Here is a 223,982-nt window from a genome sequence, read left to right as displayed (position 1 = left end):
CCAGCAGCACGCGGACCTCGCCATGTACCGCGTCAAACGCAGCGGCGGCAACCAGGTCCTGCACTTCGAATCCGCCATGGGCGAACCCGGCGACCGGCAACTGCTGGAACGGGACCTGCGCGGCGCCCTGGACCGCCAGGAACTGCGGCTGCACTACCAGGGCCGCTACGCCGTGCGCGGCGGGACCCTCGCGGGCTTCGAGGCCCTGATCCGCTGGCAGCACCCCGAACGGGGCCTCGTGCCGCCCGGCACGTTCATCCCGGTCGCGGAGGACACCCGCCTGATCCTCCCCATCGGCGAGTGGGTGCTGCGCGAGGCGTGCGCCCAGGCGGTCCGCTGGGCGTTCCCGCAGCGGGGCCTGGGCATGTCCGTGAACGTCTCGCCGCTGCAGTTCGACCTGCCGCACTTCGTGGACACCGTCCGCGCCGCCCTGCACGCCACCGGCCTGCCCGCCCGGCACCTGATCCTGGAGATCACCGAGAGCCTCGTCATGCGGGACCTGGACCGCGCGCAGTCGCACGTCACGGAACTCAAGGCGCTGGGCGTGCAGATCGCCATGGACGACTTCGGCACCGGCTACAGCAGCCTGAGCATGCTCGAATCCCTGCCGTTCGATCAGCTGAAGGTCGACCGGTCCTTCACGCGGCACCTGAACGGCGACCGCGAGCCGCGCGTGACGGCCCTGATGGGCGCCATGATCCAGCTGGCGCAGACCCTGAACATGACCGTCACCGTCGAGGGCGTCGAGGACGACGCGCAACGCGACCGCCTGCGCGACCTGGGCTGCGACCACATCCAGGGGTTCCTGCTCGCCCGGCCCCTCCCGCCCGAGGCGGCCGAGCAGCTCCTGCCCGCCGCAGCGCCCGCCGGAAACCCACCCACGCGCTGACCCGGCAGGTGCAGACGACCCCCGGCAGTGGACCTGGACCGGAGCCCGTATCAGTGGGTGCCCGGCGCCGCCGGACGCCAGCCCAGAGCCCAGCTGACCGCGTCCGCCTCGTCCCGCAGGAGGCGCAGCAGGGTGTCCCCCCGCAGCCGCGCGGTCGGAACGCTGACGCCCAGTGCCGCCAGCACGGTTCCGCCCGGCCCGCGCACCGGAACGGCGAGCCCGGACGTGCCGGTCGCCCACTCGTCCTGCGTCCGGGCGGCGCCCTGCGCGCGGATGCCCGCCGCCTCGGCCTCCCACGCGGCCGCGACGGTCACGGTGTGAGGCGTGAACGCAGCCGCACCCGGCGGGAGCGGGCGACCCGCCAGCGCCAGCAGCAGCTTCCCGCTGGCCGACGCGTGCGCGGGCAGTTCGAAATCCAGTTCCCCAGCCACGGGCGGCCCGCCCCTGCCCTGCACGCTCCGCGCGATGCACAGCACCCGCCCCGATCCCGCGTCCAGCACGCTCAGGAACGCCAGGGCGTGCCCGGCCCGCGCCACCCGCTCCATGGCCGCGTGCGCCGGGCCGTACCAGGGCAGACTGCCGTACAGCGCACTGGAGAGTTTCAGCAAGCGCCACCCCAGCCGGTAGCGGCCCCGCCCCACCCGTGCCAGCAGACCCGTCTCGCACAGAGCCAGCAGTTGCTCGTGCAGGGTGCTCGTCGGCACGCCCAGCTGCCGGGACAGGTCCGACAGGCGCCACTCGGTGTGATCCGCGTCGAAGGCACTCAGCACGTCCACCGCGCCGGACAGCAGGGAAGAGGAAGCCACGCGCGCAGGATGGCACGATTCCGGTCAGGCCGGAAAGTGCGGTTGCGGATGGCAGAGGGCAGATGGAAGATGGCGGCACAGAAACGGGCGGTGAGGGCTGAGTGATGGGCTGTGAGCAGGACAGCTCGCGCCGTGGCCGATGCATTCGCTTGCCTCACCGCTCACGGCCCAGAGCCCACCGCCCCCCGGAGGACTTCCCATGACCCAGCCCACCACCGAACCCGCCCCCGTCATCCGCGCCCCACGCGGCCCCCACAAGACCGCCAGAGGGTGGGTGCAGGAGGCCGCCAAGCGCATGCTGATGAACAACCTCGACCCGGACGTCGCCGAGCACCCCGACACCCTGGTCGTGTACGGCGGGCGCGGCAAGGCCGCCCGCAGCTGGGAGGCCTTCCACCGGATCGTGGAGACCCTGGACCGACTGGAGGACGACGAGACGCTGCTCATCCAGTCCGGCAAGCCCGTCGCCGTGCTGAAAACGCACGAGTGGGCACCGCGCGTGCTGCTCGCCAACAGCAACCTCGTGCCGCACTGGGCGAACTGGGAGACCTTCGACCAACTCGACCAGGCGGGCCTGATGATGTACGGCCAGATGACCGCCGGAAGCTGGATCTACATCGGCACGCAGGGCATCCTCCAGGGGACTTACGAGACCTTCGCCGGGGCGGCCCGCAAGCACTTCGGCGGCAGCCTGAAAGGCACCATCACCGTCACCGCCGGACTGGGCGGCATGGGCGGCGCGCAACCGCTGGCCGTGAAACTCGCCGGGGGCGTCAGCATCACCATCGAGATCGACCCCACCCGCATCCAGAAACGCCTCGACACCCGCTACCTCGACGAGGTCGCCACGAGTCTCGAAGACGCCATCGCCCGCGCTGAGAAGTACAAGGCCGAGGGGGTCGCCCGGTCCATCGGCGTGCAGGGCAATGCCGCCGACCTCGTCCCGCAGCTCGTGACGATGAACTGGACCCCCGATCTGATCACCGACCAGACCAGCGCGCACGACCCCATGTGGGGTTACCTCCCCCCGGTCAGCGCCGACGAGGACGCCAGCCGGCTCCGCACCGACCACCCCGACGAGTACAAGCGCCGCGCCTACGACGCGATGGCCGCGCACGTCCGCGCCATCCTCGAACTCCAGAAACGCGGCGCGGTCGCGTTCGACTACGGCAACAACCTCCGCCACCGGGCGCAGGAAGCCGGCGTGGAGAACGCCTTCGACTACCCCGGGTTCGTGCCCGCGTTCATCCGCGACTCCTTCTGCGAGGGCCGCGGCCCCTTCCGCTGGGTGGCGCTGTCCGGCGACCCCGAGGACATCCGCGCCACCGACCAGGCCCTCCTTGACCTCTTCCCCAACGACGAACGCCTCCAATCATGGCTCACGTACGCCGCCGACCAGATCGCCTTCCAGGGCCTCCCCGCCCGCATCTGCTGGCTCGGGTACAAGGAACGCGACCAGGCCGCGCGACTGTTCAACGAGATGGTCGCCGACGGCCGCCTGAAAGCCCCCATCGTCATCGGCCGCGACCACCTCGACGCCGGCAGCGTCGCCAGCCCCTACCGCGAAACCGAAGCCATGCTCGACGGCAGCGACGCCGTCAGCGACTGGCCCCTCCTGAACTTCGGCGTCGGCATCGCCTCGGGCGCCAGCTGGATGAGCTTCCACCACGGCGGCGGCGTCGGCCTGGGATTCAGCCAGCACAGCGGCCTCGTCATCGTCGCCGACGGCACCGAGCAGGCCGCACAGAAACTGTCCCGCGCCCTGACCAACGACCCCGGCATGGGCGTCATCCGCCACGCCGACGCCGGATACGACCACGCCCTGACCGTCGCCCGCGACCGCGGCCTCGACCTCCCCAGCCTCGGCATCGAAGACCACACCAAGGGCGGGCAGTGACCCAGCCCACCCACCTGCCCTACGGCGGGATTGCCACATTCGCCCGCGCGCCCATCGTGCAGCCTGATGCTGCCTGGACGGCGGACGTGGCGGTGCTCGGCATTCCTTTCGACATTGCCCTTGGCTTCCGCCCTGGCGCGCGGTTCGCCCCGCGTGCACTGCGGGAGGCGAGCCTGCGGAGCGCGCCGCCCTTCACGGGCCTGGACGGCGTGACGAGGCTGGCGGGCGTGACCTTCGCGGATGCGGGGGACGTGGTGCTGCCCAGCCTGGAGCCGGAACTCGCGCGGCAGCGGATCAGCGCGGCGGCGGAACTCGTGCGGGACCGGTGCAGCCTGCCGGTGTTCCTGGGCGGCGACCACAGCGTTAGCTATCCGATCCTGCGGGCCTTCGCGGGCGTGCCGGACCTGCATGTGGTGCAGCTGGACGCGCATCTGGACTTCACGGACAGCCGCAACGATACCCGCTTCAGCAACAGCAGTCCGTTCCGCCGCGCGTGCGAGGACCTGCCGAACCTCGTGCACATCACGACGGTCGGTCTGCGCGGGCTGCGCTTCGACCCGGAAGCGGTCGCGGCGGCCCGCGCCCGTGGGCACGCCCTGATCCCCATGACGGACGTCGCGGGCGACCTGACGCGTGTGCTGGAGCGGCTGCCGCGCGGGAAGAACGTGTACCTCAGCGTGGACGTGGACGGCTTCGACCCCAGCGTCATTCCCGGCACGAGCAGTCCCGAACCGGACGGCCTGACGTACGCCCAGGGCATGACGATCCTGACGGAAACGGCGCGGCACAACACCATCGTCGGACTGGACGTGGTGGAACTCGCCCCGAACCTCGACCCCACCGGGCGCAGCGAACTCCTGACCGCGCGACTGATCATGGAGACACTCTGCGAGGTTGGACTGGAGACGCGCCATGACTGAGACGCTGTTCACGAACATCAGCCAGCTCGTCACGCCGGGCGTGGGCGTGCAGCGCGGCGCGGCCATGCGCGACCTGACCGTCATTCCCGACGCCGCGATGCTCTTGTCGGGCGGCGTGGTCCGCTGGGTCGGCCCACGCGCTGACGCTCCCGGCATGGTGCAGGAGCATGACCTGGGTGGCGTGGCGGTCGTGCCGGGATTGATCGACCCGCACACGCATGCCGTGTGGGCCGGGGATCGCCTCGCGGATTTCGAGGCGCGCGTGCAGGGCGTCCCGTACGAGGAGATCCTGGCGCGGGGCGGCGGCATCCGCAGCTCCATGCGGGCGACCGGGGCGGCGGGCGTGGAGGAACTCGTGACCCTGGCCCGACCACGCCTCGAGGCCCTGCGCGCGTCCGGAGCAACGACCACCGAGGTCAAGAGCGGGTACGGCCTGGACTTCGACGCTGAACGGCGGATGCTCCAGGCAGTCCGTGCCCTCCAGTCTGAATTCGGGCTGGTGCCGACCCTCCTCATTCACGTGCCGCCCACCGGGGGCCGCGCGGAGTACGTGCAGGCCGTCTGCCACGACCTCATCCCCGGCGTGGCGCGCGAGGGGCTGGCGACGGCCGTGGACGTGTTCACCGAGCGCGAGGCGTTCACGGTGGATGAAACGCGCGCCATCCTCCAGGCTGCGAAGGCACATGGCCTTCAGACGAAGCTGCACGCCGATCAGTTCCACGCCATCGGCGGCACGGAACTGGCGTGCGAGCTGGGTGCCCTGAGCGTGGATCACCTGGAAGCCAGCGGCCCGGCGCAGATCGCCGCGCTGGCCGCGTCGAACACCGTGGCGACCATCCTCCCCGGCGTGACCCTGCACCTGGGTCTGCCCGCCGCGCCGGGCCGCGCCCTGATCGACGCGGGCGCGGCGGTCGCCGTGGGCACCGACCTGAACCCCGGCTCGTCGCCCGTGTTCAGCACGCAACTCGCGCTGGCCCTCGCGGTGCGCCTGTGCCGCCTCACGCCCGCCGAGGCGCTGACCGCCTGCACCGTGAACGCCGCCGCCGCCCTGGGCCTGCAAGGGCGGGGTGCCCTTGCGCCCGGCCAGCGGGCCGATTTCCTCGCCCTGCACAGCCCCGACTGGCGCGACCTGCCCTACACCCTCGGCGCAAATCCGGTCCGGAACGTGTTCGTCAGCGGAACTTCTGTCTGAGCCATCTCTATCAACCATCAACCATCATCCATCAACCTTCCGAAGGAGCCCTCTGTGATTCTCGATCAACACCTGTCCCTGTCCGATTTCCTGTCTGTCGTGCGTGGCGGCGAGTCCGTTCAGCTGTCCGAGGCAGCGCGTGGGCGCATCCTGCGGGCGCGGGCGGTGATTGAGCGGATCGTGGACGGTCAGGCGGCGGTGTACGGCGTGAACACGGGCTTCGGGAAGTTCGCGTCGGTTCAGGTGCCGCGCGACGGGCTGGAGGAGTTGCAGCTGAACCTGATCCTGTCGCACGCGATCGGGGTGGGGGAGGCCCTGCCGACCGAGGTGGTGCGCGGCATGCTGCTGCTCCGCGCGCAGTCGCTGGCGTTGGGTCATTCGGGGGTGCGGCCCGAGGTGGTGGAACTGTTGCTCTCGCTGCTGAACGCGGGGGCGCACCCGGTCATTCCGGCGCAGGGGAGCGTGGGCGCGTCGGGGGATCTCGCGCCGCTGGCGCATCTGGCGCTGGCGTTGATCGGGCACGGCGAGATCGAGTACCGGGGCGAGGTGCGCGCCAGTGCGGACGTGCTGGCGGAGCTGGGCCTGACCCCGCTGGTGTTGCAGGCGAAGGAGGGACTGGCGCTCATCAACGGCACGCAGCTCATGGGCAGCCTTCTGGCGCTGGCCGTCGCGGACGCCCGTACCCTGCTGGGCACGGCGAACCTCGCGGCGGCCATGACGGTCGAGGCGATGTACGGCTCGCACCGGCCCTTCCAGCCGGACGTGGTGGGCCTGCGCCCCCACCCCGGCGCAGTTGCGGTGGCGGAGGAACTGCGTACCTTCCTGCGGGACTCGCAGATCGCCCCGTCGCATCTGGTCGGGGACGGGAAGGTGCAGGACGCGTACTCGCTGCGGGCCGCCCCTCAGGTGCATGGCGCGAGCCTGGACGCGCTGGCGCACGCTGAGCGGGTGCTGGCGGTCGAGTTCGCGTCCGTGACGGACAACCCCCTGATCTTCCCGGACACCGGCGATGTGGTGAGCGGCGGGAACTTCCACGGGCAGCCGCTCGCCGTGACCATCGACGCGCTGAAGGTCGCCGTGGCGGAACTCGGGAGCATCAGCGAACGCCGCTGCGAACAGCTCCTGAACCCGTCCCTGTCCGGCCTGCCGGGCTTCCTGACGCCGCAGGGCGGCCTGAACAGCGGCTTCATGATCGCCCAGTACACCGCCGCCGCCCTCGTCAGCGAGAACAAGGTCCTCGCTCACCCCGCCAGCGTGGACACCATCCCCACCAGCGCCAACCAGGAAGACCACGTCAGCATGGGCGCGCACGGCGCCCGGCAGCTGCGGGCCATTCTGGAGAACGTGCAGAACGTCATCGGGATCGAACTGCTGTGCGCCGCGCAGGCCCTCGACTTCCAGAACCTCCACGCCGGACGCGGCGCGCAGGCCGCCTGGGAACACATCCGCGCGCACATCCCCAACATGACCCGCGACCGCTACTACCGCCCCGACCTCCTGAAGATCGTGGAGATGGTCCGGGGCGGTGAACTGCTCCGCGTGGCGCGGGAGGCGTAGGGACTTCTCACCGGTTCAGCCATTCCAGCCCGCCCACACGGCTGTCTGCGGGCAGGTCGAGTTGGGCGGTGCCCAGGTGGGCGAGGTGGAAGGCCGGCTGCGTGTCCGTGACGGGCCAGCCGAGCGCGGCGCGGATGAGCGCCCCGGCGAAGTCGTGGTGCGTGATCAGCGCCACCCTGTCCTGGCCGGGGTGCTGGGTGCGAAGGTCGTTCAGGACGTGCGTGGCGCGGGCGTGGAAGAGGGGTTCCTCCCAGGCTTCCGCGCCGCCGTCCCAGGGGTGCCCGGTCAGGTGCGCGGGCCAGATCAGCGCGGGGCAGTGCGCGCGGAGGCTGGCGTGGTCGCCGCCCGTGACGGGAGTGAAGCCTCCGGCGGGACCGGTGGTCAGGCCGCCGTACTCGTAGGCCCGTTCGATGCCGTGCGCGGGGAGATTCAGGCGGGCGGCGATGGGCGCGGCGGTCTGCACGGCGCGGAGCATCAGGCTGGTGTACAGACGCGTTATGCCGCTCAGGTCGGCGTCCTGAGCGAACTGCCGGGCGCAGGCGTGCCCGTGCGCGGTCAGGGGTGGGTCGGGCTGCCGCACCTGCGCGTAGTCCGGTCGGTCCTCGATCACGTTGTTCTGCGACTGCGCGTGACGGATCAGCAGGAGCTTCACGGTGGCACCGTAGCGTGTCCATGCGCTCCGGACGGCCTCACCGTGCGCTGATTCGGCTAGACAGGCCGGGGCGTACCATGGGAGCCACTTTTCCCGCTGCCGCCTCACCCTTTCACCACCCGTGCGCCGCGCACGCCTCAAGGACGCCATGACCACCCTCGACGACATCCTGAACGCCCCCCACCCCGCCTCCGAATGGATTCTCGCGCAGGACTGCGCCGAGACCGGCCTTCACCCCGACGACATCCGCGCCGAGATGCTGCGCCGCATCCGCGAGATGCGCGCCAGCATCGAACGCGGCCTGAGCAGCGACGCGAAAAGCATCACCGGGATGGTCGGCTGGAACGCCAAGGGCCTCTGGGACGCCCCGGACGTGCTGGGCGCGCCCCTGCTGAGGCGCGTGCAGGCGTACGCGATGGCCGTGAACGAGGAGAACGCCCGCATGGGCCGCATCGTCGCCGCGCCCACCGCGGGCAGCGCGGGCACCATCCCCGGCGCGCTGATCGGCGTGGCCGACCACCTCGGCATTCCCGACGAGCGGCTGGTCAACCCCATGATCCTCGCCGCCGGGATCGGCAAGGCCATCAGCAAGCGTATGTTCATCAGCGGCGCGGCCGGAGGCTGTCAGGCCGAGATCGGCAGCAGCGCCGCCATGGCCGCCGCCGCCATCGTCGAAATGATGGGCGGCACCCCCCGCGCCGCCGTGCACGCCGCCAGCATGGCCCTGATGAACACCATCGGCCTCGTGTGCGACCCGGTCGGCGGGTACGTGGAGGTCCCCTGCGTCAGCCGCAACGCCTTCTACGCGGTGCACGCCGTCAGCGCCGCGCAACTCGCGCTGGCGCAACTGGAATCCTTCATCCCGCCCGACGAGGTGCTGGGCGCGATGGCCAGTGTGGGCCGCATGATGCCCGCCGCGCTGCGCGAAACCGCCGACGGTGGCCTCGCCCAGACGCCCACCGGACTGGCCGTCACCGCCCGCATGGAAGGCAGGAAGGACAGCGAGGGACCGGGCGGCATGATCGAACTGCCACTGGCGTAAACGGACAGAGCGGGCTGGCCTGCATTTCGGGTCGGCCCGCCCTCGTCACGGATTCAGACGGTGCGCGAACGACGCAGCGCAGCCCAGCTCTGCACACTTCCCGCCGCGCACGCCGCAATCACGGCCAGCACCGTCGCCCCCTGATCCGCCACCCCCGGATCACGCGGGGCCGCGTTGCCCAGCGCCCCCTGCGACACGACTACTGCCAGCTGCGCGCCCGGCAGGAACGCCAGTGCGCCTGCCCCAGCCTCCAGCGGTCCCACCCGGCGCAAGCCCAACAGGGCACCGATCATGCCCGAAAGGACCATGACGCCCACCCACAGGGCATCCGGCGCGTCGTGCAGCCAGAGGCACTGGCTCAGCAGCACCACGCCCACGCCCAGATCAGCGAACACCGCCGCAGCCACGCCCGCGCTGCGCCACCCGAATCGTCCCGCCGCCAGTTTCGTTTCCATGGCCCACTCCCTGTCGTTCACGCTGGAGGCTTCGTTCTGCATGGCGCCCCTCCACTCGTCGGGCGTCATGCGGGGTTCCGCAGGCGTGCCCAGCCGCCCTGCACGCGTCGGTACAGGCCCATGCCTCCCAGCGTGAGGCCCGTGATTCCCAGCGTCGCGAGGATCGTTGCGGTGGGGGAGAGCGGCCACGCGGTCCAGCCGGACAGATGGCCCGACACCCCGAGCAGGTGGGTCAGCAGGCCCCACCACAGCGGTGTGGTCAGGAAGGTGGCGGCCACCGCGCCGGGCCGCGCTCGGTCCGCCGCGAGGATCATTCCGGCGATCAGGGGGATCAGTCCGACATTCAGGCCCAGCCACCACCCCTGCGAGGGCCTCGGGACGCGCGTGCCTGCGCCGGTCAGCAGGTGCGCCGCCAGGATCAGTCCCAGCAGGATGACCGCGACGCCCAGCGCGGCCCCGGCTGCCAGCAGCGCGTCGGCAGGCACGGTCCGGCGCGGCAGGGATGCAGCGGCCCGCCGCGTCTGGGCGGCCCAGCGGGCGTCTCTGGTGCTGTCCGCTTCGTTGCGCATGCCGGTGGTCCATTCTTCGTGGGTCATGTCAGGGCTCCCTTGGTGCGGCGGGTGGCGGGGGTGGGTTCGTGGCGTTCGCGGGCCAGCTGGAGGCCGCTCTGCGTCAGGCGGTAGATGTGGCGGGGTGGTTTGCCGGGGTGGGGGGATTGTTCCCACTGGGCGTCCAGGTGGCCCTGTTCGTGCAGGCGCTGGAGGATGGGGTAGAGGGTCCCGCTTTTCAGCCCGGTGCTTTTGGAGAGGTCGTAGCCGTAGGTGTGGGCGGGGTAGGTCTGCTGGAGGGCGTGCAGGACGGCTCTGGTGTGCGGGCTGGAGTTGGGGGATCGCGGCATGCTCTATTACTAACATATGTAGAGTTTAGAGTCAAGCGACATTGTAGGCGAAGGGGGGAGAGGGGCCGCGGCGACCCCCTTCCCCCCGCTTCCCAGCACCGCTCATACGGATTCCGTTTGTTTCGTTGACAGATCGGAACACCACCGATCTGCCAACTCCACGTCCGGAACCCGTTTCTCTCCTACTCGCTCCGCTCGGGTTGAAAGATTTTGCAAACCTTTCAACCGGAGTCCGTATCAGCTGTCCTGCGGGCGGCCCGGCGGCGTGATCAGCACCCGGTCGATGCGCGGCCCGTCCAGGTCCAGCACTTCCAGTTCCCAGCCGTCGTGACTGGCGCGGGCACCCACGGCCGGGAACTCGCCCAGGACTTCCAGCACGTACCCGGCGAGCGTGCTGAACTCCTCGCGGGGCAGCGCGGGGAGGGGCAGGTGGTCGCGCAGGTCGTGCATGGGCATGCCGCCGTCCACCAGGAAGCTCCCGTCGTCGCGCATGACCAGCAGCCCCACGTCGTCCGGGGTATTCACGCCTGCCAGTTCGGTCAGGAGGTCGGTGGTGGTCAGCAGGCCCGTGAACACGCCGTACTCGTCCACGACGATCGCCAGTCGCTGCCCGGCCTCGCCTGCCAGGCGGGTCAGGACGTCCTCGGCCCACGCGGTTTCCGGGACGAACACGACGCTCTGCACGTGGTCGAGGACGCTGCCGCCCTCGGTCACGGCGCGGAGCAGGTCCGCCACGGCCACCTGTCCGGTCACGTCGCCGGTCTCGTCGGTGACGGGGTAGCGGTCGTGCGGCGTGGCCAGCACGCACGCGATCAGGTCGGCCAGCGGCAGGTCGGCGCGCAGCGTCACGGCGTCCGCGCGGGGCGTCATGAGGTCGCGGGCGCGGCGGTCGTTGAAGCGCAGCACGTGATCGATGCGTTCCCGCTCGCCCGCTTCCAGACTGCCGCTCTCCGAGGCCTGCATGACCAGTGCCTTGACGTCCTCCTCGGTGATCTGCTCCTGCGTCTCGCCGCGCATGCCCAGCAGGCGCAGCAGGCCGCGCGTGGTGACCTCCAACAGCCACACGACGGGCCCAGCGACGCGCGCCAGCCCCGCGAAGAACGGCGCGACCCGCATGGCGAGCGCTTCCGGGTTGCGCAGCGCGATGTTCTTCGGGGCCAGTTCACCCAGCACCAGCGACAGGAACGTGACCATCAGGACCACGCCGACCGACGCGGCACTCGGGGCGAGGTCGCCCAGCACGGGCGTCAGCGCCGCCTCCAGGTACCGCGTGAGGCTCCCCCCGGCGAACACGGCACTGACGGTGCCGATCAGGGTGATGCCGATCTGCACGGTCGCCAGGAACGCGCCGGGGTTCTCCGAGAGTTCCACGGCGCGGCGCGCGCCCCGGTTCCCGGCGTTCGCCTGCGCCTGCAGCCGGGACCGCCGGGCCGACACCACGCCCAGTTCCGAACCCGAGAAGAAGCCGTTGATGATCAGCAGTGCGACGAGAATGCCGAATTCCAGGAGCGGTTGACCCACAGCGGACAGTGTACGCGGTGGGCGGGCCGCGTCCGTCCCGGGCGTCCGGGGCGCGCGCTGCCTATACTGAGCCGCGATGAGCGTTCATTCCAGCATTCACGACCTCGCGCAGCACGTGGGGCAGACCGTCACCGTTCACGCCTGGCTGCAGGACAAGAGCGGCAAGGGCAAGATCCAGTTCCTGAAACTCCGCGACGGCAGCGGCTTCGTGCAGGCCACCGTCTTCAAGACCGACGTGCCCGAGGAGGTGTTCGAGCAGGCCAAGCGCCTCACGCAGGAGCAGGCCGTCACCGTGACCGGCGAGGTCCGCGCCGACGAGCGCGCCCCGGGCGGCGTGGAACTCAGCCTGCGGGACCTGACCGTGATCAGCGAGAACCACGGCGAGTACCCCATCACGCCCAAGGAGCACGGCATCGAGTTCCTGATGGACCACCGTCACGTCTGGCTGCGCCACCGCCGCCCCTGGGCGATCATGCGCGTGCGCGACAGCGTCCAGCGCGCCGTCGTGGACTTCTTCCACGGCGAGGGCTTCATCCGCTTCGACGCGCCGTTCTTCACCCCGAACGCCGCCGAGGGCACCACCGAACTGTTCGAGATCGACCTGTTCGGCGAGGACAAGGCGTACCTGTCCCAGACGGGGCAGCTGCACGCGGAGGCGGGCGCGTTCGCGTTCGGCAAGGTGTACACCTTCGGCCCGACCTTCCGCGCCGAGAAGAGCAAGACCCGCCGTCACCTGCTGGAATTCTGGATGATCGAACCCGAGGTGGTGCCCAGCAACCACACCGAGAACATGGCGCTGCAGGAGCGCTTCGTGAGCTTCCTGGTGCGCCGCGTGCTGGACGAATGCCAGGAGGAACTGAAGATCCTCGGGCGCGACCAGAGCAAGCTGGCGGGCGCCGCGGAAGGCAACTACCCGCGCGTGACGTACACCGACGCGCTGGACATCATCCGGAAGCACATCGAGGACCGCGACCTGCCCGCCAACGTGCAGGAGGACGTGCAGCCCGTCGAGTGGGGCGACGACCTGGGCGCCCCGCACGAGACGATCCTCGGCCACCACTTCGACCGTCCCGTGATCATCGAGCGGTATCCGGCGGCCATCAAGGCGTTCTACATGCAGCCCGACCCGCAGGACCCCCGCGTGGCGCTGTGCGACGACATGATCGCGCCCGAAGGCTACGGCGAGATCATCGGCGGCAGCGAACGCATCCACGACTACGACCTGCTCAAATCCCGCATCGAGCACGAGGGTCTGCCGCTGGAGGCCTTCGAGTGGTACCTGGACCTGCGCAAGACCGGCAGCATGCCCCACGCGGGCTTCGGCATGGGCCTGGAACGCGTGATCGCCTGGATCACGGGGATCGACCACATCCGCGAGGCGATTCCCTTCCCGCGTATGCTCACGCGCATGCGCCCCTGAGGAACCGACAGTGAAGCGCGCCCCGGTGATGGGGCGCGCTTCGTTTGAGGGATTTACTTCGCGGCGGCGTAGCGGCGCGCGACCTCGTCCCAGTTCACGACGTTCCAGAACGCCTTCAGGTAGTCAGGGCGCTTGTTCTGGTAGTTCAGGTAGTACGCGTGCTCCCACACGTCCACCCCGAGGACCGGCGTGCCGCTGACGCCCGCGACGGCCTCGCCCATCAGGGGGTTGTCCTGGTTGGCGGTGCTCACGACGGCCAGCGCGCCGTCTTTCACGACCAGCCACGCCCAGCCGCTGCCGAAGCGGGTCTTGGCGGCGTCCTCGAACTTCTCCTTGAACGCGTCGAAGGACCCGAAGGCCGCGGTGATCGCGTCGGCCAGTTCACCGCTGGGCTGACCGCTGCCCTGGGGCCCCATGACCTGCCAGAACAGGCTGTGGTTGGCGTGCCCGCCCGCGTTGTTGCGCAGGGCGGTCTTCTTGTCGGCGGGCACCTGATCGAGTTTCTGGATCAGGTCCTCGACCGGCAGGCTGGCGAACTCGGTGCCTTCGAGCGCCTTGTTCGCGTTGTCCACGTACGTCTGGTGGTGCTTGGTGTGGTGGATCTCCATGGTGCGCGCGTCGATGTGGGGCTCGAGGGCGTCGTAGGCGTAGGGCAGCGTGGGCAGTTCGTAGGCCATGGTGAAGCTCCTTTCAGGCCGGGCGGGACATCGCGGCGCCGCGCCGCGCCCCGTCACCGGAGTACCGGCACGTATCTTACGCGTGGCGCGCGATTTGTGAAGACCCGACCTGACTTTAAGCGGCCTTCATCTGACCCGCCCACGCGGACCGGGCAGGGGCCGCCGCGCGCGGCAGGACGGCAAAAAAACCGTCCGGCAGGCGAGCGCGGCGGTGGCGTTCCGTCCCGAACTGCTCTAGCATGGGCGGCAATGCGTTCCCCGCTCCCCCGCGCCGTCCTGCACCGCCTGGAAACCGGAAGGCTGGTGGTGCTCAGCGTGCTGCTGGGCGCCCTGGTCGGCGGGCTGTGCATCGTGCTGCGCCTGGCGCTGGACGCCCTGATCGCCTTCGCCGTGCGCCTGACCGACTACGCGCCCCCCGGCACGACCGGCGAGGGCGGCCTGATGATGGCCTTCGGTACCGCCGCCCACTGGGGCCTGATCACCCTGCCCCTGGCGGCCGTCGCGTACGCCGCCCTGGTCCGCCCCGGCGAGGGCGACCCCCTGACCCAACTGGTGCGCGGCTACCACCAGCGTGGCCAGTGGGCGCCCGCCCCCACGCAACTGCGCACCCTGGCGGGCAGTCTGGTCGCGCACTCGTCCGGGCTGCTGCTGGGCCGCGACGCTCCGTTCACCATGACCGGCATGCTCGGCGCGCGCCTCATGCAGCGCGTCACGCGGCTCGACAGCGTCGAGTTCCGCACCCTGACCCTCGCGGGCGCCGCCGCCGGACTGGGCGCCGTGCTGCACGCCCCGCTGGCGGCCGCCGTGCTGATCGCCGAGGTCCTGTACCGCCGCTTCGAGTTCGAGTTCGAGGTCGTCATGCCCTGCCTGCTGGCCGCCGTGGCGGGGACCGCCGTGTACGGACTGGCGTTCGGCTTCACGCCCCTGCTGACCTTTCCGGACGTGCAGGTCCCGGCCGCCGCGCAGCTGCCCGCGTTCGCACTCGTGGGGCTCGGCGCGACCCTGCTGGGCTGGCTGGCCCTCCTGAGCTGCTCGGCGCTGCCCGCTGGCGCCCTGCGGGGCTGGCGCCGCCTGGCGTTCGCGGGTGCCGTCGGGCTGCTCACGGCGGTCGTCGCGCAGCGCCTCACGCCCAGCGTCCTCGGGGACGGGCTGGGGTGGCTGCAACTGGGCGCCGGGGGGTTCGTCGCGGACGGCGACCAGCAGGCCGCGTGGCGCTGGGTGCTGCTCGCGCTGGGCCTGCACGTCGCGCTGGGTGGCGGCGTCCTGCCCTCGGTCGGGGTGGGAGGCCTGCTGGGCGTCGGGCTGGCGAACCTGCTCGGCGTGGACCCGGCCGTCGCGGCCATGGTGGGCGCCGCGGCGTTCCTGACCGTCACGCTGAACGTGCCGCTCGCCGCGACCCTGCTCGCCGTCACCTGGGGCGGCGAGGCGCTGCTGCCGGTCACGCTGGCCGCATGCAGCGTCGCGCACCTGCTCAGCGGCACGCGCGGCCTGATCGAAAGTCAGGTGCACGCCCGGCGTGACAGTGGCGTGCACGCCGCCACGCCCGCGTGGCTGCCCGACACCGTGCGCTACATGCCGCGCCGCCCGGTCGACGCGCCCGCCGTGCCCTACGACGCCGCCACACCCGCCGCGCCCCTGGACGCCGACGCCCTGCCGTCCCCCTCCAGCGACCGGGAACTGTACCGCCGCGTGGTGCCCGCCAGCTGGCGCGGCGCGCGCCTGGGCGTCGTAACCCTGCCGCCCGGCGTGGAGGTCGTGGGCGTCGTGCGGGACGGCTCGGTGCGCCTGCCACGCCCGGACCTGCGCCTGACCGCCATGGACGAACTGGTGTTCCTCGCCCGGCCCGATGCGTACACCGCCCTGGAGGGTGTGCTGCGCCTGCCCGGCGCCTGAGCTGGGCGCCGGTCGGTGCTCGGGGGCGGTCCACCCGCGCAGACCCGTCAAGCCGCGCCGGTGGGCTGGCGGGGCAGGCGCGGATGCCGACCTGATGCTGAAACTGCCGGAATCCGCCTGCGGCAGGCGCGGGTCCGCCAGGGTCCGGGAGGTCAGGACACCATGAAAGCGCCGCTGAACGCCCCCATGACCGCCACGCGCCAGAATGCCCGCGTGCCCCTGCCTGCCCCCCTGCGCGCCGCGGCGACCGCCGGACTGGCCGCGCTGCTGAGCGCCTGCCTGCCCGCCCCGGTCGGCCCGGACCTCACGACCCTGACCACCATTCCCGCTGCGCGCTGGACGCCCGACGACCTGCGGCTGCGTTCGCAACTGCCCGCCGGGCAGGTTCTCCCGCTGGCCGAGGCGCTGCGCCGCGCGCCGCTCGGCAGTCTGCTCGTCGCGTGCGAGGACGCCGCGGCCATGTGGGGCCCGTGCCGCCACCTGACCCGCAAGATCAGCGCCGATCAGATGGCCGAGGAACCCGGCCTGTTCGGCAGCGGCGCGGCGCAGCTGCCGCTGGACAGCCTGCTGCGCCGCGACCTCGTACTCGTCGTGGACGTCGGCGTGAGGCCCACACACCTGGAGGCCATCCGGCGCGAGATCAACCGGCTGGGCGCCGCGCCGTACCTGCTGAACGGCCAGCTGGACGCCTTCGACTGCGGCACGTACCAGAACGCCCTGCAGCGCGCCGCCGGACTGCCCGACGCCGTGCCGCTCGACCCGCACTGGACCGCGTACCTGCCGTCCGGGGTGCTGTCGGTCCCGTCGAACGCGTTCCTGTTCGCGGGTGCGTCCGACCGGCTACTGGCCCGGCTCGCGGCGCGGTCGGCTGCCCCGACCCCCTGACCACCCGACTCCGCGTGCTGGAACCGCTGGTGGCGACGGTCAGCGGGGTCTATGGGAACTGTGCCAGGATGGGAACCGTGCCAGGACGGCGCTGCGGAGCGGGCGGTTGTCACAGGATTCTTTCCGCCCAGCGCAGGGTGCATTGAGCTGGCGGGTGTGACCCCGACGAGCCGAGAACCTCACAGACACCTGAACATCAAAGGAATAGATAAGGGGAATGATTGCTGTTCTCACGGATTCCACCTGCGACCTGCACCCCGACAGTGCCGCGCAGCTCGGGATCAACATCATTCCGCTGCAGGTCAGCATGCAGCAGCGCACCTTCTCCGACTGGCAGGACATCGACCCGGACGCCGTGTACGACCACATGCGCGCCGGGGGCAGCGCCAGCACATCCCCCGTGAGCGTCGCCGCTTTTGAACAGCGCTACCGTGAACTGCTGAGCACGCACGACGCCGTGATCAGCCTGCACCTCTCCGGCAAGCTGTCCGATACGGTGCGGCACGCCCAGCAGGCCGCGCAGCAGCTGGGCGAGGCGGGCCGTATCCAGGTGATCGACACCGAGGTCGCCTGCGGTCCGCTGGCCGAACTGGCCCTGGTGGCGCGCGATCAGGTCACCGCCGGGCTGGAGCTGCATCAGGTGGCGCGCGCCGTGCTGGAGGCCCGCAACAGCATGTACGCCGAACTGTCGGTCGCCACGCTGGACTACTTGCGCCGCAGCGGCCGCGTCAGCCGCGCGCAGGCGTTCCTGGGCGGCATGCTGGGCGTCCGTCCGGTCCTCACCTTCGAGCGGGGCGAACTGAAAGCCACCCGCCGCGCCAAGGTGGATCAGGCGGCGGGCGACATGCTCGGCAGCCTCAAGGAGCGCTTCGGGAACACCCCGCTGAGCGTCACGATCATGCACGCCGGGCGGGACACGGGGCGCATCAACGCCCTGCGCACCGCGATGGTGGGCAGCGGCCTGAACGTGCAGCGCGGCCGCGTGCAGCTCATGGGCCCCGTGATCGGCGCGCACGTCGGGCCCGGCACGTACGGCTTCAACGCCATTCCGCTCGGCTGATTCCGTCACACCCGGCGGCCACTCCATGCTCCCGGAGTGGCCGCCGTGCCTGTCTCACCTCCCGGTGGCTGCGGGCGTGGCCGGTCAGGCGGGGTGCAGGCCCGCGAACTCCAGGCCAGTCGTCTCGGGCCAGTCCAGGGCGATGTTCAGGCTCTGAATGGCGTGCCCGGCGGTGCCCTTGACCAGGTTGTCGATGGCGGACATCAGGACCACGCGCCCGGTGTCCTGGTCCATCTCGAAGCCGATGTCGCAGTAGTTCGTCCCGTCGAGCAGCATGGGGTCCGGGTAGCGGTGGATGCCCTTGGCGACCTTCACGATCCGGATGAACGGCTCGGCGCCGTACACCTCGCGGTAGGCGCTCCAGACGTCGCGGTCGCTGTAGCCGTCGGGAATCCAGGCCTGCGCGGTCGTCAGGATGCCACGCACGCGGGGGGTGCTGATCGCGGTCAGGTGCAGCGGGAAGTGCCCCGGGAGTTCCTGCTGGGCCTCGGCGGTGTGGCGGTGCCCGACGGGTTTGTACACCCGCAGGCTCCCGGCGCGCTCGGGGTGGTGAGAGGCGTCGCTGGCGCTCGCTCCGGCGGCGCTGCTGCCGACCAGTCCGGTGGCGATGATGTCCTTGGGCAGCAGCACGCCCAGTTTCAGCAGGGGGTACAGGGCCAGGATGACGCTGGTGGCGAAGCACCCGGCGCAGGCGATGCGGGTCGCGCCGCGCAGGTCCTCGCGGTGCAGCTCCGGGTTGCCGTACACCCACTCGCCCAGTTTCTCGGGGGTGGGGTGGTCCTCGCCGTACGTGGTGCGGTAGACCTCGGGGTCCTTGAGGCGGAAGTCGGCGGACAGGTCCACGATGATCTTGCCCCTGGCCTCGTACTCGGCGATCTTCTTCGCGGCGCTGCCGTGCGGGAGGGCCAGCACGATGATGTCGGCCTCGTCCAGGTCGGCCGCCTTGCGGAATTTCAGGTTGGTGCGGCCGCGCAGGTTGGGGTGGACCATGCTGACGGGGGTGCCGGCGTTGCGTTCGCTGGTGACCTGCGTGACGTTCAGGTGGGGGTGGTTCAGGGCGAGGCGCAGGAATTCCCCGCCGGCGTAGCCGCTGCCGCCGACGATGGCGACGGTCTTCTGGTCGTGCATGCTCATCGCCGGGCAGCATACCCCGCCCTGTCCCTGCCTGTCGAGTGATACGTCTGAACACTTTGGAAGTATCAAATGAAAGGTGGCGGCGGGATCGCTCCACGCCACCACCTCCACAGGACCGGGTTACGCCTTGGCGGCCTGCCCCCCGGCCTTGCGGCGGTCACGCCACTCCTCGAAGTACACCACCAGCGGCGCCACGATGTAGATGCTGGAGTACGTCCCGATCAGGATGCCCACCAGCAGCACCAGGCTGAAGTCCCGCAGCACCGGCCCGCCGAAGATCAGCAGGCTCAGCAGCGGCAGCATCGTGCTGACCGAAGTCATGATCGTGCGCGACAGCGTCTGGTTGATCGCCAGGTTCACGATCTCGCGGTACGACTTGCCGCGCATCTCCTTGATGTTCTCGCGGATGCGGTCCGACACGATGATCGAGTCGTTCAGCGAGTAGCCGATCAGGGTCAGCAGGGCCGCCACGGTCGCCACGGTGAACTCCAGGTTCAGCAGCGCGAACAGCCCCATGGCGATCATCACGTCGTGGATGGCGGCCAGGATCGAGCCGACCCCCATGATGAAGTCGAAGCGGAAGCCCACGTACACCAGGATCAGCCCCAGGCCCAGCAGCACGGCGTAGATGGTCTTCTGCGTGAGTTCCTTCCCGACGGCCGGGCCGACCGTCTCGGTGGCCTGCACGCTGCCCTGCGGCAGCTTCTGCACGGCGGCCTGCACGGCCACCCGCTCCTCGGGCGTCAGTTCCGGCACCTTGATGGTGTAGGACGCGCCCTCCTGCCCGGTCACCACGTTGCGCAGGATCACGGTGCTCTGCCCGTTCGCCTTCTCCACACCCGCGCCCGTCACGGCCGCGCGGACCTGCTCGGTGGTCGTCTCGGCGCTGGTCTTCGCGGTGATGGTCGTCCCCGACGAGAAGTCCACCCCGTAGTTCAGGCCCTTGGTGAGCACCGCCACGCCGCCCGCGATCGCCAGCAGCACGCTGAGGGTCGTGATGATCCGCGCGGGGCGGATGAAGTCGATGTGCGTCTCCTTGATCCACTGCGGCGCACTCATGTTGGGCCTGCGCTGCGCGAGCCACTGGATGAACCACTTCGCGAACACGAGGTTCGAGAAGGTCGAGGCGATCACGCCGATGATCAGCGTCACCGCGAAGCCCTTCACGGCGCCCGTCGAGTACGTGTACAGCGCCAGCGCGGACAGCAGGTGCGAGGCGTTCACGTCCAGCACCGCCGCCGTCGAGTGGTCGTACCCGGCCCGGATGGCGTTCTTGATGCCTTTACCCTTGAACAGTTCTTCCTTGATGCGCTCGAAGGAGATCACGTTGCCGTCCACCGCCGCGCCGATCGTCAGGACCAGCCCCGCGATGCCCGGCAGGGTCAGCGTGGCGCCGAATCCCGCCAGCATCCCCAGGATCACGATGCTGGAGAACAGCAGACCCAGCGCGCCCACCAGACCGAACCAGAAGCCGTAGTACCCGAACAGCATCACGAACACCAGCCCGATCCCGACCAGCGACGCGATCGCGCCGCTGCGGATCGCGTCCGCGCCCAGGCTCGGCCCGATGGCCTGCTCGGCCTCGGTCTTGATCTTGATGGGCAGCGCGCCCGACTTGAGCACCAGCGCCAGCTGGTTCGCTTCCTGCGCGTCGAAGTTCCCGGTGATCTGCACGTCCCGGTTCAGGCGGCTCTGGATGGTCGCCACGCTCTGGATCTGGTCGTCCAGCACCACGGCCATCAGCTTGCCGATGTTCTTGCCCGTGAACTCGCCGAACTTCGCGGAGCCCGCATCGGTGTTCTGGAAGGTCACGACCCAGCGTCCGGACTGCGGGTCGGTCGCCGCCTGCGCGTTCTGGATGACCTCACCGGTCGCCTCGACCGGGCCCAGTTGCGCCAGCGAGTAGCCACCGCTGCGCGGGTTCTTCTGCGCCAGCGTCTGATCGGGCTGGGCGTTCGCCTGCACGATCCGGAACTCCAGGCGCGCCGTCTGCTTGATGATCTCGCGCGCGCGGTCCTGCACGGCGGGTGTCGCGCCCGGGATCTCCACGACCACGCGCTTGCCCCCGGCGACCGTCACGGTCGGTTCGGCCACGCCCAGCGCGTTGATGCGGTTCTCGATGACCGTCTTCACGCGGTCCAGTTCGTCCTTCGTGGCGGTGCCGGTCTCCGGGGCCAGCTCAATGCGCAGACCGCCCTTGAGGTCCAGCCCCAGCGTCATGAATTGGAACTTGTCGTTCCACAGACTCCAGACGTTGTCCTTGTGCTCCCAGGGCCGCCAGATGTACGCCACCGACGCCAGCAGCGTCAGCAGCAGGATCAGCCCGGTCCAGAGGTTCGGTTTACTCGCGGTCGGCGCGCTGCGCGGGGCAGAGCGACCGGATTTCTTGCCTTTGTTTCCGTACGTCATTCACAACTCCAGTTCACTGCAAAGATTCAGGGTGGGCGGTCGGACGCGGACGCTCAGCCCCCGTCGGACTGCCGCCGCCCCAGCACGCTCAGCGCCGGTCTGACGCGCGGCTCGGCCCACACGGGCAGCGCCAGCGTGAACCGGGCCTGCGCGGGCGGCAGGGCCACCGGGCGGGGCGCGTCCCCAGCCAGCAGCGGCACGGGCGAGCCGGGCGGCGGCGCGGGCCGCAACTCCGGCAGGGCCGGGGCGACATTCCCCGCCGCCCAGCGGCCCGGTTCCGGCACGTTCCAGGGCTGACCCAGCGCCACGGCTAGCAGCGGCAGCAGCGGGAAAAGGCCCGGCAGGCTCAGCAGCGCACGCTGCCACGCCAGTCGGAAGGAACGCGGGAATCTCAAGGCGACCCAGCATAGCAGAAGGCCCCACACCAATTAGCCGCCCCTTAACACCTGTTCGGCACACTGCCTGCGTGGCCGATGTCCGGACGTCGCCACCCGAACCCGACGCCCCCCATTCCCAGGCCCTCAGTTCAAGGCCCCCCAGTCAACAGGAGTGTGCCCCCCATGAACAACCGTCTTCCCCTGATCGCCTTCGCCGCGCTGCCCCTGACCGTCGGCGCTGTACTCGCCCAGCAGAGCGGTACAGGCACTGCCAGCACCGGCGCCGCGACCACCGCCCAGGCCCCGCAGCGCGTGCAGCCCGCCCAGCCCGGCCAGCGCACCGGGCAAAATCAGACCCAGCAGAACCAGTCGCAGCAGGGCCAGACCGGGCAGCGTCAGCCCGGCGAGCGCCCCCAGCGCAGCGGCACCAACTACGCCGACACGTTCATCACCAACCTCGCCAAGCAGCTGAACACCACGCCCGAGAAACTCAAGGCCGCCGCCGTCAAGGCCGGAACCGCCACCATCGACGCCGCCGTGAAGGCCGGGGACATCCCCGCCGACCGCGCCGCCGACATGAAACAGCACCTCGCGGAGAACCCCTTCGCCTTCGGCGGTCGCGGCCCCGGCGGCCCCGGACGCGGCGGCCACCACGACGGCCCCATGGGCCCCGGCGGCCCGCGCGGCCAGGACAACCACGGACCGCAGGGCGACAGCACCGACCAGGGCAGCGCCACCGGCACCACCAGCGGCACCTGATCCACACCCGACCCCCAGCCCCCCCGTCCCCGTGGCGGGGGGGCTGGTCGTTGCGTCCTATGCATGAGAAAGCCGGAACCCCACGCGGAGGTTCCGGCTTTCACGGTGAAGCTTAGTTCTGCTCGACTTCGACCATCTCGCTGGCTTCGATGATGTCGCCTTCCATCACGTCGTTCCAGTCCACGTTGATGCCGCACTCGTAGCCGGTCTGCACTTCGCGGACGTCGTCCTTGAAGCGCTTGAGGCCCACGATGGTGCCCTCGTACACGACCTGCTTGCCGCGCGTGACTTTCGCCTTCGCGTTGCGCTTGAGGCTGCCGTCGGTGACGTACGATCCGGCGATGTTGCCGCTCTTGGGGTGGCGGATGACCATGCGGACCTCGGCGCGGCCCAGGTACTTCTCCTCGAACACGGGTTCGAGGTTGCCCTTGATCAGGCGGTCCACCTCGTCGATGAGTTCGTAGATGATCCGGTAGGACTTGATGTCCACGCCCTTGGTGTCCGCGACCTTCTTCACGCCGCCGGACGCGGTGACGCTGAAGCACAGGATGGTCGCCTCGGCCGTGGAGGCCAGCAGCACGTCACCCTCGGTGGGCGCACCGATCCCGGCGAGCATCACGTTGATCTTGACGTCGTCCTTTTCCTTGCGGGCGAGGATGCCCTGGATGGCTTCCACGCTGCCCTGCGTGTCGGCGCGCAGGATCAGGTTCACGGTGCGGATCGTGCCCAGCGGCCCGAGGAGGTCCTCGAGGCTGCGCTGGCCCTTGCGGCGGTCGCGGGCGTCTTCCTCGTCGCGGCGGACGTCGGCGCGACCGGCGACGACTTCACGGGCGGCGTGCTCGTTCTTGGCGCTGATGACCTTCTCGCCGCTGCTGGGGACCTCGCTGAAGCCCAGGATCTGCACGGGGGTGCTCGGGCCCGCTTCCTTGATGCGCGCGCCGCTACTGTCGGTCATCGCCTTGATCTTGCCGTAGTTCTCGCCCACGACCAGGAAGTCGCTGACGTGCAGCGTGCCCTCCTGCACCATGACGGTCGCCAGGACGCCCGCCTGCTTGTCCACCTTGCCCTCGATGACCACGCCGCTGAAGGTGCCTTTCGGGTCGGCGCGCAGGTCCTCGATCTCGGCGGTCAGGCTGATGTACTCCAGCAGGTCCTCGACGCCCTCGCCGGTCTTGGCGGACACGGGCACGACGACCAGGTCACCGCCGTACTCTTCGGGCACGAGGTTCAGCTGGGTCAGGTCGGTCTTGACGCGTTCCGGGTCGGCCTGGGGCAGGTCGACCTTGTTGATCGCGACGATCATGGGGACCTTGGCGGCCTGCGCGTGCGCGATGGCCTCGCGGGTCTGCGGCATGAGGCTGTCGTCGGCGGCGATCACGATGATCGCGATGTCGGCGACGTTCGCGCCGCGCGCGCGGATGGTCGTGAAGGCCTCGTGGCCGGGCGTGTCGATGAACACGATCTTGCCCTTGCTGGTCTTCGCCTCGAACGCGCCGACGTGCTGGGTGATGCCCCCGGCTTCCTTCGCCGCGACCTTGGTCTTGCGGATGTAGTCCAGCAGGCTGGTCTTGCCGTGGTCGACGTGACCCATGATGGTCACGACCGGCGCGCGGTGCGGGATTTCCTTCTCGGTGCTCACGGGTGCCTCGGTCTGGTCGGCCACCGGGGCGGCGCCGGTCTGGGCCGCCGCTTCGGTCGCCTGAGGAGCGGTCTGGGCGGTGGTCTGGGCGGGCGCCCCGGTGGGCGCGGCCGCGGGGGTCGTGTCGGCGTCGGCCTGGGCGGGTGCGCCGCCCTCGGCCTCGGCGGCCAGGATCTCCTTGATCAGTTCGACGGTGTCTTCCTCGATGGTGCTGCTGACGCTCTTGTAGGACACGCCGAGCCCGTCGAGGATGTCCAGCATCTTCGCGTTTTCGACGCCAAGGTCCTTGGCGAGGGTATAAATACGAACTTTCGACATGCTCACCTCCGGTGAGACCCGCGCCTGCTCTTACGCGCGGGGTAAATCAGTGGATCGGTTCAGGAGCGCCTGCGAGACGACCGGAGCCTGCGCTCCGAACGCGCGGCGCAGCCGCTTCTCCGCCCAGCACGCCGGGCTGTCGGCGCACACGTACGCGCCGCGGCCCGTGCGCGGCCCCTCCTGCACCCGCCAGCGGCCGTCCGCGTCCCGGCTCAGGCGAAGGAACTCGCCCTGCGCGCGGCGGCGACGGCAGGCCACGCACGTCCGCTCGGGCACGTGCCCGGTCTTCGGCGTGGGGGTAGGGGAGGGGGCGGCGGTCAAGGGTTACTCCTGCTCGTCGTCCGGGCTGGCGGTCGCGACCGACTTGCTGTCCTTGAACAGCGCGTCGAACGCCGACTGGGCGCTGCCCGAGTCGCGGCCGTCCTGCTCGTCCTGCATGGCCTGCTGCATCGCGGCGTCCAGGTCGCTGATCGCGGCGGTTTCCCGCAGGTCGATCTTGAAGCCGGTCAGCTTGGCGGCCAGGCGGACGTTCTGCCCGCCCTTGCCGATCGCCAGGGACAGCTGGTCGGGGGTGACGGTCACGGTCGCCTCGCGGCGGTCGGCCAGCACCTCGATCAGGCCCACCTTGGCGGGCGACAGGGCGTTGCGGATGAAGTCGCGGGTGTTGCCGTCCCAGAGGATCACGTCCACGCGCTCGCGGCCCAGTTCGCCGGTGACGGCCTGGATGCGATTGCCGCGGTGCCCGATGCACGCGCCGATCGGGTCGACGTTGCTGTTGTGGGAGAACACCGCGACCTTGCTGCGCTGCCCGGCTTCACGGGCGATGGCCTTGACCTCCACGATGCCGTTGGCGACCTCGGGAATCTCCTGCTTCAGGAGGTAGTCGAGCAACCTCTCGTCGGCGCGGCTGGCGAGGATCGTTGGGCCCTTGGGCGTCTTGCGGACTTCCTTCAGGTAGATCTTCACGCGGTTGCCCGGCGTGAGCTTCTCGCCGGGAATCTGCTCGCGGGGCGGCAGGATCGCCTCGCCCGCGCCCAGTTCCACGAACCAGTTGCCCTTGTTGTCGCTGCGCACCACCTGCGCGGTGAGCACCTGGCCCTCACGGTCCTTGTACTCGTTGAAGACCACGTTGCGCTCGGTTTCGCGCATCTTCTGCGTCAGGGTCTGCTTGGCGGCCTGCAGGGCGATGCGGCTGAACTTCTCGCGGTCGACGGGGAACTCCATCTCCATGCCGACTTCCACGCCGGGATCGAGTTCCAGCGCGTCGGCCAGGGAGATCTGCAGGTGCTCGTCCTCGACCTTCTCGACGACCTCGCGCACGATCAGCACTTCCAGCTCGCCGCTCTGCGGGTCGAGGTGCACCTCGATGCGCTTCTCGGGTTCCACGTTGCGGGTGTACGCCTGGGCGAGGGACTGCTCGAACGCCTCGATCAGCTGCATCTCGTTGATGTTGCGGGCCTGCGCCACTTCACGCAGCGCGTCGGCAAAGTTGAATTCCGGCTGGGTCATCTCACGCTTCCTTCTGGGTGCGTCACCGGCACCCACGAATCGATTCTTGGGGGGTTACCGGTGACGGTCGGGGAACTCGGCGAGGTTCGCCTGGAACGTCCCGGCGGTCAGCGTGACGGGCTCACCGCCGACCGTGAAGGTCACGCGGTCGCCGTCCACGGCCGTGATGGGCGCCGTGAACGCGTGGCCGTCGCCCCGCACGCGGGCCTTGAGGCCCAGCATGCGCTCGAAGTGCCGCGCGCGCAGCAGGGGCCGTTTCGCGCCCGGGGATTCGAACTCCAGGCGGTACTCCCCGGCGATCGGGTCGACCCGGTCGAACTCGGCTTCCGCGGTGCGGCTGGCGCGCGCCAGATCGTCCACCGTGACCGGCTGCTCGTCCAGACGGTCGATGCGGACCAGCACGATCGGCTGGCCGCCCATGTTCTGCATCTGCACTTCCAGCACCTCGAAGCCCAGGGGTTCCAGGGCGCCGCTCGCGAGTTGCATTAAGTTGTTGTTGTCGTTGTTATTCATATTGTGTCGGCTGACCAGCAGCCTGAAACCACCCCCTCCACGAAAAAAGGTGAGCGAACCGCCCACCCCCGTTCGAGGAATTACCCCCCCAGTATACCCCACTGGCGCGAAAACGCACGCCAGCCGTCACAAATGCCGCGTGCGGCGGCCTCCGGGGCGGGTCGCCCCCCTTGCGCGGACCGGCCCTGATCGCCTAGCATGTCAGGCCGCGTGGGCGGTTAGCTCAGCGGTAGAGCTCTCGCCTTACAAGCGATAGGTCGGGGGTTCAAATCCCTCACCGCCCACCACGAACGGGACCGATGGCCAGCTGGCGTCGGTCCCGCCTTTCTTGTTGTGTGTCAGCTGGGGCGGTTGTCGCGGTAGGCGAGTGCCTTTCCGGCGACCGCGCCGTCGGTGCTCAGGCGCGTCAGGTGCCCGACCCAGCCGGAGACGGTGCGGGTGACCGCCCCCGGTTCGCGGCCGGATTCGGCGTCCTGCACAGCGCGGCGCATGGCGGGCAGCGGCCCCTGGATGACCAGGCCGTGGCCGGTGGCCAGTGTGCGCAGCGGCACGTCCAGCAGGGCGCGGGCGGCGCGGGTGGTCTGCGCCGGGTCGTGCGTGCCGAAGGTGGGCAGGGGGAAGGCGGCGTGCAGGACGCTGGCGACCCGCAGGCGCGGCACGTTCACGAAGGTGTCGCCGCTGTACAGCGTGCCGTCGCGTTCGTCGAGGTACGCGACGTGACCGGGCGAGTGGCCGGGCGTGTCGATGACCGTCAGGGACCCCACGCGGTCCCCGTCGCGCAGGAGGCGGGTGGGTGCGGTCCTCACGCCCAGTTCGGCGAGGTTGGCGGTGTCGGCCGCGCCGACCAGAAGTTCGGCGTCTGGCCAGTGCTGCATCAGGGTGTCGATCGCGCCGACGTGGTCGCTGTGCGTGTGGGTCAGCGCGACGCGGCGCAGTGGGAGGCCCAGCTGCCGGGCGGCGCGGTTCACGCGGCGGTCCATGCCGCGCACTCCCGCGTCGATGAGGGTCAGGCCGTCGCGTTCGGGCACGAGGTACGCGTTGATCAGGCCGAACTGCGCCAGCCGGATGGGCGGCCGGGTCACCGCGCGCCGCCGTGCACGGTGCTCAGCAGGGCCGCGCCCAGGAAGACGGCGGCCGGGAGGGGGCCCGCGACGGCGGCCAGGGCCAGCGCGGCGAGGCTGAACACCGCGAGTTTCGCCGCGGGCCACGCGGCGCCCCTGACGGGCCGTGGGGCGCGGGGGGAGAGGAAGGTGCCCCACACGGCTGCGAAGGTGGTCACTGTGGCCAGGGCGGCGGGCCAGCCGCCCGTGCGCGCAGCCCAGGTGGTGACGGCGGCCAGGGCGACGAGTTCGGTGGTCAGGGCGAGCAGGTCGGCGGCGCTGACCTGGTACGGCGACCCAAGCTGAACGCTGTTCGCTTTCATGGTGAACACCGTACACCTTCGGCGGACGGGCGTCAAGACGTACACTGTTCACCGTGCCGTACCCCGCCAAACTCACCCCGGACACCATCCTCCGGGAAGCGCAGACCCTCCTCGACCAGGGCGGCCCCGACGCCCTCGCCATGCGGCCCCTCGCCGACGCGCTGGGCGTGCGCCCCGGCAGCCTGTACCGCCACTTCGCCAGCCGCGACGCCCTCCTGAACCAGCTGGCCGAACACGCCGCCGACGCCCTGCGCGACGACGTCACCGCTGCCGCCCACACCCAGGCCCCACGCGCCGCACTCGACGCCATCGCCCGGGCGTACCTGCACTTCGCCCACACCCGCCCGCACACCTACGACCTCCTGATGACCCCACGCCCCGAACAACCCCCCGGCATCAAGACCACCGCCGGAAAGCACCTCTGGAACGCCCTCCTGACCCACGTCGGTGCGCTGAGCGGCCACCCCGACGACACCGGGCACGCCGTCGCCTACTGGACGTTCCTGCACGGCGCGGCCAGCCTCCAGCGCAGCGGCCTCTACGGCGCCAGCGGCCCGCAAGGCGGCCTGGAGATCGGCCTGAGCGCCATTCTGGACCGCATGGAACGCGCCGCGAAGGCGTAACCCCGCTTCCAGCCGCCCACCCGGCCCGCCGCGTACACTGGGCGGCATGAAGCGTCGCCAGACCGTCAGCGTCAACGTCGGGGGGGTCATGGTGGGCAGCGCCCACCCGGTCGTCGTGCAGTCCATGACGAACACCGACACCGCCAACGCCGAAGCCACCGCCATCCAGATCGCGCAGCTCGTCCGGGCAGGCAGCGAGATCGTGCGCGTCACCGTCAACACCCGCGAGGCCGCCGCCGCCATCCCCGACATCATCGCCCGCCTGAACGAGGTCGGGATCGAGGTGCCCATCGTCGGGGACTTCCACTACAACGGCCACATCCTCCTGCGCGAATTCCCCGAAACGGCGCGCCTGCTCGCCAAGTACCGCATCAACCCCGGCAACGTCGGCGCCGGACAGCACCACGACGCGAACTTCGCCACCATGATCGAGGTCGCCAAAGAGTTCGACAAACCCGTCCGCATCGGCGTGAACTGGGGCAGCCTCGACCAGCAGGTCCTCGCCCGCCTGATGGACGAGAACACCGCCGCCGGGTCACCCAAGACCGGCACGGACGTCATGATCGACGCGATGGTCGTCTCCGCGCTGGAGAGCGCCGCGTACGCCGAGGAACTCGGCCTCGCGCACGACAGGATCCTGATCAGCGTGAAGGTCAGCAGCGCCCCGGAACTCTGGCAGGTGTACCGCCAGCTCGCCCCGCTGTGCGACTACCCCCTGCACCTCGGCCTGACCGAGGCGGGCATGGGCATGAAAGGTATCGTCGCCAGCAGCGCCGCCCTCGCGCCCCTGCTGATCGAGGGTATCGGGGACACCATCCGCGTCAGTCTCACCCCGGAACCCGGCGCGAGCCGCAAACTGGAAGTCGAGGTCGCCCAGCAGATCCTCCAGAGCCTCGGCATCCGCCAGTTCCTCCCGCAGGTCACCTCCTGTCCCGGCTGCGGCCGCACCACCAGCACCTTCTTCCAGGAACTCGCCCAGAAAATCCAGGACTACATCCGCGACACCATGCCCGACTGGAAGGCGAAATACCCCGGCGTGGAGGACATGCAGGTCGCCGTCATGGGCTGCATCGTCAACGGCCCCGGCGAGAGCAAACACGCCAACATCGGCATCTCCCTGCCCGGCACCGGCGAGGACCCCCGCGCGCCCGTCTACCAAGACGGCAAACTCCTGACTACCCTGCGCGGCCCCCGCATCGCCGAGGACTTCCAGGAGCTCATGGAGAAATACGTCGAGCAGCGCTACGGCCGCAGCGAGGCCCCCGCATGAGCGCCTGGGGCGTCGGCCCCTTCCAGAACGAGGCGGCCGCCGAGTACGCCGCCGAGATCGTACAGGACGGCGCGTACGCCCTGGCGGAAGCCTTCGACGTGGCGCTGGACCCCGACAACGACTACCTGGAGGCCGAGGAAGGCCACCGCGCCGTCGCCGCCGCCGAGACCCTCGCCGCCGTCCTGACCGGCGACACCAGCGCCCTGACCGACGCCGCCCTGCGAGCCTGGGTGCAGAACGCGGACGCCGCCGAACTGACCCACCTGCGCGGGCACGCCATGGAAGCCCTGGAACGCGTCCTCGGTCCCGGCAGCGAACTCCCGGACCTCTGGGAGGACAGCGAGGACGCCGACGCGTGGCGCGAGGACATCCAGCGTCTCCGCGCGGCGCTGAGCTGAGGACGCAGGGCTGACGATGGAGGGTTGACCGTGGAACCGGGCGTGCTGCCGTGGCTGCGGGATGACCTGACCCGCACGGACGCGCACGCCCCGGCGCGCCTGACCGCCGATCTGCACCGCTGCGCCCGCGAACTCGGGTGGACGCTGATCGGTGGACTCCACATTGACCCGCTAACGGGCGTGCGGGGGCAGAGCCTCCGACCTGCGACTGGTGGGGCAGAGGTGAAGCTGCTCGCGCACACCGACTGGCCGCTGCTGGCCTTCACGGACGCCACGCATCCGGGGCCGACCTTCGCGCCCTACCTCAATCCGCCCGGCCTGACCGCGTGGTGGCTGGTGCGCGGCTGGCTCGTCCCGGACGCCGCGTGGCTGAACGGCACACCCGACCGCGCCGACCTCGACTGCCTGCCACCCGGCACGGCGAAGGGCGCGCGGCACCTGGGGTGGACACGCGGTGACCTGCTGTTCCGGTACTGGTGACGGTCAGGTGTGTGCCCGCCGCGGTCCCCGCCAGTGGTCGAGGAGTTGCCGCCCGTCGCTGGGCATGCCTGCGCCCATACCCATCCAGGCGGGGTAGCGGACGGGCAGAGTGGTCAAGAGGGCCTGAAGTCCGGCGAACACGGCCAGCGCCTGCCCGAACAGACCGGTCAGAGGCTGTCTGGAAAGAGGGTTGAGGGCGTGGTGTCGAAAACAGCGTACTGTTTTTTATGACTCGGCACCGACACTACCCCAGCGATACCAGTGACGCTGAATGGGCCATCCTCTGCCCACTGATTCCCGCGCCTCAACCAGGCGGACGTCCAGCACGCATCCATCGCCGGGATGTCGTTGATGCCATCTTCTACATCACACGTGGCGGCGTGTCCTGGCGCATGTTGCCCGCCGATTTTCCGCACTGGAAGACGGTGTACAGCTACTTCCGGCAGTGGAAGCTCGATGGCGTCTGGCTGCGCGTCAATGACGCGCTGCGCACCCAGACTCGAGCGGCCATGGGCGGCAACGCCCGCCCAACGGCGGGCGTCGTGGATTCCCGGAGTGTGAGGACCTCCCAAAAAGGGGGGTCAGAGGGTACGACGGGGGCAAGAAGATCAACGGACGAAAGCATCACCTGATCGTGGATACGCAGGGGTTGTTGCTGGGTGTCACCGTCACGGCAGCGAACATCAGCGACCGCGAGGGTGGGAAGGTGTTGCTGCGACAGGTGCACCTGTCGCAGCCGCAGTGGTCACTCCATCTGTTCGTGGATGGAGGGTATGCCGGGCCGTGGGAGGCGTGGGTGAAGACCACTCTGGGGTTCAGCGTGGAAGTGGTACGGCGTGCGGATGCCAACACCCGAAGGTATTGGCTGCCTGTGGGACAGGAGTTGACGGAGGAACAGATCAAGACGTTCAGGGGGTATCGGACGTTCAAGGTGCTGCGCAAGCGGTGGGTGGTGGAGCGGAGCTTCGCGTGGTTGTCGTTTGATCGTCGCTTGAACCGGGAGTATGACCTGCTGCCGAGTACAACGGCGGCGTTCATCGGTGTGTCGTTTGTTCGGCTTATGATTCGCAGACTCGCGGCGTTCGCTGGTGAACAGCCGTCACCAGCTCGAAAATGACTTTCCAGACAGCCTCTCACCCGGTGGGCGACCCGTTCTGCCGCTCGTAGTTGCGGGTGCACATCAGGTTGCCCCGCCGCATCCCCAGCCCCTCGTAGTAGCGGACGAGGTGGTCGTCGCAGCAGAGGTCCACGGCGTACAGGTGCCGCAGTTCGTCCCCCATGCGGGTCATGAGGGCGCGGCCCACGCCCCGGCCCTGCCACGCGGGCAGATCTTCCAGCAGTGGAATGTACGCGGTCAGCACGCCGTCGCTGATCGCCTGCACGAAGCCGATGACCTGACCGTCCTGGACGGCGAGCACGACCCGGTACGACCCGCGCAGCAGCCGCAGGAACGTGTCGGGCGTGGGCGGGTTAGGCCAGTCCACGAAGAAGCCACGCAACTGCTCAGGCGTGAGGCCGTCCAGGGACGTGGTGAGGGCGTAGCTGGGTCGAGTCACGAGCGCCAGTGTGCCGTCCGCCCGCGCGTGGGGCACCGGCACACTGGCGTACGGGTCGTTTACGGAACGACCTGGGAGCCCTGCTCGCTGTACTCCGCGAGGACCGCCTGCGCGGCGGCGGTGGCCTGTCCCTGGCGGACGAGGACAACAACGGCGCCGCCGAAGCCCGCGCCGGTCATCCGGGCGCCGTACACGTCCGGGTGCGCCTGGAGCAGCGCGACGAGTTCGTCCACCCGTTCGTGACTGACGGCGTAGTCGCCTTGGAGGCTGGCGTGGCTGGCGTTCATGAGCTGCCCGAAGCGCGTGGCGTCCACGTCGGGTTCCAGTGCGGCCAGGACGCGGGCGTTCTCGGTGACGACGTGCCGGGCGCGTTCGCGCAGGACGGGCGGGAGCCTCTCGACGACCGAAGGGTCGGTCACGTCGCGCAGTTGCGGGACGTCCAGCAGACGGGCGGCTTCCTCGACCTGCGCCCTGCGTTCGTTGTAGCCGCTCTCGGCGAGGCGTCGCGGCACGCCGGAGTCGATGACGAGCACCTCCGCCCCGGCGGGGAACGGCACGGCGCGGCGGTCGAGGCTGCGGGTGTCGATCAGGAGCATGGTGCGGGTGTCGGCCAGGGAGCTGGCCATCTGGTCCATCACGCCGCACTTGACGCCCACGAAGTCGTGTTCGACCTGCACGCCGAGCAGGGCGAGTGCGACGTCGTCGAGGTCGAGGTCCGCGAGGTCCCGCAGGGCGCGGAGCGTGGCGACCTCCAGCGCGGCGCTGCTGCTCAGGCCGCCGCTGGGCACGTCACTGCCGATGAAGGCGTTCAGGCCCTCCTGCACGCCACTCAGGGCGAAGCAGCCGGTCAGGTACGGCGCGAAGCCGCTGCCGACCTCGCCGACCGGCACGCGGATGGTCTGGTCCAGGTTCGCGGAATACAGGACGTGCTCGCCCGTGCCGTTGCGGCCCAGCGCGACGGTCGCCTGCTGCGGGATGGCGGTGGGCAGCACGAAGCCCCCCTGGTAGTCGGTGTGTTCGCCCAGCAGGTTCACGCGGCCCGGGGCCTGCGCGGTGGCCTGCGGCGCACGCCCGAACGCCTGTTCATAACTGGTGTGGGTCACAGTCCGTCTCCTGCGGTGTCCGGCACGGCGCGCAGCTCGGCGGCGGCGACCTCCGGGAACTTGTCGTTCGCGAACTCCCCGGCGCCCTGCTCGGTCCCCGCCAGGAACTTCAGGCGGCCCGGGGCGCGCAGGTACGGGTAGATCTCGATGTGCAGCGGGAACGCCGGGCGGGGCGTGTCCAGCGGCGCCTGATGCACGGTCATCAGGTACGGCATCCGGACGCCGAACAGGCCGTCCAGGCGGCGCAGCGCGTCCCGCAGCACCCGCGCCATGCTGAGCCGCTCGGCGTCGCTCAGGTCACTCAGGAGGCTGACGGGGCGTGTGGGCAGCACCCACGTCTCGAAGGTGTAGCGCGCGAACAGCGGCACGACGCTCAGGGCCGCGCCGTCGTCGCGGATGATGCGGTCCTCGGCGGCGCGTTCCTCCTGGATGAAGTCCTCCAGCCAGGGGCGGCCGTGCTCGGCGACGTACGCGTCCATCTGCGCGGCAGCGCGCGCGGCGACCGGCGGGACGTGATCGTAGGCGTAGATCTGCCCGTGCGGGTGGTGCAGGGTCACCCCGACCTCCACCCCACGGTTCTCGAAGGGCAGCACGGCGTTGATCTGCCCGGTCTCCGCGAGGCGCGTGGTACGGTCCGCCCAGACGGCCAGCAGCAGGCTGATCTGCTCGTCCGTCAGGTCGCACAGGCGGCCCTGGGCACTCTGGCTGAACACCACGACCTCGCACTTCCCGACGCCCGCGCGCGTCCCGGCGGGGCCGGGTTCCGGGTCGGGGGCCGTGAGGGTCAGGCTGGGGAAGCGGTTGTCGAACACCGCGATGTCGTACTCGCCGCGCGGGAGTTCGGTGGGGTGCTCGGGGTCGCGGGTGGGGGCCAGCGGGTTGTACTCGGGCGGCGGGAGGAACGTGCGGCCCATGCGGTGCGCGGCGTACATGACCCACTCGCCGCGCACGGGATGCCAGCGCATGAGGGGCCGGGCGTCCACGGGGTCCGGGCTGGGGCTGGGAATCTCGCTGTCCACGCGGATGGGCGCCAGGCCGTACAGCGTCATGGCGCGCCCGTCGGGTTTCGTGAAGTCGGCGGCGTGGTACCCGCCGGGCAGGGCTGCAGTGGTGGATTCGGTGGTCATGCCTGCTCCTTGCCCTGCGCGGACCGGTACCCGTGCGCGGGAATGCCGTTCATGGCCCGGTCGGTGAGGTTGAACGTGCCGCGCGTGAAGTGCGTCACCGCGTCCCCGTGCGACGCCGCGAGCGTCACCGGGCGGTCCGGGGTGCTGACCGTCAGGCACTGCCGGAGCAGCGCGCGGCCCTCCTCGTCCAGCATGGCGATCGGGTCGCTGCTGGCCCGCAGGCCCCCGATGACGTCCAGCATCCCCGCGATGGCCTCCCGCTCGGTGGCGCTGAGCAGGCTCAGTTCGCGGCGGCAGATCGCCACGTCCGGGTCCGGCTGGTACCACGCGTGCTGATACCAGCGGCTCAGCGCGGTGTGCAGCGCGTTGCGGGCGCTGGGGCCGGTCGCGTCGCCCAGCCACACGCGGCGGGAGTCCTCATCCCACAGCGGGGCCACGTCGGGACCGGTGCGCATGGCGTCCACCAGCCCGATGCTCTGCGCCAGCGGCGCCCCGCACGCGAGGATGAAGGCGTCCTCGCCCGCGCCGTCCCGGAACGCCTGCAGGCCCATGCGGTACGCCTCGGCCCGACCGACCGTCGGGTCATGCCGCACGCCGGGCTGCGTCGCGCCGTACAGGAAGTCGATCTTCAGGTACGTGTACCCCCAGCCGCGCACCGTGCGCCCCAGCTCGCGGATCCAGTCCAGCGCGCCGGGGTGCGTGGTGTCCAGCGCGTGGTACGGGCCGCCCCAGTTGTTCCCGAACGCCAGCGGCTGACCGTCCTCGCCACGCAGCAGCCATTCGGGGTGGTCGCGGAACAGGCGGCTCTGCGGCTGCACCAGGAACGGCGCCAGCCACAGGCCCGCCGTGAAGCCCAGCTCCGCGAGGCGCGCGGGCAGCTCGCGGGCGTGCCCGCCGAAGTGGGCGCTGGGGTCCTCCCAGTCGCCCAGGAACGTCTGGAAGCCGTCGTCCAGCTGGAACACGTCGAAGTCCAGGCCGTGCTCGCGGGCCAGCCGGGCGTTGTCCAGCATGGCGTCCAGCGTCACGTCACGGTAGTACGAGTACCACGAGCACCACACCCGCAGCGGCGCCGGCGTCCGCGCGCCCATCGCCGCGCCCAGTTCGGCCGCGCGGGCCTCCAGCGTGGCGATCACGTCCCCGGTCTCCTCCCAGGTGACGGGAACGTCGGGACCTTCCAGGGTGCAGGTCACGGTCACGTCAGTGGTTCCGGCGCGGGCCTCCCACTGCGCGAAGGTGCGCGTGGCGTCCCCCACACTGCCCACCCAGCCGCTGCCGTCCGCGCGGACCAGCGCCAGCACGGTATGGCTGCACCACACCCCGGCCTCGCCGCTGGGCGGGAAGTCCGGATCGTGCCCCTGCTCCACCCGCCAGCCCTGCCCCGGGCAGGGTTGAACGTCCGTCAGCGGGCGCAGTTCCGCCTCGCTCCACGACTGGAAGCCACTGATCAACACCCGCAGGCCCTGCGGAGCCTCGTCGACAATCCACTTATTCACCCTTCGCTCCTTTCCCGTCCGTGGGCGTCCAGTCGCCGCCCAGCACCACCGAACTCACCGGGCCTAATTCCAGGCCGCCCCACGTCACCGCGTGCGGATGCCAGTTCTGCACCAGCGTCCGGTCCGCGCGGCGCGACACGCGCACCCCCTCCGGCAGGTCCAGCAGCGGCACGCCCGCGCCGCCCAGCACATCGCGCAGCACCGCCCGGATCAGATCGAGGCTGTGCGCGCCGATCACGGTCGCGTTCCCGTGGCGGATCACGGCGCTCTGCCCGTCCAGCGGCCCACCGGCGTACGTGGCGAGCGTCTGCGCGCCGGTCACGCGGTAGCTCTCGGCCCAGAGGCTCGCGTCCACGCTCCCGAACGCGCCGGTCACGCCCTGCGTCACGCCGGGACGCAGGCTGTCGTACTGCAAGAGGCGCGCCCCAGTCATCTCCGACAGCGGGCCGAACTGCCCGTCCGACCACGTCGCGCCGCCCGGCGTGCGGAACGCCGTGCGCGGCCCGAACACGAACGGCACGCCGCCCTGCGCCGCCGCCTCCCAGCGCGCCGCCCGGTCAGCGGGAACCAGCGTGATCGCCGGGGCGACCACCGCCGCGAAGCCGCTCAGGTCCGCGTCCGGGTGGGTGATCTGCACGTCCACGCCCAGCGAGCGCAGCGCCATGTAGTACGTGACCGTCTGCGCCCAGTAGCTCAGGCCCGCCGCGTGCCGCTGCTGGTCATAGATCCAGAGGCTCTCGTAGTCGTGCAGCAGCGCCACGCGCGCCGGAACCGGTCCCACCGGAAACTGCGTGAGGTCCAGGTCCGCGACCTCCGCGAAGCCCCGGTCGGGCGTCTCGTCGTGCCGCAGCAGTCCGGAGTGCATGACCTCCTGCGCCATCGTCGCGGCCCGCCAGCGGAAGTAACTCACGACGTCCGCCCCGTGCGCCCACGCCTGCGCCGTCCACAGCGCCACCGCGCCTTCGGCGGGCAGCGGGTTGTACGGCGCCCAGTTCACCTGACCGCACTGCTGCTCCATGACCCAGAACCCGTTCGGCGTGCCCGCCCCGTCCCGGCCCAGCCCGTCCTTCCCGAGCATCAGGCTGCGGTACACGTCGTGATTGAACGCCACCAGGTCCGGGTGCCCGGTGCGGGCGTAGTGGGTCTTCAGGTCCTCGTCCACGCCGGGAGGCGCGAAGAATTCCAGCATCCCGGTCGGGTAGTTGTCCCACGTCGCGAAGTCCAGGCCGCGCGCCACGTCGTAATGGTCGAAACCCGACTCGAAGATCATGAAGTTGTGCGTCACGAACCGCCCCGGCGACAGCTCCCGCAGGATCTCCACCTGCTCGGCCTGGAACGACGCGATCAGGTCCGACGCGAAACGGTGGTAGTCCAGCACGTGCGACGGGTTCGGTTCCGTCACGGTCAGCGCCGGGGACTTCACCTGCGCCCAGTCGGTGTACTCCATGCTCCAGAACACGTTCCCCCACGCCTCGTTCAGCGCGTCCAGCGTGCCGTAGCGCGCCTGCAGCCACGCGGGGAACACCGCCTCGCTCGCGCCGCCGTAGCTGCGGCTGGTGCCGTGACACCCGAACTCGTTGTCGGTCTGCCAGCCCACCACCGCCGGGTGCTGCCCGTACCGCTCGGCGACCGCGCGGGTGATGCGGCGCGAGTGCTCGCGGAACACCGGGGACGCGAAATCGTAGTGGCGGCGCGACCCGAACTCCCGCACGCGGCCCTGGTCGTCGAACGCCAGGATCTCCGGGTGCGCGCGGATCAGCCACGCGGGCGGCGTGGGCGTCGGCGTGCACATCACCACGCGCAAACCTTCTGCGGCGTAGGCGGCGATCGCGTCGTCCAGCCACGCCCAGTCGAACTCGCCGGGGCGGGGTTCCAGGCGACTCCAGGCGAACTCCGCGACCCGCACGAACCGCAGGCCCAGCTCCGCCTGCATCTGCGCGTAAGGCGCCCAGCGGTCGGAGGGCACATGCTCGGGGTAATCGCAGGTGCCCAGCATCAGGAATTCGGCGGTGGGATCAGGGTTCGTCATGGATCGCCTCACGGAGTGGGGAGTGGGGAGTGGGGAGTGGGGAGTGGGGAGTGGGGAGTGGGGAGTGGGGAGTGGGGAGTGGGGAGTGGGGAGTGGGGAGTGGGGAGTGGGGAGTGGGGAGTGGGGAGTGGGGAGTGGGGAGTGGGGAGTGGGGAGAAACCGGTTTCTGAGTTGGCTGGAGGGGCGCTTCACACCACGCGGACGTCCTGCACGGCCGCCAGCACGTCCGGTGGGGGAGAGGTCGCGGCGCGGTCGGTGATCAGGGTCGACACGCGGTCCAGCGGCGTGATGAACGCCCGGCTGACCACGCCCAGCTTGCGGTGGTCCGCGACGACCACCACCTCGCGCGCCTGCTCGGCCATCAGGCGCTTGACCTCGGCCTCCTCGTGGTTCGCGTTCGTCACGCCCGACGCGGCGTGCACGCCGTTGCAGCCCAGGAACAGCCGGTCGGCGTGAATGTGGCGCAGCACGTCCAGCGCGTACGGGCTGACCAGCGAGTGTTGCAGGGGCCGCAGCGTTCCGCCGGTCACGATGACCCGCACGCCCGGCAGGCGCTCGAGGAGCAGGGCGATGTTCAGGCCGTTCGTCACGACCGTCACGTCCTGCAGGGACGGGGACAGCGCCCGCGCGACCTCGGAGGTGGTGCTGCCCACGTCCAGGAACACGGTGTCGCCACTGCGGACCAGGGCCGCCGCCGCCTGCCCGATGCGCCGCTTGGCCGCTGCGAACTCGCGCATGCTGGTCTCCAGCGGGGCCTCGCGCCGCAGGTCCAGGGGCAGGCTGACCCGCCCGCGCGTGCGCCGCACGTGCCCGGCCTGCGCCAGCGCGCTGAGGTCGCTGCGGACCGTGACCTCCGAGACGCCCAGTAGGCCCGAGAGTTCCGTCACACTCAGTTCGCCGTGCTGGCGGACCAGCGCGATGATCTCGCTGCGTCGGCCCTCGATCATGCGCGCCCCGGAACTTTCATGTCTTTCGAATATTACGGAAGTTATGAAGTGGCGGCAAGAGGGGATCGCTGGACAGGCGCAGGAAACGGCACAAAAAACCCCGACCGCGCAGGTCGGGGCTTCCGGTGGTGGGGTCCGCTCAGCGGACGTCCATCAGTTCCACGTCGAAGATCAGGGTCGCGCCGCCGGGAATCACGCCGGGAACGCCCGCCGCGCCGTAGCCCAGGTGGGCGGGGATGGTCAGCTTGGCCTTGTCGCCCACGCGCAGCTGCGCGATGCCCTGATCCCAGCCCTGGATGACGTAGCCGACGCCCAGCGGGAACTCGATCGGCTCGCCACGGTCACGGCTGCTGTCGAACTTCTGGCCGTTTTCCAGCATGCCGGTGTAGTGCACGCGCACCATCTTCCCGGCCTGCGCCTGCGCGCCGGTGCCCTCGTGGTACTTGTCGATCTTCAGTTCCGTCTTGCCTTCAGCAGTCATGCGCGTCAGGGTACCTGACCTGGACACGTGTCCGCTACCCAAGCTGAAGTGACCATGAAGGCAATTAAGAGTATGCCCCGACTCATGGGGGGACGCTCAAGGAGCGCCAGCCGCAGCCGCTGGGCGTCCTGCACTCAAGCCGCCAGCTCATGCGCCCGCGCCACGCGGCCCGTCCAGTGAGCCTCATGAGGAACACCCGGGCCGACCCGCGCATCCGGCCGCACGCCGCGCGGGACCAGCGGCGCGGGGCCGTGCGCTACCCTGCGGCACCGTGAGTGCGCCCCCCACCACCTCCCGCGACAGCTGGCGCGCCTGGGTTCTCAGTGCCGCCGCCGCGTACCTGCTCACCACCTTCGGATTCACCCTGGCCCGCGTGGACGGCGACTCCATGAACCCCACACTGGACAGCGGCGACATGCTGGTCCTCCTGAAGTACCCCCGCTGGCTGCGCGCCTGGGGCCTGGGAGGGTCCTACCCGCGCCGGGGTGACCTGCTGATCTTCAAAGCACCCGCCGACAGTCCCTACGCCTTTGAGACGCTGTACGGCCTGCGGCACCGCCAGTACAACGTCAAACGCGTGCTGGCCCTGCCGGGCGACACCGTCGCGGTCCGCGACGGGCGGGTGGTGGTCAATGGCCGCGCCCTGGCCGAAAGTTACGCCAGCGAGGGCTTCGTGGACGACCAGCTTGCCCTGCGCGTTCCTGCCGGGAAGGTCTGGGTGATGGGTGACAACCGCCGCATCGGCGAGAGCCTCGACAGCCGCGTGTACGGCCCGGTGGACCTGCGCGACGCCGCCGGGCCCGCCGACCTGCGTCTGTGGCCCCGCCCGGGCCTGATCCAGCGCTGAACTGATCCCGCGCCGACCGGGCCCCAGGGTCCGTTCACGCAGGGCGGGGGGGACGCTCACACTCGGGCGGTACGGTGCCTCTCATGAAGTTTGCCCGTTCCCTGACCTTCCCCGCCGTGGCGCTCGCCGCCACCCTCGGCACCACCCACGCCCAGACGCTCGTGGGCTTCAGCGACCCGAAGCTGCCGTTCACGGTCAGCCTGCCCAAGGGGTGGCTGGGCGTTGATTTCAAGGACGGCACCAGCGGCGTGTCCATCGTGTCCGCCAAGGCCCCGCCCGCCACGCTGATGCGCCTGCTGTTCGTGGACAAGGCGGGCGGCAAGCCCACCCCCGAAGGTGAATTCAAGAAGTTCGAGGCCGGAATCAAGGGCACGGGCGCCGCCGTGAAGCAGACGGCCAGCCGCACCCTGAAGGTCGGTGCCCTGAGCGGCGTGGAGCGCAGCTACACCCTCACGCACCCCAAGGGCCAGCTGAAGATGCGCGTGTGGTACGGCGTCGGCGCGAAGAACCTGTACTCGTTCCAGCTGACCGACACGCCCGCCCGTTTCGCGGCGGCCAGCGGCACGTTCGACAAGGTGCTCGTCAGCGTCAAGTTCAAGTAGGCCCCCACACGCCGAGGCGGCTACCCGGTGAACAGGGAGCCGCCTCGGCGTGTGGACTTCAGTTCGCGTCGGGGTTGGGCATGCTGTTCGTGACGGCGGCGTCCACGCCGTCCTCGAAGCGTTTGAAGTTCTCCCGGAACATGCGGGCCAGTTTGCGGGCGGTCTGGTCGTAGGCGCCTTTGTCCGCCCAGGCGTCGCGGGGGTTCAGCACGCCCTCGGGCACGCCGGGCACCTGGGTGGGGAGCTCCAGGTCGAAGAAGCCTTCCTTCTCGAAGGTCACGTCGTCCAGCGCGCCGGACAGCGCCGCATTGATCATGGCGCGGGTGTGGGCGATGCTCATGCGTTTGCCCTGACCGTACATGCCGCCGCTCCAGCCGGTGTTCACCAGCCACACGCGCGCGCCGCTGTCCTGTACCTTCTGCGCCAGTAGGCGGGCGTACTCGCCGGGGTGGCGGGGCATGAACGGCGCGCCGAAGCAGGTGCTGAAGGTGGGGCTGGGTTCGGTCACGCCGTCCTCCGTGCCGGGGATCTTGGCGGTGAAGCCGCTGATGAACTGGTACATGGTCTGCTCGGCGCTCAGGCGGCTGATGGGCGGCAGCACGCCGTACGCGTCGGCGGTCAGGAACACCACGTTCTTCGGGTGGCCCGCGATGGACCCGGGCTGCACGTTGTCGATCTGGTCGATGGGGTAGGCGCTGCGGGTGTTCTCGGTCAGCGAACCGTCGTTCAGATCGGGTTCACCCTGTGCGTCCAGCACGACGTTCTCCAGCACGGTGCCGTAGGTGCGGGTGGTGCGGTGGATGGCGGGTTCGGCCTCGGCGTTCAGGTTGATGACCTTGGCGTAGCAGCCGCCCTCGAAGTTGAACACGCCGCTGTCCGTCCAGCCGTGCTCGTCGTCGCCGATCAGTTTGCGGCTGGGGTCGGCGCTCAGGGTGGTCTTGCCGGTGCCGCTCAGGCCGAAGAACAGCGCCACGTCGCCGCCTTCGCCGACGTTCGCGGAGCAGTGCATGGGCATGACGCCGGCTTCGGGCAGCAGGAAGTTCAGGACGCCGAAGATGCCCTTCTTGTTCTCACCGGCGTACTGGGTGCCGCCCGCGATGATCATCTTGCGCGTGAAGTTCACGATGATGAACGTGTCGCTGCGCACGCCGTCCACGGCGGGGTCCGCCTTGAAGGACGGGATGTTCAGCACGGTCCAGTCCTCGTGGAAGTCCGCGAGTTCCTCGGGGGTGGGGCGGACGAACATGTTGCGGATGAACAGCGAGTGGTACGCCATCTCGGTGACCATGCGGCAGCCGATGCGGTAGCGGGGGTCGGTCCCGGCGTACACCTGCTGTACGAACAGTTCCTTGCCCTCGGCGTGGCGGGTCATCTTGTCGAGCAGGCGGTCGAACACGACCGGGCTGATCGGGGTGTTGAAGCCGCCCCACCACACGCGGTCGCGGGTCAGGTCGTCCTCGACGATGAAGCGGTCCTTGGGGCTGCGGCCGGTCTTGTTGGTGCGGACGGTGAGGGGGCCGCAGGCGGCCTGTACGCCCTCGCCGAGCCGGATCGCATCGGCGTACAGGGCGTCCACGCCGGGGTTGAGGTGGATGGTGGCGGTCTTGATGCCGAGGTCGGCCAGCGGGTCGGTCGCGGTCAGGCTCATGGGTCCTCCGGGTGCAGCGCCGCCTCGTGGGGCGTGCCGGGGTGAATTGGTGTTCGATGTTACGGAGAAATTGTCGCCTGTGAAGCGGTTCCAGTCCAACCTTTGTGGTGTCACGCTTTCGGGGACAACAGCCGCAGATGTCCCCTTCGGACGGACGACCTTACACGCGGCGGCGCCCACCACGACGCGACATCTCAGTGTCTACGGCGGGCGTACCGATCCATTACCGCGTGCAAGGTCTGCACCCCTGACTTTTGTTCAACAGCCGAACAGAATAGCCGGACACCCCGGCCAACCAGCGCCAGGGGCCACGAAAAAGTGCCCTCCCGCCGTGGGAAGGCACCGATGAGTGGTGGAACTTCAGTTCGTCCGCTTGGCCTGACCGTCGGGCTTCGCCGCGCCGTCCTGCGCCGCCGTCTTGGCCGCTGCCGGAGCGTCCGGCGCCACCGCGCCCGCTGCCGCCGCACCGGTCGTCGCGGCCTGCGTGGCCTTCGCCGCGCCGGGTGCGGGCGTCGCCTGCGGCTCCTCGATGCGCTCCAGCCACATCGTCCCGATCAGGTTGCGGGCGTTGCGCCCCGCCTGATGCAGGCCCTGCGCGGCCTCGGGGCTGACCTTCTCCACCGCCGACAGAATCGCCTGCCGCGCGGCGGGCACGCGGGCCAGCACCACCGCGCCGGTGCCCAGCAGCACCAGCGTCGCGGCGGTCCCGCTGCCACTGCTGCGGTCATCCCTGCGGGCGCGGCGCACCTGCTTCTCGATGACCTTCAGTTCACGGCCCAGCTGTTTTTCCAGCGGTGCCAGCTTGCGGCTCACGGCGCGTTCCAGCTGCCCGCTGCTGAGGGTCTTCTTGCCACGGCGCAGTTCGCGCTCGGCGTCGCGGCGCGCCTGACGCAGGGTTCGTTCCACACGGCGGCGGCGCGCCTCGGCGCCGTCCACGGCCTCGTGCAGGGTGCTGCTGACCTGATCCTGCACGTTCGAGAAGAGTTCCGATGCCGCGCCCTGAGCGTCCGAGAGGGTCAGGGCCGCCACGCGGCGCGCGGGCCGCGTCGCCTTCTCGGCGCGCTTCAGGCCCCGCTGAGCCTGCGTCTGCACCGTCACCCCGGCGTCCGACGCGAGGCGCCCGGCCTCATGACCCAGCGTGCGGGCGCCCTTGCCCCCGGCCGTCGCCGCGCGCGCCGCGACCTCCTGCGCCTGACCGGCCAGTCCGCTCGCGGCGTGCAGCACGCTGTCCAGCAGCGCACTCGCGCGGGGTGCGGCCTCATCCTTGAGGCTGGAGGCCGTGCTGGCGACCGTGTGGGCGCCGCTGCGCGCGGTCTCCTGCGCGATCTGCGCGGCCTGCGCCGCGGCCGAGAGCAACGCGGGTTTCACGCTGTCACTCAGGGTGTGCTGGGTGCCGCTCCAGGCGCTGCGGGTGCCGTCCACCAGGGCGCGGCGCGTGTCACGGTTGGTCATCAGTCCGGCCAGGGCGCCCAGCAGGACGAGGCTGCGCTTGCTCACGCCGCCGGTCGCATCGGTGTTCGTGTTCATGGTGACTCCTTTGGGCCGGTCGCGCCCATGCAGGATGCAGGGCTGCGCGACCGGGTCATGCGGCCCATTCTCAGACCCACCCCCGAGCCCAGTGTGGGCGGAACGTAACGCCGCATTCATGTTCGCGCGCCGCGACGCGAAGGTCGCGCGCAGCACCGTCGCCCCGCGGGCCTTCGCGCTACACTCGGGGGCGTGACCCGCAAGGCCCCGCGTGCTGACGCCCCCCCCGCCCTGCCGCCCCTGCGCACCCTGGAAGTCCGGAACCTGGCGACCATCCGCAGCCTGAACCTGGCGTTCAGTGGCGGCCTGAGCGTCTTCACCGGCGAGACCGGCGCGGGCAAGAGCATCATCGTGGACGCCCTGGGCCTGCTGCTGGGCAGCCGCAGCAACACCGACCTGATCCGCAGCGGCGAGGACGACCTGCTCGTCACCGGCCACTGGGGCGACGAGATCGCCAGCCGCCGCGTGACCGCGCAGGGCCGCAGCACCGCCCGGCTGGACGGCGAGGTCGTCAGCCTGCGCGAATTGCAGGACTGGGCGCAGCGCCGCCTGACCATCCACTGGCAGCACTCGGCCGTCAGCCTGCTCACGCCCGCCAACCAGCGCGCGCTGCTCGACCGGCAGGTGGACGCCCCGCACGCCGCGTACGCCAGCGCCTACCGCGACTGGCAGGACGCCCGCGCCCGCCTGGAGCGCCTGCGCGCCACCGAACGCGAACGCGCCCGGCAGCTCGACCTGCTGCAGTTCCAGGCCCGCGAGATCGCCGAGATCAGCCCGCAGCTGGGCGAGGAGGACCCCCTCCAGGCCGACCTGACGCGGCTGGCGAACCTCGACACCATCGCGCAGAGTGCCGCCGGGGCGCTGCACCTCCTGAGCGACGGGGACGAGAACGCCCTGGGCTTCCTGAACGAGGCCGCCCGCGCCCTGAACGCCGGGGCGCGCTTCGACGACACCACCGCGCAGCTGCAGAGCGAACTGCGCGAGGCGCTCGCCAGCATCCAGGCGGTCGTGGGGGAACTGCGCGGCGTCGCCGAGGATCAGGCGCCCGACCCGGAGGAACTCGCGCGGGTCGAGACCCGCCTGGGCGCCCTGGGGAAACTCCGCGCGAAGTACGGCCCCACCCTGGAGGACGTCCTGAACTTCCACGCGCAGGTCGAGACCGAACTGGCCGGGCTGACCCGCGACGAGCAGGACGCGGGCACCCTGGACGCCGAGGTGGACGCCCTGCGTGCCCACGTGCAGGCGGCAGGGGAGAGGCTGGACGCCGCCCGCCGCGAACGCGCCGCGCCCCTGGCCGCCGACCTGCTGGCCGTCATCCGGCAACTCGGCATGCCGCACGCCCGACTGGAATTCCACCTGGGCACCCTGAACGAACCCGGCCCGCACGGCCTGAGCGACGTGACCCTGCACTTCAACGCCAACCCCGGCGAGGACCTCGCCCCGCTGGCCGACGTGGCCTCGGGCGGGGAACTCAGCCGCGTGATGCTCGCCATCAGCACCGTCCTGGGCGCCGACACGCCCGCCGTGGTGTTCGACGAGGTGGACGCCGGGATCGGCGGGAGCGCCGCGCACGCCGTCGCCGACCAGCTGAGAGCTCTGGCCGCCACCCGGCAGGTCCTCGTCGTGACGCACCTCGCGCAGATCGCCGCGCGTGCAGACCACCACTACAAGGTCGAGAAGAGCGTCGAGGGCGGCCGCACCGTCAGCCGCGTCCGCCTCCTGACGCCCGACGAACGCCTGCAGGAGATCGCCCGGATGCTCAGCGGCAACACCAGCGACGCCGCCCTGACCCACGCGCGCGAACTGCTCGCCGGGACCGCCTGAGCGGCGCCAAGCGTCAGGATTTCTGAAAGGCGGCGTTCAGTCGCCCGTCAGACTGCGCTCATAAGCTGGGACTCATGAAACGAACCCTGCTCGCCGCCGCCCTCCTCGGCGCTGGACTGCTCAGCGCATGCTCCATGACCGGCCCCGGCAACCTGAAAGTCCACGAGGCCGTTCTGTACGGCGGCGCGCAGGAACGCGTCGTGTGGGTGTACGGCACCCTCCAGGGCAGCGCCAGCAGCGTGAAACTCGGCAGTCAGAGCGCCGACCTGCGCGCCCAGGTCAGCGATCCCATCGCCACGCCCGGCAGCCTCAGCGTGAACGGCAAGGCCACCTACCGCGAACCCACCGCCACCCTCCCCGCGCAGGTCACCGTCACCCGCCAGGGCAGCGCCTTCACCGTCACGCCCGCCAGCGGCGCGCAGATCAGCGCCGTGTACTACACCGACGGCCAGAGCTGGACCCGCCTGAACGGCACCATCGGCACGGTCGGCGGCACCCGCGTGGACGGCCTGAAAGGCGCCGGGCAGCTGACCGACGACGAGGCCCGCGTCCTGAGCGACACCCTGCGCCCCCAGGGACCGCTGGCCGTGGCCGTCCTCGCCAACCAGCCCGCCCCGGCACTCGCGGTGGAACCCACGCCCACCGAGCACCTGCGCAGCGACCTGTACATCCTGAGCAGCGTCCCCACCGCCCAGGTCCAGCCCCCCCGCCCCCTGCCTGGCACCCCCACCACCCCGACCCCCACCACGCCGACCCCCGGAGGCAACGTGACCGTCACCCAGATCGCCACCGGCACCAACGCCAACACCAGCGAGGCCGGCGTGCAGGTCGCCGCTACCGCCAGCGCCGCCAGCAGCCTGTACGCCCGCGCGTACGGCCGCCAGAGCAGCGTCCCCACGCCCCCCAGCGTCACGGGCCGCACCCTGATCGGCGTGTTCCTGGGCCAGCGCCCCACCGGCGGGTACGGCGTGCAGGTCGTCAGCGCCAGCAGCAGCGGCACGCAGCTGACCCTGCGCGTCCGCCTGACCGCCCCCGCACCGGGCGCGATCCTCGCGCAGGTCATCACCAGCCCCTGGGCCATCGTGAGTGTCCCCGGCAGCTACTCGGCCGTGACCGTCATCGACGAGAACGGCCAGCCGCTCCCCACCGCCACGGGCGGCGGACAGGTGCGCTGACCCCAGCTTCACGCGGCAGGAGCGGTCATCCCACAGAGGGTGACCGCTCCTGTCTGTCGTGGTCCTAGGACGTCCAGACGTGACCTGATCCGGTGCAGCGCTGAGGCGCCCGGGCGTGGACCCCCCCTGGACCGTCACGTCCGTGGCACCGTCAGGAGGAGTGTGACGGGAGTTCACACCACAGGTACGTGAAAACGGCCCCGCTGGGGGCCGTTTCGGGTCAGGCGTGGGCCTTACTTGGTGGGAACCTTGATGGCGCCGCTGATGATCTTGGCCTTGACGGCCTCGACCTTGGCGACCTGGGCGCTGCTGATCAGGGCCTTGTTGTACTGGTCGACGGCGTAGCCGACGCCCGCGTCCTTCAGGCCGAAGCGACGCTCGCCGCCCTTGAACTTGTTGTTCTTGACGTCCTGGATCAGGGCGTACACGGCGTTGTCCACGCGCTTGAGCATGCTGGTCAGGCCGTGGTTCATGGTGGCGGGGTTCTTGTCGAAGTCGCCCAGGTAGTTCTGGTTGCTGTCCACGCCGATGAAGAACATGGGGCGGGTGTTGCCGGCGCAGGCCTTCTGGTACGCGGCGCTCTTGGCGACCTTGGCGAAGTTGTTGGTGGTGAACTTCACGCCGCTGGGGAGGTTCGCGGCCTTCACGCACTGGGTCTGCTTGATGTAGTCGATCACGCCGTTGCCGGACGCACCGGCGGCGGCGAAGATGATGTCCGCACCCTTGGCGCGCATGCTGCCCGCGATTTCCTTGGCCTTACCGGGGTTGTTCCAGGCGTCGGGGGTGGTGCCGACGTACTGCGCGATGACCTTGACCTTGGCGTTGGCGGCCTTGGCGCCCGCGGCGAAGCCGGCCTCGAACTTGTGGATCAGGGGGATGTCCATGCCGCCGACGAAGCCGACGACGCCGGTGGAGCTGTTCATGCCCGCGAGGTAGCCGACGAGGTAGCTGCCCTGCTCTTCCTGGAAGACGAGACTGGCGACGTTCTTCTCGGGGGAGACGTCGTCAACGAGGCCGAAGAACAGGTCGGGGTTCTCCTTGGCGACCTGGCTGATGCTGGCGTTGTTGGCGAAGCCCACGCCGACGGTCAGGTCGAAGCCGTCCTGCGCGAACTGGCGGATGCCTTGCACGGTCTGGCTGGGGTCGCTGGGTTCGAAGTCCTTGGTCTCGATGCCGAGGTTCTTCTTGGCGCGCTGGCTGCCTTCGTAGGCGCTCTGGTTGAAGCTCTTGTCAAACTTGCCGCCGGCGTCGTAGGCGAGGCCGACGCGGAGGGCCTGGGCGGAGGCGGCGGTGGCGGTCATGGCGAGGGCCAGGGTCAGGATCTTCTTCATGTGATGTTCCTCCGGGGGAAGTTGGTGCGTGGATTGCTTGAATAGAGTATACGGATTTTGGTGGGTGTCTAGACCCCCGGTTCACGGTGGAGGTCCGGTCAGATTCCTCACGGCGGATGAACGGCGGATTGTGTGATTCTTTAGCCTTCAGGAGCGCGGTGGGGAGTTCGGGCCAGGGGGCATCGTACTGTTCCAAGCTGAATTGAAGCTGAATGGTACGCTACCGGCCATGACGACCGAGTTTGACCGTTACCTGGCCCTGCGGGCCGAGGTGGCCGCCCACAACCGCGCCTACTACGAGCAGGACGCCCCCAGCATTCCCGACGACACCTACGACGCCCTGGCGCGCGAACTGCGGAACCTGGAAGCGGCGCACCCGGACTGGGCCGCGCAGGCCGGTGCGGACAGTCCCGCGCAGACGGTCGGTGGCGCGCCCGCCGCCGCGTTCCAGCCCGTGAATCACCCCACGCCCATGACCAGCCTGGACAATGCATTCGACGACGCGGAGCTGCGTGACTGGCAGGAGAAACTGGCCCGCGCCCTAGGCCTCCCGGCGGAGCACGACGACTTCACGTTCACGGGCGAACTGAAGATCGACGGGCTGAGCGTGAACCTCTACTACCTGGACGGCGAGTTGCAGTGGGCGGCCACACGCGGCAACGGCGTGACGGGCGAGATCGTCACCGCGCAGGTGCTGACGGTGCCCGGCATTCCCACCACGCTGCCCGGTCTGCGCGGGGAACTGGAGGTGCGCGGCGAGGTGTACATGAGCCGCGCGGACTTCGCGGCGTTCAACGCGCAGGCCGAGGAACTCGGCACGCCGCTGCTGAAGAACCCCCGCAACGGCGCGGCGGGCGCGCTGCGCCAGAAGGACCCGGAGGTGACCCGCAGCCGGAACCTGAAGGCGATCCTGTACGCGCTGGGCAAACGCGACGGGGTGCCCGCCCGCACGCAGGGTGAGGTGCTGGCGTGGCTCCGTGAACAGGGCTTTCCCACCAGCGAGCACAGCGAGGAACTGCACGGCCTGGCCGCCGCCGCCGACTACCACGCCCGCATGACCGCCGCGCGCAGCGCCTTCGAGTTCGACGCGGACGGCACCGTCCTGAAACTGAACGACCTGCGCGCGCAGGAGGAGGCGGGCTTCACCAGCCGCGCGCCCCGGTGGGCCATCGCGTACAAGTTCCCGGTGGAGGAGGTCGAGACAACCCTGGAGGCCATCAGCGTGAACGTGGGCCGCACCGGGAAGCTCGCGCCGCTGGCGCACCTCGCGCCGCGCCTGATCGAGGGCAGCACCGTCAGCCGCGCCACCCTGCACAACGAGGACTTCATCCGCGACCTGGACCTGCGGATCGGGGACACGGTCGTCGTGCGCAAGTCCGGCGGCGTGATCCCGCAGATCATGCGCGTCCTGACCGAAAAGCGCCCTGCGGATGCCCAGCCCTTCGAGTTCCCCACCCACTGCCCCGAGTGCGTCCACGAGGTCACGCGCGCCGAGGGCGACGCGAACACCTACTGCCCGAACCCCGCCTGCCCCTCGCAGGCCTTCGAGCGCATCCGGTACTTCGTGTCGCGCGGCGCGATGGACGTGCGCGGCATCGGCGAGAAACTGGTCGCGCAGCTCATCGAGACCGGCCTCGTGCGCGACGCCGCCGACCTCTACGCCCTGAGTGCCGAGCAGCTGGGTTCGCTGGACCGCAGCGGCGAGAAGAAGGCGCAGAACATCCTGTCCCAGCTGGACGCCAGCCGGAGTAAGCCCCTGTGGCGACTCGTGAACGCGCTGGGCATGAACCACGTCGGGGAACGCAACGCCCAGGCGCTCGCCCGCGCCTTCGGCACGCTCGACGCCCTGCTCGCCGCGACGCCCGAGCAGATCGAGAACGTGCCCGGCCTGGGCGGCGTGATCGCCCAGAGCGTCACCGCGTCCCTGGCCGACCCCAGCATGCGGGACCTGATCGCCCGCCTGCGCGACCACGGCGTGAACCCCCAGGAGGAACAGGTCACGCGCGGCGAACAGCTGCAGGGCCTGAACTTCGTGATCACCGGCACGCTGGGCCGCCCCCGCGACGCCATCAAGGCGCAGCTGGAACAGGCCGGGGGGCGCGTCACGGGCAGCGTCACGAAGAAGACCAGCTACCTGATCGCCGGGGAGGAGGCGGGCAGCAAACTGGCCCGCGCGCAGGAACTCGGCGTGACCGTGCTGGACGAGGCGGCCCTGGACGAGCTGCTCGCCGCGCGCGGCGTGACCAACTGAACGCCCAGCAGGTACACTGGGCGGTATTGTCGCGCGTCCATCCCGCGCGAACCGGAGGCAAGACCAGCATGGCAACACCCGAAGTCGAGATCAGCAAAAGCGTCCTGATGGACATCGCCGCCACCACCCTGGACGGCATCGAGGGCACCGAGGTCGCCACCACGCCCCTGAAGGTCGGCGAGGTGCTGCGCACCCAGACGCCCGGCCGCAAACCCCGCGCCCTGAAAGTCACCCGCGAAGGTCAGGACGTCACCGTGGACGTCGGCCTGAACATCGAATTCGGCCGCAGCCTGACCGGCACCGCCGAGAAGGTCCAGCAGGCCGTGCGCGAGAACATCGAACTCATGACCGGCCTGCGCGTGCGCGCCGTGAACGTCACCGTGCAGAACGTTTGCGTGCCCAAGGGTGGCCAGGCGTGACCCGCCGCCGCGAGAAGGCCGCCGCGCCCGTCGGCACCCGCCGCGCCGCGCGTGAATTCGCGTTCCGCGTGCTGTTCGAAGCCGACCGGGGCAACCTCCCCATGCAGAGCGTCTTCACCCGCGCCGAGGGCAGCATGCGCGGCGGGGACGACACCTACCCCGCCCTCAGCGACGAGGCCCTGACCTTCGCGCAGGAACTCGTGCAGGGCATCAACGCCGCCCGCCCCGACGTGGACGCCACCCTGCGCCGCACCATCCGCGGCTGGAGCTTCGACCAGATGGCCCAGACCGACCTGAACGTCCTGCGCCTGGCGACCTTCGAGATGATGTACACCCCCGAACCCCACCCGCCCGTCATCGAGAGCGCCGTGCGCATCGCCCGCAAGTTCGGCGGGGACGACTCTGGCCGCTTCGTGAACGGCGTCCTGGCAGGCCTGAGCCGCAGCCTGAACGAGAAACAGAAGCCCGCCACCCGCGAGGAGCCGCAGGAGTGACCCAGGGGACCGCGCAGGTCCTCGCCGGGCCGCCCGCCGCCGCCGCGCTGCTGGACGAGGCCCGCCGCCGCGCCGCGCGCCTGCCCCACCCCCCTCACCTCGCCCTGGTGCGGGTGGGGGAGGACCCCGCCAGCGTCTCCTACGTGCGCGGCAAGGCGAAGAAGGCCTCGGAGGTCGGGCTGAGCAGCCACGTGCACGCCCTGCCCGGGGACACCACCCAGGCCGACCTGCTGGCCCTGATCGGCACGCTGAACGCCGACCCGGCCGTCAGCGGCATCCTGGTGCAGCTGCCCCTGCCTGCCCACCTGGACCCCGCACCCGTCCTGCTGGCCGTGAACCCCGCCAAGGACGTGGACGGCCTGCACCCGGCGAATACCGGCGCACTGTGGAACGCCCATGAGGGGCTGCGCCCCTGCACCCCGGCCGGGATCATGGCGCTGCTGGCGCACCACGGCGTGCCCGTGCGCGGCGCGCGGGTCGTCGTGGTGGGCCGCAGCGCCCTGGTGGGCCGCCCCGTCGCGGGCCTGCTGCTGAACGCCGACGCCACCGTGACCGTCGCCCACCGCGCCACGCCCGACCTGGGCGCCGTGACCCGAGGGGCCGACATCCTGATCGTCGCCGCCGGGCAGGCCCACCTGATCACCCCGGACATGGTCCGCCCCGGCGCGACCGTCGTGGACGTCGGCATCAACCGCGTCCCCACCGAGGACGGCCGGGGCCGCCTGACCGGAGACGTCCACCCGGACGTCGCGCAGGTCGCGGGCGCCCTGACGCCCGTCCCCGGCGGGGTGGGCCCCATGACCGTCGCGCAGCTCCTGATGAACACCGTCATCGCCGCCGAACGCCAGCACGCCCAGCCCGAGGTCACCGGTGAACTCGTTCGCTGACCTGCTGAGCAACCGCTGGCTGTGGGTGGCCGTCCTGAGCAGCACCGCCGCGCAACTGCTCAAGGTGTTCCTGATCCTCCTGATCGAACGCCGCTGGCGCCCCGGCGCGTTCATGGAGACCGGCGGCATGCCCAGCAGCCACTCTGCCATGGTCGCCGCGCTCACGACCGGCGTCGGCATCACCGAGGGGGTCGGCAGCCCCCTGTTCGCCGCGAGCGCGGTGTTCGCCCTGATCGTCATGTACGACGCGACCGGCGTGCGCCACAGCAGCGGCCAGCAGGCTCGGCTGCTGAACGACCTCGTCGAGGAACTCCGCGCCGTCGTCCGCGAGGGCTTCGCGCCGCTGCCTCTGCGGGTCCTGCTGGGCCACACCTACCTGGAGGTGCTCGTCGGCACGCTGCTCGGCGTGGCCGCCGGGTTCATCGCCTTTAGCCGCTGACGGCACACACGCGCGCCGCCCCGCACATGCCGGGGCGGCGCGCGTCCGGTTCACCACATGGAAAAAGCCCCCACGCGGGGGGCTTCAAGTTCCGGGGGAACTCAGGAAACCTTGACGCCCTGGCTCTTGAGCAGGCGGCGGGCGGTCTGGGTGGGCTGGGCGCCGTTGGCGAGCCAGTACTGGGCGCGCTCGACGTTCACCTTGAGGTAGTTCTCGGTGGTCTTGCGGGGGTCGTAGTGGCCCAGGTTCTCGATGTACCCACCGTCACGGGGACGGCGCGCGTCGGCAACGACGATGCGGTAGTGGGGGTTGTGGGTGGAACCGAAGCGGGACAGGCGAATCTTGACCATGGTAGTTCTCCAACTGGGGTATTTGAGGGTAAAGCTCCCGCTAGGATCACGGGGAAATGCGCCCGTCAGCAGCCAACCGGTAAGCGCACCGAAGAAGAGTATCAGACCGGCCCGCACCGCATCAAGGGCCGGGTGGGCTCAAAAGCGCGGCGCGACCGGTTGCCCGCCCTGACGGAGCTGGAAGGCCATGTTGCCCGGCCCGATGATCGAGCTGCCGCCCACCGCGCCCAGCGGCGTGCCGCGCGCCACGCGGCTGCCCACGCTGATCAGCGGGTCGCGCAGACCCAGGTACGCGCTGACGCTGCTGCCGTGATCGATCAGCACCACCCAGCCCAGCGACGCGTACGACGTGACGGCCAGGACGTTCCCGCCCTCGGCGGCGACCACCTGGGACGCGCCGGTCAGCACGACCCACGGGGCGCCGTTCGCGCCGTACGCGGCCAGGACCCGCCCGCCGGGCAGCGGGAAACCCGCCGGTCCGCTGACGGGCGGCAGGGGTGCGAGCTGCTGCTCGACCTGCGCCTGGGCCTGCTGCACCTGCGCCTGCCGCTGCGCGAGGGCCTGCCGCTCACGTTCCAGCTGCGCGGCGCGCGCCTGCTGGTCCCGCTGGAGCTGCGCGGCGCGGGCCGCCTGGGCCTGCCGGGCCGCGGCGGCCGCCTGCGCCTGACGAAGCTGCGCCAGACGCAGCGCCTCCTGACGCGCGCGTTCCTGCGCCTCGCGGATGCGGCGCGCCTCCTCCTCGCGGCGGCGACGTTCCTCTTCCAGGCGGCGCTGCCGCTCGGCCTCCAGGCGGGCGCGCTCGGCGACGACCTGCCCGACGAGCTGATCGACCTGCTGCGCGGCGAGAGCCTGCTCGGCGGCGCGCTGCGCGGCCAGGGTCCGCTGGCCCTGCTCATTGGTCCGCAGCCGGGCCAGCAGGGCGTTCTGCTGTTGCCGCTGGGCGCGCAGCGCGGCGAGTTTCCCGGTCCGCTGCGCCTGGAGCGCCTTCAGTTCGGCCGTCTGCTGCCGCTGCGCCTGCTCCTGCGTGCGCAGCGCGGTGGCCTGCGCGCGCAGCCCGGCCAGGACCTGCGTCTGGTACTCGCCGGCCATGTTGGTGTACCGCAGGCGGATCAGCAGATCCGGGAGGCTGCGCGCCTGCGAGAGCAGCTGCAGGTACTGCCCGCTGCGCTGGCGGTACATGAGCTGCATGACCTCGCGCACGTCCCCCCGGAGCCGCTCGACCTGGGCGCGCGTGACGGTCAGCTGCTCGGTGGTGTCGGTCAGCTGCCGCTGCGCGAGGGCCACGCGGGCGGTGACGGTGGCCAGCTCGTTCTCCAGCGTCGCGGTGCGCCGGGCGAGGTCGTCCAGTTGCTTGAGGGTCTGGCGTTGCTGCGCGGTCAGGTTTTGAATGCGGGCGCGCGCGGCCGCGAGTTCACGGGCCTTCTGGGCACTCAGCTGCCGCTGCTCCTGAAGCTGCTGTTGCAGCTGGTCCAGGCGGGTGCTCGTGTCCTGCGCGCTCCCGACGCCCAGCAGCAGCGTCAGGGCCAGCGCGCGGGCGGCCTTCACTCCAGCTCCTGGAGGTAGCGGCGGGTGGCGAACACGCTGCCCAGCAGGCCGATCAGGATGCCCAGGCAGGCCACGCCGCCCAGCAGCGGGGCGAGGGTGCCGGGGTCGCGCACGACGGGGAAGACCGGGGCGAGCTGCTGCACGCGCTGCGTGAGGCTCAGGTACGCCGGGGTCAGGATCGCCAGGGCCAGCGCGGCGGCCAGGGCGCCCACGATCAGGCCCTCCAGCACGTGCGGCATGCGGATGAAGCCGCGCGTGGCACCCAGAAGGCGCATGACGCTGATCTCGTCGCGGCGGGCGTACATGGCGACCCGCACGGCGTTCAGGATGTTGAACAGCGTGCCCAGCAGCAGCAGGCCCACCAGCAGGTACCCGGCCAGCCGCACGGCACTCAGGGTGCGGACGGTGGTGTCCACGTACCCGGCGCCGTACTCGACGTCGTCCACGCCGGGCAGCGCGGCGACCTGCGCGGCGACCGTGCGGGTGTCCTCCACGCGGGCCACCCGCAGGCGCAGCGTGTCCGGGTAGGGGTTCCCGACGAGCGCGGCCGCGTCCCGCGCGAACGGAGAGTCCTGCGTCATCTCGGTCAGCACCTGCGCGCTGGTGACCAGCCGCGCGTCACGGACCTGCGGGATCGCGCGGGCCTGCGCGAGCAGCGCGTCGTCCTGCGCGTCGCCCGCCAGGAACGCCGCGACCTCCACCTGTCCCTCCAGCTGTTCGATGGTGCGGTTCACGTTCAGCGTGAGCAGCAGCACGAAGCCCAGCATCAGCAGGGTCAGGGTCATGGTCATCAGCGTGGCGAGGGTCGCGGTGACGTTGCCGCGCATGGCGAGCAGCGCCTGTCTCAGGTGGTACTTCATACGCACTCCGATTGAATGGTTGCTTTCAACCGTTCAATCCGAGCGGAAGCGAGGAGGAGCAGATCGGATTCCGGACGTGGAGTTGGCAACCCGGTGCTTTGCCGGGTTGTGAACGGAACAGACGGAATCCGTCTCACAGCGCGTACCCCCCGTACGGGTCGTCGCGGACCAGTTTGCCCTTGCGCAGCGTCAGGGTGCGGTGCCGGAAGGTTTCCACGAGGTCCTTGGCGTGCGTGGCGACGATCACGGTCGTGCCGCGCAGGTTCACGTTCTGCAGCACCTTCAGCACCTCGCGGCTGTTGTCCGGGTCGAGGTTCCCGGTGGGTTCGTCCGCGAGCAGCAGCGGCGGGTTCCCGACGATGGCCCGCGCGATCGCCACGCGCTGCTGCTCGCCCAGCGACAGTTGCAGCGGCAGTGCGTACTTCTTGTGTTCCAGGCCCACGGTCCGCAGGGCCGCCGTGACCCGCTGCGGCCACTCGCGCTGCGGGACGCCGGTCACGCGCAGCGCGAACGCCACGTTGTCGAAGGCGTTCAGGTGCGGCAGCAGCAGGTTGTCCTGAAAGACGGTGCCCATGCGGCGGCGCAGCAGGGACGTGCGCCGCCCCCGGTACGCCGAGAGCGGCTCGCCCGCCACGCGCACCTCGCCCCGGCTGGGCAGCGCCCGCTTCAGGACCAGGTTCATGAACGAACTCTTCCCGGCGCCGGAATGGCCCACGAGGTACACGAACTCGCCCTTGCCGATGTTCAGCGACACGTCGTCCAGGGCGAGGGTACGGGTCACGGGGTACTCCAGGGTCACGTGCTTGAAATCGATCACGCCGCTTCCCCCGGAAGGTGAAGAGGCGGTAAGTGGATGCGCTTGGTCATGCTTGCCGCCCAGGATAGCCCAGGGGCGCGCCCAGCCCATGAACGCCTGAGCGCCCCCCCACGCCCGCGACCCGGAGAACGCTTACGTTCGCTTCACCGCCGCGCTCTATCCTGAGCGGCGTGAACGCCAAACGCATGACTGTCGTGGGGGCCGCGCTGGCCGCCACCGCCGCTGTCGCCTACGCGCAGCTGGGCGGGTACACCCCGGTGAACCTGAGCAGCAGCAAGGAAGGCAAGAGCCTCATTCAGGTGCTGAACGACCTGAACCGCTACTACCTGTACCCCGTGGATCAGGACAAGGTGCTGCGCGGCGCCATCACCGGCGCGCTGGGCAGCCTGGGCGACGAATTCACGTACTACAGCGAACCAGAGGACAACGCCATCGACGCCGCGAACCTCCAGGGCGAGTTCTACGGGATCGGCGTGACGCTGGTCGCCGCGAACGCGGACGGCACCGGCGGGAAGATCGACAACGTGTTCAAGACCGGCGCGGCCTCCACCGCCGGGGTGCAGATCGGGGACGTGTTCCTGAAGATCGGGGACAAGGACGTGACCGGCGCGAAACTGAACGAGATCGTGCGCCTCGTGCGCGGCGAGAAGGGCACCCAGGTGACCGTCACCTTCGCCCGTGACGGCAAGCCGTACACCGTGAAGATGGAACGCCAGCCGGTGCAGATCGTCAGCGTGGAATCCACCGTGCTGCCCGGAGGGGTCGGGTACATCGCGCTGAACACCTTCTACAACGAGAAGGCCAGCGAGCAGTTCCGCGCCGCCGTGGCCGACATGAAGAAGAAGAACGTGCAGAAACTGATCCTGGACCTGCGCGACAACGGCGGCGGCCTGCTGAACGCCGGGGTGGACGTCGCCGACCAGTTCCTGGGCAGCGGCCCGATCGTCAGCCTGCGCGACCGCGCGAAGAACACCCAGGTGTTCGGCCGCGCCACCAATAGCCCCACCGACTACACCGGCAAACTGGTCGTCCTGGTGAACAAGAACAGCGCCAGCGCCAGCGAGGTCGTCTCCGGCGCGCTGCAGGACACCGGCCGCGCGCAGATCATCGGCGAGCAGACCTTCGGCAAGGGCGTCGCGCAGACCCCCGTCACCCTGCCGGACGGCGGCAAGGCGGCCATCGTGTCCAACGAGTGGCTGACGCCCAAGGGCCGCCAGATCCACAAGAAGGGCATCACGCCCGACATCGTGGTCAAGGACACCCGTTACACCACGCCCGTGAACTTCAGCGGCAGCGGCGTGAAGCCCGGCGAGAAACTGACCCTGACCGTCGAGGGCAAACCCGTGACCGTCACGGCCGACAAGGACGGGAAGTTCAGCTACACCGGTGAGGTCAAGCGCCCCACCCGCAGCGCCCAGCAGGGCGAGGCCGTCGTGGACGTGCAGGGCGACGCCATCCTGAAGAAGGCCATCGAGGTGCTCGGGCAGTAACCCGCGCGCCAAAGAAGAGGGGGTGGTTCTCCGGCGTGGGGAGCCGCCTCCTTCCGCTGTACCGGATGCCTGCCGTGCCGGATCGCTGCCGTTCCTGAAGACGGCCCCACCCGCGTTTTAACCGACGTGTAACCCCGCCTGGGCAGACTGCGCGCATGAACAAGACCCTGTCCATCCTGGCACTCACCGGCTCCCTGGTCCTGGGCGGACTGGTCGGATACGACATCCGCGAGCGGAACGCCACCCAGGCCACGGCGCCCGCCACCACCACAAATGCCGTCACGAGCGCCGCGACGACCGGCGCACCCGCCAGCCAGGGGCAGATGGTGCAGACCCTCGCGCAGTCCTACGACAATGCCCGCGCCCGCACGGAATCCGAGGCGAACACCGTGCAGATCGTCAAGGAACGCCGCGACGGGCTGGTGTACATCAGCGTGACGGAAGGGGACAGCAGCAGCGCCCAGGCCCAGTTGCGCCAGCGCCTGCAGCAGCAGCTGCCCTTCGACTTGGGTCAGGGCGATCAGGAGCAGAAGCAGACCGGGACCGGCAGCGGCTTCTTCGTGACGGGCAGCGGCGACATCATCACGAACAACCACGTCGTCGAGGGTGCGAGCGAGATCACGGTCCGCCTGCACGGCAGCAAGACCACCTACATGGCGAAGGTCGTCGCCCGCGCGCCCGACTTCGACCTCGCCCTGATCCGCGCCGAGGGCGTCCCCGCGAGCGAGATCAAGGCCCTGCCGCTGGGGGACAGCAGTCAGCTGGACGTGGGCCTGAAAGCCATCGCCATGGGCGCCCCATTCGGTCTGGACTTCAGCGTCTCCGAGGGCATCATCAGCAGCCTGGAACGGCAGGTGCCGGTCGGCACGAAGGGCGTGAACCAGAACGTCATCCAGACCGACGCCGCCATCAACCCCGGCAACAGCGGCGGTCCGCTGCTGAACAGCGCCGGGCAGGTCATCGGCGTGAACACCCAGATCCTCACCGGCGGCATCGGCCAGAGCGCCGGGGTGGGCTTCGCGATCCCCGTGAACACCGTCAAGAAACTCCTGCCCGAACTCCAGGCCGGGAAGGGCACCGTCATCCAGACACCCAGCCTGGGCGTCGGCATCGGCGACGTCGCCAGCCTCAGCGCCGCCGCGCGCAAGCAGGCGAAGCTGCCCGAGCGGGGCGTCCTGATCGGCCGGGTGTACCAGGGCAGTCCCGCCGCCGCCGCCGGCCTGAAGGGCAGCCGGACCGTCACCGACGAGTCCATCGGTCAGCGCACCACCCTGCCCGGCGACGTGATCACCGCCGTGGACGGCCAGCCCCTCGCGGGCGTCGAGGAGCTGCCGCAGCAGATCATCAGCCGCAGGATCGGCGAGACCGTCACCCTGACCGTCGTCCGTGACGGGCAGACGCGTGACGTGAAGGTCACCCTGAAGGCCTTCGACCTGGCGGCCGCCGCTCAGCGTGAGGACGGACAGGGACAGTAATACGGACTCCGATTGAATGGCTGACGAAGCCGTTCAATCCGAGCGGAGCGAGTAGGAGCCGAAGCGGGTTCCGGACGTGGAGTTGGCAACCCGGTGCTGTCCCGGGTTGTCAACGAAACAAACGGAATCCGTATAAGTCAATCGGCCCGCGCGGAGGTGAACGGGGCTGTGCCGGTGCGGGGCAGCCCCGTTCACCGCGCTGATCACGCCTGCCGCGACCCTGCCGGGCTGGCCAGGTCGGCCGCGTCGTGGTGGAAACGGGCAGCGGTGTCCAGTTCCGCACGGGGGTCAGCGGCACGCCCCTGGGCAGATCTGCCAGCCGCTGGGATTGACGGCTGCTCTGCTCGTGTCAAATGGACTCCGGTTGGAAGGTTTGCAAAACCTTTCAACCCGAGCGGAGCGAGGAGGAGAGAAACGGGTTCCGGTCGTGGAGTTGGCAACCCGGTGTGGTTCTGGGTTGTGAACGAAACAGACGGAATCCGTATCGGAGGCGCCCAGAACACCGCTCACCGCCCCTGAAGCCTGCTGTTATGTGTCGGTTCCGTGCGGTGTGGCCGCCCCGGCTGTCCGGCCTGCCTGGGCACATGAGGGCTGTGAGAGTCGCGCGGCTATGCCGGGAACGGTGTGGGACTGTACTATTTGACCTGTTAACTGGAATCACTTCCACTCCCGTTCCACGACCGTTCCACCGGAGGCTCCCTGCCATGACCATCCCACGATCCAGCGGCGTCCTGCTGCACCCCACCAGCCTCCCCGGCCCGTTCGGCATCGGCGAACTCGGCCAGTACGCCCGCGCGTTCGTCGACTGGCTCGCCCTGGCCGGCCAGAAGTACTGGCAGGTCATGCCGCTGGGCCCCACCGGCTACGGCGACAGTCCCTACCAGGCGTTCAGCGCCTTCGCCGGGAATCCCTACCTGATCGACCTGAACGCCCTGCGTGAACACGGCCTGCTGAGCGACACCGAATTCAACGTCCTGCCCGAATTCAACCCCGGCAAGGTCGACTTCGGCCAGCAGTACGTGTGGCGCAACCAGATGCTGGAACGCGCCTACGCCCGCTACGCCTTCGGGGACGCCCAGCACCTGAAACCCGACTTCGACGCCTTCAAGGCCGAGGAAGCCGACTGGCTGGACGACTACGCGCTGTTCATGGCCCTGAAGAACGCCCACGGCGGCCTCCCCTGGAACGCCTGGGAGCCCGGCACCCGCGACCGCGAACCCCAGGCGTTGGACAGCGCCCGCACCCGCCTGAAGGAAGACATCGAACGGGTGAAGTTCATCCAGTTCCTGTTCTTCCGCCAGTGGACGGTTCTGCGCCGCTACGCCGCCGAGAAGGGCATCCAGATCATCGGGGACATCCCGATCTTCGTCGCCATGGACAGCAGCGACGCCTGGGCGAACCGCGACCAGTTCTACTTCGACGACCAGGGCCAGCCCACCGTCGTCGCGGGCGTGCCGCCGGACTACTTCAGTGAGACCGGGCAGCTGTGGGGCAACCCCCTGTACAACTGGGACGCCATGGACCGGGACGGCTACGCGTGGTGGATCAAGCGCTTCCAGGGCAGCCTGAAACTGTTCGACGTGATCCGCATCGACCACTTCCGCGGCTTCGCGGCCTCCTGGGAGATCCCGTTCCCCGCCGAGACCGCCATCCACGGCCAGTGGGTGCCCGCCAGGGGGCACGAGATGTTCGAGGCCGTCCGCGACGCGCTGGGCACCCTGCCGATCATCGCGGAGGACCTGGGCGTCATCACGCCCGACGTGGAGACACTCCGCGACGACTTCGACTTCCCCGGCATGGCCGTCCTGCAGTTCGCGTTCGGCGGCGGGGACTTCAGCGTGAACGACTTCCTGCCGCACAACCTGCGGGAGAATCAGGTCGTGTACACCGGCACGCACGACAACGACACCACCCGCGGCTGGTGGCGCAACGCCGACGAACTCGAACGGCACAACTTCCGCGTGTACACCAGCAGCGACCCCACCGAGGAGACCTTCGCGGCGCAGCTGACCCGCATGGCCTTCGAGAGCCGCGCCCGGCTGGCCGTCGTGCCCCTCCAGGACCTCATGAACCTCGGCACCGAGGCCCGCATGAACCTCCCCGGCACCACCGGCGACCACAACTGGACGTGGCGCTACGCCGCCGCCGACCTCCGCCCCGACCTTGCCCACACCCTGCGCGCCCTGACCGAAACCACTGGACGGTAAAGACAGTCGAGAGGTGAAGGTTGATGGTTGATAGAGGGTCGCCGGACCGCCTATCAACCATCGACCGTTCACCATCCACTACCCTGTGGGGCATGAAGCTCTACACCAAGACCGGGGACGGCGGCACGACCGGCCTGTACGGCGCGGACCGCGTCAGCAAGGCGAACATCCGCGTGGAAGCGTACGGCACCGTCGACGAACTGAACAGCGCCATCGGACTGGCCCGCGCGCACGGCCCCAGCCAGGAGATGGACGCCGACCTCGAATACCTCCAGAACGCGCTGTTCGACGTCGGCGCCGACCTCGCCACGCGCAATGGCACCACCTACGAGCTCAAGCTCAGCCGCATGGACGAGCAGGACGTGACGTTCCTCGAAGCGATGATCGACCGCTACCAGGAGAGCGCCCCGCCCTTCACGGGCTTCATTCACCCCGGCGGCACCCCGGTCGCCGCGAGCCTGCATGTGGCCCGCACCGTCGCCCGCCGCGCCGAACGCGAGGTGATCCGCCTGCTGCACGAGGAGGACGCCAACGCCCACGTGCAGGTGTACCTGAACCGCCTGTCCGACCTGCTGTTCGTCATGGCCCGCGCCGCGAACCAGGCCGCCGGAATCGGGGAACACGCGTGGCTGGTCAAGGGCCGCCGCTGAGACAGTGAATGGAAGGGGGCGACGCGCGTGTGCCGTCGCCCCCCTTCGTCATGCGGTTACTCCAGTGCCTTCCCGCAGTGCGGGCAGCACGCCGTGGCGGTCTCCTGCTGGCGCAGGCGCGAGAGTTCCTCGGCGAACCCGCTGGCGATCATGCCCGCCGGGAGGGCCACCATGCCCACCCCGAACAGCATGATCAGCCCGGCGGCCGCCTTGCCCAGCGGCGTGGCGGGGTACACGTCCCCGTACCCGGTCGTGGTCAGGGTCACGACCGCCCACCACAGCGCCTGCGGGATGCTCCCGAAGCCCTTCGTGCCCGCGCTGGACTCCACCTGGTACAGCAGGCTGGCGGCAATGAACACCAACACCAGAACGATGAGCACCGTGGAGAGCAGTTCGCCGGCGCGCTGGCGGATGACCCGCCCGATGAGTTGCAGCGAGTCCGAGTAGCGGCCCAGCTTGAGCAGGCTCAGGAGTTTCAGGAGGCGCAGGCCGCGCAGGCTGGCCAGGGCGGTCGTGGCGGGCACCATGAGCGAGACGAGCACCAGCAGGTCGATCAGCGGGAGCGGCGAGGTCGCGTAGCGCAGGTACGACCGGACGCGGCCGTCCGCGCCGGGGCGCAGGGGCGTGACGTACAGCCGCCCCAGGTACTCCAGGCCGAACACGAAGGCGCACACGTAATCGAAGACGCGGATGGCCCGGCCGTACTCGCGCTGCACCTCGGGGACCGTGCCCGCGATGGTCACGGCGATGGTCAGCAGGATGAGCGTGACGAGCAGCGCATTGAAGGCCCGTTCGGCGGGGCCCGCGCCGTCGCTGGGGTCCAGGAACGAGTGCAGTTTCTCCCGGAAGGAGGGTGGCGCGTTCATCCCGGCAGCACCACGTGCGGGGCGAACGTGGCGCGGTTGTCGGTCACGCGGGAGCGGCCCTCGCGGATGCCCAGGCCGCACACCTCGTCCCCGGCGATCCACACGCCCAGCACCGGGTACCGCGGGCCGTCCGGGGCGTGCGCGGTGGGCAGCTCGGTGTACGCCTGCTCGACCACGGGCAGGTCGGCGTACGCGCCGGGCGTGCTCTCCTGGCCGGGCAGCTGCACGTTCTGGCCCTCGCGGGAGTACAGCGGCTTACGCACCACGTCCGCCCCCAGCGCGCTAGGCGTGAGGGTCGCGGGCAGCAGGTTCGGGTGGCCGGGGTTCAGTTCGTGCAGCACCGCCAGCAGGCCCTTGCTGCCGGTGGCGGCCTTCCACAGCGGCTCGATGAAGCGCGTGCCGGTGCTCGCCAGGAACGCAGCGTCGCGGGACTCCCACGCGAACTCGAACGGCCACAGCCACATCAGCTGCCGGATGGGCAGACTCCAGGTGTCCAGCAGGTACGCCTCCGTCGGACTGGTGCCCAGCTCCTCGGTGAAGATGAACGACGTGCGCAGGCCCGCCGCCCCGGCCAGTTCCCGCAGGTACGTGACGGTCGCGGCGTCCTCGTCCACGCGGGCGCTGCTGAACGCCACCTCGGTCAGGCCCCGCGCGGCCTTCAGGTGCGCCCACTGCTCGGTCAGGCCCTCGTGGATGGTATTCCACTGGGTCGCCCCGGCCGGCAGCTCACCCCGCGCCTGCTGATCTTCGAGCCACTGCCACTGACTGACCGCCGCCTCCAGCAGACTGGTGGGCGTCTGCGCGTTCACCTCCAGCAGCTTCACGCCCCCGCGCCCGTCGTAGGCGAGGTCCAGGCGCATGTACACGGTCGGGTCGTCCCCCTCCCAGGAGTCCCGCACGGCGCTGTGCAGGAACGCGGGGATGCCCAGTTCCGCCAGCCGCCCGTGCTTGATGGCGTGCCCGGTCGCCTCCAGCACCAGATTCGTGAGGTCCTGACTGGCCGCTCGGATCTGCTCGATCTGCGCGGGCGTGAAGGCGTAGTACCCGTCCTCGCTCCAGTACGGCACCGGATGCTCGGGCGTGGGCGCGAACCACGTGAAGCCTACCTCGCGCAGCCGCGCCTCCCAGTCGGGGCGGGGTGTGACGGTGCGCCGGATCATCCGCCGGCCCCGCTGCCGGTGCTGCTCGCGCGGGCCGAGGTGGTGAACCCACCCCGCGACACGCTGGACGCCGCACTCGTGGAGGTCCGGGTCGACGTTGCCCGGGCGACTGGACGGCTGGAGGAGGTGGGTGTGGAGCGGGTGGCCGCCCGGGCCGCGACGCCCGCCACGACCGCCCCGGCCACCCTGCTGGTCGCGCTCTTCTTCCCGGTCTTCAGTTTGACGCTGTCGTGATCGCAGTCGATCTCGCCGTCGAGTTCGAGTTCACACCCGTCCGGGACGGTCTGAGCCTGAACGGTCTGCGCGGGGGCACCGGTCGAGCCGAGTGCGCCGTACTGCGCGTACGGCTGGTTCACCGCCTGCGCGGGCTGATTCGCGCACGACGCGATCAGGGCGGGAAGGACGGCGGTCATCAGGGGCAGGCTGAATTCTCTGGGCATGGGGGCTCCGGCGCGCGCCGGCAGAGGAGCGCGCAAAGAACGAGTGGGACGGGTGGACGGAGATTCAGCCGCCGAAGCTGCCCGAGCGGCTGCCGGACATGAAGCCCCCCCGGCTGACGGGCGCCTTGAAGTTGCCGTACGAGCCGCGCTTGCTGTCGTAGGTCAGGCCCGCGCCGGACACCTTGCCCAGGCGGTCGTAGCCGACGTAGCGGGTGGTGCCGCTCACGACCCGCACGTACGGGCCGTAGTAGCCGCCGCCCGTGCGGTACACGCAGGGGTTGCTCAGGCCCCGGTCGATCAGGACGCGGTTGGCGATCAGGCACTGCTCGTAGCTGCTGTACGTGGTGCGGGAATACCGGTCCAGGTCGTTCCCGCAGGATGCCAGCAGGGCGGGCAGCGCCGCCAGCAGTGGCAGGGTGAAGGACTTGCTCATGCGTCAGAGTACGGCGCGAGTCCCGCGCGGGTTGCACAACTTCGCACGGCGCCCGCGATCACCCGCCCACCCGCCGCCGCCTGCGCCGCGCTGAGGCCCCCGTGCCCCAGCAGCAGCGCGTTCGGGGCCTCGCCCAGCGTGTAGGTGTCCAGCGTGGTGACCTGCACGCCCTGCGCGGTCAATTGGGCCGCCACGTCCCGGGCCGGCAGCGCCGGGTGGAGGTGCAGGCAGACGTGCAGCCCCGCCTCGATGCCACCCAGGTGCGCCAGTCCGTCCAGGCCGTTCAGCGTCCCCGTCAGCGCCGCGCGGACCTGCGCGTGCCAGCGGCGCGAGCGGCGGATGTGCCGGTCCACGTGCCCGCCGGTCAGCAGGTGCGTCAGGGCCGCCTGCACCTGCACGGGCGGCCCGAAGTCCAGCAGCGTCCGCGCCCGCACCAGCCGCGACAGCAGTGGCGGGGCGGCCACCACGAACCCCGTCCGCACCGAGGGAGTCAGGACCTTGCTCAGCGTGCCCAGGTACATCACCCGGCCCCCCGCGCCCGTCTGCGCGGCCAGCGCGGCCAGGGGTGGCAGGGGAGGCGCGCCGTAGCGGAACTCGCCGTCGTAGTCGTCCTCGACGATCAGCGCGTCGTGCCGCGCCGCCCACTCCAGCAGCGCCAGCCGCCGGGACAGGCACATGCGGCCCCCCAACGGGAACTGGTGGCTGGGCGTCACGTACACCAGCCGCGCGGCGGGCGTGTCCGCGTTCACAATCAGGCCGTCGCCGTCCACCGGGACGGGGAGGACCTCGTGCCCGGCGTCCAGCAGCACCTGCCGCGCCGCGCGGTACCCCGGATTCTCCATCAGCACCCGCGACCCCGGCGGCAGCACCGAGCGCACGATCAGGTTCAGGGCGTGCAGCGTTCCGCCCGTCACCAGCACGTCCTCGGGCTGCGCGCCCAGCCCGCGCTGTCGTCCCACGAACGCCGCCAGGGCCGCCCGCAGCCGGTGCTCGCCCGCCGGGTCGGCATAGTCCCCGCTGACGGGTTCGCGGGCCGCGTCCGACCAGGCCTGCCGCCACGCCCGCAGGTCCAGGGTGGCGGTGCCGGTCACGCCCACCCGGAAGTCCAGCCCTGGCCGCGTGCCCGGACCGTCCACCGGCAGCGGAGGGATGCCCGGGAGCCACGCGGGAACACCTGCTGGACCCGCTGGGGCATTCGGGGCGGGTGTGGGTGTCTCGTCGCGCACGCGGGTGCCGCGCCCCACCTCGGCCTGCGCCGTGCCGTCCGCGAGCAGTTCCGCGTACGCCGTCTCCACCACGCCGCGCGTGACCCCCAGCGTCCGCGCCAGCGTGCGCGTGCCCGGCAGTGGCGTGCCGCCCGGCAGCAGCCCCGACAGGACCGCCTCGCGGATCTGCCGCGCCAGCTGCGCGTGCAGCGCCTCCGTCTGGTCGCGGCGCAGGTCCAGCGGAAACGGCAGCTCGTCCGTCCGGGTGGGCAGTGGCCCCCGGAGATCAGTGGAAAGTGGAGCTTTTAGGGGGGCCACCATGCCCCGTAGTGTAACGCCCATGACCGAGCCCCGTGACCTCCGTCCCATCCCGCCCGCGCAGGCCGAGCTGGCCCTCCCGGCCCTGCGCGCGCTGCGGCCCGACTCGCCGCACACCGCCACGCCGGATGCCCTGCGCACCTTCCTGAGCACCACCGGCCCCGAGGGCTACGCGCTGATCGGCGCCTTCGAGCCGGGCCGCGAGGAGGCCGCCGCCGTCGCCGGGTACCGCGTCATGCACCTGCTCTGGGCCGGACGCACCCTGTACGTGGACGACCTGAGCACCCTTCCTGGCGCCCGAGGACGCGGCCACGCCCGCGCGCTGCTGCACTGGCTGGAAGCCCGCGCCCGCGAACTGGGCTGCGCGGAACTGCACCTCGACTCCGGGGTGGGGGAGACGCGCCACGCGGCGCACCGCCTGTACCACCGCGCCGGGATGAACATCACCGCCCACCATTTCAGCCTGCCGCTGGGTCGCGGGACGGCATGACCCGCACCGTCGGTATCCTGATTTTCGACGGCATCGAGGTCCTCGACCTGGGCGGCCCTTTTGAGGTCCTGAGTGTCGCCACGCGGCTGGCCGGGCGGGACGGTGAGGTGGCGCCCTTCCAGCCGCTCCTGATCGGCGCGTCGGGTGCCCCGGCGGTCGGGCGCGGGGGCTTCCGGGTGTTGCCGCACGCCACGCTGGACGATCACCCGCCGCTGGACGTGCTGGTCGTGCCCGGCGGCGTGATGGACGCGCCCCTGGCCGACCCACGCGTGCGCGAGTGGGTGCGGGCGCAGGCCGCGCGGGTGGAGGTCCTCGCCTCGATCTGCACCGGTGCGTTCCTGCTCGCCTCCGAGGGACTGCTGGATGGCCTGCGCGTCACCACCCACTGGGAGGATCAGGCGGACCTGCAGGCGCAGTTCCCGGCGCTGACGGTCGTGCCGGACGTCGCCTGGGTGGACTCGGGCGCGGTGGTCACGTCGGGCGGCATCAGCGCGGGCATCGACATGACCCTGCACCTCGTGGAGCGGCTGCACTCGCGCACGCTGGCCGAACGCACCGCCCGGCAGATGGAATTCCGCCCGACAGGCCAGGGGCTGCGAGATTGGGTGAACCCGTGAGCGGCTTCTACGACCCCGCGCAGCGCGACCCGAGCGTCAGTCGCCGCCCGCAGAACCGTCGGGACGACGCCTGGATCGAGGCGCTGCTGCTGCGCGTGCCGCTGGGCCGCGTGGCGACCGTGTACCGATCCGAGGACGGGCGGGTGTGGCCTTTCGTGACCCCACTGGCCTTCGCGTACCGGCCCGAGTCGCGGGACCTCGTGTACCACACGAACGTCGTGGGCCGCCTGCGCGCCAACACCGACCAGGGCGAGGCGCAGGGCCACCCCGCGACCTTCGAGGTGACCGAGACCGGCACGCTGCTGCCCAGCAACTCCCCGCTGGAACTCAGCGTGCAGTACCGCTCCGTGATCGTGTTCGGCACCGCCCGCGTCCTGCGCGGCGAGGACGCCCGCGCGGCCCTGACCACACTCAGCGAGCGGGTGTTCCCTGGCCTGCGCGTGGGCACGCACACCCGGCCCATCACGGACGCCGATCTGGCCCGCACCGCTGTCTACGCCCTGAGGATCGAGCGCTGGAGCGGCAAGGAGAACTGGGCGGACGGCGCCGCGCAGGAGGACGGTTGGCCCGCCCTGCCCGCGCACCTTGCTCAGCTGCGCCCCAGTCACCCGGAGGCCACCCATGAGTGAGCACGATTTCGACTTCCTGCACGGTAACTGGGTCATCCAAAACCGGCGCCTGCGCGACCGTCTGGTCGGCTCGCAGGACTGGGAGGAATTCCAGACCGTCGCCCGAGTCCGCCCCGCACTGGGTAGCCTGGGGAACGTGGAGGACATCAACCGCCCGGACGGCACCCCGCTGGGCCTGACCGTCCGCGCCTTCGAGCGGGCCGCGCAGCGCTGGACCATCCAGTGGATCGGCGCGTCCGACGGGGCGTTCCAGTCTCCCATGACCGGGACCTTCACGGCGGGCGTAGGAACCTTCTACGGGGACGACGAGTGGAAGGGACAGCCCTGCCGCTGCCGATTCACCTGGCAGGTGCTGAGCCCCAGCGAGGCCCACTGGGAGCAGGCCCTCTCCACCGACGGCGGGGTGGGCTGGGAGACGAACTGGACCATGGACTTCCGCCGCTCGGGGAGCCGTGCGTGACCCGCCGTGACGCGCTGGACATGTTCCTGCTCTCGGCGTTCTGGGGCGTGTCGTTCCTTCTGATCCGCCTGGGCGGCGAGGTGTTCCCGCCCGTGTGGGTGGCACTCCTGCGGTCCGTGTTCGGCGCGGCAGTGCTGCTGCTCGCGCTGCGGCTGGGCCGCCACAGCCTGCCGCCCGCGCGGCTGTGGAAACCGCTGCTGCTGGTGGCGCTGTTCAACAACGTGATTCCGTGGTCGTTCTTCGCGTGGGGCGAGCAGACCGTCAGCAGCAACATCGCGGCGATCATCAATGCCACCACGCCGCTGTTCGCGCTCCTGATCGGCCTGACCCTGAGCGACACCCGCCTGAGTGGCCTGACGCTGGGCGGCGTGCTGCTGGGCATGGGCGGCGTGGCCCTCACGGTGTCCGGCGGACTGGGTGGCGGGCACGCCACGCTCCACGGCGTGATCATCCTGCTCCTCGCCAGCCTGGGGTACGCGGTCGCCACCACCATCGCCAAACGCACGCTGGGCGGCCTGAACCCGGTGGGGCTGGCGACCACACAGCTGGGCCTGAGCAGCGTCATCCTGCTGCCCGTCGCGCTGATCGGCCCGGCGCCCGCCCCCCTGACCCTGACCGCCGTGGGCGCCACCCTCTTCCTGGGTGTCGTCGGCAGCGGACTGGCGTACCTGCTGTACTACGGCCTGCTGGCCCGCGTCAGCCCCACCCAGGTCACCGCCGTCACGTACGCCCTGCCGGTCTGGGGACTGGGCTGGGCGGCGCTGGCCGGGGAACCGGTCGGGGGGCTGTCCGTGCTGGGCGTGCTCGTGGTGCTCGCGGGGTTGGGTTTGATCAACCTGCTGCCCCGCGCGAAGCGGGTTCCGGGGGCTGTGAGCTCTGACCTGTGAGGGTCACAGCGTCGAGGTTTTCCCAGAGCTCACAGATCCGCCCCCATTCTCCTGGCAATCGGCAGGAGAATCCGCCATCTCGCCTGCTGTGTGCCATGATCGTGTCCCCTGGACACCCGGGCACCTGACCGGGCCGCAGGGCCTACACTGTCGCATCCCGCCTGCGCTCCGGCACGGCGAAATCAACCCACCCCGTTCATTCCCCACCCCGCACGGAGGACCCCCGCATGACCTCAACCCAGAGCAAGTGGCTCGAAGCCGAACTGAAGTACGACAGCCGCGTCGTCGGCAAGCACGAGGTCGTCATGACCCGCGGGCAGGGCAGCGTCGTCTGGGACGAAACCGGCCGCTCGTACATCGACTGCGTCGCCGGGTACGGCGTCGCGAACATCGGCCACTGCCACCCGGACGTCGTGAAGGCCATCCGCGATCAGGCCGAGCGGCTGCTCGTCATGCCCCAGAGCCTCCCGAACGACAAACGCGCCGAGTTCCTGAGCGAACTCGTCGGCGTGACGCCCGCCGGACTGGACCGCGTGTTCCTGTGCAACAGCGGCACCGAGGCGATGGAGGCTGCGAAGAAGTTCGCGATCACCGCCACGGGGCGCAAGCGCTTCGTGAGCATGAAGCGCGGCTTCTCGGGCCGCAGCCTGGGTGCGCTGGCGTTCACCTGGGAACCCAAGTACCGCGAGCCTTTCGGTGAGGCCGTGGACAACCGCAACGTGGACTTCGTGACGTACGGCAACATCGAGGAACTGCGCGCCGCGATCACCTCTGATACGGCCGCCGTGATCCTCGAACCCGTGCAGGGCGAGGGCGGTGTGCGCCCCGCCAGCCCCGAATTCATTCAGGAGGCCCGCCGCCTGACGCAGGAGAAGGGCGCGCTGCTGATCCTCGACGAGATCCAGACCGGGTTCTGCCGCACCGGGAAGATGTTCGCCGCCGAGCACTACGGCGTGGTCCCCGACGGCATGACCCTGGCGAAGGCCATGGCGGGCGGCGTGCCCATCGGCGCGTTCGTGATGACCGCCGACGTCGCCGACCGCATGCCCGCCGGGGGGCACGGCGGCACGTTCGGCGGGAACCCGCTGGCGATGGCCGCCGGGGTCGCCGCGATCCGCGCCATGAAACGCGAGGGCATGGCGGAGCAGGCCCGCGAGAAGGGTGCGTACTTCATGGAGAAGCTCCGCGCGATCCAGAGCCCCAAGATCCGCGAGGTGCGCGGCCTGGGCCTGATGATCGGCGTGGAACTGAAAGAGAAGAGCGCCCCGTACATCCACGCGCTGGAACACGAGGAAGGCGTGCTGACCCTCCAGGCGACGCCGCTGGTCGTGCGCTTCCTGCCGCCCGTGACCATCAGCCGCGAGCAGATCGACACGGTGGTCGCCGCGTTCGAGCGCGTCCTGAACGGCGTGAATCCCCGCGCCGAGCGGCAGGCGGAACTGGCCGCCGCGCAGCAGGAACAGACCCAGACCGAGTAATGCGGACTCCGGTTGAAAGTTGTGCAACATCTTTCGACCCGAGCGGATGCGACTCGTAGAGCTGCTCCGCAGAGAAGGAGCGAATCGGGTTCCGGACGTGGAGTGGACAGATCGGTGGTCTTCCGATCTGATCACGCAACAAAAGGAAGCCGTATTAAGGTCGCCTCTCCAGGCTCACGCCTTCCCCCAGCGGGTGGGCGTGGGCCTGTTGCTCTTCCTCTGCTGCCGGGTCGTGAGGGGCGGGCGAGGGTGACGGTTGGATGAGCGTGCGCTCGGGTGTGACCCTCGTATTGAGGCGGTGGTTCGATGGGCTGTGGGTAAGCTCCGGAGAATTCCGTCCGGCCTTGCGGGACAGAGTTGAGTCGGGAGTCTGACGGAGGCTTCATGAAGTGGCACCTGTCTGGCGAACGTGCACAATCCTCAATCACGGACGCGTGAACTTCCTTACACTGCCTGCGATGAAGGTCTGGGCCGCAGGAATCACCGCCGGAACCGTCGCTCTCCTCGTGGGGGGAGCGTTCGCGGTTGCCGCCACGCAGAACACCACCACCCTCGCCCCCGGCCTGCGTATCGCCGGGACGGACGTGAGCGGCATGACCCGCGAGCAGGCCCTGGTCGCCGTGGGCAGCCGCGCCGCGACACCCCCGCAGGTCACCGTCACCGCCGGGAAGAACACCTGGACGCTGAGTGCCGAGAAGCTCGGCTGGCACGTCGACGCGCAGACCAGCGTGGACGCCGCGCTGAAGATCACCCAGGAACGCGGCGTCCTCCAGAAACTTCAGGGCATGATCGGTCAGGCGCCCACGCAGGACATCCCCCTGACGGCCGCCGTGGACCCCGCGAAAGCCCGCACGACCCTCACCACGCTGACCGCCGGGCTGAACACGGCCCCGAAGAACGCCAGCGTGTACTTCGACAAGGTCAGTAAGCGCTACGCCGTGAAGGCCGACGCGCCCGGCCTGAGCGCCGACGTGACCGCAGCCGTGAACACCTACGTCGCCACCCCCAGCCTGACCAGCCTGAAGGTCGCGCTGAAAGTCACCCCCGCGAAACTCACGGCCGCCACGCTGAACACGTACGTCGCGCAGGGGAACGCCATCGCGCGTCCCTTCACCGTGACCCTCGGCGGCACGGCCCGCAAGGGCGGCCTGACCGCGTTGCAGGTCGCCGACCTGTACTGGGTGCGTGACAGCGGGATCGAACCCGACGAGAAGACCCTCAAGGCCGCGTTCGGCCGCCTGACCGACGCCATCGACCAGCCGGCCCTGAACGCCCGTTACGTCCTGCAGGGCGGGAAGCTGGTCAAGGCGAAGGAGAAGGCCGGACTGGTCACGGACCGCGCCGCGGCGTACGCCCTGTTCCGCAAGGCGGTGCTGGACCCCGCGGTGAAGACCGTGGTGTTCCCCAGCAAAGCCGACCAGCCCACCCTGACCATCGACAGACTGCCCGCCGCGGACAAGCTGCAACTGATCGCCGTCGGGAAGAGCACGTACTACGGCAGCAGCGCCGCGCGCCGAACGAACGTCGCGAACGCCGCCTCGAAGATCAACGGCGCGGTCGTCCCGTCCGGCGAGGTCTTCAGTTTCCTGAACACCCTGGGCGGCATCGACGCGTCGAACGGCTTCGTGGGCGGCCTGATCATCAGCGGGGGCCGCACCGTGGACGGCCTGGGCGGCGGCGTGTGCCAGGTCAGCACCACCGTGTTCCGTGCGCTGTACCAGGCGGGCCTGCCGGTCGTGGAACGCAACCAGCACTCGTACCGCGTCGGGTACTACGAGCCGCAGGTGGGGTTCGAGGCCGCAGTGTACGACCCGGGCCTGGACCTGCGCCTGAAGAACGACACGACCGCCCCGATCCTGATCAAGGCGACCAACGACAACGCCAGAAGCACCCTGACCGTGGAGGTCTGGGGCGTCAAGCCGCAGCGGACCGTGACCGTCAGCCCCGCCGTGATCACCGCGCGCGTGCCGCACCCCGCGCCCAGATACGTGGTGAACGCCGCCCTGCGCCCCGGTACCATGCGGCAGGTGGACTGGGCCGCTGACGGCTACAGCCTCTACATCACCCGGACCATCAAGGACGCCAGCGGCGTGCGCACCGACAAGGTCAGCACCGTGTACAAGGCCTGGCAGGCGGTGTACGAAACCGGCCCCAGGGGTTGATGGTCGAGAGTTGATGGTTGATGGAATCGAACTCCATCAACCATCAACTGTTTACTTTCAACGCACCGCACTATTGATTCCTGCGTTGGAGCGTAACGAGAGGGGTACGATGAGGGCATGCCGCCAGCCTGGCAACCCACCCGGTGGACCCGCGAACAGATGGAAGAACGGCGACTGTTCGCTGAGCCGTATCTCCGCGCAGGGGAGCTCAGCTCCACCCAGATCGCCGAACGGTGCGGCGTCAGCAGCAGTGCCGTTCGACGATGGCGACAACGTCTGCGCACACAGGGCTCTCTTGAAGCCACCATTGCTCCAGGCCGCACACCACGACTGACAGACGCTCAGATCGCCCAGATCATGACGATCCTCAGCGCGGGGCCGGGCCCCGCGCAGGCCCCGAATGCCCGCTGGACGTGCCCACAGGTGCGCGAGCTGATCGGCCAGACCTACGACGTGTGGTACGACGTCGATCACCTCAGTCGGCTCTTACGGCAGTGGGGATTCACACCACAGAAACCGATGAGGCGGGCACGAGAACAGGATCAGGAGGCCCTCGTCACCTGGGTGGACACCACGGTGCCCGAGTTGGAAAAAAAAAGTTGAGGCCGGAGAAACACTCGTCTTCATCGATGAGGTGGGCTTCAGCTTGAAGCCCACCGTGACCCGCACCTGGGCCCCCTGTGGTCAGACGCCCGTGTTGGTGTCCAAGTACCGCTGGGACAGCGTGTCGACGATTGGAGCGATCGCCACGACGGGACAGTTTCTGCAACACACGCATCCAGCGTCGATCAACGGCGCACACGTCCTGTCGTTTCTGTCGCATCTGTTGCGTCACATTTCTGGATCGATCACGGTACTGCTCGATAACGCCCGCATTCACAAGACGAAGGCGCTGGGCGCCTTCGTTGCAGCTGAACCTCGATTGTCGGTGGTGTACTTCCCGCCATACGCGCCTGAACTGAATCCGATTGAGCCGGTGTGGGCGTATGTGAAGCAGCATGTCCTCGCGAACTTCTGCCCGTCAGATCTTCAGACGTTGAAGGCCCGATTGCCCGTGGCGTGGCGGAAAGTGCGAGCGGCTGAGCTTCCAAGGCGCCTCCTGCATGGAGCTCGGCTGTGACCCAGTTGCGCAGGAATCAATAACGTCCGTTTGTTCCCGGCGCCGGAACGCCCGGCGGTCTAGACGCGCCTTGCACCCGGTTCAGGCGGGAGCCTATGTTGAACACATGAACGCGGCGATCGTGGTGGTACTTCTTAGCATCGGGGGAGTCCGAGGCTAGGCGTACCGCCGACCCGCACACCCCCACCCACACCCGGGTGGGGGTTTTTCATACGAGCGCAGGCACGGAGGAGACCATGGCAGACAACGGCAAGCAGCACGCCCCGCACCGGGGCGACATGACCGGCGCGAAGGCCCTGTGGGCGACCCTCGCGAACCACGGGATCAGCACCGTGTTCGGGTACCCCGGCGGGGCGATCATGCCCGTGTACGACGCCCTGACCTTCTACCCCGAGGTGCGGCACGTCCTGACCCGCCACGAGCAGGGCGCCGCGCACGCCGCCGAGGGCTGGGCCAAGGCGACCGGCGAGATCGGCGTGTGCATGGCCACCAGCGGCCCCGGCGCCACGAACCTCGTGACCGGACTGGCCGACGCGATGCTCGACAGCGTGCCTCTGCTGGCGATCACCGGGAACGTCGCGTCGCACCTGATGGGCACCGACGCCTTCCAGGAGGCCGACATCACCGGCATCACGCTGCCCATCACGAAACACAACTACGTGGTGCGCGACGTCGAGGAACTGCCCCTCATCGTGGCCGAAGCGATCCGTATCGCCCGTTCGGGCCGCCCCGGCCCCGTGCTGGTGGACATCCCCAAGGACATTCAGCTGGCCGCCTTTCACGGTGAGATTCCCGCCCCGCACGCCCGCCCCGAGGCGCCCGCGCCCAGCCCCGAGAGCATCGAGCGCGCCCTGGACCTGCTGCGCGGCGCGAAGAAGCCCGTGATCATGGCGGGCGGCGGCAGCCTGGACGCCAGCGCCGAGATCACCGCGCTGGCCCGCGCGTGGGACATCCCCGTCATCACCACCCTGATGGGCCTGGGTGCGTTCCCCAGCAGCGACCCGCTGTGGCTGGGCATGCCCGGCATGCACGGGAGCGTCGCCGCGAACCGCGCGATCAGCGAGGCGGACGTCCTGCTGGGCATCGGCCTGCGCTTCGACGACCGCGTGACGGGCCGCGTCAGCGGTTTCGCGCCGAACGCCGCGATCATCCACGTGGAACTCGACGCCGCCGAGATCGGCAAGATCATCCGCACCCACGTCCCCGTGCGCGGCGACGCCCGGCAGGCCGCCCAGCTCCTCGCCGAGGGTGCCCAGCCCACCCCGCGCCCCGAATGGAAGGCCCAGATCGAGAAATGGAAGAGCCGCACCGTCACGCCCGAGACGTACGGCGCCGGGTACGCCGTGAAGGCCGTCGTGGACCGCCTGCGCCCCGACGACATCCTGAGTTCCGACGTGGGGCAGCACCAGATGCTCGCCGCGCAGCTCGCCCGCTTCGAGAAGCCCCGCCGCTGGATCAACTCCGGCGGGCTGGGCACCATGGGCTTCGGCCTGCCCGCCGCGATCGGTGCGGGCATGGCGGAGCCCGGCGTGCGCTCGGTGGTCATCGCCGGGGACGGCGGGTTCCAGATGACCGCGCAGGAACTCGCCACGCTGAAGATGTACGACGTCCGCAACGTCAAGATCTGCATCATCAACAACTCGTTCCTGGGCATGGTCCGCCAGTGGCAGGAACTCTTCCACGAGAAGCGCTACTCCGAGGTCTGGCTGGGTGACAGCAACCCCGACTTCATCAAACTCGCCGACGCCTACGACGTGCCCGGCTACCGCGCCACCACCGCCGAGGAGCTGCCCGCCGCGATCGACGCGTGGCTGAGCGACCCGAAGAGTGCCCTGCTGGAAGTCGTCGTGCCGCACGAACACGGCGTGTTCCCCATGGTGCCCGCCGGGGCCGCGCTGTACGAGATGATCGAGACCGAACCCGTCAGGAGCCCCGACCTGTCCGCGCAGATGCAGGACGCCGCCGAGGAGGCCAGCGAAGCATGACCGACACCCGAGACCACCTGCTGTCCATCCTGGTGCGCGACGAACCCCGCGTCCTGACCCGCATCACCGCCCTGTTCGGCCGCCGCGGCTACAACATCCGCAGCCTCTCGGTCGGCAGCACCGAGCACCCCGGCGTGTCCCGCATGACCATCGTCGTCAGCGGCGACCGCGGCGTGGTCGAACAGGCCATCCGCCAGCTGGAAAAACTGCACGACGTCGTCAAGATCATCGACCACAGCCTCGAGAAGTACGTGGACCGCGAACTGGTCCTCGTGAAGGTCGCCATCACCCCCGAGAGCCGCGTCGAGGTCCGCCAGATCGCCGAGGACTTCCGCAGCCGCATCGTGGACGTCGGCCGCCACGCCCTCACGTTCGAAGTCACCGGCGACGAGGGCAAGATCACCGCGTTCATCGAACAGATGCGCCCCTTCGGCATTCTGGAGACCATGCGCACCGGCCGCATCGCCCTGACCCGTGGCAGCAACGCCGACATCCCCGCCCACGTCTACCACGAGGGCGAAACGCAGGCCCTGCAACCCACCCTGGAAGTCCAGCCGCGCGAGGAACGCGCCCGCCACGTTCCCAATCTGTTCTAGGTCGATGGTTGAAAGTTGATGGTTGAAAGAAAACCGATCAACCATCAACCTCTTTGAACCCGCCTAGCCCGCCCAGACCCTGAAATCCCTTTCTGTAGGAGAATCCCGAACATGGCTGCAAAAATGTACTACGACCGCGACGTGAGCACCGCCCCCATCGAGAACAAGCTGATCGCCATCATCGGCTACGGCAGCCAGGCGCACGCGCACGCGCAGAACCTGCGGGACAGCGGCTTCAACGTCGTCGTCGGCCTGCGTGACGGCAGCGCCAGCCGCGCCAAGGCCGAACAGGCCGGCCTGCGCGTCGCCAGCATCGAGGACGCCACCAGGGAAGCCGACGTGATCATGCTCCTGATCCCCGACGAGCAGCAGCCCAGGGTGTACGAGCAGAGCATCGCCCCGAACCTCAGCGCCGGGAAGGCCCTGGCGTTCGGGCACGGCTTCAACGTGCACTTCGGCCGCATCACGCCCCCCGCCGACGTGGACGTGTTCCTCGTGGCGCCCAAGGGCCCCGGCCACATGCTGCGCCGCGTCTACGCCGACGGTGCGGGCATGCCCGGCATCTTCGCCGTGCAGCAGGACGCCACCGGCAAGGCGCGCGACATCGCCCTGGCGTACGCGAACGGCATCGGCTGCACCCGCGCCGGCGTGCTGGAAACCACCTTCAAGGAAGAGACCGAGACTGACCTGTTCGGCGAGCAGAGCGTCCTGTGCGGCGGCGTCACCCACCTGATCCAGGCGGGCTTCGAGACCCTGGTGGAAGCCGGGTACCAGCCCGAAATCGCGTACTTCGAGACCCTGCACGAGGTCAAGCTGATCGTCGACTTGATCTACGAGAAGGGCTTCGAGGGCATGCGCCACTCCATCAGCAACACCGCCGAGTTCGGCGACTACGTCACCGGTCCCCGCGTCGTGACCGCCGAGACGAAAGCCGAGATGGGCCGCGTCCTCCAGGACATCCAGACCGGCAAGTTCGCCGAGCGCTTCATCGCCGACGCCGAGGCCGGCTTCCCCTTCATGGAGGAGCAGCGCGGCAAGATGCGCGACCACACCCTGGAAGTCGTCGGGAAGGAACTGCGCGACAAGATGCCCTTCATCAACAAGAAGGCGCTGGAAGTCTAATACGGACTCCGATTGGAGGTTTTGTAAAAACCCTTCAATCCGAGCGGAGCGAGCAGGAGCAGGGCGGGTTCCGGGCGTGGAGTTGGCAACCCGGTGAGGTTCCGGGTTGATAACGAAACAGACGGAATCCGCAAACGAGGACAACAGGGGAGGGGCCGGGGGCAGCGACGCCCACCGGCCCCTCTTCCTGTGTGGATCAGCCCGGAACGGCCGCCCCGGTACGGGCCAGTGCGCGGTCCAGTCGTTCGAGCAGCAGGTCCACCTCGGCGGGCGTGATGCTCAGGGGCGGCCCCAGCAGAAGGTGATCGCCGCGCACGCCGTCCACCGCGCCGGAGCCCGGGTAGGTCAGCAGGCCTTCCTCGCGCGCGGCGGCGGCGACACGGTCGGCCAGTCCGGGCCGCTCGAAGGCCTGCCCGGTGGCCGGGTCGCCCAGCACGACGCCCAGCAGCAGCCCCTGCCCGCGCACCTCCAGGACCTGCGGGTGCCGGTCCTTCAGCCCCTCCAGACCCGCGAGGAGCTGCGTGCCGCGCTCGCGGGCCGCCTGCACCAGCTCCTCCTGCTCGACGATGTCCAGCACGCTCAGGCCCGCCGCCACGCTGACTGGATGCCCGGCGTACGTGAACCCGTGCTTGAACGCGCCGCTGCCGTCCATGACCGTGCCGTACACCTCGGGGCTGGCCATCAGGCCCGCCAGGGGCGCGTAGCCCGCCGCGAGGCCCTTGCCCAGCACGACGATGTCCGGCGTGACGTCTCCGCCCAGCCGCACGGCCAGCGGCGCGCCGCAGCGGCCCATGCCGCTCATGACCTCGTCCGCGACGAACAGCACGCCGTACTCCCGGCAGATCGCCGCGATCCGCGCGTGATACCCGGCATTCGGGGCGAGCGCCGCGTCCGACGCACCCACCACCGGTTCGCAGATGAACGCCGCCACTGAGTCCGGCCCGGCGGCCTCCAGCACCGCGCGCAGCCGCTCGGCGTCCTCCTCGCCACTCAGGGTCGGGTCGGGTTTCGGCATCTTCGGCCAGGCGTCCTCGCGGATCAGGGGCGCGTACACCTCGCGCCGCGCGCCCATCCCCGACGCGGCCAGCGCGCCCAGCGACGCCCCGTGGTAACTGGGCACCCGCGTGATCACCTTGAAGCGCCCCGGCTCGCCCCGCTCCACGTGGTACTGCCGGGCGAGTTTGATCGCACTCTCGTTTGCCTCGGAGCCGCCCGACACCGCCCAGAAGCGGAAGGCGGGCAGGTCCAGGAACGCCGCGAGGCGCGACGCGTACGCCTCGAGCACGTCACTCGTGAACTGCGAACCGTGCACGAACGCCAGCCGCGACGCCTGCTCGGCCATCGCCTGCGCGACCTGCGTGCGGCCATGCCCGATGTTCGCTACGAGCGCCCCCGACGATCCGTCCAGGAGCGACCGGCCCTCCTGCGTCTCGATGAACACGCCCCCGGCGCGCACGGCGACCGGGTACGACTTGCTGCTGCGGTAGAACACGTTCGACATAACTATCCTTTCCGGCCCGCGCAGGGCCGGGCGTTTACCAGGTGTCGCCGCCGCCGGGAGGAGGCCACGCCCCCAGCGCCTGCCGCACCGTCACCACCTGCCCGAAGTGATGCGCGGTGTGCAGCGCCATGTCCGCCAGCAGCTCCCCGATGGTCTCCTCGTGGTTCACGGGGTTGGACAGGTCCGGGCGGGCCGCGTGCGGGTCGATGCGGGCCAGCAGCTCGTAGAACTCGTTCTTCACGCGCGGCCAGTCACTCGCCTGCACCTCGGGCCAGGTGTCCGAGGCGTGCTTCGGGTACGGCTGGGCCATACCCATCTCGATGATGTCCAGCATCCAGCGGTTCCACCAGTTCACGTGCGCCACGAGCTGCGCGACGCTGTGCGGCAGGCCCGCCGGGCGGGTGGTGGCCTGCTCGTCGGTCAGGCCGCTCAGGGACGCCTCGACGCCCACGAACGCCTGTCCCCCACGGAACAGTTTCGGCAGGAGCCGGGCGAACGCGAGCTGCGAGCGTTGATTGCGAGAGTCATCCGTCATGCGACCAGTGTCCCAGATTGCGGCGAGAAACGAGAATGGGAGGATGGAACCCCAACCGTCCGACAAGGTCACGACCCTGCCCGACCTGGGCCTGACGCTTCAGGCCGCCGCCGATACTCCAGACGTGGTGGGCGCGATCTTCGGGCATACGGGCCTCCTGCTGCACGACACGGACCTGGGCGCCGACTTCCTGAATCTGCGGACGGGCCTGCTGGGCGAGCTGTTCCAGAAGTTCGTGAACTATCGCCTGCCCGTCGCGGTGGTCGTGCCCGACCCGGCCCGGTACGGCGAGCGGTTCGCGGAACTGGCCCGCGAGCACGCCCGCCATTCCCTCATCCGCTTCGTGCCGGACGAGGCGGCGGGGCGGGCGTGGCTGCGTGGGCAACCCTGACCCGACCCCGCGCGCCCTCATACGGATTCCGTTTGTTTCATTGACAGATCGGAAGATCACCGATCTGCCAACTCCACGTCCGGAACCCGTTTCGCTCCTGCTCGCATCCGCTCGGGTTGAACGTTTTTGCAAACCTTTCAACCGGAGTCGAGATCAGTAGCGCTGCGCGATGGTCTTCGTCTGCAGGAACCAGAACAGGTAGTCCGGGCCGCCCACCTTGGCGTTCGTGCCGCTCATGCCGTACCCGCCGAAGGCGTGCGTGCCGCTCAGCGCGCCCGTGCACTTGCGGTTCACGTACAGGTTCCCGACGTGAATCTTTTTGCGGGCCTCGTCGATCTTGCGGGGGTCGCGGGAGTAGAACGCGGCGGTCAGGCCGTACTCGCTGTCGTTCGCCAGCTCGATGGCGTGCTGCCAGTCGCGCGCCTTCGTGAACGCCAGGACGGGGCCGAAGATCTCCTCCTGGAACAGGGCGTCGTCGGCGGGCACGTCCGCGAGGATGGTGGGGGCCACGTAGCCGCCCACGCGCTCGCCCACGTCGGGCGTCTCGCCGCCCAGCAGCAGGCGCACGCGGCCCTGCCCCTCCTGCACGTACGTCTGGATGCGCTCGGCGCTGCCCTGCGTGATCACCGGACCCAGGTCGGCGTTCTCCTCGGGGAGGCCCACCTTCAGGCCGCGGGCCTTCTCGACCACGCGGGCCAGCAGGTCGTCGTACACGCTCTCCTCGGCGATCACGCGGGAGCAGGCGCTGCACTTCTGCCCGCTGTACCCGAACGCCGCCTGCACGATCCCGGTCGCGGCGGCCTCTAGGTCACCGTCGGCGCACACGACCGTCGGGTCCTTCCCGCCCATCTCGGCGATGACGCGCTTGAGCCACTTCTGGCCCGGCTGCACCCGCGCGGCCCGCTCGTAGATGCGGCAGCCGATCTCCTTGCTGCCCGTGAACGCGATCATCCGCACGCCGGGATGATCCACCAGGGGGTCGCCCAGCACGTCGTCCGTACCCGTCAGGAACTGCACGGTCCCGCGCGGCAGCCCGGCCTCGAACAGCAGTTCGATCATCAGGTACGACGACAGCGGCGTCTCGGACGCGGGCTTCCAGAGGACGGTGTTCCCGGCGGCCAGCGCGCCCAGCGCCATGCCCAGCGGAATCGCGCTGGGGAAGTTCCAGGGGCTGATGCAGGCCACGACGCCCAGCGGCTCGTACACGGTGGTGACGTGCTCGTCCGGCATGGGGTACACGGGCTTGCCGGTCGCCCAGCGCATCGTTTCCCGCGCGAAGACCTCGAAGTGGTCCACGGACTCGGCGACCTCGCCGTCCGCCTCGAACCAGTTCTTGCCGTTCTCCAGGGTCATGACGGCGTTGAATTCCATGCGGCGCGCGCGCAGCAGCTCGGCGGCCCGCTTGAAGATCGTGGCGCGCTGGAACGGCTCGGTGAAACGCCACTCCTCGAACGCCGCCTGCGCCGCCTGCACGGCCTCGCCCAGCTGCGCCGGGGTGGCCTTCTGGAAGGACCAGACGACCTCGCGCGTGTCGGCGGGGTTGCGGACGTCGAAGGTGCCCTCGCCCTGCACCTCCTGCCCGTCCACGATCAGCGGGAACGTCCGGCCGAGGTACTGCTCGCGGACCTGCGTGAACGCGGCGCGCTGACGCTCGGCGACCTGCGCGTCCTTGAAGTTGAAGTACGGTTCATGCTCGAAGGGAAGGAACCCTTCCATCAGGGTGCTGCTCATACGGACCTCCTTGTGGTTGCCGCGAGGCTAACACACCCGCCTGGGGGGTGAGGAAACACGCTGTCAGACGCTCAAAATGGCGATTCCTGAGGTGCGGGGCGGTCGCTGAAAGGCACCACTTTCCTGTCAATTGAAAGGTGGGCTGTCCGCCGCCCGGCAGTCACGCCACAGTCACGCCACGCGCTGCACCATCAGCCTGGGCCAGCGCCCCCGCGCGGCCCCCGACCCGGAGGTTCAGCATGCACGTCCCCACCCTGCCCAGCGGCACCCACCCCATCGGCAACTACCGCGTGCAGCCCGCGCCGCCCGACTACCGGCTCCAGGTGCAGTGCGCCGGGCAGTGGCACCCCGTCACGCCGCACCCCGGCGAGGACACCCGCACCCTGATCACGCTGCTCCAGAGTCCCTACTGCGCCGTGCAGGACGGCTGGATCACCGGCGCCCGCTCACCCCTGGGCTGAGGCGTCCCGGGTCGAGGGGTCCTGCGCTCCACCGTCCTGCGCTTCACCATGCCGGGCCGAGCGGGCCGCCCACAGCGCCGCGCCGATCAGCCCGGCGTCCGCGCCCAGTGCCGCGTGCACGACCTCGGGCCGGTAGCGCTCCGGGAACGCCGCCAGCGCCTCCTGCACGCGGGTCCGGTAGCCGGGGCGCAGGCCCACGCTGCCGCCCAGCGCTGCGCGCGTCACGCCCAGCAGCGCCGCGATGTCCGCGATCTTCCACGCCAGCCCCGCCGCCGAGTGCCGGTACTCCGCGTCTGCCGTTGCGTCTCCGGCGTCGGCGGCGTCGCACAGCGCGCGGGCATCCGCGAAGCCCAGCGCCGCCGCGCGGGCGTTCAGGGCCGTGCCGCTCGACTCGAACTCCAGCGGCGCCAGCTGACCGGCCGGGGTGAGCGCCCCCGCGTGCCAGTGGGACGGAACCGTGACGAAGCCCAGCTCGGCGTCCAGGCCGTTCCCGGCCAGATGCAGCCGCCCGCCCAGCACCAGACCCGCCCCGACCCCCGTGCTGACCGTCACGAACATGAACTCGGTCGTGCCCTGGCCTGCGCCCGCCGCGAACTCGCCCCACGCGGCGGCCCGCGCGTCGTTCAGCGCCGCGCACGGCAGGCCCAGCCCCGCGCCCAGCCGCTCCGCCAGGGGAATGTCCACCCAGCCGGGGAACGTGTGGGTGGCCGTGGCCGTCACGCGCCCCCGCGCCACCGCGCCCGCGCAGGCCACGCCCACCGCCCCGGCCCGCGCCGCCAGGGGCCGCGCCAGCTCCAGCGCCGCTGTGATCACCGCGTCCGGCGTGGCCGGGCGGGGCGTGCGGGCCTCCACGCGGTCCAGCACCCGCCCGCCCTGCACGAGCGCCGCACGCAGGCTCGTCCCCCCGATATCCAGGGCCAGCAGGGGAGAGGGGTCAGCGGGGCGGTCATTCAGAGGGCCGGTCGTCACGCGCGCATTCTGCCACCCGGCCACACCGGCGCCCGAAGGGACGTGCAGACGCCACCCACGACGCGCCCAGCCTTGACTGGTCCAGCCATGATGGGCGCGCCCCCGGCTGAACAGATCGGGGGCGCGCGGGCCGGGTCAGTGCCCGCCGTGGGTCACTCGACGCGGGTCTCGACGGTGATGTCGCTGTTCAGGCTCGCCGCGACCGAGCAGTACTTCTCGTGGCTGAGGTGCGCGGCCTTGCTCAGGGCCTCCTCGGTCACGCCCTCGCCGCTGGCGATGTGCCGCACCGTGATCGTCGTGTAGCGTTTGGGGTCGGTGTCGGCCCGCTCGCCCTCGACCTCGATGCGGTAGCTGCTCAGGGGCGTGCGGCGTTTTTTCATAATCTCCACGACGTCGTACGCCGTGCAGGTCGCCAGCGCGCCCAGCAGCGCCTCCATGGGGGACACGCCGATCTTGGTGGGGCTGTTGTCGATCAGCAGCTGGTGGCCGCTCTCGCTGACGCCCAGGTAACGTTGCTCGCCGAGCCAGGTGACGTTCAGGGTCTTCTTCATGCGGTCACGCTAGCGTCCCGCGCGGCCCGTCACTGTGGGCCTGTCCGGGCAGGCCGTCCGCGTCGCTCGTGTCGGGCATGCCCGGCGCAGCCATGTCCAGGTCGTCCATGCCCTTCAGGTCGCTTAGGCCGTCCGAGTCGTCCCCGGCGTCCTCTTCCAGTTCCGGCAGGCGCACGCGGAACGTCGCGCCGCCGCCCGGCGTGTCGGTCACGTCGATCACGCCGCCGTGCGCGGTGACGACCTGCTGCGCGATCGTCAGGCCCAGCCCGGCCGACCCGGCCTCCTTGCCCCGGTAGAACTTGTCGAAGATGCGCGGCTTGACGGCGTCCGGCACGCCGGGCCCGCGGTCCACGACCCGCACCTCGATCTCGCCCGCGCGGGGTTCCATCTCCAGCCGCACGAGATTCGCGTTCCCGGTCACGCGGATCGCGTTCGTCACGAGATTCACGAACACCTGCGTCAGGCGGCCCGGGTCCCCCACGATCTCGTAGTTGCCCTCGGGGGCCTGCACGCCGTAGTCGCGGCCCACCTGCCGCAGCAGGTTCCCCAGGTTCGTGAAGTGCATCTCGATGCTCTGCACGAGCTCCCCGCGCGACAGCTGCAGCAGGTCGTTCACGAGCCGCGTCATGTTCTCCGCGACGCGCTGCGCGTCCTGAAGGGTCTGACTGCCGCCCGCCTCGCGCTCGGCGCGGCGCAGGTACCCGTGCAGGGCCGTCAGGGGCGTGCGCAGCTCGTGGCTGGTCTCTGCCAGGAACGTCTTCTGGAGGTTCAGGGCCTCCTCGAGCTGCTTGGCCTGGATCTCCAGACGCTGACTCTGCCGCTCGGCGGTGTTGCGAAGCCGCTCGACCTCGTCCAGGCGGGCGCGCAGCCGGTCGTTCAGTTCGCGGACCTCGCGCTCGGCCCGTTCCCGCTGCGTGCGGGTCTCGACCTCGTTCAGCGCGCGGCGGATGCTGGACGGCAGCCGCTCCAGGCGCTGCTTGAGGATGTAGTCCGTGACGCCCTCACGCAGGGTGTCCACGGCCGTCTCCTCGCCCATCGCGCCGGTCACGATGATGAACGGCACGCTGGGCGCCTGCGCGTGCGCGGCCCGGAAGGCACTCAGGCCGTCGTAGCTGGGCAGCGCGAAATCACTCAGGATCAGGTGGGGGCGAACCTCGCTCAGCGCCCGCAGGAACTCCGGTTCGTCCTCGACACGCGTGAAGTCCACCGGCCAGGGCAGTTCCGTCTCGACATGCATGGTGACGAGTTCATGATCGAGTTCGCTGTCCTCGAGGTGCAGGACGCGCAGCGGCTCACCGCTGCCGGGCAGGGCGTCGGTCATGCCGGGCCCCGCAGCGGCAGCGTGACGCTGAAGGTGGCGCCCTCGCCGGGGCGGCCCTCGGCGCTCACGCGGCCGCCGTGACGGGTGACGATGCGGCGGACGTTGGCGAGGCCGATGCCGATGCCCTCGAATTCCTCGGCGCGGTGCAGTCGTTGAAACACGCCAAACAGTTTATCCACGTAGCGCGGATCGAACCCCAGACCGTTGTCGCTGACGTTCACCGTCACTTCATGTTCCCTCGCCTGCGCGCTGACCGTCACCCGCGCCTCCTCCCGGCCCCGCGAGTACTTGATCGCGTTGCTCAGCAGGTTCGTGAACACGAGCCCCAGCAGCGACTCGTCGCCCTGCACGGTCGGCAGCGCGTCCGGCAGCGTCAGCGTCACCACCCGCCCGGCCCGGTCGGGTTCCAGCCCCTGCCAGCTCGACTCGATCACGCGGCGCAGGTCCACCGGCACCTGCCGCATCTCCTGACGGCCCATGCGGGAGAACGACAGCAGATCGTCGATCAGCTGACTCATGCGGCTGGCCGAGTCCTTGATGACCGTCAGGTACCGCTGCCCCTTCGGCGTCAGGCTGTCCCCCGTCTCGCGGGCCAGCAGGTCCCCGAACCCCACGATGTGCCGCAGCGGCGTGCGCAGGTCGTGGCTGACCGAGTAGCTGAACGCCTCCAGTTCCCGGTTCGCGCTCTCCAGTTCCAGCGTGCGCTGCTGCACCCGTTCCTCCAGCGACTGGTTCAGCGCCTGCAGGTCCGCCTGAGCCGCCAGCACCCGCTCCTGCAGGCGGTCGTTCGTCAGGGCCGACGCGAAACGCCCCGCGAGTTCCTGCGCGAGATCCTGATCCCGCGCCGTCAGCGCCTGCCGGTACAGCAGCCCCAGCACGCCGCTGAGCGTCCCGTCCCGCCCGGTCAGCGGGTAGAACAGCGCGCCCGTGGCACTCACGCGGTGCAGCGCCGGGTCCGCGCCGATGAACACCGGATCCTCGCTGTCCATCACCCGCTCGATGGCGCCTCCCGCCACCACCTGGAACGCCGCCGAATGCCACGTCGCCGACGGGGACGACGCCGCCACCAGCTGCGTGGGATCCACGGTCCACAGCGCGCCGCTGTCCACGAAGCGCCCGTCCAGCCGCGCCAGCGCCGCCCGGTACCGGTCGTGCCGCAGGTGACTGGGATCGTCACTGCGCGCCGAGAGCTGCTCGGACACGTCCGCCAGCAGTCGCGCGGTCTGCTCGGCGTACACCTGATCGTCCACGTCCGTGCTCGTCCCCACCCACTCCATGACCAGCCCGTCCCCGTCCAGCACCGGCAGACCACGCGTCACGAACGCCCGGTACTGCCCGTCGGCGCGCAGCAGGCGGTGCTCGGCCTCGAACGGCCGCCCGGACGCCAGGGCCGCCTGCCAGCCCCGCAGGTAATCCGCGCGGTCCTCCGGGTGGATCAGGCTGCTCAGCGGCTGCGCGGCCCGGGCCTCGCCCACGAACTCCGCCCAGCGGCGGTTGAAGTACACGTGCGCGCCGCGCGGATCGGTCAGCCACACGATCTGCGGCATGCCCTCCAGCACCGCCCGGTAGCGTTCCTCGTTGCGCTGCGCGCGCCGCTCGGCCAGCAGCCGGTCGTGAATGTCCGTCGCGGTCGTCACCCACGCGCTCACCTGATCGTCCGGCCCGCCCGGGTCCCGCACCGGATTGACCCGCACCTGGAACCAGCGCGCGCCCTGCGGGGTGCTCAGTGCCCACTCGCTGCTCGCGTCGCGGCCACTGGCGAGCACCTGCTCCCGCCACTGCGCGAACGCCGCGCGTTCCTCCGGGTTCAGGTGCTCGGCGAGGTCCACGCCGCCCAGCCGCTCCTGATGCGCGAGGTTCCGGTACCGCACCCGCCCGCTGCGGCCCGACAGCTGCACCACGCTGGGCAGCGCGTCCAGCACCGCGCGCGAGCGGCGTTCCTCGGCCTGCACCGCCTGCTCGGCCTGCACCCGCTCGCGGATGTCCCGCACGACCTCCAGCAGGCCCAGCAGCGTGCCGTCCGGCGCGAGCACCTCACTGCGCTGCGCCTCACCGGAAAAGACCGTTCCGTCCGCCCGCACGTAACTCGTGGACAGCGGCTCGAACCGGCTGCGGCCGTCCAGGCGCCGGTCGGCGTGAATGACGCCCAGCGGACGGCCCTCCAGGTCGTCCCGGCCCAGCCAGTCCCGCAGCGCGCGGTTCACCAGCCGCACGCGGCCCTCGGCGTCCGTGAACACCGCCGCGTCCTGCATGGACTGGAAGATCGCCTCGAACTCCGCGCGGGCCGCCTCCTGCAGCGACCGGGCGTGCGCCAGCGACACGTTCAGCCGCTCGGCGCGCCCACGGGCGTCCACCTGCGCCTTCACGATCCGGAACGCGAAGCCCGCCAGCAGCAGCCCCAGCAGCGCGATCAGGTACGGCACGAACGCCGCCTGATCCCGCCCGAAGGTGCCGCCCGCACTGAATTCCAGCGTCCACGGCTGCCCGATCAGCGAGAACGACGACCGCGTCGTGAACGGCCCGGCCTCCAGCGCACTCCCGCCGCCCAGCGGCTGCCCGGCCAGCCGGACCCGCACGTTCAGGTTCCCGGGCGCCCCGCCTTCCGGTTCCAGCCCCCGCAGGAACGACGGGGCGTCCACCGCCATGTACATGAACCCGCCGCGCCCGGCGGCCTCCTGCACCGGCAGCATCACCAGGAACCCCGCAAGGGGCGCGCCGTCCGGGCCGCGCTGTACCAGCCGTAGCGGCGCCGTCGCCTGCGCCCGACCCGTCACGAGCGCCGCCCGCATCGCCGCGCGGCGCAGGGGTTCGCTGTTCAGGTCGAAACCCAGCGCCGCGAGATTCACGGCAGTCGGCGGCGCGATCCGCGCGATGATCACCCGCTCCTCCTGCACGTCCCCGCCGTCTCGCAAGGTCAGGTCCGGCGACACGCTGCGGCGCAGTTCGGCCAGCAGCGCCGCCGCCTGCCCGCGCGCCACGCGCTGCCCGAACCCGACCGCCTGCACGCCCTGGTACCGCTGCGCGAGGTCCAGCCCGCCCACGTACTGCGCGAACTGCGCCTCGGTGGCGCTCGGGCCGACCGTCTGCCAGCTCGAACGGGTGGCCTCCAGCAGCCGCTCGTACACGAGGACGCGGTCCTGCAGCGCCTGCGTGAACGCCCCGGCCTCCCGCTCGAACCGCCCGCGCTGCTGCTCCCGGGCGAACGAATGCACCGCGTACGCGATGAGCAGCGACAGCAGCACGATCACCAGCATGACCAGCGCCGGCACCTGACGGCCCCCCAGCGTTCTCGTCCGCAGGCGCGTCACGGCGTCCGCCCCGCTCCAGCATCAGCACCGGTACCGGCTCCGGCCGTCCCGGTCAGCGCGTCCAGGAACACCCGCACCGGCACGTCCGCGCCCGTCCAGGCGGTGAACGCCAGCCGCGCCTGATGGGCCAGCATCCCCAGGCCGTTCTCGGCACCCAGGCCATGCGCGCGGGCCTCAAGCATCAGGCGCGTCTCGGCCGGTCTATACACCATGTCGTACACGAGCGCCCCGGCCGGGAGCCGCGCCAGGAACGCGGCGTCCAGCGGCGTCTGCCCCGGGTTGTTCAGGCCCGCGCTGCTGGCATTGATCACCAGTGGCGCGTCCGCCCACGGCACGTCCTGCGGGGCGGCGGCCTGCACCTCGCCGTATGGCCGGAACGCCGCCGCGAGCGCCCGTGCGCGGTCCAGCGTACGGTTCACGATCCACGCCCGGGCCCGCAGGTCCCGCAGCGCCACGAACGCCGCCGCACGCGCCGCCCCGCCCGCCCCCAGGATCACGACCGGCACGCCCGACCCCAGGTCCGGCAGGCCCGCGTCCCGCAGCGCCGCCAGCAGCCCCGGCGCGTCCGTGTTCTCGCCGCGCAGCTGCCCATCCCGGTGAACGACGGTGTTCACCGCGCCGATCGCACGCGCCGCGTCACTCAGGGAGTCCAGCAGCGGCAGCGCCGCCTCCTTGTGCGGCAGGCTGAGGTTCGCGCCCAGCACGTCCGGCGCGCGCAGCCCCGCGACGGCCGCCGCCAGCTCACCGGCGGGCACGCGCCGGGCCTCGTACGTGCCGGGCAGCCCCGCGTACGCGAACGCCGCGCCATGCATGCGCGGCGACAGCGAGTGCGCCGCCGGGTCCGCGAACAGGAAGGCACGCTGGGTCGTCGGAAAGTCCGGCACAGTCACCCGCCCAGTCTAGGGCACGGCCGTTTTCCGGAACGCCCGGACCCCCCCGGGCGCCGCGGGCAGGTTCGCGCCGGGGGGCGCATCCCGTATCCTGCCGGTATGGGTTTCGTCCTTCGGCTGCTGGTGAACGCACTGGCCCTGTACCTCCTGACCCGCGTGTACGGCGGCGTGAGCTTCGCGCCCGGCGCGGACCTGCTGAGCGTGCTGATCGCCGCGCTCGTCATGGGCATCGTGAACGCCCTGGTGCGCCCCGTGCTGCTGCTGCTGTCGCTGCCCGTGAACGTCCTGACGCTGGGCCTGTTCACGCTGGTCGTGAACGGCGTCGTGCTGTGGCTGGTGGCCGCCGCGACCGCCCTGAACGTCGCGGGCTTCGGCGCGGCCGTCATCGGCGCGGTCGTGCTGGCCGTCATCTCCTGGGTGCTGGACGCCGCCGTGCGCGCCCTGGGCCTGGAGAAGGACCAGTGACCGCCGCCGTGCTCCCGACCGTCCTGACCAGCACGGACGACCTGCGCGCCCGGCTGCGCGCGCGGCGCGTGGCGTTCGTGCCCACCATGGGCTACCTGCACGACGGGCACGCCACCCTGATCCGCGCGGCGCGCGCCGCGGCGGGCCCCGACGGGCTGGTCGCCGTGAGCGTGTTCGTGAACCCCCTGCAGTTCGGCCCGGCCGAGGACCTCAGCCGCTACCCGCGCGACCTGGACCGCGACCTGCGGGTCGCCGCGCAGGCCGGAGCGGACGTGCTGTTCCACCCGGACGTGGCGACCATGTACCCGCAGGGCTACAGCACCAGCGTCACCGTGACCGGCGTCAGCGACGGCCTGGACGGCGCGGCCCGCCCCGGGCACTTCACGGGCGTCGCCACGGTCGTCCTGAAACTCCTGAACCTCGTGCAGCCCGACGTGGCGCTGTTCGGCGAGAAGGACTGGCAGCAGCTGGCCGTCGTGCGCCGCATGGTCCGCGACCTGAACGTCCCCGTCAGCATCCAGGGTGTCCCCACCGTCCGCGCCGCGTCCGGGCTGGCCCTGAGCAGCCGCAACACCTACCTGACCGCCGAGCAGCAGGACCGCGCGACCATCCTCTCGCGGGCGCTGCGCGCCGTGCAGGCCGCGTACGCGACCGGTGAACGCCGCGCGGACGCGCTGGAAGCCGCCGGTCACGCGGTCCTCACGCTGGAACCCGAACTGGCCCTGGAGTACCTCACGGTCGTCGGGGGGGATATGCAGACGCCGGAAATCATGGACAATGACCCCATGAATCGCGTCTTGGTGGCGGCCCGCCTCTTCGGGGTGCGCCTGATCGACAACATGCCCCTCGGGGAACCCCAGTGACCCTCGACGAACTCCTGCGCGAGATGGTCGGCCGCCGCGCCAGCGACGTGCACCTCCAGGCGGGCAGTCCCCCCATGGGCCGCATCGACGGTCAGCTCGTGCCGTTCGGCACGCAGCCGCTCATGCCGCCCGACACCATGCTGCTGGCGCAGTCCCTGATGAACGCCGACCAGTGGGACGACTTCACGTACCGCAACGAACTCGACCTCGCGTACAGCGTGTCCGGCCTGGGCCGCTTCCGCTGCAACGTCTTCCGGCAGCGCGGCGCGGTCGGCATGGTCATGCGCATCGTTTCCGACGCCATTCCCGGCTTCGAGGCGCTGGGCCTCCCCGCGGACGTCATGCGCGGCCTCGCCGAGCACGCCCGCGGCCTGATCCTCGTGACCGGCCCCACCGGGTCGGGAAAGAGCACCACCCTGGCCAGCCTGATCGACCACATCAACCGCGCGTACGCGTACAACATCATCACCATCGAGGACCCCATCGAGATCCTCCACAAGAACAAGAAGAGCATCGTCGTGCAGCGCGAGGTCGGCAGCGACACCCGCGACTTCCGCACCGCCCTGAAGTACGCCATGCGCCAGGACCCGGACGTCATCATGATCGGCGAGATGCGCGACAAGGAAACCGTCGAGGCCGCCCTGAGCGCCGCGCAGACCGGGCACCTGGTCGTCAGCACGCTGCACACCCAGGACGCCGTGCGCAGCGTGAACCGCATCATCGACTTCTTCCCGCCCTTCGAACGCGAACAGGTGCGCCTCCAGATGGCCGAATCGCTCGTCGGGATCGTCAGCCAGCGCCTGCTGCGCCGCGCCGACGGCGTGGGCCGCGTCCTGGGCCTCGAAATCCTCCTGAATACCCCCCTGATCCAGGAGTACATCAAGGACGAGAACAAGACCCCGCTGATCAAGGACGCCCTGATCGAGGACAACATCCGCGGGATGCACACCTTCGACCAGCACCTCGTGCAGCTGTACCGCAACACCCTGATCACCATGGACGAGGCCCTCGCTGCGGCGACCAGCCCGCACGAACTGAAACTGATGGTCACCCGCAGCGGCTTCACGTTCTGACCCGACTTTCCCTTGGGCGCGGCGCATCCCCGTCTTCCGGGTGCGCCGCGCCCGCGTCTGGTGCCGAGGATGTGCCCGGGCTCAGGGATGTGCCGGGGCTCAGGCCAGGCCGCAGGCCCGCTGCACGAGCAGGTGCAGTTCGTCGCGGCCCAGGCGGCGCACCTCCAGCGGCAGGTCGCCCGGCAGGTCACTCAGGCCCGGCACGATCGGCACGTAGCGCAGCTCGGGGCGGCAGATCAGGTCGCGCGCGGTGGTCAGGGCCAGCGTGAAGTCCACGCGCAGTTCGAAGTGGGCGTTCAGTTCGGCGCGCAGCGGGTCCGGGTCCCCCGCGAGCAGCGCCACAAGGGCCGGGTGGGGCGCGAAGCCGTCCTCCAAGTGCCGGGCGGTGCGGGTCACGTCCAGGAAAACGCCCGCGCCGCTCAGGACGTACCCGCTCACGCGGCGGCGGCACAGATCTGGGCTGTCGCCGCGCACCAGCGTCACCTGCCGCCCTGCGCGGGCCGCGCCGCCCAGCAGCGCCCACAGCCGCCCCAGGCTGGAGTAGCGGGCCAGTTCGACGTGCCCCGCCGGTCGGTGTGGGAGGGGCCGGGTGGGGCGTTCGCTGGCGGGGGTGGGCACGGCCGCATCGTACGGCGCGGGGCGGGTGCGTGAAGGTGACGTGAAGCGGAACCGGGCGCGTCCTCGCAGTCCGGGCGTCCTTGAACGCGGTACAAGATCAGCATGACGAGCACGCCTGACCCGAGCGCCCTCCTGGCCGGCCTGGACCTGCGGGCCCTCGCCGCGCTGAGCGAGCGCGTGGACCTGCCCGCGCTGCTGGGCGCCGCCTCCCGCCTGAACGACCGGCAGCTGGGCCAGCTGACCCGCATGCTGAGCGGACCGCACGACGACCACAGCACCCTGCCCGCACCGGACGGGGACTTCCTGGGCCAGCTGGGCACGCTGAAGCCCGACGAGAGGCAGACCGCCGCGGACGTGCGGGCGTTCATGGAGACGCACGTCGCGCCGATCATGAACGAGTACTGGAACCGCGACGAGTTCCCCCGCCAGCTCATCCCGGAGCTGCGCCGCCTGGACCTGCTGCGCCGCATCTGGAACGAGGACGGCACCCGCAAACCCAACGCGACCGTGCTGGAGGGCCTGATCACCCTGGAGGCCTGCCGGGTGGACGTCAGCACCGCCGTGTTCTTCGGCGTGCACGCGGGACTGGCGTTCGCGTCCGTGGCGCTGGGCGGCAGCGACGAGCAGAAGGCCGAGTGGCTGCCGAAGATGCTGGACCTGGAGATGATCGGCGCGTTCGGCCTGACCGAACCCGAGGGCGGCAGTCAGGTCAGCCAGGGCATGCGCACCACCTGCCGCCGCGACGGGGACCGCTGGATCCTGCGCGGGCAGAAGAAATGGATCGGGAACAGCACCTTCAGCGACTTCACCGTGATCTGGGCGCGGGACGTGGACGGCGGCGAGGTGCGCGGCTTCATCGTCCGCGCGGGCACCCCCGGGTACAGCGTCGAGAAGATCCAGGGCAAGACCGCGCTGCGCATCGTCGAGAACGGCCTGATCACCCTGGACGACTGCGCCGTGCCCGACAGCGACCGCCTCCAGAACGTGCAGGGCTGGCGGACCACCGCCGAGGTGCTGAAACTCACCCGCGCGGGCGTCGCGTGGCAGGGCGTGGGCTGCGCCATGGGCGCCTACGAACTGGCCCTCGCGTACGCGCAGACCCGCGAGCAGTTCGGCAAGCGCATCGGGGAATTCCAGCTCATCCAGAACCACCTCGTGCACATGCTGGGCAACGTGACCGGCATGCTGGCCCTGTGCCTGCGCCTGAGCCACCTGGCCGACGCGGGCGACATGCGCGACGAACACGCCGCCCTGGCCAAGGTCGTCACGGCCGCCCGCTGCCGCGAGACGGTCGCGCTGGCCCGCGAGACCTTCGGCGGGAACGGCATCCTGCTCGAGTACGGCGTGGCGAAGCACTTCGCGGACACCGAGGCCATCTACTCCTACGAGGGCACCAACGAGATCAACACCCTGGTCGTGGGCCGCGCCATCACCGGCCTGAGCGCCTTCGTGTAACCCCGCCCGCCTGCCGGGAGAGGTTGTGCGAGGGTGTGGGATCGACTGCCCTCGCGCCGCACCCCGGCCTCCTATGCTGACCGGTGTGACCTCCGAGCCGCCCGTCCGCGCCCGCCGATCCGTCCGCCTCTCGCCGCGTGTCCGCACGTGGCTGGTGGCGGTCCTCTCACTGCTCGGCGGGTACGTGATCGCCACGGCGCGGCAGGTGGCGGTGCGGCCCCCGCTGGTGCTGGGGCAGGACGCGGTCAGTTCCCCGCAGAGCCGGGAGGCCCGCGTGACGCTGGAACAGGCGGGCGGCCCGGTCATCCGCATTCGCCCGCAGAATGGCGATGCGAGCACGCTGCTGGTGTTCTATCCCGGCGGACTGGTGCGTCCGCAGGCGTACGAGTGGCTGGGCCGCGCCCTGGCCGATCAGGGCGTCGAGACGGTCATCCCGGCCTTCCCGCTCGATCTGGCCGTCACGGCCGCTGGCCGCGCCGACGCCCTGATCGGCGCGTACGGGGACGGGAAGCGCGTGGTGATCGCCGGGCACTCGCTGGGCGGCGCGATGGCCGCGCAGTACGCCGCCCGGCACCCCGGCAAGGTCGCGGGCCTGATCCTGATGGCCGCGTACCCCGCCGGGAACGTGACCCTGAAGGACCAGACGCTGCCCGTCCTGTCCCTGCTGGCCGAGCGTGACGGCGTCGCCGCTCCCGAGGATGTGCGCGGCGGCCTGGACCGCCTGCCTGCGGGCACCACCCTGACCGTCATTCCCGGCGCGGTGCACGCCTTCTTCGGCCGCTACGGCCCGCAGCGGGGCGACGGGCAGCCGGACGTGAACCGCGCGCAGGCGGAAGGTGACATCCTGAACGCCGTGCAGACCTACCTGACCGGACTGCGCTGACCCGGTACCCTGCGGCATGACCCGCCGACTGCTGCCGCTGGCCCTGACGCTTCCGCTGCTGGCCGGGTGCGACCCGCAGGGCCTGGACCTGTACTCCCCGACGGACGCGCGGGACTATGTGCGGTCCTGCGCCCGCGCCCGCAGTGACATCATGTGCCGCGCCATGCAGCCCACTCTGGCCGCCGTCGGCGGCCCCGTGAGCGTCCTGCTGCCCAACACCGGGGACACCGAGCGCGAGGAGGCCCTCACGCGCTTCCTGGCCGGGCGGGGCACCACCCTGGCCGCCTTCCGGCGCGACGCGGCCCTTCAGGCGGCGTTCGCCCGCGCGAACATCTTCCCGGTCGCGCAGCTGCGCACGGGCACCCTCCGCACGCTGGACGGCACCCCGTATGACGTGACGTGCATGGACCGGGGAGGCGACCGGTCACCCGAATGCCTGATCGGCCCACTGCGCGGTCTGGACGACCTGCACTACCTCAAACCCCGGGCAGACAGCCTGTACGCGACGTTCCCGGCGACGCCGGGACAACTCATCTTCCTGCCGTTCTGAGGCCCGAGCATGGGCAAGCGATGAAGGCGGCCTGCACCCATCCCGGTGGGTGGGCGGGGATCATGCCGGGATGAGCCGGTCTGCCCCCACCCCCCGTGACGGTTTCGTGCAGGTGCGCGGCGCGCGGGAACACAACCTGAAGAACGTGGATGTGGACCTGCCCAGAGGCGCCCTGGTGGTGTTCACCGGGGTGTCGGGGTCCGGGAAGTCGTCCCTGGCGTTCGGGACGCTGTACGCCGAGGCGCAGCGCCGCTACCTGGATTCCGTGTCGCCGTACGCGCGGCGGCTGTTCAACCAGCTGGGCACCCCGGACGTGGACCGCATCGAGGGCCTGCCGCCCGCCGTGGCGCTCGAGCAGGGGCGGGGCGTGACGTCGGCGCGCAGCACGGTGGGCAGCCTGACCACCCTGAACAACGTGTTGCGGCTGCTGTACTCCCGCGCGGGCGACTACCCGGGGGGGCAGGGCATCATCTACGCGGAGGGGTTCTCGCCGAACACCCCCGAAGGCGCCTGCCCGGAGTGTCACGGGCTGGGCCGGGTCTTCGACGTCACCGAGGCGAGCATGGTGCCCGACCCGTCCCTGACGATCCGCGAGCGGGCCATCGCCGCGTGGCCGACCGCGTGGGGCGGACAGAACCAGCGGGACATCCTCGTGACCCTGGGCTACGACGTGGACACGCCCTGGCGCGACCTGCCGCAGCGTGACCGCGACTGGATCCTGTTCAGCGACGAGCAGCCGCAGGTGCCGGTCTACCCGGGGTTCACGCCCGAGGAGACCCGCCGGGCCCTGAAACGCCGCGCCGAACCGTCGTACATGGGGACATTCACGTCTGCGCGGCGGCACGTGCTGCACACCTTCGCGACCAGCGGCAGCGAGAGCATGAAACGCCGCGCGGCGTCCTTCATGGTGATTCGCGAGTGCCCCGTCTGCCACGGCAAACGCCTGACCCGCGAGGCCCTGGGCGTCACCTTCGCCGGGCTGGACATCGCGGACTTCTCGCGCCTTCCGCTGAGCCGCGCCGCCGAGCTGCTGGCCCCCGCCGCCCGTGGGGACACGGACCGCCCCGGTGGTCCGCCACGCCCGCAGGAGGAGGCGCTGGCCCTGACCCGTCTCGCGGGCGACCTGTGCGCGCGGATCGAGGTGCTCGGGCGCCTGGGCCTGGGGTACCTGGCGCTGGAACGGGGCACGCCCACGCTCTCGCCCGGGGAGCTCCAGCGGCTGCGGCTGGCGACCCAGCTGTATTCGAACCTGTTCGGGGTGGTGTACGTCCTCGACGAACCGTCCGCCGGGCTGCATCCCGCCGACACCGAGGCGCTGCTGGGCGCCCTGGACGACCTGAAGGCCGGGGGGAACTCGCTGTTCGTGGTCGAGCACGACCTCGCCGTGATCCGCCACGCCGACTGGATCGTGGACGTCGGCCCGGCCGCCGGGCAGGACGGGGGCGAGGTGCTGTACAGTGGCCCACCCGACGGGTTACGGAACGTGGCAGCCTCGCAGACCGCGCGCCACCTCTTCGCGACGCCCACCCCGCCCCGCCCGGCGCCGCGTCAGCCGCAGGGCTGGCTGGAGGTGCAGGGCGTGACCCGCAACAACCTGCGCGGCCTGGACGCGCGCCTGCCCCTGGGCGTCCTGACTGCCGTGACCGGCGTGAGCGGCTCGGGTAAGTCCAGCCTGATCACCCAGGCCCTCGCGGACCTGCTCGGCGCGCACCTGGGCGTTACGCCGCCCGCACCGGAGGGCGGGACCGACCCAGCCGACCTGCTGAGCGCCGACGACGCGCCCGCGCCCACCGGCGGCACGCTGGGCGGGGACGTGGCCCGCGTGAAGCGGCTGGTGCAGGTCACGCAGAGTCCCATCGGGCGCACGCCGCGCAGCAATGTCGCCACGTACACCGGCCTGTTCGACCACGTCCGCAACCTGTTCGCCGCGACGCCCCTGGCCCGGCGGCGGCACTACCGCCCCGGCCGCTTCTCCTTCAACGTGAAGGGCGGCCGCTGCGAGCACTGCCAGGGCGAGGGCTGGGTCATGGTGGAACTGCTGTTCCTGCCGTCCGTGTACGCTCCCTGCCCCGTCTGTCACGGCGCCCGCTTCAACGACAGCACGCTGGAGGTGAAGTGGGCGGACCTGACCATCGCGCAGGTGCTCGACCTGACCGTGGACGCCGCCGCCGACGTCTTCGCGCACGAGCCTCCCATCGCGCGCGCCCTGAGCACCCTGCAGGAGGTGGGACTGGGCTACCTGCGGCTGGGGCAGCCCGCCACGGAACTCTCCGGCGGGGAGGCGCAGCGCGTGAAACTCGCCTCGGAACTCCAGAAGGCCACGCGCGGCCACACCGTCTACCTGCTCGACGAGCCCACCACCGGCCTGCACCCCAGCGACGTCGAGCGCCTGCACGCGCAGCTGCGCCGCCTCGTGGACGCCGGGCACACCGTGATGCTCGTCGAACACGACCTGGGCCTGATCGCCGCCGCCGACTGGGTGATCGACCTCGGCCCCGGCGCGGGCGAGGACGGCGGGCAGATCGTCGCGCAGGGCACCCCCGAACAGGTCGCCCGCTCACCGCGCAGCCGCACCGCGCCGTACCTGCGCCGCGAACTCGACGAACGCGCCCAGCCTGCCCTGACCTGAACAGGGAGCAACAGCGAACCTCCCCCGACAGTGGGGGAGGCTACCGTCCGCTATCAGCGATCAGACCGGCTTACTGGAAGAGTTGAGACACCTTGATCAGCGTCTGCCAGACGCCCCAGACGAGGGGAATGCCGGGCACCAGCCACGTCAGGTAGATCACGGGGGAGAGCGGTTCGGTGGATTCTGGGGTGGAACGGGTCATGCGGACCTCCTGACTGGGATGGGTGTCAGTCGTGGCTGGGGGCGGGCGCGCGGTTCTCGGCCCAGAACTTCTCGGCGACGGGGCGGACGAGCAGGTTGGCGACGAAGCCCACGACGAGCAGCGCAGCCATGATGGACATGGTGGTGCTGTAGGCCTGCGCGGCGGGCACGCCGGACGCGATCTGCCGGTCGCGGAAGCCGTTCACGAGGCTGGGGCCGACGATCGCGGCGGCACTCCAGGCGAGCAGGAGGCGGCCGTGGATCGCGCCGACGTTCGCGGTGCCGAACATGTCGCGCAGGTACGCGGGGATGGTCGCGAACCCGCCGCCGTACATGCTCATGATCACGCAGAAGCCCGCGACGAACAGGATCAGGCTGCCCATGTTCCCGAACATCGGGATCAGGAAGTACAGTACGGCGCCCAGCGCGAAGAAGATCATGTACGTGGGTTTGCGCCCGATGCGGTCACTCGTGGACGACCAGAAGAAGCGGCCCGCCATGTTGAAGATGCTCAGCAGGCCCACGAACCCGGCGGCAGCGGCGGCAGTGACGCCGTTCCCGGCGCCCAGCACGCGGTCGCTGAACATCTCCTGGATCATGACGCTGGCCTGCCCGAGCACGCCGATCCCGGCGGTGACGTTCAGGAACAGCACGGCGAACAGCAGCCAGAACTGCGGCGTGCGGAACGCCTGATCCACGAGGACGTTGTGGGTGCTGATCATGCCGCCCGGCTGGGGTTTCGGCGTCCAGCCGGGGGGCGTCCAGCCGTCGGCGGGCACGCGGATCAGGAACGCGCCGAACAGCATGAACAGCAGGTACACGGCGCCCATGATCAGGAAGGTGCTGCCGACGCCCAGCGTGCCGTCCGTGGCGAAGCGCCCCATCAGGGCGGTGCCCAGCGGACTGCCGATCAGGGCGCCGCCGCCGAAGCCCATGATCGCCATGCCGGTGGCGAGGCCCGGGCGGTCTGGGAACCACTTGATGAGCGTGCTGACCGGACTGATGTACCCCAGGCCCAGGCCGATGCCGCCCAGCACGCCGTTCCCGAAGATCACCAGCGACAAGGAGTGCAGTTTCACCCCGAGCGCCGCGACGAAGAACCCGCCGCAGAACAGCAGGGCGCTGGCGACCATGGTCTTGCGGGGTCCCTCGCGTTCCACCCACTTGCCGAACAGGGCGCTGCTGGCGCCCAGGAAGAACAGCGCGACGCTGAAGATCAGGCCGACCTGAAGGAGGGTCCAGTCGCCGGGCGCGCCCGTCTCGGCGCTCACGTCGCCGCTGAGCAGCCGGGTGAGGGGTTTGTTGAACACGGAATAGCCGTAGATCTGGCCGATGCTCAGGTGCACGGCCAGCGCGGCGGGCGGTACCAGCCAGCGGCTCCAGCCGGGCCCGGCGACGGACTGCGGACGATCCAGAATGCCCATTGCGACCTCCTGTCAAGCGTTCAGTTGTTTGACATGGAGGAGTCTAGGCGCTCGGGTGCACGCCGGTCTTCACGCGTCTGCCGGAGAATCCTCATGTGACCCGCCACCCAGACGGCCCGCTCCGGCGTACACGGTAAGCCGGTCCCCACGCGCGAAGCCGCACAGCGTCACGCCGAACGCCGCCGCCGTATCCACCGCGAGGCTGGTCGCCGCGCCCACCGCCACGATCACCGCGATCCCCGCCGTGACGGCCTTCTGCACGATCTCGAAGCCCGCGCGGCTGCTCACCACCAGCACGGCGTCCGGCAGCGGAAGGCGGCCCTGCGCCTGCGCCCAGCCCACCAGTTTGTCCACGGCGTTGTGCCGCCCCACGTCCTCGAAGGCCGCCAGCCGCGTGCCGTCCGGCGTGAACAGCGCCGCGCCGTGCAGGCCGCCGGTCGCCGCGAAGCCCGGCTGGGCCGCCGCGAGGGCCTCCGGCAGGCCCGAGAGCCACGCTACGTCCAGCGGGCCGCCCGCCCAGGACGGGGGAGAGGCGCGGGCAATCAGGCGCTCCACGCTGCCCGACCCGCACACCCCGCACGCGCTGGATGACACCGCCAGTCGCGCGCCCGCCGCCAGCCGCGCGAAGTCCGGCGTGTGCAGGTGCCACACGTTCCGGTTCTCCGCGTCGGGGTGCAGCGTGAGGTCGTCCGGCAGCAGGCCCTCGGCGACCAGCCAGCCCAGCAGCAGTTCGTGGTCGTGGCCGGGTGTGCGCATCAGCACCCCCAGCGGCAGCGGGCCGTCCGGGGTGTGCAGGCGCAGTTCCAGCGGTTCCTCGACCGCCACGGCGTCCACCCGCTCCGCTGGCGCCCCGCCCCGCCACAACACGACGGGGAGGCCGGTCGTCGCCTCCCCGCCCGGTCCGTCGTCTGGGTTCAGCGCCCTACCTCGGCCTGATTCGCGGTCTGTGGCACGGCCTCGTTGGCCTCACGCAGCGCCCGCCCCGCGCCCTTCAGGAGCGCGAAGATCGCGCCGAGCGCCACCTGCACGTCCCGGTCCTTGAGCAGGCCCAGCAGTTCACCCAGGCCGATGCCCTTCCCGGCCGCGACGTGCCGCGCGCCCTCGTGCACGCCCACCGTGACCGCGTGGCCCAGCACGCTGACCTCGCCCGGATCGAGTTCGGAGAGGGTCTTGCCGAGTTCGGTCACGTTGCGGAGCAGGGCAGTGCTGCTCTGCCCGCCCAGGATGTGCAGCAGCGACGCCGTGAGGCCCTCGCCGCCCCGCACGGTCTTCTGCGCGACGTCCAGCACGCCGTGCTCGTGCAGCTGCCGCAGCAGGTGCAGGCCCGCGAGCAGCGCCTCGGTGGAGTCTGCCACCTCGGTGTGTAGCTGCTCCTGCGGGGTGGGCGTGCGGGGCGTGAATTCGAGTGGTTTCGCCATTCAGGACTCCTCCGTGGGTGTGAAACGCTCAGTCATCGGCGCCCAGCGCGTCGGCTCGTGCGTTCAGGCTGTCGCCGTGCATGGGCAGCAGCCCGCCCGGGAACACGTAGTCGGGCCGCGCCCACTTGCGCTCGACCTCCACGCCCTGCTGCGGCGTCGGGTGCCCCCAGCGCGGGTTCGTGGCGGGCAGCGGGTTGGGGCCCACGTCGTGCAGCACGTCCAGCCGCACGCGGGTGTCCTTGTACGCCGGGGTGTTCGTGGTCGCGTCGCCCTGCGAGCCCGTCAGGCGGTTCACGGCGTCCTCGGCCTTGCGGGCGTTCATGGGCACGAACACCTGATTCCCGCTGACCCGCCCGGTCACGAGCACCTGGAGCCTCACCGCGCCGTGCTCACTGACCAGCCGCGCCCACTGCCCACTCTGGATGTTCCGCTCGGCGGCCAGTTCGGGGCTGATCTCCACGAACGCGTCCGGGGCCTTCGCGGCGATGCCCGCCACGCGGAAGGTCATGTTGCCCTCGTGGAAGTGCTCCAGCATGCGCCCGCTGTTCAGGTGCAGGTCGAACTGGTCGTTCGGCGCCTGCTGGCGGGGCCGGTACTCCCCGGCGTACAGGCGCGCCTTCCCGTCGGGGAAGTTGAAGCGCTCGGTGTACAGCAGAGGCTGATCGGTGCCGTCCTCCGCGACCGGCCAGCACAGCGTGTCGTAGCCCTCCAGGCGGTCGTAGCTCACCCCGGCGAAGTGCGGCGTGAGGCGCGCGATCTCCGCCATGATCTGGGCGGGATGCGTGTAGCCCCAGCGGTGACCCATGCGCTCGGCGACCGCCGTGTAGATCTGCCAGTCGGGCTTGGTGCCCTTCAGAGGCGGCATGACCTCGTACAGCCGCTGGATGCGCCGCTCGGTGTTCGTGAAGGTGCCCTCCTTCTCCAGCGACGCAGCCGCCGGGAGGATCACGTCCGCGAAGCGCGCCGTGTTCGTGAAGTACAGGTCCTGCACGACCAGGAACTCCAGCGCCTCGAAGCCCTCCTGCAGGTGGTTGGCGTTCGCGTCGGTGAGGCTCATCTCCTCGCCCGTGATCCACATGGCGCGCAGGTCCCCCCGGATGGCCGCGTCGATCATCTGCGTGTTGTCCAGGCCGCGTTCGGGGCGGAGGGTGACGCCCCACTCGCGCTCGTGGCGCTGCACGGCGAACGGATCGTCCACCTTCTGGTACCCGCTGACCGCGTCCGGCTGCGCGCCCATGTCCGACGCACCCTGCACGTTGTTGTGGCCGCGCAGCGGGTACGCGCCGGTCCCCAGCCGCCCGTAGTTCCCGGTGATCAGGAGCAGGTTGCTGATCGCGGCGCTCGTGTCGGTCCCGCCGCACTGCTGCGTGACGCCCATCGCCCACAGGATGCACACCCGCTCCTCGCCCGCGATGCGCCGCGCCAGAGCCTCCAGCGTCGCCGCATTCAGGCCGGTCTCGCGCTCGGCACGCTCCAGGGTGTACGCCTCGATGGACGCGCGGAACTCGTCCAGGCCGTTCACGCGCTCCGCCAGGAAAGTCTTGTCCTCCAGCCCGTTGTCGAGGATGAACTTGCTGACCGCCGCCAGCCACACGAAGTCCGTCCCGGGGTTCGGGCGGTGGAACTCGTCGGCCCGGCGGGCGAGTTCATGCTCGCGGATGTCGAACACGATCACCCGCGTGTGCCCCAGCTTCTGCGCGCGCTTCACGCGGGTGGCGAGCACCGGGTGGCTCTCGGCGGTGTTGCTGCCCACCGTGATCACCAGACTGGCGTTCTCGATGTCCTTGATGGTCCCGCTGTCCCCGCCGATCCCGACCGTCAGGGACAGGCCCTTGCTGGCCGGGGACTGGCAGTAGCGCGAGCAGTTGTCCACGTTGTTCGTGCCGATCACCTGACGCGCGAACTTCTGCACCAGGAACGCTTCCTCGTTGCTGGCCTTGCTGCTCGCCACGAACGCCAGCGCGTCCGGTCCCTTCGCCGCGCGGATCTCGGTGAAGCGCCGCGCGACCAGCGCCAGCGCCTCGTCCCACGTCGCCTCGCGGAAGCGGTCCCCGTCACGGATCAGGGGACTGGTCAGGCGGTCCTCGCTGTTCACGTAGTCCCAGCCGAACTTGCCCTTCACGCAGGTGCTGATGCCGTTGGCGTGCCCCAGACCCGGCTCGACCTTCAGGATGTGCCGTTCGTCCGTCCAGACGTCGAACGAGCAGCCCACGCCGCAGTACGTGCAGACCGTCTTCGTCTTCTTGATGTAACGGTCACGGGCGGCCGACTCGATCTCTGACACGTTCATGATCGGCTTCAGGCCCGCGCTGGCCTCCACGCCCTTGACGACGTCAATGGCCGAGTTCCACACCGGCAGCGGAATCCCGGTGAACAGCCCCGCCTCGCCCAGCATGGATTTCTCCTGGAGGGCGTTGCAGGGGCAGACCGTGACGCAGTGCCCGCAGCTCACGCAGCTGCTCTCGCCGATGGGTTTGCCGCCGTCCCACAGCACGCGCGGCTGCTCCGCCTCCCAGTCGATGGTCAGGGTCTCGTTCACCTGCACGTTCTGGCAGGCCTCCACGCAGCGGCCGCACAGGATGCACTGATCCGGGTCGTAGCGGTAGAAGGGATTGCTCATGTCCTTCTCGAAGCCCTTGGGCTGAAAGGGCCGGGTCTGGTGGTCGATGCCCAGCACGCCCAGCGTGTTGTGCACCGTGCAGTTCCCGTTGTTGTTGTCGCACACCGTGCAGTACAGGTCGTGGTTCGCCACGATCCGGTCGTACGCGTCGCGCTGCGCGGCGCGAGCGGCGTTCGTCTGCGTGCGCACCACCATCCCGGCCCGCACCGGCGTCCCGCACGCGCGGCCCACCACGCCGTCGATCTCGACCGCGCAGGTGTCACACGTCTGCAGGGGGCCCAGCTGCGGGTGGTAACACACCTGCGCCAGCTCGATCTGCGCGCGGTTGATCACGTCCACCAGCGGCTCGCCTGCCCACGCGGCCTGCGCGGCCCCGTCCACCATGACCTGCACCTGCGCCCCGCGCGGCGGCCGGGTCGGGCCCACCTCGCTGCGGATATGCGCGTCGTTCGGCACGTCCAGTTCGCCCATACGTCCTCCCTTGAAACTCCGGCGAGTATAGGCGCGGCCCCCCCACGCGCAAGTCATCCCGGATGCATCAAGACTTCATGCAGGCGCGGACTCATGCGCGGACAGGACAGCGGCCCGGCGCCTGCGCAGCCGGGCCACGGGACCGGACGCGGGATTACAGCACCAGCACGCCGTGATGCTTCGCCTTGTCCGCCGGTTCCACGTGAATGTTGATCGAGCAGTCCGGCGTCGTCTCGCGGATGGCGTCCTCCAGCCGGTCGCAGATGGCATGCGCCTCCGTGACGGTCATGTCGCCCGGCACCACCATGTGGAACTCGATGAACGTGAGGCTGCCCGCATGCCGCGTGCGCAGGTCGTGCATCTCCAGCGCGCCCGCGCCCGCCGTGCTCATGGCCGCCCGGATGCGCCGCTCGGTGTCCGAATCGACCGCCGCGTCCATCAGGCCGCCCACGCTGTCACGCACGAGCAGCCACCCGCTCCAGAGGATGTTCAGCGCCACCAGCACCGCCAGCAGCGGGTCCAGCCAGTACAGTCCGGTCAGGCGCGCGGCCAGCACGCCCACGAGCACGCCCACGCTGGTCACCACGTCGCTCATGACGTGCTTACCGTCGGCCAGCAGCGCCGGGGAGCGCAGCGCCCGCCCGTGGCGCAGCAGCACCGTCGCCCACAGCGCGTTCAGGGCGCTGGCGCCCAGGTTCACGCCCAGACCGACCAGCCCGGTGCCGCCCTCCGGCGGGGCGGGATTCATCAGGACCGGCAGGGCCTCGCGCACGATGGCGGCGGCGGCCAGCACGATCAGCACGCCCTCGGCGACCGCGCTGAAGTACTCGGCCTTCGTGTGCCCGTAGGGATGGTTGGCGTCCGCCGGGCGGGCCGCGACGCGCAGCGCGATGAACGCCGCGACGGCCGCCGCCACGTTGATGATGCTCTCCAGCGCGTCCGAGTACAGGGCCACGCTGCCCGTCAGGACGTACGCCAGGAACTTCAGGCCCAGGACCACCACGGCCACGAGAATGCTGCCCAGCGCCAGCCGGGAGGCGCGCTGCGAGGACTGCTGGGAGGCGGAGGGAACGGTCACTGGCGGAGCGTAGCAGGGTTAGGTGCGCCGAACACCGTGCCCCGTGCAGGAACAGCCCAGACCTGGATGACGCCCGCCGATTCTGTCCTGTGCAGAACGCGCCCTGATACAATCGTTCGGTGACCGAGCCCGACCTCCTTGCCCAGCTCAACCCCACCCAGGCCCAGGCCGCCGACCACTACACCGGCCCGGCCCTGGTCATCGCCGGCGCCGGCAGCGGCAAGACCCGCACCCTCATCTACCGCATCGCCCACCTGATTCAGCACTACGGCGTGCAGCCCGGCGAGATCCTCGCCGTGACCTTCACGAACAAGGCCGCCGCCGAGATGCGCGAACGCGCGGGCCACCTCATCGACGGCGCCGACAAACTCTGGATGAGCACCTTCCACAGCGCCGGGGTGCGCATCCTGCGCGCCTACGGCGAACACATCGGTCTGAAACGCGGCTTCGTCATCTACGACGACGACGACCAGCTCGACATCCTCAAGGAAGTCATGGGCTCGGTGCCCGGCATCGGCCCGGACACCAACCCCCGCGTCCTGCGCGGCATCCTCGACCGCGCCAAGAGCAACCTCCTCACCCCCGACCAGATCGCCCGCAGCGGCGAACCCTACATCAGCGGCGTGCCCCGCGAGGCCGCCGCCGAGGTCTACCGCCGCTACGAACAGCGCAAGAAAGGCCAGAACGCCATCGACTTCGGCGACCTCATCACCGAGACCGTCCGCCTCTTCCAGGAAGTCCCCGCCGTCCTGAACGCCGTGCAGAACCGCGCGAAGTTCATCCACGTGGACGAGTACCAGGACACCAACAAGGCCCAGTACGAACTGACCCGCCTGCTCGCCAGCCGCGACCGCAACCTGCTCGTCGTCGGGGATCCAGACCAGTCGATCTATAAATTTAGAGGCGCCGACATCCAGAACATCCTGGATTTCCAGAAGGACTACCGCGACGCGAAGGTGTACCTGCTGGAACACAACTACCGCTCCAGCGCCCGCGTGCTGACCATCGCGAACAGGCTGATCGAGAACAACGCCGAGCGCCTCGATAAGACCCTCAAGGCCGTCAAGGAGGACGGGCACCCGGTCGTGTTCCACCGCGCGACCGACCACCGCGCCGAGGGGGATTTCGTCGCGGAGTGGATCACGCGCCTGCACACCCTGGAGGGCCGCAAGTTCAGCGAGATGGCGATCCTGTACCGCACGAACGCGCAGTCGCGCGTGCTCGAGGAATCGTTGCGGCGCGTGCAGATCCCCGCGAAGATCGTGGGTGGCGTGGGCTTCTACGACCGCCGGGAGATCAAGGACATCCTCGCGTACGCCCGGCTGGCCATCAACCCCAGTGACGACGTGGCGCTGCGCCGCATCATCGGGCGGCCCAAGCGCGGTATCGGCGACACGGCGATGATCAAGCTGATGGACTGGGCCCGCGCGAACGGCACCAGCCTCCTGACCGCCTGCGCGAACGCCGAACAGGCCCGCATCCTCGACCGCGGCGCGGCGCGCCCCGTGGAGTTCGCCGCGCTGATGGAGGCCATGGCGGACGCCGCCGAGAACTACGACCCCGCGCCGTTCCTGCGTTTCGTGATCGAGACCAGCGGGTACCTCGACCTGCTGCGCCAGGAGGGGCAGGAGGGCCAGGTGCGCATGGAGAACCTGGACGAACTCATCAACGCCGCGCAGGAATGGGCGCAGGAACACGACGGCACCATCGCGGACTTCCTGGACGACGCGGCGCTGCTGTCCAGCGTGGACGACATGCGCACCAAGACCGAGAACAAGGGCGCCCCGGAGGACGCCGTCACCCTGATGACCATGCACAACGCCAAGGGCCTGGAGTTCCCCGTGGTGTTCATCGTGGGCGCGGAGGAGGGCCTGCTGCCCAGCAAGGGCGCCCTGGTCGAGGCGGGCGGCATCGAGGAGGAACGCCGACTGTTCTACGTGGGCATCACCCGCGCCATGGAACGCCTGTTCCTGACCGCCGCGCAGAACCGCATGCAGTTCGGCAAGACGAACGCCGCCGAGGACAGCCGCTTCCTCGAGGAGATCGAGGGGCACTTCGACACCATCGACCCGTACGGGCAGGTCATCGAGTACCGCGCCAAGACCTGGAAACAGTACCGCCCGACCGTGCCCGCCCCGAGCGCCGTGAAGAACACCAGCCCCATGACCGCCGGAATGGCCTTCCGGGGCGGCGAGAAGGTCAGGCACCCCAAGTTCGGCGAGGGGCAGGTGCTGGCCGTGGCGGGCGTCGGCGACCGGCAGGAGGTCACCGTGCACTTCCCGTCCGCGGGGACCAAGAAGCTGCTCGTGAAGTTCGCGAACCTCAGCCCCGCCTGAACCGGGATGCGGGGGGGCGGAATCGGGCCGCTGGGCGCGCAATTCCCAAGAAACTCGCAGAGGCGCCCCCGGGACTGGACCTGTCACGATAGGGCCGTGAGTGTTCCCGATTCCTCCCCGCCGCCCGGCCGGCCTGCCCCGTGGCAGTCCACCGGGTCCATCCAGGAGTTCCTGCGGTCGCTGTGGCAGTACGCGGCGTTCCGCCTGATCGTGTTCGCGCTCGTGGGGGTGCTGGCCCTGCAGTTCGGCGGGTGGCTGCTCGGGCACCTCGCGAGCGTCATCGTGACGGTCCTCGGGGCTTACGCACTGGCGTTCCTCGTGAACCCGATCCTGTCCTGGCTGGAACGCCACCGGGTGGGCCGCGCGGTGGGCGTGCTGCTGCTGATCGTGATCCTGGCGGGCGCCCTGACGCTGCTGGGATTCCTGGTCAGTTCACAGCTGCGCGGCCTGATCGACGGCCTGCCGTACCTCGCGCACAACCTCAAGGTGATCGTCAATTCCCTGCTGGACCGCCTGGACAGCATTCCGGGCACCTCGGGCCTGAAGGCCAGCGTCACGGCGTACATCGACACGCAGACCTCCAACCTCACGGAGAACACCGGGCCGCTCATCGAGCGGCTGGTCACCTCCGGCCCGGACGTCCTGGACACCCTGTCCGGACTGGTCGGGTGGCTGGGGCAGCTGGGCCTGCTGCTGACCCTCGCCATGTACTTCATGTTCGAGTACAACACCTTCGGGGCGGGCCTGCTGAAGCTCTTCCCGCGCACGTGGCAGCCCACCGTGCTGCAACTCGCCGAGGACGTCAGCGACAGCTTCGGCATGTACCTGCGCGGCACCGTGATCACCGCGATCGCCTGCGCGCTGCTCGCCACGACCGGCCTGCTCATCCTGAAGGTCCCGAACGCCCTGGCGCTGGGCATCCTGAGTGCCTTCGTGAACCTCATTCCATACGTGGGGATCGTCGTGGCGTCCATCCCGCCCATGCTGCTCGCCATCCCCCAGGGCACGACGACGGTCGTGGAGGTCGGCGCGCTGTACTTCGTGATCAACCAGCTGCTCGGGAACGTCATCGGGCCGATGGTCATGGGCCGCAGCACCAGCATCGGCCCGGCGAGCATCCTGATCGCGATCCTGGTGGGCCTGACCCTGGCAGGCGCGATGGGCGCCATCCTCGCCATTCCCTGCGCGGTCCTGCTCAAGCGCTGGACCAGCCGTTACTGGCTGCGCAGCCCCCTGTACCGCGGCGTGCGTGGCGGCGCCGCTCCCGCCCGCGAGGAACTGCCTACCGAACGATAAAGAGCGAGAAGGAGGCGCACCCGGGTTCAGGGGTGCGCCTCCTTCTGCGTGGGTTCAGCGGGTGGCGATCTTCAGGCGGCGTTCGAGCTGATCGGTGAAGAACGTCATTACGGTCGTCAGGGCCAGGTACACGCCCGCCACGGTCGTCAGGACCGGGATGGGCAGGAAGCTCTCGGAGGACACGCGCTGACCGGCCAGCGTGAGTTCCAGCAGCGCGATGCTGGACGCCAGTGAGGAGTCCTTGAGCAGCGCCACGAGGTTGTTCACCAGCGGCGGCACCACGATGCGCAGCGCCTGCGGCAGGATCACGGTGGTCATGGTCTGCGGACCGCTCAGGCCCAGACTGCGGGCCGCCTCGGTCTGCCCGCGCGGCACGGCCAGGATCCCGGCGCGGATCACCTCGGCGTTGTACGCCCCCACGTTCAGCGACAGCGCGATCACGGCGGACCAGAACTCGTTCAGCTGCACGTCGATCCCGATGCCCTTCAGGAGGGGCGGCAGGGCGTTGTACACGAACAGGATCTGCACGAGCAGCGGCGTGCCGCGCACCAGCCAGATGAACAGGCTGGCGGGCGCCCGCACGATCCACAGCGCACTCGTCTTCTGGATCCCGGCGATGGTCCCCACGATCAGGCCGATCAGGCCGCTGACCACCGTGAGTTGCAGGGTCATGCGCGCGCCGTCCACGAACAGGTCGGCGCGCGGGCCGATCGGGTCGGGCATCTGCCGCAGGATCAGCGTGATCAGCCAGAACAGGGCCAGGAAGGCGACCGCCGCACCGCCCAGCCACAGCAGCAGGGCGCCCAGGCCGAGCGGCTGGCTGGCGCGGGGCGGGGTGGGCTTGGCGGTCATGACAGCCTCCGCGTCAGGGGGGCGTGCTCGGATGGAGAACCGGGTTGCATTTGCAGGATTGTGCCACACTCCGCGCCGCGCGGCCCCACCCTGCCTGGGGCGGCGACCCGCATCCGGCCCAGCGGGACGCGCCCCGCCACCTCGGACGGGCAGCGGGGCGCGCGGTCACGAGCGCTTACTTGCAGCGCACGTCCGTACCGAAGTACTTGCCGCTCAGTTTCGCGTACGTGCCGTCGCTCATGGCCTTGGCCAGCGCGGCGTTCAGTTCCTTCAGGAGGCTGGCGTTGCCCTTCTTCACGGCCATGCCGATCTTCTCGTTGAACAGCAGCGAACCCTGCACGACCTTGCCCTTCTGCGCCTTCACGAGATCCAGGCCCGTGAACTTGTCGCCCACCCAGGCGTCCACGCGGCCCGCCATGAGCGCCGCCTGCGCGTCGGTGTCCTTGGGGAAGGTCTTGACGTCCTTCACGCCGGGCACCTTGCGCACGTTCTCCAGGTACGTGGTGCCGACCTGAACGGCGACCGTCTTGCCCTTGAGTGCCGCGGCGTTCATGGGCCCGCCGGGTTTCGTGACGACCGCGCCGCCCGTGCAGTAGTGCGGGTTGGTGAAGTCCACGGCCTTCTGCCGTTCGGGCGTGATGCCGTGGCTGGCGATCACGAAGTCGTAGCGGTCCTGACCCAGGCCGATCAGCAGGTTGTCGAACGGCTGGATGACCCACTGCACCTTCAGGCCCAGCTGTTTGGCGAGCGCGTTGGCGAGTTCGACCTCGAAGCCGGACGGTTCCTTGCCCTTCATGACGTTGAAGGGCGGGAAGGCGCCCTCGGTGGCGATCTTGACGGTGCCGGACTGCTTGATCTCGGCCCAGGTGCGGGCCTGCGCGGTGGTCAGGAGGGTCAGTGCAGCGAGGGTCAGGACTACGTTCTTCATGCGGACTCCTTGAATGGGGTGGAACCAGGCACCGACCGGCGCGGAACGCAGGAGAAAATGACCGGCCCGGGGCTGGACCTGTAACGGGTGCCGCGATTCTACCGCACCCGCGCGCCCTCACATGAAGGGCCGCTGAACGCCGCCGGGGCCGCCCTCCTGGTGGAGGTGGCGGCCCCGGCGGCGGCAGAGGTCAGGTCACTCAGTACGTGCTGACGGGCGCGGCGTACTCGTAGCCCAGGCCGGGGGTGTCGGCCTGGCCGCGCGTCCCGGCGGGCGTGCCACGGTCGATGGCGGCCTCGCTGCTGGGATCGAAGGCGTGCAGGCGGGTCTGGTCGACGAGCAGCTCGATGCTGTCGCCGGGCAGGACGTTCGCCTGACCCTCGACCTTCGCGGTGATGTGCTGCCCGGCCACGTCGATGATCAGGTCCGTCTGGGCGCCCAGCGGCTCGACCACGACGACCTGACCGCGCAGGACGTTCGAGCCGCGCGGCAGGTCGGTCATGCCGACCATGCCCAGGTGCTCGGGGCGGATGCCCATCAGGACGTCCTTGCCCTCGTAGGCCTTCAGGCTCTGGCCCAGGCGGCCCATCGCGCCGACGCGGTTCTCGCCGATCACGAACTCGCCGTTCTGCACGCGGCCCGTCAGGAAGTTCATGCTGGGGCTGCCGATGAAGCCCGCCACGAACTTGTTCTGCGGGAAGTCGTACAGGTTCATGGGGGTGTCCACCTGCATGATCACGCCGTCCCGCATGACCACGATGCGGTTGCCGAGCGTCATGGCCTCCACCTGGTCGTGGGTCACGTACACGATCGTGGCGCCCAGGCGGCGGTGCAGCTGGCTGATCTGCGAGCGCATCTCGACGCGCAGCTTGGCGTCCAGGTTCGAGAGCGGCTCGTCCATCAGGAACACTTTCGGCTCGCGCACGATCGCGCGGCCCATCGCCACACGCTGACGCTGACCGCCCGAGAGTTCCTTGGGCTTGCGGCCCAGCAGGTGCTCGATCTGGAGGATCTTCGCGGCTTCACGCACGCGCTTGTCGATCTCCTCTTTGGGCGTCTTGCGGAGTTTCAGGCCGAAGGCCATGTTCTCGTACACGTTCATGTGCGGGTACAGCGCGTAGTTCTGGAAGACCATCGCGATGTCGCGGTCCTTGGGCGGCACGTCGTTCACGACGCGGTCACCGATCTTCAGGATGCCGTCGCTGATGTCCTCCAGGCCCGCGATCATGCGCAGGGTCGTGGACTTCCCGCAGCCGGACGGCCCGACGAACACCATGAACTCGCGGTCCTGGATGTGCAGGTTGAAGTCCTTCACCGCGTGGTGCTTCGTGCCGTAGCGCTTGTTGATGTGCTCCAGAATCACTTCTGCCATGACGTGCCTACCTTTTCGCCCCTGCTCTTACCCGTGAATGGCTCCGCACCGCTGGGGTGAGGAAGAATCGGGTAACCGGGGTACGTGAATGAAGCCCAGGTGTCCGTTGAAGCCGCGCTGACGAGCGCAGCATACCACGCCCACCCGGCGCGCGGAATGCCGCCCACACGCTGAAATCCAGACATGAGCCGCGGCGGGGGCGGTACGCGGTGGGGGATTTCCCCTGACCGCACACCGCCCCCGCCGGGCCGCGCGTACTTCCGCGCCGACTACTCCGTACCGACGTCGTGCCCGTCGTCGCGCTGCTCCAGACGGAAGCCGTGAGGCAGGAAATCCCGCACGTACCCGCTGACGATGTCGCCGTGCTGGTTCACGCACACCACGCGCGCGTCCGGCGCGAACTCGAACAGCACCTGCCGGCACGCGCCGCACGGACTGGCGGGCGGGGTCGCCTCGGAGTACACGACGATGTCGGTGAAGTCGCGCTCGCCTGCGGTGGCCATGGCCTGCACGGCGCTCTGCTCGGCGCAGCGGCCCAGGCCGTAACTGGCGTTCTCGACGTTCGCGCCGAAGAACACGCGGCCGTCACGGGTGCGCAGCGCCGAGCCCACATGGAACTTGCTGTACGGCGCGTACGCCTGCCGGAAGGCGGCTTTCGCGCCCTCGAGGAGCTGGGGGTCGGGGGTCAGGTTCAGTGCGTTGGCGTTACTCATGAGTGTCCTCGGTCTCCAGCTCGTTCACCTGCGGGGCGCGTTCCACACGCACGCGGGTCACGCGGCGCTGGTCGGCGTCCTCGACGGTGAAAGCCCAGCCGTTATGGGTGAAGTGCTGCCCCGGCTCCGGGATGTCCCCGAAGTGGCTGGTCATGAAGCCGCTCAGGGTATCAAATTCACCCTCGCCGTCCTCGATGTTCGCCCCGAGGCGCTCCTCGACCTCGCCGACCGTCAGGCTGGCGTCCATCAGGTACACGCCCTCGCCGATCACCTCGATCATGGAGACCTCCTCGTCGTCGGTCTCGTCGTAGATCTCACCCACGATCTCTTCCAGGGCGTCCTCCAGCGTGACCAGACCGGCCGTGCCGCCGAATTCGTCCACGACGATGCTCATGTGGCTCTTCTTGTCGCGCATCTTGGCGAGCAGGTCCTTGATCTTCATGCCCTCGGGCACGAAGTACACCGGGCGCATCACGTCCGCGATCAGGGTGTGGTCCAGCGTCTCGAGGTGCGCGAGCATGTCGCCGGTGTGCACGATGCCCACGATGTTGTCCGGGGTGTCCTGGAAGACCGGCACGCGCGAGTAGCCGTGCTCGGCGTTCAGGTCCAGCAGGCGGCGCAGCGGCGCGGCCCCGTCCACGAGCACCATGTCGATGCGGGGCGTCATGACCTCGCGCACGGTCGTGTCGGACAGGTCGAACACGTTGTACACGAGTTCCTTCTCGTCGTCCTCCAGCACGCCCTCCTGGCTGGACGCGCTGACGATCATGCGGATCTCCTCTTCCGAGTAGGCCGTGTGATGCCCGGCGACGCCGCGCAGGCCGAACAGGCGCACCACGCCGTTGCCCAGCGCGTTCAGGCCCTTGATGGCCCACTTGAAGATCGCCGTGAAGATCAGCAGGGGCCGGATGACGACCAGACTGACCTGCTCGCTGCGCTGCAACGCCCAGCTTTTCGGCGCGAGCTCCCCGAACACGATGTGCAGCACGGTGCTGATCGCGAACGCCACGCCGAACGAGATCGCGGTGATCTGCGCCTCGCTGAACTGCCCCTCGGGGAACAGCGGGTGCAGCAGGTGCTCGATGGCGGGCTCGGCCACGAAACCGATCGCGAGGCTGGCCATGGTGATGCCCAGCTGCGTGGCGGCGATGTACAGGTCGAGGTTCTGCAGCGCCTTCTGCGTGGCCTTGGCAGTGGCGTTCCCCTCGTCGGCCAGCTGGTCGATGCGGGTGCGGCGCACGCTGACGAGCGCGAACTCCGCCGCGACGAAGAAGCCGTTCATGAGCACCAGGAAGAACAGGGCGACGATTCCGAGCAGATCATTCATGTATGGACGCGCTCCAGGGTCGCGTCATGGTCATCCGCAAGGCGCAAGCTGCCCGCCCCGCCCGGCGGTTGCTCAGGCGGGTGCGTCGGTGACCGGAAGTGGGGTGCCACGGCAAAAACGCCGCCCTCGGGCGGTGTTCTCCGGGCGCGGTACGTGAGCCGGAACTGGGAGGCTCCATAGCAGTTGCGAGGATAACACACCCCACTGGGCGGGGGGACAGTCGTCCCGGCGCCCGGGCCGTCACCCGTGCGGGAACGTGGGCGCGGGCGGTACGCTGGCCCCACCACATCCACAGGAGGCACCCCGCATGACCCAGGCCACCCCCGACACCTACCGCGCCCTGCGCGTCCTGAAGGACGACCAGGGCTCCCGCGCCGAACTCCAGACCCTGCCGCTCTCGGCCCTGCCGGACGGGGATGTCCTGATCCGCGTGACGCACTCCAGCCTGAACTACAAGGACGGCCTGGCCGTCAGTGGCCGCCCCGGCGTGCTGCGCACCCACCCCATGACGCCCGGCATCGACCTCGCGGGCACCGTCATCGAGGATACCTCGGGCCGCTGGCAGCCGGGCGACGCGGTCATCCTGACCGGCTGGGGCATCGGCGAGCGGCAGGACGGCGGGTACGCCACCCGCGCCCGCGCCCGCCCCGAGTGGCTGGTCGCGCAGCCCACCGGGACGGACGCCCACTGGGCCATGAGCGTCGGCACGGCCGGGTTCACCGCCATGCTGGCCGTCATGGCGCTGGAGGACCACGGCCTGACGCCCGGCAGCGGCGAGGTGCTCGTCACCGGCGCGGCGGGCGGCGTGGGCAGCACCGCCGTGGCCCTGCTGGCCCGGGCGGGGCACACGGTCGTGGCGAGCACCGGCCGCGCCCAGGAGGAAGCGTACCTGCGTGACCTGGGCGCCGCGCGGATCATCGGGCGTGACGAGCTACCCGCCCTGACCCGCCCGCTGGAGAAGGAACGCTGGGCGGGCGTGGTGGACACGGTGGGCGGCGCCACGCTGGCCGGAGCGTACGCCTCGACCCGCACGCACGGCAGCCTCGCCGTGTGCGGCCTGGCGGGCGGGCACGACCTGAACGCGACCGTATTCCCGCTGATTCTGCGCGGCGTGAATCTGCTGGGCATCGACTCCGTCAACTGCCCCCCCGCCCGGCGCGAGGCGGCCTGGGCGCGGCTGGCGCGTGACCTGCCCGCCGCCCGCCTGGAGGCCGTCACGCAGACCCGGCCCCTCTCGGACGTGCCCGCGCTGGCGGCCGAGATCCTGGCGGGGCGCGTGCGGGGCCGCACCGTGATCGAGATCGGCTGACCCGGGCGGTACACTGCGCGGCGTGAACCTGCCCGCCCGTGTCCGCGTCACCCGCCCCCCACTGCCCCTGGCGCCCGCGCTGAGGACGGCCGCCGCGCGCCTGTGCCCGGACGCGCCGCTGGACGCCCTGAGCGGCGCGGCGCTGGCGATCGCGGGCGGCGCGGTGATCGGCGCGCACCTGCGCTGGCCGGGTGGCGAGGCCGCGACTGTCGAGACCGGCTGGCGCGGGCGGGGCATCGAGGAGGCCCTGGCCGCCGCGCTGGCCTGAGCGGACCGGGCCGAGCGGTCTGGACGCTGCCTAACGGTCGTTTGGTAGCCTGGGGGCATGACCGTCACCGAAGCCGACCCCGGCATGTCCTTCGCGCTGAGCAGCGACCAGCGCCTGATTGTGGAGCACGTCCGCGACTACGCCCGCGCCGAGATCGCCCCGCACGCCGCCCAGTTCGACCGCAGTGGCGACTACCCCCGCGAGCAGCTGCGCGGCCTGGCCGACCTGGGCCTGATGGGCGCCACCGTGCCCGAGGCGTGGGGCGGCGCGGGCCTGGACTCCGTCACGTACGCCCTGTGCCTCGAGGAGATCGCCGCCGCGGACGCCAGTGTCGCCGTGATCGTCAGCGTGCAGAACGGCCTGCCCGAGCAGATGATCCTGCGCTACGGCACCGACGCGCAGCGTGACCTCTATCTGCGCCCACTGGCCGCCGGGCAGCACATCGGCGCGTTCTGCCTGACCGAGAGCGGCGCGGGCAGTGACGCCGCCAGCCTGCGCCTGCAGGCCACCCGCGACGGGGACGACTGGGTGCTGAACGGCACGAAAGCCTGGATCACCAGCGGCGGTCAGGCGGACACGTACCTCGTCATGGCCCGCACGGGCGGGAGCGGCGCGCGCGGCGTGTCCTGCTTCATCGTCGAGAACGGCGCGCCGGGCCTGAGCTTCGGGAAGCCCGAGGAGAAACTCGGCCTGCACGCCAGCCACACCACCACCGTCACCTTCGACGGGGTGCGCGTCCCGCACGCGGACATGGTCGGCGAGGAAGGCCAGGGCCTGATCATCGCGCTGGCCAGCCTGGACGCGGGCCGCATCGGGATCGCCATGCAGGCCCTCGGGATCGCGCGCGCCGCGATGGAACACGCCACCCGCTACGCCGCCGAGCGCGAGCAGTTCGGCAAACCTCTGCGGGAATTCGAGGGCGTGTCGTTCAAGATCGCCCGGATGGCCGCCCGCATCGAGAGCGCCCGGCTGGTCGCGCTGAAGGCCGCGTGGCTCAAGGACCAGGGCCGCCCGTACGGCAAGGAGGCCAGCATCGCCAAACTGCTCGCCAGTGAGGCCGCCGTGGACGTCACGCGCGACGCCATCCAGATCTTCGGCGGGAACGGCTACAGCCGCGAGTACCCTGTCGAGCGTCTGTACCGCGACGCGAAGGTCACTGAGATCTACGAGGGCACCAGCGAGATCCAGCAGCTCGTGATCAGCCGGGCCGTCTTCAACGAACTGACCTGAACCCCTGCGACAGAGGGGCGCCCGAGGCGACCGCCGGGTGCCCCTCTGCCCCTTCCCCTTCTGCCCGTCACTGCCGGGTGTACGACCGGTCGCCCAGGTACAGGTGTGTCTTCGACCGGTCCCAGAAAAATGCGACGGTGCGGGTCACGGTCCCCGCGCGGTCCCGCAGTTCCAGCGTGTACCCGTCGAACCGGTACGTGCCGCTGCGCGTGGGGTCACTGCCGACCGCCGCGCCGGTCGTCTGCGTGGCGCCGGTATTCAGGTTCCCGTACACGGCACTGCCGCCCCGCAGGGTGTACGTGCCGTCCGGCCGGAACGAATACGTCACGCGGGTGGTGGCGGTCGCGCCGGACATCAGCGTGCCCGAGGTGTACGCCGAGAAGAACTCGTAGTCGCCGTTCAGCCGCTCGGGCGAGGCACCAGGGACGGCCAGGGTGCCGGACAGTGCCGCCCAGGTCGCGCCGCGTTTCACCTCCAGCGCCGCGCCCCGGCGCCGCCACTGCCCCCACATCGTCGGTTCGCCCTTCACCGACGCGGCCACGTTCAGGTCGCTGGGGGTCCAGCGCAGGTTGAAGTACGCCCGGCCATCCTTCAGCAGCAGCACCACCGACTCCTCGCCCAGCACGTTGATCCCGTCGGAGCGGGTGGCGTACCCGTGGACGATCCCCTCGATCTGCGCGGCCTTCAGACCCTGCCCCGGCGCCGCGCGGTAGAGGTTGAAGACCCGCGCCTCCTCCGCCCGCGCACGCCGCTCCTGCTCGACCGGTGACACGCCGACCGGCGCGCCCGCCGGGGTGCAGACCGTCTGGGTGGTGTCGGCCCGCGCCCCGTACGCCTGCTGCCCGTACAGCAGCGTCCGCCCGCTGCGGTCCTTGATCGCCCGGAAGAAGTTGAACAGCGTGACCTTCCGGATCAGGCTGTCGTACGACCCGGCCCCCACGATCAGGTCCTCCAGCACGTCACTGTCGCCGTCCGCCGTGACGGTCAGGGTGCCCGACGCCCGGTCGTACATGAAGGTCCCGGCCTGATCCTTCAGGTCGTACGCGGCCCCGCTGCGCGGACGGACGCTGCCCTGCGCCACCCGCACCCCGCCGTCCCCGTACAGGTTCAGGGTGTACTGGTACGCCGCGACAGTCGCGCTGTCCTCGTCGGTGTCCTCCCGCACGCAGCGGAACGCGCCGGGACCCAGCGGCCCACCTGCCGTGAACGGCGCCTGACCCCCGGCCGCCCCCAGCACCTTCAGGACGAACGCGCGGTTGAACGGAGCGAAGTTCGTGCCGGTGATGAACGGCCCGCCGTCCCCCGCCTGGGCAGGGGGCGCGGCGGACTGCGCGGGTGCTGAGGTCACCGGGGCGCCCTGGCGCAGAGCAGCGGTGCGCGCATACTCCGCCGGGTACAGCTGCGCGAGGTTCGCGTACGTGCCGAGCTGCGCCCGGATGGCGCGGCAGTCGTCACGCGGCGAGGCGCTGCCCGCGTCCAGCGCCGCCTCGGTCTGCGCGCGGCGCTCCCCGGCCACGGCCCGCAGCCGGGGCAGGACCTCCGGCGCGGCGGCCTTCAGGTACGCCTCCAGCTGCGGCACGCCGGACGCCACCTGCCACGCCGCGAACCCCTGCTCGATCACCGCGCGGTCCCCTGGCGCGCGGCTCAGACACCAGTCGCGAATGGTGCCGCCCACCTGAGCCGCGCCGTACAGCACGGCCGCCGCCTGGATCAGTTCCGGGTCGGGGGGCGCGGTGGCCGCGCGGGCCTGACCCAGGCCGGACAGGGCCAGCACGAGAACGACGGGATGGACGGCAGGGGAGACAGGCATACGGACCTCACACGGCAGCAGTCGGTGATCATGAGGGGGCCCCGGACGGACGCCGACCCGGGCAGACTCGCCGGGGCGCGGCGGCGCGCGTTCCCCGGACACCGTGGACGATGGGACGTGACCGAACTGAACTCCGGGTCACTGTACCAGCCCGGGAACCGTGAAGGGTCATCCACGTTCACGGCATCCCCCGGCGCGGCGCGGCCCGTGAGAATGCCCCTCATGCTCAGGTCCCTCCTCTGGCTTCCCGGCACGCTGATGGTCGTGGCGGTCCTGCTCGACCTGATCGTCACGTGCATCCAGACCGGCGAGGGCCGCCTGAGCCGCGCCATCCACCGCCCGCTGTACGGCCTGCTGCGCCGCGCCGCGCAGCACTCCGGACGGCGCGCGCTGCTGTCCTGGGCGACGCCGCTGATCATCACCGGCACCCTCACCGCGTGGACTCTGCTGACGTGGCTGGGCTGGACGCTGATCTTCTGGTCGCAACCGGGCGCGCTGGTCGGCGCCGAGAGCGGCCAGCCCGCCACGTTCATCGCGTGCTTCTACTTCGTGGGATACACCATCAGCACGCTCGGCCTGGGCGAGATCATTGCCCCGCAGGCCTTCTGGCGCGTCCTGACGGACGTGGCCGCCATCAACGGATTCTTCCTGCTGACCTTCGCCATCACGTTCGTCGTGCCCGTCGCGCAGGCCCGGTCCGAGCGGCGCGAACTGGCGCTGCTGCTGCACCGCGCAGGCCCCGGCGCGCAGGCCCTGATCGTGAACGCCGTGCAGGACCACGACAGCGGCCTGTCCAGCCTGACGGGGGACCTGCAACCCCTCCTGAACCGCCTGGACGCCGCGCACCTGAACTCCCCTTACCTGCACCGCTTCCACGATCATGACCGGCAGGACGCGCTGGACTTGCACCTGCCCGCGCTGGGCGAGGCGCTGCTGATCATCCAGGGCGCGCTGCGCGGCGACTGCCCACGCGGCCTGAAGCGTGCCCTGGCCAGCGTGGACAGCCTGAGCCGCACCTTCGAGCGCACCCAGGCCCGCCACCCGCTCCTGCGCGACGCCGAGGTGCCGCCCGCGCCGGACCTGACGCCGCTGCGTGAGGCCGGACTGTCCCTCCAGTCCCCGGAGGTCTTCCGCGAGTACCTGCGCAGCCACGCGGCCCTGCGCGTGCGCCTGCACGCCATGGCCCGCGCCGGCGCGTGGCGCTGGGATCAGGTGGCGACGCCCGCAGCGGACGAGCAGTCGGCCGACTGAGCGGCAGACGCTCTGGCAACTGAAGCCCTGAATCTGCGCTCCGGCGCCAGGTGGACAGTTCAGGCGGACCTGATGCGGGCGGAGACGCTCGGGACACACTTGTGTCGTCGTTCAGATCGGCGATAGAGGGTGCTGGATGGAATGGAAACAAATCCTTCACGCACTGGATTAATCGTGAAACTATTCACTTGATGGTGGAGTGAAGTGGCCCACCATAGGGCAGGCCAGTCGAGTCTTACTTCAGCGCGTCGTTCATGCCCAGTACGTCCGCGACCTTCAGGCTCGCGCCGCCCACCAGGGCGCCGTTCACGTTCGGCTTCGCGCAGATGCTGGCGATGTTGTCCGGCTTCACGCTGCCGCCGTACAGCACGCGGATGCCTGCCGCCGCGTCGCCGTAGCGTTCCTCCAGCGCCCCGCGGATCGCGGCGGCGAGTTCCTCGGCGTCGTCGGCGGTGGCGGTCTTGCCGGTTCCGATTGCCCAGACCGGCTCGTACGCGACGACCACGTCGGTGCCCACGCCCTCCAGGCTGCCCGCCAGCTGCGCCAGCGTGAACGGGACGTGCTCGCCCGCCTCGCGCACGTCCAGCTTCTCGCCAACGCACACGATGGGCGTCAGGCCGTTCGCCTGCGCCTGACGGGCCTTGGCCGCCACGACCGCGTCCGTCTCGCCGTGGTAGTCGCGGCGTTCGCTGTGGCCCACGACGGCGTACGTCGCGCCGACGTCCTTGAGCATCGCGGCGCTGATCTCGCCGGTGTACGCGCCGGACTCGTGCGCGGACACGTCCTGCCCGCCGAAGCCCACGCCGGTGGGGAGGTTCGCGGCCAGCGCGCTCAGGGTGATCGCGGGGGCCATGACGGCCAGTTCCGCCTGCCCGGCCTCGAGTTTCTCGCCGAGTTCCTGCGCCCAGGCGCGGGCCTCGGTGGGGGTCTTGTTCATCTTCCAGTTCAGTGCGAGCAGGTTCTTCATGTCAGTTCCTTTCAAGTCCGGACAGCACGTCCGTCACGGCGCCCTGCCACACGGTGGACGCCATGAACGGGCGGAAGCCCAGGTCGGTGTTGATCTTCAGCATGGGGCTGTTGCTGTCCGCGTTCTGCGTGCGGATCTCGGTGGCATTCGGGTTCAGCCGCACGACCTCGCGCACGTTCGCCGCCTTCAGCCAGCGGCCCAGCTGGTGTCCCCGGTGCGCCGGGAGCACCCCGGTGTTCCCCTGACTGACGATGCCGGGTTGCGCGGGCCGCCACGACACGTCCGTCAGGCCCGCCAGCGTCCCGTCCGGCGCGCGGACGACCGCCACGATCGCCACCCGGCCCCCGGCGCGGGTCAGGGTCTCCATCGAGCGGACCTCCTCGGGGGTGGTGCGGTGGTCCTCGACGTCCAGGTCGTCGCGCGGGGCGCTGTTCATGACGTTCAGCAGCTCCGCGTACGCGTCCAGGTCCGCGTCCGGCACGCCGTCCGTCCAGACCTCCAGCGTGTACCCGTCGTCCGGGCGGGTCGTCCAAGCGTCCAGCAGGCCGTCCGGGATGTCCGAGAGCAGCAGGCGGTTGACGTGACTGCTCAGGCCCGGCTGGAACCCGGCGCGGCGCGCGAACGCCTCACCGGCAGGCACGCGGTCGTTCGTCTGCCCCATCAACAGCGTCCGCCCGCGCGCCTGCATGGCCCGCGCCGCGTGGCCCAGCAGCGTCCGGCCCAGCCCACGCCCCCGCGCGGCAGGGGAGACCATGAGCTCCAGTTCGGCCAGATGCCCGTTCTCCCCGACCGTGAACGCCTGCGTGCGCGCGTGCGCGACGATCGTCCCGCCGTCCTCCACCGTCCAGAAATCCAGTTCCAGGATGGGCGGCAGGTGCTGCATCTGCCCCCACACGTTCGCCGGGTCCGTGGGCGGGTCGTCCGGGTGGGACTCGGCCCGCAGTCGGTTCAGGTGCGCCACGAGCGCCCGCGCGAACTCCTCGGTCAGGGCGGTGTGATCGCGGTGCTGGACGTCGGTGGTGGTCATGTCGGCTCCCAGCATGTCACGGGCGGTCGCGGCGACGCGCCGCAGGCGAGCAGGGAGGCGCGGCGGCCTCCCCGGTGCGGATTTACTTCATCGCCTCGACGCCGGGCAGGGCCTTGCCTTCGAGCAGTTCCAGGCTGGCGCCGCCGCCGGTGCTGATGTGGTCGATCTGGTCGGCCTTGCCGCTCCTGTTGATCGCGCTGACGGAATCCCCGCCGCCCACGACGGTGTACGCCTGGTTCTTCAGGCTGCCCACCGCGGCCGCGACGGCGTTCGTGCCTCCCGCGAACTTCTCGAACTCGAACACGCCCAGCGGGCCGTTCCAGAACACGGTCTTCGCGCCCTTCAGCGCCTCGCTGTACAGCCTGACCGTCTCGGGACCCGCGTCGAGGCCCTGCCAGCCGTCGGGGATGGCGTTGCTGGCGACCACCTGGGTATTCGCGTCGGCGCTGAACGCGTCGGCGGCGATCACGTCCACGGGCAGCATGATCTTGTCGCCGTACTCGCGCAGCAGTCGGGCCGCGAGGTCCAGCTGGTCGTCCTCGTGGATGCTGTCCCCGATCTTCCCGCCCTGCGACTTGATGAACGTGTACGCCATGCCACCGCCGATCAGCAGCTTGTCCACGCGGGGCAGCAGGTTCTCGATGACCTTGATCTTGTCACTGACCTTCGCGCCGCCGATGATCACCACGTAGGGACGCTCGGCGCCGTCGAGCAGCCTGCCCAGCGCGTCCACCTCGGTCTGCAGCAGCGTGCCCGCCGCGTGGGGCAGCTGCGCCGCCACGCCACTGACGGACGAGTGCGCGCGGTGGGCGCTGCCGAAGGCGTCCAGCACGAACGCGTCGCCCAGGCGGGCCAGCCTGCCGTTCAGGCCCTCTTCGTTCTTCTCCTCGCCCGCGCTGAAACGCACGTTCTCCAGCAGCGCCACCGCGCCCTCGGGCAGCGCCTCTACGGCGGCCAGGGTCTCGTCACTGTCGGCGGTCCCGGCAATGAACGTCACGGGGCGGCCCAGCGCCTTCTCCAGCACGGGCGCGACGGGCTTCAGGCTGTACTTCTCCTCGGGGCCGTTCTTCGGGCGGCCGAAGTGGCTCATCAGGATCACGTTGCGCGCGCCCGCGTCCAGCAGCGCGTTGATGGTCGGGAGGCTGGCCGTGACGCGCGTGTCGTCCTGCACCAAGCCATCCTTGACGGGAACGTTGTAATCCACGCGCACCAGCACGCGCTTGCCCTGCACATCCAGCTGACTGAGGTTCTGCATGTTCACTCCTTGGCGTTCAAAGAGGATGGATGATGGAGGATGGATTGCCCCATCACCCATCATCCATCCACTCTCGACGTGTTCAGCCTTTCTGCTGGACCAGCTGCACGAGGTCGGCGATGCGGTTGCTGTAGCCCCACTCGTTGTCGTACCAGCTGAAGAACTTCACGAGGCTGCCCATCGCCATGGTCAGGCCGCCGTCGATGATGGCGCTGTGGGGGTCGCCCACGATGTCGCTGAGCACGATGGGGTCCTCGGTGTAGGCGATGATGCCCTTGTGGCTGCCCTCGGCGGCTTTCCGGAACACGTCGTTGACTTCCTGGGCGGTCACGTCACGCTTGAGGATCACGACGACGTCGCTGATGCTGCCCGTGGGGGTGGGCACGCGCAGGCTGGTGCCGTCGAACTTGCCCTTCAGCGCGGGGTACACCTGCGACACGGCCTTGGCGGCGCCGGTGCTGGTGGGGATGATGTTCACGGCGGCGGCGCGGGCGCGGCGCAGGTCGCTGTGCGGCAGGTCCAGCACGCGCTGGTCGTTCGTGTAGGAGTGCACGGTGGTCATGATGGCCTTCTCGATGCCGAAGGCTTCATCGATGAGCTTCATGGGCGCGCCGAGGCTGTTGGTGGTGCAGCTGGCGTTGCTGATGATGTTGTGCTGCGCGGGGTCGTAGTCCTGCTCGTTGACGCCCAGCACGACGCTGATGTCCTCGCCCTTGGCGGGCGCGGTGATGATGACCTTCTTCGCGCCGCCCTGGATGTGCTTGCCCGCGCCGTCGCGGCTGGTGAAGATGCCGGTGGACTCGATGACGATGTCGACGCCCATCTCGCCCCACTTGATGTTGGCGGGGTCGCGTTCGGCCAGCGCGTGGATCTTCTTGCCGTTGACGGTCAGGCTGGTGTCGTCGTACTCGACGGTGCCGTCGAATTTCCCGGCGGTGCTGTCGTACTTCAGGAGGGTGGCGAGCGTCTTGTTGTCGGTCAGGTCGTTGATGGCGACCACTTCAACGCCGCGAGCTTCCAGAACACGGAACACCAGACGGCCGATGCGGCCGAAGCCGTTAATCCCTACTTTCATGCTGTGCCTCCAGTCGTGAGGGCCGCCCCCTGTGCTGGGGCGGATGACCTCGCATGTCGCAGTGTAACGCGGCTCTCCGGATCGGCGGTTCGTGTCACCTGTACACCAAGGCATTCGTGTACCAAGTCCAAAAAAAGGGGGCGGCCACCGCCACCCCGTCCTCACGGCATTCCGCGGGCTTTACCCGGCGTTCAGCACGAACGCCACGTCCACCGTCACCGAATCGCTACTGCCCGGGTAACGCACGTCGAAATCGAAGGGATTGAACTTGAACTGCGTGCTCACGTTCACCTTCCCACCCTGCAGGGTCGCCTTGACCGGCACACTGACGCTCTTCGACGTGCCCTTCACCGTCAGGGTGCCGGACGCCGTGGTGGACAGCGTCTGACCCTCCACGAGCTTCCCGCCGGTCAGCTTCTCCAGTTTGAAGGTCGCGTTCGGGAACTTCGCGGTATTCAAGGCTTCTGCGCCCTTGGCGTGCGTGTCCCGCAACCCGATCCCGGTCTTCAGGTTCACGACCGGGACCGTCACGGTGCCGGTCGTCGCCGCGAGGTTCGCCGGATCGAGATCCACGCTGGCGGTCACGCCCGCGATACTGCCCCGCACCGGGATGAAGCGCACCGTGTGCGAGAACGTCGCCGAGCCGTCCCTGGCCGCGTACGCCGCCGCCACCGCCGGAGCCGACGTGAGCACCGCCGCGCCGACCAGTCCCGCCACCAGTTGTCCTGTCATGCCCTGATGGTGCGGCACACGCGTGAATACTTGGTGAAACGAGCATCTGCGCGAGGGCGACCCGCGCGGCACCCGCCTACCTGACGCTTCCCCGACTGCGCCGCACCGCCCGCCCAGAGGCGAACGGCCCGCACATCACGCCTGGGCCCACGCCGCCTCCGCGTGGCGTCCGGCCCGCCGCGACCTGACCCGCCTGTCAGAAATCTCTCTTCATGTCGCGCTTCTGCAAGAGGCGGGTGCCAGCGGCGTCCGTACGCTGCGTGGCATCAGGCCCGCCCGCCCCGGCGCGGCCCACCCAGGAGGACCCTCATATGCCCCGACCCCACCGCACCGCCCTGACCCTGTTCAACGCCCTGCTCGGCGCCGCCCTGAGTGCTGCCCACGCCGCGCAGATCACCATCCCGATCCACGTCACGGTGCGCGCCGTGTGCGAAGTCAGCCGCAGCGACGCCCAGACCCTCGCGCTGCGCTGCACGCAGGACTACCGCCCCAGCGACCCCCGCACCCTGCCGGACCTGTATGGCCGCCTGCCGGCCGGAGAGTGGCGCCTGAACGCCACCAGCGACGACCCCATGGGCGGCACCCTGAACGTCTACACCCGCGTGAGCGCCACCGAAAGCGACGGCACCGAACTCGTCTACTACTGAACCGGCCGGTCAGGCGGCGTCCCGCAGCGGACCTCCTGAGCGCCCGGCGTGACGTCCAGCACGCACAGCACCTCGTCACCCGCCGAGCGGACCTCGCCCCGCACCACCTGCGCTGGGAACAGCCCGAAGCCCTCGTCGTCCAGCAGCACCGCCCCGCCACTCCAGACCACGCGGCCGTTCCCGACCGGCGTGCCGTCCGCGCCGCGCACCTGCACCCAGCGCAGCACCCGGAAGTTCGCGCGCCAGTCCAGCACCGTCAGGCCCGCCTGCGGCGGCACGATCACCCGGCGGTCCGTGCCCACCTGCACCCCGAACGGCGCGTCCCGCAGATCCACGCGCACCTCGGCCGTCTCGCCGGGCGTGAAGCCGCTCAGGAGGACGCTGCCCGCCGCGTCCGTCCGCCCCACGAACACCCCGCCCAGCAGGATGCTCAGGCCCGGCACGCCGGTCTGCAGCAGCACCGCCCGCTGCCCCAGCGTCGCCTGGGCACTCGGGCCGTCCGGCAGGGCCACGACCGCGCCCTGCACCCGCGCCGACGCGCCCCGCAGGCCGACCTCGCCGGAGGCCAGCACCCGCCCCACGTGACTGCCCCCCACCGCCAGATCATCCCGGGACACGCGGGCCGTCACGCGGTTGCCCGTGTCCACCTGGAACCCCGCGCCCGCCCCGGCCTGCCACGCCACCGCCGGGGCCTCCGAACCCGGCGCGGGCGGCACCTGCACCGCACGCACGCCCCCCGTCAGGTCCCACCGCGGCGAGGGCCGGTACCCGCCCGCCACGCCCAGGCGCCAGCCGCCCGGCTGCGCCGCCGCGCTGAGCGTCACGCTGCCCACCGTGTCGAAGGTGCGGGTCACGCTGCCCTCGACACTCCAGGTGTCGCGCCGCAGCGCCGTGCGCGCCGACACCGACAGTGTCCACGGATCCAGGTTGGCGTTCAGGGCGGCGCCCAGCTGCGTGTCCTGCCACGCGCCGAGCGGCAGGACCGTGAACGCCGACACCCGCGCCGCGCCCACCTGCGTCTCGCCGCGCAGACCCAGCGTCGTGACGGTCGACCTCACCCCGCCCGTCACCGCCGACGTCACCTGCACGCTGGCCTGCGCGCCCCCACGCGCGTCCGCGTACGCCACGCGCGCCCCGGCCGACAGCGCCCCGCCCAGCTGCGCACTGCCGGACGCCCCCACCCGCCAGCCGCGCCCCAGACCGTACTCGCCCCGCACGTCCGCGCCCCACGCGCCACGCGACGCGCCCGCCCGCACCGCCGCGAGGTACGCGCCGCGCGGCAGCGGGTCCGGATCGGGCTCCAGCACCCACTCCTGCACGCGCACGCCCGACTCGTCCGTCACCTCGACCTGCACGGTCACCGGCGCGCCCGCCGGATGCGGAATGTCCACGAGGCGCAGCACGCCCGGCCCGGCCCGCCGCGCCGCGACCTCACGGCCATCCAGGAAGACCCGCACGTCCGCCTCCAGCGGCAGGTCCACGCGCCGCTCGGGGTCCAGCAGCGTGAAGCCGCCCTGCGCGCCCAGCGCCACGCCCCGGAAGTCACTGCTGCTCAGGCCCGGACTGCCCTCCAGCGGCTGCGCGTTCCACGCCGCGCCCACCCGCACGCCGTCCGTGACGCCCACGCTGACCTGCGCGCGCGGGTGCGCCCGCCACGACCCGTCCGACCGTTCCAGCAGCGCCCCGGCCGAACCGCTCCAGGCGCCGCCCGAGCCGCCCACGTCGGCGTTCACGGTCGCGGCGAACGTGGCGGGCGCACCCGCCGGAATGAGGGCGTACGTGGCCTGCACGTCCGCCCCGTACTCCACGCCCCACACCGGCCGGCCCACGTCCGGCACGACCGCCGCGGCCCCCGCGAGGTTCAGCGTGTCGCCCTGCAGCCGGTCCAGCCGCGGGCGGATCAGCAGCCGCTGGCGGGGCTGGTCGAACGTGACCGCCACCTGCCCGGACAGCCGCACGAACGGCACGTCGTCGCAGGTCACCGTCTGCGCCGCGTACCCGGCCTCCGCGGCGCGCAGGACGTCAGGGGGGACCAGCGTGTCGGCCAGGTCGGCGCCCAGGCGGACCGGCACGGCGCCGCGCGGCGCGCCCCCCACCACCACCTCCAGCAGCAGTTCCGGTGCGGCGCACGCCACCGCCTCCGGCGAGGCCGGCTGCGCCCCCACCGGAGGGGCCGCGCACAGCAGCATGGCCGCCCACAGCGCCGCCGACAGGCCCGGCAGGTGCGCGCGCATCTCAGGGCACCCGGACGGTCACGCGGGCCGGTTTCGCGTCCGCGTTCAGGAAACTCAGGGTCAGGTCCCCGGACCGCGCGCCCAGCCCGGGCAGGGTCAGCGTCACCGACGCGCCCCCCAGCACCGCCAGCGACGCGAGGTCCACCCGCGTGTCCCCGCGCGCCGCCTGGAACGCATTGAAGGTCTCGTGGCGCGTCCCGGCGTTCGCGAGGCGCAGGATCAGGTCGTCCCCCTGCCGCTGCGCGTCGAAACTCATGCGCGCCGCCGCGCCGGGCGGCGCGACGTACACCGGCAGTGAGAACGTCGTCGGCAGGTCCAGCCGCACGTCGATCCCGTCCGCCGCGACGGTCGTCTGCGGCACGCTCGTCCCGTACGGCACCTGCTGCACCAGCAGCCGGTACGCGACCTCGGCCGCGCCGGGCTTCTTGCGCAGCCCGACCCGCACGACCTGCGACGCGCCGCCCGGCAGGATGAACTCGGCCGGGTTGACGAGCAGGTCGCGGGTGTCGCTCAGGACCATGCGGCCCCCCTCGACCCGCCAGGCCTTCACGCTCACCGTGAACTTCGACGCGACGCGCGTGGTGTTCAGCATGGTCGTCTGCGTGTTCAGCGACCGCGTCGGGTCGAGGTTCAGCACGGTCGGCGTGAACCCGAACCCCTGCGCGCCCGCCAGCGCCCCCAGCGCGAGGACCAGCAGCGCGCGCGCCCCGCGCCTCACGGCGTCTCCTGTCGTGTGTTCACCACGGTGACCTCCAGCGCCGCGCGGTACGTGCCGCCCGCCACCCACTGCCCGGAAAGGATGTTCAGCGGCACCCGCACCACCTGCGTGCCGCGCCGCTCGCCCCGCCACGCCGCGCCGTCCGCGCCGACGGTCGCCAGGAGCGTCCCGCCCGGCCCGGCCAGCCGCAGCGCGCCCGCGCCGCCCTCCAGCACGCCCAGGTCCAGACGGAACCGGTCGCCGGGCCGCGCGCAGGTCACGGTGACCGCCAGCGTCGGGCGGGCGCCGCGCAGCGCGTCGTACGGATCAGTCTCCACGCTGGCACTCACGGGCAGGCACGCCGCGTGCGCGCCGCCCAGCAGCCAGACGCCCCAGCACACTGCACCTGTCCTCATGTGGCCTCCGGAATGCCCGATCCTGTGCGGGGATGACGTGGCCCGGACGGCGGAGTCTCCCCGCACCGTCCGGCCCGCCCCTGCTGTCGCCACCTGCGCGGACCGGTCCTGACGACCAGGCCGACCACGCAGGCCGCGCGCCGCGCTCAGTTGTACGAGACGGTGATCGCCAGCGTACCGGTGTACGTCCCGGCGGGCACGCCCCACTGACCGTCCGGCGCGGTCATCTTCAGCCACCCGGCGTACCGGTCGGGCGTGGTGGCGCTGCTCGACGGGTTGGTGTTGACCCGCACCTTCCACTTGGCCTTCAGCGGCACCGACCCGCTGCCCGGCATCTGCAGGTAGATCAGGCCGTCGAAGGTGCTGTTGACGTTGTTCGGCAGGGCGGTCGGGGCGAGGCTGTCCGAGCCGCCGCCCGACGCGGCGATGCCCAGCGTGATGGCGGTCCCGGCGGTGCAGTGGATCTTCAGGACCGGCGTCTCGGCGCCGCCCCCATCGCCGTCCAGGGCGTTGTACGCGAAGGCGGGGTACGCGGCGGGACCGTCGACGTTCATGCCGTTGAGGTTCTCGTCGCCCATGGCGCACACGTTCGCGACCTCCACGGCCGGGTGGAGCGTGACGGACGCTCCCTGTTGGGCCTGGACGATGCCGAGATTCAGGGCGGCGAGCAGTAGAGCGGTTCTCTTCATGACCTTCCTCCTGTCCGGTTCGCGGCGGGTGGCGCGCGGCGCATGGGGGCGCCGCCAGCTTCTCCCCAGAAGCTGTCATCTGAACGCTGTGGTACGCGGGTGACCGGACTGAGGAAAACTATAATTCTCATGTCTGGGACGGTCAATTTGTCGCCCTGAGTGGCGTTACGGGTTCGTTGCAGGGCCGTTACGCCCCCATCTGGGGGTGATGCCGACCACGCTGGCGTGGGCAAGGGCGCTGGCCCCGCGCCCCCGTGCGCCGTGTAACGCCCGGCCCGTGAGTCCCCTCACATGGGCAATTCATGAACGTCATCTGAGGGAAGCGCGGGCGCTCATCCAGGGCTCCCGGCGCGGCGGCGCTGCCCAGACGCCCCGAACCCACCACCCCGCCCGCCGGGTCATACTGCACGCCATGAATTACGACCTTCTCGTCATGAAGTTCGGCGGCACCAACATGCAGGACTCGCGCGCCATCCGCCACAGCGCCTCCCTGGCCGCCCGCTCCATCCGCGTGGGCGTGAAGGTCGTCGTGGTCGTTTCGGCCATGGCGGGCGTCACGAACCAGCTGCTGAAACTCGCCGACGCCGCCCAGTCCGGCGACATCGCCGCCGCCAACGACGAGATCGCCCTGATGCGCACCCGGCACTTCACGGCCGCGCAGGAACTCGGCGCGGCGCCTGACAGCGTCACCGTCCGCGAGATCCGCGAGATGCACGAGACGTTGCGGCAGGCCGTGTACGGCGTGTACCTGCTGCGCGAACTCACGCCCCGCAGCCGCGACCTGATCGTCGCGTTCGGCGAGCGCCTCTCCGCGCCCCTGATGAGCCTCGCGCTCGAACAGGACGGCCTGCGCGCCCACCACCTCTCCGGCGGCGAGGCGGGCATCCTGACCGACAGTCACTTCGGGAACGCCAAGCCCATGCCGAACACCTACGAACGCGTCAGGGACCGCCTCAGCGGCCTGCTCGCAGCTGGGGTCACGCCGGTCGTGGCGGGTTTCATGGGTGAAACCGAGAAGGGCGCGATCACCACCCTGGGGCGCGGCGGCACCGATTTCAGCGCCACCATCGTCGGCAAGGCCCTCGGCGCGGACGAGGTCTGGGCCTGGAAGGACGTGGACGGCGTCATGAGCGCCGACCCCCGCGTGGTCAAGGACGCGCAGAACATCGAGGTCCTCTCCTACGGCGAGGTCATGGAACTCGCGTACTTCGGCGCGAAGGTGCTGCACCCGCTGGCCGTCACGCCCCTGCAGGAGAGCGGCATTCCCCTGCGCGTCAAGAGTGCCGCCGACCCGGACTTCCCCGGCACGCTCGTGCAGGCGCAACCCCGCGACGAGGAGGGCCACCCCGTCAAGGCCGTCACCGCGATCCGCAACGTCAGCATCATCAACGTCAGTGGCGCCGGGGTGCTGGGCATTCCCGAGGTGATCGCCAGCGTGTTCGACGCGATCGCCCGTGAGAACGTCACGCTGCTGATGGTGTCGCAGTCGTCCAGCATGAGCAATGTGTCGCTGGCCGTGCAGACCGTGGACGCCGAACGCACCCTGGTCGCGCTGCGCGCCGGGGTCAGCCTGGAACTGAAGGTCGAGGTGCAGCCCGGCGTGGCCGTTCTGGCCATCGTGGGCAGCGGCATGCGCGGCCAGAAGGGCGTCTCCGCGCGGATGTTCACGGCGCTGGCCGAGCAGGACGTGAACGTGCTGATGATCTCGCAGGGCAGCAGCGAACTGAACGTGTCCGTCGCCGTGGAGGCCGCGCACGTGGACGCCGCCACCCTCGCCGTCCACCGCGCCTTCGGCCTGGGCACCGCAGCGACCGCCTGATCGGAACCGCAACAGGGGAGAGGGGGACCGGATCACGCGCCCGGCCCCCCTCTCCCCGTCCGTATCATTCCGGTCTGCTGCGGTGCGTCCAGGTCATCACCAGGAAGCCCAGCAGGGTCAGCGCGGCGCACACGAGGAACACGCTGCGGTACCCGAGCGTCTGCGCGACCGCGCCGCTCGTGATGCCGCTGAGCATCCCGCCGATGCTGCCGGTGTTCGCGAACATCGTGGTGGCGGCGCTGAACCGGCCCGGCATCAGGGTCTGGAAGTACGTCATGCCCAGCCCCGCCAGGATCGCCAGGACCACCGCGCGGATGACCTGCGCGGCGATCAGCAGCGGCAGGCCGTCCGCGACGTACACCAGCGCGAAGTGCGCCACGAACAGTGCCATGCCTGCCGCGACCAGCGTCGGCACGCCCGGCAGGCGCCGCCACGTGACCAGCGCGATCATCACCGGGATTTCCAGCAGGGCGCACAGGCCCACCAGGAAGCCGACCTCGCCGCTCGTGCCGCGCAGCGTCTCGGTGACGAACAGCGGGAACATCGCCATGCCCATCTGCATGCTCATGCCGTACAGCACGAACGCCAGGGCGCCCAGCGCGATGGCGCGGCGCGCGGCGGGGCGGGGCGTGTCGGGCAGGTCCGGGGTGATGCCCGGCGTGGGCTGCGGGCGGCGCCCCGGCACGCGCAGCAGCGGCAGGGCCGCCAGCGTGAAGCACGCGGCGGCGCTGAGGAACACCGCCGCGTAGCCCCCGGCGCCGAGGATCACGGCGCCCAGGCCCGGGCCGACCACCCACGAGAGGCTGAACACGGCGCGCAGCAGCGTCATGGCGCGGTCGGCCAGATCGGTGGGGACGTCCTGCAGACTGGCGCGCGCGAAGGAGAACATCTGCGGGAACGCGGCGGCCCCCAGGGACAGCAGCAGCGCCCCGATGACCAGCAGGCCCGCGAAGTGCGGCGTCACGCCGATCAGGGCGTACGCGGCGGTCCCGGCGGCCATGGTGGCCAGCACGATGGGTTTGCGGTTGGGCAGCCGGTCGGACCAGCGGGCCAGCAGCGTGGCGACCGCCACGGCGCTGATGGCGTTCACGGTCAGGAAGATGCCCAGCTGCAGCGGGCTCAGGCCCGCCTGTTTCACAGCGTACAGCGCCATGAACGGAATCGCCAGCGACAGCCCGAAGCCCAGCGCGAAGCAGCTCAGGGCCAGCGGCAGGGCGTCCGGGAGGCGCAGCATGGCCCCCAGGCCGCTGCCTTGGGTGGGTGGGGCGGTGGTGGTCATGAGGTCCGTCCGAACATGGGGGTCACTGTAAACCCGTGCCCGCGCGTGGAGTGTTAGCCTCCGGCATGCCAACTGAAACGATCAAGGCGCTGCCGCCCCGCAGCGACGTCCCCCGTGAGCAGACCTGGGACATCGAGGCCCTCTACGACACGCCCGACGCCTGGTCGGCGGAGGGGGACGCCCTGGCCCGCGACCTCGGTTCGCTGTCTGCCCACGCGGGACAGCTCGGCACGCCGGGGGGGCTGCTGGCCTACCTGCGCGCCGCGAACGACCTCGAACTTCGCCTCGGGCGCTTCATGTCCTACGCCAGCATGACCGCCAGCGTGGACGGCCGCGACGCCGTGGCCGCCGCCCGCCGCGACCGCGCCGCCACGCTGGGCGCCCAGTTCGGCAGTACGACCGCGTTCTTCCGTCCGGAACTCCTCGCGCTGGACGACGCGCTGGTGCGAGGCTGGCTGGACACGCCGGACTTCGCCGAGCACCGCGTGCGCCTGGAACGCATCCTGCGCGGCAAACCCCACGTCTGCAGCGCCGAGGTCGAGGCCCTCCTGGGCGCCGTGCAGGCTCCCTTCGCGTCGGAACGCGGTATTCACCCCGCGCTGGCGAACATGGACCTGCGCTTCGGCACGGCGGGCGGCGAGACCGTCACGCAGGGCAACGTGGACCGCCTGACCGCCCACCCGGACCGCGAGGTGCGCCGTGAGGCCTGGGAGGGCTACGCGGACGCGCATCTCGCCGCGCGGCACGCGCAGGCGGCGATGTACGCCACGAACGTCCGCCAGAACGTGTTCCTGGCCCGCGCGCGGAACTACCCGGACACCATCAGCGCCTCGCTATCGCCGGACAACATCCCCACTGCCGTCGTGACCACCCTGCTCGACACGTACCGCGCGAACACGCCGGTCTGGCACCGCTACTGGCGCGTGCGCCGCGAGTGGCTGAACCTGCCCGAACTGCGCGAGTACGACGTGAAGGCCGCGCTGGTGCCCCCCCGCGCCGTGTCCTACGAGCAGGCCGTGCAGTGGCTCGCGGAGGGCATGGCGCCCCTGGGTGAGGACTACGTGCGGGACATGGTGCCCGGCCTGACCACCGAACGCTGGGTGGACTACGCCGAGAACGACGGCAAACGCCAGGGCGCGTACAGCAACGGCGGCGGCCGCGTGAAGCCGTACATCTTCATGACCTGGAACGGCACCATGAACTCGTACTCCACCCTGGCGCACGAGATCGGGCACTCCATGCACTCCCTGCTCTCGCAGCGTGAACACGGGTACGGCGTGCCCCGTTACACCCTCTTCCACGCGGAGGTCGCCAGCAACTTCAACCAGGCGATGGTGAGGCAGCACCTCCTGACGCAGGCTCGCGCCGCCGGGGACACCGAGTTCGAGGTGCAGATCATCGAGGAGGCCCTGTCGAACTTCCACCGGTACTTCTTCATCATGCCGACTCTGGCGGCCTTCGAGCTGGAGGCCTACCGCCGCATCGAGGCGGGGGGCACCCTGAGTGCCCCGGACCTGATCGACCTGACCGCCGACCTGCTGTCCGAGGGCTACGGGGACGGCGTCTCGATGGACCGCGAGCGCAGCGGGATCATGTGGGCCCAGTTCAGCACGCACCTGTACGCGAACTTCTACGCGTACCAGTACTCGACCGGGATCAGCGCCGCGCACCAGATCCTCGAGCAGTTCAGCGCCGACCCGGACGCCGCCCGCGAGTCGTACCTGCGCTTCCTGCGCTCGGGCGGCAGCCTGGACCCCATCGACGCCCTGCGCGAGGCGGGTGTGGACATGCTGAGCCCTGCGCCAGTCGAGGCGACGTTCCGCACGCTGGAAGGCCACGTGGCGCGCCTGGAGGAGCTGCTGGCCGAGCGCCGCTGAGAGCAGACCCGGAGAGAGGGGGCAGGGTTGCGGAACACCCTGCCCCCTCTTCTTCTGCCGGATGGGATAGGGGGCAAATATTTCACGTCCTGGCAAAATCGTGAAAGTATTCACTTGAAATGACCAGAAGAGGGCGGGGCCTGAACCCCGCCCATCTGACCCGTCGGCTCAGGCCTGGGGCTGCTGCTGCATCTGGGGCACGAAGCCTTCCAGCGCGGCGTAGTCGTCCTGGAAGTGCATCAGCACGCCGCCGAACAGCGTGTCGAAGGTCTCCTGGGGCATCTCGGCCAGGGTGGGGTAGAAGCCCACGTACTCCAGCCACACGTTGCCGTCCGCGTCGATGCTGCGGGCGAAGGCACGCTCGCGGTTGCGGTCGTTCAGCATGTTCACGATCTCCGCGCGGCGGTCACCGTACTGCTTCTGGGTCACGCAGGTGACTTCCAGGCGGCTGGTGTTGTTCGGGCCGTCGTTCACGCTGACCAGCACGGCCGCGTCGCCCATCTCGAAACGCCAGCCCATGCGGATGAAGCGCTGGCCGTTGTTCTCTTCCATATCCAGCTGGACTTCCTTTTCCTTCAGGTACTTGGCCAGGGTGTCCAGGGTCAGCAGTGCCGTTTCCATCGTCATTGAAACCATCCTCCTCGGTGGGTGAAGCACATCAACTTGTCGTGTGTGGTTGAAACCCGAACGATTCTACACCGCCCGGACATGCGGGCGCGCGTCAGGGGCGGCTCAGGACACTCAGCGTCACCGGCGCCACGCCCTCCGAGAGGATGCCCAGCGCCCGCGCCGCGTCCGTGGACAGGTCGATCACCCGCGTCTGCACCCCGAACGGCCCGCGGTCGTTGATCATCACGTCCACGCTGCGGCCCGTGCGGGCGTGCGTCACCCGCACCCACGTCCCGAACGGCAGGCTCAGGTGCGCGGCGGTCATGGTCGTCTGCGGGTGCGCGCGGCCCCCGTAGTACACCGCCTGTCCCTGCTGGAACACCGGCGCGGCGGCGGGGGCCAGCGACGTCGCGCGGATGGTGGGCGCGCCCCGCTCGGGCACCTGCAGCACCTCCCCGACCCGGATCGTCTGGCTGCTGCGCCCGTTGAGTTGCAGCAGGGCGCCCACGCTGGTGCCGTGCGCCCGCGCGATCTCCCACAGGGTATCCCCGGCCTGCACGCGGTACGTGCCGCCCTGCGCGGCCCCCAGCAGCCCGGCCAGCAGCGCGGCGGCCAGCGAGGCGGCGCGCCGGGTCACAGCAGCTCCTTCGGGGACACGCTGAGCACCTCGTACCCGTCTTCGGTCACGAGGACCAGATCCTCGATCCGCACGCCGCCCACGCCCGGCAGGTACGCGCCGGGCTCGATGGTGATGATCATGCCGGGCTGCAGCACGTCGTCACTCGTGCCGCGCAGGCTGGGCGCCTCGTGCACCTCCAGGCCCACGCCGTGCCCCAGCGAGTGCGCGAACGCCTCGCCCAGGCCGTGCCCGGTCAGGATGTCGCGCGCCAGCCGGTCCAGGTCGGCCGTCCGCACACCGGGCTTCACGGCGCGCACGGCGGCTTCCTCGGCCTCCAGCACGGCGCGGTACACGCGGGCCATCTCGGCGCCGGGCGTGCCCACCGCGACCGTGCGGGTCATGTCGCTGTGGTACCCGCGCAGCTGCGCGCCCATGTCCACCGTCACGAGGTCCCCGTCCTGAATGACGCGGTCACTGGCCGTGCCGTGCGGCATCGCGCCGCGCGGACCGCTGGCGACGATCAGGTCGAAGGCACTCTGCGCCCCGGCGCGGCGCAGGCGCAGCTCGATCTCGCTGGCGATGTCGAGTTCCCGCGCGCCCGCCTCGATCAGTGGGCGCACCTCCGCGAACACGCGGTCCGCGAGGGCCTGCGCGTCCCGCACCGCCTGGATCTCCCCGGGGGTCTTCACGGCCCGCAGGCTCTGCACGAGGCCCTGCACGCCCACGAGCGTCACCTGCGGCCAGTGGTCGCGCAGGTCTTCCAGCGCGGCGACCGTCAGGTGATCGGCCTCGAAGCCCACCCGCAGTCCCGCCAGTGCGGGCGCGGCGTGCTCCAGCGTGGCGGGCGGCCGCGCGATGAACGCCGTCAGGGGGGATTCCTCGGCGGCCTGCACCGTGTACCGCGCGTCGGTGTACAGCGTCGCGGTGCCCTGCGTGACGAGCACCTTGCCGTCCTTGCCGCTGCTGAAGCCACTCACGGCGCGCACGTTGGCGGGATCGCTGATCCACACGGCGTCCAGTCCAGCGCGGGCCATCGCGTGGCGCAACTCCTGAAGTTGAGTCATGACAGGCAAAGTAACACGCGCCCGCCCGCGCTGCCCCCACCCGCAGGGGGCCGCGCGCCCCGCAACCCGCGCGCCACGCCCGCTACACCGGGACTGTTCCCCCACCGGAGACAGCCGCGCGGGGTTTTTCAAAAGTGCGCTTATACTCGTTGATCGGGACAAATGAAAGCGGCCAATGCCGGTCACTCACCCCAAGGAGGGAACAGTCGTGAAACTTCACGAATACCAGGGTAAGGAAATTCTGCGCCAGTTCGGCGTGAACGTTCAGGACGGCAAGGTCGCCCGCACCCCCGACGAGGTGCGCCAGATCGCCCGCGAGTTCGGCCAGCCGGTCGTTGTGAAGGCGCAGGTGCACGTCGGCGGGCGCGGCAAGGCGGGCGGCGTGAAGTTCAGCCCCACCGAGGACAAGGCCTTCGAGAACGGCGAGAAGATCCTGGGCATGGACATCAAGGGCCTCACCGTGAACAAGGTCCTGGTCACCAAGGCCGTGGACATCGACGCGGGCGTCGAGTACTACGTCGGCATGATCGTGGACCGCAACGTGCAGAGCTACACCCTGATGGCCAGCGCCGAGGGCGGCATGGAGATCGAGGAAGTGGCCGCCGCCACCCCCGAGAAGATCATCAAGCACCGCGTGGACCCCGTCACGGGCCTGCGTCCCTACGAGGCGCGCGAAGTGGCCATCAAGGCCGGGTTCAAGGGCAACCTGAACAAGATCGCCGACATGATGGTCAAGATGAGCGAGGCCGCGCTGAAGCGTGACGCCGTGCTCGTCGAGATCAACCCCCTGTTCGTGGACGAGAGCGGCACCCCGCTGGCACTGGACACCAAGTTCGAGATCGACGACAACGCCATGTACCGCCACAAGGACCTGGCCGACTGGCGCGAACTGGAAGCCGAGCATCCCCTCGAGATCGAAGCCAGCAAGTACGGCTTCGCGTACGTGAAGCTCGAAGGCAACGTGGGCGTGCTGGGCAACGGCGCGGGCATCGTGATGACCAGCCTCGACGTCGTGAACCGTGCTGGCGCCAAGCCCGCGAACTTCCTCGACATCGGCGGCGGCGCCAAGGCCGAGGTCGTGTACAACGCCGTGAAGCTGGTCAGTAAGGACAGTGACGTCAAGGCGATCTTCATCAACATCTTCGGCGGCATCACCCGCGCCGACGAGGTCGCCAAGGGCGTCATCCAGGCGCTGAACGAGGGCATCCTCACCAAGCCCGTGCGCATGCGCATCGCGGGTACCGCCGAGGACGAGGCCAAGGCCCTCCTGGCGGACGTGAACAGCCCCCTGATCCAGATGTACCCCACCATGTTTGAGGCTGCCGACGAGGCCGCCAAGGAGGCGAACAAGTAATGGGTATCCTCGTCAATAAGGACAGCAAGGTCATCGTGCAGGGCATGACCGGCCGTGAAGGCGCGTCGCACAGCCGCGCCATGAAGGACTTCGGCACGCAGGTCGTCGCGGGCGTCACCCCCGGGAAGGGCGGCACCGACTTCGAAGGCTGGCCCGTGTTCAACAGCGTCGCGGAAGCGAAGGCTGCGACCGGCGCGAACGTCAGCATCATCTTCGTGCCCCCCGCGGGCGCCGCGGACGCCGTGCTGGAAGCCGCGCACGCCGGCATGCCCCTGATCGTCCTGATCACGGAAGGCGTGCCCACCGTGGACATGATGCGCGCCGTGCAGGAAGTCAAGACCCTGGACGCGCAGAACCGCGCCCAGGGTGGCGAGGGCATCCGCCTGATCGGCGGGAACTGCCCCGGTCTGGTCACGAACGGGGAAGCCAAGGTCGGCATCATGCCGAACAAGATCTACGCCAACCCCGGCCGCATCGGCCTGATCAGCCGCTCCGGCACCCTCACGTACGAGGCCGCCAAGCTGCTGAACGACGCGGGCATGGGCACGAGCACCACCGTCGGCATCGGCGGTGACCCCGTGATCGGCACGACCTTCGCGGACGTGCTCCCCCTGTTCGAGGCCGACCCCGACACCGACGCGGTTGTCGTGATCGGCGAGATCGGCGGTGCGGACGAGGAAGCCGCCGCCGAGTACATCGCGCAGAACATGAAGAAGCCCGTCGTGGCCTTCATCAGCGGCCGCTCGGCACCCAAGGGCAAGCGCATGGGTCACGCCGGTGCGATCATCATGGGCGACGTCGGCACCCCCGAGAGCAAGCTCGCGGCCTTCAAGGCGGCGAACGTGCCCGTGGCCGACACCATGCCCGAGATCATCGATCTCGTGAAGCAGGCGCTGAACAAGTAAGCGCCCCTGCTGTTCAGGGAGGGCTGCCCGCGCGGGTGGCCCTCCCTGTCTGGCGTGGGTCCGTGCGCGGCGCCGTGCTGGAGGGCCTGTTCCTACCCCCAGATTGCATGAGAGGCTGGTGAACCTTGATCGTCACCTGCGGTCACATGGGCGTCAGCCCCGCGCGTAGACTGGACGTATGAAGACCTTCACACTCGCCACTTCCCTTGTTCTGCTGGCCGCCGGTGCCGCTGACGCCCTGACGGTGCGCGGCTCGGTCGCCGGGGGGAACCTGCCACCGGACCTGCGCGTGGCCGGTGTGGTCGTGACGCCCTTCGGGCAGGTCGTGCAGGAGGTCAGCAGCGTGCCGGTCGAGAAGGGCCAGTTCAGCCTGGAATTGCCCGCGACTGCCCCCACCGCGCGCGCGCAGGTGACGCTGACGCCGCAGAACGTGAACTGGCCCGGTGTGATCGACCCGGTGCAGGTCAGCGGTCAGGCGCAGGTGGCGGAACTCAAGCTGTTCACGTACCGCGACCAGAACAACAACGGCCGCCGCGACGAGAACGAGCCGCTGCGCGAGGTGATGGCGGACGTGCGCGGCGCGAACCTGTTCGTGGTGTGGGTGAACACCGACGTGAACGTGACGGCCAGCAAGGGCTTCCAGGCGGGCCTGAAGCGCGGCTGGAACGCCTTCTTGGTGGATGTGGGGCGCGCGGTGAACGTGCAGCCCTTCGCGGATACCACGGTGGTCACGGTCCGCCTGGGGCGCTGAACGTCCGGGGGGTGGGGGAGACTCCACCCTTGACTTCCCCCCAGCCTGTAAGTAGATTGATGACATGTTGGTGGAGGTGAGTGCGTGAACAGTCAGTATGCCGTGGCGGTGCATGTCCTCAGCATCATCAGCCAGTTCCCCGAGCACTCCAGTTCGGCCGATATCGCCGCCAGCGTCGGGACCAACCCGGTCGTGATCCGGACCGTCACGGGCCTGCTGCGCCGCGCGGACCTGCTGGCCACCCAGCAGGGTGTCAGCGGCGCGCGCCTGACCCGCGACCCGCGCGACATCACCCTGCTGGACGTGTACCGCGCCGTGAACGGCGAGGCCAGCGTGTTCCGCCTGCACGAGCATCCGCACCCGGCCTGCCCGGTCGGCGCGAACATCCAGGCCACCCTGGAAGCCCGCTTCGGGTGCGCGCAGGCCGCGATGGAAGCCGAACTGGCCCGCACGACCCTCGCGGATGTGCTGGGGGACCTGGCCGCCCGGGCAGGCTGACGGTCCTCTGCCCAACATGTAAGAAAAACGGTTACGAGTTCGTCCGCCTCTCGCCCAACAGGAGCCCCACCATGACCACCCCAGCCAGCACCACCACCATCGCCGTCACCGGCGCCACCGGCCAGCTCGGCCGCCTCACCCTCCAGGCCCTCCTGGACCGGGGCGTGCCCGCCGGGAACCTCGTCGCGCTCGTCCGCGACCCCGCGAAAGCCGCCGACCTCGCCGCTCAGGGCGTCCAGGTGCGCCAGGCCGACTACAAACAACCCGAGACCCTCCGCGCCGCCCTGAACGGCGTGAACCGCCTGCTGCTCGTCTCCAGCAACGACTTCGATGACCGCGTCGGCCAGCACCGAAACGTCATCAATGCCGCCCGCGACGCCGGGGTGGGCCTAATCGCGTACACCAGCATCCTGAACGCCGACCGCAGCGAGATGATCCTCGCCGGCGACCATAAGGCCACCGAGGCCCTCCTGCGTGACTCCGGCGTGCCCTTCACGCTGCTACGCAACGGCTGGTACACCGAGAACTACGACCTCAAGGGAGCCGTGAAGAACGGGGCGATCCTCGGTGCCGCCGGGACGCACGCGCTGAACCCCGCACCCCGCCGGGACTACGCCGAGGCCGCCGCCGCCGTCCTGAGCACCGACGGGCACGCCGGGCAGACCTACGAACTCGCCGGGGACGAGGCCGTCACCCTGGCCGACCTTGCCGCCGAGGTGGCCCGCCAGAGCGGCCAGCCCGTCGCGTACCACGACCTCAGCGCCGACGAGTACGCCCGGACCCTCGCCGGATTCGGCGTGCCCGAGGGCTTCGCGCACGTCCTGGCCGACAGCGACACCGGCATCACGCGCGGCGAACTCGCCAGCGAGAGCCGCGACCTGAGCCGACTGATCGGCCGCCCCACCACGCCTACCACGCAGGCCGTGCGGGACGCCCTCACCGCCTGATCCGCCGCAGTCCAGGGTCGCGTGCGCCCGGTACAGTTGGGCGCATGCGACTGTGGATCATCCGGCACGGCGAGACGAAGGGCAATCAGGCGGGCATCCTGCGCGGCGCGAGCAGCGCGAACGATGAGATCACCGACACGGGTTACGGTCAGGCGCGGGCTATGGCCGGGCGGATCGGCGGGGGAGAGCCGCGCCCGCAGGCGGTGTATGCCAGCCGGTATCGCCGCGCGCAGCAGACGGCGCAGCCCCTGGCGGAGCGGCTGGGCGTGCCGCTCACGGTCCTTCCCGGTGTGCACGAGGTGGACTGCGGCGAGTGGGCGGGCGAGCCGTACTCGGCCCTGAAGCAGCATCCGGAACGCCTGGAACTGGGTGGCGGCGAGCTGGGCTTCCGGGGGGGTGAGACGTTCCGGGAGATTGCGGCGCGGTTCCGCGTCGACGTGGACGGACTGCCGGAACGGGACGCGGCGCTGGTATCGCACGGTGGGATCATCCGGATTGCCCTGGCGGACCTGCTGGGCCTGGACGTCCGGGAGGTCTGGCGTGGTGGTGAGTTCATGCTGAAGAACGCCGAATGGGTCGTGCTGGAGCGGCAGCAGGGGGCGTGGTCCCTGCTGGAATAGGGAAGAAACAATTCTGTCACGATCCGGCTTAATCGTGAATACTTTCACTTGCTGATTTTGGAGCAGAGGGGGGCTCCGGAGGAACGCGCTCAGCAGACCTCCTCCACCGTGCCGAGATGCCGGGCGCGTTCGGCGGCGAAGGCCATGCGGTGGGAGTCCAGCGATTCGGACAGGGGAGTGGGTGGGGGGGTGTGGCCGCGCAGACTGGAGAGCCACGCCTGGATGAGGCCGTCGTCCCCGCCGCCATGGTTTCCACTCGCCTCGACGGTCCAGCGCTGGCTGTGGCCGGTGCGGAAGTCGTGGAGTTCGAGTGCGTGGTGGTCCATGTGGCCGCGCAGTTCGCCGTGCGTCCCGAGGAGTTTCAGGGTGCGGGTGTTGTTGTGCGTGAACGCGCTGACCGTCAGTTGCGCGGTGACGCCACTGCGGAAGCGGATGGTGACGGCCTGGTGGTCCACGACGTCGTTCTTCCCGAGGTACACGCATTCGCCGTACGGACCGTGTTCGAGGGCGTCCTGGAGGCTGATGCCTCCGGCGGTGAGGACCGTGACGGGCCACGCGTGCGGGTCGCGGGTGAGGTAGATGCGCCGCGCGTCGGACGGGCAGCCCTGCACGGGGCAGGTGACGCAGCGGTCGGTCGCGCCGGGTGGGGCGTGCTCAGGGCGGAAGTGGTGCAGGCTGCCCTCGCTGGTCACGCGGTCGGGCGGGCTTCCGGCGAAGGCGCGCAGCAGGTCGAGGTCGTGGCAGCTCTTGGCGAGCAGGAACGGCGCGGCGGGCGGTGACGCGCGCCAGTTGCCACGCACGTAGGAGTGCGCGTAGTGCCAGTGGGCGACGTTCTCCGCGTGCTGGATGCCGATCAGGGTGCCCAGCGCGCCGCTGTCCAGCACGCTCCGCACCTCCCGGAAGAAGGGCGCGGCGCGCAGGACGTGGCAGACCGTGACCCGCCCGGTGCTGGCCGCCTCGGCGGCCTGGAGGAGGTCGAGGTCCGCCTCGGTCAGGCAGATGGGTTTTTCCAGCAGCACGTCATAGCCCAGGGCAAGGGCCTGAACGCAGGGCCGGACGTGCTGATCGTCGGGCGTCGCGATCACGACGGCGTCCGCCACGCGGCCCAGCGCGAAGAAGGCGTCCGGGTCGCGGAACTGCCGTTCGGGTGGGACGGCGTGCCGGGCGGCGACTTCCTGCAGGCGGGCCGCGCGGGCGTCCACGACGTGCGTGACCTGCGCGCCGTGCCCCGTGAGGAGGCGGGCGTACACGTCCCCGCCGCGGTTCCCCGTCCCGATGATCGCCACGCGGAGGGTCATGGGGTGCGCCGCTCCACGCCCCAGCCGCTGCCCGCTGGGCGCGCGAGGTGGCCCGCCTGCCAGTCCAGGCCCGTGAACGGGTCGTCCGCGAGGAGGAGCGCGCCGTCCAGGTCGGCCCAGTCGCACGCGCCCGCGAGGTGCGCGGCGGCGGCGATGCCGAGGCTGCTCTCGATCATGCAGCCCATCATGACGGACATCCCGTGCGCGCGCGCCAGCCGCAGCGCCCGTAGCGCCTGGAGGGGCCCGCCGAGCTTGGCGAGCTTGAGGTTCACGCCGTCGAACGCGCGGGCCAGCGCCAGGACGTCACCGACGTGGTGCAGGCTCTCGTCCGCAACGATGGGCACCCCTGCCACGGCGCGCAGCGCGGCGTGCCCGTCCAGGTCCCCGGCGGCGAGGGGCTGCTCGACGAATTCCACGTCGGCGGCCTCCAGCACGCCGAGCATCCGGCGGGCCTGGGTGCGGGTCCAGGCGGCGTTGGCATCCACGCGCAGGCGGACGTGCGGGGCTTCCTCGCGCAGCGCGGCGATGATCGCCTCGTCGCGGTCGGTGCCCAGCTTGACCTTCAGGACGCCGTGCCCGCGCGCGGCGGCCTCGCGCGCCTGCCTGCGCATGTCGTCCAGGTCGGCGATGCTGACGGTATAGCTGCTCTCGGGAAGGGGCGCGGGGCTCAGGCCGAGCAACTGCCAGACCGGCACCCCGGCGCGCGCGGCGCACCACTCGACGGCCGCCATCTCCAGCGCGCACTTCACGCTGGGGTGGTCGTAGGGCATGCGGGCCGAGAGGCGGGCGTGCAGGCCGTCCCAGTCCCAGGGATCCTGAACGGCGTCGGCCAGGATGGGCAGGACGGCCTCGACAGTGCCGCGCGTCTCGCCGTAGAAGGCGTTCGGGGCGGCCTCGCCGCGTCCGGTCAGGCCGCCGTGGGTCAGGGTGACGATGGTGCGGGGGTAGACGCTGTGCGTCCAGCGGGCGATGCCGAAGGGCTGCGCGGTGTGCAGGTCCAGCGTCTCCCACGTGACGGTGGGGGAGGTCGCGGCGATCACTGCGTCCACCGTCCGAAGCCGCTGAGCTCCGACTGGAGGCGCGTGCCGTACTCGCCCTCGCCGAGCGTCTCGACGGTGACGCGCATGTGCGTGGCGTTCGCGTGCAGCATCCGCCGGTCGCCCAGCATCAGGCCGACGTGACCGGGGAAGAACGCGAGGTCGCCGGGCTGCGCGTCCGTGACGGGCGCGAGAGCCTCCTGCTGCTGGTCCGCGTCGCGGGGCAGGGGGCGGCCGAACGCGCCGTACACGAGCTGCGTCAGGCCGGAGCAGTCCAGGCCCCAGGCGCTGCGCCCGCCCCACACGTAGGGCGTGTCGAGGAAGCCCAGGGCGAACGTCAGCAGGTCGCCCTCCAGCGGGGCGAGGGTCACCTCCTGCACCCAGGCGTCTGTGCCGCCGGGCAGGACGACTGGCACCCAGCGGCGATGCTGCTCGGTGACGATCTCGCCGCCGCCCCGGGCGAGCCTCGCGCCGAACGCGAGTTCCGCGCGGATGGGCTGGCTGATCTTCGGCCCGGCGTACGCGTGGGCGCGGCGGGCGGTGACGGTCAGGTCCGGCTGCCAGGGGCGCGCGTGCAGGCCGTCGGCGCGGGCCCAGCCCAGGTACCGGTCCTGGGTGGTCCGGACGTACGCCCAGCCGCCCGCGTTCTCCCACAGCAGGTCCAGGGGTTCGCCGGGCAGCGCCTCGCTGACCTGCGCGGCGTCGGGGTCGGGGTGGGCGCGCAGGCTCAGGCGGGCCGCTCCGGTGTGGGCGGGGGTGGGGGCCACGAAGCGCCAGCCGGGTTCAGTCAGGTGGGCGCGCAGGGCGTCCTCGGCGATCTTCATGTGCGGGTCGCTCGCGTGGGTGCGGGCGTCCGGGAGGGTCGGGGTGGTCACGCGCCCCAGCCTACGCCAGGACGCCCCCCGGTGGGGGTACAGGTGGTTCCATCCGCCGGGGGGCGTGCCGTGCGGCGTTTTTCACGTCTGCCCGGTGGGCAAGAGCGGAATACTGCGGGCAGTTCCACCAGTTCAACAGGGCGGCCCCGCACCGATTCTGGAACCGTTTCCAGTCTCATGTGGGCCGCCACGGGCGCAACCGTGCCGCCCACGGAGACCACATGAAACGATCCCTCACCCTGCTGGCCCTCGCTCTGGCGGGCAGCGCCCACGCCGCCACCCTCACCGTCTGGACGCACTTCAACGACAAGGCCGAAGTCGCGTGGCTCGCCGGTCAGGTCAAGACCTACCAGAACCTCAGCGGCAACACCGTCAAGGTCGTCAACGTCCCCCTCGACAAGATCGTCGACCAGCTCCTGAAAACCGCGAAGCAGGGCAAGGGCCCCGACGTGATCGTCACCCTCCCGCAGGACCGCATCGGCCAGCTGGCCCAGGCGGGCGTGATCGAACCCCTGACCCGCACCGCCCGCCGCAGCGAATTCGACCAGACCACCATCCGCGCCCTGACCGTCGGCGGCAAACTGTACGGCCTGCCCATGTTCGCCGAGAGCGTCGCCCTGGTGTACAACAGGAAACTCGTCCCCACCGCCCCCGCCACCTGGGCGGACTTCCTGAAGGTCGCGAAGCGGAACACCGACGCGAGCGCCGGACGCTACGGCTTCCTGACCGACCTGAGCAACGCCTACATGAACTACGGGTTCTTCAGCGCGTACGGCTCGTACGTGTTCGGAGACCAGGACGGCACCCTGGACGTGCGCGACATCGGCCTGAACAACAGCGGCGCCCGCAAGGCCCTGAGCCTCATGAACGACCTGCGCTTCAAGGACCGACTCGTGCCCGCCGACATGACCGGCGACAAGGTCAAGGCCGCGTTCCTGAAAGGCAACGCCGCCATGATCGTCACCGGCCCCTGGGACATGGGTGACATCAAGAAGGCGGGCATCACCTACGGCATCACGAGCGTCCCCATGCCCCCCGGCGCGACCGGCAAGTGGAGCCCGTTCGTGGGCGTGCAGGGCGTCGTGCTGAACGCGTACGGCACCCAGAAGGACCTCGCCACGCAGTTCGCCGAGGGTCTGGTCACCAGCGTCGCGCAGCTGTCCTTCAACCAGGCGGGCGGACGCATCCCCGTGAACATCGGCGTCCGCATGCGCCTGGGGGGCAACCCCATCGTGGCGGGCTTCGGCCGGATCATCAGCGGCGGCACCCCCATGCCCAACGTGCCCGCCATGGGTCAGGTGTGGGGCCCCTGGAGTGACGCCGTGAACGCCAGCGTGCAGAAACCCGCCCAGGACTACGCCACGCTGCTCGACACGGCCGTCAAGGCCATGCAGAAGACCATCAAGTAACCCGGGAGGGGGGGCGGTCACATGAGCGGACCGCGTCCCCCTCCCCGTGAGAGGCTGGGTGCCAGATGCGCCCGAACCCCCGCCCCAACCTCTTCCACCTGCTGAACGCCGGGGGGCAACTCCCGCCCGACCTCGCCCCGCAGCTCGAGGAGGTCGGGCGCGCCGCCTTCCTGCGCCTCGCGGACCGGCTGGGCCTGGACGGCGTGGACGCCGCGCTGTACGTCAGCCCCTGGACGATCCCCGAGACGGGACTGGTCGGGAACGCCCCGGACGGCCACAGCGTCCACGTCGCCGTGACGCCGGGCAGTCCGCACTTCCGGGCCGGGTGGCGGCGGGAACTGCCCGCGACGCTCGCGCACGAACTGCACCACGCGCGGCGCTGGCGGCACGCGGACCTGGGCACGCTGCTGGACGCCCTGGTGTTCGAGGGCCTTGCCCTGCACTTCGAGGCCGGGGAGCGCGGCGAGGTGCCCCTGTACGCCCGCCCCACCAGCGACCTGGACGGGCTGTGGAAACGGGCGCAGGCGCAGCTGGACGGACCCTACGAGTACCACGCGTGGTTCATGGGGTCCGCCGCGCAGGACCTGCCCCGCTGGGGCGGCTACGCGCTGGGGTTCGAACTGGTCCGGCGGTTCCTGAACGGGGCGGGTGGGGACGCCGTGACGCACGCGGCCATCCCGTCGGAGGACCTGCGGCACGCCTGGGGGCAGGCCGTTACAGCCGGTGGGTGAGCCAGCGCGCCCAGTTCCCCCACGCCACGCCGTCCCGCGCCTCTGCCGGGAGTTCCTGCAGGAAGGCAGGGACGTCCGCGTAGCGGTCCACGCCCGCCGGGGTCTTCTCCGCGCCGAAGCCCCCGTCCAGGTCCGTGCCGAGCGCGACGTGCTCCCAGCCGACCAGCGCCGCGTAGTGCCGGGCGTGCGCGGCCAGTTCCGAGAGGGGGACGGGGTCCAGGCTGCCCTCGGGCAGCGGGCGGATGAAGCGGTTCAGGAACACCAGTCCGATCATCCCGCCCGCCTGCGCGACGGCGCGGGCCATGTCGTCGGTCAGGTGGCGGTTGCCGGGCACCAGGGCGCGGCTGTTGGCGTGCGTGGCGATCAGCTGCGGCCCGATCTCGGCCGCCTCCCAGAACGACGCGTCGTCCAGGTGCGAGGCGTCCAGCGTGACGTTCAGATCCCGCATGGCCTGCACCAGTTCCCGCCCCTGCGGCGTGAGGGGGCCCGGCGCGTCCGTTCCCCCGGCGTAGCGGGTGCGTCCCCACGCGGGGCCGATCACGCGCACGCCCCGCTCGACCCAGAACGGCAGGTCCCCGGCGTCCCGGATGGGATCGGCGCCCTCCATCAGCAGCACCACGCCCAGCGGGCCGTCCTGCGCCTGGAGGTGCGCGCCGACCTCCGCCCGCGTGGTCAGCAGCCGCACCAGTCCGGCGTCCTGCCAGCGGTGGTACGCGTCCAGCTGCGCCAGCGCCTGCGCCCGCGCGCCCGCGTGGTCGCTGTACCCGCCGGGACTGCCCGCCCCGTGCGGCAGCGCGAACAGCGTCCCGAAGCACACGCGCAGACCAGCCGCGCGCAGTTCCGGCAGGGTGACGGTGGCGGTCTCGTCCGCGACAGGGTCCGCCGCGCGCAGTGCCTCCAGCGGGAGGGTCAGGTCGCGGCCGTTCAGCGCGTTGAACGCGAGGTCCAGATGCCCGTCGATCAGCAGGTGCCTGTCGCTCAGCACGCGACGTCCAGTCCCTCCACGGCCTCCAGCACCTGAGCGAGGTCATGAATGGCGTCCGGGTGCTCGCCGCGCAGGTCGATCAGCAGGGCGTGCATGCCCAGCGCGCGGGCGGCCACGACGTTCTCAAGCTTGTCGTCCACGAACAGTACCTCCTCCAGGCGCACGCCCAGCGCGTCCGCGGCGTGCCGGTACGCGCCGGGGTCGGGTTTGTGCACGCCGACCGAGCAGGTCGCCACGGCGACGTCCACCAGATCGTCCAGACCCACGAAGCGCAGCGTTCGGTCGATGCTCGGCAGGGTGTTGCTCAGCACGCCCACCTTCAGCCCTCGTTCGCGCAGCGTTCCCAGGACGTCACGGGCGTTCGGGACGGGTTTCATGTACGCCTCGTACGGCCAGCGGTCCATGAGCTGCGTCATCTGCGCGTCCGTCAGGCCGAGGGTGCCCGCGAGTTCCTGCCCGTAGGCGTGCCAGAAGGCGTCCTCCTGCTCGGGCGTGCGCAGGTCCCACCAGTCCATCGCGCGGCGGTCCCACTGTTCGCGCAGCGCGCCGCCGAAGGTGCGGGCGTCGATGCCGAACGTCTCCTGGCCCCACAGGGCCGCCTCGCGGTACACGCCAGGGTCGGTGAAGGCGATGGTGTCGTCCCGGTCGAACAGGACGGCGCGCAGGGGAGGGTGGCTGGACATGCCGGACACTCTACCCCCGTGGTCCTGGCGCGGATTGTCGGAAGTGACCGCTTCGCTGCTGAACCGTGTCAAAGCGCGGGGCGCATGGCGCAATATAGCCCGGTATTTACAGTCTTTTCCGCAATGATTGGCAATCTAAGCAGGCCATGCGAATCCAGGGAGCAATGATGTTGCGCTCTACCCGGGAATCCGCTACGCTGATCCGCATGGCGGACGCGACCCCCGAACACACCCTGCTGACCCCTGGACCCACCCCCATCCACCCCAGGGCCATGCAGGCCCTCACGCGCCCCATGCTCGGCCACATGGACCCCGAGGTGTTCGCCCTGAACCGCGAGATCCAGGCCGACCTGCGCGTCATGTACGGCACCGAGGAGAGCACCTTCACCGCGCTGCTCGCCGGGACCGGCAGCCTCGGCATGGAAGCAGGCTTCGCGAACCTCGTCGAGGCCGGCGACGACATCCTGGTGTGCGCCAACGGGTCTTTCGGGCGCCGCATGGCCGAGATGGCCGCCCGCTACGGCGCCCGCGTCCGCCTCGTCACCGCGCCCCTCGGCGAGGCCATCAACCCGGACGACGTCGCCGCGCACCTCGACGGCGCGAAGATGGTCGCCGTCGTCCACGGCGAGACCAGCACCGGCGTCCTGAACCCCGTCCCGGAGATCGCCCGGCTCGTCCGCCAGAGCGGCGCGCTGCTCACCGTGGACGCCGTCACCACCGCCGGGATGGAACCCTTCCACATGGCCCAGTGGGGCGTCGACTACGCCTACACCGGCGCGCAGAAGTGCCTCAGCGCCCCCCCCGGCCTCGCCCCGGTCGCGATCAGCGAACGCGCCTTCGCCCGCTTCGCCGCCCGCCGCGCCCCCACCCCCCTGTGGTACTGCGATTTCGAGGGCCTGCGTGACTACTGGGAGGACCACTCCTACCACCACACCGTCCCCGTCAACCTCCACTACGCCCTGCACGCCGCCCTGCGCGCCGCGCTCGACGAGGGCCTGGAGAACCGCCAGCGACGCGTGCAGGAGGTCGGCGCGGCCATCCAGACGGCCCTGGCCCCACTGGGCTTCACCCCGTACGTCCGCCGCCCCGAGGACCGCCTCCCCACCGTCCTCGCCCTGCGCCTCCCCGAAGGCCTCGACGACGCCGGGGTCCGCAAGGCCCTGCGCGAACGGCACATCAGCGTCACCGGCGGCCTCGGCCCCACCGCGGGCCTCATCTGGCGGCTGGGCCTGATGGGCGAAACCGCCCGCCCCGCCCCCTACCTGACCCTCATGCACGCCCTGGAAGACATCCTGGGTGAACGCGGCCTCGCCGGGCGCTTCCAGGACGCCCTGGAGCCCGTCCGCGCCTGAACCCCCAAAGAGCAGAGGAGGGCCGCCCGGTGAGTGGGCGGCCCTCCTTCCACTGCTGCACGTCAGCCCATGCGGCCCGTGCGGATCACGTCCGCGATCACCGGCGGCAGATTCCACGCCATGATGTCAAAAGCAGAGGACGCGAAATCGTACGTCACCTTGTGCAGCGACACCTTCGGTTTGCGCCCCACGCAGTCCACGATCACCACGTCCGCACCCGGCTCATGATTCAACGTCAACCCCACACTCCCCGGATCCACGAACGTCGTCTCACCGATCACCCGCATGAACGGCACGTGCGTCCCACCCACCACGACCACCCGCGACCCCAGCGACTCCGCCAGGGACTCCAGTTCCCGCTCGGCCGCCATCAGGTCCAGCCGCTGCTCCGGATCATGCGGACTGCCATGGAAGAACCGCACGCGCCCCACCGGCGTCATGATCCGCCCCCCCGGCGGCAGGCGCCGCAGGAAATCCACCTGCTCCGGCGTGAGCATCTTCTTCGTCCAGTTCAGCACCTGATCCGCCACGCCCTTACGGTCCGCGCGGTCCCCCATGTCCATCGCCACGCGCATGTCACTGGACCCCAGACCCACCGTCCAGCCCTCCCGCTTCACGAAATCGATCACCGGACCCGGGCTCGCGCCGTACCCGACCAGGTCACCCACGACGACCACCTGATTCACGATATTTTCCGACAGGAACCGCTTCACCGCCGTCAACGCGTGAATGTTCCCGTGAATGTCACTGATAAACGCCAGTCTCAAGGTGCGTTCATCCTAGAACAAAACCGCACCCACCACCCACGCAACCCACCCGACGGGTCCATCCACGGACGCACCGGCCCCTATAGTGGCAGGCGATGCCCACGCCCGCCACCGGCCTCCTGCTCGGCCTCCTGCTTGCCGCCTGCGGCCTCCCCCTGCCCTGGAGCTGGGCCGCGTTCCTCCCGCTCGCCCTGATCCTGCCGTTCATCGCCGCCGCCCCCACCCCCAGGCACGCCGCCGGACGCGCCTTCTGGGTCGGCTTCGGGTACTTCGGCCTGCACCTGTGGTGGCTCGGCGCATTCCTCGTGAACCTCCTCGGCTTCCCACCCCTCGGCGCCGCCGCCGCACTGCTGTTCGCCCTGGAAGGCGCGTTCCTGGCTGCCGCCGCGTTCCTCGCCACCAGCGCCACCCGCACCCGCACCGGACGCATCTGGACACTCGCCGGCGCGTGGGTGATTCTCGAATGGCTGCGCTTCCTCGGGCCCCTCGCCTTCCCCTGGCCCACCCTCGGGTACACGCTGCTGCCCAGTCCCGCCATCCAGATCGCGGACCTGGGCGGCGTGCTGCTCGGCAGCGTCCTCGTGACCCTCACCGCCGCCAGCCTCGCCCACGCCTCGACCGAATGGCAGGGGCAGGGGAGACTCCCCCTCACCCCCGCGCTGCTCGCCGCCGTCGCCTGGGCCGCCGCCCTCGGCTATGGCCTGACCCGCACCCCCGGCACCGGCCCCGAACAACCCATGCGGGTCATGCGCACCACCTTCGACGCGTTCGGACGCGCCACCGGCAGCCTCACTCCCGAGGAGCAGTTCACCGCCACCCGGCAGGCCAGCCTGAACCGCCCCGACGGCAGCGTCGTCATCTGGAGCGAAGGCGCCATCCGCGCCGTCACCCGCCCCCAACCCGGCCAGACCATCCCGGACTACCCCGGCCCGGGCATCAGCGGCGTCGGCGGCACCGACCTCATCCCCCTCCCGAACAACCAGTACCGCACCGAGGAATTCAACACCGTCAACACCCTCGATGCCGCGGGCCGCATCCAGAGCGTCAACGCCAAGGCGCAACCCGTCCCCTTCGGCGAACTGTTCCCCCTGCGCCCCATCCTGAACCCCATCTACGGCCTGCTGGAACGGAACCTCGGCTTCGCGCTCGGCGCCATGCCCCGAAACCTCACCCCCACACCTCTCAACCTGAATGGCGTGCTGTACGGCGCGTACATCTGCTACGACAGCGTCTTCCCCCGCGTGGCCCGCACGCTGGTCGCGCAGGGCGCGCAGGTCCTCGTGAACCCCAGCAACGACGGCTGGTACCAGGGCTGGGGCGTGCAGCAGCACTTCAACATGGGCCGCGTGCGCGCCATCGAGACGCGGCGCTGGCTGGTGCGCAGCGTCAACAACGGCGTCGCCGGAGCCGTCAACGACCTCGGACAACCCATCCAGACCGTCCAGACCGGCCAGGAGCTGCAGACCCTCGACGTCCGCCCCAGGCTGCTGACCGGCACCACCCCGTACGTCCGCCTCGGCGACTGGCCCGCGCTGATCCTCGCCCTCGGCATGATCCTGTACGGCATGACCCGACGCGAACGGGACTTCTAGGAATCGGAACGCAGACGCTCGGCGGCCTCCAGCGCCTCGCGGCGCACCTGGGAGTCCATCTTCGCGTAGATGGCAGAGGTGTTGACCGACGAGTGCCCCAGCACGTCCGCCACGACGTGCAGGTCACGTGTCGCCCGGTACAGCTGGGTGCCGGCGGTGCGCCGGAGGGTGTGCAGGCCCCACATCTCGCGCGGCAGGCCCAGGGTCTTGTAGTACGTCTCTGCAATGTCCCGACCGCCTTTTGTTGTCAGGCGTCCACCCAGGTTGCGGCGGGTCAGGGAAATCAGGAGAGGTTGATCAGGGTCCGTGGAGGCCACGGCGCGGCGCAGAGCGATCCAGGTTTTCAGGGCGTCCTGCACGCTGCCAGTCAGAGGTACGAGTCGTTCTTTCCCGCCCTTACCGCGCACGCGGATCACACGGCCCGGCAGGTCCACATCCGTGACGTTCAGGCCCACGAGTTCCGCCGCGCGCAGGCCCAGGACGCCGCCCAGCGTGAGCAGGCACGTGTCGCGGGCGGCGCGGGCCGGTTCGCCCGGATGCAGGTCTGCCGGGAGTTGCAGCAGGTAGGTCAGGTAGTCCGTTTCCAGGGCGCGTTTGCGGGAATGAGCGGCGGTGGTCTCGGATGGCGGACGGACGCCCGCGCTGGGATCCGTTTCGAGCACGCCTGCCCACACGAGTGCCCGCATGAGGTTCCGCACACCGTAGAGGTGGCGTTTGACACTGCTGGCGCTCAGGCCTTCGCTCTGCATGGTCAGGAGCCACATCTCGAAGTCCTCGGTGCTGAGCTGGTTCAGGGCGCGCGTGGGCGCTTCGGGCGGTCCCGTGAAGGTCAGGAATTTCCGCAGGCTCTCGGCGTAGTGGTCGAGAGTCAGTGTGCTGGTCCGGGCGCCGCGTGAGGACTTGAGGCGCATGTAGGTCACGAGCAGGTCGGTCAGGACTTCGGCGTCCTGGCCGTGTGCGGCGCGCAGGCCTTCGCGGCGGCGGTTGGCGCTGTTGCTCCACCGGCTGGCCAGGACGAGGGCATGTTGAGTCACGGGTCCGTACCGCCAGAGGTCTTATGTTTCATAAGTGAAATTATAGAACATATCATTCGGTCCGTGATCAGCTCACCGCTTGTTGCCGCCGCGCCAGCACACGGTCCAGCCAGTCGTGAAACTCATCGATGCTCTGATCCCACTTCGCCCTGTTACACCGCGCACAGGCCACTGACAGATTATCCAGCGAGTGCTCACCGCCCTGACTGAGCGGCTGGACGTGATCAAGCTGAAAGCCCCGGCCCTCCCGATCGTTCGGCACCCCGCAGTAGGCGCACGCGTCCGCCTCGAGAATCATCGCCGCGAGCCTCTCTGCGGGCACGGCCGGAGCTTCGGGAAATCTGCTCCGCACCGAACCGTTCATCGAATAGGCGATCTGCAGGGCGCGGCGCTTGCTGTCCGCGTGATAGCGGTCGCGGTACGCTGCGGACTGGCAGTCGAGGCAGCGGTGGTGGCGGCTGCCGTCTGGCCGATCTTTGGGAAAGTCGGCCGGCGCACGGGTCTGGCGGCATATCCGGCAGGTTCTGAACTCGCTCACAGGTGTACTTTACCCCTCGGCCGGGTTTGCTGGGCCCTTCCTGGCCTTCCTGTGAGCTTGTGTGTTTTACTGCGTCCTGGACGCTGTTTTTGGGGGCGCATTAATTGACCGCCCGGGCGGGTGCGCCGGGCGGTCGTGGTGGGGTGTGTTCAGGTTTCGAGGTCGTCGCGTTTGGCGGCGGTCAGGAAGCGGATCGCGCCGGGCAGGATGCGGGCCTGGAAGGGTGTGGTCTCGACGTGCAGTTCGCCGTCGTACTGCAGCGGGAAGGGTTCGTCGGCGTCCACTTCGACGGTGCGGGCCTCGATGGTTTCGAGGTTGCCGCTGAACATGGGGTCCCCGAGGTTCAGTTTGGCACGCACGGAGTCGATCAGGTTCGGGAGGAGCCGCATGATGTTCCCGGCTTTCATCAGGATGACGGTGAAGCGGCCGTCGCTGGGGCTGATGTCGCTGGTGATGGGCAGGCGGTAGTTGGCCATGCCGAAGTTGGCGATCATCACGCCGATCCCCTCGAATTCCCGGGGTTGCCCGTCGATCTTGAGGTGGAAGGTGGTCTTCTTGGGGTTGAGTTGTTTCATGGCACTCATGACGTACGCCATGGCGCCGAAGCGGTCCTTGAGTTCCTCGCTGTCGCGGATCATGCTGGCGTCGGCGCCGGCGCCGGCGAGCATGCAGAAGCCGCTCTTCTCGCCCTGCACCTCGATTTCGCCCATGTCGACGCGCAGGCTGTGGCCGTCGCGGATGATGGCGGCCAGTCCGGCGGCGTCCTGTGGCAGGTCGAGGTTCTGCGCGATGAGGTTGGCGGTCCCGGCCGGGAAGGCCAGCATGGGGACGTTCTTGTACTGCGCGGCGTACGCGAGGCTGCTGACGGTGCCGTCGCCACCCGCACCGACGAGGTACGTGAACTGGTCGAGGTCCGTGACGTAGTCGCGCATGGGGGTGTCTTTCTGGAGTTCGCGTTCCACGACGTCCATGCCGTCCTCGCGGAGCAGCTGGATGAACTGCGGCAGTTCGCTGTCACCGCTGCCGCTTTTGGGGTTGAACACCACGAGGACGCGGGGGGCGGTGCGGGCGCTGCTGGGGGTGGGGACGTCGGCTGTCATCTCATGTATTAGACTGCCTGCACGGAGGAAAGGACATGCTGCGTTTCTTTGTTGCTTCTTTACTGATTGCTGGGGGGCTGGTGGCCTGCGCGCCGGCCCAGCAGGGCGCGTCTCGGATGGTCACCGTCACTCCGATGCTGATCAAGGTGTCGGAATCTGCCGCGCGCGGCGGGACCGTGACGATCCAGGGCCGGTACCTGGGTGGGCCCAGCGCCGGGAAGGTGCGTCTGGGCGCCACCGAGCAGGGTGAGGGCGGGTACGTGTTCCCCCCGTCGGCGGTGCGGTCCTGGACGGACACGCAGATCGTGCTGACGGTTCCCACGGACGCGCCGGTGGGGGGCAGCTGGCTGTTCGTGGAGGTCGGCGCGATGCGTTCCACGGGCCTGATGTTCAGCGTCAAGCAGTAAGGGGCGCTCAGGGGGGCGGCCGTCCGGGGTTCCGGGGGTCGCCCTCTCCCCTGCCTGTGGGTGGTTTTGGCCGTGCAGGCGCTATGCTGCTCGGGTTATGGCGATCAACCGCCCCAAGGGCACTGAGGATCACCTGCCGGCACTGAGTCCGAAACTCACGCTTGACGTTTCGGCGCAGGCGCACGGCTGGCTGGTGGAGAAGGCAAGGCGCGTTCTGGAACGCGCGGGCGCGCAGCGCATCGACACGCCCCTGTTCGAGGAGGCGGACCTCGTGAAGCGGGGGGTGGGGGGCAGCACGGACATCGTCCGGAAAGAGATGTTCACGGTGTACTACTTCGGGGATCACGGTGGGTACATCCTGCGGCCCGAGGGCACGGCGGCAATCGTGCGGGCGTACCTGCAGAACGGGCTCAAGCAGCTGCCCGCGCCGCTGAAGCTGTGGACGCACGGGCCGATGTTCCGCGCGGAGCGGCAGCAGCGGGGGCGTCTGCGGCAGTTCCATCAGGTGGATTACGAGGTGCTGGGCAGCACGGACGCGCTGGTGGACGCCGAGGCCATCGCGCTGATGGTGGGCGTGGTGCGTGAACTGGGCCTGACGGGCGTGCGCGTGAAGCTGGGCAGCATCGGCGACCCGGAGGACCGCGAGCGCTACAACACCTACCTGCGTGAGCTGTTCACGCCGCAGCTGGAGCGCCTGTCGGACGATTCGAAGGACCGCCTGACCCGCAACCCGATGCGCATCCTGGACAGCAAGAGCGCCGCCGATCAGGAACTCCTGGCGGAACTCGGCGTGAAGCCCATGCTGGACTTCCTCGGTGAGGAGGCGGGCGCGCACTTCCGCACCGTGCAGGCCTACCTGACCGAATGGGGCGTCGAGTACGACATCGACCCGAGCATCGTGCGCGGCCTGGACTACTACCGCCGCACCGCCTGGGAACTGCACCACGAGGGCGTCGGCGCGAAGTCCGCGCTGGGCGGCGGGGGCCGCTACGACGGACTGGCGCAGGAACTCGGCAGTAAGGAGACCATTCCCGGCATCGGCTGGGCGTTCGGCGTCGAGCGGCTCCTGCTGGCGCTGGAGGCCGAGGGCATGGCCCTCCCGGAGATCGCCGGGCCGCTGCTGTACGTCGCCGCGCTGGACGAGGTGAATGTCCCGCACGCCGCGCGCACCGCCATGAGCGCCCGCGCGCACGCGCGCGCGGAGTTCGCGTACCGCGCGATGAAACCCGCCGCCGCCTTCCGGGACGCCGAACGGCGCGGCGCGCACTGGGTGGCTCTCCTGGGGACCGACGAGGTCGCGCAGGGCACTCTCAGCCTCAAGAACATCCGGACCGGTGAGCAGCGCAGCCTCGCCGCCGCCGACCTCGCCACCTTCCTTCAGGAGCACGCATGAAACGCACCGCCATGATCGGCCACCTCACGCCCGCGCACGCCGGGCAGACCGTCACCCTGCAGGGCTGGGTGAACCGCCGCCGCGACCTGGGCGGCCTGATCTTCCTGGAACTGCGCGACCGCAGCGGCCTGGTGCAGGTGCAGGTCGAACCGGACTCCGCCGCCTTCGCCGACGCGGACCGCCTGCGCGCCGAGTACGTCGCGGAGATCGAGGGCACCTACCATGCCCGCCCCGAGAGCCAGCGCAAGGGGGGCCTCGCGGATTATGAGGTCATCGCCACCCGCGTGAAGGTGCTGAACACCGCGAAGACCACGCCCTTCGAACTGGAAAAGGGGGACAGCGTCGCCGAGGACATCCGCCTGAAGTTCCGGTACCTCGACCTGCGCCGCCCGGAGATGCAGCGCAACCTCGTCCTGCGCAGCAAGGCCGTCGCCGCCGTCACCGAGTACCTCAACCGCGAGGGCTTCGTGCAGGTCGAGACGCCCATGCTCACGAAGTCCACGCCCGAGGGCGCCCGTGACTTCCTGGTGCCCAGCCGCCAGAACCCCGGCGAGTTCTACGCGCTGCCGCAGAGCCCGCAGCTGTTCAAGCAGATGCTGATGATCGCCGCCTTTGACCGGTACTACCAGCTGGCCCGCTGCTTCCGTGACGAGGACCTGCGTGCCGACCGCCAGCCGGACTTCACGCAGCTCGACATGGAGATGAGCTTCGTCGAACTCGACGACGTCCTGAGCACCCAGGAGGGCCTGATGGCGCACGTGTTCCGCGAGACGATGGGCGTCGACCTGCCCGTGCCGTTCCCGCGCATGGCGTACATGGACGCCATGAACCTCTACGGCTCGGACAAGCCGGACCTGCGCTTCGACCTGAAGTTCACGGACGTCACCGATCTGTTCCAGGGCGGGGATTTCAAGGCCTTCGCCGCCGCGCAGGCCGTCAAGGTGATCGCGGCGCCCGAACTGACCCGCAAGCAGATCGACGAACTCGAACGCATCGCCAAGCAGAACGGCGCGGGCGGCCTCGCGTGGCTCAAACGCGACGGCGACGGCTTCACCGGCGGGATCAGCAAGTTCGTCACCGCGCAGGCCGCCGAACTGATCGCCCGCACCGGCATCGAACAGGGCGGCACCCTGCTGTTCACCGCCGGCGAATGGAAGAAAGCCGTCGGCGCCCTGGGTGCCGTGCGCCTCGCGCTCCGTGACCTGTTCGACCTCGCCGCCGCCGGCCCGCAGTTCCACGTCTCCTGGGTCACCGAGTTCCCCCAGCTGGAATTCGACGACGACAGCGGCACCTGGACGTACATGCACCACCCCTTCACCGCCCCCCACCCCGACGACCTGGACCTGTTCGGTACCGACCGCCAGGGTGAGATCCGCGCGCAGGCGTACGACCTCGTCCTGAACGGCTTCGAGGTCGGCGGCGGCAGCATCCGCATCCACGACCCGGCCGTGCAGGCGAAGATGTTCCAGGCGATCGGCTTCAGCGCCGAGCAGGCCCGCGAGAAATTCGGGTTCTTCATGGACGCCCTGGAGTACGGCACGCCCCCCCACGGGGGCATCGCCTGGGGCTTCGACCGCCTGATCATGGTCATGAGCGGCGCGACCAGCATCCGCGAGGTCATCGCCTTCCCGAAGAACAACCGTGGCGTGGACCTGATGGCCCTGGCGCCCTCCCCCGTCGAGCCGGGCCAGCTGGCCGACGTCGGCCTGAGCGTGGCGACGTCCGAGAACTGAAGTGAACTGGGGAGGGTAACCTCCCCTCTTTCTCTGAATCTGTAAGTGAAAGTATTCACGATTATTGCAGATCGTGAAAAACCGGTTCTCTAGTGGCGTAAAGACAGGGAAACGATGATGCTGCCTCACTGTCATGCCAGAGCTCCATTCCGACTAACACCCCGTCTGTCGCAGGAATTCCAGCGTCAGCTGCGCCACTGCCCTCGGATGCGTGTCCGTCAGGCCATGCGGCGCCCCGGGAATCTGCCGTGCCACGGCCTCCGGGATGTCCGCGCAGATCCGCTCGACCGTCCACGTCTGGATCACCGGATCGCTCTCCCCGTCGATCAGGAGCGTCGGGACCTTCACGCGCGGCAGCAGCGGGCCGGTCATGTGCGCCTCCTGATCCCGCGCGAGCAGCAGCATCCGCCGCGCCCCGCACCGCCGGTACGCCCGCAGTCCCGGCAGCAGCAGCCCCAGCCGTTCACGCGGCAGGTCCCGCACCAGACGCAGGAGTTGCAGCCTGACGCTGGGGTTCTCCGGAATCCCCGTCGGCGCGCACGCGATCAACGCCGGGGCCAGCTGCGGATACCGCGCCGCGAGGTCGAACATCACCTCTCCCCCCAGCGAGTGACCGAACACCGGCGCGCCCACCAGCCCCGCCGCCCGCAACCACGCCGACAGGTGATCCGTCAGATGCTCAATGCACACCGGATACTCCGGTCGGCCCTGGCTGTCCCCGTGGCCCGGCGGGTCGTACACGAACACCGTGCGTTCCCGCCCCAGCTCCCGCGCCAGCCGCGCGTACATCCACGACGCGCACCCCAGGCCCGGAACGACCACCAGCGGCGCGCCCCGCCCGCGCTTCCAGGCGTGGGTGCGCAGGCCGTTCACCGTCAGGTACGTCGGCTGTCCACTCAAGAGGGCGCCCCGGCCTCTTCCCCACTCAGGAACTCCAGCAGGAGCGCGTTGAAGACGGCCGGGCGGTCCACCATCGCCACGTGCCCCGCGCGGGGAATCACCTCGAACCTCGAGCCGGGCAGCGCACCGTGAAGCAGGCGGCCCAGTTCCACCGGCACCAGAACGTCGCGTTCGCCCCACACGATCAGCGTGCGGGCATGCACGAACGGCAGGACGTCCTGTACGCTGTCCCGCAGGAGGTCCGTGGCGTTGCGCCACAGGTTCAGCGGTCCGGCCCGCAACCCGTCGAACACGATCCGGCCGATGAAGCGCCGTTCGCCCATCCACGCGGCGCGCGGCAGGTGCAGCGCCGTCCGCGCGGCGTTCGCCCGCAGCAGGCCACTGGCGCACACGAGCACGAGATTCCGCACCCGGTCGGGCCGCTTCGCCGCGACATGCAGACTGATCTGCCCACCCATGGAATGCCCGACCAGCGTCACGTCCCGCAGGTCCCGGTCGTCCAGCCACGCGACGATCAGATCGGCCGCGTCCCGCACGCTCCGCGAGGGCCGCCCCCAGGACCGACCGTACCCACTGAGGTCCAGGCTGTACACCGCGTGCGCCTGCTTCAATGCGGGCACGTTGAAACGCCACCAGCGGGTCGAGCCGCTCAGGCCATGCACGAGCACGACCGGCGGGCCCGTCCCGGTGCGCCGCACGCCCAGGTGCGCGCCGTCATGCGTGAAGGACTCGGTGGACACGCCACGCAGGATAGACGCTCAGCGGCCGCCTCAACCTGTCAGGAACCTTATGGAAGGCCGACCAACGGTGCCGGGCCTGCGATGAGCCGGTCAGGTCGAGCGTCTTACCACCTACGCTGTTCCCATGAGACGGCTGACGCTTCCCCTCCTGGTCGGCGTGATGGTCGCCCTGGTCACCGCAGTCGCCCTGCTCGTTCCCTCACGCTGTCGCGTCTGTGACCGGGTCGGCGTGGAGGTCAGCACTCCCAGGCTCGTGCTCGGTCATCACGCCGTCGTCACCGTCCTCATCACACGCCTCGACTCGTGAATACTTTCACGATTTGACCGGCTCGTGAATGATCTGTTCTCTCTAATCAGGTCCAGGCTTCGCACCCACCGTCACGGAAACCGTTCTGCCGCTCCACTATGCTGCGTGACGTGCATCCCGACGACCTGCCCGTGCTGCCCACCACGCCCGGCGTGTACATCTTCCGCAAGGGCGGGACACCCATCTATATCGGCAAGGCCAAGAACCTCCGGTCCCGCGTGAACCAGCACTTCAAGGCGGGTGGCAAGAGCGGGAAGTTCACCGCGCTGGCCGACACACTGGAGTTCATCACCGCCCGCAACGAGGTCGAGGCGCTGGTGCTCGAAGCGAACCTCATCAAGCAGCACCGGCCGCACTACAACGTCACGCTGAAGGACGACAAGCACTACCCGTTCCTGAAGCTGACGAACGAGGCCTTCCCCATGCTGGTCGTCACGCGGCGCGTTCTGAAGGACGGCGGGCGCTACTACGGGCCGTACCCGGACTCGTCGGCGGTGCGGCGCGTGAAGAACCTGATCGACACGATGTTCCCGCTCCGGAAGAACAGTGGGCTGCCCATGCAGCACAAACCCCGACCGTGCCTGAACTTCCACATGGGCCGCTGCCTGGGCCCGTGCGTGGACCGCGCCGACCCGGGCGAGTACGCGCGGGTGGTGGACGACGTGACCAGCCTGCTGGAGGGCCGCGCCGCGCCCGTCATCGCCCGGCTGCGCGAGGACATGAAGGTCGCCGCGAAGGGCCAGGATTTCGAGCAGGCGGCCCGGGTGCGCGACCGCGTACAGGCCGTCGAGAAGCTGTTCGGGACCGAGCAGCACGCCTTTGTCAGCGAGGAGACCGACCTGGACTTCCTGGGCGCCGCGCAGGCCGGGGAGTACGCGATGGTGCAGCTGTTCCGCATGCGCGGCGGGCGCGTCGTGGGCCGCGACAAGCGGTTCCTGACCGGCACGGAGGACGCCCCGCTGGGCGAGATCGTCGAGGCGTTCGTGCAGGACTACTACACGCAGGCCACGCACGTCCCACCGCTGATCCTGCTGCCCGCCGACTTCGAGGACGCCCCCACCTGGAGTGACTTCCTGTCGGAGCGGGCCGGGCGCAAGGTCGAGATGCGCACCCCCAAACGCGGGGACAAGGTGGACCTGATCGACATGGCGCAGCGCAACGCGCACAACGGCCTGGAGTCCGAGATGGCGCTGCTGGAACGCCGGGGCGACCATCCCGGCCTGGACGCGCTGCGCGAGGTGCTGGCCCTCCCGGACCGGCCCTGGCGGATCGAGGGCTACGACAACAGCAACCTCTTCGGCACGAACATCGTGTCCGGGATGGTGGTGTTCGAGGGGGGCCGTTCGCGGCGCGGGGAGCACCGGCGGTTCAAGGTGCGCGGCCTGGATCACCCGGACGACTACACCAGCATGCGGCAGACGATCACGCGGCGCTTCACGGGCAGCCTCAGCGACAAGTTGCCCCTCCCGGACCTGCTGCTGATCGACGGGGGACGCGGGCAGGTGAACGCCGCGCTGGACGCCCTGAAGGAGGCGAATGTGCACATCCCGGTCGTGGGTCTCGCCAAGCGGGAGGAACGTCTGATCCTCCCCGGGCGCTACGGGGCGCAGTGGTGGCTGGAGACCGGCACGGAGGTCGGCGTGGACCGCGAACTGCTGCTGCCGCACACGCACCCGGCGCTGCGGATGCTGATCGGCGTGCGCGACGAAGTGCACAACTACGCCGTGACGTACCACCGCAAGCTGCGCGGGGAATCCATGCTGCGCAGCGTGTTCGACGACCTGCCGGGCATCGGGCAGAAGCGGCGCGACGCGCTGCTGGAGCACTTCACGAGCCTGGAGGATCTGGCGAGCGCCCCGGTCGAGCAGATCGCGGCAGTGCCCGGCATGACCATGCGCGCCGCGCAGAGCGTGAAGACCTTCCTGACCGAACGTGAGGCGCGCGCGGCCCCCATCGCCTGAGCACCTGAACGAAAAGAGCGCCGCTCCTCTTCACCGGGAAGGGAGCGGCGCTCTGGGGATCGGGCGGCGGGTCACGCGAGCCGCAGGCGGTGCAGGAGGGCGCGCAGGGCGCCGGGCTGAACGGGACTGGGTTTGCGGACGGCGCGCTGGGCGGCCTGGGCCTGCCGGACGAGGCGGGCGTGCTGCGCTTCGAGCAGGAGGTCCTGCGCGTGAAGCTGACCGAATTCGTGTTGCATTCTCGGCTCCTGAGGTCGCGCCGCCGCCCCCGTGGCGACCCGTGTGGGCGCGGTCCTTCTGCCTCCCATGGTGCGACACGGGCGGGTGCGCGCACATGCACCGGGTGGCGCATGGACGACTACGCCAAAGGGCGCAGGAGCGTTAAGTAAGGCGCAAGCGCCCCCCGGTGCGCCCGCAGGTCCCGCCGGGCTGTAATGACAGGATGTTTCCCCGGTCCCGGCGTGAATTCGTCCCGTTCGTGCGGTCGCACTGGCGGTCCCTGCTGCTGCTGCTGCTGGGCGTCATGGTGCCCTTCGTGCTGTTCACGCACCTGACCCACGAGGTGTTCCGCGAGGGCGGCTTCGCGTGGGATCAGGCGGTGCTGAACTGGTACGCGCAGCGCCGCACGCCGGAACTGACGCGCTTCGCGGAGCTGCTGGCCGTGCTAGGCGGCGTGACCATCCTGCCGTTCGTGACGCTGGCCATCGCGTGGCTGCTCGGACGGGCACAGGGCAAGGCACACGGCTGGTTCCTGCTCACGGCCGTGGCGGGCGCCACGCTGCTGAATGTCGTGGCCAAGGTGGTCTTCCAGCGCCCCCGCCCGGACGAACTGATGGCCGTCCTGACGGAACCCGGCTTCAGCTTTCCCAGCGGGCACGCCATGGCGAACGCCGCGTTCGGGTTCGCGCTCACGCTGGCGTTCTGGCGGTCACGGGCCGGGTGGCCGGTCGCGGTGTTCGGCGTCCTGTGGGCGCTGGCGATCGGGATCAGCCGCAATTATCTGGGTGTGCACTACCCATCCGACGTCCTTGCAGGGTTCACGGCGAGCGTCACCTGGGTCGCGGGTCTGTACATCCTGATGGCCCGCCGCTGGCCGCAACTGAGGAAGAGCCCCGGCGGTGAACACGACACTCTGCCCCAGACGACCTGAATGGAACGAGCGGCGGCCCCCGATACGCCTGGGGGCCGCCGCTCACTGTCGGGTTACATCAGCGGGCAGGGGTTGGTCGCGCTGTCCCCGCAGGTCCACGGCCCACGGGGCGGGAAGGGATCGTTCCCCACCCAGACGGCCGAGGCAGTACTGGTGAGGATCAGGGCGGCGAGGGTGGCGGACAGCAGTCGTCTGAGCATGCGGGTTCCTCCTGTGGCCCGGCCTTGACCGGGTGAGAGGATGCTCGCTGACGCGGCATGCGGAACCCAGGCTTGACTCCGCAGGTCGGATCTGCTTGAGAACGTCAACGCCGGACCCAGGGCGGAATGCGACCCGGGCCCGGCGTCGTGTTCCGTCAGTTCTGCTTGCAGCCCGCTCGGATGCTCGCGGCGAGGGCACCAACGTCCTGTCCGGCCTTCACGGCGTTGATGAACGCACTGCCCACCACGACGCCGTCGGCGACCTGCGCGACCTGCGCGGCGGTCTCGGCGTCCTTCACGCCGAAGCCCACCGCGACGGGGACCTTCGCGTGCTGGCGGGCGAGGGCCAGCATGGCGGGCACCTCGTTCAGGGCGCTGCCCTCGCGGGTGCCGGTCACGCCGGTCACGCTGACGGCGTACAGGAAGCCGGTGCAGGCCTCCGCGACGAGTTTCACGCGCGCTGGGGTGCTGGTGGGCGCGATCAGGAACGTGACGGCCATGCCGTGTTCGGCGGCCAGATCCGCGATCTCCAGGTCCTGGTCGGGCGGCAGGTCGGGAAGGATCAGGCCGTCCACCCCGGCCTCCTGCGCCAGCCGCATGAACTCGCGGGGGCCGACGGCGTAGATGGGGTTCACGTACGTCATGATCACGATGGGCGTGTCGTGCCGCGAGCGGAGTTCCCTGACGAGCGCGAGGGTGTGGCGGGTGCTCGTGCCGCCCGCGAGGGCCTGCTCGCTGGCGCGCTGGATGGTCGGCCCGTCCCCCAGGGGGTCACTGTAGGGAATGCCGACTTCGAGGATGTCCGCCTGCCCGAGCAGGGCGTCCGCGACGGCGGGGAACGCCTGCGCGGTGGGGTACCCGGCGGTCATGAACGGAATGAACGCGGCGCGGCCCTCCTGCTTGGCGCGGGCGAAGGCGGCGTGGATGCGGGCGGCGCCCGGGGTGGTGGGGGTCAGGGTGGCGGTCATGCGTGCACCTCCGGGGTGCGGGGCGTGGGCGCGGCGTCCTGCTCGCGGCCCAGGTCGAGGAGGCGCATCACCTCGGCCACGTCCTTGTCGCCGCGGCCGGAGAGATTCACGACGACCGTCTGGTCGGGGCGCATGGTGCGGGCGAGGTTCACGGCGGCGTGGATGGCGTGCGCAGTTTCCAGCGCGGGGATGATGCCCTCCAGGCGGGTCAGGAGTTGCAGGGCGTCCAGCGCCTGCGCGTCGGTGACGGGCACGTACTGCGCCACGCCGGTCTCGGAGTACAGGCAGTGTTCGGGGCCGATGCCGGGGTAGTCGAGGCCCGCGCTGATGGAGTGCGGGGGGACGATCTGGCCCTCGTCGTCGTTCAGGAGGTACATCATCGCGCCGTGCAGCACGCCGATGCGGCCCCCGGCGACGCTCGCGGCGTGCCTGCCGGACTCGACGCCCTCACCGGCGGCCTCGGTGCCGATCAGGAGGGGCCGCTGGTCCTCGGGGAGGTACGCGAAGGGCGCGAAGATGCCGATGGCGTTGCTGCCGCCACCCACGCACGCGACGATCGCGTCGGGCACGGGGCGGCCCTCGAGCGCCTGGTGCTGCACCTTGACCTCCTCGCCGATGATGGACTGGAAGTCGCGGACCATCGCGGGGTACGGGTGCGGCCCGACGACGCTGCCGAGGATGTAGAAGGTGTCGCGGACGTTCGTGACCCAGTCGCGGATGGCCTCGTTCGTGGCGTCCTTGAGGGTGCTCGTGCCGGAGGTGACCTCGCGGACCTCAGCGCCCAGGAGTTTCATGCGGAACACGTTCAGCGCCTGACGGCGGATGTCCTCGGCGCCCATGTACACGATGCATTCGAGGCCCAGCAGGGCGGCGGCGGTGGCGCTGGCCACGCCGTGCTGCCCGGCGCCGGTCTCGGCGATGACGCGCCCCTTGCCCATGCGTTTGGCGAGCAGCGCCTGCGCGAGGCAGTTGTTGATCTTGTGCGCGCCGGTGTAGTTCTGGTCCTCACGCTTGAGGTAGATCTTCGCGCCGCCCGCGTGCTCGGTGAGGCGCTGGGCGAGGTACAGCCCGCTGGGGCGACCCACGAAGTCCTTCAGGAGACGCTCGAGTTCGTTCAGGAAGGCAGGGTCGTTCCGGGCCTCGATGTAGGCGGCCTGGAGTTCGTCCAGGGCGGGGATGAGCGTTTCGGGCACGTACCGTCCGCCGAAGCGGCCGAAGCGGCCCCGTTCGTCCGGCTGGGGGTAGGTGGGGAGTTGGAGGGACATGCTGACAGGGTAGGACCAGCGTGTCGAACGGGCGTTAGGCAAACTTAGACAAGTCATCTAAGTTTGTGGGGTCAGGCACCAAGTTCAGCCCGCCCGAGCTCAGCTCGCCACAGCGGCAGCAACTCCGGGGCACTCACCTCGTCCGGCACCGACCAGCCCAGGCTGCGGGCCAGCTCCGACAGCACCCGGCCCGGCGGGTCCCCGGCCTCCCGGAGCGCCTGCACGGGCGGGGCGCCGCCGCGTTTCGCCAGCCGTTCCCCCCGGAAATCCAGCATCAGGGGTACGTGCCAGTAACGGGGCGTGGGCAGCCCCAGCGCCCTCTGAAGCGCCACCTGCCGGGGCGTGGCGGTCCAGAGGTCCTCACCGCGCAGGACGTCCGTGACGCCCGACGCCGCGTCGTCCACCACGACCGCGAGGTGATACGCGAACACCCCGTCGTTGCGTCGCAGCACGAGGTCGCCCACCTGGGTCGGGAGGTGCTGGCAGAGCGTCTCGCCGCGCCACTCGTCCCGCGCGCACACCACCTCGTCGGGCACGCGCCAGCGCAGCGCGGCCGGACGCTCCGGGTGCAGGCTCCCTGTGCGGCAGGTGCCGGGGTACACCGGTTCCGCGCCGTGCGGGGCGCCCGCGCTGTCCTGAATCGCCGCCTGCACCTCCCTGCGGGTACAGGTGCAGGCGTAGGTGTCCAGCCGCTCGGCGGCCGCGAGGTACAGGTCCAGCCGCCGCGACTGGATGACCTCCTCGTCCCAGTCGAGGCCCAGCCACTCCAGATCGGCGCGGGTCACGTCATACGCCCAGTCGCGCACCCGCCCGGTATCCAGATCCTCGAAGCGCAGCAGGTGCCGCCCGCCGTGCGCGCGGGAGTGCAGCCACGCCAGCAGCGCCGTGCGGGCATTGCCCAGGTGCATCGCCCCGGTGGGACTGGGGGCGAAGCGGCCCACCACGCCCGACGTCACTCCTTCTCCCGCAGGTCGTCCCACAGGGCCACGAAGATGCCCACCACCACCGCACCCAGGGCCAGGGCATGCAGGAAGCGCCCCAGGCCCGGCGCCCACCCCAGCGCGTTCCAGATGGTCAGCAGCTGCCACCAGTCGTGCGTGTCCGGGTCACCCGTGATCAGCGGCAGATTCCGCAGCGGCGCGTCCGCGACATACGCCGACACCCCGGCCAGGGAATGCGCCAGCCACAGCGTCACCAGCCCCGCCGCGAAGCGCTCGCCGCGCGCCAGGAACACCCCGACGCACGCGGCAGGCACGAGCAGCTGGAACAGGCTGCCGCCGAGCAGCATCACCACCTCGCCCGCCCACATGAGCAGGACGTGCCCGGCCTCGTGGAAGATCAGGTTCACGTTCCCCAGAAACCCCGGCTCGGTGGGGCGCACCACGCCCGGCAGCGTCACCCACAGGGTCAGCAGCAGGCCCAGCACGCGCGGCCACCACGTCGGCAGGGTGAGCGTCAAGGACGCTGCCGCTCCCGCAGCCACGCCAGCAGCAGGTCCTCGACCAGCTCGCTGACGCTCTCGCCGCCATCGTTCCGCACCTGACGCCACACCGCCCGCACCGTTTCCTTGCGGAGGTACACCGCCTCCAGCCGCTCCGTGCCGCCCACGCGGGACTCGTCCGGGGCGGGGGCACTCTTGCGTGCCTTCCCCTTCTTCCCGCCCTTGCCGTTCCTGTCCAGGTAATCGAAGCGGCCCACGGTCACCACAACTCGCGCGACAGGGTCTCGATATCCGCCCAGGCGGCCAGGGCGCGCGGGTCGCGCACATCACGGGCCAGGACGCCCAGCTCCGCCGCGCGCTGGTAAGCGAGGTACGACCGGACCAGCGTGTTGCACACCGTCACGCCCCCCTCGCGAAGGTCCTCGCGCAGCACCTCGGCGGCGTGCCCGACCGGAGGCACCCGCGTCAGGATCACGCGGGACTGCCGCGCCGCCCCCTCCTCGGTCAGGAAGTCCAGCAGTTCGCGCGTGGCGTCCACCTCCAGCGGGCTCACGCCGCTGGGCACCAGGATCAGGTCGGCCCGCTCGGCCAGCTGCCGCAGGTCCTTGCGGCGCGGGCGGCCCTCGGTGTCGATCAGCACGAGGTCGAACGCCGCGAGCTTCTTCGGTTTCACGTCGTCCGCCGCGACGACCGGGAACGGCAGCGCCCCAGCCCGGCCCGCCCAGCGGAGGCTGCTGCCCACCCGGCCGTCCTCGTCCACCAGCAGGACGTTGTGGCCCTGCGCGTGCGCCGCGCCCGCCAGGTGCACCGCCAGGGTGCTCTTGCCCACGCCGCCCTTCTCCGAAGTGATCGCCGCCACGCGTGCCATATGCCCGGAAGCGTAGCAGACGCGGCGGCGGCCCCGCGTCAGGCGGACTCCGATTGAATGGTTTGAAAACCGTTCAATCCGAGCGGATGCGACTCGCAGAGCTGCGCAGCAGAGTAAGAGCAAAGCGGGTTCCGGGCGTGGAGTTGGCAACCCGGTGATGTTCCGGGTGGAGGGCGAAACAGACGGAAGCCGCGTCAGGCACCCCGTACCATGGGGGCCGATGATCACGTCCGAGCAGACGCAGGAACTCCACGCCAGTGAAATCTACTGGACGGCGCGCGCCATGCAGGAGCAGGGCAGCCGCTTCTACCGCGCGCTGGGCGACGCGCTGCACGCCGCCGACGCCACCAACCGCCGCCTGATCCTGACCACCTGGCCGGACACCTGCTGGGACTTCTACCGGCGCGGCCTGCGCCTGCGTGCAGCCGCGGGCGAGGGCTGACCCAGCAGCGCCAGCGTGATCTCACGCAGCGCCGTGACGAGCAGCGACCACAGCGTGGCCGGGCGCACCCGGGCCAGTCGCGCCCGGCGGCGCGCCACCCGCTCCTGCGCCGCCGGTTCCGCACCGGGCAGGGGCTGGCCGATCAGGAGGTGCAGGGCCGCGCGCCAGAAGGTCATCAACCGGATACGCGTCCCGGAGGTCAGAGGTTGCCGCTTCGCGACGGCCGCCACGGTGCGCGGGCGCGCGGGGCGTAGAGTGGTCCACCATGAGCACCCCGACCCTCCTGGCCGTCTTTGCCCACCCTGACGATGAAGCGTTCAGCGTGGGCGGCACCCTCACCCACTACGCCCGCCGGGGCGTGCGCGTCGTGCTGGCGTGCGCCACGCGGGGCGAGGCCGGGAAGATCACGGTGCCCGGCATGACCGTGGACGACCTGGGCGCGCAGCGTGAGCAGGAACTGCGCGATGCATGCGAGGCGCTGGAAATCGAAGCGCCCGTGTTCCTGGATTACCATGACTCGGGCCGCTATGAACGCACCCGCCACGACGACCCGAAGGCGTTGATGAACGTGAACCCGCTGGACGTCGAGGTGAAGCTGCGCGCGCTGATCGAGGACGTGCAGCCGCAGGTGATCGTCACCTTCGACCCGCACGGCGGGTACGGACACGTCGACCACCTGCAGATGCACCGCGCGACCGTCGCGGCGTTCTTCAGTACCGGTCACCTGCCGTACGGCGGGCCGCGGCGGCTGTACTACACCGCGCTGACCACCGAGGCCGCGCAGGGACTGGCGCGCATGGGGCAGAACCTCGATCCGCTGGTGTACGGCGTGGCGGCGAACACACTGGCCGTGCAGCTGGACGTCAGCGCGTACGCCACGAACAAGAAGGCGGCGCTGATGGCGCACGGCACGCAGACCGGCGAGCAGAGCCTGCTGGGCCGCATGACGCCCGAGGAACGCGACGCGATGGAACGCCGCATGCTGGGCACCGAGGGCTTCAGCATCGGCGGCACCCGCACCGCCCTGACGAACTACCCGCTGGGCGGCCTGTTCGACGGGCTGGGCTTCGACGGGCTGAACTGAAACGGACTCGGATTGGTAACTGCTCAGCAGGGCAAGCTCAGGGGTTGAAGTTAGGCATGAGCACGTCACCCGTGAACACGCTGACCAAGCCCTCCCAGACGCTGAGACCTTGCTTCTGCAACGTGGACATGTAACTCCTGATCCGAGCGAAATTGCACCCACCCTCCTCGGACCGGAATCCTCCAGATACCTTGCGTTTCACGCACCATGCCCGCACGTCCCGCTCCGCCTGATTGTTATCAAACGGCACTCGGCAGTCATGTAGGAACAGCAGCACCGCTGCGCGGTGCTGCTGGCACCGCAACGCCAGATTCCGCCCATGTGACTGCTTCGTCGGACCGCGTCGCCCTGGAACGGGCGGCGCGGCTGGGTTGGCCAGCAAGCCCTCCTCAAGCAGTTCATCAAATCGCCGTTCAAACGCCGTGCGGGCCTCTGGGCTCAGCGTCCCGGCGTTCAGGTCGTGATACACCGTCCTCAGCGATTCCCGAAGTGCGCCAGCCCACACCTGCCCATGGTGTTCGGCCAATCCCCGCAGCTCCCGCAACAGATGAGCTCCGCACAGGGCATGCTGTGCCGGAAGTTTGAAGTACGAGCTCCAGGCGTCGTGGACCAGGATGCCGGTGTACTTCGGCAGGACCTTCATGTGCTCCAGTGCCGCGAGGCCGCGCCGGGCATGCTGGCCGTAGAACGTGAGCTGCGCGCAGCTCACGACATGCATCCAGTGCAGCTTCCCGTTCACCGGGCTGCCGGTCTCATCTGCATGCAGCACCGGTTGATGTGTCAGGGCTGTCCTGAGTCGCCCTTCAAAGTCCTGCAGTCGCTCCGCTGCCAGATTCAGGTTCAGCGCGATGGTGCCATCACTCGGGCGTGCTCCGCAGACCGCGTGCAGGATTTCACTGGTGCGTTCGAGGGGCACGAAGTGCGCCACGTTCAGATACACCGTCAAGGCGTGGACCCGTGGACCGTATTGCACCTGAGCCGTGACGTGCGTGGGGAAGGGTGCTCGCTGCCGGGAACGACATCCAGGGCAGATCTTGACGTCGGCGCGGTATTCGGTGACCTGAAGGTGGAGGTCGGGGAGGTCATGAACCTGTCGAGCGACCTGGGTGTCGACTGGAACGTCATCCCAGGCCTGCCCGCAGGTGCAGTGTCCCGTCACCGGGAGATCGACGATGACGTCGGGATGCGCGGACATCTTGAGGGTCTTGCCGGGGTGATCGGGTTGAGCGCCAGAAGACCGGCCGGTCTTCTGGCGCTCACTCTTGGGCTGCCAGGGCTTGTCCTGACTGGGAGGCTGACTGGATGTGGTGCTGTTTCGGGCCAGTTGAGCTTTGATGGTGCGAAGTTCAGCCAGCACCTCAGCGAGCTGGGCTTCGAGTTCACGGACGCGTGCCTCGAGTCGTTTGCAGTTTGGGCAGGGGACCTCGCTGATGGTCCACCTTACCCAATCGACTCCGGAAAATCACCCTGCTGAGCAGTTACTCGGATTGAACGGTGTGGGATAACCGTTCAATCCGAGCGGATGCGAGGAGGAGAGAAGCGGATTCCGGGCGTGGAGTTGACAACCCGGCGATGTTCCGGGCTGTCAACGAAACAGACGGAAACCGTATGATGCCCGGTTGAGACGCCCGGTCTAATCAGGCCGGGTGCGTTCTCTGCACCCCGGCTGTGGGTGGCAGAAAGGCACCCGGACTTGGAATCCGGGTGCCGTCTGGTCTGGGTGCAGGTCAGCGCTTGCGCTTGCCGCCAGCGGGTTTCTTCGCGGCGCCGCCGCCACCGCCGCCCCCACCACCGTGGGTGCGTTCCTTGGCGTCGCGCATGAACGAGCGGAGTTTTGCCTCGAACTGCGGGCTCTGACGGCCGATCGCGCGCGGGCGGGGGACTTCCTCGGGTTCTTCGAGGAGTTCCTTGATGGAGAGGTCGAGGCGACCGCGTTCGTCCCGGCCCAGAACCTTCACTTCCACGTTCTCGCCCTCGCGGACGTGGTCATGAATGTTCCGCACGAAGGAGTGCGCGATCTGCGAGATGTGCACGAGGCCCGTCTCGCCGTTCTCGAACTGGATGAACGCGCCGAAGTCGGTCACGCGCGTCACGCGGCCCTCCACGACCGCGCCGGAATCAAGCTGCACCAAAGGAAGTCTCCTTGCAAAGCATGAGTGGCATCTTACACCATCCCCGCCCAGGGTGGGCGACACCTGCGTGCGTCCATGAGTGTCACGCTAGAGTGCAGCTCATGAAGTTGCGCGGCACCCTGGGCGGCCTGAACCTCCTGATCGAACCCGGCGATACCGGCAGCAGCGTGCAGGACGCCCTGAGTGTCCGCACGGAGCTGCTGGCGAGCGCCGTGACCCTCGAGTTGCAGGGCGACGCCGACCCGGAGGCGGTCGAGGCGGCGCTGCATGCCATCCGCGCCGCGGGGGGCACGCCGGGGCGGGTGCGGGCGCCGCGCGTGAACGTCCCCACGCCCGCCCCGGCGGACAGCGCGCCCCGCCCGGCGCCGCTGCCCGCCCGCACGGAGATCCTCACGCACACGCTGCGCGCCGGGTACCACCGGGAGTTCCCGGGGAGCGTGATCGTGCTGGGTGACGTGAACCCCGGCGCGGAGATCCTGGCGGGCGGGGACGTGATCGTGGTGGGCGCGCTGCGGGGCGTGGCGCACGCGGGACTGGGCGGGCAAGCGGACGCGATCGTGTGGGCGCGGCCCATCGCCAGCACGCAGATCCGCATCGGGGACGCCGTGGCGCGCGCGCCCGAGGGCAGCAGCCTGAGCAACATGCGCCACCGTGAGGATCAGCCTCTGGCGGAGATCGCACGGCTGCAGGACGGCGTGATTCACATCGACGTGCAGAAGTGACGGCAGCAGGGAGGGGCGGCCAGATTGACCCTGGCCGCCCCTCCCCACTCACTTACAGTTCTGGGAAGCGCACGCCGCCCAGCAGGCGGTTCAGTTCGGCGGCCAGGGACAGCAGGCGGCCCTCGCTCCCGGCGGGCGCGACGAGCAGCGCGCCGTTCGGGGTGGCCGCGCCGGCAGGCGTGACGGGCAGGGCGAGGCTGGGGTACCCGGCCTTCGCGGCCAGGCCGTAGCCGTGGATGCCGGGGAACACGATCAGGTCGAGGCCCTGCGCGAACAGCGGGTCGAAGCCGCGCGTGCGGGTCAGGCGCAGGTCGCGCTCGCGGGCCTGGAGGTAGGCGGGTTCGGTCGCGTCGCCGCGGGTGCCCTGCGCGGCGTGCAGCAGGGTCTGCCCGTAGCGCAGCAGGCGTTCCGGGTCGGCGTCGTTCGCGTCGATGACCGCCTGGAGGCTGCGCGGGCCGGTCGTGACCGTGCGCAGGTAGGCGTTCAGGTCACCCTTGAACTCGTGCTCCAGCACCTCGAGGCTCCAGCCGTGGGCGTTCAGGTCGGCGCGGCTGGGGAAGGCGACGTCGTGCAGGGTCGCGCCCGCGTCGAGCAGCGTGGCCGTCAGGTGGTCGAGAGCGGCGGCCTCGGCGGGCGTGACGCCGGTCTCGTCGCGGATGACGCCCAGGTGCGCGCCGCGCAGCACATCCGGCCAGACGGTCAGGTCCGGGACGGGGAGGCGGCGGGTGATGTCGTCCCGGTCGTCCGGCCCGGCGATCACGGACAGGATCAGCGCGGCGTCGCGGACGCTGCGGGTGATCGGCCCGGCGGTGTCCTGACTGTGGCTGATGGGCACGATCCCGGTGCGCGGCACGAGACCCAGGGTGGGTTTCACGCCGATCACGCCGTTCTGGTGCGCCGGGCTGACGATGCTGCCGCTGGTTTCCGTGCCGATCGCGGCGGCGCACAGGCGCGCGGCGACCGCGACGCCGCTGCCGCTGCTGCTGCCGCCGGTGTCCAGGCCGTCGCCCCAGGGGTTCACGGTCTGCCCGCCGGCGCTGGAGTACCCGTTGGGCATGGCGAGCGTCATGAAGTTCGCCCATTCGGTCATGTTCGCCTTGCCGAGGATCACGGCCCCGGCGCTGCGCAGCCGCGTGACCAGCGGGGCGTCCGTTTCGGGAACGTGACCCGAGAGCAGGGCACTTCCGGCGGTAGTGGGCAGGCCCGCCACGTCGATGTTGTCCTTGATGAGCATGGGCACGCCGTGCAGTGGGCCGCGCCGGTCGGCGCTGACGGCGTCCAGGCGGTCCGCGTCGGCCTGCGCGGCCGGGTTCACGGTGATCACGGCGTGCAGGCGATCGTTCAGGGCGTTCAGGCGGCCCAGGTACGTGCGGGTCACCTCGCTGCACGTCAGGTCGCCGCGGCGGGTGGCGGCGGCCAGGGCGGCGGCGTCCAGGTCGAGGATCGGGTCAGGTTGCAGGGTCACGCCCTCCACTGTACGCACGTCTAAGTCCGGCGGCCGTGGGCTGGGACGCGGTACGGTAGCGTTCAGGGCATGAGTGACCCAGCCCCCGCGACCGCTGCCGTGCCCGTTCTCACCGCCGGGGTGGTGGCGTTTCAGGGGAATCCCGGTTCGTACGGGGAGATCGCCGCGCTGAACGCCGTGGCTGGTATGGCCGAGACGCGCGGGTACCCGACCTTCCACGAGGTCGCCCGCGCCGTCGAGACCGGCGAGGCCGAGTACGGCGTGCTGCCGGTCGAGAACAGCCTGATGGGCGCGATCCACCAGAGCATCGACCTCCTGAGCGAGACGGACCTGCATGTGGTCGGCGAGGTGGTGGTGAGGGTGTCGCACTGCCTGATGGCACTGCCCGGCGTGGAGATCGGCGACATCCGCCGTGTGGCGAGCCAGCAGCCCGCGCTGGACCAGTGCACGGACCTGATCCGCCAGCACGGCTGGCAGCCGGTCGCCGCGCACGACACGGCGGGCAGCGCGAAGAACCTCGCGCAGAGCGGCGAACGCGACCTCGCCGCCATCGCCAGCGAACGCGCCGCGCAGCTGTACGGCCTGAACATCCTCCAGCGGAACATCGAGGACGAACCGTTCAACTACACGCGCTTCATGATCCTCGCGCGGCACGAGCCCGCCCCGTCGGACGCGCCGCACAAGACCAGCCTCGTGTTCGCCGTGCGTCACACACCGGGCTTCCTCGTCGAGACGCTGAACGAACTGCGCGGCCTGAACCTCTCGCGCATCGAGAGCCGCCCCCGCCGCGACCGCGCCTGGAGTTACCTGATGTACGTGGACATCGAGGGCGACGCCCGCGATCCGAAGGTCGCCCAGGCGCTCGCCGGGGTGCTGCGCAAGGCCAGTTACGCGAAGATCATCGGCTCGTACCCGAGTGCCCAGGGCACCGTGAACTGACCGCCGAGGCCGGTTGACGTGACCGGCCCGGTCACTTTGCGCGCCTCGTCGGGGCGGCGTGTGGGACGATGCGCCCGTGCGCCGCGCCCTGCTGTCCCCGCCTGCCTGCCGTGACCTGAGTGCCCTGCGCGGGGCGGTGGGGGGCCGGGCGGTCCTGGTGACCGGTGCGTCGTCCGGGGTGGGCGAGGCGACGGCGCTGCGGCTGGGCGAGGCCGGGGCGACGGTGCTGCTGCTGGCGCGGCGCGAGAAGCAGCTGCGCGAGGTGGCCGCGCGGATCGGCGCGGCGGGGGGCCGGGCGGTGGTGGTCCCGGCGGACCTGAGCGACCCGGCGTCGGTGGACGCGGCGGCCCGCGAGGTGCTGAAGGCGGCGTTGGTCCTGGCGGGCGTGGTGAGCAACGCGGGGCGGTCGGTGCGGCGGCGGGCGCTGGACGGCGCGCCGAGGGCGGATCTGGAGCGACTGCTGGCCGTGAACGTGACCGGCCCGGCGCGGCTGCTGCTGGCGCTGCGCCCGGCGCTGGAGGCGGGGAGTGTGGTGGTGAACGTGTCGAGCGTGTCGGCGCGGCACGTGGGTGCGCCGCGCTGGGGGGCGTACCAGGGCAGTAAGGCGGCGTTCAACCTGTGGGTGCAGGCGGCGGTCGCGGAGTGGCCGGGGGTGCGGGGCGCGTCGGTGTACCTGCCGCTGGTGCGCACGCCGATGATCGCCCCGACCCGCGCGTACCGGTTCCTGCCCGCGCTGAGTGCCGCCGAGGCGGCCGAGGTGGTCACGCTGCCGTTCGTGCGGCGGGTGGTGCGGGTCGCGCCGTGGTGGCTGCCGGGCGTGGAGATCGCAGGCATCGTGTGCCCGGGCGTCCTGGCGCGGGGACTGGCATGGGCGGAGCGGGTCGAGGCCCGGCTGGAGCGGCGACAGTGAGGCAGGTGTGGACGGCGGTCCGGGCGACGGGCGCGCTGGGCAAGCAACCCGCGCGGGCGGCCCTGTCCCTGCTGCACTGCCTGGGGCGCGAGGGGCCGACCCTGGCGGGCGTGGTGGCGTGGCAGGCACAGGGCGACCCGGAGCGGCTGGCCCTGACGGACGGGACGGAACGCCTGACCTACGCCGAGTTGCAGTCGCGGGTGCAGGAGCGGTCGCAGGCGTGGTGGGGCGCGCACCCGCCGGGCACCCTCGTCGGACTGGAGGGTGGCGGCGGGCAGGTGGCGTTCGTGGTGGACCTGCTGGCGGGCCTGCGGCTGGGCTGGCGGGTCGTGCCCCTCGCGCCGGGTCAGACGGGCATGCGGCTTGCATCTCCCCCACCACCCTCTACCCCACCGGTGGCCGGTCGGGGCGGCTGGCTGCCGCCGCGTGCGGGACGCCCGGTGCTGATGACGTCGGGGAGTTCCGGGGCGCCCCGACTGGTCCGGTCGGCCGTACGGCCCGTGGCGGCGCTGCGGGTCGCGGGGGCGCTGCTGGACGCGCTGCGGCCACACCGGGACGCCCCGGTCGCGCTGCCGCTGCCGCTGTGGCACGGGCACGGTCTGGCGACCCTGGCCCTGGCACTGGGGGTGGGAGCGCCGCTGCACCTGCGGGCCGGGGCTTCGCCTCAGGAGATCTGGGCCACGTTGGCGGCCGAGGGGGCGGAGGTGCTGGCGGTCGTTCCCACGGTCCTGCACCGGCTGCTGGCCGTGCCTGGGAATGCGCCCCGGTTGCGGGTGGTGCTCAGCGGATCGGCACCGCTGTCACCGGAGCTGTCGGCCGCGACCCGCGCGCGGCTGGGGGACGTGCTGTTCGATGCGTTCGGCAGCACGGAACTGGGCGTGCTGACCCTGGCGACCCCGGCGGACCTGCGCGGCGCGCCGGGGTCGGTGGGTCGGCCCCTGCCCGGCGTGACCGTACGGGTCGCGCCGGACGGGCGGGTACTGGCGCGTGGGCTGCTGCGTCGGGGCTGGCACCCGACTGGTGACCTGGGCGTGCTGGACGACTCTGGGCGCCTGACGCTGCGGGGGCGCGCGGACGACCTGATGGTGATCGGCGGGGAGAACGTCTGGCCCGCTGAGCTGGAAGCGGCGCTGCTGGCCGTGCCGGGGGTGGTGGCATGCGCGGTCCTGCCGGTCCCGTGCGCTGAGTACGGGCAGCGGCCGGTGGCGTTCGTGGAGGGTGACGTGGACGAGGCCGCGCTGCACGCCTTCGCGCTGTCGCGGTGGCCGCGTCGCCTGAGGCCCGTCCGGTGGGTGCGGGGTCCGCTGCCGAGGACGCCGCTGGGGAAGGTGGCGCGCGGTGTCCTCCTTTCCCGCCTGTGATGCCTCCATTCTCCACCACCACCGCGACCGCAACCACTAAGTGAAAAATTTCACGATTAATCCAGCGCGTGAAATTTTTGTCCCTTCACCGACAGCCTTCTGCGGTAAAATGCCGGAATGATCGCCTACAGCGAGGTCAGTGCCTTCACCGAAACGCCCGGACACGGCAACCGGGCGGGCGTGGTGCTGGACGCCGCGCACCTCTCCCGGCAGGACATGCAGGCGCTCGCCGAGCTGCTGGGCGCCCCCGAGACCGTGTTCATCACCCGCCGCGAGGGCATCATCGCGCGCGTCCGGTACTTCACGCCCACCCAGGAAGTCGACTTCTGCGGGCACGCCACCATCGCCCTGGGGTTCACGCTGGCACAGGCCGGACAGTGGCCCGACGGGCAGGACCTCCACCTCGACACGCTGGTGGGCCGCGTGCCGCTGCGCCTGCACAGCGAGGCGGGCGTGCCGCGCCGCGTGTGGATGCGGCAGCCCTCCCCCGCCTACCGCGCCGTGCCCGCCACGCTGCGCGCCGACCTGGCCGAGGCGCTCGGCATCGACCACCGCATGATCCACCGTGGCCTGCCGCTGGCCGCCGCCAGTACGGGCCTCTGGAGCGTGTTCGTGCCGCTGCTGGACGCCGTGATCTTGGACGGACTGGAACCGGACCTGACCCGCGTCCACGCCCTGAGCGACGCGCTGGGCGTGGGCAGCATCTATGCGTACGCGCCGATGGGCGTGAACCGCTTCGCCGCGCGGGACTTCGCGCCCGCCCTGGGCATCCCCGAGGACCCCGTGACCGGCAGCGCGGGCGGCGCGCTGATGGCACTGCTGGCCAGTCAGGGCCGCCTGCCGGTGCGGGGCGAGCGCGCCTGCGGCCTCGTGTACCAGGGACACGCGCTGGGCACCCCCGGCGAGGTCGAGGTGGAACTGGAACTCGACGGGCAGCGCGTCACGAAGGTCCACGTGGGCGGCTGCGCGACCGTGGAACGCGAGGGCGTCTGGACGCCCCCCACGCCCGCCACGCGCTGAAGGAAACCTGCACGACCCGGCACCCCCCTGACAGGCGCGGCCTATGATGCCCGGATGCTTGGACTGATCTGTGTGGATGTAGACGGCACCCTGGTGGGCACCGGGAACCTCGTGCGGGACGACGTGTGGGCCGCGCTGGCCGACGCCCGCGCGCGCGGCGTGCGGATCGCGCTGTGCAGCGGCCGCCCCGCCATCGGCAACGCCCGCGCGTACGCCGAGCGGCTCGACCCGGACGGCTGGCACGTCTTCCAGAACGGCGCGAGCATCGTGAACGTCGGCAGCGGCGCCAGCCTGTCCGAGGCGATTCCCGAAGGCGGCCTGAACCTCCTGATCGCCCGCGCCGCGCAGACGGACCGCCTGCTGGAGGTCTACACCGACCTGGAGTTCGCCATCACGAAACCCGGTGACCTCGCCGAGCGGCACGCGGCCCTACTGGGCGTTCCCTACGAGGCCCGCACGCCGGAGAGCCTGGACGGTACGGTCGTCCGCGCGCAGTGGGTCGTCCCCCGCGCCGAGGAGGGTGCGGTCGTCGCCGAACCGCACCCCGGCATGGACCTGCACCCGGCGGGCAGCCCGGTCATGCCGGACGCGATGTTCATCAGCGTCACGCGCGCCGGAGTCAGCAAGGGCACCGCCGTGCAACGCGTCGCGGCGCAGTACGGCCTGACCATGGACCGCGTGATGATGGTCGGTGATGGCGAGAACGACGTCACCGCACTGCGCGTCGTGGGTCACCCGGTCGCCATGGGGAACGCCGACGCGCCCGCCATCGCCGCCAGCCGCTACCGCGTCGCGCACGTGGACGAGGGCGGCCTGCGCGAAGCGGTCGAACTGGCCCTGTCGCTGTAAAGACGTGACCTTCGACACACTGGACCTGCGCTGGGAATCCTGGGAGGGCGAGGAGGACACGGTGCTGGTCCTCGTGAACGGGACGCCCCTCGTGGAACTCGTGCGCCGCTGGGAGGACGACGCCGCGCAGGCGACCGGGGAGCGGTCCCTGGCGGGCAGTTACGCCGGACTACCCGCCCGATTCGCAGCGGAGATTCAGACGGCGTGGCTGGGCGAGCCGGAGCGGGGCAACCTCCTGAGCATTTTTGTAGGAGAACGGGTCGCCCTGCTGGAATGTGGCTGCGGCGAGTTGCTGTGCTGGCCCCTCGTCGCCCGAATTGAAATGGGCGAGCGCGAGGTGCGCTGGCTGGATTTCCAGCAGCCCCACCGGGCGCAGAAGGAGGCCGACCCGCTGAGCCTGAATCGCCCACCGGCGCCGTTCTGGTCGTATGCGGGTTTCGGGCCGTTCGTGTTCGAGCGGGCGGCGTACACGCGGGCGGTGCGGTCGCTGGGGCGGGCCTCCACCGATTCTTGATCTCCCCCACCGGGGCCGCGGTGGGCGTGGCAGGCTGGGTGAATGCTGGAGCTGGTGAAGGGCTGGACGGAGATCGTGGCGACCGGGGTGGAGGTCGCGGCGGCCCTGATCATCGCGCTGGCGGCGCTGCTGGCGCTAATCCGGGCGCTGGTGGCGTTCGTGCGGCCCTCGGCGCAGCCGGACGCGCAGAAGGAGTCGCTGCGGCTGGAACTGGGCCGCTGGCTGGCGGTGGCGCTGGAGTTCACGCTCGCGGCGGACATCCTGCGCACGGCGATCGCGCCGTCGTGGGACGACATCGGGAAGCTGGCGGCCATCGCGGCGCTGCGGACGCTGCTGAACTTCTTCCTGCAGCGCGAAATCGACGGGCACCGCGCGCGGGGGGCCGAGGCGGCCGCGCGGGAGGACGGGGTCAGCCCAGGAACAGTCGGGCGCTGACGAGCAGGACGATCAGGCCGTACATCCATTTCACGAAGGCGCTGCCGCGCAGCATCGCCATGCGAGCGCCCAGGGCGGCGCCGAGGGCGTTGGCGAGGCCCATGGGCAGGCCGATCCACCAGACCATCTGCCCGCCGATCAGGAAGAACAGGAACGCGCCGAGGTTCGTGGCGAAGTTCAGGGTGCGGGCGTTGCCGCTGGCGCGCACCAGGTTGAAACCGGCGAGGGCGAACAGGAACATGGCGAAGGTGCCGGTGCCGGGGCCGAGGAAGCCGTCGTACATCCCGATGATGAACGTGCCGGGCAGGGTGAGGGCCAGCGTGCGGGCGGTGAGGCCGGGGTAGCGGTCCTCCAGCCCGAAGGATTTGTTCACCAGCACGAGGGCGCCGACGCCGAGGATGACCACGCCGACGAGGGTGCGGAACGCGTCGGGGTTCACGAAGTGCACGAGGGACGCGCCGACCGCGCTGCCCAGCAGGGCCAGGGGGATCAGCCGCAGGACGAGGGGCCGGTCGACGTGCCCCTTGCGCCAGTACTGCACGGTGGCACTGCCGGACCCGAAGATCGCCAGGAGTTTGTTCGTGGCGACGACCTGCGCGGGGCTCAGGCCCATGAGGAACAGCGTGGGGAGGGTGATGGTGCCGCCGCCCCCGGCGACCGCGTCGATGAAGCCCGCGAGGAACGCGAGGGGCAGGCCGTACAGCAGGACTTCGGGACCGGGCACCGGGACAGCGTAGCGAACGTGGGCGGCGCGGCGTCCGTGTGCCGGGGACGTTATGCAGGCCGGTCGGCGGGCTGACGGGGGCGTGCTAGCCTCCGCGTCATGAGTGCCGCTTCACCGTCCGCCCCTGGCCCGCTGTTCGAGACCGCCGTGGTGGCGGGCGTGGGGCTGATCGGCGGGAGTGTCGCGCTGGGGCTGAGGCAGCGGCTGCTGGCGCGGCGCGTGATCGGCCTGGACGCCAGCCCCGAGGTGCTGCGCGAGGCCGAGGCGCTGGGCGTCGTGGACGAAGTGCGCGCCGCGCCCGGCGAGTGGCTACGCGGGGCGGATCTGGTGGTGCTGGCCGCGCCGATGCGGGCCCTGGCGCCGCTGGCGCGCGAACTGGCACCGTTCCTGAACCCGTCGGCGCTGGTGACGGACGTGGGCAGCGTGAAGGGCGGCATCGCCGCCGAGATGGAGCGGCTGGGCGTGAGGCACTTCGTGGCGGGGCACCCGATGGCGGGCAGTGAACGGGGCGGCGTGACGCACGCGCGCGCGGCGCTGCTGGAGAACGCCGTGTGGGTACTGACCCCGACGGACCACACGCCGCTGACGGCCCTGAGTAAGGTCCGGACGCTGGTCGAGGAACTGGGAGCCGCGCCGGTCGTGATGCCGCCGGACGCGCACGACGCGCTGGTCGCCACGATCAGTCACCTGCCGTACCTCGCGAGTCTGGCCCTGACGCACATGGTCGCGCGGGACGAGCGGCTGAGTCTGCTCGCGGCGGGTGGTTTCCGGGACCTGACGCGCGTGGCGAGCGGCGACCCGCGCATGAGCCGCGACATGGTCGTGGAGAACAAGGGCGCCCTGCGCGAGGCCCTGACCCGCTTCCGCCGGCAGCTGGAACGCCTGGAAGCCGACCTGGACGAACCCGAGGAACTGCTGGAGGCCGCGCGTGAGGGCAAGCGCACACGCGACAGCCTGCCCATCGTGCGCCGCAGCCTGCTGCCGCAGCGACACGATCTGGTCGTGGCCGTGCCCGATAAGCCTAACCAGATCGGGGCCGTGACGCAGGCGCTGGGCGCGGCGGGCGTGAACATCAAGGACATCGAGGTCCTGGCGATCCGCGAGGACGGCGGCGCGATCCGCCTGGGTCTGGAAACCCCGGAGGACGTCGCGCATGCGGCGACGATCCTGCAGGGCGAGGGCTTCGAGGTGCGTGGGCGCGGCTAAACGACGTTCACGAGTTCTTGATGGCGCTGGGGTAGCCTGAGAGATTGTGAAGGACGCTGACCCTGTTTCACCCGCCCCCCCGGCCCCGGTCCCGAAGGGAAACCTGACGGCCATCGACATGTTCCGGGGCCTGACGATCATCGAGGTCGTCGCGCACCACTCGACCGGGGTGATGCTGCGGTACCTCGACCCGGCCTCGACGGCGCACCTGTACACGTTGATCCTGAACCGCACGCTGCACTTCGCGGTGCCCGCGTTCGTGTTCCTGTCGGCGGTCGTGCTGACCCGCAGCCTGCTCAAGCGCTTCGAGCCGCGGCGGTACTTCTGGCGGCGCCTGACGCGCGGCGGGTGGCCGTACCTGCTCTGGAGCGTGCTGTACGCCCTGTGGTACGTGTGGACGGATCAGCGTGTGCCGGAATCCCTGACGGACCCGGCCCGCTGGCGGGACTGGCTGCTGTACGGGAAGGCCAGTTACCACCTGTACTTCCTGCTGGTGGCGCTGGAGGTGTACGTGGTGCTGCCGCTGATGCTGCCCCTGGCGCGGCGCAAACCCAGCATCACGGCGGCGCTGATCTTCGGCGCGGCGTTGCAGCTGGGCCTGTACCTGCTGAACCGGGAGGTGCTGCGCCTGCCGTTCCCGGCGAGCACGGTGCTGTGGTACATGCTGCCCATCACGCTGGGCGTCGCGGTGGGCGCGCGCCTGGACGAGTTCCCGGCGTGGTGGCGGCGCAGGCGCTGGGTGCTGCTGCCGGTCCTGACACTGGCGTTCAGCCTGTACCTGCCCGAGGCGCTGGCGTACGCGCGCGGCGAGCGGGTCACGCCCATCGTGTACTCGGGCCTGTCGTGGCTGTACACCAGCCTGACGGCGCTGGCACTGCTGGGACTGGCGTTCCGCGTGCAGCGCAGCGCGTCCACGGTCCGCCTGACGGTGGCGCTGCTGGGCACCGTCAGCCTGCAGGTGTACCTGATCCACCCGGCGCTGCTGCAGGCGCTGGAACGCTGGGACGCGCCGCAGGGCACGCCGTGGCAGGTGGCGCTGACCATGCTGGGGTACTTCCTGCTCGCGCTGGGCGTTCCGGCGCTGCTGGGCCGCGCGCTGCTGAACACGCGCCTGAGTACCTGGCTGTTCGGCCGGTGAGGGCGTTCTCAGCCGCGCGGCGGCCTGGGACGCTACAGTGCCGCCCGGTGAGGGAACTGACGGCTCGGAGGCGACGGGAACAGGGGCGGCAGGCGCCGGGTGCGGCGCGCAGGGTGCGGGCGCTGGCCGCCGCGCTGGTCCTGACGTGGTCCGGCGCGCAGGCGATGGTGCTCGCCCCGACCGTGACGACCGGGGCCGCGCCGGACCGGGCGGCCCGCGGTTCGGTGCCGTCCGGCGTGTGGGTACCGGTCGGGAGTGGCGAGGCGCTGTCGCTGCTGCGGGTGCCGAGATCGTGCGTGCAGGCGTGCGCGCTGGTGGTCGTGTCGCACCCGCGCGGGCAGTCGGCGGCGCACCTGCGTGACAGTGCCAGCGCGTCGGTGCTGACCTCGGCGCTCATTCACGCGGGCTTCGCGGTGCTGCTCTCCGGGGACGGCGGGCCGACCAGCTGGGGCAGCCCGGCGGGACTGGCGGCGCTGGGGCAGGTGCACGCGCAGTCGACCGACCTCTTTCCGTGGTCGGGGCGCACGTACGCGCTGGGCCTGAGCATGGGCGGCCTGATGGCGCTGCGATCGGCGCTGCCCGGCGCGCCGTACCCGGTCGAGGGCGTGGCGCTGATCGACGGGTGGGTGGACCTGCGCGTCGCGTGGGGCTCGGCGGTGTCCCGCCGGGAGGAGATCGGGGCGGCGTACGGACTGCCCGACCCCCCGGAGGACCTGAACCCGGCGTGGCTGGCCCGGACGTGGGGACGGCTGCCGATGCTGGTGTTCGGCAGTCCGGACGACCGGACCGTGCCGTTCGAGCGCAACGGCGAGGCGCTGTGGGCCGAGGCGGGCGAGCCGGACGTGGGCGGACTGGTGCGCCTGAGTGGCGGTCACCTGGGCGGGAACCGCTTCACGCCGGAGGTGGCGCGGCAGGTCGCGGCGTTCTACCGCACGCTGGAGCGCCGACGGTGAGGGCCGCCGGGTCGCCGGGCGGGCGGGGCTGCCGGGCAGAGTGTTCAGGTGCCGCCATTCTCGCGGGGGGAATGTGAAAGACTTAACGGCAGTGAATGACGTGCAGGCTCTGAACGCCCAGGGGGCATTGACGGACCGGGTGACCCTCAGCGAGCGGGCGGGGGTGCGCTGCGAGTCGGCGTGCTGGGCGGGCCGGGCGGTGTTCGCCAAGACGCTGGTCTTCGACGATCCCGACACCCGCGCCCGGTTCGAGCACGAGGGCCACGTGGCCCGCAGCGTCCGGCACCCGCTGGTGGTGTCGCCGATCGCCGTGGCGCGCGACGCCCTGCTGTTCCCGCTGATCGGGGGCGTGACGCTGCGCGAACGGCTCGACGGGGGACCGCTCGGCGCGGACGAGGCGACGCTGGTCGCCGGGGGCGTGCTGGCGGCCGTGACGGCCCTGCACGCGTGCGGCGTGACGCACCACGACCTGAAACCCGAGAACGTGATGCTGGACGGCGGCCGCGCGGCCTTCGACGCGGTGCGCGTGATCGATTTCGGCATGAGCCACTCGGTGAAGCTGCCGCTGGACATCCACAGCGGGACGCGCATGGGCACCCCGCACTTCATGGCGCCCGAGCAGTTCCTGGGCGTGCGGGGCGACCCGCGCAGCGACCTGTACTCGCTGGGCGTGCTGCTGTTCGACTGCCTGGCGGGCGAACCGCCCTTCGAGGACGCGTTCGGGTGGCTGGCGGGCCTGAGTGACCTGCGCGCGCCGCTGCCCGGCCCGGAGGCGCTGCACGGCCTCCTGACGCAGTGCCTGACGCGGGACCGGGCCCGGCGGCCCGCGAGCGCCGCGGCGCTGTACGCGGACCTGAGTGACGCGCGGGTGGCGCTGGGACTGGCGGCTCTGCCGGACCTGGCGGACTGGGCGGGCGAATGCCGCTGATCGCGTTCACCGGGAACCGCTTCCTGGCCGACGAGACGCTCCGGGACACGCTGCGCGCCCGGGGGCTGGACGCCCGCTCGCTGCCGCGCGTGGCGGGCGAGGACGTCACGGCGGACGCGCTGGGCCCGCACCTCAGCCCGGGGCTGTTCGGGGACGGCGGCGTGATCGTGGACCTGGAAGGCGTGAAACCCGACAAGGCGCTGCTGGAACTGCTCGCGGGCGCGGCGGTGACGGTCGCGGTGCTCGACGAGTCGCCGCCCGCCACCCGCCTGAAGGTGTACGAGGGCCGCGGCGAGGTCGTCCCGTCCCCCGCCCCCGCCAAGACCGGGGACGTGGCGGGCTGGGTGACCACCCGCGCGAAGAAGGCGAAGCTGCCCCTGGACCGGGACGCCAGCCTGTACCTCGCGGAGGTCTTCGGGGCGGACCTGGCGGGCATCGCCGGGGAGCTGAACAAGCTGGCGCTGCTGGACGGGCCGTTCACGCGGGAGACCGTGCAGCGCGTGGTGGGACGGGAGCCGCCGGGCGACAGCTTCGCGATGCTGGGCGCGGCCACCACGGGCCGCCCCGGCGAGGCGGTCACACAGCTGCGGCGCCTGCTCGCCAGCGGCGAGGACCCGTTCAAGCTGATGGGCGCGGTCGTGTGGCAGTACTCGCTCGTGGCGCGCTGCGTGGCCCTGCAGCAGGAGGGCGGGCGCGTCACCGAGCAGATGGCGGCGCAGCGGCTGGGCGTCAAGCCGTACCCGGCGAAGAAGGCGCTGGAGGTGGCCCGCCGCCTGAACGAGGCGAAGATCCGCACGCACCTGGGCCGCATCCTGGACGCGGATCTGGCCATGAAGCGCGGTCTGGACGCCGGGGTGGCGCTGGAGCGCCTGATCGTGCAGCTCAGTGTGTAGGGCCGCGCGGTGAACCACGGGGGCGTGACCCGGCCGCTGATCCGCGAGACGGAATGGGGGCGGGTACAGGGCCGCGCGCTCCTCGTACGCGGCGAGGTGGCGCTGGGATGGCTGGGCGTGCCGTACGCGGCGCCCGCCTCCGGCACGGGCCGGTTCCGGGCGCCGCAGCCGCACCCGGGCTGGACGGGCGTGCGGGACGCCACGCAGTTCGCGCCGGACGTCCTGCAACCGCTGGACCCGTCCGTGACACTGCGCCCCTCGGTGGAGGGCAGTCTGGTGCTGAACGTCTGGGCTCCAGCCACGCCCGGCCCGCACCCGGTCCTCGTGTGGTTCCACGGGGGCGCGTACCGCGCGGGCAGCGGACGGCTGTACGACGGGCGGGAGTACGCCGCGCAGCGGGGCGTGGTGGTCGTGACCGTGAATTCACGGCTGGGCCCGCTGGGGTACGCGGATTTCGCGGGGCTGTTCGGGGATGACCGCTTCGCCGTGAACGCCGGGTACCTGGACCAGCGGGCGGCGCTGGCGTGGGTGTCCCGCAACGCCGCGGCGTTCGGGGGCGACCCGGCCCGCGTGACCGTCGCGGGCGAATCGGCGGGTGCCGTGACGGTGAACCTGCTGCTGCGCGACCCGGCGGCGCGCGGCCTGTTCGCGGGCGCGGCCGCGCAGAGCGGCGGGGTCAACCAGCTGTCCACCCGGGAGAACAGCGTGGAACTGGCCGCCGCGTACGCCCGGGCGCTGGGCGTCACGGCCACCACCCGCGACCGCCTGTGGACGCTGCCCGCAGCGGCGTTCGTGCGCAGCCTGCACACGCTGGAACGCGTGCGGGCCCGGCAGCTGAACTCCCGCCCCACGCTGGACGGCGCGGTCCTGCCCGGCAGTGTCGCGGAGCTGCTGGGCCGCCCGGCCGCGCCCGTGCCGCTGCTGGCGGGCGCGAACCGCGACGAGTACGCCCTGTTCGTGAAACTCCCGGACCGGGTGTTTCCCCGCACCGACCGCGCCCTCCTGACCCGCGTCCTGACCGGCGCGGCGGGCGACGCGCGCGCCCGGGCGATCCTGGCCGGGTACCCGGACGACCCGGGCGGGCTGGTGGCGCTGGGCACCGACCTGTTCTTCCACGCGCCGAACGACGCGCTGCTGCGCGCGCACCCGGCCCCCGCGTTCCGGTACCGCTTCGACTGGGGCACGCGGTTCTTCGACCTGGGCGCCGCGCACGGCCTGGAACTGCTGTTCCTGTGGCCCCGCCCGTTGGGCCTGTCGTCGGACGTCATCAGGGGCGGCGACCACGCGCGGCGCGCCCGGCTGGCGCGCGCCATGCAGGACAGCTGGGCGCACTTCGTGCACCACGGGCACCCCGGCCCGGACTGGGCGGCGTGGACGCCGGAACAGCCGCAGGTCACGCACCTCACCCTGGACGGCCTGACCCGCTCGGTGGGCGGTGAGGCCCGGCGGCTGGCGCTGTGGCAGGACCTGCTGCCGCTCATGCCGTGACACGGACGCCGACTGCATGATGTGCGCAAACCGTTTCATGCAGGCGCACGCGACTCGCAGAGCAGCCCCGCAGAGAAGAAGCAGGACGGAAGCCGTATATCTGGGACCGCGCCCGCTAGAGTGACCGGATGAACCAGCGTGTAGCGAGTCGAGGACCGGTCCAGCCGGAGAACACGCCCTGGCGCGGCCACCAGCCGAATCCGGCGGTCACGTGGGCACCCAGCCGGGCGGCCACGTGAGACGCCGCCTCCTGCTGCTGCCTGCCGCGCTGCTGGTCGCGTGGGGGTGGCGCTGGGCGGGCCTGGGGGCGCTGCGCCGCGCGCGGTCCGCTCAGCCGGGGCTTGGCCTGATCTTCGAGGGTGGCCCGGACCCGCAGGTCACGCCGGCTCTGCTGGCAGCGCTGGGTGAGGCGGGCGTCCAGGCGACCTTCGCGCTGGACGGCGCGGCGGCCCGCCGGTACCCGGACCTCGTGCGGGCCGTGCACGCGCAGGGGCATGACGTGGCCGCCCGCCTGCCGCGCCACCCGTGGACGTGGGGAGCGGCGCGGCACGCGACAGCGGCCCTGCGGAGCGTGCTGGGCCAGGATCCCGCCGGGCTCAGCGTGGGTGCGCGGCCCACCCTGACGGGCTGGCTGGCGGGGTTCCTGGCGGGCGCGCCGGTCATCGCCGGGCAGGGCCGCGCGGGACCGGACGGGACCCTGTCCGGCGTCCGGCCCGGCGCGCTGCTGCACCTGCCGGGCACCGACGAACGGCTGGCCGCGCAGCTGCCGGCGCGGCTGGCGGACCTGCGCGCGCGGGAGTTCGAGGTGCTGCCGCTGCGCGACCTGCGCGGCCTGCGCCCGGAACGCGCCCGCGACCTGCCCGCCACCGCCCTGCAGGAGGTGGACGTCTGGTACGACCGGCTGGGCCGCATCCGCCGCGTCGGGAACCGCGCCAGCAGCCTGTTCCGGGCCGGTACGGCCCCGTACCCGCTGGCGGATCAACCGCTGCGCGAGGGGGGCGCCGTGCGGCGCGGCGAGCGGCTGATCGAGTTCCACCTCGACAGCGCCCGCCTGACCGAACTCGCCGAGCGGCCCGTCGCCGGGCGGCGCATCGTGACGGCGTCCGTGCGGGACCTCGCGCGGGCCCTGCGGGACGACCCGGACCTGAACACGTTCGGCGCGGTGTTCAGCATCAGCATCTTCTCGGACGTGCTGGGCCTGTACGGCTTCACGGTGGTGGACCTCCCGCCCGCCCACGAGCGGCGCCTGACGTGGTGGTCCCGCGTGATCCGCCGCGCGTACGGCGTGTCCGACCCGCAGAAACGCCACACGCCGAAACTGGCCGTGATGTCCCGCGCGGCGTTCGTCGAACGGCACGCGCGCGACTGAACCGAAGTCCATCTCATCCGGGCACCCCGTGGGGATCGCGGCGGGCCTGGCCGCGGGCCTGACCGAAAGTTCCCGCCCACCCCTGGCCGGGTTCAGAGGTGAGGAGGGTCGTGGCCGGGCGTCATACGGATTCCGTTTGTTTCGCCAACAATCCGGAACTTCACCGGATTGTTGACTCCACGACCGGAACCCGTTTCTCTCCTTCTCGCATCCGCTCGGACCCAGCGGGCTTTGCAGCCCATTCAATCGGAGTCCGTATCAGGTGTCCAGCGTCTCGCGGATGGTGGTCAGGACGCGTTCGCCGTACGTTTCGATGCGTTTGGGGCCGAAGCCGGGGATGCCGTGCAGGTCGGCTTCCGTGCGGGGCTGGCGCTGCGCGAGGGCGTCCAGGGCGGCGTTCGGGAAGATCAGGAAGGCGCTCAGGCCGGTCTCCTGGGTGATGGTGCGGCGGACCTCGCGCAGGGCGGCGGCGACCCGTTCGGCCTGCATGGGGTCAGGCTGAGTGGCGTCAGGCTGCGTGGCGTCGGGCTGAGTCGCGTGTGGCGTGGGCTGGCCCAGCAGGGGCGCGGCGACCGGGGTGGGCTGCGGGCGGGCGCGCAGGGCGCCCAGCACGGCGGCGTTCTCGCGTGCGCCGCGTTCCTGGGGCGTGGCGGGGCGGGGGGCCGGGTCGGGGTGGCCGCCCAGGTGGTCGCGGACGATCTGCACGACCTCGTCCCCGAAGTCCGCGAGTTTGCGCTGGCCGACGCCGCTGACGGTGCCCAGGCTGGCGTGGCTGGTGGGTTTCAGGTCGGTGACGCCCTTGAGGGTGGCGTCGGTGAAGACCACGTACGGGGGGACGCCCAGGCTGCGGGCGCGGTCCAGGCGCCACGCGCGCAGCGCCTCGAACAGCGGCTGGTCGGCGTCCGCGACCGGCGCGCGGCCCGCGCGGGGGTGCTTCTCGGCTCTCCGCGCGCGGGGCATCAGGGTGTCCTCACGCAGGGTCAGGGTCGCCTCGCCCTTCAGGAGGGTGCGGGCCTTACCGGTGGCGCTCAGGCCGTGGTGTTCCCCGGCGGCCAGGAAGCCCAGGCTGACCAGCTGGCGCAGCACGCCCCGCCACGTCTTCTCGTCGTGCGCTGCGCCCACCCCGAAGGTGGGGAGGGTGTGGTGGTTCATGCTGACGACCTTCTCGGTGGCGCGGCCCAGCAGCACGTCGGTCAGGTGCGCGGCGCCGAAGCGGTTCCCGGTGCGGATCGCGGCCGAGAGGGCCATCTGCGCCTCGCGGGTCATGTCGCGCACCCGTGGCGGGTTTAGGCAGGTGTCGCAGTTCCCGCAGGGGCCCTGGTAGCCTTCGCCGAAGTACGCCAGCAGCACCTCGCGGCGGCAGGCAGCGGTCTCGCAGTAGGTGAGCAGGGCGTCGAGTTTCCCGGCCTCCACGCGCTTGACGTCCTCGGGCGCGTCGCTGGAGGCGAGCATGCGGCGCACGTTCACCACGTCGCTGAGGCCGTACACCATCCAGGCGGTGCTGGGCAGCCCGTCGCGTCCGGCGCGGCCGGTCTCCTGGTAGTAGCCTTCCATGCTCTTGGGGAGGTCCAGGTGCGCCACGAAGCGCACGTTGGGTTTGTCGATGCCCATGCCGAACGCGACGGTGGCGACGACGACCAGGCCTTCCTCGTTCAGGAAGCGGTCCTGCGCGTGCGTGCGTTCGCGGGGGGGGAGGCCCGCGTGGTACGCGACGGCGTCCACGCCCTGCGCCTGGAGCCATTTCGCGGTCTCCTCGACGGATTTGCGCGACAGGCAGTACACGATCCCGGCGTCCCCGGCGTGTTCGGCGCGGATGAAGTCCAGCAGCTGGGTCTTGGGGCTGTCCTTCTGGCCCACCCGGTACCCGATGTTGGGCCGGTCGAACGAGGAGATGAACTGCGGCGCGGCGCCCAGGTCCAGCACGCGCAGGATGTCGGCGCGGGTGCGGTCGTCGGCGGTGGCGGTCAGGGCCATACGCGGCACGTCGGGGAACCGTTCGGGCAGGACGCTCAGGCCCTGGTACTCGGGGCGGAAGTCGTGCCCCCACTGGGACACGCAGTGTGCCTCGTCCACGGCAAACAGGGCGACAGGGGCGCGTTCGAGCAGGTCCAGGGTGCGGGGCAGCAGCAGACGTTCCGGCGCGGCGTACAACAGGTCCAGTTCGCCGCTCAGCAGGGCCGCCTCGACTTCACGCACGCCGTCCAGGGACAGGGTGGAGTTCAGGTACGCGGCGCGCACGCCCAGGCCGCGCAGGGTGTCCACCTGGTCCTTCATCAGCGCGATCAGGGGGGACACAATGATGCCCACGCCGGGGCGCAGCAGGCTGGGCACCTGGTAGCACAGGCTCTTGCCGCCGCCGGTCGGCATGAGGACCATGGCGTTCCCGCCCCCCGCGACGGTGGAGACGATCTGCGCCTGCACGCCCCGGAAGGCGTCGTACCCCCAGATGCGTTTCAGCAGGTCGAGGGCCGGGGCCAGGGTGGCAGCGTCAGGAGTGGCAGGGTGGGGAGCGGGCGCGGACATCGCCCCCCAGCATAGCGCGTTACGCCCAGCACGTAACGGAGGCGGGGGTCATACGGATTCCGTTTGTTTCGTTGACAGATCGGAACACCACCGCTCTGCCAACTCCACGCCCGGAGGGGCGTTTCTCTCCTGCTCGCTCTGCTGCGCAGCTCTCCGAGTCCGCTCGGGTTGAAAGAGATACCTTTCAACCGGAGTCCGCATCACTTCACCTTGTCGGCCGCCGGGATCATCACCGGGACGCGCAGGTCCTGCTCGACCTTCGCGAAGCGCTCGCGCAGGAAGCGCCCGTGCGTCAGGAGTGCCTGTCCACCCGACTGCAGCGACCCCGCGATGATCTCCTGCACGCCGTCCAGCAGCAGCTCCAGCTGCTCGGACAGCAGGGCCGCGCCGGTCTTGCCGTCCTGAATCACGCCGGTGTCCGCCAGCGAGCGGGGCAGTTTCAGGTACGCCTGCACGGCCTCCGGCGCGTACTCCTCGCGGATCGCGCGGGCCACGAAGAACCCCTCGGTGCCCTCCAGGCCCTGATCCTTCAGCAGCGACAGCGCCTCCTGCGTGCGGAGGTTCAACGCGACCAGCTGCGCCCGTGCCTGGGCAGGCAGCCGCGCGTCGGCCAGGAAGGGCGCCAGCGGTCCCTCGGCGGCGGACGGGGCGGATACCGTCAGCGGCGTGCCCGTCGCCTGCGCCGTCAGCTCGGGCACCTCTGCCTGCACTTCCGCCTGCACCTTCGGCGCGCGGCGGCGACCCCGCGCCGGTCCGCCCGACGCGAGCCAGCCCAGCCCCATGAAGAACAGCGGGAACAGCAGCCACGACGCTCCAAGCTGCATCAGGACGACCGCTGCGATCACGGCGGCGATCAGGCCGCCGCGCGCCGCGCCCCACGACCCGAACGCCCGCGAGCCGAAGTACCCGATCAGCATGCCCGCGACCGGGTGCGGCAGCCACCCGGCCCCCAGCAGGGTGAGGATCACGACGGGAATCATCGCGCGGATCACGACGCGCGCCTCGCGGCCCTTCGGGCTGAACACCGACTGCGCGAAGAACGCGATGGCAAAGGCCGCCGCGACATGCACCATCCAGGCCAGTGGCCCCAGGTCGATCATGCTCCCAGCGTACACCCGCGCCTGCACGCCGTCGACGGCACACTGGCCTATCCCCGGTCAGGGCCGGTCCGGGTTCATATGGACTCCGGTTGAAAGGTTTGCTAAAACTTTCAACCCGAGCAGAGCGAGCAGGAGAGAAACGGGTTCCGGGCGTGGAGTTGGCAACCCGGTGCGGTTCCGGGTTGTTAACGAAACAGACGGAATCCGTATCAGCCGTCGCTGGGGGTGCGTTTCTTGGGTTTGCTGGCCGCGAACGCCGCGAGGCGCGCGGTGACCTGCGGGGGCGTGCTCGTGAGCAGGTGGCGGGCGCCGGGGTGCGTCTGCGCGAAGGCCTCCACCCGGTCGAACATGGTGGTGAACACGTCGTGCGGCATGTCGAGCGCGGGCGTCAGGCGCACGGTGCGCTTGCTGCTCAGGGACAGGTTCGCCATGACGCCCCCCTGGTGCAGTTCGCGCAGCGCGAGGATCGCGGTCGCCTCAAACACGAGTTCCTTCAGCGCGCCGGGCAGCGGCACGCCCACCATTGGGCGGAACTGCAGGGCGAACAGCATCCCCTGGCCGCGCACGGCCTCCAGCAGGTTAGGGAAGCGCTTCTGGACCGCCTGGAGCCGCGCGAGGCCCTCGGCGCCCAGCGCGGCGCTGCGGGCCGGGAGGTCGTTCTCAATCAGGTACTCCAGGCTTTTCAGGCCGACCGCCATGGCGAGCGCACCGCCGCCGAAGGTGTTGCTGTGGCGTTTGCTGCTCAGGCCGCCCAGCATCTTCTTGTAGATGGGCGCGCGGACGATGGTGGCGCCCACGGCCGTCATGCCGCCGCCTAGAGGCTTGGCCAGGGTGATGATGTCGGCATCCAGCCCCTGCGCGGCGGATTCGAACCAGTGCCCGGTGCGGCCCAGCCCGGTCTGGATCTCGTCCGCGATGACGGGAATGCCGTGCCTGCGGCACAGTTCGCCGACGCCGCGCAGGAACCCGGCGGGGGGGATATTCACGCCGCCCTCGCCCTGAATGGGTTCCACGACCACGCACGTCACGTTGTCCGCGCCGACCCGGCGGATCAGGCGCGTCAGGGCGTCCAGGTCCCCGTACGGGCTGGTCAGCGCGCCGGGAATCAGCGGGCGGAAGATGTCCTGGTACTCGGGGTTCGGCGTGAGGCTCAGGCTGCCGAGCGTCTTGCCGTGGTACCCGCTGGCGAACGAGATCTGGTACTTCGCCTTCGGACGCCACGCCTTGGCGAACTTCAGGGCGCCCTCGATGGCCTCGGTGCCGCTGGAGCAGAAGAACACCTGACTGTCCGCGTGGCTGGGCAGTTCCCGCGAGATCAGCGCCACGAGGTTCGCCTGCAGGGCGGCGCGCCACGGACCGGTGGACTGCTGCGGCAGGCCCATCGCGCGGTTCTTCCGCAGGAACTCGTGCATGAACTCCGTGATGGCGGGCGGCATCTCGCCGAAGGGCGTAGCGGCGTACCCGCTGGCGTTGATGCGGCGCACGCCGCGTTCGTCTTCCAGTTCCCAGGGGGTCACGCGGGAGAACGGCCCGGCGAGGCCCAGCACGTCCAGGCCGTACAGGAGTTCCTCGTTGCCGTACTTCAGTTCCAGGCGGCGGACGTCCGCGCCGCTCAGGCGCTCGTCGAGCACGTCACGGGTCGAGATGAAACCGGGGGGCAGGGCACTCATGGCGGTCAGTCTAGAGCCCCCCGGCGTGAGAGGCGTCCCCGCCCGGTCAGTTGCCGTTCACCACGCCTCTGAGCGCAGGTACGCCGCCGGGGTACGCCCGGGCATCCAGCCCGTCGGCGTTCAGGTAGCGGGCGGCCAGCCCGGAGCGCACGCCCCGCTCGCAGATCACGACCAGCGGCCCCAGGTCCGGGGTGAGGCCGTGCGCGCCGTCCTCGATGGCCTGGAGGCTCACGGCCCGCACGGGCAGCGTGGTCAGCCCGGCCAGGGGTTCGGCGGCGCGCAGGTCCTCGGGGCGCAGGTCGATGACGGTGGCACCTTCGGGCAGGGTCATGCGCGCAGGATACGCGCACGCGGCACATTCCGACCCGTGCGCTCGGGTATGCTGGGCCGCATGGAAGATGTCACCCCACAGGAAGGGCTGCGCCGCGTGCAGCAGGGCGCGCTGCTCGTGGACGTCCGCGAACAGAACGAATTCGACGAGGTGCACGCCGAGGGCGCCCAGCTGATCCCCCTGAGCGAGTTCGAGGCCCGCTACGCGGAACTCCCGAAGGACCGTGAGCTGGTCATGATCTGCCGCAGCGGCGCGCGCAGCGCCCGCGCGGGCGAGTTCCTGAAGGCGCAGGGGTACGATTCGGTCGTGAACCTCGCGGGCGGCACGATGGCCTGGGTTCAGGACGGCCTGCCCAGCGTGCAGGGCGGGAACTGATGACCGCGCCCGAGAACGCGCCGACCCCGGCGGGCCTGCCCAGCGAGGCGCAGGTGCTGGAGGCCCTGAAGGTCGTGAAGGACCCGGAAATCCCGGTGAACGTGGTGGACCTCGGCCTGATCTACGGCGTGGACATCCAGGCGTCCGGTCTGGTGGACATCACCATGACCCTGACGAGCGTGGGCTGCCCGGTGCAGGACCTGATCCGCAGCGACGCGGAACTCGCCGTGGGCCGCCTGGACGGCGTCAGCGAGGTGAACGTGGAGTTCGTGTGGACGCCGCCATGGGGACCGGACAAGATGACCGAGGACGGCAAGCGCCAGATGCGCATGTTCGGCTTCAACGTCTGAGACGGACTCCGGTTGAAAGGTTTGCAAAAACGTTCAACCCGAGCGGATGCGAGCAGGAGTGAAACGGGTTCCGGGCGTGGAGTTGACAACCCGGTGATGTTCCGGGTTGTGAACGAAACAGACGGAATGCGTACGCATTGCAAGAGAACCGCCCCAGCGCAAGGCCGGGGCGGTTTTCCATGTGCGGTCAGTCGCTGTTACGGGCGATGCTGAAGATGTTCAGGAACTGCGCCAGGGCCATGGCGAAGCCCGCGACGTAGGTCAGGGCGGCGGCGGTCAGGACGCTGCGGGCGCCACCGGTCGCCTCGGGACTGCCGCTCAGGCCGGTCTGGTTCAGGTAGGCCAGGGCGCGGCGGCTGGCGTCGAATTCCACGGGAAGGGTGATCACGTGGAACAGCAGCGCGGCGCCGAACAGGACCACGCCCAGCCACAGCAGGCCGGTCAGTTGCAGGAAGATCCCGGCCATGACGAGCAGCGGCGCGAGGTTCATGCCGAGGCTCAGCGGGACGGCCAGGCGGCCGCGGGCGACCAGGGCGGGCATGCGCACGCGGTCCTGGATGGCGTGCCCGACCTCGTGCGCGGCGACGGCCATCGCGGCGACGCTGGGGACGCCGTACACGCCCTCGCTGAGGTTCACGGTCTTGCGCATGGGGTCGTAGTGGTCGCTGAGGCTGCCGGGAACGGCGTTCACGGGCACGTGGTTCAGGCCGTTGGCGTCGAGCATCATCCGGGCGACCTGCGCGCCGGTGAGGTTGCGGGGGTTGCGCACCCCACTCCAGCGTCGGTAGGTGCGGGTCAGGGCGCCCTGGATGACGAAGGACGCGACCAGGATGATCAGGATCAGGGGGGTGTAGGGGCCGAGGAATTCCATGTCAGACTGCCTCCTGTCACATATCTTAGCGAAGCGCACTCATATTTTATGAGACGTCCATCTGGGTGCCTTGAGCCGGTGGCGTGTCGAAAGGGGCGCACCCACGGTTTCCCGCATGGCGCGCCCCCTCCGGAACCGGCGGTCCTCAGCCCTGCGGGGCTGTGGGGGCCGGGATGCCCTGAACGAAGAACCGGACGGCGGTGCGTTCCTCCTCGTGAACGTCGAGTTTCACGAATTCCGGCTGGGTGTACAGATCCAGGCGGTCTCCCACCAAGTACCCGCGAGCGATGGCGAGGGCCTTGACCGCCTGATTGACGGCCGCCGGACCGATCGCCTGAATTTCCACCTGCCCCTGAGAACGCAGAAGGGCAGCAATAGCACCGGCGATAGCATTGGGACGGGAGGTGCCGGACACGCGCAGGGTTTCCAAAATCATGCTCCTTTCCGACCTGCCGCCCCGAAAGGCAGAGGTTGAAACAGTTTCATATTAAGCGTGGGACTCCCGGCCGGACACCACATACTTGCGGTATCCGGCCCTGCCCCCCTTCGGGGGGGGACGCCGAGCGAACCATACCCGGCCCAGCCTGACAGGCGCCTGACACCGAATTGACCCTCACGTCACAAAGGCGCGGCATCCTTCGGCGCATGACACAGGACACGGGGACCGCCAGCTTCTGGCACCGACTGCTGGACACCAAACTCACCCGCCGCAGCGCGCTGGGCAGCGCCGCCGCCACCGCCGCCGCGATCACCCTGCCCCTGACGATCAGCGAGGCCGAGGCCGTGAACAACGGCGGGCCCAGCACCGTGGACCCCAGGACCGTGAAACCCCAGACGGTCGCCCCGTTCCGCGCGATTCCCACCGGGAACGCCGACGCCCTGACCCTCCCCGCCGGATTCCGCTACCAGGTGCTGGCCCCCTGGGGTGAGGTCTTCACCGACGCCGGGCGCGAGATCGGCTTCAACCACGATTACATCGGCTTCTTCCCCATCGACATGCTCGAGGGCGGCCAGAGCAGCACCGACGCACTGCTGACCATCAACCACGAGTACGTGAACGCCCTGTTCGTCGGCGGCGACACCAAGAACCGCACGCCCGGGCAGATCCGGGCCGAGATGGAAGCCATGGGCGTCAGCGTGGTGCGCGTGCGCAAGGAAGGCGGCAAGTGGGCCATCGTGCCCGACCCCCGCAACCGCCGCATCGACGCGCTGACCGACATCGAACTGACCGGCCCGGCGCGCGGCACGGCCGCCGTGAAGGGCGCCACGATGGTCAAGGGCACCGTCGGCAACTGCTCGGGCGGGCAGACCCCCTGGGGCACCCTCCTGACCTGCGAGGAGAACGTGGACGGCTACACCAAGGCCTGGGCGGGCAGCGGGTACGAGGCCATGCACCAGGGCTGGGTGACCGAGATCGACCCCTTCGACCCCAAGTCCACCCCGAAGAAGCGCACCGCGATGGGCCGCTTCCGGCACGAGAACGTCGCCGTGACCGTCGCCGCCGACGGCCGCGTCGTGGGGTACATGGGCGACGACATGCAGGACTCCTGCGTGTACAAGTTCGTGTCGCGCGGCAAGTACGACCCGAAAGACCGCGCCGCGAACCTGAAACTGCTCGAAGAGGGCGACCTGTACGTCGCGAACTTCGGCAACGGCAGCTGGGTCCTGCTGGACTACGACCGCAACAAGAAACTGCAGGAAGCCAAGGGCACCGACGGCAAGGCCCTGTTCGCCAGTCAGGCGGACGTGCTCGCCGACGCCCGCGCCAGCGCCCTCGCGGTAGGTGGCACCCCGGTCGACCGCCCGGAGGACATCGAGATCCACCCCCGCACCGGCGAGGTGTACGTCGCCCTGACGAACAACAGCAAGCACGGCAACTACTTCGGGCAGATCATCAAGTTCCGCGAGGACAAGGACGACTGGACCGCGCAGACGTTCCTGTGGGAGGTCTTCGCCGTGGGCGGCCCGCAGAGCGGCTTCGCCAGCCCCGACAACCTCGTGTTCGACCCGTACGGGAACCTGTGGATGGTCACGGACAACAGCGACCTGAGCACCAACCCCATCAAGGGCTTCCACGGGAACAACGCCATGTTCTTCTTCCCCACCGAGGGACCCAACGCCGGGAAGGCGTACCGCTTCGCGATCGGCCCGGTGGACGCCGAGATGACCGGCCCCGTCTGGTCCCCCGACGGGAAGACGCTATTCCTGTCCATCCAGCACCCCGGCGAGGACAGCGAGAGCCTCGACAAGCTCCGCTCGACCTTCGCGGCGAAGGCAGGCAGCAACGTCCCGCGCCCCACGCTGGTCGCCATCGAGGGCTTCCCCGGATGGCGCGCGTGACCGCCGCTGGCCTGCCCCCCGTGAAGGCCCCCTGGATCGTCGGTCGTCCCGCGCTGCTGGAACACGCCGCCGCCGACTACCTGAACGAACTGGCCCGCCAGCGCCCCTGGACCCGCGCCCGCGCCGAGGACCTGCTGGACAGCCTGGAGGCGTATCTGGGCGAACCCGCGCCGCTGCTGGCCTACACCCGCCTGACCGGCGAGGCGTGGCTGCGCACCCTGCCCGAACAGGAGCGCGCAGAGGCCGCCGACCTGCTGAGCGACTTCCGCGCGTACCTGCGCGACTGGGGCTGGCTGGACCACGCCCGCCCCGTCAACCAGCCCGACTGACCCGGAACCCGGAGCATGAACGCGCGCCCCCAGATGAGAAGGGGGCGCGCGTTCGTGTCCGGTTCGGCTCGTGGTCAGGTCATTTCGTGTTCAGGAAATCCAGGATCGCGCGGGCCAGCGCCTGCGCCAGCACCTCGCGGTACGCGGCACTGGCGAGCTTCGGGCCCTCGACGGGACTGGACCCGAAGCCCACCTCGACCAGGATGGCGGGCGTGGTGGGGTTCTTGATGACGTAGAACGCGTCGGTCTGCACGCCGCGGTTCACGGCGCCCGTCGCGGCGATCAATCGCGACTGGACCTTCTGCGCCAACTGGCGGCTGAACGCGATCTTCGCCTGCGCGAGGATGTCCCCCAGTTCCTTCTGCGCGGTGCCGGACGCCTGCCGCGTGAGTTCCAGGCCGACGCTGCCGCCCCCGTTCTCCAGCACGGCGAGGCTGCGGTTCCCGCCCGCGAGCGGCTGCCCGAAGTAGTAGGTCTCGATGCCCCGCGCGGACGGACTGGCGGAGTTCACGTGGATGCTCACGAAGGCGCTCACGACGCCGTTGTTCGCCATGCCGGAACGCGCCGCGAGGTCCCGGCGTTTGTCGGCGCTGAGGTGCTCGTCGCGGCTGCGGGTCAGGACGACGTCCACGCCGTGCTTCAGCAGTTCCGCGCGGGTGCGCAGCGCGACGTCCAGGGTCACGTCCTCCTCCTTCACCCAGCGGCTCACGGCGCCCGGATCGACCCCACCGTGCCCGGGGTCGAGGACCACGCGGGGCCGCACCACGGACGTCCCGGCGGGCCGCACGACCGGGGCGGGCGCGGGGGTACGGGCGGCAGCCGGGCGGGCCGGAACGGCGGACGCGGCGGCGCTGCTGGGCACGTCGATCACCAGCCGGGCCCCCTGTCCACCCCCGGCGGGCAGGACGCTGACCTTTGCGCTGGCGTGTCCTTTGGCCAGGATGACGGTCACGGTGCGGCCTGCGACCGCGTAGGCGGTGACGCCCGACGCGCTCAGCGGTCCCTGCTCGGCCTTCAGCGGGGCGCCCAGCGTGACCGTCACGCTCTGCCCGGCGACCCGGCTGCTGGCGGTCGTGGCGGCGGGCAGGTCGAACACCAGCCGGGTGTACCCGTCGTGCTGCCCGACCCTGGGCGCGGCGTGCGCGCCGCCGAGCAGCAGGCCCCCCAGCAGGAGGGTTCTCACGGTCCTGATCATGCGGTCCTTCGCGGGGCTGTTCACTGCCGGGAAGTGTACCGCCCGGCGCGCGTTTCCCGGATGGGAGCGACGTGCCGGGCGTCTCATCCGGACTCCGGTTGACGGGTTGCAACACCTTTCAACCCGAGCGGACTCGGAGAGCTGTGGGGCAGAGCGAGCAGGAGAACTACGGGTTCCGGTCAGGCGTTCGGTTTCAGCAGGTGCCCCAGGCAGTTGCCGTAACTGACGCCCTGCTGCGCGTCCAGCACGAGGTCCTGCACGCTGAATTCCTGCAGGACGCCCAGCATCGCGTCGCGCATGCGGGTGTAGATGGTGTTGCGGGCGTGGCAGCGGGCCTCCTCCACGCAGGGGTCGTGCCAGTTCAGGCTGATGCACGACAGCGGCGCGACCGGACCGTCGATGGCACGCACCACCTCACAGAGGCTTATGAGTCCCGGCTTGCGGGCCAGGGCGTACCCGCCGCCGATGCCCTTTTTACTTTTCACGACGCCCTTGGCGGTCAGGGCGGCCAGGATGCGCACGAGGTACGGGCGGTGCACGCCGGTCGCCTCGCTGATCTCCTCGCTAGAGACCCAGCGGTCGAGGGCCTGCGACCCCAGGAAGCCCAGGGCCTGGAAGGCGTACACGTCGGTGGCGGAAAGCCGCATGGGGCGCAGTGTACCGCGCCGCTAGCGTACGGGGGTGGGGTACTGGGCGCGCAGGTACGCCAGCGCGACCGGGTCGACCTGCCCGCCACCCACCCAGCGTTCCTCCAGGTTCTCGGTGCCGAACAGCGCCCACGCGGCGGCCTCGGTGTCGGCGTCCCAGGGACCGCCGGGCAGCGCGGTGGCGTGCCCCTGCGTGATCAGCAGGGCGCGCAGCCAAGCGAGTTCCTCGTCGGTCAGGGGGCGGGTGCTCTCGGGGCGGGTGAACAGCAGGTCGTGCAGGTCCAGCAGGCGCGCCAGTTCCCGGCAGGGGTCGGCGTGATCGTCCGCGCGGAGGTTCACCCAGTCGTCCGTCAGGCCGCCGTAGCCGCGCCCGGGACCGGCGCACAGCAGGGCCGCGGACTGCCGCCCGCGCCGGTCCCCGCCCGCCGCGTCCCCGGCGTTCAGGGCCGCCAACAGGCGCCGGGGCAGCGGGAGTTCCGATCCGGCCTCCCAGGCGGCGCGCATGGCCTCCACGACGCCCGACCCGGCCACGATGTTCCCCTGGATGGCGACGTCGGGGGCGGCGTACCCCCCGGCCCAGGCGTGGCAGTCCGGCCCCGTGAAGGTGACGCTGCGCCCGTCCGCGCCGACCAGTCCGAACTGCCGCTGCGCGATGCCGGGGTCGGTCGCCTGGAAGTGCGCGCCCACGGCGGCGGCGTCCAGACCGCTGCCCAGCAGGCGCAGGCCTTCCGGGCCGAAGGTGGGGTTCACGTAACTCTGCGTCGCGACGGCCCCCACGCCACCGCGCACGAAGGGCACCAGCGCACCCACCGCGAGGAACTTGCTGGCGACCGCCACGCCCAGGTCGCCCGTGCGGGCGTCGCGGCCCACGATGGAAAAGGTCATGGCGGCAGGTTATTACGGATTCCGTTTGTTTCGCTGACAATCCGGAACGTCACCGGATTGCCAGCTCCACGTCCGGAACCCGTTTCTCTCCTGCTCGCTCCGCTCGGATTGAACGGGTTTTGCAACCCATTCAATCGGAGTCCGTATAACGCGGCCCGCATTGGGCACACGGTAGGCTGCGTGACATGAGGGATTCAGGCGAACAGGGTGTGATCTGGGTGCTGAGCGGCAGTCCCGGCGCGGGCAAGTCCAGCGTGTCGCGCTCGCTGCTGGGCCGCTTCCCGTTCGGGTTGCACCTGCCCATCGACGACCTGCGCGAGATGGTCGTGTCGGGCATCGCGCACCCGGCGCTGGATCACCCGCCGGAGGCCGTGCGGCAGTTCGCGCTGGCCCGCACGGCGGCGGCGCAGACGGCCCGCCTGTACGCAGAATCGGGCTTTGCGGTGGTGATCGACGACGTGCTGTGGCCCGCCGATCTGGCGTTCATGGCCCGGCACTGGGAGGGGCTGGACGTGCGCCCGGTGCGGCTGTTCACGACGCTGGAGGTCGCGCACGAACGCAACCGCACCCGCACGAACAAGACGTTCGACACGTCGGTCCTCGCGCCGCTGATCGACGGGCTGTACCCGCAGATGCCCCCCGGGATCTACCGGGAGGCCGGGTGGGCGGTCGTGGACAGCAGCGCCCTGACGCTGGAGGCCACCGTGGACACCCTGCTGCGCCTGGAGTGGCCCGCGTGACGGAGGCGGTCCTGACCGGGGCGTGGTTCGTGGTGCGGACCAGCCTGCCGCTGTGGCGCACGCGGGACAACCCCAGCGTGACGTACGCGCCGCTGCCGGACGGGCGGGTGGTGGACACCGTGCGCTTCACCCGCCGGGGGCGACCCGGGCTGATCATCGGCCTGGACAGCCCGCAACCCACCGGGGGCTGGGCGTGGCGCGGCGTGAGCCTCCTGACGCGGCTCACGGTCAGCCGCTGGCAGGTGCTGGCGGCCGGGGACGGCTGGGCGGTCACGGTGTTCGAACGGACGCCGTTCACGCCCGCCGGACTGGACGTGTATGCCCGCACGCCTGCCCTGACTGCGGCGCAGGAACGGGAGGTGGAGGCGGCCCTGGACGGTCTCCCGGCGGCGCAGGAGTTCCGCGCGGCCCTGTTCAGCCCCAGGCACGACGGACGGTGAGGGTCAGCCGATGACGCTTCTGACCTTCGCGGCCATGTTCGGTGGGTACAGCACCGCGAACTGCCCGTGCTGGTCGGCCCACACACGGTTCATGTCGTCGTAGCCCATCGCAACGTAGCCCAGCAGGGGGTCCATGATGAACACCTGCCGGGTCTGGTCGTTGTAGCCCATCAGCACGCGCCAGTGCGGGATGACCTGCCCCTGCGCCGTGATGTGGCTTTGGAGGGCGATCACGGGCAGTCCGCTGCGGATGGCGGCGCGGGCGGTGTTCACGCTGCCGCCGGTGAACAGTCGCGCCTGCATCCCCACGCGCGGCGCGAAGTCCACGATGGCCTGCGCGGTCATGTACGACCGCTCGGTGGGGCGGGTCAGGCGACTCACCTCGGTCATGTCCACCCGCAGCCCGAAGTACCCCAGCACCTGCGTGATGCTGGCCGGGCCGCACGCGTTGTACGACTGCCGGATCAGCGGCATGCCGCTCAGCACGTACCCGGGCGGCGTGGGGGCAGGTGCGGCGGCCTGCGCGGGGAGGCTCAGGGCGCAGGCGAGGACCAGCAGGCGGGCGAGATGCACCCGCGCAGCATCGCACGGGCCACCTGACCGGATTGTCTCAAGGTTGCATGAAGAAGGGAGAGGCCACGCGACCTCTCCCCCCATATCTCGGCGCCGCTCAGACGCGCGTGAGGTCCTTGGGCAGTGGCAAGAACTCGATCTCCGGGTGCTGCTCGGCGGTGTACTCCAGGTCGTAGCGGCTGCGGAACAGCATGACCGGGCGGCCCTGGTCGTCCTCGACGTGCCGGGCGAAACGGGCGACGTTCGTGGGGTCCCCAGCCAGCCAGCGCACCAGCTGGTAACTGGTGACGTGCATCTCGACTTCCACGCCGTACTCCTCCTGGAGGCGGGCCTGGAAGACCTCGAACTGCAGCGGCCCGACCGCGCCCAGGTACGGGTCGCGCGCGCCGTCGGTGGGGTAGAACACCTGCACGACGCCTTCCTCGGCCAGCTGGGTGAGGCCCTTCATGAACGCCTTGCGTTTGCCGACGTCGCGCAGGCCGATGGTCGCGAACGTTTCGGGCGTGAAGCGCGGGAAGCCGGGCAGGATCACCTTGGCGTCCACGCTGATCACGTCCCCGATCTGGAACACGCCGGGGTTCACGAGGCCGACGATGTCGCCGGGGTACGCTTCCTCGACCTTCTCGCGGTCCTGCGCGAACAGCGTGTGCGCCTGCGAGAGGCGCAGCTTGCGGCCGGTGCGGGTGTGCGTGACGTCCATGCCGCGCTCGAAGTGGCCGCTCATGACCCGCATGAAGGCCGTGCGGTCGCGGTGCTGCTTGCTCATGTTCGCCTGCAGCTTGAAGATGAAGCCCGCGAAGCCCGCCTCGGGGCTGCGTTCGCCCAGGTTCGTCTCGACCGCCCCCGGGGGTGGCGCGAGGTCCACGAAGTTGCTCAGGAAGTGCTCCACGCCGAAGTTGTTCATGGCCGACCCGAAGAACACGGGGGTCAGTTCGCCGCTCAGGAAGGCCGCCGGGTCGAACTCCGGCATGGCGCCCTGGATGAGTTCCACGTCCTCGCGCAGTTTCGCGGCGAGGTCCGCGCCGACCAGGGCGTCCAGTTTCGGGTCGTCCAGGCCGCTCGTCTGCATGGGCGCGCGGTGCTTCCCGCCCGACGTACGCTCGAAGGCCAGCACCTGTTGCGTCTGGAGGTCGTACACGCCCTTGAAGTCCGGGCCGTCCCCGATGGGCCACGTCAGCGGCACCGCCGTGATCTTCAGGATGCCCTCCAGCTGCTCCAGCAGTTCGAAGGGATCCTGGGCTGGGCGGTCCATCTTGTTCACGAAGGTCAGGATCGGAATGCCGCGGTTGCGGCACACCGCGAACAGCTTCTCGGTCTGCGCCTGCACGCCACGCGCGGCGTCCAGCACCATCAGGGCGCTGTCGGCGGCGGTCAGGGTGCGGTAGGTGTCCTCACTGAAATCCTGGTGACCCGGCGTGTCCAGCAGGTTGATGTGCCGCCCGCCGTATTCGAAGGTCAGCGCGCTGGAGCTGATCGAGATACCGCGCTGCTGCTCGATGCTCATCCAGTCGCTCTTGGTGTGGCTGCGGCCCTCCTTGGCGGTGACGCTCCCGGCCTCCTGGATGGCACCTCCGTACAGCAGGAGTTTTTCGGTGATGGTGGTCTTCCCGGCGTCCGGGTGGCTGATGATGGCGAAGGTGCGTCGCCGGGCGATCTCGCTGGCGAGCGCGGCGGGGTTGATCTCGGGGCTGGTCATGGGAACTCCTGCGGGCCTGGAACGGTCGCGGCCCGGACATGCGTGAAGGTGGGAATCAACGCGGGTCTCGACTCGCGCTAGGGGGGCGTGAGGAGAACCGTCATGCGCTCATGATACGGCACGTCCCGCCCCGCGTGCCGCGTGCGGCGCAAACGCCTCCAGCGCGGCGTCCAGCGTGCCCAGCCGCGCGGCGATCAGCTGCGTGGGGTCGCGGTGGTATCCGCCGGCCATGACGGTCACGAGGGGCGTGCGGGTGCGGGCGGCCCAGCGGAACACGCGGCGGTCACGGGCCTGCACGCCGTCCAGCGTCAGCGCCAGCCGTCCCAGCTGATCCCCGGCCAGGACGTCCGCGCCCGCGAGGTAGAACGCGAAGTCCGGCTGGAACGCCGTCACGAGCGGCGTGACCTGCGAGTCCAGCGCGTGCAGGTACGCGGCGTCGCCCGTCCCGTCGGGCAGCGGCACGTCCAGGTCACTGGTCTCCTTGCGGAAGGGGTAGTTGCGTTCGGCGTGCAGGCTGACGGTCAGCACGCGCGGTTCCTGCGCGAAGATCGCGGCGGTGCCGTTCCCCTGGTGCACGTCCAGGTCGAGAATCAGGATGCGCCGCGCCTTCCCGGAATCCAGCAGCCAGCGGGCGCTGATCGCCACGTCGTTCAGGAACGAGAAGCCCTCGGCGTGATCGGCGTACGCGTGGTGCGTGCCGCCGCCCAGGTTCACGCCCAGGCCCAGCGTCAGGGCGTCGCGGGTGGCGGCCAGGGTCGCGCCGCTACTGCCCAGGCCCCGCTCGACCACCGCCGGGCTCCACGGGAACCCCAGCGCGCGTTCCTCGGCGCGGGTGACCTGCCCCTCGCGCCAGCGGGCCAGGAACGCGGGATCATGCACCGCCTCCGCCAGGGACCAGTCGAGGCTGGGGGCGTCCAGCAGCGGCAGCCGCGCCTGCGCGCCGTCCAGCAGGGCCTGAATCCACTCGCGCGGCATGAACTGCCGTCTGGGCGCAGCCTGCGACTGGTACGCCGCGCGGCGGAACGCCGTGAACGCGCGGAACGGGTGCGGGAACGTCACGTCCGCAGCGTACGCTGGGCGGCATGACCCGACCGCGATCCTGGCCGGAATTGCTCGCGCAGCTGCGCACGCCCGTGGCGCTGGCCCCCATGGCGGGCGGCGTCGGCACCCCCGCGCTGGCGGCCGCCGTGACCCGCGCGGGTGGGCTGGGCAGCCTGGGCGGCGCGTACCTGACCCCGCAGGCGCTGCGAGACGCGATCCGCGAGGTGCGCGCCCTGACGGACGGGCCACTGCTCGTGAACCTGTTCGCTCCTCAGCCGATGCCCGAGGTCACGCCCGACGCGGTGGCCGTCGCCACGGCAGAACTCAGGCCCTTCCACGACGCGCTGAACCTCCCGCCGCCCACCCTGCCGGAGCGCGTGCAGGAGGACTTCACCGCGCAGCTGAACGTGGTGCTGGAGGAACGCCCGGCGGTGTTCAGCGTCGCGTTCGGCCCCATCCCACCGGACGCCCTGGCGTCGCTGCGCTCACGGGGCATCCTGACGGTCGGCACGGCCACCAGCCTCAGCGAGGCCCTGGCCCTGCACGAGAGCGGCGTGGACGCGATCACCGTGCAGGGCGGCGCGGCGGGCGGACACCGGGGCGGCTGGCAGGAGGACGCGCTGGCAGGCACCCTGACCCTCGTGCAGGAGGTCACGCGGGCCACGCCCCTTCCGGTCCTCGCGGCGGGCGGCCTGATGACCGCCGGGCACGTCCGCGCGGCGCTGGCGGCCGGGGCGACGCTGGCGCAGTGCGGCACGGCGTTCCTTCTGGCAACCGAGGCAGGCACCTCCGCGCCGTACCGGCAGGCGGTCCAGGCGGGGACGCGCGACACGGTCCTGACCCGGGCGTACTCGGGACGCACCGCGCGGGGATTACGCACCACCCTCACCGACGCCGTGACCTACCCCCTCCCCTTCCCGCACCAGAATGCCCTGACCCGCCCCCTGCGCACGGCGGGCGCGCAGGGGAGGCAGGCGGACGTCCTGAGCCTGTGGGCCGGCACCGGTTACCGGCAGGCGCAGGCGACCGGGGCGGCGCAGATCGTCGCAGGCCTGACGCCGTGACCGTCACGCTGCGGCCCCTGCGCCCCGGGGATGAGGAGGCGGCGGTGCGCTGGGCGGCGGATCCGGTGTTCTGCCGCGCGGCGGACTGGACGCCGGGCCTCGCGCCGCGCGTGGTGCGGCGGCACTGGGCGGCGATCATCGCGGGCGGCGACCCGGCGTTCCTGCGGCTGGGCGCCGAGCTGGACGGGCGGCTGGTGGGGTTCGTGGATCTGGCGGGCCTGGACGGCACGTCGGCGGAGTTCGGGATTGTCATCGGGGAGCGGGCGCTGTGGGGCCAGGGTGCAGCGCGCCGGGCGGGTGAGGCGCTGATCGCGCACGCGGCGGGACTGGGCCTGACACGGTTGTCGGCGCTTGTGCACGCCCCGAACGTGCGGTCGCACGCGCTGATGCGCCGCCTGGGGTTCGTGGAGGCCGGGTACGCCGACCCGGAGGCCTACATGGGCGAGGTGGTGCCGGTCATCCGCTACGAACGGGAGCTCGGTTCAGACTCGCCTCACTCCTGAACGGTGTGCCCGGCCTCCCGCAGCGCCGCGACGCTGCGGTCGAGGTCGCTGGCGGCGACGAGGACGTAGTCGGTGTTGTAGGTGGACAGCGCGAAGATGCCCACGCCAGCGTCCCGCAGAGGGTTCAGGACGCTGGCGAGGATGCCGGTCAGGGTGAACTCGAACGGCCCGGTGAGCATCAGCGCCTGCCAGCCACGCTGGACGCGCACGCCGTCCGGGACCCCATCGGCGGGGCAGACGACGCTCAGTTCGTCCGGGGCGTTCAGGACGCACCACAGGTCGCCGCGCGTCGCCCAGTCCGGCACGGCACTTCCGGCGGGGAGCTGGGCGACGGCGTACTCGCCGGGCAGGACGGTCAGCGTGAGGGACATGCGGGCAGGATACGGCGACCCTGGCCGTTCGGTGGGGGCGCGGGCTTGGGCGGCTGGGGGGCGTGTTTTCGCGGCGTGGGGCGCAGCATGACGGCATGACGAATCTTTCTGATCTTTCAACGGCAATGGCGGACGCGGTCGAGCTGGCCGCGCGAAGTGTGGTGACGGTGCGCGCGGCGCGCCCGGTGAGCGGCACGGTGGTGGGCGACGGGCTGGTCCTGACGCCCGCGCACCTGCTCCACGCCGACGAGGTGCCGGTGGTCACCCCGGACAGGCAGACCCTGACGGGCGTGGTCGTGGGCCGCGATCCGGGCAGCGATCTGGCGCTGCTGCGCGTGGACGGCCTGAACGTCCCGCCGCTGACGACCGGAGAGGCGGGCCGCGCCGGTGAGCTGCTGCTCGCGGTGGGCCGACCGCCCGGGGGCGTGCAGGCCAGCCTGGGCCTGAATCCGGGCCGGGCGCGGGACGGCTGGCTGCACGCGGGGGCCCAGCCGTTCCCCGGCGTGAGTGGCGGCGCGCTCGTGAACGCGCAGGGGGAACTCGTGGGCGTGCTGAACGCGGGCGTGCGGCGCGGGCAGCTGCTGGCCGTTCCGGCCGCACGGGCGGCGCGGGTGGCGGACCTGCTGTCCCGCGAGGGCCGCGTGCCGCGCGGGTACCTGGGCCTGGCGACGCAGCCCGTGCTCTTCCCGGCCGCCGCGACGCCGGACGAGGTGGATGAGGACGCCTTCCCCGGCGGACCGTTCGCACGTGGGCCGTTCGGTGGCGGCCCGTGGGGGGACCGCTTCCGGGGTGAGGGTGCCCCCTGGGGGGGCCGTCGCGGTCCCGGACGTGGGCCGGATCATGGTGGGCACGGTCGCCCGCGCGGTCCGTGGGCGCGGGAGGGTCGCCCTGAACGTGGAGGCCAGGATAGGGGCGGGATGGACGAGGCCCGGCTGGAGAAACTCCGCCGCTTCCGCGAGCGCTTCGCGGGCGGACGGGTGGGCCTGACGGTCGTGCAGGTCGAGGCGGGCAGTCCCGGTCAGGCGGCGGGCTTCCGGGTGGGGGACGTGCTGCTGGCGCTGGACGGCGAGGGCTTCACGCACCCGGCGGAACTCCTGTCGCGCATCCGTTCCCGCGCGGGCGAGACGGTGACCCTGCGCGTCCTGCGTGGCGGCGAGGAGCAGGACATGAGCGTCACGGTGGGTGAACGCTGACCGTGACGACCCGCGCGCCCGTCCCGGTACGATCAGGCATGACCGCCGCACCTGCCCGGCCCACCGTGCTCGTCACGCTGGGTTCGGCGGTCCTCGCGGCGGGCGTGGCGGCGATCCTGCGCGGCGCGGGGTTCCTGACCGCGCAGGACGGCCACGAGCCGGATGTGCTGATCGTGGACGACGCGTGGCTGGACGACCCCTCACCCCTGGACGGCGCGGCAGTCGTGTCGCTGGGCTCCCGCGCGTGGGTGGAGGTCCTGCCCGACCTCTGCCCGCACGGCTGGGCGTCCCTGCCTGCAGACGCCACGCCCGCCGAACTGATCGCGGCGGTGCACGGCGCAGCGGCGGGACTGGTGACGCTGCCGCCCGCTTGGCTGACCCCACCGGACGAGGAGCCGCTCCCCTCGGGCGAGGTGACCCTCACCCCCCGCGAACGCGACGTGCTGGCGCTGCTCGCCGAGGGCCTCAGCAACAAACGCGCCGCGCGGGACCTGGGCGTCAGCGAGAGCACCGTGAAATTCCATGTGCAGGCGCTGTACTCCAAACTGGGCGTCCAGAGCCGCGCCGGGGCCGTCGCGCGCGGCATCGCCCTCGGCCTCGTCACGGTGTGACGCTCAGCCCAGCTCCACCCTCGTGAAGTGCTCCACGGTGGGGAACGGGTCGTAGAAGTGGTGCAGCAGGGCGCGCCAGCTCTGGTACTCGGCGCTGCCGCGGAAGCCCACGGTGTGGTCCTCCAGAGTCTCCCACGAGACGAGCAGGGCGTAGCGGTGGTCGTCCTCCAGGCAGTGGTGAAGCTCATGCCGGACGTACCCGGGCATCCCCGCGATGATGGGCTGCGCCTGAGCGAACGCCGCCTCGAACTCGGTCGTCTGGCCGGGGCGGACCTGCAGCAGGGCGATTTCCAGGATCATGCGGCCTCCTTCAAAAGCGGAGGAGGCCGGTCTGCCCAGCCTCCCTGTCCATCAGCCGCGTGGCGGCAGACCCATCATCTATCGACTTTAAATGCGGCCGGGGGCGAATTCGCCCTGGCGGCGTTCGGTGCCCATCCCGGCGACGACCATGTTGTGGATGCGCACCCAGGCGCGGGCGCTGGCCTCGACGACGTCGGTGGCGACGCCGCTGCCGTGCAGGGTGGTCTCGCCGTGGCGGGCGCCGATGTTCACCTCGCCCAGCGCGTCGCCGCCCTTGGTGACGGCCTGGATGCGGTAGCTTTCCAGTTCGGGGTTCAGGCCGGTGATGCGGTTGATGGCCTGGAACGCGGCCTCGACGGGGCCGTCGCCGTGGGCGGTGGCCTCGACGGCGCCGTCCGGGGTCTGGAGGCGCACGAAGGCCACGGGGGTCATGTTCATGCCGCTGGTGATCTGGAAGCCTTCCAGGGTGAAGGTCTGCGGGACGTCGCTGCGGGCCTCGACGAGGGCGCGCAGGTCGTCGGCGTAGATCTGGCCCTTGCGGTCGGCGAGGTCCTTGAAGCGGCCGAACAGGTGCTGGACCTTGTCGTCGGTCAGGTCGGTGTAGCCCAGGTCGTTCAGGGCCTTGCGGAACGCGGCGCGGCCACTGTGTTTGCCCATCACCAGGACGGCGGCTTCGCGGCCGACGAGTTCGGCGTTCATGATCTCGTACGTTTCGCGGGCCTTGATGACGCCGTCCTGGTGGATGCCGCTCTCGTGCGCGAAGGCGTTGTCGCCCACGACGGCCTTGTTCGGCTGGACGGGCATGCCGCTCAGGCGGCTGACCATGCGTGACGCGCGGTACAGCTCGCGGGTGCGGATACCGGTCTCGAAGCCGTAGTGGTCGCGGCGGGTGTGGAAGGCCATGACGAGTTCTTCCAGGCTGGCGTTCCCGGCGCGCTCACCGATGCCGTTGATGGTGCATTCGATCTGCCGGGCGCCGCCCTGCGCGGCGGCGATGGAGTTCGCGACCGCCATGCCCAGGTCGTCGTGGCAGTGGGCGCTGAGGATGACGTGGGCGGGCAGCGCCGCGCGGATCTCGGCGAACAGCGCGCGGATCTCCTCGGGGGTGGTGTAGCCGACGGTGTCGGGAATGTTGATGGTGGTCGCCCCGGCCTCCACGGCCGCCTTGAAGATGCGGATCAGGAAGGCGGTGTCGCTGCGGGTGGCGTCCTCGGCGCTGAATTCCACGTCGTCCACGAAGGAGCGGGCGTAGGTGACGGCCTGGATGGCGCGTTCGACGACCGCGTCGGGTTCCAGCTGGAGTTTTTTCGCCATGTGGATGGGGCTGGTGGCGATGAACGTGTGGATGCGGGGTTTCTCGGCGGCCTCGACGGCTTTCGCGGCGGCTTCGATGTCGGGGCGGGCGGCGCGGGCCAGGCCGGTGATGATCGGCCCGCGCACCTCGCGGGCGATGCGGCTCACGCCTTCCAGGTCGCCGGGGCTGGCGATGGGGAAGCCGGCCTCGATGACGTCCACGCCCATGCGGGCGAGCTGGTGGGCGATCTCCAGTTTCTGGGTGTGATTCAGGGCCACGCCGGGGCTCTGCTCGCCGTCGCGCAGGGTGGTGTCGAAGATGCGGATGCGGTTGGTTTCGGTGGTCATGGGCGGCTCCTGGTGGCGGGTGGGTGGGCAATGAAAAACCCCGGAGGCTTTCGTCCTCCGGGGGGTTCAGGCATCGACTTCCGCGCCGTTCACTCCACCGGAGGACGGGTAAGAAGAAGGCTGAACGCGGTCATGGCCCCAGCGTAAGCGCCGCTTCAGGCGGGGCGGGCAGGTTGTCTAAAAACGGGCGTTCGGAATCCGGCCCTCACAGCAGAATTCAGGAGTATTGAGGGGCACCTTCAATCTCCTGAACGAGCGGACTCGCAGAGCTGCGAAGCAGAGCGAGCACCTGACAACACCGGCGGTTGGAAGTGGAATTGAAGGGCGTGGTGTTGGCCCTTCAATGGAACTGGAAACCGCTGTCAGAATCCAGCGTTGCCGAGTTCGGCGTGCAGCGAGCGGCGGCGCGGGTGCTCGGCGCGCAGGAGCGCGGCGGCGCTGCGGGCTTCCTCGGCGCCGATGACGGCGCTGGCCTGCCGAAGCATCGTGGCGGCGGCCCGGTACCCGTCGCGGTTGCCCTGGGCGACGGCGTGCGTCACCAGTTTCAGGATCAGCGGCGTGGCTTCCGCGCCGGGGAGAGCCAGGGCGTAGCGGACGGCGAGCGGGCCAGCCAGGATCTTCAGCGGGTCACACCGGCCCATGACCTGCGCGGCCTGCGCGTTCTGCCCGGCGTCGAGCAGCAGGTTGATCAGGGTCGCGAGGCGGTTGGGGTCGCCCCGCCAGGCAGTCACGAGTTCCTGCAGGTCGGTGGCCCAGTCGAGGCTGACCTCGCGGTAGCGGTCCACCCAGGAATGGACCGGATCGACCTGCTCGGGTCCGTCGGGGCCGACCCGGTACAGGATGAAGTTGGCGTCGTGCTGGTCCGTGACCAACGTGGCGCGGCCCTTTCCGGTCAGGGCGTCCAGCGCCACCCGGCGGGCGTCGCCCTGGCGGCCCGAGGCGCGGTACTGCTCGAACAGGTACAGGCGGGCGCCGGGTAGCTTCGGGTTCGTCTCGGCGTGGCGCAGCAGCGCGTCCGCGTGCCCGGCCGCCGTGAAGGCCGCGTGGACGTCGCGCAGGGGCAGTCTGCGGGTGCTGAGTTCCTGCAAGGCCGCCTGGGGGTCGTCGGGGATGAGGCGTTCGATGAGGTGGTGGATGTGCCCGTCGCGCCGCGCGAGGTGCAGGGCGTGCGCGGCGGGCATCAGTCCTTCCCGGTCGAGGTCCAGCATCACGCGGGTGATGGGCGCGCGCCGGTAGGTGGTGAGGTTCTCGCTGGCGCCGTCGAGCACGCCGAGCAGTTCGGCGCGCCGTTCGGGCGGCAGGTTCAGGTACAGCTCGCGCTGCCCGGTGCCGTCGATCTCGCCGGGGTGCCACGTGTGCAGGTGCAGGCACCGGATCAGCAGGTTCAGCGTGTCCGCGCGGTGCGTGTCGCTCGGGTCGCGGCCCAGCAGGAGCAGCAGCGCGGTGCGGGCCGCGTGGGCGAGGTCCGCGCCGGTGTCCACCTCGTCGTGGATGGCGTCCAGGCCGTCCACAAAGGCGCGTACGGCGTTCAGGGCCTCCGGGATGGGGCTGTCGCTGCACGCCTCGAGCAGTTCGTCGGTCATGGCGCCGATGTCACTCAGGTCGGCCCCCTCGTCGTCCCAGTCGTGGTCGGGGTCGTAGTCGACGGTGGCGAAGGCCAGGGCCAGTCGCTCGGCGAGCCCCGTGCCGCCGCCGGGAGCGCTGAGCAGGACGCCCATCAGGTCCGGCGCGTGGTCCAGCATGCGGCGGATCACGCCGCGCAGCGCGGGAGCGTCCAGCGGATCGAGCAGGTCGTCCAGGGACGGCAGCGCGACGAAGTCGCCGGGGCGGATCAGGGCGCGGCGCAGCAGCGCGGCGACGTGCTTGCAGCGCCCATCGCCGCCGACGGGGCAACTGCAGACGGCGTCCCTGACGTTCCCGGCGCGCAGGGTGACCAGCACCTCGTAGTGGTCGGTGCCGTGCGCCGTGCCGCGCAGGTGCTGGTCGTCCCCGTCGGGCTGCCGGGTCAGGCGGGTCAGGCCTCTCGTGTAGGAGGCGCCGCGCGTCCAGGTGCGCTCGTCGATGTGGGCGCGGGCGGTCTTCTCGGTCAGTCCGGTCACGGCGTTTCCCGTCACGGATTACTTGGTGCCGTAGATGCGGTCGCCCGCGTCACCCAGGCCGGGGACGATGTACCCGTGGTCGTTCAGGTGCGAGTCCAGCGCGGCCACGACGATCTCCACGTCCGGGTGGTCGCGTTCGATCACGGCCACACCCTCGGGCGCGGCGAGGATGCACATGAGCTTGATGCTGGTCGCCCCGGCCGCTTTCAGGCTGGCGATGGCGGCGCTGGCGCTGCCCCCGGTGGCGAGCATGGGGTCGGTGAGGAACACACGCCGCTCGGCGATGTCGGTGGGGAGCTTGTTGTAGTACGCGACGGGCCCGAGGGTCTCGGGGTCGCGGTACAGGCCGATGTGGCCGACCTTCGCGGCGGGCACGAGCTGCACGATCGAGTCGGTCATGATCAGCCCGGCGCGCAGGATGGCGACCAGCGCCAGCTTCTTGCCGCTGAGCATGGGGAACTCGGCGGTGGTGATGGGCGTGGTGACTTCCTCCTGGGTGACTTCGAGGTCGCGCATGGCCTCGTAGGCGAGAAGCAGGCTGACCTCGCTGGCCAGCTCGCGGAATTCCTTCACGCCGGTGTGCACGTCGCGCATGACCGAGAGTTTGTGTTGAACGAGGGGATGGGTGACGACAGTAACCATGCGCCCACCATACCCCGCGGCCCGCAGGGCGTCCGGCCCTGGCGGGGCGGCTCAGCCGGGCAGGCGGGCCAGGGCGTGGCGGGCGCGCGGCACCTTCTGGTCGCGCTGGCCCTCGAATTCGTACGGTTCGTTCATCAGGAACCAGTACAGGTCGTGCAGGGTGGTCATGGCGAGGTACGCGCGGTAGCGGGTCAGCGTGGCCGCCGTCTGGTCCGGCAGGAAGGTCAGCGCCGCCTGGAGGCTCTCGTCGGGCGGGAGCAGGTCGAGGGTGCCGGTCTTGAGCAGCGCGAGGTCCCGCAGCGGGTCGTCCCAGTCGGCCTTCGTCCAGTCGATGATCAGCACCTCGCCGTGGGGTTCGCTGATCAGGATGTTGTCGTGCCACAGGTCCAGGTGGCAGAACGCGGCGGGCTGGTCGAGCAGGCCGCGGTCCAGGGGAATCTCGACCGCGTCGAACAGGTCGTCCAGCGGGTAGGCGGCCAGGGCGCTGCGGAAGCGGCGCAGGCGGTCCTGCACGCGGCGCAGGTTCACGCGGCCCCGCGTGGTGCCGTGCAGGGCGCGCAGGCTGGCGCGCAGTTGCGTCAGGGCGCGGGGCACGTCGGGGGTGCGCAGGGGGTGACCGTCGAAGCGGCGCATGATCAGCGCCTCGATGCCGTCCACCTCCAGCGCGTCGATCACGCGGTCGCCCATCCCGGCGCGGCGCATGTTCTCGGCCTCCACGCCGTGCTCGCCCTGGTGGTTGCGGTACACCTTGATGACGGTCTGGCGGTCCTGCGTGGCGTACACGCGGCTCTGCATGCCGGCGTCCACGGGGGTCAGGGGGCCGAACCGCGCTTCCAGGTTCGGGAAGCGCGGGGTGGGGGGGTCTCCGGGGTGGGCGGGGCGCAGGGTCATGCGGCGCTCACTGCGGGAGTTTGTCCAGCAGGCCGACCAGTTTGGCGTCCAGGCCCTTGCCCGCCTGGGGTTTCAGGCGCTCCAGGCCGCCCAGCCGGACGTAGGCGTTCGCGACGGCCAGGATGCGCGCGTACAGCGGGATGTCCTCGCCGCTCAGCCTGTCGGGTTCGCCCTGGCCGTCCACGCGTTCGTGGTGGTGCCGGATGGCCTTCTGCGCCTCGCTGAGGTGCGGGACGCCGTGCAGGAAGTTCGCGCCGACCTGCGCGTGGCCCTGCTCGCCGTGGATCTTGCCGATGTCGTGCAGCATGGACGCGAACCACAGTTCTTCCAGTTCGCGGTCGGTGAGGCCCACGGCGCGGCCCAGTTTCAGGCTGACGTCCGTGACGGCCTGCGCGTGCCCCAGCGAGTCGAAGTCCTGACTCTCGACGGCTTCCACGAGCGCGCCCGTGAGCTGCCGGGCGGCCTGCTTCCATTCCTCGCGGCTCTCGAGGATGCTCAGGATCGGGGCGACGGCCGCGGCCCATTTCGTGACGGCCTCCTGCGCGGCGGGCGCGACGCCGTCGCTGCTGGCCCGGTCGAGTATCAGGGCGCCCAGGTGGCGGCCGCGGACGCTCAGGGGCACGACCAGACTGATCTGCGCGTCGCGCAGTCCGGCCTGTTCGAGTTGCGCGGTGATCTCGGGGCCGTTCGTGTCGAACAGTTCGCGGCTGCCGTCGGGCACGACCCGGGAGCGCATCTGCGCCCAGGGACCGGTCAGGGCGAGGCCCAGCAGGCTCTTGGGGTACCCGCCGAACACGGCCGCGACGCGGTCCTGGCCGCGCCGCACGACCGCGTAGCCCTGCACGTTGCCGCCCATCAGGGTCGCGGCGTACGACAGGGCCCCCTCCAGTACGCCTTCCTGCGTGGGGCGCGACACGAGGTCGGCCAGCACGCGCGTCGGGTCGAGCGGCTCCTGGTTGATCCCGGTCTTGCGCGGGTCTGGAGTGCCGGTCGGGGTCTGGGGGGTGCGGGGACGCCTGAACACGTTGCGGTCAGTATACGCACGCGGGGACGCGCCCCGCCGCGCAGGGGACGCGCGGCGCACGGTCGGGCGGGGGCGGATGCTCTAGGCTGCGCGGATGAGTGAGGTGCAGGCAGTGAACCGTGACGTGACAGAGGCCGTGCGGCGCGCGTACGACCGCTACGGGCGGCGCGCGGGGGAGTGGATGGACCGCTACGCGCGTCAGGGCGGGCGGGTGTACTGCGCGTCGGGGTGCGTGGCGTGCTGCAACATGCCGATCCGCGTGAGTCTGGCCGAGGCGCTCGTGATGGCCGCCGAGCTGGACGAGGGGCTGGCGGCGGCCGTCGAGGCCCACGCCCGCGCGGCGATCGCGAATGCCCGCACGGCCCGCAGTGACGACGAGTACGTGCAGCGTCACCGGACCGAGGTGGGCTTCTGCCCGATCCTGGACCGGGAGACCGGCGGGTGCAGCCGCTACGAGGCGCGCCCGACGCGCTGCCGGGACACGTTCAGCGCGTTCCCGGCGCATTTCTGCGAGGCGGGCGTGTGGGAGCGCATGACCGCCCGTGAGCGGGCCGAGTACCGCCGTGAGGTCGCGCGGACGCCCGGCACGGACGGCGAACTGCATTTCATCGCGCCGCTGGAGCACCTGAGCGAACCGATCTGGGAGACGGCGTCGCGGGCGATGGTGGACGCCTGGGGGGTGGAAGTCTGGGGCGACTACTGGGTGCTGACGACCCTGGCGCGGGACGAGCGGTTCATGGCGGCGATCATGGCCGGGGACACGCGCGCGGCGTGGCAGCGGGCGTCGGGGCGGGGGCTGGCGCACCGCATGCTGCTGGAATTCGCGTGACCGCCCCGGCCCTGTCGGCCTCTCCCCTGCCGTCTGGGACGCTGCTGCTGGTGCGGCACGCCCGCGCGGCGGGGCAGGAACCCGGGGCGGACCTGACCGGGGAGGGGCACGCGGGCGCGGCCGGGCTGGTGCCCGCGCTGCGCGGACTGGGCGTCACCCGGATCGTGAGCAGCCCGTGGCTTCGTGCCGTGGACACGGCGGCCCCGCTGGCGGCGGCGCTGGGTCTGCCGGTCACGCCCGACGACCGCCTGACCGAGCGGGTCCTGACCGGCGTGCCCCGCGCGGACTGGCGCGAGCGGCTGCGGGACAGCTTCGCGGACGACACGCTGGCCCTGCCGGGCGGCGAGTCCGGCGCGGCGGCCCGGGGGCGCGCTCAGGCGGCGCTGGACACGCACCGCGACCCGGCGGGCGTGACGGTGGTCGTCACCCACGGCAACCTCCTGGCGCTGCTGCTGGGCCTGGGCCATGACGGGTGGGCGGCGCTGCGCAATCCGGACGTGTGGCTCTGGATGCCGGGGGGCACGCCGACCCGCCTGGGTCTCCCGGCGTGACCCGCGCGTTTCACCCGGGTGATCCGCACGCCGCACCGCTGGTGGGCGGGCAGCCGTACGCGGTGGAACGGCACCTCCTGGCGGGCGTCCCGTGTCTGGTGGAACGCCCCGCGCCGGGCCGGGAGGTGCGGGCGGTCTGCGTCGTGTACCACGGCGCGTGGGCGGCCAAGGAGGGCAAGCTGGGCGTGTACGCCGCGCTGGCCGCGTGGGGCGCGGCGGTGGTCCTGCCGGACGCGGCGCTGCACGGCGAACGGCAGGGCGACACCCCGCCGGGTCTGAACGCCCGCAAGTTCGTGTGGGAGAGCGTGCGCCGCACGGTCGCGGAGGCGCCGGCACTGCTAGACGCCGCGCAGGCGGCCTACGGGCGGGTGCCGGTGTGGGTGGTGGGGTCCAGCATGGGCGGGTACGTGACGCAGACCCTCGCGCGGACGGAGGCGCGGGTCGCGCGGGCGGCGGCGCTGATCACGTCCGGCGTGTGGCACGAACCGGAGGTGCGCCGCCCGGACCTCCAGGCGTTCCTTGACCGGCATCGCCCGCTGGTGCACGCGGCGGACGCCGTGCCCACGCCGCTGCTCCTGGGCAGTGGCGGGGCGGACCCGGTGTTCCCACTGGAGGAGCATCACGCGCCCACCGTGGCCGCCTACCGCGCGGCGTACGCCTCGGCGGGGTGCCCGGAGGCCCTGCGTGAGTCGGTGTATCCGGGTGTCGGGCATTACACCAGCGTGCGGATGCGGGACGACACGCTGGCGTTCCTGCTGGGCAGCACCTGAGCGCGCCCCGGACGGCACGCACCTGCTAGCCTCGGGCGGATGACAGAGCGCGGCGCTGATACGGATTCCGTCTGTTTCGTTCACCCCCCGGAAGGACATCGGGTTGCCCACTCCACGGCCGGTCCCCGTTGCTATCCTGCTCGCTCTGCTCCGCAGCCCTCCGAAGCTGCCCGGGTTGTACGCTGGTGCACACCTGTCAACCGGAGTACGTCTGAGTCGCAGTCGAACCCGACCGATACGGCTGAACGGTGTGCCGATACCGTCCCTGACTCACGGGAATCGCCGCCGGTGCGTGCGCCGCGTGTGCTGCTCGTTCCGCCGGATACCCGCCCGCCCACCCTGGACCTGCCCGTGCAGCTGGGGCGCATGACCGGCGCGGAGGTGCGGGTGCCCCCGGCGGCGGCGCTGCCGGACTTCTTCACGCCGGGCGACACCGGGGCGCTCGCAGCGTGGCTGCGGGCCGGGGCGGCGGACGCGGACGTGCTGGTGGTGTGCCTGGAGACGCTGTGCCTGGGCGGGATGATCCCGGCGCGGCGGGTGTCGGACCCGCTGGCGGGGGCGCTCTCGCGGCTGGCGATCCTGGCTGAGTTGAAAGCAGTGAATCCGGCCCTGCGGATCTATGCCTTCGGGGTGATCGTGCGGGTGGCGCACGACAACGACCCGCACGAGGAGAAGGCGTACTACGGCGACTGGGGCCGCGAGCTGCGGGCGTACTCGACGGCCTTCGACCGGCACGCGCGGCACGGCGAGGCGGAACGCGCGGCGCTGGACGCGGCCCGCGCGGCGGTTCCGGCGGACATCCTGGCGGACTGGGTGGGCACCCGTGAGCGCAACCGGGCGCTGCATCTGGCCGCGCTGGACCTGCTTTCGGGTGGAGTGCTGAGTCACCTGTGTCTCACGCTGGACGACACCACGCCGTACGGGCTGGCGGCCTTCGACCGACGCCTACTGGAGGCCCGCGCGGACGAGCTGGGCGTGTGGGACCGCCTGGACGTGTACCCCGGCGCGGACGAGGTGCCGTGCGCGCTGCTGGCCCGCGCGCTGCGCCCGGAGGAGGTGCCGGTGTGGGTGCGCTTCAGTGGCCTGGGCGGGGCGGGTGCGGAGCTGCTGTACGAGGACCGGCCGGCGGGGGAACTCGTGCGGGCGCACCTGCGCGCGGCGGGCTGCCGGCTGGCGGACTCCGTGCAGGAGGCGGCGTTCGTGCTGGCGGTGAACACGCCGGGCACGCGGCAGGCGCACCGGCAGCCGGACTTCGCGGTGGTGGACACGCCGCACCGGCACCTCCCGGCCTTCGTGGACGCGCTGCGCGCGGACCTGCGGGCCGGGCGGGCGGTGAGCGTGGCGGACATCGCGTACCCGAACGGCGCCGAGGCGCGGCTGTGGACGCTGATGGGGGGGCTGCCCCTGGCGGATCTGGCGGGGTTCAGCGCGTGGAACACGGCGGGGAACACGCTGGGGTCGGCGGTGGCGTTCGGGAAGCTCGCGCCGCTCGTGACCGACCGGGCGGCGCAGGCGGAGGCGCTGCTGGCCCGCATCGCGGACGACGTGCTGTACCAGGGCGAGGTCCGGTCGCTGGTCCGCGAGCGGCTGGGCAGCCCCAGTCCCTTCGACCTGGGCGAGCAGCGCGCGGAGGCCGAGTCGGCCCTGCGTGAGCTGCTGCCCCCGCGCGTGCAGGCGGTGTGGGACGCGCACTTCGCGGGGCGCGGCCTGACTCTGGAGCTAGGCAAGCCGCATCTGGCGTGGCCGCGCCTGTTCACCGGAGTGGTGCCGCTGACGGTCACGGCGGCCGGACCGTCCAGCGGAGCCTGACACCTGCACCAATCGGCTGATGCGGCCCAGACGCGCGCGCGGCACACTGGGGGCATGAACGCGCCCGCACCCACCGCCCGCACCCGGCCTGCTGCCCCCTCCCCTGCCTGGTCGGTGGCGGGCGGCCTGCTGGGCCTGGGGACGCTGGTGGCGTGGGCGTGGCTGCTGTTCGGCGTGGCGGGCGGCGTGGAGGTCGTCAACCGCAGCGGCGAGGTCCTCTCGGGCCTGCGGGTGTGCGGCCCGGCCGGCTGCGTGGAGCGGGCGCGGCTGTGGCCGCACCAGTCGTGGCGGGTGCCGGTGGACGGGGAACAGGCGACCGTGCAGGTGGGCGGGGCCGAGGTGGCGCTGGGCTCACTGGACCGGCAGGCGACGCGCGTGGTGGTGGGCGAGGGCGGCGCGGTCCACACGACCACCGAGTGACGCGCGCCGGGTCACCCGGCCGGCGGGACGCTACCCTGTCCGGGTGAAGTTCGCCGTCCTCTCCACCAGCCTCGACCCGGACAGCCGCAGCGCGTGGCTGTGTGACCTCGCGGCCGCGCAGCTGCACGCGCAGGGGCACGAGGTCACGCACCTCGACCTGCGCGTGGCAGCCCTGCCGCCCTTCGACAACGACCAGGGCCCGCAGGGCTGCTACGCGCACCCACACGCCGAGGTCTACCACCGCGCGATCCGCGAGGCGGACGGCGTGTTCCTGGGTGTGCCCGTGTACAACTGGGGGCTGGGCTCGGGCGTGAAGGCGCTGGTGGAACTGACCGGCAGCAGCGACGCGGCGCGCGGCCTGCACGGCGCGTGGTTCGACCGGCCCGTGACGTTCCTGGTGTCCGGCGGACTGGATCACGGGTACCTGAGTCACGGGGCGTTCGCGTTCGGGCTGATGGTGGATTTCCGCTGCGTGGTGAACCCGCACTTCGTGTACGCCACCTCCGCGCACTGGGACGCGCCGGGCGTGCCGGGCGAGTGGCTGCGCGCGCGGCTCTCGCGGACGGTGGACCGGGGCGTGGACCTCTCGGCGCGCCTGCGGGGCCGAGACTACGCCAGCGTGTGGGAACTGTGACCGCCCGCGCGCCCCTGCTGCCGCCCACCGAGAAGCCGCGCGTGATCCTGGAGCACCCGGATTTCTACGTGGTGCACAAGCCCGCGCTGTGGCTGACGCACCCGGTGCGGGCGCGGGTGGACGTGCCGGACCTGCTGACGTTCATGCAGCGCGAGACGGGCGAGGCGGACCTGGCGCCCCCGCACCGGCTGGACCGTGAGACGAGCGGCGCGCAGGTCCTCTCGCGGGACCGGGAGGCGGCGCAGCGGTTCTTCACGCTGTTCAAGACGCATCTGGTCGGCAAGACGTACCTCGCGGTGGTGCACGGCTCGCCGGACTGGGAGCGGCGCACGCTGGACGCCCCGCTGGGTGACCTGGGGCTGGGCGGCGCGAACCGCATCGCCATCCGGCAGGGGGTCGTGCCGGACGGGCGGCCCGCCGTGACGGACTTCCGGGTGGTGGCCCGCCGCGCCGGGCACGCGCTGATCGAGGCGTATCCCCGCTCTGGGCGGCTGCATCAGATCCGCGCGCACCTCTCGCACCTGGGCCTGCCGATGGTCGGGGACAAGATCTACGGGCGGGACCCCGGGGTGTTCCTGCGCTTCATGGAGGAGGGCCAGACGCCGGAACTGACGGCGCGGCTGGGGCTGGCGCGGCAGGCGCTGCACGCGGCGCGCGTGGCATTCCCGTGGGCGGGCGCGCAGGTGGTGGCGGAGGTGCCGCTCGCACCGGACCTGCGGGCGTACTGGGACGCGCTGCCGCCCGACGACATCTGAGCCCTGAAACGTGAGCGGCGCACGTATACTCGCCGGACGATGACCTCTGCCTCCACTTCACGCCCCAGGGTGAGTCCCTGGGTGCTGTCCGCGTTCTGGTTCGGTTCCGCCTTTCACTGGCTGCTGCTGCTGACGATCCTGATGCCCACGAACGTGGTGAGTTTCGTGGGCGAGGCGCAGAAAGGGACGTACCTGGGGGCGCTGACCGCCATCGGGGCGATCATCGCGCTGGTCGTGCCGCCACTGGTAGGCGCGCACAGTGACCGGACCGGGCGGCGCCTGCCGTACCTGAAGCTGGGTGTGGGCGTGAACCTCGCGGGTCTGGCGGTGATGGGCGTGGCGGTCGCGACGCTGGGCGGCATGACGGGCTTCTGGGTGTACCTGCTGGGGTTCCTGCTGGTGCAACTGGGGAACAATTACGCGACGGCGCCGTACTCGGCGTTGATTCCGCAGCTGGTGCCGCCGGAACTGCGCGGGCGCTACAGCGGGATCATGGGGATGCTGCAGGCGACCGCGCAGCTGCTGGGCGCCGTGGCGGGCATCGCGATCGGGCAGCTGGGCCTGCCGCAGGTGGTGGGGTTCGTGCTGATCGCGTTGACGCTGGTCGTCCCGGCGGTCATCACGATGCGGGGCGTGCCGGAGGGGGACGCGCCGCCCGCGCGGACCGGGGAGAGCATGCCGTGGACGCAGCTGTTCACGTTCAAGCCGTTCCTGTGGGTGTTCATCACGCGGGTGCTGTTCGCGCTGGGGCAGTACAGCGTGCAGCCGTTCCTGCAGTACTACGCCGGGGACGTGCTGCGCCAGCGCAACGAGGTCCTGAGCAGTTCGCTGATGCTGGCGTGCATCATCGTGGCGAGCATCCTGTCGGCGGTGGTGGGTGGGCAGCTGAGTGACCGTGTCGGCCGCAAGCCCGTGATCTACGTGGCGGGGACGACCATGGCGGTCGCGGCGCTGCTGCTGCTGCTCGCGCCGAGTTTCGCGGTGGCGCTGGCGCTGTCGGTCGCGTTCGGGCTGGGCTTCGGGGCGTTCACGAGCGTGGACTGGGCGCTGGGCAGCGACGCGATGCCCAGCGAGAAGAGCTACGCGCGGGACATGGGCATCTGGCACGTGGCGTTCGTCGCGCCGCAGT

Annotated in this window: 222 protein-coding genes and 1 tRNA gene (2 of these 223 cut by a window edge); 111 read left to right on the top strand and 112 right to left on the bottom strand. The window is 70.7% G+C overall.

Annotation, left to right across the window (positions count from 1 at the left end):
- On the top strand, nt 1-889 hold the end of the coding sequence (locus DEIGR_RS08915; protein ID WP_058976639.1) for an EAL domain-containing protein. 1,559 nt of this gene lie to the left of the window's left edge; only the last 889 of its 2,448 coding nucleotides appear in the window; its start codon lies off the left edge, out of view; the stop codon is at nt 887-889.
- 50 nt (nt 890-939) lie between these two features.
- Here the strand turns inward: DEIGR_RS08915 and DEIGR_RS08910 are convergent, their stop codons facing one another.
- Entirely contained in the window at nt 940-1,695 is a 756-nt protein-coding gene (locus tag DEIGR_RS08910; RefSeq protein WP_058976638.1) for an IclR family transcriptional regulator, read from the bottom strand.
- Between the two features lie 199 nt (nt 1,696-1,894).
- On the opposite strand from DEIGR_RS08910, the gene hutU reads away from it, so the two are divergent.
- Genes hutU through hutH form a run of 4 tightly spaced genes read left to right on the top strand, consistent with a single transcriptional unit; the run spans nt 1,895 to nt 7,261 of the window.
- Nucleotides 1,895-3,592 carry a urocanate hydratase gene (hutU, locus tag DEIGR_RS08905; protein ID WP_058976637.1) on the top strand — a complete coding sequence of 566 codons (1,698 nt, stop codon included), beginning with the start codon at nt 1,895-1,897 and terminating at the stop codon, nt 3,590-3,592.
- Nucleotides 3,589-4,512 carry an arginase family protein gene (locus DEIGR_RS08900; RefSeq protein ID WP_058976636.1) on the top strand — a complete coding sequence of 308 codons (924 nt, stop codon included), beginning with the start codon at nt 3,589-3,591 and terminating at the stop codon, nt 4,510-4,512. The genes hutU and DEIGR_RS08900 overlap by 4 nt, the downstream gene beginning before the upstream one ends.
- Nucleotides 4,505-5,704, top strand: coding sequence for an imidazolonepropionase (gene hutI / locus DEIGR_RS08895; protein ID WP_058976635.1), 1,200 nt, complete (start codon nt 4,505-4,507; stop codon nt 5,702-5,704). The genes DEIGR_RS08900 and hutI overlap by 8 nt, the downstream gene beginning before the upstream one ends.
- Before the next feature lie 54 nt (nt 5,705-5,758).
- Nucleotides 5,759-7,261 (top strand): histidine ammonia-lyase, encoded by a 1,503-nt coding sequence (gene hutH / locus DEIGR_RS08890; protein WP_058976634.1) that lies wholly within the window; start codon nt 5,759-5,761, stop codon nt 7,259-7,261.
- A 7-nt stretch (nt 7,262-7,268) separates the two neighbouring features.
- Here hutH and DEIGR_RS08885 read toward each other — a convergent pair whose 3' ends face one another.
- Complete coding sequence (locus DEIGR_RS08885; protein WP_058976633.1) at nt 7,269-7,913, bottom strand: histidine phosphatase family protein; 645 nt, start codon at nt 7,911-7,913, stop codon at nt 7,269-7,271.
- Between the two features lie 148 nt (nt 7,914-8,061).
- Here DEIGR_RS08885 and sdaAA point away from each other — a divergent pair, with 148 nt between their 5' ends.
- Complete coding sequence (sdaAA, locus tag DEIGR_RS08880) at nt 8,062-8,955, top strand: L-serine ammonia-lyase, iron-sulfur-dependent, subunit alpha (RefSeq protein ID WP_058978629.1); 894 nt, start codon at nt 8,062-8,064, stop codon at nt 8,953-8,955.
- 53 nt (nt 8,956-9,008) lie between these two features.
- On the opposite strand, the gene DEIGR_RS08875 is transcribed toward sdaAA, so the two are convergent.
- The 4 genes from DEIGR_RS08875 to DEIGR_RS08860 all read right to left on the bottom strand — a co-directional run bounded on the left by DEIGR_RS08875 (nt 9,009) and on the right by DEIGR_RS08860 (nt 11,829).
- Entirely contained in the window at nt 9,009-9,452 is a 444-nt protein-coding gene (locus DEIGR_RS08875) for a hypothetical protein (protein WP_153013686.1), read from the bottom strand.
- Nucleotides 9,453-9,475: 23 nt separating this feature from the next.
- The gene (locus DEIGR_RS08870; RefSeq protein ID WP_058976631.1) at nt 9,476-10,006 is read right to left on the bottom strand and encodes a hypothetical protein; all 531 of its coding nucleotides are present in this window, start codon (nt 10,004-10,006) and stop codon (nt 9,476-9,478) included.
- Nucleotides 10,003-10,308, bottom strand: a complete 306-nt coding sequence (locus DEIGR_RS08865) for a PadR family transcriptional regulator (RefSeq protein ID WP_058976630.1) — start codon at nt 10,306-10,308, stop codon at nt 10,003-10,005. Before DEIGR_RS08865 ends, DEIGR_RS08870 begins: the two co-directional genes overlap by 4 nt.
- A gap of 237 nt (nt 10,309-10,545) precedes the next feature.
- Complete coding sequence (locus DEIGR_RS08860) at nt 10,546-11,829, bottom strand: hemolysin family protein (protein ID WP_058976629.1); 1,284 nt, start codon at nt 11,827-11,829, stop codon at nt 10,546-10,548.
- Nucleotides 11,830-11,905: 76 nt separating this feature from the next.
- Between DEIGR_RS08860 and asnS the strand changes: the two genes are divergently transcribed.
- Nucleotides 11,906-13,249: an asparagine--tRNA ligase gene (gene asnS / locus DEIGR_RS08855; protein WP_058976628.1), complete on the top strand. Its 1,344-nt coding sequence runs from the start codon at nt 11,906-11,908 to the stop codon at nt 13,247-13,249.
- A gap of 53 nt (nt 13,250-13,302) precedes the next feature.
- Here asnS and sodA read toward each other — a convergent pair whose 3' ends face one another.
- Complete coding sequence (gene sodA, locus DEIGR_RS08850) at nt 13,303-13,926, bottom strand: superoxide dismutase [Mn] (RefSeq protein ID WP_058976627.1); 624 nt, start codon at nt 13,924-13,926, stop codon at nt 13,303-13,305.
- Between the two features lie 249 nt (nt 13,927-14,175).
- Here sodA and DEIGR_RS08845 point away from each other — a divergent pair, with 249 nt between their 5' ends.
- From DEIGR_RS08845 to DEIGR_RS08835, 3 genes are all read left to right on the top strand, one after another.
- Nucleotides 14,176-15,819 (top strand): chloride channel protein, encoded by a 1,644-nt coding sequence (locus DEIGR_RS08845; protein ID WP_058976626.1) that lies wholly within the window; start codon nt 14,176-14,178, stop codon nt 15,817-15,819.
- Between the two features lie 162 nt (nt 15,820-15,981).
- Nucleotides 15,982-16,704, top strand: coding sequence for a hypothetical protein (locus DEIGR_RS08840; RefSeq protein WP_058976625.1), 723 nt, complete (start codon nt 15,982-15,984; stop codon nt 16,702-16,704).
- A gap of 217 nt (nt 16,705-16,921) precedes the next feature.
- Nucleotides 16,922-17,764 carry a DegV family protein gene (locus DEIGR_RS08835; protein WP_058976624.1) on the top strand — a complete coding sequence of 281 codons (843 nt, stop codon included), beginning with the start codon at nt 16,922-16,924 and terminating at the stop codon, nt 17,762-17,764.
- 84 nt (nt 17,765-17,848) lie between these two features.
- Here the strand turns inward: DEIGR_RS08835 and argC are convergent, their stop codons facing one another.
- The 3 genes from argC to DEIGR_RS08820 all read right to left on the bottom strand — a co-directional run bounded on the left by argC (nt 17,849) and on the right by DEIGR_RS08820 (nt 21,702).
- On the bottom strand, nt 17,849-18,892 hold the full coding sequence (argC, locus tag DEIGR_RS08830) for an N-acetyl-gamma-glutamyl-phosphate reductase (RefSeq protein ID WP_058978628.1): 1,044 nt from the start codon (nt 18,890-18,892) through the stop codon (nt 17,849-17,851).
- Nucleotides 18,893-19,018: 126 nt separating this feature from the next.
- A complete protein-coding gene (gene secD / locus DEIGR_RS08825; protein WP_058976623.1) occupies nt 19,019-21,307 on the bottom strand; it encodes a protein translocase subunit SecD in 2,289 nt (762 codons plus the stop codon).
- Nucleotides 21,308-21,360: 53 nt separating this feature from the next.
- Nucleotides 21,361-21,702: a hypothetical protein gene (locus tag DEIGR_RS08820; RefSeq protein WP_058976622.1), complete on the bottom strand. Its 342-nt coding sequence runs from the start codon at nt 21,700-21,702 to the stop codon at nt 21,361-21,363.
- A gap of 165 nt (nt 21,703-21,867) precedes the next feature.
- On the opposite strand from DEIGR_RS08820, the gene DEIGR_RS08815 reads away from it, so the two are divergent.
- Nucleotides 21,868-22,443, top strand: a complete 576-nt coding sequence (locus tag DEIGR_RS08815; protein WP_058976621.1) for a hypothetical protein — start codon at nt 21,868-21,870, stop codon at nt 22,441-22,443.
- Nucleotides 22,444-22,555: 112 nt separating this feature from the next.
- Here the strand turns inward: DEIGR_RS08815 and infB are convergent, their stop codons facing one another.
- From infB to rimP, 4 genes are read right to left on the bottom strand one after another with little or no spacing between them, the layout of a single operon-like run.
- Nucleotides 22,556-24,400, bottom strand: a complete 1,845-nt coding sequence (infB, locus tag DEIGR_RS08810; RefSeq protein ID WP_058978627.1) for a translation initiation factor IF-2 — start codon at nt 24,398-24,400, stop codon at nt 22,556-22,558.
- Between the two features lie 30 nt (nt 24,401-24,430).
- Nucleotides 24,431-24,721: a YlxR family protein gene (locus DEIGR_RS08805; protein ID WP_058976620.1), complete on the bottom strand. Its 291-nt coding sequence runs from the start codon at nt 24,719-24,721 to the stop codon at nt 24,431-24,433.
- 3 nt (nt 24,722-24,724) lie between these two features.
- Entirely contained in the window at nt 24,725-25,909 is a 1,185-nt protein-coding gene (nusA, locus tag DEIGR_RS08800; RefSeq protein ID WP_058976619.1) for a transcription termination factor NusA, read from the bottom strand.
- Nucleotides 25,910-25,963: 54 nt separating this feature from the next.
- The gene (gene rimP / locus DEIGR_RS08795; RefSeq protein ID WP_058976618.1) at nt 25,964-26,422 is read right to left on the bottom strand and encodes a ribosome maturation factor RimP; all 459 of its coding nucleotides are present in this window, start codon (nt 26,420-26,422) and stop codon (nt 25,964-25,966) included.
- Nucleotides 26,423-26,634: 212 nt separating this feature from the next.
- Here rimP and DEIGR_RS08790 point away from each other — a divergent pair.
- Nucleotides 26,635-26,709 (top strand) — tRNA-Val (locus tag DEIGR_RS08790).
- A gap of 51 nt (nt 26,710-26,760) precedes the next feature.
- Here the strand turns inward: DEIGR_RS08790 and DEIGR_RS08785 are convergent.
- Nucleotides 26,761-27,504: an MBL fold metallo-hydrolase gene (locus tag DEIGR_RS08785; protein WP_058976617.1), complete on the bottom strand. Its 744-nt coding sequence runs from the start codon at nt 27,502-27,504 to the stop codon at nt 26,761-26,763.
- Complete coding sequence (locus DEIGR_RS08780; RefSeq protein WP_058976616.1) at nt 27,501-27,845, bottom strand: DUF2568 domain-containing protein; 345 nt, start codon at nt 27,843-27,845, stop codon at nt 27,501-27,503. Before DEIGR_RS08780 ends, DEIGR_RS08785 begins: the two co-directional genes overlap by 4 nt.
- 53 nt (nt 27,846-27,898) lie before the next feature.
- On the opposite strand from DEIGR_RS08780, the gene DEIGR_RS08775 reads away from it, so the two are divergent.
- The 6 genes from DEIGR_RS08775 to DEIGR_RS08755 all read left to right on the top strand — a co-directional run bounded on the left by DEIGR_RS08775 (nt 27,899) and on the right by DEIGR_RS08755 (nt 31,733).
- A complete protein-coding gene (locus DEIGR_RS08775) occupies nt 27,899-28,468 on the top strand; it encodes a TetR/AcrR family transcriptional regulator (protein WP_236704710.1) in 570 nt (189 codons plus the stop codon).
- A gap of 46 nt (nt 28,469-28,514) precedes the next feature.
- Nucleotides 28,515-29,738, top strand: a complete 1,224-nt coding sequence (gene ispG, locus DEIGR_RS08770) for a flavodoxin-dependent (E)-4-hydroxy-3-methylbut-2-enyl-diphosphate synthase (RefSeq protein WP_058976614.1) — start codon at nt 28,515-28,517, stop codon at nt 29,736-29,738.
- On the top strand, nt 29,735-30,136 hold the full coding sequence (locus DEIGR_RS08765) for a DUF4259 domain-containing protein (RefSeq protein ID WP_058976613.1): 402 nt from the start codon (nt 29,735-29,737) through the stop codon (nt 30,134-30,136). The genes ispG and DEIGR_RS08765 overlap by 4 nt, the downstream gene beginning before the upstream one ends.
- A 24-nt stretch (nt 30,137-30,160) precedes the next feature.
- Nucleotides 30,161-30,616 (top strand): hypothetical protein, encoded by a 456-nt coding sequence (locus tag DEIGR_RS08760; RefSeq protein ID WP_058976612.1) that lies wholly within the window; start codon nt 30,161-30,163, stop codon nt 30,614-30,616.
- A 227-nt stretch (nt 30,617-30,843) separates the two neighbouring features.
- Nucleotides 30,844-31,248, top strand: coding sequence for a transposase (locus DEIGR_RS19630; protein ID WP_083523980.1), 405 nt, complete (start codon nt 30,844-30,846; stop codon nt 31,246-31,248).
- Nucleotides 31,224-31,733: a transposase gene (locus DEIGR_RS08755; RefSeq protein WP_083523979.1), complete on the top strand. Its 510-nt coding sequence runs from the start codon at nt 31,224-31,226 to the stop codon at nt 31,731-31,733. The genes DEIGR_RS19630 and DEIGR_RS08755 overlap by 25 nt, the downstream gene beginning before the upstream one ends.
- 16 nt (nt 31,734-31,749) lie before the next feature.
- On the opposite strand, the gene DEIGR_RS08750 is transcribed toward DEIGR_RS08755, so the two are convergent.
- The 7 genes from DEIGR_RS08750 to DEIGR_RS08720 all read right to left on the bottom strand — a co-directional run bounded on the left by DEIGR_RS08750 (nt 31,750) and on the right by DEIGR_RS08720 (nt 39,352).
- Nucleotides 31,750-32,172, bottom strand: a complete 423-nt coding sequence (locus tag DEIGR_RS08750; RefSeq protein ID WP_058976610.1) for a GNAT family N-acetyltransferase — start codon at nt 32,170-32,172, stop codon at nt 31,750-31,752.
- 59 nt (nt 32,173-32,231) lie between these two features.
- A complete protein-coding gene (gene galK, locus DEIGR_RS08745) occupies nt 32,232-33,275 on the bottom strand; it encodes a galactokinase (protein ID WP_058976609.1) in 1,044 nt (347 codons plus the stop codon).
- Nucleotides 33,272-34,402, bottom strand: a complete 1,131-nt coding sequence (gene galT, locus DEIGR_RS08740) for a galactose-1-phosphate uridylyltransferase (protein ID WP_058976608.1) — start codon at nt 34,400-34,402, stop codon at nt 33,272-33,274. The genes galK and galT overlap by 4 nt, the downstream gene beginning before the upstream one ends.
- On the bottom strand, nt 34,399-35,895 hold the full coding sequence (locus DEIGR_RS08735) for a glycoside hydrolase family 36 protein (protein ID WP_058976607.1): 1,497 nt from the start codon (nt 35,893-35,895) through the stop codon (nt 34,399-34,401). The genes galT and DEIGR_RS08735 overlap by 4 nt, the downstream gene beginning before the upstream one ends.
- Nucleotides 35,888-37,924, bottom strand: coding sequence for a beta-galactosidase (locus DEIGR_RS08730; protein WP_058976606.1), 2,037 nt, complete (start codon nt 37,922-37,924; stop codon nt 35,888-35,890). Before DEIGR_RS08730 ends, DEIGR_RS08735 begins: the two co-directional genes overlap by 8 nt.
- Nucleotides 37,925-38,112: 188 nt before the next feature.
- Nucleotides 38,113-38,871 (bottom strand): DeoR/GlpR family DNA-binding transcription regulator, encoded by a 759-nt coding sequence (locus DEIGR_RS08725; protein ID WP_058976605.1) that lies wholly within the window; start codon nt 38,869-38,871, stop codon nt 38,113-38,115.
- Between the two features lie 139 nt (nt 38,872-39,010).
- Nucleotides 39,011-39,352, bottom strand: a complete 342-nt coding sequence (locus DEIGR_RS08720; RefSeq protein ID WP_058976604.1) for an FKBP-type peptidyl-prolyl cis-trans isomerase — start codon at nt 39,350-39,352, stop codon at nt 39,011-39,013.
- Between the two features lie 271 nt (nt 39,353-39,623).
- Here DEIGR_RS08720 and lepB point away from each other — a divergent pair, with 271 nt between their 5' ends.
- Nucleotides 39,624-40,199, top strand: a complete 576-nt coding sequence (gene lepB / locus DEIGR_RS08715; RefSeq protein WP_058976603.1) for a signal peptidase I — start codon at nt 39,624-39,626, stop codon at nt 40,197-40,199.
- A gap of 83 nt (nt 40,200-40,282) precedes the next feature.
- The gene (locus tag DEIGR_RS08710; RefSeq protein ID WP_058976602.1) at nt 40,283-40,801 is read left to right on the top strand and encodes a hypothetical protein; all 519 of its coding nucleotides are present in this window, start codon (nt 40,283-40,285) and stop codon (nt 40,799-40,801) included.
- Between the two features lie 58 nt (nt 40,802-40,859).
- Here the strand turns inward: DEIGR_RS08710 and pckA are convergent, their stop codons facing one another.
- Nucleotides 40,860-42,449, bottom strand: coding sequence for a phosphoenolpyruvate carboxykinase (ATP) (gene pckA / locus DEIGR_RS08705; RefSeq protein WP_058976601.1), 1,590 nt, complete (start codon nt 42,447-42,449; stop codon nt 40,860-40,862).
- A 360-nt stretch (nt 42,450-42,809) separates the two neighbouring features.
- Nucleotides 42,810-43,976, bottom strand: a complete 1,167-nt coding sequence (locus DEIGR_RS08700; RefSeq protein WP_058976600.1) for a hypothetical protein — start codon at nt 43,974-43,976, stop codon at nt 42,810-42,812.
- 192 nt (nt 43,977-44,168) lie between these two features.
- Here DEIGR_RS08700 and DEIGR_RS08695 point away from each other — a divergent pair, with 192 nt between their 5' ends.
- Together DEIGR_RS08695 and DEIGR_RS08690 are read left to right on the top strand one after the other, a co-directional pair.
- Nucleotides 44,169-45,800: a DNA repair protein RecN gene (locus DEIGR_RS08695; protein WP_058976599.1), complete on the top strand. Its 1,632-nt coding sequence runs from the start codon at nt 44,169-44,171 to the stop codon at nt 45,798-45,800.
- A 74-nt stretch (nt 45,801-45,874) separates the two neighbouring features.
- Entirely contained in the window at nt 45,875-46,975 is a 1,101-nt protein-coding gene (locus DEIGR_RS08690) for a protease complex subunit PrcB family protein (protein ID WP_058976598.1), read from the top strand.
- A gap of 233 nt (nt 46,976-47,208) precedes the next feature.
- Here the strand turns inward: DEIGR_RS08690 and DEIGR_RS08685 are convergent, their stop codons facing one another.
- Nucleotides 47,209-48,306, bottom strand: coding sequence for a BMP family lipoprotein (locus DEIGR_RS08685; RefSeq protein ID WP_058976597.1), 1,098 nt, complete (start codon nt 48,304-48,306; stop codon nt 47,209-47,211).
- Nucleotides 48,307-48,535: 229 nt separating this feature from the next.
- On the opposite strand from DEIGR_RS08685, the gene ligA reads away from it, so the two are divergent.
- The 5 genes from ligA to DEIGR_RS08660 all read left to right on the top strand — a co-directional run bounded on the left by ligA (nt 48,536) and on the right by DEIGR_RS08660 (nt 52,796).
- Complete coding sequence (gene ligA / locus DEIGR_RS08680; RefSeq protein WP_058976596.1) at nt 48,536-50,557, top strand: NAD-dependent DNA ligase LigA; 2,022 nt, start codon at nt 48,536-48,538, stop codon at nt 50,555-50,557.
- Between the two features lie 68 nt (nt 50,558-50,625).
- Complete coding sequence (locus DEIGR_RS08675; RefSeq protein ID WP_046844840.1) at nt 50,626-50,976, top strand: Asp23/Gls24 family envelope stress response protein; 351 nt, start codon at nt 50,626-50,628, stop codon at nt 50,974-50,976.
- Nucleotides 50,973-51,470: a transcription antitermination factor NusB gene (gene nusB, locus DEIGR_RS08670; RefSeq protein ID WP_058976595.1), complete on the top strand. Its 498-nt coding sequence runs from the start codon at nt 50,973-50,975 to the stop codon at nt 51,468-51,470. Before DEIGR_RS08675 ends, nusB begins: the two co-directional genes overlap by 4 nt.
- Nucleotides 51,467-52,357 carry a bifunctional methylenetetrahydrofolate dehydrogenase/methenyltetrahydrofolate cyclohydrolase FolD gene (gene folD, locus DEIGR_RS08665; RefSeq protein WP_058976594.1) on the top strand — a complete coding sequence of 297 codons (891 nt, stop codon included), beginning with the start codon at nt 51,467-51,469 and terminating at the stop codon, nt 52,355-52,357. The genes nusB and folD overlap by 4 nt, the downstream gene beginning before the upstream one ends.
- On the top strand, nt 52,341-52,796 hold the full coding sequence (locus DEIGR_RS08660) for a divergent PAP2 family protein (RefSeq protein ID WP_046842496.1): 456 nt from the start codon (nt 52,341-52,343) through the stop codon (nt 52,794-52,796). Before folD ends, DEIGR_RS08660 begins: the two co-directional genes overlap by 17 nt.
- A 101-nt stretch (nt 52,797-52,897) precedes the next feature.
- Here DEIGR_RS08660 and rpsP read toward each other — a convergent pair whose 3' ends face one another.
- The 4 genes from rpsP to ftsE all read right to left on the bottom strand — a co-directional run bounded on the left by rpsP (nt 52,898) and on the right by ftsE (nt 56,368).
- Entirely contained in the window at nt 52,898-53,146 is a 249-nt protein-coding gene (rpsP, locus tag DEIGR_RS08655; protein WP_046842495.1) for a 30S ribosomal protein S16, read from the bottom strand.
- A 138-nt stretch (nt 53,147-53,284) separates the two neighbouring features.
- Nucleotides 53,285-54,691, bottom strand: coding sequence for a murein hydrolase activator EnvC family protein (locus DEIGR_RS21475; protein WP_058976593.1), 1,407 nt, complete (start codon nt 54,689-54,691; stop codon nt 53,285-53,287).
- Nucleotides 54,688-55,551, bottom strand: a complete 864-nt coding sequence (locus tag DEIGR_RS08645) for a cell division protein FtsX (protein ID WP_058976592.1) — start codon at nt 55,549-55,551, stop codon at nt 54,688-54,690. Before DEIGR_RS08645 ends, DEIGR_RS21475 begins: the two co-directional genes overlap by 4 nt.
- A 133-nt stretch (nt 55,552-55,684) precedes the next feature.
- Nucleotides 55,685-56,368, bottom strand: a complete 684-nt coding sequence (gene ftsE, locus DEIGR_RS08640) for a cell division ATP-binding protein FtsE (RefSeq protein ID WP_058976591.1) — start codon at nt 56,366-56,368, stop codon at nt 55,685-55,687.
- Nucleotides 56,369-56,553: 185 nt separating this feature from the next.
- Between ftsE and DEIGR_RS08635 the strand changes: the two genes are divergently transcribed.
- The 4 genes from DEIGR_RS08635 to DEIGR_RS08620 all read left to right on the top strand — a co-directional run bounded on the left by DEIGR_RS08635 (nt 56,554) and on the right by DEIGR_RS08620 (nt 62,190).
- Nucleotides 56,554-57,858 carry a S41 family peptidase gene (locus DEIGR_RS08635; protein ID WP_058978626.1) on the top strand — a complete coding sequence of 435 codons (1,305 nt, stop codon included), beginning with the start codon at nt 56,554-56,556 and terminating at the stop codon, nt 57,856-57,858.
- A 155-nt stretch (nt 57,859-58,013) separates the two neighbouring features.
- Nucleotides 58,014-59,333 (top strand): S1C family serine protease, encoded by a 1,320-nt coding sequence (locus DEIGR_RS08630; protein WP_058976590.1) that lies wholly within the window; start codon nt 58,014-58,016, stop codon nt 59,331-59,333.
- 704 nt (nt 59,334-60,037) lie between these two features.
- Entirely contained in the window at nt 60,038-61,540 is a 1,503-nt protein-coding gene (gene malQ, locus DEIGR_RS08625; protein WP_058976589.1) for a 4-alpha-glucanotransferase, read from the top strand.
- Between the two features lie 92 nt (nt 61,541-61,632).
- Entirely contained in the window at nt 61,633-62,190 is a 558-nt protein-coding gene (locus tag DEIGR_RS08620) for a cob(I)yrinic acid a,c-diamide adenosyltransferase (RefSeq protein ID WP_058976588.1), read from the top strand.
- A 56-nt stretch (nt 62,191-62,246) separates the two neighbouring features.
- Here the strand turns inward: DEIGR_RS08620 and DEIGR_RS08615 are convergent, their stop codons facing one another.
- The 5 genes from DEIGR_RS08615 to pdxR form a co-directional block, all read right to left on the bottom strand.
- Nucleotides 62,247-63,056, bottom strand: a complete 810-nt coding sequence (locus DEIGR_RS08615) for an ion transporter (protein ID WP_058976587.1) — start codon at nt 63,054-63,056, stop codon at nt 62,247-62,249.
- On the bottom strand, nt 63,053-64,216 hold the full coding sequence (locus DEIGR_RS08610; protein ID WP_058976586.1) for a glutathionylspermidine synthase family protein: 1,164 nt from the start codon (nt 64,214-64,216) through the stop codon (nt 63,053-63,055). The genes DEIGR_RS08615 and DEIGR_RS08610 overlap by 4 nt, the downstream gene beginning before the upstream one ends.
- A complete protein-coding gene (locus DEIGR_RS08605; RefSeq protein ID WP_160329924.1) occupies nt 64,213-64,656 on the bottom strand; it encodes a hypothetical protein in 444 nt (147 codons plus the stop codon). The genes DEIGR_RS08610 and DEIGR_RS08605 overlap by 4 nt, the downstream gene beginning before the upstream one ends.
- 64 nt (nt 64,657-64,720) lie before the next feature.
- Nucleotides 64,721-65,089: a hypothetical protein gene (locus tag DEIGR_RS08600; protein ID WP_058976584.1), complete on the bottom strand. Its 369-nt coding sequence runs from the start codon at nt 65,087-65,089 to the stop codon at nt 64,721-64,723.
- Nucleotides 65,086-66,615 (bottom strand): MocR-like pyridoxine biosynthesis transcription factor PdxR, encoded by a 1,530-nt coding sequence (gene pdxR, locus DEIGR_RS08595; protein WP_083523978.1) that lies wholly within the window; start codon nt 66,613-66,615, stop codon nt 65,086-65,088. Before pdxR ends, DEIGR_RS08600 begins: the two co-directional genes overlap by 4 nt.
- A gap of 19 nt (nt 66,616-66,634) precedes the next feature.
- On the opposite strand from pdxR, the gene DEIGR_RS08590 reads away from it, so the two are divergent.
- From DEIGR_RS08590 to ilvC, 11 genes are all read left to right on the top strand, one after another.
- On the top strand, nt 66,635-67,102 hold the full coding sequence (locus tag DEIGR_RS08590; protein ID WP_058976583.1) for a GNAT family N-acetyltransferase: 468 nt from the start codon (nt 66,635-66,637) through the stop codon (nt 67,100-67,102).
- Nucleotides 67,099-67,719, top strand: coding sequence for a DJ-1/PfpI family protein (locus DEIGR_RS08585; protein ID WP_058976582.1), 621 nt, complete (start codon nt 67,099-67,101; stop codon nt 67,717-67,719). The genes DEIGR_RS08590 and DEIGR_RS08585 overlap by 4 nt, the downstream gene beginning before the upstream one ends.
- Nucleotides 67,704-68,348, top strand: coding sequence for a pyridoxamine 5'-phosphate oxidase family protein (locus DEIGR_RS08580; protein ID WP_305791238.1), 645 nt, complete (start codon nt 67,704-67,706; stop codon nt 68,346-68,348). The genes DEIGR_RS08585 and DEIGR_RS08580 overlap by 16 nt, the downstream gene beginning before the upstream one ends.
- The gene (locus DEIGR_RS08575; RefSeq protein WP_058976580.1) at nt 68,341-68,808 is read left to right on the top strand and encodes a hypothetical protein; all 468 of its coding nucleotides are present in this window, start codon (nt 68,341-68,343) and stop codon (nt 68,806-68,808) included. The genes DEIGR_RS08580 and DEIGR_RS08575 overlap by 8 nt, the downstream gene beginning before the upstream one ends.
- On the top strand, nt 68,805-69,695 hold the full coding sequence (locus tag DEIGR_RS08570) for a DMT family transporter (RefSeq protein ID WP_058976579.1): 891 nt from the start codon (nt 68,805-68,807) through the stop codon (nt 69,693-69,695). Before DEIGR_RS08575 ends, DEIGR_RS08570 begins: the two co-directional genes overlap by 4 nt.
- A 227-nt stretch (nt 69,696-69,922) precedes the next feature.
- Nucleotides 69,923-71,173: an acetylornithine/succinylornithine family transaminase gene (locus DEIGR_RS08565; RefSeq protein ID WP_058976578.1), complete on the top strand. Its 1,251-nt coding sequence runs from the start codon at nt 69,923-69,925 to the stop codon at nt 71,171-71,173.
- Between the two features lie 458 nt (nt 71,174-71,631).
- Complete coding sequence (locus DEIGR_RS08560; RefSeq protein WP_058976577.1) at nt 71,632-73,335, top strand: VanW family protein; 1,704 nt, start codon at nt 71,632-71,634, stop codon at nt 73,333-73,335.
- 117 nt (nt 73,336-73,452) lie between these two features.
- Nucleotides 73,453-74,455 (top strand): IS630 family transposase gene (locus tag DEIGR_RS19625; protein ID WP_153013568.1). Its coding sequence is split into 2 segments (ribosomal slippage): nt 73,453-73,923 and nt 73,925-74,455, totalling 1,002 coding nucleotides; the frame shifts between segments, so codons are not numbered across the junction.
- A gap of 236 nt (nt 74,456-74,691) precedes the next feature.
- Nucleotides 74,692-76,440, top strand: coding sequence for a biosynthetic-type acetolactate synthase large subunit (gene ilvB / locus DEIGR_RS08550; protein ID WP_058976576.1), 1,749 nt, complete (start codon nt 74,692-74,694; stop codon nt 76,438-76,440).
- A complete protein-coding gene (gene ilvN, locus DEIGR_RS08545) occupies nt 76,437-77,036 on the top strand; it encodes an acetolactate synthase small subunit (RefSeq protein WP_058976575.1) in 600 nt (199 codons plus the stop codon). Before ilvB ends, ilvN begins: the two co-directional genes overlap by 4 nt.
- Before the next feature lie 111 nt (nt 77,037-77,147).
- Nucleotides 77,148-78,158, top strand: coding sequence for a ketol-acid reductoisomerase (gene ilvC, locus DEIGR_RS08540; RefSeq protein WP_058976574.1), 1,011 nt, complete (start codon nt 77,148-77,150; stop codon nt 78,156-78,158).
- A gap of 196 nt (nt 78,159-78,354) precedes the next feature.
- Here the strand turns inward: ilvC and DEIGR_RS08535 are convergent, their stop codons facing one another.
- A complete protein-coding gene (locus DEIGR_RS08535) occupies nt 78,355-79,659 on the bottom strand; it encodes an aminotransferase family protein (RefSeq protein ID WP_058976573.1) in 1,305 nt (434 codons plus the stop codon).
- A 34-nt stretch (nt 79,660-79,693) separates the two neighbouring features.
- Nucleotides 79,694-80,194 (bottom strand): DinB family protein, encoded by a 501-nt coding sequence (locus DEIGR_RS08530; protein ID WP_058976572.1) that lies wholly within the window; start codon nt 80,192-80,194, stop codon nt 79,694-79,696.
- Nucleotides 80,195-80,237: 43 nt separating this feature from the next.
- On the opposite strand from DEIGR_RS08530, the gene DEIGR_RS08525 reads away from it, so the two are divergent.
- Nucleotides 80,238-80,585, top strand: a complete 348-nt coding sequence (locus DEIGR_RS08525) for a DUF4180 domain-containing protein (RefSeq protein WP_058976571.1) — start codon at nt 80,238-80,240, stop codon at nt 80,583-80,585.
- A 153-nt stretch (nt 80,586-80,738) separates the two neighbouring features.
- Here the strand turns inward: DEIGR_RS08525 and DEIGR_RS08520 are convergent, their stop codons facing one another.
- Entirely contained in the window at nt 80,739-82,316 is a 1,578-nt protein-coding gene (locus DEIGR_RS08520) for an L-glutamate gamma-semialdehyde dehydrogenase (protein WP_058976570.1), read from the bottom strand.
- 239 nt (nt 82,317-82,555) lie between these two features.
- On the opposite strand from DEIGR_RS08520, the gene DEIGR_RS08515 reads away from it, so the two are divergent.
- Complete coding sequence (locus DEIGR_RS08515) at nt 82,556-82,777, top strand: hypothetical protein (protein ID WP_058976569.1); 222 nt, start codon at nt 82,556-82,558, stop codon at nt 82,775-82,777.
- Here the strand turns inward: DEIGR_RS08515 and DEIGR_RS08510 are convergent.
- The 5 genes from DEIGR_RS08510 to aroE form a co-directional block, all read right to left on the bottom strand.
- A complete protein-coding gene (locus tag DEIGR_RS08510) occupies nt 82,763-83,746 on the bottom strand; it encodes an ROK family protein (protein ID WP_236704708.1) in 984 nt (327 codons plus the stop codon). The two genes, DEIGR_RS08515 and DEIGR_RS08510, sit on opposite strands and share 15 nt — an antisense overlap.
- A gap of 152 nt (nt 83,747-83,898) precedes the next feature.
- Nucleotides 83,899-84,297, bottom strand: coding sequence for an OsmC family protein (locus DEIGR_RS08505; RefSeq protein ID WP_058976568.1), 399 nt, complete (start codon nt 84,295-84,297; stop codon nt 83,899-83,901).
- Between the two features lie 4 nt (nt 84,298-84,301).
- On the bottom strand, nt 84,302-85,618 hold the full coding sequence (locus DEIGR_RS08500) for a sensor histidine kinase (RefSeq protein WP_083523977.1): 1,317 nt from the start codon (nt 85,616-85,618) through the stop codon (nt 84,302-84,304).
- Nucleotides 85,615-88,926: a CHASE domain-containing protein gene (locus DEIGR_RS08495; protein ID WP_236704707.1), complete on the bottom strand. Its 3,312-nt coding sequence runs from the start codon at nt 88,924-88,926 to the stop codon at nt 85,615-85,617. Before DEIGR_RS08495 ends, DEIGR_RS08500 begins: the two co-directional genes overlap by 4 nt.
- Nucleotides 88,923-89,816, bottom strand: coding sequence for a shikimate dehydrogenase (gene aroE, locus DEIGR_RS08490; protein ID WP_236704706.1), 894 nt, complete (start codon nt 89,814-89,816; stop codon nt 88,923-88,925). The genes DEIGR_RS08495 and aroE overlap by 4 nt, the downstream gene beginning before the upstream one ends.
- A 99-nt stretch (nt 89,817-89,915) precedes the next feature.
- Here aroE and DEIGR_RS08485 point away from each other — a divergent pair, with 99 nt between their 5' ends.
- Genes DEIGR_RS08485 through DEIGR_RS08475 form a run of 3 tightly spaced genes read left to right on the top strand, consistent with a single transcriptional unit; the run spans nt 89,916 to nt 92,217 of the window.
- Nucleotides 89,916-90,281, top strand: coding sequence for a phage holin family protein (locus tag DEIGR_RS08485; RefSeq protein ID WP_058976567.1), 366 nt, complete (start codon nt 89,916-89,918; stop codon nt 90,279-90,281).
- A complete protein-coding gene (gene panC, locus DEIGR_RS08480; protein WP_236704705.1) occupies nt 90,278-91,144 on the top strand; it encodes a pantoate--beta-alanine ligase in 867 nt (288 codons plus the stop codon). The genes DEIGR_RS08485 and panC overlap by 4 nt, the downstream gene beginning before the upstream one ends.
- The gene (locus tag DEIGR_RS08475) at nt 91,141-92,217 is read left to right on the top strand and encodes a type IV pilus twitching motility protein PilT (RefSeq protein ID WP_058976566.1); all 1,077 of its coding nucleotides are present in this window, start codon (nt 91,141-91,143) and stop codon (nt 92,215-92,217) included. Before panC ends, DEIGR_RS08475 begins: the two co-directional genes overlap by 4 nt.
- Before the next feature lie 99 nt (nt 92,218-92,316).
- On the opposite strand, the gene DEIGR_RS08470 is transcribed toward DEIGR_RS08475, so the two are convergent.
- The gene (locus tag DEIGR_RS08470; protein WP_058976565.1) at nt 92,317-92,835 is read right to left on the bottom strand and encodes a hypothetical protein; all 519 of its coding nucleotides are present in this window, start codon (nt 92,833-92,835) and stop codon (nt 92,317-92,319) included.
- Between the two features lie 102 nt (nt 92,836-92,937).
- Here DEIGR_RS08470 and DEIGR_RS08465 point away from each other — a divergent pair, with 102 nt between their 5' ends.
- The 4 genes from DEIGR_RS08465 to DEIGR_RS08450 all read left to right on the top strand — a co-directional run bounded on the left by DEIGR_RS08465 (nt 92,938) and on the right by DEIGR_RS08450 (nt 98,352).
- Nucleotides 92,938-94,290, top strand: a complete 1,353-nt coding sequence (locus DEIGR_RS08465) for an acyl-CoA dehydrogenase family protein (protein WP_058976564.1) — start codon at nt 92,938-92,940, stop codon at nt 94,288-94,290.
- Between the two features lie 85 nt (nt 94,291-94,375).
- On the top strand, nt 94,376-95,173 hold the full coding sequence (locus DEIGR_RS08460) for an alpha/beta fold hydrolase (RefSeq protein WP_236704704.1): 798 nt from the start codon (nt 94,376-94,378) through the stop codon (nt 95,171-95,173).
- 16 nt (nt 95,174-95,189) lie between these two features.
- Nucleotides 95,190-95,723 carry a hypothetical protein gene (locus DEIGR_RS08455; protein WP_058976562.1) on the top strand — a complete coding sequence of 178 codons (534 nt, stop codon included), beginning with the start codon at nt 95,190-95,192 and terminating at the stop codon, nt 95,721-95,723.
- A 70-nt stretch (nt 95,724-95,793) separates the two neighbouring features.
- Nucleotides 95,794-98,352 carry an excinuclease ABC subunit UvrA gene (locus DEIGR_RS08450; protein WP_058976561.1) on the top strand — a complete coding sequence of 853 codons (2,559 nt, stop codon included), beginning with the start codon at nt 95,794-95,796 and terminating at the stop codon, nt 98,350-98,352.
- Between the two features lie 70 nt (nt 98,353-98,422).
- Here DEIGR_RS08450 and DEIGR_RS21470 read toward each other — a convergent pair whose 3' ends face one another.
- The 6 genes from DEIGR_RS21470 to DEIGR_RS08425 all read right to left on the bottom strand — a co-directional run bounded on the left by DEIGR_RS21470 (nt 98,423) and on the right by DEIGR_RS08425 (nt 105,564).
- A complete protein-coding gene (locus DEIGR_RS21470; RefSeq protein WP_255416048.1) occupies nt 98,423-98,554 on the bottom strand; it encodes an MFS transporter small subunit in 132 nt (43 codons plus the stop codon).
- A 25-nt stretch (nt 98,555-98,579) separates the two neighbouring features.
- A complete protein-coding gene (locus DEIGR_RS08445; protein ID WP_058976560.1) occupies nt 98,580-99,977 on the bottom strand; it encodes an L-lactate MFS transporter in 1,398 nt (465 codons plus the stop codon).
- A 69-nt stretch (nt 99,978-100,046) separates the two neighbouring features.
- On the bottom strand, nt 100,047-100,802 hold the full coding sequence (locus tag DEIGR_RS08440; RefSeq protein WP_236704703.1) for a formate dehydrogenase accessory sulfurtransferase FdhD: 756 nt from the start codon (nt 100,800-100,802) through the stop codon (nt 100,047-100,049).
- An 89-nt stretch (nt 100,803-100,891) separates the two neighbouring features.
- Nucleotides 100,892-101,395, bottom strand: coding sequence for a DUF1641 domain-containing protein (locus tag DEIGR_RS08435; protein WP_058976558.1), 504 nt, complete (start codon nt 101,393-101,395; stop codon nt 100,892-100,894).
- 28 nt (nt 101,396-101,423) lie between these two features.
- Nucleotides 101,424-104,486 carry a formate dehydrogenase subunit alpha gene (gene fdhF, locus DEIGR_RS08430; protein WP_083523976.1) on the bottom strand — a complete coding sequence of 1,021 codons (3,063 nt, stop codon included), beginning with the start codon at nt 104,484-104,486 and terminating at the stop codon, nt 101,424-101,426.
- A 154-nt stretch (nt 104,487-104,640) separates the two neighbouring features.
- Nucleotides 104,641-105,564 (bottom strand): cation diffusion facilitator family transporter, encoded by a 924-nt coding sequence (locus DEIGR_RS08425; protein WP_058976557.1) that lies wholly within the window; start codon nt 105,562-105,564, stop codon nt 104,641-104,643.
- Between the two features lie 119 nt (nt 105,565-105,683).
- On the opposite strand from DEIGR_RS08425, the gene DEIGR_RS08420 reads away from it, so the two are divergent.
- Complete coding sequence (locus DEIGR_RS08420) at nt 105,684-107,900, top strand: ATP-dependent helicase (protein ID WP_058976556.1); 2,217 nt, start codon at nt 105,684-105,686, stop codon at nt 107,898-107,900.
- A 96-nt stretch (nt 107,901-107,996) separates the two neighbouring features.
- Nucleotides 107,997-109,196, top strand: coding sequence for an AI-2E family transporter (locus DEIGR_RS08415; protein ID WP_058976555.1), 1,200 nt, complete (start codon nt 107,997-107,999; stop codon nt 109,194-109,196).
- A gap of 54 nt (nt 109,197-109,250) precedes the next feature.
- Here DEIGR_RS08415 and DEIGR_RS08410 read toward each other — a convergent pair whose 3' ends face one another.
- From DEIGR_RS08410 to DEIGR_RS08390, 5 genes are all read right to left on the bottom strand, one after another.
- Nucleotides 109,251-110,048: an amino acid ABC transporter permease gene (locus tag DEIGR_RS08410; protein ID WP_058976554.1), complete on the bottom strand. Its 798-nt coding sequence runs from the start codon at nt 110,046-110,048 to the stop codon at nt 109,251-109,253.
- Between the two features lie 175 nt (nt 110,049-110,223).
- Nucleotides 110,224-110,976, bottom strand: coding sequence for an ABC transporter substrate-binding protein (locus tag DEIGR_RS08405; RefSeq protein ID WP_058976553.1), 753 nt, complete (start codon nt 110,974-110,976; stop codon nt 110,224-110,226).
- A gap of 199 nt (nt 110,977-111,175) precedes the next feature.
- The gene (locus DEIGR_RS08400) at nt 111,176-112,348 is read right to left on the bottom strand and encodes an ABC transporter ATP-binding protein (RefSeq protein ID WP_058976552.1); all 1,173 of its coding nucleotides are present in this window, start codon (nt 112,346-112,348) and stop codon (nt 111,176-111,178) included.
- 269 nt (nt 112,349-112,617) lie between these two features.
- Nucleotides 112,618-113,061, bottom strand: coding sequence for a cytidine deaminase (gene cdd, locus DEIGR_RS08395; RefSeq protein ID WP_058976551.1), 444 nt, complete (start codon nt 113,059-113,061; stop codon nt 112,618-112,620).
- Complete coding sequence (locus DEIGR_RS08390; RefSeq protein WP_058976550.1) at nt 113,054-114,388, bottom strand: hemolysin family protein; 1,335 nt, start codon at nt 114,386-114,388, stop codon at nt 113,054-113,056. The genes cdd and DEIGR_RS08390 overlap by 8 nt, the downstream gene beginning before the upstream one ends.
- 307 nt (nt 114,389-114,695) lie before the next feature.
- Between DEIGR_RS08390 and DEIGR_RS08385 the strand changes: the two genes are divergently transcribed.
- Genes DEIGR_RS08385 through DEIGR_RS08375 form a run of 3 tightly spaced genes read left to right on the top strand, consistent with a single transcriptional unit; the run spans nt 114,696 to nt 117,195 of the window.
- Nucleotides 114,696-115,697 (top strand): MDR family oxidoreductase, encoded by a 1,002-nt coding sequence (locus DEIGR_RS08385; RefSeq protein WP_058976549.1) that lies wholly within the window; start codon nt 114,696-114,698, stop codon nt 115,695-115,697.
- A 22-nt stretch (nt 115,698-115,719) separates the two neighbouring features.
- Nucleotides 115,720-115,965: a hypothetical protein gene (locus tag DEIGR_RS08380; RefSeq protein ID WP_058976548.1), complete on the top strand. Its 246-nt coding sequence runs from the start codon at nt 115,720-115,722 to the stop codon at nt 115,963-115,965.
- A gap of 57 nt (nt 115,966-116,022) precedes the next feature.
- A complete protein-coding gene (locus tag DEIGR_RS08375) occupies nt 116,023-117,195 on the top strand; it encodes an acyl-CoA dehydrogenase (RefSeq protein ID WP_058976547.1) in 1,173 nt (390 codons plus the stop codon).
- Between the two features lie 67 nt (nt 117,196-117,262).
- Here the strand turns inward: DEIGR_RS08375 and DEIGR_RS08370 are convergent, their stop codons facing one another.
- Nucleotides 117,263-119,005 (bottom strand): hypothetical protein, encoded by a 1,743-nt coding sequence (locus DEIGR_RS08370; RefSeq protein WP_153013685.1) that lies wholly within the window; start codon nt 119,003-119,005, stop codon nt 117,263-117,265.
- A 222-nt stretch (nt 119,006-119,227) separates the two neighbouring features.
- Here DEIGR_RS08370 and DEIGR_RS08365 point away from each other — a divergent pair, with 222 nt between their 5' ends.
- Nucleotides 119,228-120,256 (top strand): potassium channel family protein, encoded by a 1,029-nt coding sequence (locus DEIGR_RS08365; RefSeq protein WP_153013684.1) that lies wholly within the window; start codon nt 119,228-119,230, stop codon nt 120,254-120,256.
- A 235-nt stretch (nt 120,257-120,491) separates the two neighbouring features.
- On the opposite strand, the gene tpiA is transcribed toward DEIGR_RS08365, so the two are convergent.
- The 5 genes from tpiA to DEIGR_RS08340 all read right to left on the bottom strand — a co-directional run bounded on the left by tpiA (nt 120,492) and on the right by DEIGR_RS08340 (nt 125,312).
- Nucleotides 120,492-121,223 carry a triose-phosphate isomerase gene (gene tpiA / locus DEIGR_RS08360; RefSeq protein WP_058976544.1) on the bottom strand — a complete coding sequence of 244 codons (732 nt, stop codon included), beginning with the start codon at nt 121,221-121,223 and terminating at the stop codon, nt 120,492-120,494.
- Nucleotide 121,224: 1 nt separating this feature from the next.
- The gene (locus DEIGR_RS08355; RefSeq protein ID WP_058976543.1) at nt 121,225-122,250 is read right to left on the bottom strand and encodes a GNAT family N-acetyltransferase; all 1,026 of its coding nucleotides are present in this window, start codon (nt 122,248-122,250) and stop codon (nt 121,225-121,227) included.
- Nucleotides 122,251-122,332: 82 nt separating this feature from the next.
- Nucleotides 122,333-123,505, bottom strand: coding sequence for a phosphoglycerate kinase (locus DEIGR_RS08350; protein ID WP_058978620.1), 1,173 nt, complete (start codon nt 123,503-123,505; stop codon nt 122,333-122,335).
- 82 nt (nt 123,506-123,587) lie between these two features.
- Nucleotides 123,588-124,580 carry a type I glyceraldehyde-3-phosphate dehydrogenase gene (gene gap / locus DEIGR_RS08345; protein WP_058976542.1) on the bottom strand — a complete coding sequence of 331 codons (993 nt, stop codon included), beginning with the start codon at nt 124,578-124,580 and terminating at the stop codon, nt 123,588-123,590.
- Between the two features lie 180 nt (nt 124,581-124,760).
- Nucleotides 124,761-125,312: a YceI family protein gene (locus DEIGR_RS08340; protein WP_058976541.1), complete on the bottom strand. Its 552-nt coding sequence runs from the start codon at nt 125,310-125,312 to the stop codon at nt 124,761-124,763.
- A gap of 311 nt (nt 125,313-125,623) precedes the next feature.
- Between DEIGR_RS08340 and DEIGR_RS08335 the strand changes: the two genes are divergently transcribed.
- Complete coding sequence (locus DEIGR_RS08335) at nt 125,624-125,959, top strand: hypothetical protein (protein ID WP_058976540.1); 336 nt, start codon at nt 125,624-125,626, stop codon at nt 125,957-125,959.
- Here the strand turns inward: DEIGR_RS08335 and DEIGR_RS08330 are convergent.
- The 4 genes from DEIGR_RS08330 to DEIGR_RS08315 all read right to left on the bottom strand — a co-directional run bounded on the left by DEIGR_RS08330 (nt 125,953) and on the right by DEIGR_RS08315 (nt 129,995).
- Complete coding sequence (locus DEIGR_RS08330; RefSeq protein WP_058976539.1) at nt 125,953-128,193, bottom strand: hypothetical protein; 2,241 nt, start codon at nt 128,191-128,193, stop codon at nt 125,953-125,955. The two genes, DEIGR_RS08335 and DEIGR_RS08330, sit on opposite strands and share 7 nt — an antisense overlap.
- Before the next feature lies 1 nt (nt 128,194).
- Nucleotides 128,195-128,911, bottom strand: coding sequence for a fimbrial biogenesis chaperone (locus tag DEIGR_RS08325; protein WP_058976538.1), 717 nt, complete (start codon nt 128,909-128,911; stop codon nt 128,195-128,197).
- Entirely contained in the window at nt 128,908-129,306 is a 399-nt protein-coding gene (locus DEIGR_RS08320) for a hypothetical protein (RefSeq protein ID WP_153013682.1), read from the bottom strand. Before DEIGR_RS08320 ends, DEIGR_RS08325 begins: the two co-directional genes overlap by 4 nt.
- A gap of 146 nt (nt 129,307-129,452) precedes the next feature.
- Nucleotides 129,453-129,995, bottom strand: a complete 543-nt coding sequence (locus tag DEIGR_RS08315) for a hypothetical protein (RefSeq protein WP_153013681.1) — start codon at nt 129,993-129,995, stop codon at nt 129,453-129,455.
- A 412-nt stretch (nt 129,996-130,407) separates the two neighbouring features.
- Here DEIGR_RS08315 and DEIGR_RS08310 point away from each other — a divergent pair, with 412 nt between their 5' ends.
- Entirely contained in the window at nt 130,408-131,814 is a 1,407-nt protein-coding gene (locus tag DEIGR_RS08310; RefSeq protein WP_058976535.1) for an aspartate kinase, read from the top strand.
- A 64-nt stretch (nt 131,815-131,878) separates the two neighbouring features.
- Here the strand turns inward: DEIGR_RS08310 and DEIGR_RS08305 are convergent, their stop codons facing one another.
- Entirely contained in the window at nt 131,879-133,093 is a 1,215-nt protein-coding gene (locus tag DEIGR_RS08305) for a sugar efflux transporter (protein ID WP_169796851.1), read from the bottom strand.
- A 65-nt stretch (nt 133,094-133,158) separates the two neighbouring features.
- Here DEIGR_RS08305 and pepF point away from each other — a divergent pair, with 65 nt between their 5' ends.
- Nucleotides 133,159-134,970: an oligoendopeptidase F gene (pepF, locus tag DEIGR_RS08300; protein ID WP_058976534.1), complete on the top strand. Its 1,812-nt coding sequence runs from the start codon at nt 133,159-133,161 to the stop codon at nt 134,968-134,970.
- 168 nt (nt 134,971-135,138) lie between these two features.
- Here the strand turns inward: pepF and DEIGR_RS08295 are convergent, their stop codons facing one another.
- From DEIGR_RS08295 to DEIGR_RS08285, 3 genes are all read right to left on the bottom strand, one after another.
- On the bottom strand, nt 135,139-135,597 hold the full coding sequence (locus DEIGR_RS08295) for a YbjN domain-containing protein (protein WP_046842437.1): 459 nt from the start codon (nt 135,595-135,597) through the stop codon (nt 135,139-135,141).
- Between the two features lie 94 nt (nt 135,598-135,691).
- Nucleotides 135,692-136,216, bottom strand: coding sequence for a septal ring lytic transglycosylase RlpA family protein (locus DEIGR_RS08290; protein ID WP_236704702.1), 525 nt, complete (start codon nt 136,214-136,216; stop codon nt 135,692-135,694).
- Entirely contained in the window at nt 136,213-137,262 is a 1,050-nt protein-coding gene (locus tag DEIGR_RS08285) for a M24 family metallopeptidase (RefSeq protein WP_058976533.1), read from the bottom strand. The genes DEIGR_RS08290 and DEIGR_RS08285 overlap by 4 nt, the downstream gene beginning before the upstream one ends.
- Nucleotides 137,263-137,470: 208 nt before the next feature.
- Between DEIGR_RS08285 and sucC the strand changes: the two genes are divergently transcribed.
- From sucC to DEIGR_RS08255, 6 genes are all read left to right on the top strand, one after another.
- On the top strand, nt 137,471-138,616 hold the full coding sequence (sucC, locus tag DEIGR_RS08280; protein WP_058978617.1) for an ADP-forming succinate--CoA ligase subunit beta: 1,146 nt from the start codon (nt 137,471-137,473) through the stop codon (nt 138,614-138,616).
- Nucleotides 138,616-139,521 carry a succinate--CoA ligase subunit alpha gene (gene sucD / locus DEIGR_RS08275; RefSeq protein ID WP_058976532.1) on the top strand — a complete coding sequence of 302 codons (906 nt, stop codon included), beginning with the start codon at nt 138,616-138,618 and terminating at the stop codon, nt 139,519-139,521. Before sucC ends, sucD begins: the two co-directional genes overlap by 1 nt.
- Before the next feature lie 178 nt (nt 139,522-139,699).
- Complete coding sequence (locus DEIGR_RS08270; RefSeq protein WP_058976531.1) at nt 139,700-140,272, top strand: hypothetical protein; 573 nt, start codon at nt 139,700-139,702, stop codon at nt 140,270-140,272.
- Between the two features lie 84 nt (nt 140,273-140,356).
- Nucleotides 140,357-140,770, top strand: coding sequence for an Rrf2 family transcriptional regulator (locus DEIGR_RS08265; protein WP_046842431.1), 414 nt, complete (start codon nt 140,357-140,359; stop codon nt 140,768-140,770).
- Between the two features lie 71 nt (nt 140,771-140,841).
- Nucleotides 140,842-141,717 (top strand): SDR family oxidoreductase, encoded by an 876-nt coding sequence (locus DEIGR_RS08260; protein WP_058976530.1) that lies wholly within the window; start codon nt 140,842-140,844, stop codon nt 141,715-141,717.
- 44 nt (nt 141,718-141,761) lie between these two features.
- Nucleotides 141,762-142,337: a histidine phosphatase family protein gene (locus tag DEIGR_RS08255; RefSeq protein WP_058976529.1), complete on the top strand. Its 576-nt coding sequence runs from the start codon at nt 141,762-141,764 to the stop codon at nt 142,335-142,337.
- A gap of 89 nt (nt 142,338-142,426) precedes the next feature.
- Here DEIGR_RS08255 and DEIGR_RS08250 read toward each other — a convergent pair whose 3' ends face one another.
- From DEIGR_RS08250 to DEIGR_RS08240, 3 genes are read right to left on the bottom strand one after another with little or no spacing between them, the layout of a single operon-like run.
- A complete protein-coding gene (locus DEIGR_RS08250) occupies nt 142,427-143,635 on the bottom strand; it encodes a Gfo/Idh/MocA family protein (RefSeq protein WP_058976528.1) in 1,209 nt (402 codons plus the stop codon).
- Nucleotides 143,632-144,675 carry a dipeptide epimerase gene (locus tag DEIGR_RS08245; RefSeq protein ID WP_407638315.1) on the bottom strand — a complete coding sequence of 348 codons (1,044 nt, stop codon included), beginning with the start codon at nt 144,673-144,675 and terminating at the stop codon, nt 143,632-143,634. Before DEIGR_RS08245 ends, DEIGR_RS08250 begins: the two co-directional genes overlap by 4 nt.
- Nucleotides 144,672-145,547: a C40 family peptidase gene (locus DEIGR_RS08240; protein ID WP_236704701.1), complete on the bottom strand. Its 876-nt coding sequence runs from the start codon at nt 145,545-145,547 to the stop codon at nt 144,672-144,674. The genes DEIGR_RS08245 and DEIGR_RS08240 overlap by 4 nt, the downstream gene beginning before the upstream one ends.
- Before the next feature lie 221 nt (nt 145,548-145,768).
- Here DEIGR_RS08240 and DEIGR_RS08235 point away from each other — a divergent pair, with 221 nt between their 5' ends.
- Complete coding sequence (locus DEIGR_RS08235; RefSeq protein ID WP_058976527.1) at nt 145,769-146,956, top strand: sugar ABC transporter substrate-binding protein; 1,188 nt, start codon at nt 145,769-145,771, stop codon at nt 146,954-146,956.
- Between the two features lie 65 nt (nt 146,957-147,021).
- Nucleotides 147,022-147,687, top strand: coding sequence for a DUF2268 domain-containing putative Zn-dependent protease (locus DEIGR_RS08230; RefSeq protein ID WP_083523973.1), 666 nt, complete (start codon nt 147,022-147,024; stop codon nt 147,685-147,687).
- On the opposite strand, the gene DEIGR_RS08225 is transcribed toward DEIGR_RS08230, so the two are convergent.
- Entirely contained in the window at nt 147,671-148,669 is a 999-nt protein-coding gene (locus tag DEIGR_RS08225; protein WP_236704788.1) for a dipeptidase, read from the bottom strand. The genes DEIGR_RS08230 and DEIGR_RS08225 overlap by 17 nt on opposite strands.
- Nucleotides 148,666-149,355: an HAD family hydrolase gene (locus tag DEIGR_RS08220; protein ID WP_058976526.1), complete on the bottom strand. Its 690-nt coding sequence runs from the start codon at nt 149,353-149,355 to the stop codon at nt 148,666-148,668. Before DEIGR_RS08220 ends, DEIGR_RS08225 begins: the two co-directional genes overlap by 4 nt.
- A gap of 206 nt (nt 149,356-149,561) precedes the next feature.
- Here DEIGR_RS08220 and DEIGR_RS08215 point away from each other — a divergent pair, with 206 nt between their 5' ends.
- Nucleotides 149,562-150,707, top strand: a complete 1,146-nt coding sequence (locus tag DEIGR_RS08215) for an alanine--glyoxylate aminotransferase family protein (protein WP_058976525.1) — start codon at nt 149,562-149,564, stop codon at nt 150,705-150,707.
- Between the two features lie 62 nt (nt 150,708-150,769).
- Here the strand turns inward: DEIGR_RS08215 and DEIGR_RS08210 are convergent, their stop codons facing one another.
- Nucleotides 150,770-151,474: a metallophosphoesterase family protein gene (locus DEIGR_RS08210; RefSeq protein ID WP_058976524.1), complete on the bottom strand. Its 705-nt coding sequence runs from the start codon at nt 151,472-151,474 to the stop codon at nt 150,770-150,772.
- 95 nt (nt 151,475-151,569) lie between these two features.
- Between DEIGR_RS08210 and lnt the strand changes: the two genes are divergently transcribed.
- Entirely contained in the window at nt 151,570-153,066 is a 1,497-nt protein-coding gene (gene lnt / locus DEIGR_RS08205) for an apolipoprotein N-acyltransferase (protein ID WP_058976523.1), read from the top strand.
- Here lnt and DEIGR_RS08200 read toward each other — a convergent pair.
- From DEIGR_RS08200 to DEIGR_RS08190, 3 genes are all read right to left on the bottom strand, one after another.
- Nucleotides 153,063-154,100: a tyrosine-type recombinase/integrase gene (locus DEIGR_RS08200; RefSeq protein ID WP_058976522.1), complete on the bottom strand. Its 1,038-nt coding sequence runs from the start codon at nt 154,098-154,100 to the stop codon at nt 153,063-153,065. The genes lnt and DEIGR_RS08200 overlap by 4 nt on opposite strands.
- 67 nt (nt 154,101-154,167) lie before the next feature.
- The gene (locus tag DEIGR_RS08195; protein ID WP_058976521.1) at nt 154,168-154,638 is read right to left on the bottom strand and encodes an HNH endonuclease; all 471 of its coding nucleotides are present in this window, start codon (nt 154,636-154,638) and stop codon (nt 154,168-154,170) included.
- 149 nt (nt 154,639-154,787) lie between these two features.
- Nucleotides 154,788-155,738, bottom strand: coding sequence for a diacylglycerol/lipid kinase family protein (locus tag DEIGR_RS08190; RefSeq protein ID WP_058976520.1), 951 nt, complete (start codon nt 155,736-155,738; stop codon nt 154,788-154,790).
- A gap of 146 nt (nt 155,739-155,884) precedes the next feature.
- On the opposite strand from DEIGR_RS08190, the gene DEIGR_RS08185 reads away from it, so the two are divergent.
- The 3 genes from DEIGR_RS08185 to aspS all read left to right on the top strand — a co-directional run bounded on the left by DEIGR_RS08185 (nt 155,885) and on the right by aspS (nt 159,271).
- Complete coding sequence (locus tag DEIGR_RS08185; protein ID WP_236704700.1) at nt 155,885-156,145, top strand: IPT/TIG domain-containing protein; 261 nt, start codon at nt 155,885-155,887, stop codon at nt 156,143-156,145.
- A 97-nt stretch (nt 156,146-156,242) separates the two neighbouring features.
- Nucleotides 156,243-157,538, top strand: coding sequence for a histidine--tRNA ligase (gene hisS / locus DEIGR_RS08180; RefSeq protein ID WP_058976518.1), 1,296 nt, complete (start codon nt 156,243-156,245; stop codon nt 157,536-157,538).
- Nucleotides 157,535-159,271, top strand: a complete 1,737-nt coding sequence (gene aspS, locus DEIGR_RS08175) for an aspartate--tRNA ligase (RefSeq protein WP_058976517.1) — start codon at nt 157,535-157,537, stop codon at nt 159,269-159,271. Before hisS ends, aspS begins: the two co-directional genes overlap by 4 nt.
- A 153-nt stretch (nt 159,272-159,424) precedes the next feature.
- Here the strand turns inward: aspS and DEIGR_RS08170 are convergent, their stop codons facing one another.
- Both DEIGR_RS08170 and DEIGR_RS08165 read right to left on the bottom strand, forming a co-directional pair.
- Nucleotides 159,425-160,171: an alpha/beta fold hydrolase gene (locus DEIGR_RS08170; protein WP_058976516.1), complete on the bottom strand. Its 747-nt coding sequence runs from the start codon at nt 160,169-160,171 to the stop codon at nt 159,425-159,427.
- Nucleotides 160,168-160,911, bottom strand: coding sequence for an alpha/beta fold hydrolase (locus DEIGR_RS08165; RefSeq protein ID WP_058976515.1), 744 nt, complete (start codon nt 160,909-160,911; stop codon nt 160,168-160,170). Before DEIGR_RS08165 ends, DEIGR_RS08170 begins: the two co-directional genes overlap by 4 nt.
- A 124-nt stretch (nt 160,912-161,035) precedes the next feature.
- Between DEIGR_RS08165 and DEIGR_RS08160 the strand changes: the two genes are divergently transcribed.
- Nucleotides 161,036-161,218: a hypothetical protein gene (locus DEIGR_RS08160; protein WP_058976514.1), complete on the top strand. Its 183-nt coding sequence runs from the start codon at nt 161,036-161,038 to the stop codon at nt 161,216-161,218.
- A 110-nt stretch (nt 161,219-161,328) separates the two neighbouring features.
- Nucleotides 161,329-163,179, top strand: a complete 1,851-nt coding sequence (uvrC, locus tag DEIGR_RS08155; RefSeq protein WP_058978612.1) for an excinuclease ABC subunit UvrC — start codon at nt 161,329-161,331, stop codon at nt 163,177-163,179.
- Between the two features lie 71 nt (nt 163,180-163,250).
- Here the strand turns inward: uvrC and DEIGR_RS20830 are convergent, their stop codons facing one another.
- On the bottom strand, nt 163,251-163,415 hold the full coding sequence (locus tag DEIGR_RS20830; protein WP_160329923.1) for a hypothetical protein: 165 nt from the start codon (nt 163,413-163,415) through the stop codon (nt 163,251-163,253).
- 203 nt (nt 163,416-163,618) lie between these two features.
- Here DEIGR_RS20830 and DEIGR_RS08150 point away from each other — a divergent pair, with 203 nt between their 5' ends.
- The gene (locus DEIGR_RS08150) at nt 163,619-164,326 is read left to right on the top strand and encodes a phosphatase PAP2 family protein (protein WP_058976513.1); all 708 of its coding nucleotides are present in this window, start codon (nt 163,619-163,621) and stop codon (nt 164,324-164,326) included.
- Between the two features lie 53 nt (nt 164,327-164,379).
- Here DEIGR_RS08150 and DEIGR_RS20825 read toward each other — a convergent pair whose 3' ends face one another.
- From DEIGR_RS20825 to DEIGR_RS08120, 7 genes are all read right to left on the bottom strand, one after another.
- A complete protein-coding gene (locus DEIGR_RS20825) occupies nt 164,380-164,526 on the bottom strand; it encodes a hypothetical protein (RefSeq protein WP_160329922.1) in 147 nt (48 codons plus the stop codon).
- Nucleotides 164,527-164,681: 155 nt separating this feature from the next.
- A complete protein-coding gene (gene trpA, locus DEIGR_RS08145) occupies nt 164,682-165,494 on the bottom strand; it encodes a tryptophan synthase subunit alpha (protein ID WP_058976512.1) in 813 nt (270 codons plus the stop codon).
- Complete coding sequence (gene trpB, locus DEIGR_RS08140; RefSeq protein ID WP_058976511.1) at nt 165,491-166,759, bottom strand: tryptophan synthase subunit beta; 1,269 nt, start codon at nt 166,757-166,759, stop codon at nt 165,491-165,493. The genes trpA and trpB overlap by 4 nt, the downstream gene beginning before the upstream one ends.
- A 71-nt stretch (nt 166,760-166,830) precedes the next feature.
- A complete protein-coding gene (gene gluQRS / locus DEIGR_RS08135; protein ID WP_269083792.1) occupies nt 166,831-167,715 on the bottom strand; it encodes a tRNA glutamyl-Q(34) synthetase GluQRS in 885 nt (294 codons plus the stop codon).
- On the bottom strand, nt 167,712-168,218 hold the full coding sequence (locus tag DEIGR_RS08130; protein ID WP_153013680.1) for a hypothetical protein: 507 nt from the start codon (nt 168,216-168,218) through the stop codon (nt 167,712-167,714). The genes gluQRS and DEIGR_RS08130 overlap by 4 nt, the downstream gene beginning before the upstream one ends.
- On the bottom strand, nt 168,215-168,463 hold the full coding sequence (locus DEIGR_RS08125) for a hypothetical protein (RefSeq protein WP_236704699.1): 249 nt from the start codon (nt 168,461-168,463) through the stop codon (nt 168,215-168,217). The genes DEIGR_RS08130 and DEIGR_RS08125 overlap by 4 nt, the downstream gene beginning before the upstream one ends.
- Nucleotides 168,460-169,068, bottom strand: coding sequence for a ParA family protein (locus tag DEIGR_RS08120; RefSeq protein ID WP_058976509.1), 609 nt, complete (start codon nt 169,066-169,068; stop codon nt 168,460-168,462). The genes DEIGR_RS08125 and DEIGR_RS08120 overlap by 4 nt, the downstream gene beginning before the upstream one ends.
- A gap of 220 nt (nt 169,069-169,288) precedes the next feature.
- Between DEIGR_RS08120 and DEIGR_RS08115 the strand changes: the two genes are divergently transcribed.
- Nucleotides 169,289-169,510, top strand: coding sequence for a hypothetical protein (locus DEIGR_RS08115; RefSeq protein WP_058976508.1), 222 nt, complete (start codon nt 169,289-169,291; stop codon nt 169,508-169,510).
- Here the strand turns inward: DEIGR_RS08115 and DEIGR_RS08110 are convergent.
- Nucleotides 169,465-169,686, bottom strand: a complete 222-nt coding sequence (locus DEIGR_RS08110; RefSeq protein WP_058976507.1) for a hypothetical protein — start codon at nt 169,684-169,686, stop codon at nt 169,465-169,467. The two genes, DEIGR_RS08115 and DEIGR_RS08110, sit on opposite strands and share 46 nt — an antisense overlap.
- 89 nt (nt 169,687-169,775) lie before the next feature.
- Between DEIGR_RS08110 and DEIGR_RS08105 the strand changes: the two genes are divergently transcribed.
- The gene (locus DEIGR_RS08105) at nt 169,776-170,594 is read left to right on the top strand and encodes a PIG-L deacetylase family protein (RefSeq protein ID WP_058976506.1); all 819 of its coding nucleotides are present in this window, start codon (nt 169,776-169,778) and stop codon (nt 170,592-170,594) included.
- A 37-nt stretch (nt 170,595-170,631) separates the two neighbouring features.
- Here DEIGR_RS08105 and tnpC read toward each other — a convergent pair whose 3' ends face one another.
- Entirely contained in the window at nt 170,632-172,026 is a 1,395-nt protein-coding gene (gene tnpC / locus DEIGR_RS19620) for an IS66 family transposase (RefSeq protein ID WP_083523932.1), read from the bottom strand.
- A gap of 295 nt (nt 172,027-172,321) precedes the next feature.
- Nucleotides 172,322-172,726: a S1 RNA-binding domain-containing protein gene (locus DEIGR_RS08095; protein ID WP_046842406.1), complete on the bottom strand. Its 405-nt coding sequence runs from the start codon at nt 172,724-172,726 to the stop codon at nt 172,322-172,324.
- Nucleotides 172,727-172,827: 101 nt separating this feature from the next.
- On the opposite strand from DEIGR_RS08095, the gene DEIGR_RS08090 reads away from it, so the two are divergent.
- Complete coding sequence (locus DEIGR_RS08090; protein ID WP_058976505.1) at nt 172,828-173,448, top strand: septum site-determining protein MinC; 621 nt, start codon at nt 172,828-172,830, stop codon at nt 173,446-173,448.
- 52 nt (nt 173,449-173,500) lie between these two features.
- Here the strand turns inward: DEIGR_RS08090 and DEIGR_RS08085 are convergent, their stop codons facing one another.
- Nucleotides 173,501-174,913, bottom strand: coding sequence for an amidase family protein (locus DEIGR_RS08085; RefSeq protein WP_083523972.1), 1,413 nt, complete (start codon nt 174,911-174,913; stop codon nt 173,501-173,503).
- A gap of 69 nt (nt 174,914-174,982) precedes the next feature.
- Between DEIGR_RS08085 and DEIGR_RS08080 the strand changes: the two genes are divergently transcribed.
- From DEIGR_RS08080 to DEIGR_RS08050, 7 genes are all read left to right on the top strand, one after another.
- A complete protein-coding gene (locus tag DEIGR_RS08080; RefSeq protein WP_058976504.1) occupies nt 174,983-175,852 on the top strand; it encodes a prephenate dehydratase in 870 nt (289 codons plus the stop codon).
- A 76-nt stretch (nt 175,853-175,928) separates the two neighbouring features.
- A complete protein-coding gene (locus DEIGR_RS08075) occupies nt 175,929-176,762 on the top strand; it encodes an SDR family NAD(P)-dependent oxidoreductase (RefSeq protein WP_236704698.1) in 834 nt (277 codons plus the stop codon).
- Nucleotides 176,759-178,123 carry a class I adenylate-forming enzyme family protein gene (locus tag DEIGR_RS08070; RefSeq protein ID WP_160329921.1) on the top strand — a complete coding sequence of 455 codons (1,365 nt, stop codon included), beginning with the start codon at nt 176,759-176,761 and terminating at the stop codon, nt 178,121-178,123. The genes DEIGR_RS08075 and DEIGR_RS08070 overlap by 4 nt, the downstream gene beginning before the upstream one ends.
- A gap of 117 nt (nt 178,124-178,240) precedes the next feature.
- Nucleotides 178,241-179,143: a PhzF family phenazine biosynthesis isomerase gene (locus DEIGR_RS08065; RefSeq protein ID WP_058976501.1), complete on the top strand. Its 903-nt coding sequence runs from the start codon at nt 178,241-178,243 to the stop codon at nt 179,141-179,143.
- Between the two features lie 54 nt (nt 179,144-179,197).
- On the top strand, nt 179,198-179,992 hold the full coding sequence (locus DEIGR_RS08060; protein ID WP_058976500.1) for a Cof-type HAD-IIB family hydrolase: 795 nt from the start codon (nt 179,198-179,200) through the stop codon (nt 179,990-179,992).
- Nucleotides 179,993-179,996: 4 nt separating this feature from the next.
- Nucleotides 179,997-180,506: a hypothetical protein gene (locus DEIGR_RS08055; protein WP_058976499.1), complete on the top strand. Its 510-nt coding sequence runs from the start codon at nt 179,997-179,999 to the stop codon at nt 180,504-180,506.
- 42 nt (nt 180,507-180,548) lie between these two features.
- Complete coding sequence (locus DEIGR_RS08050) at nt 180,549-180,941, top strand: DUF1622 domain-containing protein (protein ID WP_058976498.1); 393 nt, start codon at nt 180,549-180,551, stop codon at nt 180,939-180,941.
- On the opposite strand, the gene DEIGR_RS08045 is transcribed toward DEIGR_RS08050, so the two are convergent.
- A complete protein-coding gene (locus DEIGR_RS08045; protein WP_058976497.1) occupies nt 180,916-181,665 on the bottom strand; it encodes a TSUP family transporter in 750 nt (249 codons plus the stop codon). The genes DEIGR_RS08050 and DEIGR_RS08045 overlap by 26 nt on opposite strands.
- 99 nt (nt 181,666-181,764) lie before the next feature.
- Between DEIGR_RS08045 and DEIGR_RS08040 the strand changes: the two genes are divergently transcribed.
- The 7 genes from DEIGR_RS08040 to DEIGR_RS08010 all read left to right on the top strand — a co-directional run bounded on the left by DEIGR_RS08040 (nt 181,765) and on the right by DEIGR_RS08010 (nt 189,640).
- Entirely contained in the window at nt 181,765-182,871 is a 1,107-nt protein-coding gene (locus DEIGR_RS08040) for a prephenate dehydrogenase (protein ID WP_058976496.1), read from the top strand.
- A 46-nt stretch (nt 182,872-182,917) separates the two neighbouring features.
- Nucleotides 182,918-184,009, top strand: coding sequence for an acyltransferase (locus tag DEIGR_RS08035; protein WP_407638314.1), 1,092 nt, complete (start codon nt 182,918-182,920; stop codon nt 184,007-184,009).
- Nucleotides 184,010-184,056: 47 nt separating this feature from the next.
- A complete protein-coding gene (locus DEIGR_RS08030; protein WP_236704697.1) occupies nt 184,057-184,962 on the top strand; it encodes an alpha/beta hydrolase family protein in 906 nt (301 codons plus the stop codon).
- Nucleotides 184,963-185,053: 91 nt separating this feature from the next.
- Nucleotides 185,054-185,890: a serine/threonine-protein kinase gene (locus DEIGR_RS08025; RefSeq protein ID WP_236704696.1), complete on the top strand. Its 837-nt coding sequence runs from the start codon at nt 185,054-185,056 to the stop codon at nt 185,888-185,890.
- On the top strand, nt 185,881-186,783 hold the full coding sequence (gene holA / locus DEIGR_RS08020; protein ID WP_058976494.1) for a DNA polymerase III subunit delta: 903 nt from the start codon (nt 185,881-185,883) through the stop codon (nt 186,781-186,783). Before DEIGR_RS08025 ends, holA begins: the two co-directional genes overlap by 10 nt.
- Nucleotides 186,784-186,807: 24 nt before the next feature.
- A complete protein-coding gene (locus tag DEIGR_RS08015; RefSeq protein WP_160329920.1) occupies nt 186,808-188,271 on the top strand; it encodes a carboxylesterase/lipase family protein in 1,464 nt (487 codons plus the stop codon).
- Nucleotides 188,272-188,506: 235 nt separating this feature from the next.
- Nucleotides 188,507-189,640 (top strand): YkoP family protein, encoded by a 1,134-nt coding sequence (locus DEIGR_RS08010; RefSeq protein WP_160329919.1) that lies wholly within the window; start codon nt 188,507-188,509, stop codon nt 189,638-189,640.
- A 258-nt stretch (nt 189,641-189,898) separates the two neighbouring features.
- On the opposite strand, the gene recQ is transcribed toward DEIGR_RS08010, so the two are convergent.
- From recQ to DEIGR_RS07990, 4 genes are all read right to left on the bottom strand, one after another.
- On the bottom strand, nt 189,899-192,163 hold the full coding sequence (gene recQ, locus DEIGR_RS08005) for a DNA helicase RecQ (protein ID WP_058976491.1): 2,265 nt from the start codon (nt 192,161-192,163) through the stop codon (nt 189,899-189,901).
- 200 nt (nt 192,164-192,363) lie between these two features.
- Nucleotides 192,364-193,263, bottom strand: coding sequence for a hypothetical protein (locus DEIGR_RS08000; RefSeq protein ID WP_058976490.1), 900 nt, complete (start codon nt 193,261-193,263; stop codon nt 192,364-192,366).
- A gap of 209 nt (nt 193,264-193,472) precedes the next feature.
- Entirely contained in the window at nt 193,473-194,933 is a 1,461-nt protein-coding gene (locus DEIGR_RS07995; protein WP_058976489.1) for a class-III pyridoxal-phosphate-dependent aminotransferase, read from the bottom strand.
- 46 nt (nt 194,934-194,979) lie between these two features.
- Complete coding sequence (locus tag DEIGR_RS07990) at nt 194,980-195,264, bottom strand: rhodanese-like domain-containing protein (RefSeq protein WP_058976488.1); 285 nt, start codon at nt 195,262-195,264, stop codon at nt 194,980-194,982.
- Nucleotides 195,265-195,324: 60 nt separating this feature from the next.
- Between DEIGR_RS07990 and DEIGR_RS07985 the strand changes: the two genes are divergently transcribed.
- Together DEIGR_RS07985 and DEIGR_RS07980 are read left to right on the top strand one after the other, a co-directional pair.
- Entirely contained in the window at nt 195,325-195,639 is a 315-nt protein-coding gene (locus DEIGR_RS07985; protein ID WP_236704695.1) for a rhodanese-like domain-containing protein, read from the top strand.
- Nucleotides 195,639-195,989, top strand: a complete 351-nt coding sequence (locus DEIGR_RS07980) for a metal-sulfur cluster assembly factor (protein ID WP_046842386.1) — start codon at nt 195,639-195,641, stop codon at nt 195,987-195,989. The genes DEIGR_RS07985 and DEIGR_RS07980 overlap by 1 nt, the downstream gene beginning before the upstream one ends.
- A gap of 187 nt (nt 195,990-196,176) precedes the next feature.
- Here DEIGR_RS07980 and DEIGR_RS07975 read toward each other — a convergent pair whose 3' ends face one another.
- On the bottom strand, nt 196,177-196,860 hold the full coding sequence (locus DEIGR_RS07975) for a zinc metallopeptidase (protein ID WP_058976486.1): 684 nt from the start codon (nt 196,858-196,860) through the stop codon (nt 196,177-196,179).
- 145 nt (nt 196,861-197,005) lie between these two features.
- Complete coding sequence (locus DEIGR_RS07970) at nt 197,006-197,290, bottom strand: stage V sporulation protein S (protein ID WP_058978605.1); 285 nt, start codon at nt 197,288-197,290, stop codon at nt 197,006-197,008.
- Nucleotides 197,291-197,505: 215 nt separating this feature from the next.
- Between DEIGR_RS07970 and DEIGR_RS07965 the strand changes: the two genes are divergently transcribed.
- Nucleotides 197,506-199,200: a PhoX family protein gene (locus DEIGR_RS07965; protein WP_058976485.1), complete on the top strand. Its 1,695-nt coding sequence runs from the start codon at nt 197,506-197,508 to the stop codon at nt 199,198-199,200.
- Nucleotides 199,197-199,529, top strand: coding sequence for a type 2 periplasmic-binding domain-containing protein (locus tag DEIGR_RS07960; RefSeq protein WP_236704694.1), 333 nt, complete (start codon nt 199,197-199,199; stop codon nt 199,527-199,529). Before DEIGR_RS07965 ends, DEIGR_RS07960 begins: the two co-directional genes overlap by 4 nt.
- A 79-nt stretch (nt 199,530-199,608) precedes the next feature.
- On the opposite strand, the gene DEIGR_RS07955 is transcribed toward DEIGR_RS07960, so the two are convergent.
- The 3 genes from DEIGR_RS07955 to DEIGR_RS07945 all read right to left on the bottom strand — a co-directional run bounded on the left by DEIGR_RS07955 (nt 199,609) and on the right by DEIGR_RS07945 (nt 202,256).
- A complete protein-coding gene (locus DEIGR_RS07955; RefSeq protein ID WP_322787158.1) occupies nt 199,609-200,748 on the bottom strand; it encodes an N-acetylmuramoyl-L-alanine amidase family protein in 1,140 nt (379 codons plus the stop codon).
- 155 nt (nt 200,749-200,903) lie between these two features.
- On the bottom strand, nt 200,904-201,371 hold the full coding sequence (locus DEIGR_RS07950; protein ID WP_058976483.1) for an Rrf2 family transcriptional regulator: 468 nt from the start codon (nt 201,369-201,371) through the stop codon (nt 200,904-200,906).
- Nucleotides 201,372-201,392: 21 nt separating this feature from the next.
- Complete coding sequence (locus DEIGR_RS07945) at nt 201,393-202,256, bottom strand: DUF1028 domain-containing protein (RefSeq protein ID WP_058976482.1); 864 nt, start codon at nt 202,254-202,256, stop codon at nt 201,393-201,395.
- 185 nt (nt 202,257-202,441) lie between these two features.
- On the opposite strand from DEIGR_RS07945, the gene DEIGR_RS07940 reads away from it, so the two are divergent.
- Both DEIGR_RS07940 and DEIGR_RS07935 read left to right on the top strand, forming a co-directional pair.
- Nucleotides 202,442-202,996 carry an AAA family ATPase gene (locus DEIGR_RS07940; RefSeq protein ID WP_058976481.1) on the top strand — a complete coding sequence of 185 codons (555 nt, stop codon included), beginning with the start codon at nt 202,442-202,444 and terminating at the stop codon, nt 202,994-202,996.
- The gene (locus DEIGR_RS07935) at nt 202,993-203,436 is read left to right on the top strand and encodes a hypothetical protein (protein WP_153013678.1); all 444 of its coding nucleotides are present in this window, start codon (nt 202,993-202,995) and stop codon (nt 203,434-203,436) included. The genes DEIGR_RS07940 and DEIGR_RS07935 overlap by 4 nt, the downstream gene beginning before the upstream one ends.
- Nucleotides 203,437-203,439: 3 nt before the next feature.
- Here the strand turns inward: DEIGR_RS07935 and DEIGR_RS07930 are convergent, their stop codons facing one another.
- The 3 genes from DEIGR_RS07930 to DEIGR_RS07920 all read right to left on the bottom strand — a co-directional run bounded on the left by DEIGR_RS07930 (nt 203,440) and on the right by DEIGR_RS07920 (nt 206,764).
- Nucleotides 203,440-204,009, bottom strand: a complete 570-nt coding sequence (locus DEIGR_RS07930; protein ID WP_058976479.1) for a C39 family peptidase — start codon at nt 204,007-204,009, stop codon at nt 203,440-203,442.
- A gap of 97 nt (nt 204,010-204,106) precedes the next feature.
- Nucleotides 204,107-205,705: a peptide chain release factor 3 gene (locus DEIGR_RS07925; RefSeq protein ID WP_058976478.1), complete on the bottom strand. Its 1,599-nt coding sequence runs from the start codon at nt 205,703-205,705 to the stop codon at nt 204,107-204,109.
- Between the two features lie 108 nt (nt 205,706-205,813).
- Entirely contained in the window at nt 205,814-206,764 is a 951-nt protein-coding gene (locus tag DEIGR_RS07920; protein ID WP_058976477.1) for a histone deacetylase family protein, read from the bottom strand.
- A 23-nt stretch (nt 206,765-206,787) separates the two neighbouring features.
- Between DEIGR_RS07920 and DEIGR_RS21295 the strand changes: the two genes are divergently transcribed.
- On the top strand, nt 206,788-207,810 hold the full coding sequence (locus DEIGR_RS21295) for an NAD(P)H-dependent flavin oxidoreductase (protein ID WP_058976476.1): 1,023 nt from the start codon (nt 206,788-206,790) through the stop codon (nt 207,808-207,810).
- Nucleotides 207,807-208,313, top strand: coding sequence for a GNAT family N-acetyltransferase (locus DEIGR_RS21290; protein WP_058976475.1), 507 nt, complete (start codon nt 207,807-207,809; stop codon nt 208,311-208,313). Before DEIGR_RS21295 ends, DEIGR_RS21290 begins: the two co-directional genes overlap by 4 nt.
- On the opposite strand, the gene DEIGR_RS07905 is transcribed toward DEIGR_RS21290, so the two are convergent.
- Nucleotides 208,304-208,684, bottom strand: a complete 381-nt coding sequence (locus DEIGR_RS07905; protein WP_058976474.1) for an ACT domain-containing protein — start codon at nt 208,682-208,684, stop codon at nt 208,304-208,306. The genes DEIGR_RS21290 and DEIGR_RS07905 overlap by 10 nt on opposite strands.
- Before the next feature lie 95 nt (nt 208,685-208,779).
- Here DEIGR_RS07905 and DEIGR_RS21465 point away from each other — a divergent pair, with 95 nt between their 5' ends.
- Together DEIGR_RS21465 and DEIGR_RS07895 are read left to right on the top strand one after the other, a co-directional pair.
- Nucleotides 208,780-209,877 (top strand): S1C family serine protease, encoded by a 1,098-nt coding sequence (locus DEIGR_RS21465; protein WP_058976473.1) that lies wholly within the window; start codon nt 208,780-208,782, stop codon nt 209,875-209,877.
- 38 nt (nt 209,878-209,915) lie between these two features.
- Nucleotides 209,916-210,488 carry a response regulator transcription factor gene (locus tag DEIGR_RS07895; protein ID WP_058976472.1) on the top strand — a complete coding sequence of 191 codons (573 nt, stop codon included), beginning with the start codon at nt 209,916-209,918 and terminating at the stop codon, nt 210,486-210,488.
- Nucleotides 210,489-210,491: 3 nt separating this feature from the next.
- Here DEIGR_RS07895 and DEIGR_RS07890 read toward each other — a convergent pair whose 3' ends face one another.
- From DEIGR_RS07890 to DEIGR_RS07865, 6 genes are all read right to left on the bottom strand, one after another.
- Nucleotides 210,492-210,788: an antibiotic biosynthesis monooxygenase family protein gene (locus DEIGR_RS07890; RefSeq protein WP_058976471.1), complete on the bottom strand. Its 297-nt coding sequence runs from the start codon at nt 210,786-210,788 to the stop codon at nt 210,492-210,494.
- Nucleotides 210,789-210,875: 87 nt separating this feature from the next.
- Nucleotides 210,876-212,429: a 2-isopropylmalate synthase gene (locus DEIGR_RS07885; RefSeq protein WP_058976470.1), complete on the bottom strand. Its 1,554-nt coding sequence runs from the start codon at nt 212,427-212,429 to the stop codon at nt 210,876-210,878.
- Between the two features lie 362 nt (nt 212,430-212,791).
- Nucleotides 212,792-214,543, bottom strand: a complete 1,752-nt coding sequence (locus DEIGR_RS07880; protein ID WP_058976469.1) for an SWIM zinc finger family protein — start codon at nt 214,541-214,543, stop codon at nt 212,792-212,794.
- 3 nt (nt 214,544-214,546) lie between these two features.
- A complete protein-coding gene (upp, locus tag DEIGR_RS07875; RefSeq protein WP_046842371.1) occupies nt 214,547-215,170 on the bottom strand; it encodes a uracil phosphoribosyltransferase in 624 nt (207 codons plus the stop codon).
- Between the two features lie 51 nt (nt 215,171-215,221).
- Nucleotides 215,222-216,061: an aminoglycoside phosphotransferase family protein gene (locus tag DEIGR_RS07870; RefSeq protein ID WP_058976468.1), complete on the bottom strand. Its 840-nt coding sequence runs from the start codon at nt 216,059-216,061 to the stop codon at nt 215,222-215,224.
- 7 nt (nt 216,062-216,068) lie between these two features.
- The gene (locus tag DEIGR_RS07865; protein WP_058976467.1) at nt 216,069-217,085 is read right to left on the bottom strand and encodes an HD-GYP domain-containing protein; all 1,017 of its coding nucleotides are present in this window, start codon (nt 217,083-217,085) and stop codon (nt 216,069-216,071) included.
- A gap of 94 nt (nt 217,086-217,179) precedes the next feature.
- Here DEIGR_RS07865 and DEIGR_RS07860 point away from each other — a divergent pair, with 94 nt between their 5' ends.
- The 8 genes from DEIGR_RS07860 to DEIGR_RS07825 form a co-directional block, all read left to right on the top strand.
- Nucleotides 217,180-217,914 carry a YkgJ family cysteine cluster protein gene (locus DEIGR_RS07860; RefSeq protein WP_058976466.1) on the top strand — a complete coding sequence of 245 codons (735 nt, stop codon included), beginning with the start codon at nt 217,180-217,182 and terminating at the stop codon, nt 217,912-217,914.
- A complete protein-coding gene (locus DEIGR_RS07855) occupies nt 217,911-218,465 on the top strand; it encodes a histidine phosphatase family protein (RefSeq protein WP_236704693.1) in 555 nt (184 codons plus the stop codon). The genes DEIGR_RS07860 and DEIGR_RS07855 overlap by 4 nt, the downstream gene beginning before the upstream one ends.
- Nucleotides 218,462-219,235, top strand: coding sequence for a serine aminopeptidase domain-containing protein (locus DEIGR_RS07850; RefSeq protein ID WP_058976465.1), 774 nt, complete (start codon nt 218,462-218,464; stop codon nt 219,233-219,235). Before DEIGR_RS07855 ends, DEIGR_RS07850 begins: the two co-directional genes overlap by 4 nt.
- Before the next feature lie 288 nt (nt 219,236-219,523).
- Nucleotides 219,524-221,044, top strand: coding sequence for a DUF4127 family protein (locus tag DEIGR_RS07845; protein ID WP_058976464.1), 1,521 nt, complete (start codon nt 219,524-219,526; stop codon nt 221,042-221,044).
- A 54-nt stretch (nt 221,045-221,098) separates the two neighbouring features.
- Entirely contained in the window at nt 221,099-221,464 is a 366-nt protein-coding gene (locus DEIGR_RS07840) for a hypothetical protein (protein ID WP_058976463.1), read from the top strand.
- 43 nt (nt 221,465-221,507) lie between these two features.
- Nucleotides 221,508-222,098, top strand: a complete 591-nt coding sequence (locus DEIGR_RS07835) for an NADPH-dependent FMN reductase (protein WP_058976462.1) — start codon at nt 221,508-221,510, stop codon at nt 222,096-222,098.
- Complete coding sequence (locus tag DEIGR_RS07830; RefSeq protein WP_058976461.1) at nt 222,095-222,853, top strand: RluA family pseudouridine synthase; 759 nt, start codon at nt 222,095-222,097, stop codon at nt 222,851-222,853. Before DEIGR_RS07835 ends, DEIGR_RS07830 begins: the two co-directional genes overlap by 4 nt.
- 39 nt (nt 222,854-222,892) lie before the next feature.
- Nucleotides 222,893-223,982, top strand: partial view of an MFS transporter gene (locus tag DEIGR_RS07825; protein ID WP_058976460.1) — the 5' portion only. 155 nt of this gene lie beyond the right edge of the window; the window shows 1,090 of its 1,245 coding nt (coding positions 1-1,090); its start codon is at nt 222,893-222,895; its stop codon lies off the right edge, out of view.

The sequence above is a fragment of the Deinococcus grandis genome, from assembly GCF_001485435.1.
Taxonomy (GTDB): Bacteria; Deinococcota; Deinococci; order Deinococcales; family Deinococcaceae; genus Deinococcus; species Deinococcus grandis.
The sequence above is the reverse complement of the archived record's forward strand: the minus strand, read 5'-3'. Positions and strand labels throughout refer to the sequence as shown.

Excerpts from the sequence above, each read along its gene's own strand:
- DEIGR_RS08445 (WP_058976560.1), bottom strand. The coding sequence starts at position 99,977 with ATGGGCATTCTGGATCGTCCGCAGTCCGTCGCCGGGCCCGGCTGGAGC.
- DEIGR_RS08585 (WP_058976582.1), top strand. The coding sequence starts at position 67,099 with ATGACCCGCACCGTCGGTATCCTGATTTTCGACGGCATCGAGGTCCTC.
- secD (WP_058976623.1), bottom strand. The coding sequence starts at position 21,307 with ATGACGTACGGAAACAAAGGCAAGAAATCCGGTCGCTCTGCCCCGCGC.
- DEIGR_RS08485 (WP_058976567.1), top strand. The coding sequence starts at position 89,916 with ATGGGTTTCGTCCTTCGGCTGCTGGTGAACGCACTGGCCCTGTACCTC.
- DEIGR_RS08870 (WP_058976631.1), bottom strand. The coding sequence starts at position 10,006 with ATGACCCACGAAGAATGGACCACCGGCATGCGCAACGAAGCGGACAGC.
- sucD (WP_058976532.1), top strand. The coding sequence starts at position 138,616 with ATGGGTATCCTCGTCAATAAGGACAGCAAGGTCATCGTGCAGGGCATG.
- ilvC (WP_058976574.1), top strand. The coding sequence starts at position 77,148 with ATGGCTGCAAAAATGTACTACGACCGCGACGTGAGCACCGCCCCCATC.
- fdhF (WP_083523976.1), bottom strand. The coding sequence starts at position 104,486 with ATGGGCGAACTGGACGTGCCGAACGACGCGCATATCCGCAGCGAGGTG.
- nusA (WP_058976619.1), bottom strand. The coding sequence starts at position 25,909 with ATGACCCAGCCGGAATTCAACTTTGCCGACGCGCTGCGTGAAGTGGCG.
- holA (WP_058976494.1), top strand. The coding sequence starts at position 185,881 with ATGCCGCTGATCGCGTTCACCGGGAACCGCTTCCTGGCCGACGAGACG.
- hisS (WP_058976518.1), top strand. The coding sequence starts at position 156,243 with ATGGCGATCAACCGCCCCAAGGGCACTGAGGATCACCTGCCGGCACTG.
- DEIGR_RS08040 (WP_058976496.1), top strand. The coding sequence starts at position 181,765 with ATGAGTGCCGCTTCACCGTCCGCCCCTGGCCCGCTGTTCGAGACCGCC.
- DEIGR_RS08835 (WP_058976624.1), top strand. The coding sequence starts at position 16,922 with ATGATTGCTGTTCTCACGGATTCCACCTGCGACCTGCACCCCGACAGT.
- DEIGR_RS20830 (WP_160329923.1), bottom strand. The coding sequence starts at position 163,415 with ATGCAACACGAATTCGGTCAGCTTCACGCGCAGGACCTCCTGCTCGAA.
- DEIGR_RS07985 (WP_236704695.1), top strand. The coding sequence starts at position 195,325 with ATGGAAGATGTCACCCCACAGGAAGGGCTGCGCCGCGTGCAGCAGGGC.
- DEIGR_RS08520 (WP_058976570.1), bottom strand. The coding sequence starts at position 82,316 with ATGAGCAGCACCCTGATGGAAGGGTTCCTTCCCTTCGAGCATGAACCG.
- DEIGR_RS08250 (WP_058976528.1), bottom strand. The coding sequence starts at position 143,635 with ATGACCCTCCGCGTGGCGATCATCGGGACGGGGAACCGCGGCGGGGAC.
- cdd (WP_058976551.1), bottom strand. The coding sequence starts at position 113,061 with ATGAGTAACGCCAACGCACTGAACCTGACCCCCGACCCCCAGCTCCTC.
- DEIGR_RS08630 (WP_058976590.1), top strand. The coding sequence starts at position 58,014 with ATGAACAAGACCCTGTCCATCCTGGCACTCACCGGCTCCCTGGTCCTG.
- DEIGR_RS08120 (WP_058976509.1), bottom strand. The coding sequence starts at position 169,068 with ATGGCACGCGTGGCGGCGATCACTTCGGAGAAGGGCGGCGTGGGCAAG.
- DEIGR_RS08560 (WP_058976577.1), top strand. The coding sequence starts at position 71,632 with ATGAAGGTCTGGGCCGCAGGAATCACCGCCGGAACCGTCGCTCTCCTC.
- upp (WP_046842371.1), bottom strand. The coding sequence starts at position 215,170 with ATGGTTACTGTCGTCACCCATCCCCTCGTTCAACACAAACTCTCGGTC.
- DEIGR_RS08875 (WP_153013686.1), bottom strand. The coding sequence starts at position 9,452 with ATGCAGAACGAAGCCTCCAGCGTGAACGACAGGGAGTGGGCCATGGAA.
- DEIGR_RS08150 (WP_058976513.1), top strand. The coding sequence starts at position 163,619 with ATGTTTCCCCGGTCCCGGCGTGAATTCGTCCCGTTCGTGCGGTCGCAC.
- DEIGR_RS08725 (WP_058976605.1), bottom strand. The coding sequence starts at position 38,871 with ATGATCGAGGGCCGACGCAGCGAGATCATCGCGCTGGTCCGCCAGCAC.
- lnt (WP_058976523.1), top strand. The coding sequence starts at position 151,570 with ATGCCCACGCCCGCCACCGGCCTCCTGCTCGGCCTCCTGCTTGCCGCC.
- DEIGR_RS07940 (WP_058976481.1), top strand. The coding sequence starts at position 202,442 with ATGAGGGATTCAGGCGAACAGGGTGTGATCTGGGTGCTGAGCGGCAGT.
- sdaAA (WP_058978629.1), top strand. The coding sequence starts at position 8,062 with ATGACCACCCTCGACGACATCCTGAACGCCCCCCACCCCGCCTCCGAA.
- DEIGR_RS08230 (WP_083523973.1), top strand. The coding sequence starts at position 147,022 with ATGCGCCCGAACCCCCGCCCCAACCTCTTCCACCTGCTGAACGCCGGG.
- DEIGR_RS08675 (WP_046844840.1), top strand. The coding sequence starts at position 50,626 with ATGGCAACACCCGAAGTCGAGATCAGCAAAAGCGTCCTGATGGACATC.
- DEIGR_RS07945 (WP_058976482.1), bottom strand. The coding sequence starts at position 202,256 with ATGACCTTTTCCATCGTGGGCCGCGACGCCCGCACGGGCGACCTGGGC.
- DEIGR_RS07870 (WP_058976468.1), bottom strand. The coding sequence starts at position 216,061 with ATGACCCTGCGCCCCGCCCACCCCGGAGACCCCCCCACCCCGCGCTTC.
- DEIGR_RS08590 (WP_058976583.1), top strand. The coding sequence starts at position 66,635 with ATGACCGAGCCCCGTGACCTCCGTCCCATCCCGCCCGCGCAGGCCGAG.
- DEIGR_RS08270 (WP_058976531.1), top strand. The coding sequence starts at position 139,700 with ATGAAGACCTTCACACTCGCCACTTCCCTTGTTCTGCTGGCCGCCGGT.
- ispG (WP_058976614.1), top strand. The coding sequence starts at position 28,515 with ATGAAGCGTCGCCAGACCGTCAGCGTCAACGTCGGGGGGGTCATGGTG.
- ilvN (WP_058976575.1), top strand. The coding sequence starts at position 76,437 with ATGACCGACACCCGAGACCACCTGCTGTCCATCCTGGTGCGCGACGAA.
- DEIGR_RS08700 (WP_058976600.1), bottom strand. The coding sequence starts at position 43,976 with ATGAACACGAACACCGATGCGACCGGCGGCGTGAGCAAGCGCAGCCTC.
- DEIGR_RS08505 (WP_058976568.1), bottom strand. The coding sequence starts at position 84,297 with ATGAAGAAGACCCTGAACGTCACCTGGCTCGGCGAGCAACGTTACCTG.
- DEIGR_RS08815 (WP_058976621.1), top strand. The coding sequence starts at position 21,868 with ATGAACAACCGTCTTCCCCTGATCGCCTTCGCCGCGCTGCCCCTGACC.
- DEIGR_RS08110 (WP_058976507.1), bottom strand. The coding sequence starts at position 169,686 with ATGACCTTCTGGCGCGCGGCCCTGCACCTCCTGATCGGCCAGCCCCTG.
- asnS (WP_058976628.1), top strand. The coding sequence starts at position 11,906 with ATGAGCGTTCATTCCAGCATTCACGACCTCGCGCAGCACGTGGGGCAG.
- ligA (WP_058976596.1), top strand. The coding sequence starts at position 48,536 with ATGACGACCGAGTTTGACCGTTACCTGGCCCTGCGGGCCGAGGTGGCC.
- DEIGR_RS08765 (WP_058976613.1), top strand. The coding sequence starts at position 29,735 with ATGAGCGCCTGGGGCGTCGGCCCCTTCCAGAACGAGGCGGCCGCCGAG.
- DEIGR_RS08610 (WP_058976586.1), bottom strand. The coding sequence starts at position 64,216 with ATGATCCGGCGCACCGTCACACCCCGCCCCGACTGGGAGGCGCGGCTG.
- DEIGR_RS08500 (WP_083523977.1), bottom strand. The coding sequence starts at position 85,618 with ATGACCGACGCCCTGCCCGGCAGCGGTGAGCCGCTGCGCGTCCTGCAC.
- DEIGR_RS08575 (WP_058976580.1), top strand. The coding sequence starts at position 68,341 with ATGAGTGAGCACGATTTCGACTTCCTGCACGGTAACTGGGTCATCCAA.
- DEIGR_RS08375 (WP_058976547.1), top strand. The coding sequence starts at position 116,023 with ATGACCGTCACCGAAGCCGACCCCGGCATGTCCTTCGCGCTGAGCAGC.
- DEIGR_RS21470 (WP_255416048.1), bottom strand. The coding sequence starts at position 98,554 with ATGACCCGTTCCACCCCAGAATCCACCGAACCGCTCTCCCCCGTGATC.
- DEIGR_RS08260 (WP_058976530.1), top strand. The coding sequence starts at position 140,842 with ATGACCACCCCAGCCAGCACCACCACCATCGCCGTCACCGGCGCCACC.
- DEIGR_RS08050 (WP_058976498.1), top strand. The coding sequence starts at position 180,549 with ATGCTGGAGCTGGTGAAGGGCTGGACGGAGATCGTGGCGACCGGGGTG.
- DEIGR_RS08515 (WP_058976569.1), top strand. The coding sequence starts at position 82,556 with ATGCACGTCCCCACCCTGCCCAGCGGCACCCACCCCATCGGCAACTAC.
- DEIGR_RS08340 (WP_058976541.1), bottom strand. The coding sequence starts at position 125,312 with ATGACAGGACAACTGGTGGCGGGACTGGTCGGCGCGGCGGTGCTCACG.
- DEIGR_RS08065 (WP_058976501.1), top strand. The coding sequence starts at position 178,241 with ATGATCGCCTACAGCGAGGTCAGTGCCTTCACCGAAACGCCCGGACAC.
- DEIGR_RS07895 (WP_058976472.1), top strand. The coding sequence starts at position 209,916 with ATGACCGCCGCACCTGCCCGGCCCACCGTGCTCGTCACGCTGGGTTCG.
- DEIGR_RS07980 (WP_046842386.1), top strand. The coding sequence starts at position 195,639 with ATGACCGCGCCCGAGAACGCGCCGACCCCGGCGGGCCTGCCCAGCGAG.
- DEIGR_RS08530 (WP_058976572.1), bottom strand. The coding sequence starts at position 80,194 with ATGACGGATGACTCTCGCAATCAACGCTCGCAGCTCGCGTTCGCCCGG.
- DEIGR_RS07885 (WP_058976470.1), bottom strand. The coding sequence starts at position 212,429 with ATGACCACCGAAACCAACCGCATCCGCATCTTCGACACCACCCTGCGC.
- DEIGR_RS07890 (WP_058976471.1), bottom strand. The coding sequence starts at position 210,788 with ATGATCCTGGAAATCGCCCTGCTGCAGGTCCGCCCCGGCCAGACGACC.
- DEIGR_RS08865 (WP_058976630.1), bottom strand. The coding sequence starts at position 10,308 with ATGCCGCGATCCCCCAACTCCAGCCCGCACACCAGAGCCGTCCTGCAC.
- DEIGR_RS08435 (WP_058976558.1), bottom strand. The coding sequence starts at position 101,395 with ATGGCGAAACCACTCGAATTCACGCCCCGCACGCCCACCCCGCAGGAG.
- sodA (WP_058976627.1), bottom strand. The coding sequence starts at position 13,926 with ATGGCCTACGAACTGCCCACGCTGCCCTACGCCTACGACGCCCTCGAG.
- malQ (WP_058976589.1), top strand. The coding sequence starts at position 60,038 with ATGACCATCCCACGATCCAGCGGCGTCCTGCTGCACCCCACCAGCCTC.
- hutU (WP_058976637.1), top strand. The coding sequence starts at position 1,895 with ATGACCCAGCCCACCACCGAACCCGCCCCCGTCATCCGCGCCCCACGC.
- hutI (WP_058976635.1), top strand. The coding sequence starts at position 4,505 with ATGACTGAGACGCTGTTCACGAACATCAGCCAGCTCGTCACGCCGGGC.
- DEIGR_RS08060 (WP_058976500.1), top strand. The coding sequence starts at position 179,198 with ATGCTTGGACTGATCTGTGTGGATGTAGACGGCACCCTGGTGGGCACC.
- DEIGR_RS07995 (WP_058976489.1), bottom strand. The coding sequence starts at position 194,933 with ATGAGTGCCCTGCCCCCCGGTTTCATCTCGACCCGTGACGTGCTCGAC.
- DEIGR_RS08320 (WP_153013682.1), bottom strand. The coding sequence starts at position 129,306 with ATGAGGACAGGTGCAGTGTGCTGGGGCGTCTGGCTGCTGGGCGGCGCG.
- DEIGR_RS07965 (WP_058976485.1), top strand. The coding sequence starts at position 197,506 with ATGACACAGGACACGGGGACCGCCAGCTTCTGGCACCGACTGCTGGAC.
- DEIGR_RS08235 (WP_058976527.1), top strand. The coding sequence starts at position 145,769 with ATGAAACGATCCCTCACCCTGCTGGCCCTCGCTCTGGCGGGCAGCGCC.
- DEIGR_RS08190 (WP_058976520.1), bottom strand. The coding sequence starts at position 155,738 with ATGACAGCCGACGTCCCCACCCCCAGCAGCGCCCGCACCGCCCCCCGC.
- DEIGR_RS08620 (WP_058976588.1), top strand. The coding sequence starts at position 61,633 with ATGAAGCTCTACACCAAGACCGGGGACGGCGGCACGACCGGCCTGTAC.
- DEIGR_RS08080 (WP_058976504.1), top strand. The coding sequence starts at position 174,983 with ATGAGTGACCCAGCCCCCGCGACCGCTGCCGTGCCCGTTCTCACCGCC.
- trpB (WP_058976511.1), bottom strand. The coding sequence starts at position 166,759 with ATGTCCCTCCAACTCCCCACCTACCCCCAGCCGGACGAACGGGGCCGC.
- DEIGR_RS08335 (WP_058976540.1), top strand. The coding sequence starts at position 125,624 with ATGCCCCGACCCCACCGCACCGCCCTGACCCTGTTCAACGCCCTGCTC.
- DEIGR_RS08255 (WP_058976529.1), top strand. The coding sequence starts at position 141,762 with ATGCGACTGTGGATCATCCGGCACGGCGAGACGAAGGGCAATCAGGCG.
- ilvB (WP_058976576.1), top strand. The coding sequence starts at position 74,692 with ATGGCAGACAACGGCAAGCAGCACGCCCCGCACCGGGGCGACATGACC.
- gap (WP_058976542.1), bottom strand. The coding sequence starts at position 124,580 with ATGAAAGTAGGGATTAACGGCTTCGGCCGCATCGGCCGTCTGGTGTTC.
- DEIGR_RS08000 (WP_058976490.1), bottom strand. The coding sequence starts at position 193,263 with ATGATCGACCTGGGGCCACTGGCCTGGATGGTGCATGTCGCGGCGGCC.
- DEIGR_RS08720 (WP_058976604.1), bottom strand. The coding sequence starts at position 39,352 with ATGACTGCTGAAGGCAAGACGGAACTGAAGATCGACAAGTACCACGAG.
- DEIGR_RS08390 (WP_058976550.1), bottom strand. The coding sequence starts at position 114,388 with ATGAATGATCTGCTCGGAATCGTCGCCCTGTTCTTCCTGGTGCTCATG.
- DEIGR_RS08330 (WP_058976539.1), bottom strand. The coding sequence starts at position 128,193 with ATGCGCGCGCACCTGCCGGGCCTGTCGGCGGCGCTGTGGGCGGCCATG.
- tpiA (WP_058976544.1), bottom strand. The coding sequence starts at position 121,223 with ATGAAGAACCTGCTCGCACTGAACTGGAAGATGAACAAGACCCCCACC.
- DEIGR_RS08535 (WP_058976573.1), bottom strand. The coding sequence starts at position 79,659 with ATGTCGAACGTGTTCTACCGCAGCAGCAAGTCGTACCCGGTCGCCGTG.
- DEIGR_RS21465 (WP_058976473.1), top strand. The coding sequence starts at position 208,780 with ATGACGAATCTTTCTGATCTTTCAACGGCAATGGCGGACGCGGTCGAG.
- DEIGR_RS08635 (WP_058978626.1), top strand. The coding sequence starts at position 56,554 with ATGACTGTCGTGGGGGCCGCGCTGGCCGCCACCGCCGCTGTCGCCTAC.
- DEIGR_RS08385 (WP_058976549.1), top strand. The coding sequence starts at position 114,696 with ATGACCCAGGCCACCCCCGACACCTACCGCGCCCTGCGCGTCCTGAAG.
- DEIGR_RS08780 (WP_058976616.1), bottom strand. The coding sequence starts at position 27,845 with ATGAAAGCGAACAGCGTTCAGCTTGGGTCGCCGTACCAGGTCAGCGCC.
- DEIGR_RS08355 (WP_058976543.1), bottom strand. The coding sequence starts at position 122,250 with ATGACCACCACCGACGTCCAGCACCGCGATCACACCGCCCTGACCGAG.
- pepF (WP_058976534.1), top strand. The coding sequence starts at position 133,159 with ATGCCAACTGAAACGATCAAGGCGCTGCCGCCCCGCAGCGACGTCCCC.
- DEIGR_RS08215 (WP_058976525.1), top strand. The coding sequence starts at position 149,562 with ATGGCGGACGCGACCCCCGAACACACCCTGCTGACCCCTGGACCCACC.
- DEIGR_RS07905 (WP_058976474.1), bottom strand. The coding sequence starts at position 208,684 with ATGTCCCTCACGCTGACCGTCCTGCCCGGCGAGTACGCCGTCGCCCAG.
- galT (WP_058976608.1), bottom strand. The coding sequence starts at position 34,402 with ATGACCACCGAATCCACCACTGCAGCCCTGCCCGGCGGGTACCACGCC.
- DEIGR_RS08295 (WP_046842437.1), bottom strand. The coding sequence starts at position 135,597 with ATGACGATGGAAACGGCACTGCTGACCCTGGACACCCTGGCCAAGTAC.
- DEIGR_RS21295 (WP_058976476.1), top strand. The coding sequence starts at position 206,788 with ATGACCCGACCGCGATCCTGGCCGGAATTGCTCGCGCAGCTGCGCACG.
- DEIGR_RS08565 (WP_058976578.1), top strand. The coding sequence starts at position 69,923 with ATGACCTCAACCCAGAGCAAGTGGCTCGAAGCCGAACTGAAGTACGAC.
- DEIGR_RS08400 (WP_058976552.1), bottom strand. The coding sequence starts at position 112,348 with ATGGCAGAAGTGATTCTGGAGCACATCAACAAGCGCTACGGCACGAAG.
- DEIGR_RS07975 (WP_058976486.1), bottom strand. The coding sequence starts at position 196,860 with ATGGAATTCCTCGGCCCCTACACCCCCCTGATCCTGATCATCCTGGTC.
- DEIGR_RS07860 (WP_058976466.1), top strand. The coding sequence starts at position 217,180 with ATGAGTGAGGTGCAGGCAGTGAACCGTGACGTGACAGAGGCCGTGCGG.
- DEIGR_RS08840 (WP_058976625.1), top strand. The coding sequence starts at position 15,982 with ATGAAAGCGCCGCTGAACGCCCCCATGACCGCCACGCGCCAGAATGCC.
- DEIGR_RS08450 (WP_058976561.1), top strand. The coding sequence starts at position 95,794 with ATGAGCCGGTCTGCCCCCACCCCCCGTGACGGTTTCGTGCAGGTGCGC.
- DEIGR_RS08690 (WP_058976598.1), top strand. The coding sequence starts at position 45,875 with ATGAAACGAACCCTGCTCGCCGCCGCCCTCCTCGGCGCTGGACTGCTC.
- DEIGR_RS08465 (WP_058976564.1), top strand. The coding sequence starts at position 92,938 with ATGACGAGCACGCCTGACCCGAGCGCCCTCCTGGCCGGCCTGGACCTG.
- DEIGR_RS08115 (WP_058976508.1), top strand. The coding sequence starts at position 169,289 with ATGATCACGTCCGAGCAGACGCAGGAACTCCACGCCAGTGAAATCTAC.
- DEIGR_RS08685 (WP_058976597.1), bottom strand. The coding sequence starts at position 48,306 with ATGAAGAAGATCCTGACCCTGGCCCTCGCCATGACCGCCACCGCCGCC.
- DEIGR_RS08305 (WP_169796851.1), bottom strand. The coding sequence starts at position 133,093 with ATGACCACCACCGCCCCACCCACCCAAGGCAGCGGCCTGGGGGCCATG.
- DEIGR_RS08160 (WP_058976514.1), top strand. The coding sequence starts at position 161,036 with ATGAGACGGCTGACGCTTCCCCTCCTGGTCGGCGTGATGGTCGCCCTG.
- DEIGR_RS08615 (WP_058976587.1), bottom strand. The coding sequence starts at position 63,056 with ATGAACGCGCCACCCTCCTTCCGGGAGAAACTGCACTCGTTCCTGGAC.
- DEIGR_RS08350 (WP_058978620.1), bottom strand. The coding sequence starts at position 123,505 with ATGCAGAACCTCAGTCAGCTGGATGTGCAGGGCAAGCGCGTGCTGGTG.
- DEIGR_RS08220 (WP_058976526.1), bottom strand. The coding sequence starts at position 149,355 with ATGTCCAGCCACCCTCCCCTGCGCGCCGTCCTGTTCGACCGGGACGAC.
- DEIGR_RS08405 (WP_058976553.1), bottom strand. The coding sequence starts at position 110,976 with ATGAAGAACGTAGTCCTGACCCTCGCTGCACTGACCCTCCTGACCACC.
- DEIGR_RS08090 (WP_058976505.1), top strand. The coding sequence starts at position 172,828 with ATGAAGTTGCGCGGCACCCTGGGCGGCCTGAACCTCCTGATCGAACCC.
- DEIGR_RS08605 (WP_160329924.1), bottom strand. The coding sequence starts at position 64,656 with ATGCCCAGAGAATTCAGCCTGCCCCTGATGACCGCCGTCCTTCCCGCC.
- DEIGR_RS08105 (WP_058976506.1), top strand. The coding sequence starts at position 169,776 with ATGAGCACCCCGACCCTCCTGGCCGTCTTTGCCCACCCTGACGATGAA.
- DEIGR_RS20825 (WP_160329922.1), bottom strand. The coding sequence starts at position 164,526 with ATGCTCAGACGACTGCTGTCCGCCACCCTCGCCGCCCTGATCCTCACC.
- DEIGR_RS07950 (WP_058976483.1), bottom strand. The coding sequence starts at position 201,371 with ATGCGGCTTTCCGCCACCGACGTGTACGCCTTCCAGGCCCTGGGCTTC.
- DEIGR_RS08410 (WP_058976554.1), bottom strand. The coding sequence starts at position 110,048 with ATGACCGCCAAGCCCACCCCGCCCCGCGCCAGCCAGCCGCTCGGCCTG.
- argC (WP_058978628.1), bottom strand. The coding sequence starts at position 18,892 with ATGCACGACCAGAAGACCGTCGCCATCGTCGGCGGCAGCGGCTACGCC.
- DEIGR_RS19630 (WP_083523980.1), top strand. The coding sequence starts at position 30,844 with ATGACTCGGCACCGACACTACCCCAGCGATACCAGTGACGCTGAATGG.
- DEIGR_RS08310 (WP_058976535.1), top strand. The coding sequence starts at position 130,408 with ATGAATTACGACCTTCTCGTCATGAAGTTCGGCGGCACCAACATGCAG.
- DEIGR_RS08730 (WP_058976606.1), bottom strand. The coding sequence starts at position 37,924 with ATGACGAACCCTGATCCCACCGCCGAATTCCTGATGCTGGGCACCTGC.
- DEIGR_RS08365 (WP_153013684.1), top strand. The coding sequence starts at position 119,228 with ATGCTCAGGTCCCTCCTCTGGCTTCCCGGCACGCTGATGGTCGTGGCG.
- rpsP (WP_046842495.1), bottom strand. The coding sequence starts at position 53,146 with ATGGTCAAGATTCGCCTGTCCCGCTTCGGTTCCACCCACAACCCCCAC.
- DEIGR_RS08600 (WP_058976584.1), bottom strand. The coding sequence starts at position 65,089 with ATGAGCAAGTCCTTCACCCTGCCACTGCTGGCGGCGCTGCCCGCCCTG.
- infB (WP_058978627.1), bottom strand. The coding sequence starts at position 24,400 with ATGTCGAAAGTTCGTATTTATACCCTCGCCAAGGACCTTGGCGTCGAA.
- aspS (WP_058976517.1), top strand. The coding sequence starts at position 157,535 with ATGAAACGCACCGCCATGATCGGCCACCTCACGCCCGCGCACGCCGGG.
- recQ (WP_058976491.1), bottom strand. The coding sequence starts at position 192,163 with ATGTCCGCGCCCGCTCCCCACCCTGCCACTCCTGACGCTGCCACCCTG.
- DEIGR_RS08370 (WP_153013685.1), bottom strand. The coding sequence starts at position 119,005 with ATGCCTGTCTCCCCTGCCGTCCATCCCGTCGTTCTCGTGCTGGCCCTG.
- DEIGR_RS08645 (WP_058976592.1), bottom strand. The coding sequence starts at position 55,551 with ATGAAGTACCACCTGAGACAGGCGCTGCTCGCCATGCGCGGCAACGTC.
- pckA (WP_058976601.1), bottom strand. The coding sequence starts at position 42,449 with ATGAGCCTGACCGCGACCGACCCGCTGGCCGACCTCGGCATCAAGACC.
- DEIGR_RS08525 (WP_058976571.1), top strand. The coding sequence starts at position 80,238 with ATGGAACCCCAACCGTCCGACAAGGTCACGACCCTGCCCGACCTGGGC.
- pdxR (WP_083523978.1), bottom strand. The coding sequence starts at position 66,615 with ATGGTGGCCCCCCTAAAAGCTCCACTTTCCACTGATCTCCGGGGGCCA.
- DEIGR_RS08845 (WP_058976626.1), top strand. The coding sequence starts at position 14,176 with ATGCGTTCCCCGCTCCCCCGCGCCGTCCTGCACCGCCTGGAAACCGGA.
- rimP (WP_058976618.1), bottom strand. The coding sequence starts at position 26,422 with ATGAATAACAACGACAACAACAACTTAATGCAACTCGCGAGCGGCGCC.
- DEIGR_RS07990 (WP_058976488.1), bottom strand. The coding sequence starts at position 195,264 with ATGACCCTGCCCGAAGGTGCCACCGTCATCGACCTGCGCCCCGAGGAC.
- DEIGR_RS08285 (WP_058976533.1), bottom strand. The coding sequence starts at position 137,262 with ATGACTCAACTTCAGGAGTTGCGCCACGCGATGGCCCGCGCTGGACTG.
- DEIGR_RS08710 (WP_058976602.1), top strand. The coding sequence starts at position 40,283 with ATGAAGTTTGCCCGTTCCCTGACCTTCCCCGCCGTGGCGCTCGCCGCC.
- DEIGR_RS07840 (WP_058976463.1), top strand. The coding sequence starts at position 221,099 with ATGAACGCGCCCGCACCCACCGCCCGCACCCGGCCTGCTGCCCCCTCC.
- trpA (WP_058976512.1), bottom strand. The coding sequence starts at position 165,494 with ATGACCGCCACCCTGACCCCCACCACCCCGGGCGCCGCCCGCATCCAC.
- DEIGR_RS07925 (WP_058976478.1), bottom strand. The coding sequence starts at position 205,705 with ATGACCAGCCCCGAGATCAACCCCGCCGCGCTCGCCAGCGAGATCGCC.
- DEIGR_RS08315 (WP_153013681.1), bottom strand. The coding sequence starts at position 129,995 with ATGAAGAGAACCGCTCTACTGCTCGCCGCCCTGAATCTCGGCATCGTC.
- DEIGR_RS08455 (WP_058976562.1), top strand. The coding sequence starts at position 95,190 with ATGACCCGCCGACTGCTGCCGCTGGCCCTGACGCTTCCGCTGCTGGCC.